Genomic DNA, 171,067 nt, shown 5'->3' with positions numbered 1-171,067 from the left:
CTACGCAACTTCTGGCGCCCAACGGATACATCAGCGTTGGCGGCACCTCGTCCGTGATCGGGTTTGCCACCATGGGCCTCTACATCGAAAGCGACTACTGACATGCGGAACGGGCTGTGATCGCGGGAGTCTGACAGATGCCCCTGTTCGATGACAGCATCTTCGATCCGGCGGTGTTCGACATCGGGTCCGGCGTTGAAGTGCCAGCTCAGGGCGCGGCGGCAGGCACGGTTGTGCTGGGAGGCACATCCTCCGGCACTGCCGCAGTCCGGGGAGATGGGGTTGGCGCGCTTCCCTTTTCCGGCAGTGGCGCGGCCATTGTCCCGGCCGGGGCAGCCACGACCGGCGCTCTATCGCTGGCTGGCGAGGGGACCGCGGAGGCAACCGCAGACGGTGTAGCCGGTGGGTTGCTGGCCCTGAGTGGCCAAGGGGATGGAGCAGCGCGAACAATCGCCGAAGCCAGTGGCGGGTTGGAGTTTTCCGGAAGCGGCGACGGGATGGCCCTGTCCGAAGGCCGGGCGGTAGGCGGGCTGAGCCTGGTCGGATCGGGGGGCGCAGTCGTCCGGGCGGCCGCCACAGGAATGGGCGGTCTTGACCTTTCTGGCGGTGCGATCGGAGCGATCGCAGGCGCGGCGGACTACTCCACCGGCAATCTCGCATTTGCCGCCGGTTGGCCGAGAGCCGGGATACTGCTCGAGCAGCCGCCCCGCACCGGCATGGTTCTTAACCCGGTCCGTAGGGGCCAAATCATGGAGATCTCGTGATGGCTGCCAGGTTCACGATCCGCAGGGGCGACCGCAGTCCCTGGATTGCTTACAAGTTCGGCATCGATCTGTCGCTGGCGACCGGGGTCACGTTCTCATTGCGCGACGAGGCAGCGAACGCGGTATTCATTGATAATGCGCCGGCGATCATCGCGAACGGCAGCTATCGGATCGACGGCCAGATGGTGACACTCGCCCCGACCGACGGGGTTGTGTTTTACGCCTGGACGGCGACTGACACGGCCGTCGAACGGAGGAGCTGCATCGGTCTGTTTCACATCCAGTGGCCTGGTGGCCTCCAGGAGACATGGCCGAGCCAGGGCTTCATTCCAGTTGTCATCGGCTCGAACTTCTGATCGCTCACGGATGGGGGCAAGGCACCTTTCAAAGCGCGATAGAACCCTCTCTATGCACCTCTGGAAGCCACCGATCGAAAATCGTTTTGCTGCAAACTCTGTTGTCAAAGTGTGCAGATTCTGATGTCACGCCACATCCGCTTTTCCACAGCTATTTTCGCAAGAAATCGCTTTACAGGCTTTCGCTCCTGTCCCACCATATCTAGTAAGGGCCTCGTCAGGCAAACGCAGACCCTTGCCAGATACCCAGTTTCTAGTGGGTTTCGGCCCGCGAGAAGCTTCATGATGAGGCCGGGCATGTCGCTTTCCGAAGACTACGCTGTGATGGAGGATCTCCACCCCATCGACATCGTCGAAACCCTGGCCGAACACCACGCCTGGGAATTCGACCGCGTGACCGACGACCAGATCGCCATGGCGGTCGAGGGGCAATGGCGCACCTATTCCCTGACCCTGGCGTGGAGCGACCAGGACGAAACCCTGCGCCTGATCTGCACCTTCGAGATGGACCCGCCCGCCGAAAAGCTGCCTGCCCTCCTCGACGTGCTGAACCGCTGCAACGATATGGTCTGGTCCGGCGCCTTCACCTGGTGGGCGGAACAGAAGCTGATGGTCTGGCGCTACGGGCTGGTGCTGTCGGGCGGCCAGATGGCCGGGCCGGAACAGATCGACCGCCTGATCGCCAGCGCGGTCAGCGCCTCGGAGCGGTTCTACCCGGCCTTCCAGCTCGTCTCCTGGGGCGACCAGTCCCCGGCCGAGGCGATGAAGGTTGCCATTGCCGAGGCCTACGGCCGCGCCTAACCTGCCCCCGGTTCGAAAGGGGGATGGGATGAACCTGGATCGTGTGACCCGCGAGGGGCTGGTGCTCCTGGGCTGCGGCAAGATGGGGACGGCGCTGTTGACCGGCTGGCTGGCCGCCGGGGTGCCGCCGGCCTCGGTCTGGGTGATCGAGCCGAACCCGACTGACTGGCTGAAAGGCACCGGCGTTCACCTGAACAAGGGCGTTCCGCCGGCGCCCGCCGTGGCGGTGCTGGCGGTCAAGCCGCAGATGATGGGCGCGGCGCTGCCGGCCCTGCAGGCGCTCGGCAACGGCAGGACGCTGTTCGTCTCGATTGCCGCCGGAACGAAGATCGCTACCTTCGAGGATGTGCTGGGCATCCGCACCCCCATCGTCCGCACCATGCCGAACACGCCCGCGATGGTCGGCAGGGGGATCACCGCGCTCTGCCGCAACTCCCATGTGTCGGACGCCGATTTCGCCCTGGCGCGCGACCTGATGGCCGCCGTGGGCGAGGTGGTGGACCTTGCTTCCGAGGACCAGATCGACGCGGTTACCGCCGTCTCGGGCTCGGGCCCCGCCTATGTCTTCCACCTGATTGAAGCCCTCGCCGCCGCAGGGGAAGCCGAGGGCCTGCCCGCCGGGATGGCGATGCAACTCGCCCGCGCCACGGTCTGCGGGGCGGGGGAACTGGCCTATCAGAGCCCCGAAAGCGCCGCGCAGCTTCGCATCAACGTGACCTCGCCCGGTGGCACCACGGCGGCGGCGCTGGCGGTGCTGATGGACCCGGAGTCGGGCTTCCCGGCCCTGATGCGTCGGGCGGTGAAGGCCGCCGCCGATAGGGGGCGGGAACTCGGCAAATGACCATCACCTACGACGACTTCGCCCGCGTGGACATCCGCGTCGGCCGCATCACCCGCGCCGAACCCTTCCCCGAGGCGCGGAAGCCCGCCTACAGGCTCTGGGTCGATTTCGGGCCGGAGATCGGCGAGAAACGCTCCTCGGCCCAGATCACGAAACACTACCGGCTCGAGGATCTCGTCGGTCGGCAGGTGCTGGCCGTGGTCAACTTCCCGCCGCGCCAGATCGGCCCGGTCCTGTCCGAGGTGCTGGTCCTGGGCCTGCCCGACGCCGAGGGCGCGGTGGTGCTGATCGGCCCGGACCAGGAGGTGCCGCTCGGCGGCAAGCTGTTCTGAGGCGGTGGTTGGCGTGAAGAATTGTCAGCTACACTGCTGTGCATCTCGATGACTACGTTCTGGCTATCCTGAAGCATAGTCAATGCTCACTTCATCTACTTCCCTAGCCACTTCACAGGGGTAGTTCTCCACGATGAACGCCTTCATGCAAAGGGGGCGGAATTGCCCTCGGTCGCGACTGGACACCTTGTCATCGGACTGTCTAGGCTTTGGGTTGAAGTGCGAAAGCATGGGGGAGCTATGCGCAAGTTGATGTTTGCGGCCGCCGCGGCATTGATGGGATGCAAGGCAGACTATGTTGGCGAAGGAAGCATCAAGGCGGCTCAGGCTGCCATTGATGGGAAAGCGGCTACAATGACCGGTGTAATCGGCATCGAAACCGGCAGCGATACAAAGTGCAGGGAGCTCGCTCCATCTCTGGCCGAGGCGCTTGCCACGGAATATGCAGGCGCGACATTCATCGGATGCACGCGGCGCAATTTCGACAACTTCGCAGATTTCAGGGTAGCGCTACCGGTCCTCCCAGCGAACACCAAGTCTGGTCCACCGCTGTCGATGCGGACCAGTCTTGCTGACGACACGGTTATGGTCGGCCTGTATCTTGACCTTGATGCCGTGGAACGCCTGAGGGCAGAACTGCCTGATGACGTCACACTCTTTGCTTCGGGGCCAATCGACATCGCCGTGACCGTTGACGTACGAAATGACACTGATGCCCAGGTTTCGGTGACTACGAACGGAGCGTTCGTGGATGGGCAGCCCATGCCAAACCGGAGAGTGCACGATCTCGCTTCGGGCGCGATCATTCGTATTCAGCCCTCAAATGTTCATGCAGCCGCACTGGCGAACGGGCAGGGTGCCTTTCTATTCAGCTTTGATCGCTGATGCGTCAGTCGGTGCAGATCGGGGCGTGCGACGCCTCTTGTTGAGTCAAACGTATCTCAGACCCCGATCAGTTCTGCCTGCCGCACGATGACCTCGGCCTGCCGCATGCTGGCGATGTCCACCAGCCGCCCCTTGTAGACCGCGGCGCCCTGGCCCGCGGCCTTCGCGGCCTCCATCGCCGCCAGGATCTCGCGCGCCTCGCGCACGGCGGCTTCCGAGGGGGTGAACACCTCGTTGGCCAGCGCCACCTGCTTGGGATGGATCGCCCATTTGCCGACCATTCCCAGGGTCGCCGAGCGTCGCGCCTGGGCGCGGAAGCCCTCCTCGTCGCTGAAGTCCCCGAAGGGCCCGTCCACCGGCAAGACGCCATGCGTCCGGCAGGCCGCCACGATCGCCGCCTGGGCCCAGTGCCAGGGGTCGGACCAGTATTTCTGCCCCTCGCGGTGCATGTAGTAGTTTTCCTGCGTCCCGCCGATGCCGGTGGTCTGCATCCCCATGCTCGCGGCAAAGTCCGCCGCGCCCAGGCTCATCGCCTGCAATCGGGGGCTCGAGGCCGCGATTTCCTCGACATGGGCGATCCCCGCCGCCGTCTCGATGATGACCTCAAGACTGATCCGCTTCTGCCGCCCGGCCGCCGCCTCGCAGGCGGTGACCAGCGCATCCACCGCATAGACATCCGCCGCGCAACCGACTTTCGGGATCATGATCTGGTCGAGCCGCTCGCTCGCCTGTTCCAGGAGGTCCACCACATCGCGATACCAGAAAGGGGTGTCGAGCCCGTTGATCCGCACCGACAGCGTCTTGCGGCCCCAGTCCACCTCGGAAATCGCCTTGATGATGTTCGCCCGCGCCTGCGCCTTGTCGGCCGGAGCGACCGAATCCTCCAGATCCAGGTTGATGACATCCGCCGCACTCGCCGCCATCTTGGCGAACAGCTCGGGGCGCGAGCCGGGGCCGAACAGCTGGCAGCGGTTCGGACGGGCGGGGGCGGGGGGTTGCAGGCGGAAGCTCATGGGTGGGGCCTTGTGGAAAGTATGTTTCGCAGGATGATGCGTCTGCGGTATATTCTTGCGCGGTCAACCGCAAGCCCGATTTCGCAGTTGCAGCAAAACGGCCGCTCATCAAGCCCTGCGGCTTTCTTCGCTTGCGTCCCGCGCGCCGGCAGCGAAGAAAGCCTGCAGGCTTGATGAGCGACCCCATGATTTCCGTCACCGAAGACAGGTTCCGCCTCGCGCAGGCCTTCACCATCAGCCGAGGGTCCAAGACCGAGGCGCAGGTGCTGACCGTCCGCATCGCGCGCGGCGGCAAGGCCGGATGGGGGGAATGCGTGCCCTATGCCCGCTACGGCGAGACCCTGGCCAGCGCCCGCGCCGAGATCGAAGGCCTGCCCGAGGGCATCGACTGCAGGGCGCTGCAATCCGCGCTCGGACCCGGCGCGGCGCGCAATGCGGTGGACTGCGCGCTGTGGGACCTTGCGGCCAAGCGTGCCGGAAAGCCGGTCTGGCAGCTTGCGAACCTGCCCGCCCCCGGCCCGGTTGTCACCGCCTTCACCCTGTCCCTGGCTCCGCCCGACCTCATGCGGGCGGCGGCTGCGGCAAACGCACACCGGCCGGTGCTGAAGATCAAGCTCGGCACACCCGACGACATGCCCCGGCTCGAGGCCGTCCGCGCCGGCGCCCCGCGCGCGCGGATCATCGTCGATGCCAACGAAGGCTGGACGCCCGAGGTCTATGCCGACCTCGCCCCGCATCTCCTCCGGCTGGGGGTTGCGCTGGTCGAACAGCCGCTGCCCGCCGGACAGGACGGGATGCTGTCCGAGATCCCCCGCCCGGTCCCGATCTGCGCCGACGAAAGCTGCCACGACCGCGACAGTCTTGCGGGGCTCAAGGGCCGCTATGACGCGGTGAACCTGAAGCTCGACAAGACCGGCGGGCTGACCGAGGCGCTGGCCACCCGCGACCTCGCGCTGCGGATGGGGTTCACGGTGATGGTCGGCTGCATGGTGGGCTCGTCGCTGGCAATGGCTCCGGCGGTGCTTCTGGCGCAGGGGGCGGCGTGGACAGATCTTGACGGCCCGCTGCTTCTGGCCGAAGACCGCCCGTATCCCCTGCGCTACGATGCCGAAGGGGTCCACCCGCCCGATGCCAACCTCTGGGGATAGACCATGACCCGCACTGTCTATGTGAACGGCGACTACCTGCCCGAAACCGAGGCCAAGGTCTCGATCTTCGACCGGGGGTTCCTGATGGCCGACGGCGTCTATGAGGTGACCTCGGTGCTGGACGGCAAGCTGATCGACTTCGAGGGGCACATCCGGCGGCTGGAGCGGTCGCTGCGGGAGCTGGAGATGACCTGCCCGATCTCGTCGGACGACCTGCTGGCGATGCATCGGGAGCTGGTCCGGCGGAACGGGATCAACCAGGGGATGATCTATCTTCAGGTCACGCGGGGCAATCCGGGGGACCGCAGCTTCCTGTTCCCCGATGCCTCGGTGCCGGGGACGGTGGTGGCCTTCACGCAGAACATCCCGAACCTGGCGGATGCTCCGGCGGCCAAGACCGGGTTCCGGGTCATCACGATCCCGGACCTGCGCTGGAGCCGGGTCGATATCAAGACGGTGCAGCTGCTGTATCCCTCGATGGGGAAGATGGCGGCGAAGAAGGCCGGCGTCGATGACAGCTGGTTCACCGACGAGGCGGGGGCGGTGACCGAAGGGACCTCGAACAACGCCTATATCGTGAAGGGGAACCGGATCATCACGCGGGCGCTGGGCAACGACATCCTGCACGGGATCACCCGGGCGGCGGTCCTTCGTTTCGCGGCCGAGGCCCAATTCGAGGTGGAGGAGCGGCCGTTCACCCCGGCCGAGGCGCAGGAGGCGGACGAGGCGTTCTCCACCGCGGCCTCGATCTTCGTGATGCCGGTCGTGGAGGTGGATGGCAAACCGGTCGGGTCGGGCAAGCCGGGGCCGGTGGCGACGCGCCTGCGCGAGATCTACCTGGACGAGATGCGGAAGGCCGCGATCTGAAGGTGTCCACGGTGGACAATCGCCGAGTTTCATTTGGAAACAAGAACTTGCGATTTTCCGTTAGGGGTTCCTTAACCCCTGTCCACGGCGCCTCGGGGGCCGCATGACGCTGTATATCGATGCGGACGCATGCCCGGTGAAGGCCGAGGCCGAGACGGTCGCCACGCGCCACAGGGTGCGGATGGTGGTGGTGTCGAACGGGGGGATCCGGCCCTCGGCGAACCCGCTCGTCGAGAGCGTCTTCGTGGGCCAGGGGCCGGACGAGGCCGACAAGTGGATCGCCGAGGCCTGCGGGCCGGGGGATGTGGTCGTCACCGGGGATATACCGCTCGCCGCGAAATGCGTGGCAAGGGGTGCGCAGGTGGTGAAGTACAACGGCGAGGAGCTGACGGCCGCCAATGTCGGGATGGCGCTGGCGACGCGGGACCTGATGCAGGACCTGTGCTCGGCCGATCCGTTCCGGCTGGGCGGGGGCAGGATGTTTTCCAAGGCCGACCGGAGTCGGTTTCTGGATGTGCTGGACCGGGTGTTGCGGGCGGCGGCGCGGGGGGCGTGAGTGGTCCCGGGCGTGATGCGGTTGCGCGGGTTGGACGTGCGGATGGTGCGGCTCATAGCGCACCCTACGGTGGGGATGCGGTGGTGCGCTTTGCACGGTGGGGAAGGTGCGCTGTAGCGCACCCTACGCGGCGGTGAGCCGCGCGCTGTTCTCATATGACGGCTTCCGGCGCGGGGCGCGGGACGGGGTGCCGCTGGCGCTGTCGATCTTCGCCTATGGGGTGGGGTTCGGGCTGGTGGCGGCGCAGGCCGGGTTCGGCGTGGGCAAGGCCGTGGCGACCAGCGCGGCGATCTATTCCGGCTCCGCGCAGCTGGCGGCGGTGAACCTGCTCCAGACCGGCGAGGCGACGCTCTGGGCGCTGTTTGCCACGATCCTGGTGATCAACGCGCGGTATCTGCTGTTCGGGGCGGCCTTGCAGCCCTGGCTCTGGTCGGCGGGGCCGGTGCGGGCCTATGGCAGCCTGCTGCTCCTCGGCGATGCCAACTGGCTGATGACGATGCGCAAGGTCCGCGCGGGAGAGGAGGACCGGGCCTATCTTGCCGGCACCGGGGCGCCGATCACGGCGGGATGGTTGGCGGGGACGGCGCTGGGCGCGGGTGCGGTCAGCGTGTTGCCGAGGCCGGAGGCGCTGGGCTTCGACCTGATGCTCGCCTGCTTTGCCGCCGGCATGATGACGGCCATGGTCAAGGCGCGGGCGGACCTGCTGCCGGTGGCGGTGGGCGCGGGGACGGCGCTGGTCGTGGCGCATCTGTTCGGCCCGGCGCCCGCGATCATCGCTGCGGGGCTGGCGGGGGCTGCGGTCGCGGCGCTGGTGCACCGATGACGGACAGCTTTCCGGTCCTGCTGGCGGTCATGGCCTCGGCGGCCTTCCTCTGCCGCGTGGCGGGGTTCATGCTGATGCGCTTTGTGCCGGTGACGCCCCGCATCGAGGCGGCCTTGCGCGCCACGCCCCTGGCGGTGATGGCGGGGATCACGGCGCTGGCGGTGCAGGCGGGCGGGCTGGCCGAGGGGCTGGCGCTGACCGCCGTCGTCGGGCTGACGCTGGTGTTGCGCAGCGACGTGGCGGCGGCCCTGCTGGGGGTGGTCGTGGTGGCGGGGCTGCGCTGGGCGGGGGGTTGAGGAACGGCTCCTGCGTCGCGCCTTCGGCTTCTTCTCGCCGAGAAAACTCCTCGTTCGCCTTCGGCTTCTCGTCGTGAGGGGGCGGTTCCAGCGAGGAGGGGCCGAAGAGGCCCACGACGAGCGGCGCCGAAAAGCAGAACCGGCGGCCCCTTGCGAGACCGCCGGTTCGCATGTCTCGACCGGGTCGGCCTAGTGCAGCCGCGCTTCGACCTGGGCGATGGCCTCGTCGATCGAAGTCGAGACGGCATCGGCGGTCATCTGCTTGGACAGCACGTCGCCGGCAGCGGCCACGGCCACCGCGACGGCCTGTTCCCGGACCTGGCGGATCGCGGCGGCTTCGGCCGAGGCGATCTGTTCGGTGGCCGACGCCATCCGGCGGGCGATCGAGGCCTTGAGATCCTCCTTCGCCTGGGCGGCGGCGGCGAGTGCCTCCTCCCGGGCCGCGCTGACGATGCGGTCGGCCTGTTCCTGGACTTCCTTCTGCCGGCGTTCGTAGGTGGCGAGGATCGACTTGGCTTCCTCGCGCAGGGCGCGAGCCTCGTCGAGTTCGGCCTTGATGGCGGCGGCGCGGGCGTCGAGCATGCCCGTCAGCTTGGCCGGGACCTTCATGTAGACCAGGATACCGATGAAGGCGATGAAGGCGATCAGGACGACGAAGTTCGTGTTCTGCAGCGAGAAGAACGGGCCCGAGGCCGCCATCGCGGGCGAGGCGAGAAGAGCGAGGAGGATGGAGAGCTTCTTCATCGCCTTACCCTTTCAGCCGGGCCGCAACGGCCGCGGTCACGGTTTTCGCATCTGCACCGACGCCAAGCGCGGCAACCAGTTCGGCCGCGACATCACGGGCCACTTCGGATACCGCCTGGGCGGCGCCGTCGCGGATTTCGGCAATCGTCTTCTCGGATTCCGCCGCCTTTGCCGCGATTTCGGCATCAGCCTTCGCGGTGGCCGCATCGAGGTCCTTCTGGATCTCGGCCCTGGCCTGGGCCACGATCTTCGCGGCCTCGGTCCGGGCGTTGGCCAGCGCCTCGTTGTAGGATTTCTCGGCCTCGACCGCTTTCTGCTTCAGCTCTTCGGCCGCGGCAAGGTCGTTGGTGATCGTGCTTTTCCGGTCGGCCAGCACCGCGCCGATGCGGGGCAGGGCGATGCGCGACAGCACGAAATAGATCACGACCAGCGTGACCAGAAGCCAGAAGATCTGGTTCGGCCAGGTCGAGAAGTCGAGCTGGGGCATCCCCACAGCCTTTCCCGCCTCGGCAGTTGCTTCGGTTGCCATGTCGTCTCTCCTGTGGAACCTGGGCCGGGGATCATCCCGGCCCGGATGTCAGCGCAGAAAGATCAGACGGCGAACATCAGCAGAAGGGCGATCAGGAACGAGAAGATCCCGAGAGCTTCCGCGAAGGCGATGCCGACGAAGAGGTTGGCCATCTGGCCGGGGGCGGCCGAGGGGTTGCGCAGCGCGCCGGCGAGGAAGTTGCCGGCGATGTGGCCCACGCCGATGCCGGCGCCGCCGAGGCCGATAGTTGCCAGACCGGCACCGATGTATTTGCCGAGCAGAGCGAGTTCGCCTTCCATGATGTCTCTCCTATGGATGGAATGCTGAGGATGGTTGGACCCGGACCTAGTGATGGGCGTCGCCGACGGCGTCGCGCAGGTACACGCAGGTCAGAATGGTGAAGACGTAGGCCTGAACGGCGGCCACGAGCGTTTCCAGCCCGTAGATCGCGGCGATGGCGGCGATCGGCACGACCGAGGCGATGCCCATGGCGCCGGCAAAGCCCGCAAAGACCTTGATCACGGCGTGGCCCGCCATCAGGTTGCCGCCAAGACGGATGGAGTGCGAGAGCGGCCGCACGAAGTAGGAGATCAGTTCGATCACCGCGAGGATCGGGCGCAGCACCAGCGGCGCCGAGGAGACCCAGAACATCGACAGGAAGCCCAGGCCCTTGCGGTAGAGGCCGACCAGGGTGACGGTCAGGAACACCAGGAGCGCCAGCACCGCCGTGACGGCGATGTGCGAGGTGGTGGTAAAGGACATCGGGATCAGGCCGAGCATGTTCGACAGGAAGACGAACATGAAAAGCGTCATGATATAGGGGAAGAACTTCAGCCCTTCGTGGCCGGCCACGTCCTCGACCATCTTGTGGATGAAGCCGTAGAACAGTTCGGCCACCGATTGCCCGCGCGAGGGGACGATGGCGCGGCGGCGGGTGGACAGGACCAGAAGCGCGATCATCGCAACGACCGCGATGCCCATCCAGAGCGTGACATTGGTGGGCGTGTACCATTCGATGGGACCGTCGCCGAACAGCGGCTTGACGACGAACTGATCCATCGGGTGGATCTGAAGCCCGCTGCCGTGTTCTTCCGTCGCCATCGTCAGTTCCCTTCCTTGTCGGCCTGTTCGGCCTTTCGTCCCAGTTCCCTCGCGCTGCCCAGCATCGTCCTGACGCCCGCCGCGAAGCCGAAGAGCGAGAAGATCACCAGGAAGACCGGCAGCGTGCCGAACAGCACGTCGAGCCCGTAACCGATGCCGGACCCCAGCATGATGCCGGTCGCCAGCTCGATCACCATCCTCCAGGCCAGCTCGCCCTGCGAGAAACCCCTGGCTGCGGCGGACCTGGGCGGCGCTTCCTTCGCCTTCACCTTCGACAGCCGCGCCTCAAGCTCGCGCAGGCGGTCGGGGTCGGGTTCGGTCGCCATCGGCCATGTCCCTCGCAGTCGCGGCGGTTCTACGGAGCGGGGCATGGAGAGTCAAGCGCGCAAAACTTTCGGCAAGTCATTGAAAAAAGGCGATTATGGTGGTCGCTTTCGGCGCCGCGGGCTGGCTGTGGTCTGAATCTCATATTCAACCCCGCGGTTGACGATCTTGTGGCCCGCGGAAATAGTCGCAGGATGACCGACCCTCTGGATGCCGTCTTTGCCGCGCTTGCCGACCCGACCCGCCGGGCGATCCTGACCATGCTGCTTGAGGACGACATGGCCGTGACGGATGTGGCCGAGCCCTTCGCGATGAGCCTGGCCGCGATCTCCAAGCATCTGTCGGTGCTGGCCGATGCCGGGCTGATCAGCCGTGAACGGCGTGGCCGGGTGATCTGGTGCAAGCTCGAACCCGAGGCGATGCGCGCGGCCTCGGTCTGGATGCGGGGGTTCGGGTTGTTCGACCCCGTGGACCTGGACGCCTTCGAGCGGTTCCTGGAGAAGGAACTGTCGGAAGAGGACTAGCGTCGCCGCCGTCGCCTGAACCAGCGTTGCAGTGACCAGCGGCTGCGGATGATCGCGGCCGAGATCGGCTCGCGCAGGCGCGGCAGGTCGATGGCCAGGAGCAGCAGCCCGGCGGGCAGCATCCACAGGCCGAGGATCGGCAGGAACCAGAAGAGGCCGCCGATGGTCAGAAGGATGGCGAGCGGAAAGCGGATCGGAAACCAGCTGTCCCGGCGCAGTCGCGAAAGGGGCGCACGCAACTGCGGCACCAGGCGTTCAAGTGCGTGAAACTGCCGATTGAACCGGCGCTCGCGGCGTGACATCGGACCCCCAATTCGCAGGATCATGCGACAGGAAGGTGACAGGGGTGCGACGCCGGATCAGGGTCGCGCGCGCCAGCGCCGCGCCAGGCGGCGTGCCTTGTGCCGTGCCCGGATCAAAAGGACCGAGATCGGGCCGCGCAGGACGGGCAGGTCAACGGCCAGGAGGAGAAGGCCGAGGGGCAGCATCCAGATCCCGAGGAAAGGCAGGAAGGACAGCAGTCCCCCGGAAATCAGCAGCAGGGCAAGTGGGAATCGGATCGGAAACCAGCTGTCGCGGCGCAGCGTGGACATCGGTCCGCGCAGGGGCGGAATCAACCGCTCCAGCGCGTCGAACTGTCGTTGGAACCGGCGTTCCCGTCTGTGCTTTGCGGCCATGCGGTCAAGATGGGGACCGCGGGCGGCGCTTCAAGGGCAGGCTCGTCGAGCACTTCGTGCACTCCTCGCGGGGGGGCGCCCGACGAGTGCACGAAGTGCTCGAGGAGGCGTCGCTTACCCGTCGATTCGGATGCGCGCGTTCGAGGGATCGAAGGGGCTGTCCTCGGTCACGACCGCATCCCATTCCCTCAGCTGGATCTTCACCTTCAACTTCTGGCCGGGGGTGGCGAGGTCCGGGTGCACATAGCCCATGCCGATCTGCTTGCCGAAGGCGACCGAATACCCGCCCGAGGTCAGTCGGCCGACCTTCACCCCGTCATGGAAGATCGCCTCCTTGCCCCAGGGATCGGTGTCGTCCGGCCCGTCGATCAGCAGCGTCACGCATTTGAAACGGATGCCGGTCTCCAGCATCTTCTCCTTGCCGCGGAAGTCCTTGGACAGGTCCACGAACCGGTCGAGCCCGCCTTCCAGCGGCGTCGCGTCGCGGCCAAGCTCGGACCCGAAAGCGCGGTAGGATTTCTCCTGCCGCAGCCAGTTCTGCGCCCGGGCGCCGACGCCCTTGAGCCCGTGCTTTTCGCCGACCGACCAGATAAGGTCCCAGAGGTAGCGGCCGAATTCGATCGGGTAGTGAAGCTCCCAGCCGAGTTCCCCGGTATAGGCGACGCGGACGGCGCGGACGGGGCACATGCCCAGTTCGATGTCGCGGTAGGAAAGCCAGGGGAAGCGCTTGTTGCCCAGCACCGTTTCGGGGTCGGCGTCCTTGACGATCTCCTTCAAGAGCGCGCGGGAATTGGGGCCGGCCAGCGCATAGACGCCCCATTGCGTGGTCACGTCATGGATGTCGATGTGCCCGCCGCCCTGCGCCATCCAGTCCTCGGCCGATTTCAGCAGGAAATCCGCGTCATAGGCCGTCCAGGCGCCGGCGGAGATCAGGTAGTATTCGTCGTGTTTCAGCCGGACGATGGTGTATTCGGTCCGCGTGGTGCCGTGATCGGTCAGCGCGTAGGTCAGGTTGATCCGGCCCACGTTCGGCAGCTTGTTGCAGGTGAAATGGTCGAGGAAGGCCGTGGCGCCCGGGCCGCGCACCAGGTGCTTGGTGAAGGCCGAGGCGTCGATGATGCCGACGGTGTTGCGGACGGCCTCGGCCTCGGCCTTCGCATAGGGCCACCAGGTGCCACGGCGGAACGACCGGCCGTTGTGGTCGAAGTCGGCGGGGGCGTCCTTGGGGCCATAGTAGTTCGGGCGTTCCCAGCCGTTCACCTGGCCGAACTGCGCGCCCATTTCCTTCTGCCGGTCATAGGCGGGGGCGGTGCGGAGCGGACGGCAGGCTTCGCGTTCCTCGTCCGGGTGGTGCAGGATGAAGACGTGGTCGTAGCACTCCTCGTTCTTCCGGGAGGCATATTCCGTCGTCATCCAGCCACCGAAGCGCTTGGGGTCGAGCGAGGCCATGTCGATCTCGGCCTCTCCTTCCGTCATCAGTTGCGCGAGGTAGTAGCCGGTGCCGCCCGCGGCGGTGATTCCGAAGGAGAAGCCCTCGGCCAGCCACATGTTGCGCAGGCCGGGCGCGGGGCCGACCAGCGGGTTGCCGTCGGGGGTATAGCAGATCGGGCCGTTGTAATCGTCCTTCAGGCCCACGGTTTCCGAGGACGGGATCCGGTGGATGAAGGACATGTATTCCTGCTCGATCCGTTCGAGGTCGAGCGGGAAGAGATCGGCGCGGAAGCTGTCGGGGACGCCATACTGGAACCGGGCCGGGGCGCCCTTTTCGTAGGGGCCGAGGATCCAGCCGCCGCGTTCCTCGCGGACGTACCACTTGGCGTCGGCATCGCGCAGGACCGGATGCTGCGGGTTGGTCTTGCGCCATTCGACGAGGGCGGGGTCGGGCTCGGTCACGATATACTGGTGTTCGACCGGGATCGCGGGGGTCTTGATGCCGAGGAGCCGCGCGGTGCGCTGGGCGTGGTTGCCGGTGGCGGTGACGACATGTTCGGCGGTGATGTCGAAGCGGTCGTCGGTGGGGATCAGCATGCCCCCCTTGTCCTCGAGCCGCGTGCAGGAGACGATCCATTCGCTGCCGGTCCAGCGGTAGCCGTCCACCTGGATCTTCCGCTCGATCGTCGCCCCCAGTTGCCGCGCCCCCTTGGCCATGGCCTGCGTCACGTCGGCCGGGTTGATGTAGCCGTCCTGCGGGTGGTAGAGCGCGCCGATCAGGTCCTCGGTCCTGACCAGCGGCCAGCGATCCTTGATTTCCTTCGGGGTCAGGAACTCGTGATAGACCCCGGCGGTCTCGGCGACCGAGGAATAGAGCATGTATTCGTCCATCCGCGCCTGGGTCTGTGCCATGCGCAGGTTGCCGACGACGTAGAAGCCGGGGTTCAGGCCCGTCTCGGCCTCGAGCCCCTTGTAGAAATCGACCGAATACTTGTGGATGTGGGTCGTCGCGTAGGACATGTTGAACAGCGGCAGGAGCCCGGCCGCATGCCAGGTGGATCCCGCCGTGAGCTCGTCCCTTTCGACCAGCATCGTGTCCCAACCGGCTTTCGCAAGGTGATAGGCGATCCCGGTGCCGACTGCGCCGCCGCCGACGACAAGGGCCTTGACGTGGGTTTTCATGGAAGGGACTCCCGCATTAGGTTTGCCCCTATGTGCCAGAGCCGGGGGAAACCGGGCAAGTCCACCCGACCTTTGGCGTCAGAAAACGACATGGGGACATGTCGCGCCGAAGTCTTGCCCCGATTCTGCGGTTGAAGGGGCGAAAAGGGAATCGAGCATGTCCGTCCGCGAGACCGCGCTTTCAGAAATGCCGCCCGCCACGCCCCCGTCGCTCGCCGCGTTGGTGGCGCTGGCGGCGATCCTGCTGTCCTGGCTGGCCGATTATGCCGGGCAGGCGGCCTATTTCGGGCCGGGGGGCAGTCTGTCGCCCGGGGGGGCTGCAGTCCGCGGTGGCGCAGGCGGCGGTGGTGGTGGCCGGGCTGGTCCTGGGCCTCGCGCTGGTCGGGCGGATGGAGCTGCTGGCGCGGGCAGTGACTGCGCTGTTCCTTCTGATTGCGCTGATCGACATTTCGATGTGGACAGCGGTCCGGGAACTGCCGCAGATCCTCGCATCGGGTCGAGGTCTGGGACTGTTGCAGGGGCTGTCGCAGACGGCGCAGCTTGCGCTGGTCGTCTGGCTTCTGCGCGGGCCGCGGGCCGAATGGCGGCGTGCCGGGCTGGTCATGGCGGCGGTGTTTCTGGCAACGCAGCAACTGGCCCAGGGCTGGTTCCGCGCCGATCTGCTTTACGTTCGCAAGGATCCTGCTGCGCAAGTGGCGCCGGTGGATATCGAGGCGCTTTATGCCGCACAGGAGCAACTTTTCGGGGCGCAGGTCGCGGCTCTGGGGCCGGGGCAGGCAGAAGAGCCGGAGGTCTTTGCCCTGACGCTGGGCGGCACGGCGGACCAGTCGGTTTTCCTGTCCGAGGTCGAGGGCGTCGCCGCCATCCTTGACGCGGCCTATGACGCAGGCGGTCGCACCCTGCGGCTGGCCAACAGCCGAACCGCTCCGCTGCGCTATCCGATGGCGAACCGGGCGAACCTTGCCCGGGCGCTGGTCGAGATCGGTCGGCGGCAGGGGCCGGAGGATCTGGCCTTCCTGTTTCTCACCTCGCACGGGCAGAAGGACCGTTTCGCGCTGGATTTCCCCGAGGCGGGCACCACCGACCTGACAGCGGCCGATTTCGCCCGGATGCTGCGCGAGGCCGGGATCGGCCCGGCCGTCATCGTGCTGTCGGCCTGTTTCTCGGGCTCGTTCCTGGACGATCTGGCCGCGCCCGACCGCCTCGTGATCACCGCCGCGCGGGGCGACCGGACCTCGTTCGGCTGCCGCGACGGGGCGGAGTGGACAGAGTTCGGCCAGTCCCTCTTCGACCGTGCGCTGCGTGTCGAGGCGGACCCGCGCAAGGCCTTCCGGGCTGCGGCCGAGGACGTGGCCCGGAAGGAGGTGGCGAAAGGGCTGACGCCCAGCGTGCCACGGATCCGGGAAGGGGCCGAAATCGGCGCGGTGCTGGACCGGGTGCTGGCGCGCTGAGGGGTGGCTCGTCGTGCACCTTCGGCTTCTCCTCGCCGGGCGCTACCGACGAGAAGCCGAAAGCGCACGAGGAGGGGTCCCTTGCCGTTCCGGGCGTTCTGCGCAAGGTTGGCGCGGATCGGAAGGAAGGCCCACAGATGACCCGTTACAACCAACCCCTCGGCGGCAACGAGATGCCGCGTTTCGGCGGACCGGCGACGATGATGCGCCTTCCGGCGGCAAGCAGCGCGAAGGGGCTGGATGCGGCCTTCATCGGCATCCCGATGGATCACGGCACCAGCAATCGCCCCGGCACCCGGCTTGGCCCCCGGCAGATCCGCGACGAAAGCCGGATGATCCGGCCCTACAACATGGCGACCGGCGCGGCGCCCTTCGAGCACCTCCAGGTCGCCGACCTGGGCGATGTGGCGATCAACACCTTCGACCTGAAGAAGTCGGTGGACATCATCACCGCGCATTACCGCGAGGTGCTGGCCGAGGGCGTGATTCCCCTGACCCTTGGCGGCGACCACACGCTGACCTGGCCGATCCTGCGCGCGATCAAGGAACGGCACGGGCCGGTCGCGCTGATCCATGTCGATGCGCATGCCGACATCAACGACACCATGTTCGGCGAAACGGTGGCCCACGGCTGCCCCTTCCGCCGCGCCTGGGAGGATGGCTGCCTGATCAACGACAAGGTGTTCCAGATCGGCCTGCGCGCCACGGGCTATGCGGCGGACGATTTCGACTGGGGCCGCCGGCAGGGCTGGACGGTCGTGCAGGCCGAGGAGTGCTGGCACAAGTCGCTGACCCCGCTGATGCGCATCGTCCGCGACCGGATCGGCGATGCCCCGGTCTATCTGTCCTACGACATCGACAGCCTCGATTCGGCCTTCGCCCCCGGCACCGGCACGGTGGAGCCGGGCGGGCTGACCACCTGGCAGGGGCTGGAGATCATCCGCGGCTGCGCCGGGCTGAACCTGGTCGGCTGCGACCTGGTCGAGGTCTCGCCGCCCTATGACCCCACGGGCAACACCGCGCTGATCGCGGCGAATTTCCTTTACGAGATGCTTTGCGTGCTGCCCGGCGTGCCGCAGGTGCCGTCGCGCTTTTCCGGCCTGACCTTCTAGGCCGGGGCTTCAGTCGCCTCCGACCGTGCAGCGCTTGACGCCGTCCTTCCCGGTCGTGCAGGAACTGCCCTTGCCGGCCTCCCTGGGCGCGGGTTTGTCCTCCGCCTCGCTGCCGCCGAAGAGCCCGCCAAGGAACCCGCCGCCGCCACCCGACCCTGCCTGCGCGCCTTCGGCCTGTTCGGACGCGGCGCGGTCAGCGGCCTCGCGTTCGGCTTCGGCGGCGGCGCGGGCTTCACGGTCGGCCAGATAGGCCTCGCGCTCGGCCTGTTCCATGGCGGAGGCCAGCACGATCACCGGCACCTTGCCGAGGCCTTCGACCTTGTCGATCACGCTGGCGTTCATCGCCTCGACATGCAGGGTCTGGAAGAAGGGCACCAGCTCGGCGTCCTTCATCCGCTTCGGTGCGAGCACCCGCAGGTGGATCTGCGCGCCGACGTCGGCAAAGAAGAGGCGGCCGCGAAACCCTTCGGGCAAGAGATCCTCGGTCACGTCGAGGCCGCGCACGGTCATGAATTCCGTGCCGCGGAATTCGGCCGTCATCATCTGCAACTCCATCCGCTGCTGCATGGCGGCAAAGCTGGTGAAGATGATGTTCGGATAGCGCACCGCCTTGATCAGCACGGTGCGGTCGCCCTTCTCATAGGCGAGCGTGACGGTCTCGGTCCCCGTGCCGGAACTGGTCTCGACCATCTTTTCCAGGCTGCTGATCGCCTTGCGGTCGGCGCCCTTGGTCGATTTCGGCAGGAAGGGCTTCACGTCGTCGGGCACGGCGGCGCGCACGGTCCAGCCTTCGGGCGGCTTGGGCAGCATGTCGGCCAGTTTCGACGGCATCCCCGCGGCATTGGCTGCGCCGGTCAGCCCGGCGACCCGGCCGGTAAGGCCCGAGACATATTCCTGGAAGGTCAGGCCCTCGGCATCCTCGCGGCCGGCCCATTTTGCCGACATGCGGAAGTCGAAATACAGGTAGCCGCCTGCCATGATGGCGAACAGGATCAACGAGCCGACAAGGCGTATCACGGGTCAGTCCTTCCCTTGGTCCCGGCGTTGCGGGTCTGTGCACAATGCCGTCCTAGCGGCAAATTTTGGCAAGCTTCGGGCAGGAACGAAAAATTCATGCCTGTCGCCGCGCCGAGGCCAGCGCGAACAGTCCTGCGGCGACGACGATGATCGAGGGGCCGGTGGGTGTGTCCTGCCAGAGCGAGAGCCCGAGCCCGCCAAGCCCGGAAAGCGCCCCGATCAGGATGGCAAGACCCGCCATGGCCTCGGGCGTGCGGGCGAAGCTGCGGGCGGTGGCGGCGGGGATGATCAGCATGGCCGCGATCAGAAGGGCTCCGACGATCTTCAGCGCGACGGCCACGACCAGGGCCAGCGCAAGGACGAGGATCAGCCGCTCGCGGTCGGGTCGCAGGCCGGCGGCATGGGCCAGGTCCTCGGACAGCGTCGCGGTCAGAAGCGCCTGCCAGCGCCAGGCGAGAAGCGCAAGGACGGCCAGCGCCCCCAGCCAGACCAGGGCCAGGTCGGTACGCGACACGGCGAGGATGTCGCCGAAGAGATAGCTTGAGAGGTCCGTGCGGACGGTGGGGAAGAAACTGACCGCAACGAGGCCGAAGGCCAGCGCGGAATGGGCGAGGACCCCCAGCGTCGTGTCCATCGCCCAGCCGCGCGCCGACAGGCCCGCGACGGTGACGGCCATGGCCAGAGCCACGGTCAGGGTGCCAAGGCCGATCGGCAGGTCGGTGGCCAGCGCCAGCGCCACGCCAAGGATGGCGGCATGGGCCGTGGCGTCGCCGAAATAGGCCATGCGCCGCCAGACGACGAAGGACCCGAGCGGGCCGGTCGCCAGCGACAGGCCCACCGCCGCCAGGCCCGCGCGGATCAGGAAATCGTCAAGCATGGTCGTGCGCGTGGTCCCTTGCGTGGTCGTGCAAATGCTGGTGGTCGTGCCGGTGGTGGTGCGGGTGTGCGGCGTCGTGATCGTGGTCGTGTTCGTGGCGGTAAAGCGCCAGCGCACCTTGCGTGCCCAGACCGAACAGCGCCCGGTATTCCGGCGCGCTGGAGACCACCCGGGGCGTGCCCTCGCAGCAGATGTGGCCGTTCAGGCAGATCACCCGATCGCTTGCGGCCATCACGACGTGCAGGTCGTGGCTGACCATCAGGACCGCCGCGCCGGTGTCGCGCCGGACTTCCTCGATCAGGCGGTAGAAGGCCGCCTCGCCCGGCTGGTCCAGGCCCGAGGTCGGCTCGTCCAGCATCAGGATCTGCGGCTTGCCCAGCAGCGCGCGGGCCAGAAGCACGCGCTGCTGCTGCCCGCCGGAGAGGGTAGCCATCTGCTCACCCTCCTGCCCCGCCATGCCAACACGGGCCAGCGCCTCGGCGGCGGCCGCGTCCGACACCCGGACCGGCAGCGACAGGAAGCGGCGCACGGTGATCGGCAGGGTCCGGTCGATGGTCAGCCGCTGGGGCACATAGCCGATGCGCAGTCCGGCCTCGCGCAGGATGCGGCCTTCGGCAACCGGCACGATCCCCAGAAGCGCGCGCAGAAGCGTGGACTTGCCCGAGCCGTTCGGGCCGAGGATCGTCACGATCTCGCCCGGTGCGACGGTGAGCGAGATGTCATGCAGCACCTCTTCGGCTCCGAAGCGGACGCAGACATGTTCGGCGGACAAAAGGCTCATGCCGGCACCCGGCAGGCAGGGCAGAGGCCGAGCGCCTCGATCGTGGTGCGTTCGACCTGGAAGCCGGCCCGGGCGGCCTCGGTCTCGACCGCCGCTCGGGCGGCGGTGGCGGCGGCTTCGGCGACAGAATGGCAGCCGCGGCAGATCAGGAAGGCCGGGGCGTGATCCTCGCCCATGTGGGTGCAGGCGGTGAAGGCGTTCAGCCGCTGGATGCGATGGGCAAGCCCCTGATCCACCAGGAATTCCAGCGCGCGATAGGCGACTGGGGGCTGGTTGCCGAAGCCTTCCTGCGCCAGGCGCGACAGCACGTCGTAGGCGCCAAGGGCCTTGTGCTCCTCGAGCAGGATTTCCAGCACGCGGCGGCGCACCGGGGTCAGCCGGGCGCCGGTGGCGGCGGTCAGCGCCTCGGCCCGGTTGAGCGCGTCATGGGCGCAATGGGCATGGTCATGCGCGGCGAAGGCCAGGTCGGGCGCGGCGCAGCCGGGGCAGTCGTGGGGGTCGGGCATGATGGACACCGCCGGGGGTTGACGTGTTATGATATTACATACATAGATCGGTGCGCAAACGAAAGGCCCGACCAATGCGTTATATCATTACTCTTCTTGCCAGTGCCACCCCCGCCCTTGCCGAGGTGCCGCAGGTGGTGACCGACATCCCGCCGGTGCATGCGCTGGTGGCGCAAGTGATGGGCGATCTTGGGCAGCCGGAACTGCTTTTGGCCCGGGGCGCGGACGAGCATGATTTCCAGCTGCGCCCCAGCCAGGCGCGGTCGGTGGCGGGGGCGGATCTGGTGGTCTGGATCGGGCCGGAGCTGACGCCCTGGCTGGACGGCGCGCTGTCGGTGCGGCCCGAGGGGGCGGCGGCGCTGGCGCTGCTGGATGCCGAGGGCACGCAGCGCCGGTCCTATGGCGAGCCGGCAGGGGGCGGCGATCATGGGCATGACCACGGCCACGACCACGGCCACGACCACGGCCACGACCATGGGGCCGAGGACCCGCATGCCTGGCTCGACCCCGACAACGCCCGGGTCTGGCTGGGCCTGATCGCGGCCGAACTTGGCCGGCTGGACCCCGAGCACGCGACCACTTACGCGGCGAATGCGGCCGAGGCCGAGGCGGGGATCGCGGAGCTGGACGCGCGGCTGAAGGCCGAGCTTGCGCCGGCGCAGGGCAAGCCCCTGGTCACTGCCCACGACGCCTTCGGCTATTTCGCCGATCACTTCGGGCTGACGCTGGCCGGCAGCATCGCCGAGGGCGATGCCTCGGCGCCCGGGGCCGCGCGGCTGGAGGAGCTGCGGCGAGAGCTGGAGGCGGGGGGCGTGGTCTGCCTCTTTCCCGAGGTGCAGCACGACCCGAAACAGGCCGAACAGCTGGCCGAGGGGACCGGGGTGAGGATCGGCGGGGCGCTGGACCCGGTGGGCTCGTCGCTGGAGCCGGGGCCGGGGGCCTATGTGGCGCTGCTGCAGGGGCTGGCCGGGACGATCGCGGACTGCGCGGGGCGGTGATGTCCACGCCGGACGGGGCGGGCTGAGCGAACAGGATCAAGGGCTTGGGCGTCGGTGTTTACCGGCGGTCAACCTTGTCCGCCGCCCCCCACCCCCGGCCCCTCCCCACTTTGGGGGCGGGGAGGCGCCCGGGGCGGACGAAGGGGCGCCTGGTCGAGGGTGGCGCTTGCCCAGCCGGCGGATGCCTCCGGCGGGAGTATTTGGGAAAAGGGCAAGGGCCTTTGCGGGGTCAGTCGGCGGCCAGCGCCAGCAGGCGGTCGCAGTCGATGTGGCGGGCAAGATGGTCGGCCAGCGCGTCGAGCGTCTCCTCGACCGCCCGGTCGTAGCTTCGGGTGCCCGGGGTCGCGCCGAGGCTGGCGAGGAAGGCGCGGCGGAAGGCGTCCTCGGTGAACATGCCGTGCAGGTAGCTGCCCATGACGCGCCCGTCCGCGCGGATGGCGCCTTCGGGCTGGCCGCCCACGGTGAACAGGGGGCGGGCGCGGTCGGGGCCTTCGGTGCGGCCGAGGTGGATCTCATAGCCCCGGACGCGGGTGTTCGAGGCGGGGTGCAGGGCCTCGGTCTCGGTCACGCGCTTGTCGGGGGTCATGGTGGTGGCAAGGTCGAGGAGGCCGAGACCGGGGACCGAACCCGGATTGCCCTCGATGCCTTCGGGATCGGCGATTTCGCGCCCCAGCATCTGGTAGCCGCCGCAGAGGCCGAGGACGCGCGCGCCGCGGCGCAGGGCGGCGGCCAGGTCGATGTCCCAGCCTTGCGCGCGGAAATGGGCGAGGTCGGCGATGGTGGCCTTGGAGCCGGGCAGGATGATGAGGTCGGCCTCGACCGGCAGGGGCTGGCCGGGTTTGATGATGCGCAGCGTGACGCCCGGTTCCTGGGCCAATGGGTCGAGGTCGTCGAAATTGGCGATGCGGTTCAGCTGCGGGACGGCGATCAGGAAGTCTCCGCTTCCCCTCGTGCCGCCAAGGTCGGCCGCGTCCTCGGCGGGGAGCTTGTGGGCATCTGGGAACCACGGGACGGTGCCGAGGCCCGGCCAGCCGGTGCGCGCCTCGATCAGGCGGTAGCCGTCGTCGAACAGACGCGGATCGCCGCGGAACTTGTTGATCAGGAAGCCGCGGATCATCGCGGCATCGGCGGGGTCGAGGACGGCTTGCGTGCCCACGAGTTGCGCGATGACGCCGCCGCGGTCGATGTCTCCGGTCAGGATCACCGGGGTTTGCGAGGCAATGGCGAAGCCCATGTTGGCGATGTCGCCCGCGCGCAGGTTCACCTCGGCGGGGCTGCCGGCGCCCTCGACGATGACGAGGTCTGCTTCGCGCTGGAGGCGGCGGAAGCTGTCGAGGACCGGGGCCATCAGCTGCGGCTTCAGCGCGGCGTAGTCGCGGGCCTTCACCGTGGTCAGGCGGCGGCCCTGCACGATGACCTGTGCGCCGGTCTCCGATTCGGGCTTCAGGAGGACGGGGTTCATGTCCACATGGGGGCGGACCCCGCAGGCGCGGGCCTGGAGCGCCTGGGCGCGGCCGATCTCGCCCCCTTCGGCCACGGCGGCGTTGTTCGACATGTTCTGCGGCTTGAACGGGCGGACGGTCAGGCCCTGGCGGTTGAAGTGGCGGCAGAGGCCCGCGACGAGCAGCGACTTGCCGACGTTCGACCCGGCGCCCTGGATCATGATCCTCATGGCCGTCGCGCCATGAGCCAGAGGAAGAACACCCCGCCGACCAGGCCGGTGACGACGCCGATCGGCATGTCCTCGGGCGCCATCACCACGCGGGCGACGGTGTCGGCGGCGACGAGGAAGACGGCCCCGGCCAGTGCCGAAAGCGGCAGGACGCGGGCGTTGTCGCCTCCGGTGGCGAAGCGGACGAGGTGGGGCATCATCAGGCCGACAAAGCCGATCAGGCCCGAGAAGGCAACCATGACGCCGGTGATGAGGGCGCCGGCGACAAAGACGGTCAGGCGGAAGCGGGCGACGGGGATGCCGAGCGAGGCGGCGGTCTCGTCGCCCAAGGACATTGCGTTGAGCGCGCCGCTCTGGCTCCAGAGCCAGAGGCCGGCGGGGAGGAGGACGGCGAGGGGATAGACGAGGTGCGACCACTGGGCGAGGCCGAGGCCGCCGAGCATCCAGAAGACGACGGTATGGGTGGCCTTGGGATCGCCGAGGAAGATCAGGACATTGGCCCCGGCCATGATGATGAAGCTGACCGCGACGCCGGCGAGGACGAGGCGGTCGGCCGAGGTGGCCCCGGTCACCCGGGCGACGGCGAGGACAAGGAGCGTGGCGGCCAGCGCGCCGCCGAAGGCCATCAGGGGCACGGTCAGAAGGCCGAGGAAGAGGCCGGTGTGAAGGAGGGCGGCGATGGCCCCGAACGCCCCGCCCGAGGAAATGCCGAGAAGGTGGGGGTCGGCCAGCGGGTTTCGTGTCACCGACTGGAGGGCCGCGCCGGTGATCCCGAGCCCTGCGCCGACCAGCGCGGCAAGGAGGGCGCGCGGGAAGCGGATGTCCCAGACGATGGCCTCGCGCCCCGCAGTCCAGTCGGGGGTGACGAGGCCCGGGGTCAGGTGGTGGGCAAGGATGGCCCAGACGGTGGAGAGGGGAACGGGGACGGCGCCGACCGAGACGGCCAGGAGGATGGTCAGGAGAAGGACGGCGCCGCCACCCAGCGCAACACCGGCCCGGCGCGTGAGGCGCAGGGTCGCGGAGGCGGGGGTGGCGAGCGGGGTTTCGGTCATTTGGACCAGAAGGATCTGACGGTCGCCCCCGGGGCGCGGAGTTTTCGAAAACTCCGCATCGGAGCCTTCAAAGGCTCCGGTCCGATTTCTTGGAAGAAATCGGCGCCCGGCCGGTTCTGGCGCGCATAGGGTTGCATCACTTCCCCCAGAAGCCCGCCACCAGTTTTTCCACCGCGCGGATGTTGCGCGGGCCGGGCGTGGCCTCGACGTATTCCAGGACCACATAACGGTCGTTCTTCACCGCGTCCACGCTGGCGAAGGCGGGGTTGCCTTCCAGGAAGGCGATCTTCTGGTCCGCCGTCACGTCGCCGTAGTTGACGATCACGATGACCTCGGGGTTGCGCTCCACCACCGGCTCCCAGGCGACGGTGGCCCAGCTTTTCTCGAGGTCGTCCATGATGTTCACGCCCCCCGCCGCCTCGATCAGGGCGGTCGGGATGGCATAGGCCCCGGCGGTGAAGGGGCTTTCCTCGCCCGAGTCGTAGACGAAGACCCGCAGGGGTTTCGTGCGGTCCACCCCCGCCGTCAGCTCGGCCAGCCGGGCCTGCCAGCCCGCGACCAGCGCCTGTGCCCGGTCCTCGACCCCGAAGATGCGCCCGAGGTTCAGGATGTCGCCGTACATGTCCTGCATCGAGGACCGGGCCTTGGGGCCGATGTGGATGCAGCTTTCGGTGAGCTCGTAGGTCCTGATCCCCAGGGGCTCCAGCGTTTCGGGCGTGACCTCGCCGCCGACCTTCATCCCGTAGTTCCAGCCGGCGAAGAAGAAGTCCGGCTCGGCCCCCGCCAGCACCTCGCGGGTGGGGTATTGCGCGGACAGTTCGGGCAGTTCGGCGATGCCTTCGCGCAGTTCGGCATCGAGCGTCTTCCAGCCCGAGACGCCGGTGTAGCCCACCATGCGGTCGCGCAGGCCCAGGGCCAGCATCATCTCGACCAGGTTCACGTCATTGGCGATGGCGCGGCTGGGGGCGGCGTCGAAGGTGACCTCGCGGTTGCAGCTTTGCACCGTGACCGGGAAGGCGAGGGCCGGGGTGGAGAGGAGGAGGAAGGCGAGGAGGGCTTTCATTCAGGCATCCAGTCGGAAGGAGAAACGGGGGGTGCCGTCCGAGCGGTCGATCCGGGGATGGACCCGGAAGGCGCGGGCGATGGTGGTTTCGGTCAGCGCCGCATCGGGCGGGCCGTCGGCGATGATGCGGCCCTGGTCGAGGATCAGGACCCGGTCGGCGAATTCGGCGGCAAGGGTCAGGTCGTGCAGCGTGCAGACCACGGCAAGGCCGAGGCCGCGGAGCAGGCGGAGAAGCTCAAGCTGGTGGCGGATGTCGAGGTGGTTGGTCGGCTCGTCCAGCACCAGGATCCGGGGTTCCTGGGCAAGGGCCCGGGCGACCATGACGCGCTGACGCTCGCCGCCCGAGAGGGTGCCAAAGCGGCGGTCGGCGAGATGGGCGAGGTCCATGCGGACCATGGCCGCATCGGTGATGGCCTTGTCGCGCGCGCCCGGCCCCATGCCCTGCCGGTGCGGCAGGCGGCCGAGCGCCACGATGTCGCGGGTGGTGAGCGCAAAGTCGGTCGGCTGTTCCTGCAACACGGCGGCGACCACCCGGGCGGCCGCGCGTGCCGGCGTCAGCCAGAGGTCGCGGCCCTCGACCAGCACCGTCCCCGACAGGGGGGCCTGGTGGCGGTAGAGAAGGCGCAGGAGCGAGGACTTCCCCGCCCCGTTCGCGCCGCAGATCGCCAGCACCTCGCCCTCGGCCAGGCGGAACGAGATGTCGTGCAGGATCACCGGCGCGCGCTTCGGCCCCCAGGTGACGTTGCGGAGTTCGAGGACCGTCATTGCAGGGCGCCCTCGCGCGTCACGATGATCGCGGCGGGGATGCGGGCAAGCGTGGTGTCGCAAAGGCGCTGCGGCAGGTCACGCCCGTTCAGCCAGCCGTCCTCCAGTGCCGCATAGGTCCGGGCGAACTCCACCAGCTCGTCGAGCGGCTGGTCGGGGTCGATGTCGCCGAAGAGCCAGGTCGCCTTGCCGGTGGCGCGGTAGCCGACGACGCAAGGCGCGCCGTGATCCGGCACGCAGCCCGCAAGGCAGGCGGTGCCCGAGACCTCGAACGTCTCGCCAAGGTCGGCCGTGGCGATGGCGGCGCGCAGCTTCTTCAGAAGGTCGAAGCCCGGCTTGCAGGCCTCGCCCTTGTGCTTGCAGGCCTTGCAGACAAGGATCTGGTGCGGCGCGGATTGCGCCACGGAATAGGGAGGTGAGGCCGCCGGCCTCCGGGTCTGGTCCATCGAATACTCCTTCCGGGGCACCCCGCCCGGTGGTTTCTGGTTTCGATGGCAGGTCTCCTGACTTCGCGGGTCTCGGCTCTCCCCCGCCTTCCCGGCTGATCGCCAGTGGCTTCGGGGGGTCGCTCGCCGCTTACAGTTGCGGGGGCAGTCGGGGACTTGGCGGCTGATGCCTACACCTCACCCCGTTCCCTTTTCACCCGACTGCGCTTTGCGCCGTGCCGGGAACCATCGCCCCATCTCTGCGCCCGATCGGACCCTGGCGCAAGACGGAAAGCGACACCCGGATCGCGGCTTGCGGCAGCGGGCGGAGAGGTCGGACCGGGAGGGAAAGAATGGTGGCGAGGGAGGGACTCGAACCCTCGACCTTGCGATTATGAGTCGCACGCTCTAACCAGCTGAGCTACCTAGCCACGGCTCGGCGGATTAAGGGGGGCGGCGGCAGAGGTCAAGGGTGAATCGCCCGCGTCGCCGCGCCACCCAAAATTCTTCGTCGAAGAATTTTGGGTCCCCCGGTCGCCGCCTCAGCGCGCGACGCGCGGCCGGCCCGAGGCGGTGGCGGTGACACGGGCCTCGATGAACATCTGCCGGCCCTCGATCTCGACCTCCTTCACCTCGCGCTCGACACCCACGCGCAGATCGACGGCGCCGGCGGCCTTCGCGCGGGCCGAAGCCTCGGCGACCAGCGCCGCCTCCAGCGCGGCAAGCGCGGCCTCGGCGCTGGCAAAGGTCTGCAAGCCCTCGGCCAGATGCGCGACGAAGCGGCCCTCGGCGGGCGAGGTGACGATGCCGGTCGCGCGCTGGCTGACCTGGCCGGCCACCGCGCCGATGGCATTGGCCACTCCGGCGTGGGCGGGCAGGATCATCGGGCAGTTCAGCCGTTCGCCCACCGCGCCATAGTAGGACGGGGCCGAGGCGCCAAGGCCGATCACCGGCACGCCGAGCCTGAGGGAAACCTCGACCACGCCGCGATGCTGGCCGAGGCCCGCCGTGGTCAGGCTGTGGCGGGCAAGGGCCTGCGGGTCTTCGCCCGCGAAGGCCGCATCCTCGCCGAAGGCGGCCTCAAGCAGGCAATCGACGGTCTGCCGGGTCAGCTGGTCCACCACGGCCTGCGCAAAGGCCTCCGGCCCAGTGGCGAACCGCTCGCCCGCCCCGGTCCGCCGCCTGGCGATCAGCCGCAGCGCCTTTTCCGCCGCCGCCCCGTCCCAGCTGTCGAGCCGCCCCAGCACATGCGCCGCATCCGAGGGCGTGACGCCCGAAATCATCACGAGGCCCCGCGCCACCAGCCGTTCCAGCGCAGCGACCTCCAGCCGCGAGGTGAGCGCGTTCGCCATCGGCATCGGCGCGGTGATCCGGTCCAGCACCGCCAGATCGCGAGCGTTCAGCCCCCCGCGCTGGCCGGTCATGGGGACGACGAAACGCCCGTCCATCTCGCCCACCGCCTCGGACGAAAGCCAGCGGTCCAGCGCGGCATGGACCATCGGCCCATGCTCCACCGCCAGAAGCGAGACCGGCATCAGCCGCCGCGGGCCAAGGCGCAGGCCGCCCTTCAGCCCCTCGGTCACCAGATGCACCTCGCTGTCGCCGCCAAGGCCCGTGGTGCGCATCGCCACCGCCTCGACCATGGTGCGGAAGCCGCCGACGCGGGCGCCCAGGGGGTCGATCTCGGGCAGCCCGTCGCGGAGGAGCGCGACATCGGTCGTCGTGCCGCCGATGTCGGACACCAGCGCATCCTGCGCCCCGGTCAGCCAGCGCGCGCCGACGATGCTTGCGGCGGGGCCGGAGAGGATGGTCTCGATCGGGCGTTCGCGGACCATGGCGGCGGAAATCAGCGCCCCGTCGCCACGCACCACCATCAGCGGCGCGTCGATGCCCACCTGCAAAAGGTGACGCTCGCAGGCCGCCACCAACCGGTCGATCATGCCGATAAGCCGGGCGTTCAGCACGGCCGTCAGCGCGCGCTTCGGGCCGTTGAGGTTGGCCGACAACTCGTGCGAACAGGTCACCGGCCGGCCCGTGACGCGGCGGATCAGGTCGCGGGCGGCCACCTCATGCGCCGGGTTGCGGGTGGCGAACTGGGCGGCGACGGCAAAGCCCGAGACCTCGTCGCCTAGCTCCCGCACCATCAGTTCGAGAAGCGACAGGTCCAGGGCCGCGACCTCGGTCCCGGCATGGGTATGTCCGCCGGGCAGGCGCACCACGGGATCGCCCTTCAGCGCCTCGGTCAACCCGGCGCGGGTCAGGTCGGCGTCGTCGAAGCCGATGAAGACCAGCGCCACGCGCGCGCCCTGGCCCTCGACCAGCGCGTTGGTGGCAAGCGTGGTGGACAGCGATACCAGCGCCACATCGGCGGGCCGGACCCCGGCGGCGGCGATGGCGGCATCGACCGCCTGGCCGATGCCGATGGCCAGGTCCTGCCGCGAGGTCAGCGCCTTGGCCTTGCCGAGGACGACATTCGCCGCCTCGTCGAGGATCACCGCATCGGTATAGGTGCCCCCGGTATCGACACCCAGAAAATAGGCCATTGCCGCCCCTGAACCTGCCCCGTTCCCTGCCAGCTAGACGAGCTTGCCGCCGCTGTCAGCCCCGGAAACGACATCAGGCCCGCCGCCGGCGCCGATGGGCGGGGGGCAGGTTCAGCATCGCCCGGTATTTCGCCACCGTGCGCCGGGCGATGGGCGCGCCGCCCTCGGCCAGCGCCTCGGCCAGCGCCTCGTCGGAGAGGGGATGGTCGGGGTCCTCGGCGGCCACCAGCCGGGCAAGCCGGTCGCGCAGCGCCCCGGCGGAGGGCCCGCCCTCCTGCGCGGCGCGGGTGAAGAGGCTGCGCAGCCACCAGGTGCCGCGCGGCGTATCGACCGCGGTGCCGGCCACGACCCGGCTGACGGTGCTTTCGTGCAGGCCAAGCGCGGTGCCGACCTCGGCCATGGTCATCGGTTGCAGCGCGCCGAGGCCCGCCTCCAGCGCGGCGGTCTGGCGGGTCAGGATCTCTTGCCCGACGGACAGCAGAGTGGCGTTCCGCCCCTCGATCATCTTGATCAGTGCGCGCGCCTCGGCCCGGCCCTTGCCCCGACCCTCGGCGACCGAGACCGAGGGCAGGGCGGATCGGTTCAGCGACACGATCCAGCCCGAGGCGCCCTTCTCGGCGATCAGGTCGGGTTCACGCACCGGGGCGGCGTAGGGCTCGAATCCCGCGCCGGGCTTCGGATCATAGCTGCGCAGCCGCCCGAAGGCCGCGCGAAGTTCGGCCGGGTCCAGCCCCGCCTCCCGGGCGATGCGGTCGATCTCGCCCCTGGCCAGGAGGTCCAGCCGGTCAAGGAGCGACACCATCGCCCGGTCCAGTTCGCCCGCCTCCTCGGCCTGAAGCCGCAGGCAGTCAGCCAGGTTGCGGGCGAACAGCCCGGTCGGCTCGGCCTGCCTTTGCAGGCGGGTCAGCACGCCATCGACCGCAGCGACCCCGACACCCAGTTCTGCGGCGACGGCGGCCGGCGGGCGGCCGAGCCAGCCCGAGGGTTCCAGCGCCTCGGCGAGCGCCATGGCGATGCGGGTCTCGGCCGGGTCCAGGCGCAGGGCCTCGATCACCGACAGGACATGGCCGACGAGGCTTGGCCCCGCGGCCGCCTGTTCGGGGCGCTCGGCATCCGCGGCGAAGGCGGTGCGCCAGCGCGGGATCCATTCCTGCACCTGGGGGCGGGTGAGGATGATCTGCGGGTTCTCGGCCGCCTGTTCCTCGAGATAGCGGGACAGGCCCGCGGCATCGGCGCGCAGGATGCGGATCGAGGCCGCAAGCCCGGTGGTCAGCGCCATGCGCTGGGTCTGCTGGACCGAAATGCGGGAACTGGACTTCAATCGGCTCCTCCGGGCCCATGGTTCCCATGGATGCCGCCATGTCGCAAGTCTTTATCCGGAAACGATTTCCTGCGGAGATCGTAACAGTGGCCGCATGGCGTGGGTCCGTGGGTCCTGCGAATTCCGGTCTCGGCGGTCAGGAGAAAACCCCCTCGCAGTACCATCTGTCGGTCACCGCCCCGCCTCGGCCGTAGAACAGCCAGAGCCTTTCGCCCCCCTCGGTCTCTACCCGCCAGTAGTCGCGGGCGCCGCCGCGCCAGTCGGGATCCTCCAGCCACCATTCCGGTTGCAGCCGTTCCGGCCCTGCCGCCATGCGCAGGGCAAAATCGCGCCGGCGCCAGCGGAAACGGGCGGGCGGGTCGGGGGTTTCGGGTGCCTCGACCGGCTCGGGGCGGAACATGACCAGCGGGCGGGGGGCGGCGGGGGCGGGCCAGGGGCCGTCATGCGGCTGGCTCCAGGCGGCCATCAGCACCCTGGCGGCCTTCGCGGGCACATGGCTGTCGGCCGGGTGCAGGCGCAGCACGGCTTCGGTCCCCAGCCGGGCGCCCAGGCGGCCGATCAGATCCTCCAGCGCCTGCCCCGGCGCGGGGGAGGCCCCCGCCAACGCCTGTTCCGTGACCGCGATCTGCCCGCGATGCTGGACGGGGCTGACCGCCTCGGTCGCCAGCGCCTCGAGCCGCAGGCAGTCGATGCCAAAGCCCGCGTCGATCTGGTCGAGCTTGAGGTGCAACAGCGGACGGATCCGGTCGGGGCTGTCGGTCGCCCGCGCCAGCCCGACCTCGACCGAGGCCACGCCGCCATCGGCGCGGAAGCCCTGGAACAGGACGCGCCGCACTCCGCGACCCCGGGCGCGCAGCTTGTCGCAGAAGGGCGGCAGCAGGCGGTCGAGCGCCGCCTCGACATCCGAGCGCAGGCCGATCGGGTCGGGCAGGGTCAGCCGCACCGCGAAATGCATCGGCGGGCGCGCGGGGCTGACGGGCTCGGGCTCCATTCCCAGGGCCTGATCCAGCCGGCGCAGCGTGTCGGCGCCGAAGCGGCGGGCAAGGGCGGCGCGGGGGATTCCCGCGATCTCGCCCACTCGGCGCAGGCCGAGGCGGGTCAGCCGGTCCACCACGTCGCCCGGCAGGCGCAGCGCGGCCAGGGGCAGGTCGGCCAGCGCCTCGTAGAGCCTTCCGGGCGGGGCGATCACCGCCGCCTCGGCCCCGCGCGCGGCCACCACGCGCGGCGGGCCGCCGCCCCGTTCCCAGCCCCGGCGTTTCGCCGCGCGGGACCGGGTTGCCCGCGCCTCCTGCTCGATGGCGTCGCCCGAGCGCAGCGGCGCCACCCGCGCCCCGCCATACCGCGCCAGCGCCCAGGCCGCGCCGGGCGTGTCGGCGATCGCCGCGCGCACCGTCAGGCCGAGGCCCTCGCAGTCCTCGGCCACCCGGGCCAGCACCCCCTCTTCTCCGCCATGCAGATGCGCCGCCCCCGTCAGGTCGATCATCAGCCCCGCCGGCGGCTCTTCGGCCACCCAAGGCGACAGGCGCCCGGCCCAGCGGCGCAGGGAAAGCAGGAACTGCGCCTCGGCCGGGGGATCGGCGGCGACGGTCAGCAGCGCCGGGCAGATCGCGGTGGCATCGCGCAAGGGCTGGCCGGCAGAGAGGCCCGCCGCCTCGGCCTCGGCCGAAAGCGACACCAGCACCTGCGCGCCGTTGCGGTCCCCCACCACGGCCAGCGGCACCGGCACCGCATCCTGGCGCCGCCGCATGACCCGCTCGGCGGCCAGCCGCGGAAACCACAGCGACAGGATGCGACGGCCGGACATGTGCGACTCATTTGTTCACTTTACGTTCCAGGAGTGCCACCGAACTGCGAGCCTGTCGAGGCGCACACCGCCGCAGATGACAAGTGCGTGAGAGCACAACGCGCCGGCTTCCGCGACGGAATGCCGCGCCTATAGTGCGCGGACCAGGCCAGCGAGGGAGCCAGCAGATGAAGTTTGTCAAAGCCATCGTTATCGGCGCAGTCCTGACCGCAGGGGCAGCCTTCGCCGAAGGAGACCGCACCGACCCGAACGCCATCGCGCGGTCGGACCTGATGAAGATCGTCGGCAAGAACACCGGCATCCTCGGCGGCATGGCCAAGGGCGAGGCCGCCTATGATGCTGCCGCCGCCGAAGGCGCCAAGGCCGCGCTGATCGAGGCCGCGGCCAAGATCGAGGAAACCTTCAAGGACCAGGGCGGCGCGGATCCGGCCTCGGAAGCCAAGCCCGAGATCTGGGCGAACTGGGAGGACTTCCTGACCAAGGCCAAGGCCATGGGCGATGCGGCGGGGGCGATGGATGTCGCCTCGGCCGAAACGATCGGCGCAGGGATGGGCGCGCTGGGCGGAGCCTGCAAGGACTGCCACACCACCTATCGCGTGATGAAGCAGTAACCGCTGCACCGACGCGAAACAGAGGGCCCCGGTCAGCCGACCGGGGCCTTTCTCATCCGCACCAGACCCGGACTATTCGCCCGCGCGCGTCGAGGTCGAGGTTCAGTCGCTGCGGGCTGTAATCCTCGGTGACCGGCATGCCCGGTTCGATCACCCGGGTGCCGGCTGGCAGCGTCATCGCCGCCAGGACCGAGCGGTTCCGGCCGACCAGATCCTGCATCCCCGAGGCGCCGCAGGCGTCCGGCCCGGACGGCGGCGGGGGTGTCGGCACGGGCGGCTCTGCGGCCACGCAGGCCGCCAGCAGGCCCGCCGCCAGCAGGCCCGCACCCATATGTGCCCGGCGGTCAGCCACAGACGACCCGCTCGATCACGTCGCGGCGGTCGAGCCAGAAGTTCAGCCGGTCGGCGCGATAGTCCATCGTCACCGCCATCCCGTGCTGGATCACCCGCACCTCCTGGCTGAAGCGCATCCCGTCCAGCAGGACGCCGGGCTTGCCGACCAGATACTGGAACTGGCTCGCGCCGCAGGCATCCGGGCCGGGATCGACCGGGGCGGGCAGCGGCTCGACGCAGGCCGACAGAAGCGGCGCGGCAAGGGTTAGGGCGACAATCGCATGTCTCATGGTCGTTTCCTGAATTGCGTTCGCCGCCAGTCTGGCACACCTTGGCCTGGACCATAAGGGAGGGAAAACCAGATGCGCACCCGTGCCGCCGTCGCCGTCGCCGCCGGAAAACCGTTGCAGATCATGGAAGTGAACCTCGACGACCCGAAAGAGGGCGAGGTTCTGGTCGAGATCAAGGCCACCGGCATCTGCCACACCGACGAATTCACCCTGTCGGGCGCCGACCCCGAAGGCATCTTCCCCGCGATCCTCGGCCACGAAGGCGCGGGCGTGGTGGTGAAATGCGGTCCCGGCGTCAAGACGCTGAAGCCGGGGGATCACGTCATCCCGCTCTACACCCCGGAATGCCGGGAATGTCCCTCCTGCCTGAGCCGCAAGACCAACCTCTGCACCGCGATCCGCGACACGCAAGGAAAGGGGCTGATGCCCGACGGGACGACGCGGTTCTCGATGCTCGACGGCACGCCGATCTACCACTACATGGGCTGCTCGACCTTCGCCAACCACACGGTGCTGCCGGAAATCGCGCTGGCCAAGGTGCGCGAGGACGCGCCCTTCGACAAGATCTGCTACATCGGCTGCGGCGTGACCACCGGGGTCGGCGCGGTGCTGAACACCGCCAATGTCGAGGCCGGGGCGACGGCGGCGGTCTTCGGCCTGGGCGGGATCGGGCTGAATGTGATCCAGGGGCTGAAGCTGGCGGGCGCCGACAAGATCATCGGCATCGACATCAACGACGACAAGGAGGAATGGGGGCGCCGCTTCGGCATGACCCATTTCGTCAACCCGACGAAGATCGAGGGCGACATCGTCCCGCATATCGTCAACATGACGAAGACGCCCTTCGACAAGATCGGCGGGGTGGACTACAGCTTCGACTGCACCGGCAATGTCAAGGTCATGCGGGCGGCGCTGGAATGCACTCATCGCGGCTGGGGTCAGTCGATCGTGATCGGCGTGGCGCCCGCCGGGGCGACCATCGAGACGCGCCCCTTCCAGCTGGTCACCGGCCGCGTCTGGAAAGGCACCGCCTTCGGCGGCGCGCGGGGTCGGACGGATGTGCCGAAGATCGTGGACTGGTACATGGACGGCAAGATCCAGATCGACCCGATGATCACCCACATCCTGACGCTGGACGAGATCAACAAGGGCTTCGACCTGATGCATCAGGGCAAGTCGATCCGCTCGGTGGTGGTGTATTGACAAGGCCGCGCCTGCCGGTGTCCGTCGCACCCGGACCGGGCCCATGGAAGCGCCGGCAGGTGCGGGTGCTGGGCTGGCTGGCCGCGTTCTGGCTGGTTTCGGACCTCGGCTACTATTTCGGCCTGCCTGCGCTGGGCATCGGCAACGACTACAACATGAACCCGATGCCGGTCGCGGCCTTCTACCTGTTCTGGTCCGGCCTGGCCGCGATCGTGTTCTGGCCGCTCTACAGCCGCTGGAATGCCGACGGGCCCTGGCCGACCTGGCGGAACCGGGTGCTGGCGGCGGTGATCTGGACCGGCACCTTCGCCCTGGCCCTGGCCTTCCTGCGCTGGGGCCTTCCTGCGCTGCCCAAGGCCAGCTGGCCCGCCGATCTGGGCGAACCGCCCGACCTTCTGGTCGCCACGCCCGCCTATTTCTTCCCCAAGACGGTCGAGATCCTGTTCCAGCAGCTCCTGGTCCTGGCGATGATCGTCAGCCTGTCGCTGGACGGACTGCCGTTGCGGACCATCACGCTGTTCTCGGCCCTCCTGTTCGGCGGCATGCATATCCTGCTGGCCTTTTCGGGCATCCCGCCGCGTGCGGTGATCGTGTTCCTGCTGGGCGCCACGCTGTTCGGCGCCCTGCTGCCCCGGCTGATCCTGCGAGCCCGCTTCGGTCTTGCGGCCGCCTTCGCGCTGCACTGGGCCTTCTACGCCGTCGTGCTGACCCAGGCCCGGATCTTCGGGCCGCATGTCGCAAGTTCGGTCATGGGATAGGTCCATGTCCGCCACCCCCGCCCTCCGCGCGCTGGCTGCCCTTGGGATCGAGGTCACGCTGCATCCCTACGCCTACGACCCCAAGGCCGAGGCCACCGGGCTGCAAGCCGCCGAGGCGCTGGGGATCGACCCCGCCGTGATGCTCAAGACGCTGATGGTCGAGGTGGACGGGCGCCCGGCCTGCTGCGTGATCCCGGCCGGCCGCCAGCTTTCGATGAAGCGCGTCGCCGCCGCGTTCGGGGCCAGAACGGCCGCGATGATGCCGGTGCCCAAGGCAGAGAGGCTGACCGGCTACCACGTCGGCGGCATCTCGCCCTTCGGCCAGAAACGCCCGGTGCCCATCGTTTTCGAGGCGACCGCCTGCACCGCCTCCCGCGTCTGGATCAACGCCGGCCAGCGCGGACTGATCCTGTCCCTGTCGCCAGACGCGGCGCTGACGGCGCTCGGCGCCAGCGCCGCCGCGCTGGTCGCCTGATCCGCGCCCGGCTTGCCACGACGCCCGGCCGAGCTAACCTTCCTCCAAAGACACGGGGCAGGAAGAGGAACCCCCCCGATGCACCGCCCGATCGCCGCCGTCTGCTTGGCCTTCGCCCTTCTTGCCGGCGCTGCATGTGCCGAACCATTCCGGATCTCGCTGATCTTCGGTTCCGACAGCCTGAACGTGGTGGCCGAGGACATCCGCTCGGTCCGCCGGGTGAACGACGGCAGCCGCGGGGCGGCACTGGTGATCCGGCTTGCCGGGCGGCTCCACCCGGCCATGGCCGCCCTGACCGGGGCCCACGTGGGCGAAACGGGCCGGCTGCTCATCTGCAACGAACTTGCCGTGGAGCCTTATCTGAATGCCCGGATCGATGCGGCGATGTTCGTGATCTCGGATACCGACATCGCCCGGATCGACCGGCTGCAAGCCATGCTGACGGGACCGCGCTGCAAGGACGCGCCCGACAGCTAGTGCCTCTTCGCCCAGGCACGATAGGGACGCTCCACCCAAAGCGTCGCCGCGACCGAGACGGCCGTTGCCAGCACGCCAAGCGCCAGCATGGGCACGAGCGAGCCGTAAGGAGCGACCCCGGCCATGCGCAAGAGCGTTCCGGCGACCGAAAAGACCAGAAGATGCAGGAGGTAAAGCAGATAGGATGCTTCGCCCCAGACCAGGGTCCAGCCCGGCATCCGCCAGCCGCCGGCTGCCAGCCCGTAGACCAGTGCCGCCGAGGGCAGCCCCGCCACCCATTCCCTTCCCCAGGCAAGGGGCAGGAGGCCCGTCACCACCGCCGCCAACCCCAGCGCGCCTGACAGCACCGCCAGCCCCGCCCCCCGCCGCCAGCCGGCCGCAAGGGCCAGTGCGATCAGCCCGCCAAACAGGAACTCGACGACCCCGGAATAGAGGATCAGCCCCAGCCAGCCGGGCAGCGGCACTTGCGCAAGCTTCAGCCCCTGCGTCACCAGCGCCCAGCCGATCAGCGCCAGCATCGCCCCTCGCGCGCCGAATCGGAAGAAGCTGGCGGCGAAGACCAGGTAGAACAGCCCCTCTACCGTCAGCGTCCAGGCCACCGCCATCACCTGATCCGGCAGCGGCAGCAGAAGGACCGAGACCACCAGGCTCCACCCGTCCGGCCAGGCCGACCAGTCGCCGCGCAGGATCGCCAGCCCCGCCATTGCCATCAGGGTCAGCCCCAGCGCGGCCCAGTAGGGCGGCATGATCCGCCAGAACCTCTGCCGCAGGAACCAGGCCGCGCCCCGGTCCTGCCGGCCCATGGCCGCGTGGAAGATGACAAAGCCCGAAAGGACGAAGAACGCGTCCACCCCGGCCTCGCCACCATGGAACCAGCGCAGGAGCCCCGGATCCTGCCCCTCGGCCACCGCAGCGGCCTGAAGGTGGAACAGCACGACCAGTGTCGCGGCCACCCCGCGCAACATCTGCAATCCACCGATCATCCGTCCGTCCTGGCCTTCCGCAGGCGATTTCGCCCGCGGATCGACCCAAGTCAACCTCGCGATTGCGCTTTCCTTGCCGCCCCCTCTCGGCCACAAAGGGGCAGACGAGAGGAGCCCTTCATGCCCGCAGACCCCCGCGCCCTGCGCCTTGCCGTCCTGATCGACGCCGACAACATCCCCGCCCGCCATATCGAGGCGGTGCTGGACGAACTCGCCGCCTATGGCGAACCCTCGGTGCGCCGGGTCTATGGCGACTGGTCCTCGCAGGCGCTGGGCCAATGGAAGGAAAAGGCCCGCAATCTTGGCCTCGTCATGCACCAGCAATCCGCCAACACGAAGGGCAAGAACGCCTCCGACATCGGCCTCGTCATCGACGCGATGGACATCCTGCATGCCGGCAAGGTCGATGGCTTCGTGCTGGTCTCCTCCGACAGCGACTTCACCCGCCTGGCCTCCCGCATCCGCGAGGACGGGCTGCAGGTGATCGGCGTGGGCGAGAAGAAGACGCCGGAATCGCTGCGCAACGTGTGCAACCGCTTCCTGTTCCTGGAAAACATCGCCAACCCGCCCGAACCCGCGCCCGAGGCGCCGGGGCCGGCGAAGCCCGCGAAGGAACCGGCCAAGGCCGAGAAGGACCCGCCGTCCAAGGCCATCCCCCTGGTCCTTGCCGCGATGAAGAAGATCGGGATCGAGGAGGACAGCTATTCCCTCGGCGTCCTGGGCCAGGTGCTGACCCAGCTCTACCCCGATTTCGACAGCCGCAGCTACGGCTGCCAGAAACTCTCCGACCTCCTGAAACGCACCGGCCGCTTCGAGGTGCTGAAGGGCGAGGGCAACCACCTGATCGTGCGCGACAGAGCCTGACAGGGCCAGCCGGGCGCTTCCCTCCCCCCTCGTGGGGGAGGGAGAGGGTGGGTGGGGCCACCGGCCCCGACTCAGAAGATCGCCGTCAGCCAGCCTGCGAAGGCATCCACCGCCGGTCGGCGCGGGCCCCTGGGCAGGACCAGCGCATAGGTCACGACCGGCAGGCCGGACAGGGGCAGCCGCACCAGCCGCCCGGCCTCCAGATCGGCGCGGCAGATGATCTCGGTCGCCGTGGCCGCGCCCAGCCCCTGCCGGCAGGCCGACATTTCCAGATGCGGGCTGCCGACCTCCACCCGCCGCAAACGGGCAGGGTCGAGGCCGGTGCCCGCCACCTCGGCAAGATCCAGATGCCGGTCCACTCCCATCACCCAGGGCATGTCCTGCGGATGCAGCCCGGTCGCCAGCAGCGAGGGCGCACAGACCGCGATCACCGGCGACCGGCAGAGCGGCCGGATCTCCTCGTCCGCCGTCTCTTCCCAGCCGTCCGACAGGGCGCGGATCGCCAGGTCAAAGCCCTCGCGGGCCAGGTCCAGCTTCTCGGGACTGGGCGACAGGGCGACCTCGACGCCGGGATGCGCGGCCCAGAACCCGGGCAGGCGCGGCATGATATGGGTCTCGGCGATGAAGGTCGTGGTGGTGACCCGCACCACGCGCCGCGCCTCGTGCTCCCGCAGCGCGGCGATGCCCGCCTCCACCCGCCCGAACCCCTCGTCGAGCGCCCGCGCCAGCGCCGCCCCCGCTTCGGTCAGCGCCACCGTGCGCCCCGCCCGGCGCACGAGCTGCACGCCCAACTCGCCCTCCAGCGCCCGCACCGCCTGGGTCACGGCGGCATGGGTCACGTTCAGCACCCGCCCGGCCTCGGCGAAACTGCCGGCCCGCGCGGTGGCGTCGAAGGCCCGCAGCATGGACAGGGGCGGCAGGTCACGCCAGCGCGACATGTAAGTTCAACTTTCGTCCCGCGGAAATTGCTGAGTCGGATATTCGCAGATTCGATGGCATATCCAAGACCTGATCCACCACGGGACGAAAGCCATGCACGGCGTCAACCTCGACCTTCTGCGCTGCACCCCCCACCACCCGGACGGCCGGCCGAAGGACCCCCATGCCCACCACCGCATCGCGCTGGCCGAAGGCCTGCACCAGTCCCGCCTGCGCAGCTGGCGCTCCCTCCTCGGCCGCTTCGCAGACCTGTTCCAGCGCCGCGCCCCAGAGCCGCAGCCTTGCCTCGACCACACCCCCTGACGGCACTTGCCCTTTCGCAAATACTCCACGGGGGGCGCGGGGGGTGTGAAACCCCCCGCTCCGCCGGCCGCGCAAAGGCGCGACCCTACTCCACCTCGACCGTGACCCAGGTCTCGAAACAGACTCCGCCGGCCAGCGCCATGACCCCGATCGTCGCCCGCCCGCCAAGGCCCCGCTCCGGTCCGAAGACCTCGACGAACAGGTCCGACAAGCCGCTCGACACCTTGTGCACCTCCTCGAACTCCGGCGTGCAGACCACGAAGTTCAGGCTCCGCACGATCCCCTTCACCCGGTCCAGCGAGCCCACCGCCTGCCGGATCCCGCCCAGCACGTTCAGCCCCGTCCGCCGCGCCGCCTGATAGCCCTCCTCGACCGTCAGCCCCGCGCCCAGCCGGCCCCTGTGGGTGATCTCGCTGCCCGCCTGCGCCACATGGCCGGACAGGAACAGAAGGCTACCGACCCGGTGAAAGGGCTTCATCGTGCCGTAGCCGGCGCCATAATAGCCGTCTCGCTCGAAGTCGGGGATATCGAGGCCCATCCGCAGGGCCAGCATCTCGGGCTGGGTCATCGCGCATTCCATGATTCGCGGGTCAAGGTTAACGCAAGCCTCGGGCGGGCGGCCCGCCCGACGCATGCCCGACGCATGCCAGACGGATGCCAGACGCGGGACATCGGCCCGACCCGCCGGATTAATCCCGCGTTCGCAAGGGCTTGGCCCGTCCTGTGCGCCCTCCAACGCAGCCTCTCTCGAAATCCGCGTTCATTTCCGGTCAACCATTCCCTAGCTTCCCCGCAAAGGAGCCCGCCATGACCCCCATTTCCCTCGGCCTCGACACGTTTGGCGACGTGACTCTTGGCCCCGATGGCCAGCTGCAACCCATGGACCGCGTGCTGCGCGAGGTCGTGGAGCAGGCAGTCCTCGCCGATGAACTCGGCATAGATTTCATCGGGTTGGGTGAGCACCACCGCCCCGATTTCGCGATCTCGGCGCCGGAAATCGTGCTGGCCGGCATCGCGGGCCGCACCCGGAGCATCAGGCTCGGCACCGCGGTCACGGTGCTGTCCACCGACGATCCGGTGCGGGTGTTCCAGCGGTTCTCCACCCTGCATGCCCTGTCGAACGGAAGGGCCGAACCGATCCTGGGGCGCGGCTCCTTCACCGAAAGTTATGCGCTCTTCGGGCATGACCTCGGCGACTACGACCAGCTCTTCGAGGAACGCCTTGAAATCCTTGCCCGCCTGCTGCGCGAGCCCCGCGTCACCTGGTCCGGTCGGACCCGCAGCCCGCTGCAGGACGCTCTCGTCGTCCCGCCGCTCAGCCAGCCGATGACGGTCTGGGTCGGCGTGGGCGGCAGCCCGGAAAGCGTGGTGCGCGTGGTGCGGCAGGACCTGCAACTGGTGCTGGCCATCATCGGCGGCGATCCGGGCCGCTTCGCGCCCTACATCGACCTCTACCACCGCGCCTGTGCCCAGCTTGGCCGCCCCGTCCGGCCCATCGGCGCCCATTCCCCCGGCTTCATCGCCTCCACCGACGAACTCGCCCAGGAGAAGCTCTGGCCGCACTACGCCGAGATGTTCGGACGTATCGGGCGCGAGCGTGGCTGGCCTCCGGTCACCAAGGACCGCTACCTGGCCGAGATCGCCCACGGCGCGCTCTTCGTCGGCAGCCCGGAAACCGTCGCCCGCAAGATCGCCCGCACCGTCCGCACCCTGGGCATCCAGCGCTTCGACATCAAGTATTCCAACGGCCCGATGCCGCATGCCGACCTGATGGACTGCATCCGGCTTTACGGCGAGAAGGTCATTCCCATGGTGCAGGAGCTGCTGGCCGAGAAAGCAGCGTAGAACCGGCGTAGGGTGCGCTAAAGCGCACCACCACCCCCCAGATGTTGTGTCCCGCGCTTGGCCGCCAGCAACATCTGGCGGTGCCTTTCCCGGAACCGTTCCCGGTCCGCGGACGTATACTCGCCGACGCAGGCGGGGCAGCAGACGCCGTCCTCGTAGTCCGGGTCCGCCTGGCCCTCTGCCGTCACCGGTCGCCGGCAGGCCCCGCAGATCTTCAGTCCCCCCGGCTGCAACCCGTGGCCGACCGACACCCGGTCGTCGAAGACGAAGCATTGCCCCTGCCACAGGCTTTCCGCCTCGGGCACCTCTTCGAGGTATTTCAGGATCCCGCCCTTCAGGTGATAGACTTGGTTGAGTCCCTGACCCAGAAGGTAATTCGTCGATTTCTCGCAGCGGATGCCGCCGGTGCAGAACATGGCGATCCGCTTGCCCGCGAACCTTTCGCGGTTGGCCTGCCACCAGGCCGGAAACTCGCCGAAGGCCTTCGTCCCCGGGTCCACCGCGCCCTGGAAGGTGCCGATCGCCACTTCGTAATCGTTGCGGGTGTCGATCACCACGGTATCAGGATCGCGGATCAGCGCGTTCCAGTCCCGCGGCGCCACATAGTGGCCAACCCGCGCCAGCGGGTCCACGTCCGGCTGGCCCATGGTGACGATCTCGCGCTTCAGCTTCACCTTCATCCGCCCGAAGGGCATGATCTCGGCGAAGCTTTCCTTCCACTCCAGCCCCGCGCAGCCCGGCAGCGCCCGCACCGCCGCCAGCGCCGCGTCGATCCCCTGCCGCGTCCCCGCGATGGTGCCGTTGATCCCCTCGGGCGCGAGCAACAGCGACCCCCTGACCCCATGCGCCGTGCAGACGTCCAGCAGCCCCGGCTTCAGCGCAGCAGGGTCAGGGAAACGGGTGAAATGATAGAGGGCCGCGACGGTCAGCATGGCCCCCCTTTGCGCCCATCCCCCCGGAATTTCAAGCGCTTCGCTTGACGCACCCCGGACCGGCCCTTACGCAGGGAAGATCACCACCCGGAGGCCGCCATGAGACCCGCAACCGACGCGCTGATCGTGATCGACGTGCAGAACGACTTCTGCCCCGGCGGAGCGCTGGCCGTGGCGGGGGGCGACGAGATCATCAGCCGGATCAACGGCTTGATGGACGAATTCGCGACTGTCGTCCTGACGCAGGACTGGCACCCGGCTGCCCATGCCTCCTTCGCCGCGAACCATCCGGGCGCGGCCCCGTTCAGCCTGATCCAGATGCCCTATGGCCCCCAGGTGCTCTGGCCCACGCATTGCGTGATCGGCACCGAAGGCGCGGCCTTCCACCCGGGTTTGTGCACTGATGCGGCGCAACTTATTGTCCGCAAAGGCTTTCGGGCCGAAATCGACAGCTATTCCGCCTTCTTCGAGAACGACCACGCCACCGCCACCGGGCTGGAAGGCTACCTGCGCAGCCGGGGGGTGACATCGGTCACGCTGGTCGGCCTCGCCACCGACTACTGCGTGGCCTATTCGGCGCTGGATGCGGCGCGGCTGGGGTTCAAGGCCACGGTTCTGGAAGGCGCCTGCCGTGCCATCGACCTGAATGGTTCCCTTGCCGAAGCGAGGGACAGGATGCGCGCGGCCGGCGTCGCGCTGGAGGATTGACATGGTGGACATCGCGACCCGGGTCTGGAACCACAAGTGGAAGATCGACCCGATCGTGCGGTCGCTGATCGACACCGACTTCTACAAGCTTCTGATGTGCCAGTCTATTTTCCGCAACAAGCCGGATACGACGGTGGTGTTCAGCCTCATCAACCGCTCGACGAAGGTGCGGCTGGCCGAGCTGATCGACGAAGGGGAACTGCGTGAACAGCTGGACCATGTGCGCTCGCTGTCCCTTACGCGCGGCGAAAGCACCTGGCTGCGCGGGAACACCTTCTACGGCAAGCGGCAGATGTTCCGCTCCGATTTCATGGAATGGTTCGAGGGCCTGCGTCTGCCGGCCTATCATCTGGAAAGGCGCGATGGCCAGTTCGAGCTGACCTTCGAGGGCCGCTGGCCCGAGGTCATGCTGTGGGAGATCCCGGCCCTTTCGGTGCTGATGGAATTGCGCAGCCGCGCGGTGCTGCATCACCTCGGCCGGTTCGAGCTGCAGGTGCTTTACGCCCGCGCCATGACCCGGCTGTGGGAAAAGATCGATCGCCTGCGCCGGATCGAGGGTCTGCGCATCGCCGATTTCGGCACGCGGCGGCGGCACGGGTTCCTCTGGCAAGACTGGTGCGTGCAGGCGATGATCGAGGGGCTCGGCCCCTGCTTCATCGGCACCTCGAACTGCCTGATCGCAAAGAACCGCGATGTCGAGGCGATCGGCACCAATGCGCATGAATTGCCGATGGTCTACAGCGCCCTCGCCGATACCGACGAGGAGCTGCGGCAGGCGCCCTACAAGGTTCTGGCCGACTGGCACGAGGAACACGACGGCAACCTGCGGATCATGCTGCCGGACACCTACGGCACCGAGGGCTTTCTGCGGAACGCCCCGGACTGGCTGGCGAAATGGACCGGCATCCGCATCGATTCCGGCGATCCGGTGCGCGGCGCCGAAACCGCCATCCGCTGGTGGCAGGAGCGCGGCGAGGACCCGCGGGAAAAGCTGGTGATCTTCTCGGACGGGCTGGACGTGGAGAAGATCGAGGAGCTCTACGCCCGCTTCCACGGCCGGGTGAAGGTGTCCTTCGGCTGGGGCACCATGCTGACGAACGATTTCCGCGGCCTCGTGGCCGATGACGCGCTGGCGCCCTTCAGCCTGGTCTGCAAGGCGCTGTCGGCGAACGGGCGGCCGACGGTGAAGCTGTCGGACAATCCGGCAAAGGCCATGGGGCCGGCGGAGGAGATCGAACGCTACAAGCGGGTGTTCGGCGTCGGCCAGCAGGAGGAAATCGAGGTCGTCGTCTAGCGCAGGCCCAAGAATTTTCGGCGAAAATTCTTGGGCGGGTCATCCCAGTACCGCGCGGGCGCAGTGCAGCGCACGGGCCAGGTGGCTGGCGTGGATCGGGTCGTCCGGCGCCAGTCGCGGCATGGTCCAGCCGACCGAGGCCAGCGTCCGGGCCAGGGTGAAGGCCTCGACCATCGCGCCATCGGTCGTGCCATAGCCCGCCATCAGCGCCGCGCGCAGCTGCGGCTGCTCGTGATGCGCCCAGGTCTGCACCAGCGCGGTGCCGAGGTCGTAAAGCCGGAAACCGAAGCCCGCGTCGTCGAAGTCGATCAGCGATACCGAACGCCCGTTCACCAGCACGTTCTCCCGCAGGACATCGGCGTGGATCAGCCCCAGATCGCCTGCCAGCCGCTCCCGCAGCGCATCCCGCGCGCGGATCAGGACCGCGCGCTGCTCGGGGCTGGCAGCGGGATGCTCCCAGAACCGGCCCCAGAGCGGGTCTTCCCCGACCAGCCCCGCAAGATCCCAGCGCGGGCGGGTGAAATCCTCGGGCAGCACCAGGGCATCGGTCGCCCGGTGCACACGGGCGAGGAGCGCGCCGAGGGCGTGATAGAGGTCCAGCACCTCGACCAGCGGGCGGGCGAAGGGCAGGGCTGCCTCGCCCAGGGCCTCGCCCTCCATCCAGGCGATCGCCGAGGCATGGCGGCCGTCCGGCAGCGGCACCAGAAGCCGGCCATCCAGCGCGGGCAGGGCGGCGGGCACGGGACAGCCGGCCGCGGCCAGTTCGGCGCACCACCAGAGTTCCGAGCGGATCGCGGCGGGGGACTGATAGCCCGCCCGGTGCAGCCGCAACGCGGCGCGGGCGCCCGAGGGCAGGGCCATCTCGAACACATGGTTCTCGCGGTCGCGCAGCAGCCGCAGCACGCGCCCGCCCCAGGCCTGCGCGGCGGTCTCGGCCGGGGTCATTCCTCGTCCCCGACCTTGCCGCGCAGGGCCTTGACCTGGCCCCGCGCAGTCTTGGCGGCGACCCGGCGGCGCTGGCTGGCAAGCGTCGGCTTGGTCGCGATCCGCCGTTTCGGCGCGACCAGCGCGGCGCGGATCAGTTCGACGAGCCTTTCGCGTGCGATCTCGCGGTTGCGGGCCTGGCTGCGCGTCTCGTCCACCTGGAGGACGATGGCCCCTTCCGTCGTCCAGCGCCGCCCCGCCAGCCGCTTCAGCCGCGCCTTGACCCCCGGCGTCAGATGCGGCGAACGCTCGGCCTCGAACCGCAGCTCGACGGCGGTCGAGACCTTGTTGACGTTCTGCCCGCCGGGGCCCGAGGCGCGCATGAAGCTTTCGCTCAGTTCCCACTCGGCGATGGCCAGGGTGTCGGTGATGTGCAGCATGGCGCGGTTATGGCGCGGGCCCCGCCGTCAGGCGAGCGCAAAATTCTTCGGCGAAGAATTTTGCGTCCCCGCGAGGGTTTCCGGGATGCAGGCATCAGCGTCCCTTCTGACGCAGCCAGTCGCGGATGATCTCGCGGTGACGCTCTCCCGAGTAGCTCGGGAAATGGCCGCCGTGGACGACCCGGACCGGCAGCCGCAACAGCCGTTCCATGGAGGCGATGTACTGCCAGCGTTCAAGGTCGCTCGTGCCCTCGATCAACTCGCCGTCATAGACGATGTCGCCCGAGAACAGGATGCCCGTCGCCGCCTCCCAGAGCGCGATGCCGCCGGGGGAATGGCCGGGGGTGTGGATCACCTCGAACTGCCGGTCGCCAAGATCGACCACGTCGCCGTCCCAGAGGATGCGGCCGACCGGTGCGGCCCGGACGGAGTAAGTCTCGGACCGGTAGGGTTCGGGCGGCAGGGTCGTGAAGATCTCGTCGGTCACATAGTTCTCGGCAAGTGTGTTCTCTCGCGTCGGCGCGCGGAGCAGATGCGCTTCGGCGGCGTGGCAGAGCCGGCAGGGAAATTCGTGGTGCAGGCCGATGTGGTCGAAATGGGTGTGGCTGGCCACGGCCTGAAGCGGGCGTTCGGTGAACAGCGGCACCTGCTCGCGCAAGGAGACCACGCCCATGCCGCTGTCCACCAGCATGTCGCTGTCGCGGCCCCGGACGTGCCAGACATTGCAGCGGTAGAACTCGCGGATATGCGGCTCGTCGATATGGGTGACACCATCGCCCACCCCACGCACCCGCCACCAGTCTTCTGGTTTCGCCCTCATTCCGACAGCACCACATGGGTCTCTGCGCCGAGGTCCAGCACGCGGCCCTCCTCAACCAACTGAGATTGCGGCAGATGCACCACCAGCCGCAAGTCCGGTGCGGTCAGCGGGCTGACATGGGCGCGAACATAGGACCCGAAGAAGGCCGCGTCCTGCACCGTGCAGGGGCCGAGGCGCAGCGCGCCGGTGGGCGAAATCGCCTCGGGCCGGATGCAGAGGATGCCATCCGCCACCGGGACCGGGCCGAAGGGGGCATTTCCGCCCGAGACCGGGATCCGGTTGACCTCGCCCATGAAGCCGGCGGTGAAGAGCGTCTTCGGATGCAGATAGACCTCGCGCGGGGGGCCGTGATCCTCGATCCGGCCATGGTTCATCACCACGATCCGGTCGGCGATGGCCATGGCCTCCTCCTGGTCGTGGGTGACATGGACGAAGGTCGTGCCCACCCGGCGCTGGATCGCCTTCAGCTCATCCTGCATCTGGCGGCGCAGCTTCAGGTCCAGCGCGCCCAGGGGTTCGTCCAGCAGGAGAACGTCAGGCTCCACCGCCAGCGCCCGGGCCAGCGCCACCCGCTGGCGCTGCCCGCCCGACAGTTCGTGCGGACGGCGGTCGCCGCGCCCCTCGAGGCCCACCAGCGCCAGCATCGCATCGGCCTTCTTCGCGCGGTCGGCACGGGGCACGCCCCGCATGCGCAGACCGAACCCCACGTTGTCGCGCAGCGACATGTGGGGAAACAGCGCGTAATCCTGAAAGACGGTCGTCGTCGGCCGGTCCTTCGGCGCGACACCGGCCATGTCGCGCCCGCCGATCAGGATCTGGCCCGAGGTCGGCTCGGCGAACCCGCCGATCAGGTTCAGAAGCGTGGTCTTGCCGCAGCCCGAGGGGCCGAGAAGAACGACGAACTCTCCCGCCGCGATGTCGAGGCTGACATCGTTCAGCGCCAAAGCGGTGCCATAGCGTTGCGAGACGGAACGGATCGAGACGGAGGCGGTCACTTCGTCCTCCGGAAGACGAGAAGTTCAAGCAGGATCACCAGCGTCACCGAGACGAGGAAGACGAGCGAGCCCACCGCATTGGTGGCGGGCGACAGGCCCGAGCGGAGCATGGACCAGATTTCCACCGGCAGGGTGACGTCGAAGCGCGTCAGCAGGAAGGCGATGATGAATTCATCCCAGGAGAAGGTGACCGACAGGAAGAAGGCGGCGGCGAGCGGCGCGGCCAGCATGGGGGCGGAGATCAGGAGAAGCACCTTCCACTCCGGCGCGCCAAGGTCGCGGGCGGCGCGTTCGGCGTTCCGCTGGTGGTCGCCCATGGCGGCATAGGTGATGGCGAAGCAGAGGGGAAGGTTGATGACGACATGGCCGATCCCGGCGGTCCAGAGGGACAGGCGTACCCCGGTCTGGGTGAAGAGGTTCAGAAGGCCGAGCGCGATGATCAGGTAGCTGACGGTCAGGGGCGCGATCAGGACCCCCCGCATCAGGGCGGACCCCGGCAGGCGGACACGGGCCAGGGCATGGGCGGCGAGGAAGCCGAGGATGAGCGCGACAGTGGAGGAGACCACCGCGACCAGCAGCGAATTTCCCAGTGCCGTCATCAGTTTCCCGTCGGACAGGACCTTGGCGTACCACTCGAACGTGACCCCCCGGAAGGGCGGCACCGGCAGGCGGCCGTCCTGGAAGCTGAAGACGACCAGCACCGCGACGGGCAGGAAGACGAAGACATAGGCCGCCGCGAGATAGGCCCAGGAGAGCAGGCGCATCAGGTGCCTCCGTTCAGGCCGCCGGCCCCCCACCCCCATCCTCTCCCCGCGGCGGGGGAGGGGAGGCTCGGGTGGAACTGGCGCAGGAGTGCTTCGACGGTGGACAGATGGCAAGGTCGCGACGAAAAGAGCGCCTCCCCTCCCCCTTGTGGGGAGGGGATGGGGGTGGGGGGCTGGCGGCAGGCCATCATACCCGGTCCAGCCGCAACCAGCGGCTGCTCGCAAAATAGGCCAGCGTCACCACCGCCATCAGCACCACGCTCAGCGCCGAGGCCAGGGGAAAATTCCCGCTGCGGCCCAGTTGCAGCATGATCAGCTGCGGCAGGGTCAGTTCCGTGTTGCCGCCCAGGATCTGCGGCGTGATGTAGTCGCCGATGCAGAGGACGAAGGTCAGGAAGGCCCCGGTCACCACGCCCGGCAGGGTCAGGGGCAGGATGACATGGACGAAGGTCTGCCAGCGGCTTGCGCCCAGGTCCTGCGCGGCGCGGGCGTAGTTCGGCGACAGCTGGATCAGGTTGGCATAGATCGTCAGCGTCAGGAGCATCACGAAGAAATGCACGAAGCCGACCACCGTCGCGGCCCGGGTCGAGGCGATCTGCACCGGCTCGGCGATCAGCCCGAGGCCCAGCAGCGTCTGGTTCACCACCCCGTTCTGCCCGAGGACCAGAGGCCAGGAATAAGACCTCACGACGTAAGAGGTCCAGAACGGCAGCACCGCCATCAGCAGCGCCAGCCTTTGCCAGCGCGCGGGCACCCGGAAGGCGATGATCGCGGCCAGGGGATAGGCGAGGACGACCGAGATCACCGTCACGACCGCCGTGATCTCAAGGCTGTTGATCAGCGCCTTCAGCATCGTCCAGTCGGTGAAGATGCGGGCATAGTTGCCCGTGTCAAAGCCTTGGACGACCTGCCGCCCCTCCATGTGGGCGAAGGATAGCGCGATCATGCCCAGGAAGGGCAGGACGAAGAAGGCAGCCGTCCAGAGCAGGGCCGGGGCCATGAGGCCCCAGGCGAGACGGCGGTCGCGGGCGGCGAGACTCACTGGTTCAGCATCTCGGTCCAGAGGTCCTGCATCGCGGTATCAAGCGCCGCGTCCGGGATCGGGTAAAGCTGGGCGCGGGCCAGGAAGTCGGGCTGCTGGTCCCAGCGCAGGACGGCCTTTGCCTCGGGGCTCAGCACCTCGCCGGCCTTGGCGTTCGCCGGCATGCCCCAGTAGCAGGACGAGGTCGCAAGGGCCGCCTGACCTTCCGGCGAGACGATGTATTTCACGAATTCCAGCGCGAGGTCGGGCTGGGTGGAGCCCGCCACCACTCCGATCGACTGCGCCCAGCGAAGCGCGCCCTGCTTCGGGATGGTCCAGTCGAGGTTCGGGTTCTCGGTCGCCAGCACCGCCGTCAGCCATTCGCCACCGCCGACCACGATATCGACCTCGCCCGTCGCCAGCGCCGTCTGCGCCGCGACCACCTCGGAGACCTGCTTGGACGCCTTGCGCAGCGCCATCAGCGGTTCGCGCAGCGCACCGAGGTTTTCGGCGGTGATGTCCGCGGTCTTGATCCCCTGGCTCAGGGCCACCAGACCCAGCACCGGCAGGTAATAGTCGTAGATCCCGATCCGCCCGTCATACTTGCCCGAGGTGAGGGTGGCCATGTCCTCCATGTCCGCCGGATCGACCTTGGATTTGTCGTAGGAGACGGTGTTGTAGCCGAACTTCTCGGTCACGGCATAGGTCTTGCCGCCCACGGTGTTGTTCTCGGCCATCACCAGTTCGGGGAAGAAATCCGCCGTCGGCAGCTGGTCGGCGGGCAGTTCCGCCAGATGCCCGGCCTCGACCGCGCGCTTCACGTCCACCGCGTCGATCACCAGCACGTCCCAGTCGCCGGGCTGCGACTGGTCAAGGATCGCCAGGCCGGCCGCCGTGCCCTCATACTCCTTGAGGTTCACCTTGACGCCGAACTTCTCCTCGAAGGGCCGGATCAGCGCGGGGTCGGTGTGGTCGCACCAGACAAGCGCGTTCAGCTCCTGCGCAAGGCCGGGCGTCGCGGTCAGGATCAGGGCAAGGGCGGACAGCGTGCGGGTCATCGTCATCTCCATGTTGGGGGGCCTCTGGTCGGGCGCTTGAGAAAAGAATTGAGTTCGTTCATTTTTGAAGTCAACATCAAATAATGGGCAAGACAGGAACCGCATGACCGGGCTGCGCGAAAGACAGAAGGCCGACCGCACGCGCCGGATCCTCGAGGCGGCCTCGCGGCTGTTCCGCGCCCAGGGCTACGATGCCGTGCGCATCGAGGACATCGCGGCCGCGGCCGAAGTGTCGGCGGGCACCTGCTACAACTACTTTTCCACCAAGGGTGATCTCCTCCTGTCCATCGTTTCGATGGAGGTGGAAGAGGTGATCGAGGCGGGCCGCGCCCTTGTGCTGTCGCCGCCTTCGGACGTGGCCCGCGCGCTGGTCGAGCTGATCCGGATCTACTACGACCATTCGTTGAACTACCTGTCGAAAGAGATGTGGCGCAAGGCCATGGCGATTTCGATCGAGGCCCCGGCGACGCCGTTTTCGCGGCATTACACGCAGCTGGATGCGATGCTGTCGGCTCAGGTCTGCGAGCTGCTGTCCGCGCTGAAACTTCGCGGGCTGACGAGGGGCGACCTTGATCCCGCGGTCCTGGGGCAGATCGTGTTCAGCGCGCTGAACCAGCTGTTCATCGAGTTCGTCAAGGACGACGCGATGCCGATGCACGATCTGCATCGGGCAAGCGAGGCGCAGACGATTGCCCTTGCCGCCCTCATGCGGCCCCAGCCCGAAAGGATGGCCTGACCCGGAGCGGTCGAGACAAGACCTGTGTCTCAGAGCTCTGACCCGACCAGATGGCCCTCGCCGATGTCGCGCAGGACGACGCGCGCCGGCGCCTGGCCGGGCGGATGGACCGGACTCGGGATCTCCACCGCCAGCCTTGGACCGGAGCGGCGTTTCTGCCTGGGGTCCGGGACGGGAACGGCGCCGATAAGGCGGCGGGTATAGGGGTGCTGAGGGTTGCCGAAGATCTGTGCCCGCGTGCCGAGTTCGACGATCTGGCCCAGATACATCACCGCCACCCGGTCCGAGATGTTGTCCACCACCGCCATGTCGTGGCTGATGAACAGGTAGGCCACCCCGAATTCGGTCTGCAGGGCGCGCAAGAGGTCCAGCACCCGCGCCTGCACGCTGACATCCAGCGCGCTGACGCTTTCGTCGGCGATCACCAGTTCGGGTTGCAGGGCCAGCGCCCGGGCGATGCAGATGCGCTGGCGCTGGCCGCCCGAGAATTCGTGCGGATAGCGGTTCAGGTGTTCCGGCTCCAGCCCGACGCGCGCCATCAGGTCCGCGGCCCGGGCGCGCTGGCTTGCGGCATCGCCGATGCCGTGGATCAGCAGGGGTTCGGAGATCAGGTCGCCCACCCGCATCCGCGGGTTGAGCGCGGCCATCGGGTCCTGGAACACCATCTGCACCTTCCGGCGCATCGCCTTCAGGCCCTGGGCGTCCAGCCCCTCCATCGCCTGGCCGGCGATCTCGATCCGGCCCTGATGCGGGGCAAGGCCTACCAGCGCCCGGGCGATGGTGGACTTGCCGCAGCCGGACTCGCCCACCAGGGCGAAGGTTTCGCCCTTGCGGATGTCGAAGCTGACGTGTTCCACGGCATGGACGTTGGCCGAGACGCGGCCCAGGACGCCCTGACGCAGGGGATAGCGCACGACGACATCGGTCAGCCGCGCGACCGGCTCGGTGCTGACCGGGGGGCGGGTCGGCCCCTGGCCCATGCGGGGCACGGCGGCCAGCAGGGCCCGGGTATAGTCGGCCGAGGGGCGGTCGAAGATCTGCAGGGTCGGCGCGGCCTCGACCTGGCGGCCCTGGCGCATCACGATCACCCGGTCGGCCATCTCTGCCACTACGCCCATGTCGTGCGTGATGAGGATGATGGCCGTGCCCATCTGCGCCTGCAGGTCGCGGAGAAGGTCCAGCACCTCGCGCTGCACGGTCACGTCGAGCGCCGTGGTGGGTTCGTCGGCGATCAGCACCTCGGGCTTCAGCGCCAAGGCCATGGCGATCATCACCCGCTGGCGCATGCCGCCGGACAGTTCGTGCGGATATTGCGTCATCCGCCGTTCGGGTTCCGACAGGCGCACCGCCCGCAGCGCGAGGGCGGCGCGCTTCGCGGCCTCGGGACGGCTGACCGCCTCATGCGCCCGGATCGCCTCGGCCAGCTGGGCGCCCACGGTCATCACCGGGTTCAGGCTGGTCATCGGTTCCTGGAAGATCATCGCGATCCGGTCGCCGCGGATCGCGCGCAGCGCGGGTTCGGACAGCCCGGTCAGGTCCTGTCCGGCAAAGCGGATGCTGCCGCCGGTCACGCGGACGGCGGGTTGCGGCAGAAGGCCCATGATCGCCAGCGAGGTGATCGACTTGCCCGAGCCGCTTTCCCCGGCGATGGCCAGCGTCTCGCCCTTCCTCAGCTCGAAGGACAGGTCCTGCACCAGGGGTTTCAACCCAGCTTCGGTGCGGGCCGAGACGCAGAGGCCCTCGACCCGCAGGACGGTGTCCGGGGCGGTGGCCGCCCCGGTGGCTGGCAGGGCTTCCGCCAGGGTCATTCGAAGACGACCCGGGGGAAGTAGAAGCTGACGACCCAGTTCGGCATGTCCACGATTTCCGAGATGCGCAGGTCGCCGCAGACGGAACAGAGCATGTAGGCGTCCACCGCCGAGATGCCCTGCTGGCGGGTCAGCAGGTCGATCATCCCCGACACCGCGTCGCGGGCCGCCGTCATCAGGTCCGGCCCGACACCCGTCGTCGCCTCGTAGCCCTTGGCGTCCAGATGCCGCGTCACCGGCCCCGGCGTGGTGAAGCGCGGGAACTTCAGCGGCTGGTCCTTCACCAGGTCCAGCGTCAGGACGACGTTCATCGGGCTTTCGATCGCCGTGCCGCAGACTTCGCCATCGCCCTGCGCGGCGTGGGTGTCGCCCACGCTGAACAGTGCGCCCTCGACCTCGACCGGCAGGTAGAGCGTGACGCCCGCCGTCAGGTCCCGGATGTCGAGGTTGCCGCCGACCCGACGCGGCGGGACGACGGAGTGCAGGCCGGCTTCCGCCGGCGCGCAGCCGATGGTGCCGCTGAACGGCTTGAGCGGCACGCGGGCCGATGACCCCCACATCGCGGGCTCCATGCTCGCCGGGTCATACGACCACAGACACAGCGCGGGGTCCTTGAACTGGTCGGCCAGAAGGCCGAAGCCCGGGATGTTCGCGGTCCAGCCGAAGCCCTTGCCGTCGAACACCCTGGGGGCGAAGCCCTCCAGCGTCACCTTCAGCACGTCGCCCGGTTTCGCCCCCTCGACCCAGATCGGCCCCGAGACCGGGTTGATCTTGCCGAAGTCGAGGTCGATCACGCTTTGCAGGGTGGACGACGGGCCAAGCTGGCCCGCCGAGGAATCATGACAGTGGAACTCGATGGTCGAGCCCGGCGCGACGCGCAGCGCCGGCGGCAGGGAGTTGTCCCAGCCGAAATGATGCTGCGCGCCGTGGATCGTGTAGTCGCAGGCCTTGCACATTACTGTTTGACCCAGACGTAGTCGTAGTTGACCGGGATCGAGACCGGATCGACGTAAAGCGCATCCTCGCCGCCCATGCGTTCCGACTTCATCGTGTAGCGTTCCTCGTTGAACACGGGCACCCAGGGGGCCTGTTCCATCACGCCCATGTAGATGTCGGACCAGAGCTTGAGCCGATCCGCCGACTTGGCCGGGTCGAACATGCTGTCCGCCTCGACCGCCTTGGCATCAAGGGCGGGGTCGCAGAACTTGGACCAGTTCCAGCCGCCCTCGCCGGCGCCCGCGCAGCCGAGGATCGGCCCGTAGAAGTTGGACGGATCGGGGAAGTCGGCGATCCAGGCCATGCCGCCCGACCAGATCATCGGCGCGGTGCCCGCGCCGCCGGCCTCGATCACGTTGGCCTGGGCGAGGTTCTGGATGTTGGCCTTGATGCCGATGGCCGCGAGGTCCTGCTGGATCGCCTGCGCGATGCGCGGGTTCGGGTCGGTGTTCATGACGTAAAGCTCGGTCTCGAACCCGTCGGCGAGGCCAGCATCGGCCAGAAGCTTCTTGGCGCCTTCCGGGTCGTAGGGATAGCCCGCGTAGTCCTTGGTATAGCCGGGCATCGAGGGCGGCAGCGGCTGGTTCGCGGGGATGGCGCGGCCGTTGATGATCTGGGTGATCCTCTCCTTGTTGATCGCCATGTTGATGGCCTTGCGGACTTCGACCTTGTCCAGCGGCGGAATGGTCACGTTCAGCGTGATGTAGCCGGTCTGAAGCTGGCCGCCCTGCACCACGCGCGCGGCCTGGGCCGGATCGCCCATCACCTCCTGGAACTTGGCCGGAGGGATGCCGTCGCCGGGCAGGTCGACCTCGCCGTTCTGAAGCCGGAGCAGCGCCACGACGGGTTCCTGCCCGACCTCGAAGACGATGCTGTCGAGGAACGGCACGCCCGGGCGCCAGTAGTCGGCGTTCTTCTCGAACACCAGCCGCTGGCCCAGTGTCCATTCCGCCAGCTTGTAGGCCCCGGTTCCCACGGGTTTCTTCCCGAAGTCGGCGCCGGCCTCGTCCACGGCTTCCTTCGGCACCACGCTGGCGAAGTTCAGGGCCATGACGTGCAGGAAGGTCGCGTCGGGCCGCGACAGGGTGATCTTCACGGTCAGGGGGTCCACGACCTCGACTCCCGACAGGCCGCCCGGCCCGGCGTTCTCGAACCCGGCGATGGCGCCGAAGAACCCGGCCCCCGGCGACTGGGTTTCCGGGTTGGTCACGCGGTCGAGCGAGTATTTCACGTCCTCGGCCGTCATCTCGCGCCCGTTGTGGAACTTGACCCCGGCGCGCAGTTTGAAGGTGTAGATAAGGCCGTCCTCGGAAATCTCGTAGCTTTCGGCAAGGCCCGGGCGCAGGTCGGTGGTGCCGGGGGTGTAGTCCATCAGCCCGTCGAAGAGGGACTTGATCATCGACCAGTTCTGCCAGTCATAGCCGATGGCGGGGTCGAGCGTGGCCACGTCGTCCTTGTAGGTGATGGTGATGGACCCGCCGGGCTTGGCTGCCGGGTCGGGGGTATAGTCCTGCGCGACGCCGGGCAGCGCGAGCGCCAGCATGACGGCGGTGGAGGCGAGCAGTTTCTTCATTGTCATTCTCTCCTGTTGGGTTTCAGCGAAGTCGGATGCGGGGGTCGATCAGGGGCGCGATCAGGTCGGCCAGCAGGTTGCCGAGCACGATGGCGCAGGCCGAGACGAGCGTGACGCCCATGATGATCGGGATGTCGACGCGCTGGATCGCCTGCCAGGCCAGTTGCCCGATGCCGGGCCAGCCGAAGACGCTTTCGACGACGACGATCCCGCCCATGAAGATGCCGATGTCGATGCCGATCATTGCGATGACCGGCAGGATCGCGTTCGGCAGGGCGTGGCGCAGGATGATGCGCGCACGGGTCAGCCCCTTGGCGCGGGCGGTGCGGATGTAATCGGCGCGCAGGACGTCGATCATCGAGGACCGCATCATGCGGGAATACCAGCCGGACCCGAGGATGCCCAGGGTCACGGCGGGCAGCACCAGATGCGCGAAGGTGCCGTAGCCGCCGATCGGGAACCAGCCCAGCTTCACCGCGAAGATGTAGAGGAGCAGGAGGCTCACCACGAATTGCGGGGCCGAGACGGTGATGAACGAGGTGACCATCAGCGTCTGGTCGATGGACCTGCCGCGCCAGAGCGCGGCGATGATGCCCATGGTCAGGCCCAAGACCAGTTCGCAGAAGATCGCCCCGGCCATGAGGAGGAGCGTGGCAGGAAGGCGCGACCAGATCAGCTCGGCCACCTGCGTCTTCTGCAGGTAGCTGCGGCCCATGTCGCCTTGCAGAAGGCCGCCCATGTAGCGCGCGTACTGGACGACGAAGGGCTTGTCGAGGCCCAGCTGCTCGCGGATGTTTTCCACGGTCTGCGCCGTCGCCGACCGGCCCGCGATCTGGCGCACGGGGTCGGCGGGCAGGACGTAGAGCAGGAAGAAGGTGATGAAGCTGACGCCGAGGAGGATCAGCGCGGACTGGATCAGGCGGCGAAGCAGATAGGCGGCCATCAGTCGCGCCCCCGTTGCGTGGGGTCCAGCACGTCGCGCAGCGCGTCGCCGACCAGGTTGAAGGCCAGCGCCAGCAGGATGATCGCGGCGCCGGGGATGAAGACCAGCCAGGGCGCGGTCTGGAAATAGGTCTGGTTCTCGAAGATGATGTTGCCCCAGCTGGGCGTGGGCGGCTGCACGCCGATGCCGAGGAAGGACAGTGTCGCCTCCAGCAGGACGGTGGTCGAGATCCCCAGCGTGCCCCAGACGATGATCGTGGGCAGAAGGTGCGGCAGGATGTGGCGGAAGAGGATGCGGGAGGTGGAGGCCCCCAGCGTCCGCTCGGCCGCGATGAAGTCGCGCGTCGCAAGCGACGAGGTCTCGGTATAGATCACCCGCGCGGTCTGCACCCAGTTCACCAGCGCGATGACCATGGCGACGATCCAGAGCGAGGGCTGGAAGATCGCGGCCAGGCAGATGGCAAGAAGCAGCGCCGGGAAGGCCATCATCAGGTCGGTGAAGCGCATGAGGATGCCGCCGATCCAGCCCCGGAAGAAGCCCGCCGTGATCCCGACCAGCGTGCCGATCACCAGCGCGAGGCCATTGGCCACCACGCCGATCACCAGCGAGGTCTGCGCGCCGTAGAGAAGCCGGCTGAACAGGTCGCGGCCCAGAAGGTCGGTGCCCATCCAGAACTTTCCGTCCGGCGGCATCGGTGCGCCTTCCAGCGTCAGGCCGTCGAACATCTGGTCGTTGGGGTCGAAGGGCGCGATCCAGGGCGCAAGGACCGCGCCCGCGACCACGACGACGATGATGACCAGACCCAGAAGCGCCAGCTTGCGCCGCATCAGCCGGGCAAGGGCACCCTGGGGAACCGCTTCAGCCGCGCTCAGATCGGTCATCCGCCCCCCCTTGCGCCGCGACGATCCGCGCGGCCGCGTCCTCGAAGCTGATCCGCCAGGCCATCGCCATCCGGCGGAGTTGCGCATAGGCCTCGGCGTCGGACTTGCCCCGCGCGGCCAGGAGCGTCACCGCGCGGACCACCGTCTGCCGGTCCTCCAGCCGCCGCCGCAGATCGGCGATCTCGGCCGACAGGGCCTTTTGCGCATCGAAGGTGTCGCGCGCGATCAGAAGCGCCGAGTACGCCCCGCTGTCGCCCACGGGCTTCAGAAGCTGGGCGTGCGCGCCCGCCTTCAGCGACCACTCGATCCGGCCCGGCGCCTCGGAGCCGATCAGCGCGATCATCGGGATCGGCGGCTGGCCCGGCTCCCAGGGGAACATGCCGTCATGGCCCATGTCGGCGTCGAAGAAGATGTAGTCGGCCGCCATCGCCTCGGGACCGAGGTCCGGCCAGGACTGCGTGACCTGCAACCCGATCGCCGTCAGCTGCCGCGTCAACGCCTGCACGGTGGCATGGGGGCGGTGCAGGATGATCGCCTGCGCGCCGCCGAGGTTCGGGATACGGATCGGGCGGCGCTTCATGACACCACCCGCAGGGCCGGAGCCAGGGTCTGGCGGCTGCGCGTCAGGTAGGGGTCGCCCGCCACCGCCTCCCAGCGCTTGATGGGCCGGAACGCCCCGCCCTCGACCCGCGCGATGATGACCGGCAGGACCGTGTGATGCGTCTCGGGATCGACGATCCCCGCGCGGTCGGCCAGAAGCTGCGACAGCGGCCAGTTCTCGGCCCCTTCGCGCCCCGCCAGAAGCCGCGCCAGTTCCATGACGGCAGAGAAGGCCGCCGCCTCGTGCGAGGACCCGAAGCTGCCCGCGCCCGGCCAACCCGCGACGCCCCGGAAATAGGGACCGGCCGCCACCAGCCCTTCGGCCGCCTGGCCGAGCGCCGGCAGTTCGCATTCGGTCACGTTGCAGGACAGGACCGGGCAGCGGTCGGGCCGGAAGGCCGCGTCCTCAAGGCCAAGCGCCCGGTAGGCGGCCATGAATTCATAGGACGACGGGCCGATCAGCGAGTTCAGGATGAAATCCGGCCGGGCAAAGCGCAGCTCCTCGATCATCCGCCCCACCTCGGGCGAGCCGATCGGCAGGTAACGTTCCCCCACGACCTCGCCGCCGGCAGCGGTGATGCGTTCCCGGGCGAGGCGGTTCATCTCCCAGCCCCAGATGTAGTTCGAGCCCACCAGATAGGCCCGCCGCCCATGCGCCGGCATCACCCAGTCGAGCAGCGGCAGAAGGTGCTGGTTCGGACAGGCATGGGTATAGACCACATGGTCCGAGGCCTCGAACCCCTCGTAGGGGACCGCATACCAGAGCGTCCCGCCGTATTTTTCCACGGTCGGGATCACTTCCTTCCGGCTCCACGAGGTGATGCAGCCCAGCACATGCCGCGCCCCGCTGTCGCGCAGGATCTCCTCGCAGAGCGGTGCGTAGGCGTCGATGTTGCCGCCGGGGTCGCGCTCTACCGGCTGAAAGCACAGGTCGAGGGCAGGGTCACCGTTGACCCGGGCGATGGCGGCCAGCGCGCCGGAGCGGCAGGCTTCGGAGATCAGCGAATAGCTGCCCGAGCGCGACAGGAGGAGCCCCAGCTTGATCTGCCGTTTCAAGACATTCCCCAAACGTCAAAAGGCCCTGTCGCAGACGGATTACCGTCTGCGTCCAAGGCCCGAGTGCCACATCACATGTCTGCGATTTTCCTGACCGACGATATGCGCGACGAAGCTTTGGTCAAGGGTCCATGTGGATTTTCTTGCACCGATCCCGGATTGCCGGGGCGAAGTGATCAAGGAACGGGCAATCCCGGCCTGTCGGCACGCCGGCGGGGGCCTGTTGCCCCGCGGCGAAATAGAGAAAGGGTTGCCCTGCTCAGGCAACCCTTTCCGAGATCCAAGGAGATGGGCCAGTTAGGCATCCAAATCCAATCGGTGGTCCATTTTCCAGGGGCTGCCCTTAGAAAATTCCCCTCCCGACTGTCCCGACACCTCTCTCCAATATCACTCTAGACACTGGATCACCTCCTTTCGAAAAGTTGCCGATAGGGGGAGCGTGCCACAGATTTTGTGTTTGTCAAAAGAAATCACGCAACCTTTGCGCCCAGTTTCGCGACCGCCAATCGAAATGGCAACAATGCCACCAGGGCGAGCAGAAGTTTCACCAGCCAGTCACCAACGGCCAGCGAAACCCAGAACGGGGCCTCGGGTCCAAGGCCCAGAAGCGGCGCGGGCCCGGTCGCCCAGGAGACATCGTTGCCCGGTTCGAGGAAGGTCAGCGCGGCCGAGAAGGCGATGGTGAAGAACAGCGCGGTGTCCAGCGTCGAGGACAGGAGAGTGGAGACCAGCGGCGCCCTCCACCACGACCCCTGCCGCAGCCGGTCGAACACGGCCACGTCCAGAAGCTGGGCGCAGAGGAAGGCAAGGCCCGACCCCAGCGCGATGCGCAGGGTGACGAGCGGGCCGAATTCGCCCGTAATCTGCGTCCCGACGAAGGAACAGAGGATGCCCGCCGCGAATCCCGCCAGCACCACGCGGCGCGCGGCGGCGGGGCCCTGCAGGCGGTTGGTCAGGTCGGTGACGAGGAAGGCGAAGGGGTAGCTCAGCGCCCCCCAGGTCAGGAAGGCGCCCAGCGGGAACTGGACGAGGATGTTCGAGGCGACGACGATCGCCGCCATGGCGAGAACGCCGGGGATCAGGATGCGCATGCTGTGGTCCGTTTTGGCAAGGTCGCGGAGACTTGGCCCCAGGGCGGAGCGAGTGCGACCTATACCCGGCACAGGCCGCAGTCAACCTCAGTCCGAGGCCAGCACCGCCTGGCACTGCTTCGGCAGGTCGGCCATGGTGAACTCGCGCGGGCCCTTCTTCTTCGGCGCGTCGTCATCCTTGGGCTTCTTTGCACCCGGCTTGGGCGGGTTGAGGTAGTCCGTCACCCACCACATCAGCGTCTCGTCGCAGCCGTCGCCGCCCTTGGACAACTCTTCGACCGTGGGCTTCTGCGTCTCGCAGAGCCGTGCGCCGGCAGGGCATTTCAGCCGGACATGGAAATGCGTGTCATGCCCGGCTACGGGCCTGATCTTCTGGAGCCATTTCCTGTCGGATCTCTTCGCGGTCTTGCACATCTCGATCTTCACCGCGGCGGCGACGAAGATCCGGTCCACGCGCGGGTCGCTCGCGGCTTCCTTCAGCAGGCGGTGGTGCACCTTCGTCCAGTTCTCGGTCACCGACCGCTGGTCGGCCGAGCGCACGGGGATCGAGCTGATCTCCTCGCGCGCGGCGACGCTGAGCGACAGGCTCTGCGGCGGCAGCATCCAGATGTCGGCGTCCAGCCCGATCTGGTGGCTGGCATGGCCCGAGGTCATCGGTCCGCCGCGCGGCTGGCTGATGTCGCCGATGTAGAGGCCCTGGCCAAACCCGATGTCGCGCGCGGTCTGCGACAGGTCCATCAGGAACCGGATCATCTCGGGCTGGCCCCAGTTCCGGTTGCGTGACAGCCGCATCGCCTGCCAGGTCGGCCCGGTTTCCGGCAACTGCACCAGCCCCGCCCCGCAGCCGCGGGCGTAGGAGCCGATCGGCATCGGCTCTTGCCGAGAAGGTGACGCCTTGGCGCCGAACAGTTTGTTGGCAAGCTTCTCGGCCTGGGCAGGGGTTCCGAGGAGACAGGCCAGCAGGGCAATGCGGATCAGGGTCATGCGGGCATCTCGCCTTTCGGTTTGACGAAGCTTAGCAGAACCAGGCCAATCAGGAACAACAGGATCAGCGGCGCGATGCCGATCCGCTGCGATCCGCTGATCGTCGTGGCCAGCGCGATCAGGGTGGGCGCCATGAAGCTGGCGACCTTGCCGGACAGGGCGAACAGGCCGAAGGCCTCGGTCGCGCGGTCGGGCGTGGTGTGGCGCGCCATCATCGTGCGGCTGGCGGCCTGAAGCGACCCGCCGGCCGCCCCGATCAGCGCCCCGCAGGCAAAGAAGATGCGGTCCGACATCGACGAGGCGGGGTCGAGCGCGAGGCCCCAGAGGCTTTCGCGCGTCATGCCGACGATGATCAGGCAGACGAAGATCAGCACGAGGATCGACACGATGATCACCGGCTTTGGCCCATAGGCGCGGTCGGCCCGCCCGCCGATCCAGGCGGCGATCATTGCGGTGACGGCGCCGACGATGCCGAAGATCCCGATCTGGATGATCGACCAGCCAAGGACACCCGAGGCATAGACCCCGCCGAACCCGTAAAGCGCGTTCAGCGCGTCGCGGTAGAACAGCGACGAGGCCAGGTAGGCCGACAGGCTGCGCCTGTAGCGCAGGCTGAGGATCAGCTCCTTCAGGCTGGCGAAGGCGCGGCCGAGGTGCAGCGGGCGGCGGTCGGTGTGCGGTTCCTTCACCCAGAGGAAGAAGGGGATCATGAACAAGACGTACCAGAGCGCGGTGAACGGCCCGACGAAGCGCGTGCCTTCGCGCGCCTCGGGGTCGAGGCCGAAGAGGGGCGGCGTGCCGAGGAGGGTCTGCCCGCTGTCTGCCCCTTCGGCGAAGAACAGCAACATCACGATCAGCGCGAGGAGCCCGCCCAGATAGCCGAAGGCGAAGCCCGAGCCCGAGATCGCGCCCAGATCGTCGGCCTGGGTCAGCGAGGGCATCAGCGCATTCGTGAAGATCGTCGCGAATTCCATCCCGATGAAGCCGATGCCGAACAGGCAGACCGCCCAGAACAGCATCGCCTCGCCCCCGCCCGGCGCGACCCACCAGAGCCCGGCGGAACCCACGACGTAGAAGGCCGAGAAGGCCCAGACCCAGACCAGCCGGCGCCCGGTGCCGTCGGCGATGGCACCGAGGATCGGGGCCAGCACCGCGATGGCGAAAGAGGCGATGGCCAGGCCCCAGCCCCAGTAGGCCTGGGCTGCGGCCTTGGCGGCCTCTTCGTCAAGCCCCGCGCCCATGTAGTAGCCACGGGCGATCTCGGCGAAATAGGGGCCGAAGATGAAGGTCAGGAGCAGCGTGTTGTAGGGCTGGCTGGCCCAGTCGAAGAAGTACCAGCCCCAGATGCGCTGCCGTTCGGTCGCCATGCCTGCCCCCTGCCTTTTTCGGAAGTGAACCCGGAAACGGGTCGCGGCGCAAGCGAAGGCTCTTCGCGGCGCTGCCGCTTGCTCATCGCGGCGAGGAGCGCGCCGCAGGCAAGCGAGGAGCCTAGCCCAGCCGTTCGGGCGGCCAGGGACGGGTGGCTTCGGCGGCGATCCAGGCTTCGACCCAGGCGGGCAGGGGCGGGCTGTCCGGCGCGGCCCCCAGCGCCACGGCCAGCTCTGCCGGAGGCACGATCCCGGTCCGCGTGCCGTTCGTTCTGCCCACCACGGCCGAGCGGATCAGCACCTGCGAGGCGCAGTCGTCGCCCTGCCACATCGACTGTTCGGTGTAGAGGAAGCGGTCGTCCCAGCCGAGGCAGCGGCTGTAGGTCGTAAGCCGCGAGAACATCGTCACCCTCCGCCGGTAGCGCACCGAAGAGCCGGCCACCGTCATCCCCCAGCCCTTCGCCTTCAGGACCCGGTGCAGGCCGGTTCGTGCACCCAGCGGCAGGCGGCCCAGGTCGTAGAGCGTCAGCGTGCGGCCGTTGTTCAACTCGAACCACGGGTCCAGATCCCAGGGCCAGCAGAGGTGATGGCTGACATGGGTGTCGAACAGCCCAAGCGCCGGCATGCGGCGGGCGCGGGCCAGTTCCTTGAACATGCGCAGGAAGGGATACATCGGCACACTCCGGTTGGGCGCCCTGACTTGCCCGGCCGCGCGCCTGCGTCAAGCGGAACGCTGCGGAAGGCATTGCCCTTCGCCGCCCCGGCGGCTACCTCTGGCGCAGACCGGACGGAGTGCCCGATGACCTCGCTTTATGAAATCCTGATGTTGATCCTCGGCATCGCCAAGTTCCTGATCCTGGCGCATTTCGTGATGAGTTGGCTGATCAATTTCCAGGTGCTGAACATCCGCCAGCCGCTGGTGGCGCAGGTCTGGCACGGGTTGAATCGCCTGCTCGAACCGCTCTACGGCCCCATCCGCCGGCTCTTGCCGGCCATGGGGGGGATCGACCTGTCGCCGCTGGTGGTGCTGATCGGGATTTACGCGCTGGAGATCATCCTGCGCAACAATGTGGCGGTCTTTCTCTGACACCGACCTGACCCTTGGACCACGCGGCCCGGCTTCTTCATTCCGTCTTCGGATTTCCCGGGTTCCGGCCGGGCCAGGCCGAGATCGTGCAGTCCGTCCTGCAGGGCCGGAATACGCTGGCCATCATGCCCACGGGCGGGGGCAAGTCGCTGTGCTATCAGTTGCCCGCGCTCTGTCGCGAAGGGGTGACGGTCGTCATCTCGCCGCTGATCGCGCTGATGCGGGATCAGGTGCGGGCGCTGCGGGCAGCGGGGGTCGAGGCGGGGGCGCTGACCTCGGGTAATACCGATGACGAAACCGAAGAGGTGTTCCGGGCCATCGACGATGGCCGGCTGAAGCTTCTCTACATGGCGCCCGAACGGTTGGCCTCTGCCGGCACGGCGGCGCTTCTGCGGCGGGCGCGGTGCGGCCTGATCGCGGTGGACGAGGCGCATTGCGTCAGCCAGTGGGGGCATGACTTCCGCCCCGACTACCTCCGGATCGGCGAGTTGCGCCGGTCCCTGCGCGTGCCGCTTGCCGCCTTCACCGCCACGGCGGACGAGGAGACGCGGGCGGAGATCGTGGCGCGGCTCTTCGACGGCGAGGCGCCGGTCACCTTCCTGCGCGGTTTCGACCGGCCGAACATTCATCTGGCCTTCGCGGTCAAGGATGGCCCGCGCGCGCAGATCCTGCGCTTTGCCGCCGCGCGGCGCGGGCAGTCGGGCATCGTCTATTGCGCGACCCGCGCCAAGACCGAGACGCTGGCCCAGGCGCTGCGCGAGGCGGGGCATCCGGCCGTGGCCTATCACGGCGGGATGGAGGCGGATGAGCGGCGTCTGGTCGAGACCCGGTTCCAGCGCGAGGACGGGCTGATCGTGGTGGCGACGGTGGCCTTCGGCATGGGGATCGACAAGCCCGACATCCGCTGGGTGGCCCATGCCGACCTGCCGAAGTCGATCGAGGCCTATTACCAGGAGATCGGCCGCGCGGGCCGCGACGGCAGTCCGGCCGAGACGCTGACGCTCTACGGTCCCGACGACATCCGTCTGCGCCGGACCCAGATCGACGAAGGCGCGGCGCCGCCGGACCGGAAGGCGGCGGACCATGCGCGGCTGAACGCTCTCCTGGGCCTCGCCGAGGCGCTGGGCTGCCGGCGGCAGGTGCTGCTGGGCTATTTCGGCGAGACGGCCGAGCCCTGCGGGAACTGCGATCTCTGCGATCGGCCGGCGCAGCTGTTCGACGCGACCGAGGCGGTGCGCAAGGCGCTGTCGGCGATCCTGCGGACGGGGGAGTGGTTCGGGACGGGGCATCTGATCGACATCCTGACCGGAACAGCAACCGCGAAGGTGCGCGAAAGGGGGCACGATCAGTTGCCGACCTTCGCGGTGGGCCGCGACCTGTCGAAACCGGCCTGGGGGGCGGTGTTCCGCCAGATGATGGGGCGCGACCTCGTGCGGCCCGATCCCGACCGCCACGGCGCGCTGCGGATGACCGAGGCCGCGCGGCCGGTGCTGCGCGGCGAGGCGACGGTGACGCTGCGCCGCGACACGGTGGCGGCGGCGGGGGAGCGGGAGCCGGTGGTGCGGGCGCAGGTGGCGGAAGAGGATGCGGTCCTGCTTGCCGCGCTCAAGGCCCGGCGGCGGGTGCTGGCCGAGGCGCAGAACGTGCCGGCCTATGTCGTCTTCCCGGACAGGACGCTGATCGAGATGGCGGAGCGGAAGCCCGCCACGCTGGACCAGATGGCTGGGATCACCGGTGTCGGGGCGAAAAAGCTGGAAAGCTATGGCGCCGCGTTCCTGGAGGTCATCACCGGTGCGGCGGAGGGGCTGCATCCGGCGCGGATGCGGCTGGCGGGGCGGCCGGAAGGGGCGCTCTTCGACCGGCTGGCGGAGGTGCAGCTGGCCCTGGCCCGGGGCGAGGACGGGACGGGAAAGTATCTGAACTGCACCCATGCCACCCTGCGGGCCATCGTGGAGCGGCGGCCTTCGACCCTGGCCGAACTGGCCCGGATCCAGGGGATGGGTGACGCGAAGATCGAGCGTTTCGGCGCGGCCTTCCTGGAGGTCCTGCGGGACGGCTGACGGCCTGTCCACGGTGGACATTTCCGGATTTCATAAGAAAATCAGAAGTTTGTCATTTTCCGTTAGGGATTTGGCAAGATGTGCTCGGCGACTGGTCCCGGGGCCGGCCGACCGCATCGAGCGCTGGCGCGCAAGCCTTTTCTCTCGCCTCTGGCCTGCGGCCAACCGGCTCGGCCACGGGGGCGCTTCGCCCCCCGCACCCCCCGAGAGTATTTGCCAAAGGGCAAATCCGGGGGGCGGGCAGATCTCCGTGGCGGTCCGGGCGCGCCGGGCGCAACCGTGCGGCAGTCAGGCGGCGCTTTCCACCACGCTCGCGACCGGAGGCCGGGCCTCGGGCGGGCAGTATTCCGTGAGCGTGGCCTCGATGGCGGCCTTGCGCAGGGGTTTGGTCAGGTAGCGGTCGATTCCGGCGGCCAGGATCCCGTCGGCATCGCCTTCCATGGCATGGGCGGTCAGCGCAACGATCGGCACGCGGGAGCCGGTCGCGCGGATGGTTCGGGCGGCTTCCTTGCCGTCCATCTCGGGCATCGAGATGTCCATGAAGACGAGGTCGGGCTGGAAGTCCTGGAACATTTCCACCGCGATGCGGCCGTTGTCGGCGAAGCGCAGGTCGATGTCCATGTCGCGCACCATCTTCTGGAAGACGAGCTGGTTCGTCCGGTTGTCCTCGGCCGCGAGGACCCGCATCTGGCGCAGGTCGGCCGGGGCGGGTGGGGGCGGCGGGTCCGCGGCCACGACGGCGGGGGCGGTCAGCGCCTGCAGGTGCCGGTAGAGGTCCGACCGCAGGATCGGCTTCTGCAGGATCGCCGCAAAGTCATGGGCGAGGCTGCCGAGACCCGCCGGGTTCGACGACAGGAGGAGCACCGGCATCGTATGGCCCGCGGCGCGGATCGCCTCCAGCAGCTGCACGCCGTCCATCTCCGGCATGGCATGGTCGGTCAGGACCACGTCGTAATCCGGATCGGCGGCAAGCCTTTCCAGCACCTCGGCGGCCGAGCGGCAGAGCGCGACCTCGATCCCGCAGGGGGCAAGCTGGCGTTCGAGGATGGTGCGGTTGATGAACTGGTCGTCCACCGCGATCACCCGGCGCACCGCGACCGGCACCTGGACCGGCCCCGCATCCTCGGCCACCGGCAGGGTGACGCGGAAGCCGAAGGAGGAGCCGCGGCCCAGTTCGCTGTCCACCCAGACCGCGCCGCCCATGTGTTCGATCAGCCGCCGGGTGATGGCGAGGCCAAGCCCGGTGCCCTCGAACTTGCGGTTCCGTTCGTCCTCGACCTGGTTGAACTCGCCGAAGATGTGGTCGAGGTGGTCGGGCGCGATGCCGATGCCGGTGTCTTCCACCGTGACATGCAGGGTCTGGGTCCCGTCCTCGGCCTCGATGCCGACGACGCGGGTCAGGACATGGCCTTTCTCGGTGAACTTGACGGCATTGCCGATCAGGTTGGTCAGCACCTGCCGCAGACGGCCGGGATCGCCGACGAAGCGGGTGGGCAGGAACATGTCGAAGTCGATCATCAGGTCGATGCCCTTTTCCCGTGCGCGGGGCTGCAGGAGCATCGTCACCTCGTGGATCGTGCGTTCGAGGTCGAAGGGTTCGGGGCGCAGCGTCAGGCGCTCCGCCTCCATCTTGGAATAGTCGAGGATGTCGTTGATGATGACCAGAAGCGCCTCGCCCGACGACCGGATCGTCTCGGCGAAGAGGCGCTGTTCCTCGGTCAGGGCGGTGTCGCAGAGAAGTTCAGCCATGCCGACGACGCCATTCATCGGTGTGCGGATCTCGTGGCTCATGTTGGCGAGGAAGGCGGACTTGGCGCGGTTCGCGGCCTCGGCCGCGGCGCGGGCGGTCTCGAGCTGCGCCTGCTGTTCGCGAATCGCGGTGATGTCGGTCCGCAGGCCGACGCGGCCCCCGTCGGGGGTGACATGGTCGGATTCCAGGATCACCCGTCCGTTGGCGAGCGTGTTCTCCGCGATGGTGTCGGCGGCGCGGAAATGCGCCAGCCGGTCGGCGAGCCATTCCTCCTCGCGGCCCACGGCATCGGGGACATGGGCGTTTCGCAGCCCGTGGCGCAGAAGCTCCTCGAAGGTGACGCCCGGCTGCATGACGGGGGCACTGTCGGGGAACATTTCGCGGTAACGCTGATTGCAGGCCAAGAGCCGTTCCTCCCTGTCGAAAAGGACGAAGGCATCGGGCAGCACGTCGATGGCGGCCCAGATGCGCATCTGTTCGGTGATGTCGATGATCAGCGAGACGAGCCCGCCGTCGTTGGCCCGGCGTTCCTGGAGCTTTATCCAGTTGCCGGTCCGCAGCTTGAGCGTGATCGGTTCGATCCGATCGTCTTCCAGGCGCGCGCAGATGCGCTCGGCGACGGCCTCGGGGCTTTCCTCGCCGAGGTCGAGCATGGTGCGGGCAAAGACGGCGGCCAGTTCGGCATAGGAGATGCCGGGGGCCACCGGATGACCGGCGAACCAGGCCAGGCAGGCTTCGTTCGCAAGAACGAGCCGCATGTCGGCGTCGAACACGGCAAAGCCGTCGCGGATGGTGTTGATCGCGTCCCACAGCCGGCGTTCGGCCATGACGGCCGCGGTATGGGCGCGGTCCAGATCCTCGACGAAGCGGGTGTTCTGGTGCTTCAGGAGCTCGGCCTCGGAGCGGGCGGACTTCACCGCCTGGCGCTGTTCGACGATCTGGTCGGACAGCGCGCGGGCGTGGATCGCCAGCTTTTCGTTGGCCGCGTGCAACTCGCGGCTTTTCTGGTCGAGCAGGCGTTCGGCCGCCAATCGCGCGCGCCGTTCCCTGACCAGTCGTTCGGTTAGATCCATGCTGCCCCAGCCGGCGAATTCGGGTCCCGTCCCGGCGCGGGCGGGCGCCCACGTCGGGTATTCGCGACTAGCCTCGCCGATCAGGATGAACCAAGGCTTAACGGCAAAGCGGCCTTGCGCGTGCTTGCCTCGGGCGGGGGCGGCATGCGACAGTCGGGCCGATCGGTCAGGGAGGCATTTCGATGCGCGGGTTTGTGAAAGCTGCGGTGGCGGCGGCATTTCTGGGCATTGCGGGCGGGGCATTGGCGCAGGACCTCGTCCCCGAGCGGCGATTCATCGTCACCCAGGACGAGGACCTGCCGGGGGGCGACATTGCCTCGGTCTTCGACACGACGGTCGAGGCCTGCGAGCGCGCCTGTCTGACCAATGCGCGCTGCGAGGCCTATGTGTTCAACACGCGCAACGGGTCGTGTTTCGTGAAGAACAGCCCCGGCGAGGGCGCGTTCTTCGCCGGGGCCCTTTCGGCGCGGGTGGTCGAGACCGATCCGGCGGTACGGGCGGCGGCGGCAGAGCGGCGGAAGGAGCTGGGCTTCCTGCCCGACTGGGACATCCAGCCCGCCTTCGAGCAGGCGCAGGGCCTGGGCCGGCAGCATACCACCGGGCCGTGGAGCGCCGAGGAGCATCTGGCCGCGGCCGCCGAGGCCGAGGCGCGGGGCGACTGGGCGGGGGCGGCGGCCTTCACCGGGGCGGCGCTGAACCGGACCGACGATGCGGCGACCTGGGGCGAATTCGCGCGGCGGCAGCTTGAGGCCGGGAAGGCCGATCCGAACCAGTCGGGCTATTTCTTCTACCAGGCGATGCTGTCCTCGGTGAACGGCTACCTGCGCGCGGACAGTCCGGCGCTGCGCCACACGATCCTGGTGACCATGGCCGATGTGCTGGAGCGCAACGGCCGCGGGCGCGACACGGTGCAGGCGCTGCGGCTGGCGCAGTCGTTGCAGGACCGGACCGACACGGCGGCGCTTCTGGATGCGGCGATCGGCAAATACGGCTTCCGCATTGCCGAGACGCAGGTGCAGTCCGATCTGGCACGCCCGCGCATCTGCGCGACCTTCAGCGAGGATCTGGTGGCCTCGGGGGTGGATTATTCGACCTTCGTGCAACTGAAGGATCCGGGCCTTGTGGTGGAGAACGGCGGCTGGCGGCAGCTGTGCGTCGCGGGGCTGGAACACGGCAAGCGCTACAGCATCACCTTCCGCGAGGGGCTGCCGGCGGCCGATGGCCAGACCCTGGCGAAGTCGGTCGAGATCACGCAATACGTCCGCGACCGCAATCCGGGCGTGAAGTTCCCCGGGCGGGGCTATGTGCTGCCCAAGGCCGGCGAGCCGGCGCTGCCGGTGCAGACGGTGAACACCGAAAGGCTGGACCTGACGCTCTACCGCGTCACCGACCGCAACCTCTTGCGCGCGATCCAGACCAACTACTTCGGCACCCCGATCGACGTCTATTCCGAGGAGTATTTCTCGGGCGAAGTGGGCGAGAAGCTCTGGACCGGCTCGGCCAGCGTGGCGCAGGAGGTCAACCGCGACGTGACCACCCGCCTGCCGATGGGCGAGGCGCTGGCCGGCCAGCCGGCGGGGATCTATGCGCTCAAGGCCGAGGTGCCGGGGGTTGACCCCTACAACATCCCTCCGGCCTGGCAGTGGTTCGTGGTCTCGGACCTGGGCGTGACCACCATGTCGGGCGTTGACGGGCTGCATGTCTTCGTCCGCAGCCTGTCCACCGCGAAGGCCAAGGCCGGTGTCACGGTCGAGCTGCTGAACCGGGCGAACGCAGTCCTGGCGACCTGGGTGACCGACACCGAGGGCTATGCCCGCATCGACCCGGCGCTGACCCGCGGCACGGGCGGCAGCGCCCCGGCGATGGTGGTGGTGAAGGACGGCGAACAGGACATCGCCTTCCTGTCGCTGACCGACCCCGAGTTCGACCTGTCCGACCGGGGCGTGGCGGGGCGCGAGGCCGCGCCGCCGGTGGATGTGTTCCTGACCACCGACCGCGGCGCCTATCGCGCGGGCGAGACGGTCTATGTCACCGCTCTGGCCCGCGATCCGGAACAGAAGGCGGTCGAGGGCCTGCCGCTGACGGCGGTGCTCAAGCGCCCGGACGGGGTGGAATATGCCCGGACCGTGGTGAATGACTGGGCCGGCGGTTACGTGTTCAGCCAGCAGATCGCCGGCAGCGCGCCGCGCGGGGTGTGGCGGCTGGAGATCTTCGCCGATGTCGAAGCCCCGGCGCTTGCCGCGAAGACCTTCCTGGTCGAGGACTTCCTGCCCGAACGCATCGACTTCGACCTGGCCATGGGCGATGCGCCGCTGACCCTCGGCGGCGCGCCCGCCGACCTGACCCTGTCGGCGCGCTATCTGTTCGGCGCGCCGGGCGCGGGGCTGGCGGTCGAGGGCGAGGTGCTGTTGCGCGCGGCGCAAGGGCTGGAGAAGTTTCCCGGCTATGTCTTCGGCCGCCACGACCAGCCTTTCAGCGCCCAGATGGCTGCGCTGGAGGGGGCCGAGACCGACGAGGCCGGCGCTGCCACCCTGCCTGTCGCCCTGCCCGAGGTCGCCGATCCCTTCCGCCCGCTCGAGGCGCGGGTGACGGTGCGGGTGGCCGAGGGCTCGGGGCGCCCGGTCCAGCGCGAGCTGGTTCGCGCGCTGGCACCGTCCGAGCCGATGATCGGCATCAAGCCCCTGTTCGACGGCGTGGCGCCCGAGGGCGGTCAGGCGCGGTTCCAGCTGATCGCGGTCGGCGCGGGCGAGACGGCGGTCGATCTGCCGCTGCGCTGGAAGGTCAACCGGGTGCAGTATGACTATCAGTGGTATCAGAACTTCGGCGAATGGAGCTGGGAGCCGGTCGTCACCCGCGAGCTGGTCGCCGAGGGCGAGGCCCGGCCCGGTGCACAGCCGGCGGAGATCGCCGCCGATGTGACGTGGGGCAGCTACGAGATCGTGGTGGAACGGGCGGATGGCGGAAAGGCGGCCTCGTCGATGGAATTCTACGCGGGCTGGTATGCGCCCGCCGATGCCTCGGCCACCCCCGACACTCTGGAATTGTCGCTGGACAAGCCCGCCTATCGCCCCGGCGAGACGGCGACCTTGCGCGTCGTGCCGCGGGCTGCGGGGACGGCGCTGGTCACGGTGCTGTCGAACCGGCTGGTCGCCATGCAGGCGGTCGAGGTGAAGGAGGGCGAGAACCTGCTCCAGCTGCCGGTGACGGATGACTGGGGCACGGGGGTCTATGTCACCGCCTCGGTCCTGCGGCCGATGGATGTGGCGGCAGGGCGGAACCCGGCGCGGGCGCTGGGGCTGACCCATGCGAAGATCGACCCCGGCGCGCGGGCGCTGTCGGCCAAGGTCGAGGTCGCGGCCGAGGCTGCGCCGCGCGGGCCGCTGGACGTGGCGGTGAAGGTCGAGGGCGTGACGGCGGGCGAGACGGCCCATGTCACCATCGCGGCGGTGGATGTGGGCATCCTGAACCTGACCGGGTTCAAGGCCCCCGATCCGCAGGACCACTACTTCGGCCAGCGCCGGCTGGGCGTGGGCATCCGCGACCTTTACGGTCGGCTGATCGACGGGCTGAACGGCGCGACCGGCGAGGTCCGCTCGGGCGGCGACGCGGGCGCGCAGGCGCGGTTGCAGGCGCCACCGCCGACAGAGGAGCTGGTGGCCTATTTCACCGGCCCGGTCGAGGTGGGCGCGGACGGCTATGCGCGGGCGACGTTCGACCTGCCGAGCTTCAACGGCACGGTGAAGGTGATGGCCGTGGCCTGGTCGAAGACCGGGGTAGGGCAGGCATCGGCGGATGTGCTGGTGCGTGACCCGGTGGTGTTGACGGCCAGCCTGCCGCGTTTCCTGTCGCCGGGCGACACGTCGCGGCTCTTGCTGGAGGTGGTCCATGCCACCGGGCCTGCGGGGCGGATGAGCCTCGACGTGACGGCGAACGGGCTGACGCTGGGCGCGGTGCCCTCGGGCTTTGACCTCGGCGAGAAGGCCAAGGCGGTGTTCGAGGTGCCGGTGACGGCGGGGGATGTGGGCGTGCAGAGCATCGACATCAGCCTGACCACGCCGGACGGCAAGGTGCTGAAGAAGACGCTGACGATCCCGGTGCAGGTGAACGACCCGGAAGTTGCCCGCATCAGCCGGGTGGAGCTTGCTTCGGGGCAGAGCTTCACCTTCGACGGCAACGTGTTCGCGGGACTCGTGCCGGGGTCGGGCAAGGCGGTGATGGCGGTGGGCCCGATCGCGCGGCTGAACGCGCCGGGACTGCTGGCGGCCCTTGACCGCTATCCCTATGGCTGCACCGAGCAGATCACCTCGAAGGCGCTGCCGCTGCTGTACTTCGACCAGGTGGCGCGGGTGATGGACCTGAAGGGGGCCGAGAACATCCAGACCCGGATCGACGAGGCGGTGGTGGAGATCCTGGCCAACCAGTCCTCGTCCGGGGGCTTCGGGCTCTGGGGGCCCGAGCAGGGCGATTTCTGGCTGGACGCCTATGTGACCGACTTCCTCAGCCGGGCGCGGGCGCAGGGTTACACGGTGCCGGACCTCGCGTTCCGCAACGCGCTGGCGAACCTGCGCAACCAGGTGAACTATGCGCCCGACTTCAGCGCTGAGGCCAACGGCGGCGGCGAGGCGCTGGCCTATGCGCTGATGGTGCTGGCGCGCGAGGGCGCGGCGGCGGTGGGCGACCTGCGCTATTATGCCGATGTGAAGGGCGACGATTTCGCGACGCCCTTGGCGCAGGCGCAGCTGGCGGCGGCGCTGGCCTCCTACGGCGACCAGTCGCGGGCGGATGCGATGTTCCGCAAGGCGCTCGCCAAGCTGGATGCGCAGGGGCCGGAGCAGGGCCAGGTCTGGCGGGTGGACTACGGCACCCGCTACCGCGACACGGCGGCGCTCTTGACGCTGGCGGTCGAGGCCGGGTCGAACGCGGTGGACCGCGAGGCGCTGACCGACCGGCTGGCCGCGCAGGGCACCAACCTCTCGACGCAGGAGGCGACCTGGGCGCTTCTGGCCACCAACGCGCTGATCGACCGGCCGGGGGCCGAGGGCATCACAATCGACGGCCAGCCCGCCGAGGGTCCGCTGGTCCGCGTGCTGGAGGCCGGCGCGGCGACCCCGGTCGTCGTGCGCAACAAGGGGCCGGACACCAGCGTCACGGTGACGACCTATGGCGTCCCGGCCGAGCCCGAGCCCGCGGGCGGCAACGGCTATGCGATCACCCGGACCTACTACACGATGGACGGTCAGGAGGTCTCGCCCGGCAGCGTGGCGGCGGGCACCCGGCTGGTGGTGGTGCTGGAGGTCACGCCCTTCGCCTATGGCGAGGCGCGGCTGATGGTCAGCGATCCCCTGCCCGCGGGTCTGGAGATCGACAACCCGAACCTGATGTCGGCGGGCTCGACCTCGGAACTGGGCTGGCTGGATGCGGTGCAGGACGTGGCCCATGCCGAGTTCCGGCAGGACCGCTTCCTGGCCGCGATCGACTGGCGGTCGGATGCGCCGTTCAAGCTCGCCTATGTCGTGCGCGCGATCAGCCCGGGCAGGTTCCACCATCCGGCGGCCTCGGTCGAGGACATGTATCGCCCCGATTTCCGCGCCCGGAGCGCGACCGGGACGCTGACGGTCACGCCCTGAGCCGGGGCGGGAGGCGGCCATGACGCGGGGCGGAAGAAAATTCTTCGCCGAAGAATTTTCGGCCCCCCGGTTTCCGCGCGCCGGTTGGGTGCTGGCGCTGGCCGCCTGCCTGTGGCTCGGGGCGCTTGGACGGGACCGGTTCGACGCTTTCATCGACGCGACCGTCCTGCCGCCCCTTGCGGTGGAGATGTCGGTCGAGGTGCTGGACCGCGACGGCGACCTCTTGCGCGCCTATACGGTTGCCGATGGCCGCTGGCGGCTGGCCCTGCCGCCGGACAGGGTGGACCCGCTCTACCTGCGCATGCTGGTGGCCTACGAGGACCGCCGCTTCCGCGACCATGGCGGCGTGGACATGCGGTCGATGGCGCGGGCGGTGGTGCAGGCGGCGCGGAACGGGCGCGTCGTCTCGGGCGGATCGACGCTGACGATGCAGGTCGCGCGGCTCTTGGAGGAAGGGACGACCGGCAAGGTCGCGGGCAAGCTTCGGCAGATGCGGGTGGCTCTGGCGCTGGAGCGGCGGCTGTCGAAGGACCAGATCCTGCAGCTTTACCTGCATCTCGCGCCCTTCGGCGGCAATCTCGAAGGGGTGCGCGCGGCCTCGATCAGCTATTTCGGCAAGGAGCCCGCCCGCCTGACCCCGGCCGAAGCCGCACTTCTGGTGGCGATCCCGCAGGCCCCGGAAAGCCGCCGCCCCGACCGCGCCGCCGACCGGGCCGAGGCCGCGCGGAACCGGGTGCTCGCCCGCGCGGTGGCGGCGGGGGTGCTGGACCCCGAAACCGCCGAGGCCGCCCGGCGCGAGGCGGTGCCGGGCCTGCGTCAGCCCTTCCCGGCGCTCGCCGCGCATCTGGCCGACCGGGTCCGCGCCGAACGCCCGCAGGATGGGCAGCACCGACTGACGCTGGACGGCGACCTGCAACGCCGGCTCGAGGCGCTGGCGGCCGAGGCAGTCGCCGGCCGGGGCGAGGCCTTGCAGGTGGCTATCCTGGTGGCCGACCATGCCTCGGGCGAGATCCAGGCCTCGGTCGGCTCGGCGGGCTATCAGGCCGATCTGCGGCAGGGCTTCGTGGACATGACCCAGGCGCTGCGCAGCCCCGGATCGACGCTGAAGCCCCTGGTCTATGCCCTGGCCTTCGACGAGGGGCTGGCCCATCCCGAGACGATGATCGAGGACCGGCCGATGCGCTTCGGCACCTACGCGCCGCAGAATTTCGACCGGCTCTACCTCGGCACGATCCGCATGCGCGAGGCGTTGCAGCTGTCGCGCAACATCCCGGTGGTGGAACTGACCGAGGCGCTGGGGCCGGCGAAACTGATCTCGGCGATGGAGAAGGCGGGAATGAAGCCGGTCTTTCCGGGCGATCAGCCGGGGCTGGCCATCGCGCTGGGCGGGGTGGGGGTGACGCTGCAGGACATGGTGCAGCTTTACGCCGCGCTGGCCCGCGGTGGGGTGGCGCGGCCGCTGACCTGGCGGCTCGGGGCCGAGGGGGCCGAGGGGCAGCGGCTGGTCTCCTCCGTGGCGGCCTGGCAGGTCGGGGACATTCTGGCTGGACTGGCCCCACCACCCGGCGCGCCGGCGAACCGGCTGGCCTACAAGACCGGCACCTCCTATGGGCACCGCGATGCCTGGGCCATCGGCTATGACGGCCGGCATGTGGTGGGGGTCTGGATGGGCCGGGCGGACGGGACGCCCGTGCCGGGGGCCTTCGGCGCGGATGTGGCGGCCCCGGTGCTGTTCCAGGCCTTCAACCGGCTGAAGCGAAAGCTCGACCCGCAGCCCCCCGCGCCGCCGGCGACCCTGCTGGTCGCCAACGCCGCGCTGCCGCAGCCGCTGCAACGCTTCCGGTCGCGCGCGGCGGCCTTTGCCGAGGCGGCGGATGCCCCCGCCGTGGCCTTCCCGCCTGACGGTGCCGAGGTGGAGCTGCTGGCGGCCGGGCTGAAGGTCAAGGTCGCGGGTGGCACCGCACCCTTCACCTGGCTCGCCGACGGGGTGCCGGTGGTCGTCGGCTCCGAGGCGCGCGAGGCGATGCTGGCGATGCCGGGTGCGGGCTTCGTGACCCTCAGCGTGATCGACGCCGAGGGCCGGTCCGACCGGGTGCAGGTGCGGCTGCGGTAGCACCGGAGTTTCATGGAAACTCCGGACCGGAGCCTTGCAGGCTCCGACGCGATTTCTGCACAGAAATCGCTCAGGCGCGTTCGATGGCCAGCGCGATCCCCTGGCCGCCGCCGATGCACATGGTGACAAGGGCGGTGCGCCCACCGGTCCGTTCCAGTTCGTGCAGCGCCTTCACGACCAGGATCGCCCCGGTCGCCCCCACCGGATGACCCAGCGCGATCGCCCCGCCGTTGGGGTTCACCCGCGCGGGGTCGAGGTCCAGCGCGCGGGACACGGCCAGCGCCTGGGCTGCGAAGGCCTCGTTCGATTCCACCACGTCGAAGGACTGCGGCCTGACCCCGAGCTTCGCACACAGCGCCTGCACCGCCGGGATCGGGCCGAGGCCCATGACCTTCGGGTCCACCCCGGCCAGCGCATAGCCCATGATCCGCGCCCGGCTGCCCTTGCCGGATCGCGACAGGACCAGCGCGGCGGCGCCGTCGTTGATGCCCGAGGCATTGCCGGCGGTCACCGTGCCGTCCTTCTGGAACACCGGCTTCAGACCCGCCAGCGCCTCGGCGCTCGTGGCCTTGGGGTGTTCGTCGGTGTCGAAGGTCACCGGGCCCTTCCGGCCGCCGACCTCGACCGGCACGATCTGGTCGCGGAACCGGCCTTCGGCGATGGCGCGGGCGGCGCGGGTCTGGCTTTCCAGCGCGAAGGCGTCCTGATCCTCGCGGCTGATACCGTGCAGCGCGGCGACGTTCTCGGCCGTCACCCCCATGTGCCCGGTGCCGAAGGGGCAGGTCAGCGCCCCGGTCATCATGTCCAGCGCGCGGGTATCGCCCATCTTCTGCCCGAAGCGGGCGGCGGGCAGGATATAGGGCGAGCGGCTCATGCATTCCGCCCCGCCCGCCAGCGCCAGTTCGGCATCGCCCAGCATCAGCGCCTGCACCGCCGAGACCACGGCCTGCGCGCCCGAACCGCAAAGCCGGTTGACGTTCATCGCCGGCGTCGTCTCGGGGATGCCGGCGTTCATCGCCATGACGCGGGAAAGATACATGTCGCGCGGTTCGGTGTTGATGACATGGCCCATGACGACCTGACCGATCTGCCCGCCTTCAACCCCCGCGCGGTCCAGCGCGGCCTTAGCGGCATGGGTGGCGATGTCGATGGGCGGCAGGGCGGACAGCGCGCCGCCGAAGCCGCCGATGGCGGTGCGGGCGGCGGAAAGGATGTGGATCTCGGTCATGGGGGCCTCCGGTGTTTGGCCCATCATGCACCAGGGGCGGAGCGAAGGGTGAGGAAACGTCGCGTCACGGCGGCCATTGACATGCGCTAACAGCCGGGGGAGACGGGGCGGATCAACGGGAGACCGATCTTGAACGACCTGATCCGCGCCCATGCCGGGCTTCTCTTCGCCGGGGTGGCGACCTTCATCCTGATGGGGGCGGGGCAGGCGCTGTTCGGGCCGGTGCTGCCGGTCTATGTCCGCGAGTTTTCCCTGACCGAGGGCGAGGCGGGGCTGTTCGTCGCGCTTCTGTGGGTGGGCTGCTTCCTTGGCGTGGGCATCATGTATCTGCTCGGCGCCCGGATCGGGCCGAGGCACGCCCTGGCGGCGATGGCGGCCGGGACGGCGGTGATGGCGGCGGGCCCGGGCTGGTGGCTGACGCTGGCCGGCGGCGCGCTCTTCGGTGTGGGCTACGGCATGGCGACGGCGGTGTTCAACCCGCGCGTGATGCGGGCCTTCGGCGCCAAGGGGCCGTCGATGCTGAGCCTGCTGAACGCGACCTTCGGGGTCGGCGCCATTGCCGCGCCGCTGGTCTTTGTCTGGCTGGGCAGCGACCCGGCCTGGACCTTCGGCGCGGTGGCGCTGGCGCTTCTGGCGATCTTCGCGCTGGCCGGCCCGGCCGGTCGGGTCGCGGCGGCACCGGCGGGCGAAGTGCGGGCCTTCCGGCCGCACTGGGGGATCCTGGCCTTCGGCATGGTCGCCATCGGGATGGAGGCGAGCCTTGCCGGCCTTGGTCCCTCGGCGCTGATCCGGGCGGGGGTGGAGGAGGTGCGGGCCTCGCAGCTTCTCAGCGCCTTCTTCGTCGTGTTCCTGCTGGCGCGCGTGGGGCTGATCTTCATCGCGCACCGGGTAGAGCCCTTCGTGCTTTACACCGCCGCCATCGGCTCGGCCGCGCTGTTCGCGCTGGGCGCGGCGGTCCTGTCGCCCGCGGTGTTCTTCGTGGCGATGGGCGCCTCGGCCGGGGTGTTCTTTCCGGGCTACTACGTCACCGCCAGCGGCAAGATGGGCGAGGACATCCGGGTGCCGCCGACCATCGTCGCCGCGGGGCTGGTGGGCGCGATCACCACGCCGCTGATCCTGGCGCCGGTCAGCGCCGCCCTGGGCGAGCGGGGATTCTTCGTGCTGGTGGCCGGGATCCTGCTGGGGCTGAGCCTGGCTGCGGTGCTGTCGCTGCGCCGGATGCGGGTCTAAGAATTTTCGACGAAAATTCTTAGACCGGGCGCGCCGCCTGCCAGTCGGCGATCCAGTCCACCGGGTAAAGTAGCATCAGCACGTTCAGCGCCAGGCCGTCGCGGATGATCAGGGCCGTCGCCACCTCGAACAGGATGATGAGGGCCACGGTGGCCCAGACCGGCAGCCGGCTGGCCAGCCAGAAGCCCAGGATCATCGCCGCGACGTCGGACATCGTGTTGATCACCGAATCCCCATAATAGTCCAGCGAGATGGTGACGGTCCGGTAGCGTTCGATCACCGCATCCGAGTTCTCGATGATTTCCCAGCCGCATTCGATCAGCGTGGCAAGGGCCAGCCGCCAGCCGAAGGAAAGCCGCCGGGCGACCAGCCAGAGCGCGCCATAGAACAGGAAGCCGTGGATGATGTGGCTGGGCGTGTACCAGTCCGAAAGGTGCTGCGAGTTCTCGGCGCTGACGACCTCGCCGTGCCAGAGCTTGACGTAGCCGCAGGTGCAGATCGGCGCGCGACCGATCCACAGAAGCCAGGCGGCCGTAAGCAGGATGAGCCCGAGGGTGATCAGGATCGGGGTGAGGCGGTCGCGGGCGGTGGTGTCGGTCATGGCCGGCAGGCAAGCATGCCGCCCGGTTCCGGTAAAGTGCGGTGTGCATTACCCTGACGAAATCCGGCCCGCTGTGGCGGCCGTGCAGGAGGCGAGGCGATGGACGAGAAGAACCCCTGGCGTTTCGGCCCGACGCGGGGCGAGCTGTGGTTCTGGCTCTGGGCCAGCCTGGGCGGGCTGTCCCTGATGGGCGTGGCCCTGGTCGTGCGCGGCATCCCCAAGGGCCCGGCGATCGCCGAGGTCGCGGGGCTGGCCGTCGCGGTTTTCGGCTATCTTGGCGGCCGGTCGGTCAAGCGGCTGATCCGGCGCGAACATCCCTAGGCTGGCCAGGCGCCCCGGACCTGCGGCTGCGGCAGGACACGGCGGCCCTGCGGGGTGAGGAGGGCGGCCTCGCGGCCTTCGATCACCACGGCCGAAAGCGGCCCGCCATAAGCCGCGCCGCTGTCGAGGTTCAGCCGGTTGCCGTAATGGGTCGCGGCCTCGATGGCGGTGTGGCCATGCACGATCAGCGGGCCGAAGCTGGTGCCTTCGCTGAGGAAGGGTTCGCGGATCCAGACGAGGTCGGTTTCGCTCTGGTCTTCCAGCGGCACGCCGGGGCGGATGCCGGCGTGGACGAAGGCGGCCTCGCCCGCGCGGTGCAGGGTCGGGCGGGTGGTCAGGAATTGGACATGGGCCTTCGGCACGGCGGCCAGCGCCTCGGCATGGACCTTGTCGATCGGCCGGTCCCCGGCCTTCGCCACACCATAGGACCGCAGCGTGTCGGACCCGCCGAGGCGGGGATGCAGCCAGGAAAGTTCCGCCCGCAGCCCGGGCTCGGGTTCCCACGGGTTGCGCAGGAAGCGGGTGAACATACGGTCGTGGTTGCCTTTCAGCACCACCCAGTCGCGGCCTTCGGCGATACCTGCGATCAGGAAATCGAGGACGCCCCGGCTGTCCGGGCCGCGATCCACAAGATCGCCGACATGGACGACCTGCCCGGAACCGTGGAGCGCCATGTCATCGGCGATCAGGTCATGCGCGGCCCGCAGGAGGTCGAGCTGACCATGGATGTCGCCGATGGCGTAGATGTGCATCTGTCAGGTCCGACCGGAGGAAGCCGGGGGTTTCACACCCCCGGACCCCCGTGGAGTATTTGGGAAAGGGGCAAGCTGCAAGGCAGGTCAAGAGACGTCGAACTGCAGCGCCTTGACCTGCTGGAACATGCCGGTGCCTTCCAGCGTCTCGATCACCTTCGGGTCGATCGGCTGGTCGAGGTAGAGGATCGCGATGGCGTCCTGGCCCACGCCCGACCGGCCGAGGGTGAAGTTCGCGATGTTGACGTTGTTCTTGCCCATGGTCATCCCCAGAAGCCCGATGATGCCCGGCACGTCCTCGTTCGTGGTGTAAAGCATGTGGGCCCCGATCTCGGCGTCGATGTTGATGCCCTTGATCTGGATGAACCGCGGCTTGCCATCGCTGAAGCAGGTTCCCGCGACCGAGCGTTCGCGCTTGTCCGTGACCATCGTCACCTTGATGTAGGCGTCGAACACCCCGGTCTTTTCCTGCCGGGTGGTGGAGATCTGGATGCCCTTCTCCTTGGCCACGACGGGGGCAGAGACGAGGTTCACGTCCGGGTTCTGCGCCTTGAGCACCCCCGCGATCACCGCCTGGTTCAGCGCGGCGAGGTTCATCTCGGCCACGCGGCCGTCGTAGAGGATGTTGATGGCGCGGATCGGTTCCTCGGTCATCTGGCCGATGAAGCTGCCCAGATGACCGGCCAGTCTGATCCAGGGGCCCATGATCGCCGCTTCTTCCGCCGTCACGTTCGGCATGTTGAGCGCGTTCTGCACCGCGCCGGTCAGGAGGTAGTCCGACATCTGCTCGGCCACCTGCAGCGCCACGTTCTCCTGCGCCTCGGTGGTCGAGGCGCCGAGGTGCGGGGTGCAGACGACGTTGGGATGGCCGAAGAGCGGGTTCTCGGTGGCGGGTTCCACTTCGAACACATCGAGCGCCGCACCTGCGACATGGCCGGAGTTCAGCGCGTCGAGCAGCGCCGCCTCGTCGATCAGCCCGCCGCGTGCGCAGTTGATGATGCGGACGCCCTTCTTCGTCTTCGCAAGGTTCTCCCGCGACAGGATGTTGCGGGTCTTGTCGGTGAGCGGCACGTGCAGCGTGATGAAATCCGCGCGGGCCAGAAGCTCGTCCAGCTCGACCTTGTGGACGCCCAGCTGTTTCGCGCGATCCTCGGACAGGAAGGGATCGTAGGCGATGACCTTCATGTGCAGCCCCACCGCGCGGTCGCAGACGATGCCGCCGATGTTGCCCGCGCCGATCACGCCGAGGGTCTTGTTGAACAGCTCCACCCCCATGAACCTGGACTTTTCCCACTTTCCGGCGTGGGTAGAGGCGTTGGCTTCGGGGATTTGCCGAGCAATGGCGAACATCATGGCGATGGCATGTTCCGCCGTGGTGATCGAATTGCCGAAGGGCGTGTTCATCACGATGACGCCCTTCCTGGACGCCGCCGGGATGTCCACGTTGTCCACCCCGATCCCGGCGCGGCCGACGACCTTGAGGTTGGTGGCGCGTTCCAGAAGCTTTTCGGTGACCTTGGTGGCCGAGCGGATGGCGAGGCCGTCATACTGGCCGATGATCTCGGCCAGCTTTTCCTTGTCCTTGCCGAGTTTCGGCATGTAGTCCACCTCCACCCCGCGGTCGCGGAAGATCTGGACGGCGGTTTCGGAAAGTTCGTCGGAAACGAGGACTTTGGGCATGTTCGGAACCTGTGTGTTCGGGGACATCGCGTCCCGGGCCTGACCCGGGACCTCGTGTGATGAGGGGAGGCCCCGGATCAGGTCCGGGGCGGGGACTCAAGCGGCCTGTGCGAGCGCGGCGATCTCGGCCTCGAAGGCATAGGCGATCCAGGGCATCAGCGCCTGGACATCCGCCGTCTCGACCGTCGATCCGCACCAGATCCGCAGGCCCGGGGGCGCGTCGCGGTAGGCGCCGAGGTCGAAGCCCGCGCCGGCCTTCTCGATCCGTTTGGCGACGGCCTTGGCGAAGGCCTCGCCATCGGTGATGCGGGGATCGGTGAACTTGAGGCAGACCGAGGTGGTCGAGGCGGTCGCGGGGTCTTCGGCCAGGTTCGCGATCCAGGGGTTCTGGGCGCAGAAGTCCCAGACGACCTTGGCGTTGGCATTGGCGCGGGCAATCAGCGCCGGCAGGCCGCCGATCGACTTGGCCCATTTCAGCGCGACGAGGTAATCCTCGTTCGCCAGCATGGACGGCGTGTTGATCGTCTCGCCCTGGAAGATGCCTTCGATCAGCTTGCCCTTGGCGGTCAGCCGGAAGATCTTGGGCAGCGGCCAGGCGGGGGTGTAGCTTTCCAGACGTTCGACGGCACGGGGGCTCAGGATCAGGACGCCATGGGCGCCCTCACCGCCCAGGACCTTCTGCCAGGAGAAGGTGGTGACGTCGAGCTTGTCCCAGGGCAGGTCCATGGCAAAGGCTGCGCTGGTCGCGTCGCAGATTGTCAGCCCTGCGCGGGTGGCCGGTATCGCGTCGCCGTTGGGCAGGCGCACTCCGCTGGTCGTGCCGTTCCAGGTGAAGACCACGTCCCTGTCGAAATCGACCTGCGCGAAATCCACGATCTGCCCGTAGGGCGCCTTGCGCACCGTGGCGTCGAGTTTCAGCTGCTTGACCACATCGGTGACCCAGCCCTCGCCGAAGCTTTCCCAGGCCAGCATTTCAACGGGGCGCGCGCCGAGCAGCGACCACATCGCCATTTCCACGGCCCCGGTGTCCGAGGCCGGCACGATGCCGATGCGATAGTCGGCGGGGACGCCGAGGATTTCGCGGGTCAGGTCGATCGCCTCTTTCAGCTTGGCCTTGCCGACGGCGGCGCGGTGCGACCGCCCGAGGGGGGCATCGGCCAGCATGTCGAGGGAATATCCGGGGATCTTGGCGCAGGGGCCGGAGGAGAAGCGCGGATTGGCCGGGCGCTTGGCCGGCGGGGTCAGGTCAGTCATGGTAGCCTTCCAGCTAAAAGCCCTTCGTTGGGGAAGGGTGTCCCGCCGCCGTGGGTAATGGCCCGCCCGCTCTGGCGCAAGCGGAAAAATCGCGCTAGTCCGACGCTTGGTCGCGAAAAAGCGACGCGCCTGTTCACTATCGGAAACCTGCCCCCATGTTCGTCGTCACGCTTCTGACCAACCCCGAAACCCCGGTGCTGGAGCGGGTGACTGTGGAAAGCCTTCGCAATGCCTGGGGTGGCGGTCAGGCGCGCTGGCTTGATCCGGGCGTGGCGGCCGAGTTCGATCTTGAGACGGTGCCGGAGAACCGCTGGCAGGTCTGGGCGGACCTTCAGGCGCTGCGCATCGACATGGTGGTGCAGCCCGCCGAGGGGCGGAAGAAGCGCCTGCTGATCGCGGACATGGATTCGACGATGATCCGGCAGGAATGCATCGACGAGCTGGCCGACGAGGCTGGCGTCGGCGCGCATGTTGCCGCGATCACGGCCCGGGCGATGAACGGCGAGCTGGATTTCGAGGGCGCACTGCGCGAGCGTGTGGGCCTGCTGAAAGGCCTGCCCGAGGCGGTGATCGGACAGGTCCTGCGCGACCGGATCACGCTGATGCCGGGGGGCAGGGTGCTGGTGGCGACGATGAAGGCGCATGGCGCCTATGCGGCGCTGGTCTCGGGCGGGTTCACGGCCTTCACGGCGGCGGTGGCGGAGAAGCTGGGGTTCGACGAGAACCGGGCCAACAGGCTGCATGTCGCCGAAGGCAGGCTCGCGGGGACGGTGGCCGAGCCGATCCTCGGCAAGGAGGCCAAGTTGCAGGCCCTGACCGAGATCACCGCGCGGCTGGGACTCGCCCCTGCCCAGGCGCTTGCGGTGGGCGACGGGGCGAACGACCTGCCGATGCTGCTGGCCGCCGGGACGGGTGTCGCGCTGCACGCCAAGCCCCGGGTGCAGGCCGAATGCGAGGTCCGGGTGAACCACGGCGATCTGACGGCGCTGCTCTATTTGCAAGGCTATAGCCGCGAGGAGTTCGCGCCGGTCTGAGCCCAGCGCCCGGACCCAGCGCCCGGGGGTTTCACCCCCGGACCCCCGAGAGTATTTTGGAAAGGGCAAGATGCATTTGCCCTTTTCCCAAATACTCCCGCCGGAGGCAGCGACCTGTCCCCTCGCACCCGGCCTCGATCGTGGCCACCGGCTGCCCCTTGCCCCCGGTTCGGGAACAGGCCAGAAGCCGGGGTCATGTTCGAGATCGCCACGCATCTTGCCCTGCTTCTGATCCTTGCCGCCTTCTGCGCCGGCTTCGTGGACAGCATCGCGGGCGGGGGCGGGCTGATCTCGGTGCCGGCGCTGCTGCTGGCCGGGGCCTCGCCGGTCGAGGCGCTGGCGACGAACAAGCTGCAGGGCACCTTCGGGGCGGCGACGGCCACCGTTGCCTATGCCCGGGCGGGGCATGTCAGGCCGCAGGGGCAGCTCTGGATGGCGGCGGTCAGCGCGCTTGCCGGAGCGGCCGGTGCGCTGATGGCGCACATGATCCCGACCGAGGTGCTCCGCCTGGTCATGCCGGTCGTCCTGATCGGGGTCGCGGCCTTCTTCGCCCTGAAGCCGGGGTTGTCCGATGACGCCCGGGCAGAGCGGATGAAGCCCGCGGTGTTTGCCGTCACGGCCGTTCCGCTGATCGCCGCCTATGACGGGTTCTTCGGCCCCGGCACCGGGTCATTCTTCATGATGGGGTTCGTCCTGTTGGCCGGCTTCGGCGTGCTGAAGGCGACGGCGCATACCAAGATGCTGAACTTCGCCTCGAATCTTGGCAGCCTTGCGGTCTTCGTCTTCTCGGGCGCGACCTGGTGGGCGGTGGGTCTGGCCATGGCGGCAGCGCAAGTCGCCGGGGCCACCCTGGGGGCGCGGCTGGCGATGCGGGTGGGCGCGCGGCTGATCCGGCCGCTTCTGGTCGCCACCTCGACCGGGATGGCGTTGCGGCTCTTGTGGCAGGCTTTCGGCTAGCCGTGTCCTCCTGCAAGGTCATCCCGCCTCTTCAAGGCCGGGGTGTCCCCGAATTCGGACTGGAGTTCTGATCTGTCGAACTGGTCAAGCCGGCGCGGCAGGCCGGCCGAGTGTCGGTCACGATGCGCATGGCGCGGAAGCCGTGGCCAGGGAACCGGCACAGGCCGCAGAGCGCGACGGCGCTTGTCGTGGCGCGGCACGTTTCGCCTGCCTCTCGGCATGGTCGGCCCTGTCGTGTCACTGACCGCGAGAGCGGCGGCGGGGCCCTAGCCGGTCTCTCTGAAGGCCGGTTCTTGCCGGGTGCGCGGCAGCGGGATCAGGGTCCGGGGTGCGTGGCTGCGGCCGTGGAATCTGCCGCCGGGATATTCGCCACCGGCTCTGGCCAGCGGCGGTTGCTGTCCCTGTGCACCCGTCCGAGGGTTGCGGAATCCCGCGCCCGGAGGCTGCGCCAGGGGCGAAGGCGACAGAGCCGAAGCCTGTCCGGCTGGCGACGCAGATGAACTCGGCCACCCCCGACTTGTTCGGTGCGGGCATCGATCATGAAACCTGGGGCAGGAACGTGCCATTCAGGTTCAGGATCGTCCTTGCGAGGGTGCGGGCTGCCGGCAGTTCCAGCTGTTGAAGCGGGCGCACCAGGAACCAGTGACGTTCGACCGGCAACCCCGGCGCGGCAAGTCTGACCAGGGTTCCGGTCCGCAGTTCATCGGCCACCGTGTGCAGCGAGAGGAACCCGATCCCGAGACCTGCCATCGCCGCCTGCTTGATCGTCTCGTTCGACCCCATCTCGACCAGGTCGAACGGCTGCCCGTCGCCCAGCCGGTCGAGATAGCGCTCCATCAGGATTCGGGTGCCTGACCCCTCTTCCCGCGACAGGAAGGTTTCGCCGGCCAGATCGGCGCCGGACAGGGCCTTCTGTCCCGCCAGGCGATGCGTGGGCGCCGCGATCAGCCCATGCGGATGCGGGCCGATCGGCTGGGCGTCGACAGGCGGCGACCGGGGCGGGCGGCCCATGATCACAAGGTCGAACTTCTGCATCGCAAGGTCGCGCAGCGTCTCTTCGCGGTTGCCGACCTGAAGCGATACCTCGATTCCCGGATGCAGCTGGCGCAGGGTCTGGACCAGCCGCGGCGCGAAATACTTGGCCGTGGAGACGACGCCCAGCACGACTCGGCCCTCCTTGCCCGCCTGCAGCGCCGCGATCCGGGCCAGCGCCTGCGACAAAGCGCCCTCCACCCGCGTTGCCCCGTCCAGCAGCACTGCCCCGGCCTGGGTCAGTCCCGAGCCGGACCCATCGGAATGGCGATGCAGCAGGGGTGTGCCGACCGCTTCTTCCAAGTTCTTGATCTGGCTATGGATTGCCGGAGTCGTGAGTCCAAGTTTCCGACCGGCTGCAGTCATCGACCCCAGGCGAGCCACCTCGACAAGGGCGCGGAGCTGACGGAGCGTGATGCTGTCTGTCCGAGACATTTAAATTTTTCTGAATGCGATATAACAACTATTAAATTTTCCCTCAGGCCACGCAAGTCCAACCTGACCCCAGGACATCGCAAGGTATGGGGAGGACCATGGCGAGCGACGACGGGGTTCTGCCGACGGCTCATGTGCCCGAGGCGCTGCGCCCTCTCATGGAGGAGATGGCGCAAGCTGCGATCCGGCTGTCCAGGCTGATTTCGCGCAACGGGCTTGACGGCATGCTTGGAACCAGCGCAGGCACCAATGCCGACGGCGATCAGCAGAAGGCGCTGGATGTCATTGCCGACGATCTGTTCCTGACGGCGGCCCGCAAGGGCGGTGTGCGCCATTTCGCCTCCGAGGAGCAGGATTCGGTGGTGGTCCTGAACGAGGCCGCACCCTGGGCGCTGGCGATCGATCCGCTGGACGGATCCTCGAACATCGACACCAACGTTTCGATCGGCACAATCTTCGGGATCTTTCCGGCGGCGGCCGAGCCGGACCTCAGCTTTCTGCGCCCGATGTCGGAGCAGGCCGGCGCGGGCTATGTGATCTACGGCCCCCAGACCGCGATGCTGCTGAGCTTCGGCCAGGGCGTGCAGCGCTATGTGCTGGATGTCGAGGCGGGCCGGTTCAGGCTTGTCGATCCGCAGGTGACGATCCCGACCGAGTCGAGCGAATATGCGATCAATGCCTCGAACTATCGCCACTGGCCGAAGCCGATCCAGCTCTGGGTGGACGACGCGGTTGCCGGTGCCGCAGGTCCGCGCGGCAAGAACTTCAACATGCGCTGGATCGCAAGCCTGGTGGCCGAGGTTCACCGCATCATGTCGCGCGGCGGCATCTTCCTTTACCCGCGCGACGACCGGAAGGGATACGAGAACGGCCGCCTGCGCCTGATCTACGAATGCGGGCCGATCGCCATGCTTGTCACCCAGGCCGGCGGCGGGGCCACGGACGGAACCGACCCGATCCTGCAACAGGCCGCGACCAGCCTGCACCAGCGCACCCCCTTCGTCTTCGGCACGCTCGGCAAGGTCGCGCGCGTCGCCGCCTATCACGACATGCCCGAAACCGAAGCCGCACTCTTCGGCAAGCGCGGACTATTCCGGAACTGAGGACCCATGAGCAAGAAACACCCCATCATCTCGGTCACCGGCTCGTCCGGCGCGGGTACCAGCACCGTGAAGCATACCTTCGACCAGATCTTCCGCCGCGAGGGAATCAAGGCGGTCTCGATCGAGGGCGATGCCTTCCACCGCTACAATCGCGCCGACATGAAGGCCGAACTGGCCCGCAGGTCGGCCGAAGGGGACCTCACTTTCTCGCATTTCAGCTACGAGGCGAACGAGCTGGAAGAGCTGGAGCGGGTGTTCCGAGAGTATGGCGAAACCGGCAAGGGCCGTACCCGGACCTATGTGCATGACGAGATCGAGGCGGCAAGGACCGGCGTCGCGCCCGGCAACTTCACCGCCTGGGCGCCGTTCGAGGACGGGTCGGACCTGCTGTTCTACGAAGGGCTGCACGGCGCGGTTGTGAACGACAAGGTGAACCTGGCCGCCCTGGCTGACCTGAAGATCGGCGTCGTCCCGGTCATCAACCTGGAATGGATCCAGAAGATCCATCGCGACCGGGCCCATCGCGGCTATTCGACCGAAGCCGTCACCGACACGATCCTGCGCCGGATGCATGCCTATGTGCACTGCATCACCCCGCAGTTCACCGAAACCGACATCAACTTCCAGCGCGTGCCGGTGGTCGATACCTCGAACCCCTTCATCGCGCGCTGGATCCCGACGCCGGACGAAAGCCTTGTCGTGATCCGCTTCAGGAATCCGCGCGGGATCGACTTCCCCTATCTCGTCTCGATGATCCACGGGTCGTGGATGAGCCGCGCCAATTCCATCGTGATCCCCGGAAACAAGCAGGATCTGGCGATGCAGCTGATCCTGACCCCGCTGATCGAACGCCTGATCCGCGACAGCAAGCGCGCCTGAGGGAGGATGCCATGAACAACCCCGCACCGATCGTCAGCGAGCGCGACATGGCCAATGCGCTGCGCGCGCTTGCCATGGATGCCGTGCAGAAGGCGAATTCCGGCCATCCCGGCATGCCGATGGGCATGGCCGATGTGGCTGCCGTCCTGTTCAACCGGTTCATCACGCTGGACCCGGCCGACGACCGCTGGCCCGACCGCGACCGTTTCGTCCTGTCGGCCGGACATGGCTCGATGCTGCTATACGCGATCAACCATCTTCTCGGCTATTCCGACATGGGGATCGACCAGATCCGGTCCTTCCGCCAACTGGGTGCGCGCACTGCGGGCCACCCGGAATACGGCCATGCCAAGGGCGTCGAGGTCACGACCGGGCCGCTGGGGCAGGGCATCGCCACGGCCGTCGGAATGGCGCTGGCCGAACGCATGGCCGCCGCGCGCTTTCCGGGGCTTGTCGATCACTGGACCTGGGTGATTGCCGGCGACGGTTGCCTGATGGAGGGGATCAGCCACGAAGCCATCGACATGGCCGGGCATCTCGGCCTCGGCCGGCTTGTCGTGCTGTGGGATGACAACCGCATTACCATCGACGGCGACACCGCGCTGTCCACCTCTACCGACCAGAAGGCGCGGTTCGCGGCGGCGGGCTGGCATGTCGCAAGCTGCGATGCGCATGACATGGACTCCATCGCCGCGGCCATCACGGCCGCCATGGCCGATCCGCGCCCGTCGCTGATCGCCTGCCGGTCGGTCATCGGCTATGGCGCGCCCAACAAGCAGGGTGGCCATGACATCCACGGCGCGCCCCTGGGCGAGGCCGAGATCGCCGCCGCCCGCGCCCATCTGGGCTGGACTTCCGAACCTTTCGACATCCCCGAACCCATCCGTGCGGCCTGGGCCAAGGTGGCCGCGCGGGGGGCTGCCGCCCGCGCCGACTGGGAGGCGCGGTTGGCAGCCTCCCCCGATCGCCAGGCCTTCCTGTCGGCGCAGGCGGCAGATGCGGGCGCGCTTGCGGCGCCGATGGCCGCCCACAAGGCAAGGCTTCTGGCCGATGCCCCCAAGGTCGCCACCCGCAAGGCCAGCGAAATGGCGTTGCAGGTGGTGGCCGAGGCGCTGCCCTTCGTCGTCGGCGGGTCGGCCGACCTGACCGGATCGAACCTGACCAAGGCCAAGGTCCAGCGGCCCGTGTCGCGCACCGATTACTCTGGCAGCTACATTCACTACGGCATCCGCGAACACGGCATGGCCGCCGCGATGAACGGCATCGCGCTGCACGGCGGTTTCCGGGCCTATGGCGGCACCTTCCTTGCCTTCGCGGACTATTGCCGCCCTGCGATCCGGCTGGCCGCGCTGATGGGCGTGCCGGTGACCTATGTGATGACGCATGACTCGATCGGCCTGGGCGAGGACGGTCCGACCCACCAGCCCGTCGAAACCCTCGCCTCGCTTCGCGCCATTCCGAACCTCACGGTCATCCGCCCTTGCGATGCGGTGGAAACCGCCGAGGCCTGGGAGATCGCGCTGGCCTCGCAGGCCACGCCCACACTTCTGGCGCTGTCGCGTCAGAACCTGCCCACCGTCCGCCGCCTGGCCGACGAGAACCTGACGGCGAAGGGGGCCTACATCCTGCGCGAGGCTGCGGACCGGCAGGTGACGCTGATGGCCACCGGCTCGGAAGTGGAGATCGCGCTCGCCGCCGCCGACCTGCTGGCCGCCGCCGGCATCCGCGCCGCCGTCGTCTCGGCACCGTCCTTCGAGCTTTTCGCCGCCCAGCCCGCGGACTACCGCGCCGAGGTCCTGGGACAGGCCCCGCGGGTGGGGATCGAGGCCGCGATCCGCCAGAGCTGGGACGCGATGCTGCGCGAAGGCGATGCCTTCGTCGGCATGACCGGCTTCGGCGCCTCGGCCCCCGCGCCCGCGCTTTACGCCCATTTCGGTATCACGGCCGAAGCCGCCGCGAAGGCAGCCCGGACACTTATCGGATAAGGACAACAGACGGAAATGACTGTGAAAGTTGCCATCAACGGCTTTGGGCGCATCGGTCGCAATGTGTTGCGCGCCATCGTGGAATCGGGCCGCACCGACATTCAGGTCGTGGCCATCAACGACCTTGGCCCGGTGGAAACCAACGCCCACCTCCTGCGCTTCGACTCGGTCCACGGCCGGTTTCCCGGCGCGGTGACGACCGGCGAGGACTGGATCGACGCAGGCACCGGACGGATCAGGGTCACCGCCATCCGCAACCCCGCAGAACTGCCCTGGGCCGGTGTGGACATCGCGCTGGAATGCACCGGCATCTTCACCACGAAGGACAAGGCCAGCGCGCATCTGTCGAACGGATCGAAGCGCGTCCTGGTCAGCGCGCCCTGCGACGGGGCCGACAGGACCGTGGTCTATGGCGTGAACCACGGGGCACTGACGGCCTCCGACATGGTGGTCTCGAACGCCTCCTGCACCACCAACTGCCTGTCGCCAATGGCCAAGGTCCTGAACGACGCCATCGGGATCGAGAAGGGGATGATGACCACGATCCACAGCTACACCGGCGACCAGCCGACGCTGGATACCATGCACAAGGACCTGTATCGCGCCCGCGCGGCGGCGCTTTCCATGATCCCCACCTCGACGGGCGCGGCCAAGGCCGTGGGTCTGGTCCTGCCCGAGTTGAAGGGCAGGCTCGACGGCTTCGCGATCCGGGTACCGACGCCGAATGTCTCGGTCGTGGACCTGAAGTTCATCGCCCGCCGCGCGACCAGCGTCGAGGAGATCAACGCCGCGATCCGGGCTGCGGCGGACGGCCCGCTGAAGGGCATCCTCGGCTACACGACGCAACCGAACGTCAGTTCCGACTTCAACCACGCCCCGCATTCGTCGGTCTTCCACATGGACCAGACCAAGGTGATGGACGGTACGTTGTGCAGCGTCCTCAGCTGGTATGACAACGAATGGGGCTTCTCCAACCGCATGGCCGACACTGCCGTCGCCATGGGCAAGCTGATCTGAGGAGGACGGCATGGCATTGATTACGCTGCGACAACTGCTGGATCACGCCGCCGAGCACGGCTATGGCGTGCCGGCATTCAACATCAACAACATGGAGCAGGGTCTGGCGATCCTGAAGGCGGCCGAGGCCTGCGACGCGCCGGTCATCCTGCAAGCCAGCCGGGGCGCGCGCAGCTATGCCGGCGACATCATGCTGCGCCACATTGTCACGGCGCTGTCCGAGATGCACCCGACGATCCCGATCTGCCTGCATCAGGACCACGGCAACAACGAGGCCACCTGCCTTTCGGCGATCCGCCACGGCTTCACCAGCGTGATGATGGACGGCAGCCTCATGGAGGACATGAAGACCCCGGCCAGCTACGATTACAACGTCGCCATCACCGCGCGCGTCGCCGATGCCGCGCATTGGGTCGGGGCCTCGGTCGAGGGCGAGCTTGGGGTTCTGGGCAGCCTCGAAACCGGCGAGGCCGAGGCCGAGGACGGTTCCGGCGCCGAGGGCAAGCTGGACGAAAGCCAGCTTCTGACCGATCCCGACCAGGCGGCGGATTTCGTGGCCAGGACCGGCGTCGATGCGCTGGCCATCGCCTGCGGCACCAGCCACGGGGCCTACAAGTTCAGCCGCAAGCCCGATGGCGACATCCTGGCGATGCGGGTGATCGAGGCGATCCACGCCAGGATCCCGAACACCCACCTTGTCATGCATGGCTCGAGCTCGGTTCCGCAGCACCTGCAGGACCTGATCAACGAGAGCGGCGGGCAGATGCCGCAGACCTGGGGTGTGCCGCTGGAAGAGATCGTCCGCGGCATCCGCCATGGCGTGCGCAAGGTGAACATCGACACCGATTGCCGGATGGCGATCACCGGCCAGTTCCGCCGCGTCGCCAAGACCAACCCCGCCGAGTTCGACCCGCGCAAGTTCCTGATCCCCGCGATGAAGGAGATGGAGGCGCTGGTGAAGGAACGGTTCGAGGCCTTCGGCACCGCCGGACATGCCAGCTCGATCCGCGTGATCGGCATGGACGAGATGGCGAAACGCTACGCAAGCGGCACCCTTTCCCCTGCGGCCCCGGCCGCCAAGGCAGCCTGAGGAGGACCAGACATGGCTGACGGCAATACCAAGAGAGAGATCACCGACAAGAAGGAACGCTACCGGGCCGGCGTGCTGAAATACGCCCAGATGGGTTACTGGGACGGCGACTATGAACCCAAGCCGACCGACCTGCTGGCACTTTTCCGTATCACGCCGCAGGATGGCGTCGATCCCATCGAGGCGGCGGCGGCCGTCGCGGGCGAAAGCTCGACCGCGACCTGGACCGTGGTCTGGACCGACCGGCTGACGGCCTGCGACCAGTATCGCGCCAAGGCCTACAGGGTCGAGCCCGTCCCCGGTCGCCCCGGCGAATACTTCTGCTATGTGGCCTACGACCTGATCCTGTTCGAGGAAGGCAGTATCGCCAACCTCACCGCCTCGATCATCGGCAACGTCTTTTCGTTCAAGCCGATCAAGGCGGCGCGTCTGGAGGACATGCGCCTGCCGGTGGCTTACGTGAAGACCTTCAAGGGCCCGCCGACCGGTCTTGTCGTCGAACGCGAGCGTCTGGACAAGTTCGGCCGTCCGCTCTTGGGCGCCACGACCAAGCCCAAGCTGGGGCTTTCCGGCAAGAACTATGGCCGGGTGGTCTATGAGGGCCTCAAGGGCGGCCTCGACTTCATGAAGGACGACGAGAACATCAACTCGCAGCCCTTCATGCACTGGCGCGACCGCTTCCTCTACGTGATGGAGGCGGTGAACAAGGCCAGCGCCGAGACGGGCGAGGTCAAGGGCAGCTACCTGAACGTCACTGCCGGCACGATGGAGGAGATGTATCGCCGCGCCGATTTCGCGAAAAGCCTCGGCTCCGTAATCATCATGATCGACCTGGTGATCGGCTACACGGCGATCCAGTCGATGGCCGAATGGGCGCGACAGAACGACATGATCCTGCACCTGCACCGCGCAGGCCACGGCACCTACACCCGGCAGAAGAACCACGGCGTCAGCTTCCGGGTCATCGCGAAATGGATGCGCCTGGCCGGGGTGGACCATATCCACGCCGGCACCGCGGTCGGCAAGCTGGAAGGCGACCCGCTGACCGTGCAGGGTTACTACAATATATGCCGCGAGATCTACAATCCGATCGACCTGCCGCGCGGTCTCTACTTCGAGCAGGACTGGGCCGACATCAAGAAGGTGATGCCGGTGGCCTCGGGCGGCATTCACGCCGGCCAGATGCACCAGCTGATCGACCTGTTCGGCGACGATGTCGTGTTGCAGTTCGGCGGCGGCACCATCGGGCATCCCATGGGCATCCAGGCCGGGGCCACCGCGAACCGCGTGGCGCTGGAGGCGATGATCCTGGCCCGCAACGAAGGGCGCGACATCAGGAACGAAGGCCCGGAAATCCTGCGGGCCGCCGCCAAGTGGTGCAAGCCGCTGGAGGCCGCGCTCGATACCTGGGGCGACATCACCTTCAACTACACCTCGACCGACACGTCCGACTTCGTGCCGCAAGTCTCGGCTTCCATGTAAGGAGAACCACCATGCGTATCACCCAGGGCTGCTTTTCCTTCCTGCCCGACCTGACCGACGAACAGATCAGCGCGCAGGTGGAATACTGCCTGTCCAAGGGCTGGGCGATCGGCATCGAATACACCGACGACCCGCATCCCCGGAATACCTACTGGGAGATGTGGGGCAACCCGATGTTCGACCTGAAGGACGCCAAGGGCGTGATGCTGGAACTGGCCGATTGCCGCAAGGCCCATGGCGACAGCTACATCCGCTTCAACGCCTTCGACAGCACGCGCGGGTTCGAGACGGTGACGATGAGCTTCATCGTCAACCGCCCGAAGGTGGAACCCCGCATCCGCATGGTGCGGCAGGAGGTCGATGGCCGCTCGCAGCGCTACAGCTTCGAGACGGTGCGCTGACCCACCGGCGCGGTCCCCGTTCCGGGGCCGCGTCGCCACGCCGCAGAGGAAGGGAGGACGAAGGAATGAACGCCGAAACCCCGGCACCCCTGCCGCCGAAGGTCGATCTGCGGGCAGAATTCGAGGAAAGCGGCGTCAAGGCCGTGCTGGACGAGCTGGATGCCGAACTGGTGGGCCTGGCGCCGGTCAAGGCCCGCATCCGGGAAACGGCGGCGCTTCTGCTGGTGGAACGCGCGCGCAAGCGCTTCGGCCTGTCGACCGAGACGCCCACGCTGCACATGTCCTTCACCGGCAATCCCGGCACCGGCAAGACCACGGTCGCGCTGAAGATGGCGGGGTTGCTGCACCGGCTGGGCTATGTCCGCAAGGGCCATCTGGTCTCCGTCACCCGCGACGACCTTGTCGGCCAGTATATCGGCCATACCGCCCCCAAGACCAAGGAAGTGCTGAAGAAGGCCATGGGCGGCGTCCTGTTCATCGACGAGGCCTATTACCTTTACAAGCCCGACAACGAACGCGACTACGGCGCCGAGGCGATCGAGATCCTGCTGCAGGTGATGGAAAACAACCGCGACGACCTTGTCGTGATCCTTGCCGGCTATGCCGACCGGATGGAGAACTTCTTCCAGTCGAACCCCGGCTTCCGCAGCCGCATCGCGCATCATATCGAGTTTCCCGACTATTCCGACGAAGAGCTTGGCCGTATCGCCGAAGGCATGCTGGCGGCGCAGAACTACCAGCTGTCCCCCGGGGCAAGGGCGGCCATGGCCGAATACATCGCCGCCCGCCGCGCCCAGCCGCATTTCGCCAATGCCCGGTCGATCCGCAACGCCCTGGACCGGGCGCGGCTGCGCGCGGCGAACCGGCTGTTCTCGGCTGATGGCGCAGTGACGGTCGAGGCGCTCTCGACCATCGAGGAAGGGGATATCCGTGCCTCCCGCGTGTTCCTGGGCGGGCTGATGCATGAAAGGAAGGCTGCCGAATGAGCATGCGCCGCAAGATCAGGATCGCGCCGTCGATCCTTTCCGCCGACTTCGCCGACTTCGGGCGCGAGATCCGCGCGATCGAGGATCAGGGGGCGGACTGGGTGCATGTCGATGTGATGGACGGCCATTTCGTGCCGAACCTGACCTTCGGACCGCCCGCCGTCGCCGCCTTCCGCAAGCATGTCAGGACGGTGATGGACGTGCACCTGATGATCGCGCCGGTCGATCCCTGGATCGACGCCTATGCCAGGGCTGGCGCCGACATCCTGACCGCGCATGTCGAGGCCGGGCCGCATATCCACCGCACGCTGCAGGCCATCCGCGGCGCAGGCATGAAGGCGGGCGTGGCGTTGAACCCCGGCACTCCGGCCGAGGCGGTGGAGCATCTGCTGGACCTGACCGATCTGATCTGCGTGATGACCGTCAACCCCGGCTTCGGCGGGCAGAAGTTCATCGACATGTCGGCCAAGGTGCGCCGCTTGCGCGCCATGATCGGCGACCGGCCGGTGCATGTCGAGATCGACGGCGGGATGGACCCCGTGACCGCGCCGCTGATGGTGGCGGCGGGGGCCGATGTGCTGGTCGCCGGATCGGCGGTGTTCAAGGGCGGATCGGTGGACAACCCGGGCGTCTATGGCGCGAACATCCGCGCCATCCGCGCCGCGGCGGAAGGGGCGGCCGGTGCTTGAGGCGCTGATCTTCGATGTCGACGGCACCCTGTCGGAAACCGAGGAGCTGCATCGCCAGGCCTTCAACCAGACCTTCGCCGCCCGCGATCTGGATTGGCACTGGACGCGCGACGACTATCGCCGCCTGCTGACGACCACCGGCGGCAAGGAACGCATCGCTCGGCACATCGCCGAGCTGGGGGCCGATCCCGGCGCCTTCGACATTCCGGCCCTGCACCGCGACAAGACCGACCGCTACACCGCCCTGATGGCTGCGGGCGGCGCGACCTTGCGGCCCGGCATCGCGGAGCTGATCGCCTCGGCGCGCGCATCCGGCCTGCGGCTGGCCGTCGCCACCACGACCAGCCGCCCCAATGTCGAGGCGCTGACCCGCGCCACGTTCGGAAGGCCCGCAGAAGCGGTTTTCGACGTGTTGGCCTGCGGCGACGAAGTGCCGGCGAAGAAGCCAGCCCCGGATGTGTATCTTCTTGCGCTTCATCGGCTCGGCCTGCCGCCGGGCGCGGCACTTGCCTTGGAGGACAGCCGCAACGGCCTGCGCGCCGCGCGGGCCGCCGGGCTGGCTTGTGTCGTCTCGCCGTCGGTCTATACCGAGAGCGAGGATTTCGCCGGGGCCGCGGCAGTGCTGGACGACTTCACGGCAGTCGCCGATCTGAAAGCCCTTGCGCAGCTTCTGGCGGCGGAGCGCAGCAAAAGACGGGAGATGACGGGATGAGCAGCTTCGGTGCCTGGCCCCTTGCCGACCGGGCGGCCCCCGCCCTGATCTTCGATCTGGACGGCACGCTGATCGACAGCGCGCCGGCGATCCATGCCGTGTCGAACGCGGTTCTGGCCCGGCAGGGCTTTCCGGCGCTCGACCTCGACGAGGTTCGCAGCTTTGTCGGCAAGGGCGTGCCGCATCTGGTGCGCTGCCTGCTGCAACGCCACGGCCAGTACCCCGATGGCCCGCTTTATGCGACGGTGCATGACGACCTGATCCTGCGCTACGAGACCGAGGTCGAGGGGAACGCTGTCTATCCGGGAGTGCCGGAGGCGCTGCAACGTCTGGCGGCGATGGGTTGCCCGATGGCCGTTGCCACCAACAAGCCCCTGCGTCCGGCGCTGGCGGCGCTGCGGCATGTCGGGCTGGAGCATCTGTTCGGCACCATTCTGGGCGGCGACAGCCTGCCGACCCGCAAGCCGGACCCGGCCATGGTCCATGAGGCGGTGCGCCGACTGGACCGGGAGGACGTGCTCTACATCGGAGACAGCGAAGTGGACGCCGAGACCGCGCTGAACGCGGGACTGCCGTTCCTCCTGTTCACCGAGGGCTACCGCAAGACGCCGGTCAGCGAGCTGCGCCATGCCGCGGCCTTCGGGGATTTCAGCCAGTTGCCCGACATCGTGTTGCGTTGGACCTCGCACTAGACTCCGGCGCGCAAGGCGGCAGGGTTCGGGTCGATATCTGACCTGAATCAAGGACGCTGGATCCGCCTTCAGGCATGATCCCTGCCCGGAGGTGGACGCATGGACTTGGTTGCCCTTCTGGATGTCGTTGACGAGCCGGTGCTGGCGGCGCTGTTCGGCCTTCTGACCGGGGTCGTGTTCGGCGTGGCGGCGCAGCGGTCGCAGTTCTGTCTGCGCGCGGCCACGGTGGAGTTCGCGCGCGGCCGGCTCGGGCCGCGGGTGGCGGTCTGGCTCCTGGCCTTCTCGACCGCGGTGATCTGGGTGCAGGGGGCCGCGCTTCTGGACCTGTTCGAGGTCGGCGAGGCGCGGATGATGGCGGTGGCCGGTTCCTGGTCCGGTGCAATCATCGGCGGGCTGATGTTCGGCGCCGGAATGGTGCTGGCGCGGGGGTGCTCCGGACGGCTCCTGGTGCTGGCGGCGACGGGGAACCTGCGCTCGGTGGTGTCGGGTCTGATCTTCGCCGTGGTGGCGCAGATGTCGCTGCACGGCTGGCTTGCTCCGCTGCGCGGCTGGCTGGCGGGGCTCTGGGTCACGCCGGGGGGCGCGAACGTCAACCTTTTGACGGCGCTCGGCTTGCCCGATGCCGCGGGTCTGGTGCTGGGAATGGCCATCGCTGCCCTGGCTTTCGTGCTGGTGCGCCGCAACGGGCTGGGGCTTTCGACCATGGTTTTCGCCTCGGGCGTGGGCTTTGCCGTTGCGCTGGGCTGGGTGCTGACCTATTCCCTCGCGCAGGTCGCCTTCGAGCCGATGGCGGTGACCTCGGCCACCTTCTCGGGTCCCTCGGCCAACACGCTGATGTTCTTCCTGACCGAGAACCCGGTGCTCGACTTCGACATCGGTCTGGTGCCGGGGGTGTTCCTCGGCGCGCTGCTGGCTGCGGCCTGGGGGCGCGAGCTGAAGTTCCAGGGCTTCGAGGGCGAGGGCCAGATGCGCCGGTCGATGACCGGGGCGGCGCTGATGGGCTTCGGCGCGATGCTGGCCGGGGGTTGCGCGATCGGCGCGGGCGTAACTGGCGGGTCGATCTTCGTCGCAACCGCCTGGCTGGCGCTGTTCTGCATGTGGGTCGGCGCGGGCGTCACCGACTGGCTGGTCGATCAGGGCGGCGTCGGCCAGCGCGTCCCGGCCTGACCGCCCTGCTGCCCCGGCCCTACTGCCCGGTCGCCTCGCGTGCGATCTCGTCCAGAAGGCCCTGCACCTCCTGCATCGCGCCTTCGGGCAGATGGCGATAACCGACGGCGACCTGACCCTCGCGGTCGGTGACGAAGATGCCATAGGGGCAATGCGCGATGTTCATCGGATCGGCCTCCATCACCTTGCGCGACAGCACCGCCGAGCAGAACAGGAATACGTCCGCCTGGTCGTAGATCTTCACATCGCTGCCGACATCGGCGCCGGTCCGGTTCAGCATTTCGCCGACATGGCTGCGGTAGTCGATCACCAGCCCCCGGTCCACGATGGCCGATTCCACGGCGAAGGTGGCATCCTCGAAGCTGCCGTCGAAAGGATAGGTGGTGGCGTCCTGCGCGAGCGCCGTCTGGCTGGCAAGGGCGAAGACAAGGACGGTTGCGGCAAGTCTGCTCATGGCGGCACCTCTCTCTGCGGGCCGGGACTCAGGCCCCGGCGTTGTAACGATAGCCCTTTTCCGCCCGTTCGACACGGCCGATGCCGCCTTCGGGCAGGTGGTAGCCGATGATCGCATGGCCCTCGCTGGCCAGTCGGTCGAAAAGCGCGACCCGCGTCGCGGCGGCAAGATCGGGATCCTGGTCCGAGCCGCTGGGCCATTCGGGCCGCTCGAAGGCGACGTGATGGTTGCCGATGCAGTCGCCCAGCACCATCGCTGGGGTCGGACCGGCGATCTCGAAGGCCAGATGGCCCGGCGTGTGGCCTGGGGTCAGCCGGGCGATGACGCCGGGCACGGCCTCTTCCCCGTCGGCCAGAAGGCGCACGGTTTCCGCGATCGCCCCCAGACGCCGCGCGGCGCCCACGGCAAAGGTCGTCCGCGCCTCGCCGATGGCGGCCACGGTGTCGGGGTTCGTCCAGTAGTCGAATTCCGTCTGGCCGATCATGTGTTCGGCGTTCGGGAACACCGGCTCGTCGAACTCGTCCAGCAGGCCCCAGAGGTGATCGGGGTGGCCGTGGGTGAAAAGGACATGGGTGATGTCCTCGACCGTCAGACCGAGCGCCTCCAGCGCCTCCATCAGCTTGCCGGCCGAGGGCTGGAAATCCGGGCCCGCGCCGACATCGAACAGCACCGTGTTCGTGCCGTCGCGCAGCAGCGTCACGTTGCAGGGCGGGGTCAGCTGGTCGGTCGGCAGGCCGTATTTCGCGACGATGGCCTGCATCTCCTCCTGCGGCATGCCGCCGAGGATGAAGTTGCCCGGCAGCACCAGGTTGCCATCCGACAGCGTGTCGATCTGCACCTCGCCCAGCGTCAGGGTGCTGGCGGCCCAGAGCCGCCTTGCCCCCAGCGGCGCGGCAAGCGCGGCGGCGGTGAAGGTCAGGAGGTGGCGGCGTGTCAGCATGGGCAGGTCCTTGTGAAAGGGCGGGCGCCCCGTCGGGCGCCCGCCAGTCTGGGAGGAAGACTTCAGCCGAACATGTCGGCCGTGATCCCGGCATACCAGCCCAGGGATTCCTCGTAGGTCGCCTTGCGCAGTGCCGCGTCCTCTCCGGTCTCGGAGATGAAGCTTTCCACGCTGGCGATCTTTTCCGGCGTCGGTTCATAGGAGGCGCCGACCTTCACCCCGTCGTCCGGCGCGATCAGCGACCAGCAGGTGTTGGAATATTTGGCCGGGAAGGTCTTGGACCCCGTCAGTTCGCCCCGGATCGTCATGGCGGCGACCTTGGCCTGGCTGTTGGCCGAGAAGCCCGACTTGGGCATGTCGCCCTGCGCCGAGCTGTCGCCCAGCACCCAGACGTTCTCGTCTGCCTTGGCCTTCATCGTCGCCGGATCGACCGGCGCCCAGCCCGAGTCGTCGGTGACCCCGGCCAGCGCCGCGATCTTGCCGGCCATCTGGCCGGGGATCACGTTGCAGCAATCGACCTTGGTCACCTCGCCGTCGATCACGACCTCCATCGCGTCGGGGCGCACCTCGACCTTGCCGCCGCCGAAGTCGGGGCCGATCCATTCGACCATGCCGGCGTAATGCTTGTTCCAGCCTTCCTCGAACAGCGCCTGCTTGGAGAATTTCTCTTTCGGGTCGGCGACGATGATCTTGGCGGTCGGGTTCTTCTGTTTCAGCACATGGGCGATCATGCTGATGCGCTCATAGGGCCCCGGCGGGCAGCGGTAGGGGTTCGGGGGCGCGATCATGGCGAAGACGCCGCCTTCGGGCATTTCCTCGACCATCTTCTTCAGCAGCTGGGTCTGCGGCCCGGCCTTGTAGGCATGCGGCATCTTCTCGGCGGCGTCCAGCGACCAGCCGGGGACCGAGCCGTCCTTGAAGTCGATGCCGGGCGACAGGACCAGCCGGTCATAGGGCAGGACCTGCCCGCCGGCCAGCGTGACGGTCTTTGCCGCGCGGTCGACGCCGGTCGCCATGTCGTTGATCACGGTGACCCCGCCGCCGGCCAGCTTGTCGTAGTTGTGCTGCAGGCTTTCGAAGTCGCGGAAACCGCCGAGATAGAGGTTCGAGAAGAAGCAGGTCGTATAGACCGGGTTCGCCTCGACCAGAGTGACCTCGATCGCGCCGCCCGAGTCCTTGGCGAGATAGCGCGCGGCCGTGGCCCCGCCCGCCCCGCCGCCGATGACCACGACCTTCGGCTTGGCCTGGCCCCAGACGGTGGGTGCGGTCAGAAGGGCACTGGCGGCAATGCCGGTGCCGAGGAAATGGCGTCTGTTCAGGTGCATCGGGTTCTCCTCCCCTTGGGTTGCGTCTTCCCGCGCGGTTGACCCGCGCCTGTCATTGCAGCGTGGCGAAATAGGCGGCCAGCGCCGCGATCTCTTCGTCGTTCAGGCGGCCGGCCATCATCTGCATCACCGGATGCGGGCGCAGCTTCTGCTTGTAGGCGTGCATGGCGACCACGAAATCCTCGGCCGGCCAGCCGGTGATCGAGGGGATGCCCTGGTCGGACCCGTCGGCCTGGTGGCAGGTCTGGCATTCCGAGGCGAGGTATTCGCCATAGGCCGGGTCGCCCTGGATCGCGAGGATCTCGGGTGAGAGCGCCGGGTCGGTCTTGCGGGCGGTAGGTTCGGATTCAGGAATGTCCTGCGGCCGGTCGGAATAGGCGCGCAGATAGGCCATCAGGTCGGCGCGATCCGTCGCCTCGGCCATGCCGCGATAGTTCATCCGTGTGCCCGAGACAAGCGCCTTGGGATTGGCGATGTAGGCATCCAGCGTCTCGAGCGTCCAGACCAGGCCGTCGGCCCCCATACGGACGATGGATTTCGAGTAGTTGAAGTCGGCCAGACTGCCCGCCTGCCGGCCGAAGATCCCGGTCAGCCGGGGACCGACCCGGTTCTGCGCTTCCGGCCCGATCTGGTGGCAGGCGCTGCATTGCCGGGCAAAGAGCGTGGCCCCGCGTTCGGCGTCGCCGATCGCCTCGGCTGCCCCCGGCACGGGCCCGAGGGCAAGGCAGAGGGCAAGCGCGACAAGGCTCCTGCGCATGTTATTTCGCGAAGGTGGACAGATAGGCGATGACGGCGTCGCGCTCCTCGGGCTTCTTCAGGCCGGCGAAGGACATCTTCGTCCCCTTCACAAAACCTTTGGGGTTCTCGAGGAAGGCATGCAGCGAGGCATCGTCCCAGATGCCGCCCGCGGCGCCCATCTCGGCCAGAGTGTTGGAATATTTGAACCCCTCGACCTGACCCATCGGCGCGCCGACGATGCCGTTCAGCACCGGCCCGGTTCCGTTCTTCGCGCCCTCGCCGACCTTGTGGCAGGCGGAGCATTTCTTGAACACCGCCTCACCCGCGGCAACCAGCGCCGGATCGGCGCCGCCCGCCGCGACCGCCGGTTGAGCCTCCGGTTCGGCAGCGGCGGCCTCGGTGGCCGGTTCCGCCGCGGGCTCGGCCTGGGCGAACTCGGTCGCTGGGGCCTCGGCCGGTTCGGGGGCGGGCTCTGCCGTTGCCCCGGTCGAGGCCTGGGTGATCACCGGCAGCGTTCCGGCGGGCTTGCCGTCGGGATCGGTCGGGGTCACGTTCAGCTCGACCGCGCGCTTGGTCACCTTGGGCGGCTCGGTGCGGCAGTTCTCCATGCAGGGCTCGGCCGAGAACAGCGGATATTCCGTCTGCGGCCGGTCATCGACATAGAAGCCCTCGGCATTGGGCATCACGATCTCGGTGAAGTTCTCGTTCGACAGGACGAAGTCCTCCTCCACCAGCCCGTTGGAATACAGCAGGAAGGCGGTGATCGCGTAGGTGTCGTCCACCGACAGCGTCTGCGCCGCGCCAAAGGGCATCGAGCGGTGGACGTAGTCGAAGACGGTGGACAGGTGGGGCCAGTAGCTGCCGATGGTCTTGACCGGGCGGGGATCCTTCAGGCTGCCCGCGCCGCCGGCCAGCACGGGCCAGCTGTCCAGACCCTCGGCGAAATCGCCGTGGCAGGAGGCGCAGTTGTCGCCGAAGACCTGCTCGCCCGTCTCGACATCGCCCGACCCGACCGGAAGGCCCTGACCGTCGGGCAGGACGGCCACGTCCCAGGCCTCGACCTCTTCGGGCAGGGCGGGACGGCCGAGGCCCAGCGGCTTGCCCATGGCCGGAGCCGCCGCCTGCGTTTCAGCCGAGGCCGGCGCCGGCATGGTTTCCGCCGAGGCCGCCCCGTAAGGCGCCGGTTCGGCGGGTGCCGCTGCCACGGCTTCGACCGGCGCCTCTGCTGCCGGTTCAGGCGCGGCAGTGGCAGTGACAGCCGGCGCGGGAGCCGGGGCGACCTGCTCCCTGGGGCCGGTCGTGGCAAAGAGGACGGTGGCGATGGTCGCGGCGGTGGCCCAGCCGGTGACCAGAAGGATCGTCGGGAATTCAGGCGATTTCGACATTCTCGACCTCTCCGTCGGCGCGCACCCACCAGACCTGGATGCCGTTGTTGTGGTAGACGTTGTTCAGCCCGCGAATGTCGCGCAGGGCCTGCTTGGTGGGCTGGACATAGCCCGTCTCGTCGATGGCGCGGGACATGATGAACATCTCCTGCCCGTCCCAGGTCATGTCGTAGTGGAACCGGGTCAGCGCCTTGGGCCGCGCCTCGCCGGTGATGCGGGCCGGCACCCAGGTGTTGCCGCCGTCCACCGAGACATCGACGCGGGTGATCCGGCCATGCCCCGACCAGGCCAGCCCGGTGATGACCAGCGGCCCCTTGCCATGCCGGATCGGCGCCTGCGGCGAGGGCGAGGTGATGACCGATTTCGCATCCATCACCCAGGTCCATTTCCGCGCCCGGCCGTCCGGCATCAGGTCGGTGTATTTCGAGGTCTCCTCGCGGCTTTCCACCGCCTGGTCATAGACTCCGATCCGGCGCAGCCACTTGACCCACATGTTGCCTTCCCAGCCCGGCACCACCAGCCGGACGGGATAGCCGTGTTCCTTGCGCAGCGCCTCGCCGTTGGCGAAGAAGGCGACCATCACGTCGTCCAGCGCCTTTTCCATCGGGATCGAGCGGCCGTTGGACGAGGCATCGGCGCCTTCGACATAGACCCACTTGCCTTCGGGCTTCACCCCCGCCTCGGCCAGCAGGTCGCGCAGCATGACCCCGGTGTATTCCATGTTGTGGATCATGCCTTGCGTGAACTGGCAGCCCTCCAGCTGCGCGCCGCCCCATTCCATGCCGCCGTTGGCCGCGCATTCGCAGAAGGCGATGGCGATATGGCGCGGAAAGCGCATCAGGTCGTCGTAGGTGAACACCAGTTCACGATCGACCAGCCCGTTGATCATGAGCCGGTAGTCCTGCTTGGACAGTTCGATCGCGCCGGAATGGTGCCGCTCGAAGGCGCAGCCCTGCGGCGTGATCGTGCCTTCCAGCGCATGGATCGGCGTGAAGTTGATCGAACTGACCGGGCTTTCGGTCAGCCATTCCACATTGCGCCGCACCACATGGCTTTCGAAATGGATCGGCATGCCATAGGGCGTGGCGTCCACCGGATCGCCGAAGGCCGAGGCCCAGGGCTGGACCTCGGTGATCAGCGGGTCGGGCGCGGTCTGGGCGCTGGCGGCTGTGGCCACAAGCCCTGCTCCGGCGGCGGCGGTGCCGGCCAGGAAGGCGCGGCGGCTGGTTGCAGGTTCGTCGGTCATCTGGCGAACTCTCCTGTTCAGATTCCGGTCACGGAGACCGAGGGGTTGGGCTCGAGCCGGACGGTGCCCAGCTTGCGGATATGCGCTTCCACCACGTCCCAGATCTGCGGCCCTTCGGTGCCTTCGTTCACGCTGGCCCAGCCGCCCACGGTGTAGGACCTGGCGGGGTCGATCGTCTCGCCCGTGTCGAGAAGCACCATGTCGCTGATCCGTTCGCCGATGGGTTTCGACACGTCGCAGGCAAAGCCCATGCCGCCCACGCGCACCATGTCGCCGCCCTGCTGGTAATAGGGATCGGGGTTGAAGATGTTGTCGGCCACGTCCTCGAGCACGGTCTTGAGCGTCTCGCCCGTCATCTCGGTCCGGTAGACCTGGCCGTAGGTCATGCTGGTGACGTTGTGGATGTCCTCGCGGGTGATCGGATCGCCCGGCAGCAGCGAGGCGCCCCAGCGCACGCCTGGCGACAGCGCGATCTGCACGTCGCGCTCGGCCCGGATGGCGTTGCAGATCAGGTCGTCCCAGGTGCCCTGGAAATTGCCGCGCCGGTAGAGCAGGCTTTCGGTCTGGCCGACGACCTCTTCCAGGTCTGCCTTGAAGGGCGCGCGCTCGCTCTCGATCAGCGCGGCCATCTCCGGGTCGGGAGTGATGACATCCGAGAAGATCGGGATCAGCTTGTGGCGGAAGCCCATCATCTTGCCGTCCCGCACGTCCAGATCGACGCGGGAGACGAACTTGCCGTGGCTTCCGCTGGCGATCAGGATCGTCTGGCCGACCAGCACCGGCTCGGGGATCGCGTCATGGGTGTGGCCGGTCAGGATCACGTCGATGCCCTGGACGCGGGACGCCATCTTCTTGTCCACGTCGAAGCCGTTGTGCGACAGGACGACGACCAGATCCACACCCTCGGCGCGAACCTCGTCCACCACCTCCTGCATCCGTTCCTCGCGGATGCCGAAGCTGTATTCGGGGAACATCCAGCGCGGGTTGGCGATGGGCATGTAGGGGAAGGCCTGGCCGATCACGGCGACGCGCAGACCTGCCTTGTCGAAGATCTTGTAGGGTTCGAAGGCGGGTTCGTCCCATTCGGCATCGAAGATGTTGGCGCCGAGGAAGGGGAAGGGCAGGCTTTCGACGATCTCCTGCACCCGGGCGGTGCCGAAGGTCCATTCCCAGTGGCTGGTCATCGCCTCGACCCCCAGCGCGTTCATCACGTTGACGACGTCCTGCCCCTTGGTCAGGTAGCTGGTCATCGAGCCGTGCCAGGTGTCGCCGCCGTCCAGAAGCAGGCTGTCGGGCCGCGCGGCGCGGATCGCCTTGACCACGGTCGCCACCCGGTCCATGCCGCCCATCCGGCCGTAGGTGCGGCCAAGCGCGGCGAAGTCCTCGTAGGTCAGCGCATAGGCCTCGGGGCTGCCGGGCGCGATCTTGAACATCTCCTGGAAGGCCTTGCCCACCACATGCGGCGGCTGGCCCTTCGCCTCGCCCACGCCGATGTTCCATTCCGGCTCGCGGAACCAGATCGGCTTCATCTGCGCATGGAGGTCGGTGATGTGGATCAGCGTCAGGTTGCCGAAATCGTCGAACTGCAACAGCTGGTCCTGCGTCAGGGCCTGCTGCGCGGCCAGACGCGACCAGTTGCCGAAGCCCGAAATCCCGTAGATCGCCGAGGCGGCGAGGGATGCCTGAAGAAACTCGCGCCGGGTAATCATCCCGTTCACTCTCCTTCGGATAGCCCTTCCCGGTCGCGCAGGCGCGTCAGGCGGGCCGTCCCGTCATTTCCGTTGTGAGGGGCGGCCGACCGATGGATCGGCCACCCGGATGGTCTAGTGCCGCACCGCGACGCCTTCGACCGAAAGTCCGTTCCCGCGCGAGGCGACGAAGAGTTCCAGCGCCTTGAACTCGTCCGAGTTGGGCTTGAACGTCTCGGCCCGGGTGTCGCGCACGCAGCCGACAAAGCGCTGCTGGGCGGACAGGATCCCCGCATCCTTCAGCCGGTAGGTCGGGAAGCCGTTGATCTGGCCCTGGCTGAGGTGGTCGGCGCGGATGAACATGCCCTGGTTGTCCTCGTGGCAGGAGGCGCAGGACATCTCCAGCTGGCCGAAGCGGGTGTAGTAAAGTTCCTTGCCCTTTTCCCAGAACGGGGCGGCGGGACCGTCGATGGCGACGTTGACGATCATCCCGCGCGACTGCATCGAGATCAGCGCCAGCATGTCCTTCATCTCGTTGCCGGTCCAGTTCCAGGACTCCAGCCCCATGCGCTCGGTCACGCATTCGTCGATGTAGTTCTCGACCGTCATCAGCGCGCCGGTCTTTTCGTCCACGCGCGGCGTCACCGCGCGCAGGCCGGCCATGCTTTCCGGGCCCTGGTGGCAGCCGGCGCAGCTTTCGCCGTTCTTGCCGATGGGCGAGTTCCACAGATCCAGGCCCCGATCCACATAGACCATGCCGGGATTGTCGAAATCGTCGCGCTCCAGATCGCGGGTCTCGTCCTCGCGGTAGAGCCAGCCGGAATAGATGGTATCCATCTTGTCCTTCAGGAACTCCGGCGCGGGGGCCTTGGTGACGATCTCGATCGGCCCGTTCTCGCTGTCGATGACCAGCGTGTCCTCGACCGGATCGGCAAGGGCCGCGCCGGAAAGGGCGAGGCCGCAGGCAAGTGCGGCAATGGCTGTTGTGGTGCGGTGCATGGCTTTCTCCTCCCCTGTGCCGACCGCTAGCCGATCGCGATCGGCTTGACGTCCTCGTAGACCGAGCCGTCGTCGTCGTACCAGGTGAATTTGAACTCGCCGGCTGCGTCCACCCTGGCATCGAACTCGAAATAGGGGTTGGTCGACACGGCCGGGTCGATGGCGACGTCGATCACGTTGACCCCGTTCAGGTCGCAGGTGAAGCGGTTGATGATCTTGCGGGGGATCAGGTTGCCGTCCTTGTCCTTGCGCTGACCGGATTCCATGCTGTGCGAGATCAGCGCCTTGATGGTGACCACCTCTCCCGCGGCGGCGGACTTGGGAACTTTCACCCGGGGTTTGACTTCTTCGACCATGGTGTCTCTCCTGTTCTCTGTCTCAGCCGCCGCAGCCGCCGATGGTGACCTTGACGGTGGCCTGGGCCTGGACGATCGAACCGTCGGCCATCTTGGCCAGGGCGATCACGTCCTGGGTCTTGGCCAGACGGATGCGGGTGGCGGCGAACTGGCGGCCGGCGGCCGGACCGAAGGTGAAGGTGGCCACCGCCGGTTCCGGGTTGCCGTTGGCCAGAAGCATGATCGCCACTGCGCCGGGCGCATCGACCGAGACCGGAACCGTGTTGCCGTTCTCTGCGATCTCCGGGGTGGTCAGGGTGATGCCGCCGCTGCCGGGGGCCGCCCCGCCGGTGAAGGCGGTGGTCAGCTCCTCGATGGTTGCGGCGGCGGACAGGCCGGGCATGGCGGCGAAGGCGATGCCGCCGAGGCCGAGCGTCAGGGCTTTGCGTCTGCTGAGGGTCACGGGAAATCTCCTGTCTGTCTGGGGCCGGTCGGTCGGGCCCATCATTCCTTGAGGGTGAGCAGGTAGGCCACCACATCCTCGATCTGCTGGCCGGTCAGGATCGGGGGCAGGTCACCCTCGGGCGCCTTGCCGGTATAGCCGGCCCCGGGGCGGATGAACCCTTCGGTCTTGTAGAAGGCCGGCATGAAGGTGCCCTCGAAGGTCATCTTGGCGTTGGCAACGATGCCGCGGAGTTCCGCTTCGGACCAGCGGCTGGCCACGCCGTCCAGCGGCGGGGCGATGTTGCCGGGAAACTGCACGTCCGGCAGGGCGGCAATGGTGTGGCACGCGACGCAGTTGCCCAGGGCATTCGTCGTCATCACCTTGATTCCATTGGCAGGATCGCCCGGGGTCCCGGTCAGGGACGCCTCGATCTTGCCTTCGTTGTAGACCACGTCCTTGGGCGCGACCTCGGCCAGGGCTGGCATCGCAAGAGACAGCAGAACCGCTGTCGCCAAGCAAGGCTGGCATGTCATCTTCATCCTCCCTGTATTCCTCCGCATACGACTATGAGATGAATCGGAAGGTCTCGCAACAAAAATATAGCAGGAACCCTATATTGCTATGTTCCTAAGAACTTGGCTAGGGCTGCTGCCCCTGCGACATGCGTTCGGCGACGAATTTCTGGAAGTTCTCGCCCGACTCGTAGCCGTGGTCGCGCACCCAGATCAGCAGGGCCTCGGTCGTGCCCTTGCCGAAGGATCCGGGCATCATCGCAACGGCGGCCTCGGGCGTAGTCGCGCCTTCGGGCACCTCTTCGGGCAGGAAGATCAGCGTCGGCGTGAACATGACGCCCCAGCGCATCGCCATGGCCTTCTCCGACAGGACGGTGCCGTCAAAATCGGTCACTTCCACATCTCCGAACAGGTTAAGCTGCACCACGAAGTAATGCTCGCGGATCAGCGCCTCGATCGCGGGGTCGGTGAACACCTTCTCGTGCATCTCGGTGCAATAGATGCAGCCGCGCTGTTCGTAGATCAGCATCAGCCGCTTGCCCTCGGCATTGGCCTCGGCCAGGTCCTCGCGCAGGTCCTTGAAGGTCTCGCGCAGCCATTCGGGCTTGTGCAGGCCGTCGTCGCCGAGTTCGACAGCAACGGCCGGGGTGGAAAGGGCAAGGGCGGCGGCAAGTGCAAGGCGGCGCAGCATCGGTGTCTCCTGTCAGGTCAGGGTCGCGGACCAGTCGAAATTGCGGATCATCCAGTCGGCGATCAGATTCACGGTGTTGGTGGCAATGAGGATACCGAAGACGATCAGCATCACACCCATCGCCTTTTCCACATGGCCCATCAGCGCGCGGTGGCGGGCGACCCAGGCCAGGAACGGCCCGGCGAAGAGCGCCGCCACCACGAAGGGCAGCGTCATCGACAGGCCATAGACCAAGAGCAGCATCCCACCCCGCCACAGGTCGCCCATCCCCGAGGCGACCATCAGGATCGCCGCCAGCGCCGGGCCGACGCAGGGCGTCCAGCCGAAGCCGAAGGCAAGCCCCATCAGGTAGGCCCCGGCCAGGGTGCGCGGGTTGCCCGCGCTTTCCACCCGCGCCTCGCGGTAGAGAAACCCGATTCGCAGCACGCCTAGGAAATGCAGCCCGAAGAGGATCAGAACCGCGGCGGCGACATAGGACAGCGGCTCCTTCCACTGGGCAAAGCTGCGGCCAAGCGCCGTCGCGCCAAGGCCGAGCAGGACGAAGATCGTCGTCACCCCCAGTGCGAAGGCCACCGCCTGCACCACCAGCCGCACGCGCGCGCCCGGGGCCACGGTGCCGCCCTCGCGCAGCTCGCGCACCGAAAGGCCCGCCATGTAGGACAGATAGAACGGCACCATCGGCAGGATGCAGGGCGACAGGAAGGACAGCAGTCCCGCCAGCGCCGCGCCGCCGAATGATATGTCCAGCATCGCCTCTCCTCCCCGGGAAGCGCACCTTGCCGGAAGGGCAAAGGTAGATTACGATAGTTCTATGTTTCTATGAGGCTGTCAACGTGGCTGCTCGCCTTCTGCTGATGCTCGGTCTCCTGCTGGCGCCGCTCCGGGCGGGGGCGGAGGGGCTGGAACTCCTGATGTTCGAGCAGCCCGGCTGCATCTACTGCGCCCGCTGGGACCAGGAGATCGCGCCGCAGTATCCGCTGACCGCCGAGGGCAAGGCCGCCCCCCTGCGCCGCCTGCAACTGCGCGAGCCCCTGCCCCCCGACCTGACGCTGGATGCGCCGCCGGTCTATACGCCGACCTTCGTGCTGGTGGCCGCCGGGGTCGAGACCGGCCGGATCGAGGGTTATCCGGGCGCCGATTTCTTCTGGCCGCTGCTGGCGGAGCTGATCACCGAGGCGGCCGACTGAGGCAGACATGCCGCGCCCGAGGGCCTACGACATGCACGGCTCATGATCGAGGGTTGCCCTTTCGCCGGGGTGATAGCATTACGGGCGGGGGGAGAAGTCGGGGACAGGACCAGGGTGGACAAGCCGCTTCCGCCGACAGAGGAATTGGCACAAAGCGCCGCAGCGGGCGAGGCTCCCGACTTGCGCGGACTGGTTGCTTCCGCCGAAGAGGCCTCGACCCTTCTGAAGGCCATGGGCCACGACGGGCGTCTCACGATCCTGTGTTGCCTGCGAACCGGGCCGAAAAGCGTCACCGAACTTGAAAAGCTGTTGTCGGCGCGTCAGGCTATCGTCAGCCAACAACTGGCGCGGCTGCGGCTGGAGGGGCTGGTCAGCGCCCGGCGCGAGGGTCAAGCGATCTTCTATTCGCTGCTCGATCCGAAGGCTGCGGCGATCATCGAACTGCTCGCCCGACTCTACGACGGGACCGACCAGGGCTGAGCGGACGGCAAGGAGAGGGCGAATGCTGGATGCGGTTCCGATTGGCGTGCTGGCGGCCCTTGTGGGCCTTGCGGGCGGGCTGGTGCTGGGCCTCGCGGCGCGGCTGGGCGACTTCTGCACGCTCGGTGCGCTGGAATCGGCGGCCTATGGCGGCGACCAGACCCGGCTCCGGCTCTGGGGCATCGTGCTGGGCGTGGCGATCCTCGCCACGCAGTTCGGCGCGATGGCCGGGCTGATCGACCTGTCGGCCACCTTCTACCACAGCCTCGAATGGAACGCGCTCGGCTCGGTCCTGGGCGGGCTGGTCTTCGGCTACGGCATGGCGTTGGCCGGCAACTGCGGCTTCGGCGCGCTGGTCCGCTTCGGCGGCGGCGACCTGCGCTCGCTGGTCGTGGTCGTGGTCATGGGCATCTTCGGCTTCATCGCGCTCTCCGGCCCTCTGGCCCCGCTGCGGGTGCTGCTCTTTCCGCAGCCCGAGGCGACCGGGCCGCAGGGCATCGTCCATGACCTCGGCCAGCTGGGCATGCCGCCCGTCCTGGTGATTGCCTGCATCGCGCTCTTCTTCCTGGCCTGGGCCCTGGCGCACAGGGACCTGCGGCAGAGCCCGCGCCAGATCGCCTGGGGTGTCGCGGCCGGGCTGGCCGTGGCCTGGTGCTTCATGGGCACGACCTGGCTTGCCGCCGAAAGCCTGGGCGAGGTCGCGGTCGAGGGCCCCTCCTTCACCGCGCCGGTCGGGCGGACGCTGATCTTCCTGATGACCTCGACTGCCGGCGGCATCACCTTCTCGGTCGGCTCGGTGGTCGGGGTGATGGTCGGCTCGCTGATCGGCTCGACCATCCGAGGCATGTTCCGCTGGGAAGCCTGCGAGGACCCGCGGGAACTGGGCCGCCAGGTCGGCGGCGCTGCGCTGATGGGAATCGGCGGCGTGGTCGCGATGGGCTGCTCGGTCGGACAGGGCGTCACCGGATTCGCCACGCTGGCCTGGTCGGGGCCCGTCACGATTGCCGCGATTGCTGCCGGCGCGCTGCTTGGTCTCCGCCGCCTGATCGCCGGGTTCCAGCCAGAGTAGGCGCCATTCCGCACCTTGCCGCCCATCCCGATCCAGCGCCATGCGCCGGGCAGAACGCCGGCCGTGAGGGCTCGGGCGGTCGTTCATCCTGGGGGGCCCCCGGCTGGAGTGTGGCGATTGCGTCCTGCCCCCGCTTCGGGTGAGTGCCTTCCCTTGACCTCACAGCTGATGGCCCCAGTCCGCGCCCTGCATCTCGCGCAGGCGGCTGGCGGTGCGTTCGAATTCGAACGAGCCCTCGCCTTCGAGGTAAAGCCGTTCCGGCACGTCGGCTGCCGAGGCGATCAGGCGGACCTTCGCCTCGTAGAGCGCGTCGATCAGCGTCACGAAGCGTTTCGCCTCGTTGTAGTTCGCCGAGGACAGTTGCGGGATGTCTTCCAGGATTAGCACCCGGACCGCGCGAGCAATGGCCAGATAGTCGGCGGGCCCGAGCGGTTTCGAGCACAGGTCCCAGAAGCTGGCGCGCCCGATCCCGCTGGCAAAGCGCGGCAGGACGACCTGGCGGCCGTTGACCTCCAGCGCAAGGGGGGCTTCCGGGGCGCCGCCGGTCAGGTCGGTCCAGATCGCGGCGATCTCGGCCGTGGCGGTGCGAGCGGGGTGGAAATAGACCTGCGCGCCTTCCAGGCGGTGCTGGCGATAGTCGGTCGGACTTTCCAGTTCCACCACCTCCAGCTTCTCCTCCAGCATCGCGATGAAGGGCAGGAACAGCGCCCGGCTGAGCCCGTCCTTGTAGAGGTCGACCGGCGGGCGGTTCGAGGTGGTGACGATCACGATGCCGGCGGCGAAGAGCTTTTCGAACAGACGGCCGACGATCATGGCATCGGCGATGTCGGTGATCTGCATCTCGTCGAAGGCCAGAAGGCGCAGGTCGCGTGCCATCTCGGCCGCGACCGGGGCCAGTGCGTCCTCGACCCCGCGTTGCCGGGCGGCATGCATGCCGCGGTGCACCTCCTGCATGAAGGCGTGGAAATGCACGCGACGTTTCTGCTCGATGGCGGTCGCCTCGGTGAAGAGGTCCATCAGCATCGACTTGCCGCGCCCGACCCCGCCCCAGAGGTAAAGGCCGCGCGGCGGGGCGACGGGCCTCGCGAAGAGGCCGGCGAACAGGCCGACGCGGCGGGTGGCATTGGCCTCGAGCCAGCTGCGCAATGCCTCGAGCCGGGGCAGGACGGCATGCTGGGCCGGATCGGCCCGCAGGCTGCCTGCTGCCACGCGGGCCTCGTAGATCTCGGTCAGGGTCTGGCGCATGGGCCAGACTTAGCGGCGGGCGCAGGGCAAGGGAAGGGCGCTTGCCCGGTCAGGCCGTCAGGCGGCGCTGACCACGCATTCCGGCAGAAGCCGCATCACGTCCTCGGGCCGGCAGAGCTGGGTCGCGTCGGTGGTGACGGCGGCCGAGGCCGCGGCCGATCCCATGGCCAGCGCCTCGGCGTTGGACTGGCCGCGGGCAAGGGCCAGGACGAAGGCAGCGACGAAACTGTCGCCGGCGCCGACGGTGGACTTGACGCGCACCTTCGCGGCCCTCGCGAAGAGCCGCTGCCCGGCATCGGCCAGCACGTTGCCCTCGGCCCCGCGCGCCACGATCACCGTCCTGGCGACGCCCCTGTGGACCAGCGACTGCGCGAATTCCGCGGTATCCTGCAGCGTGGGCAGCGGACGCCCGGCAAGCTCTTCGCCCTCGGGGCCGTCCATGCGCAGAACCTCAAGCCCGGGGATCGGATGGCGCACCGCCTCGGACAGGGTTGCGCCCGAGGTGTCGAGCACCACGCGCGATTCCGGCATCGAGGCCGCCAGCTGGGCCGGGAAATCGACCGGCACGCCCGGCGGCTGGCTGCCCGAGATCACCGAGATCCCACCGGGACGCGCGGTGGCGCGCAGAAGGGTGAAGACGCGGGCGCGTTCCGCCTCGCCCCAGACGGGACCGGGCAACATGAAGCGGTACTGCTTGCCGGTGGTCACCTCGTTCACTGTCAGCGACTGGCGCGTCTCGCCGGGGCCGAGGATGGACAGGAAGGTGACGCCTTCCGCCCGGATCAGCCCGGCCAGCCGGTCGCCGGTCAGCCCGCCGATCGCCACCAGCGCCAGGCTGTCGCCGCCCAGCGCCTTGATCGCGCGGCTGACGTTCAGCCCGCCGCCGCCGGGATCGAGCAGGGGCTCGGTGCAGCGCAGCTTCTGGCCGGGGATCAGCTCGTGCACCTCGGTCGCCATGTCGAGCGCGGGGTTCAGCGTCAGGGTCAGGATCGGGGCTTGGGTCATGCGGCACCTGTTCGTGTTACCGCTATCATAAACCCTTCGCGCCGAAATGGAACCGCCCCCGGCACGCGAGGCCGGGGGCAAAAGTTTTCGAAAACTTTTGCCAGAATCCTTCGAAGGATTCTGGCTCCCGCACTCAGCCGTTCAGCATCAGCTGGTAGCTGGCGGGCACATAGCGGAAGCCCTCGCCCATCGCCTCGACATAGCCCACGCCGGGGAAGGGCATGTGGTAGCCGATGAAGGGGATGCGGTCGGCGGCGATCTGGCCGAAGACCCGCTTGCGCGTGGCTGCTGCGGCGGCCTTGTCCATGTCGAAGCGAACCTCCCAGTCGGGTTTCTGCAACGACCAGACATAGTGGTTGGCGGTATCGGCGGTGATCATCAGGCGCTGGCCTTCCGATTCCACCTGATAGGCCATGTGACCGGGGGAATGGCCGAAGGCGGCCATTGCAGTGATGCCCGAGGCAACCGAGCCGCCATCGTCGAGGAAGGCAAACTTGTCGTTCAGGGGCTTCACGTTCCTGTCGAAGCCTTCGTTCGCAGCGCCCGACCAGTGGTTGTGCTCGGCGGCGCCGGTGACATAGCGCGCATTGGCGAAGGTCGGCGTGGTGCCGTCCGCGCCCATCAGCCCGCCGATATGGTCGCCGTGCATGTGGGTCAGCACGACGACATCCACCATGTCCGGCGTCATCCCGGCGGCGGTCAGCGCGGCCAGCGTGGCCTCGGCGGCAAGGCCGGTGTCGAACAGCACGATCTCGGCCCCGGTATTCACCACGGTGGGCGTGAAGAAGTTCTGCGTCCGGTCGGCGGGGATGAAGTTTGCCGCCGACAGCGCGGCAAAGTCTTCGGGGGAGGCGTTGGTGCCGAAGGTTTCCTGCGGATTGTCGCCGGCGCGGGTGCCGGCGAGCAGCGTCGTGACCTCGAAGGCGCCCAGCTTGAAGCGGTTCCAGGGCGCGAAGCCCGAGCCCTGCATCTTCTCCTGCGCCGCGGCGGGCAGGGGCAGGGTGGCGGCAAGGGGCAGGGTTGCCGTGGCGAACAGGGCCTGACGGCGGGACAGGCCGGTGGTGCGGCCCGCGACGTGGTCGGTCATGGTATCCTCCATGCTGTTGATAGCGGAAGGATAGGCCGGCTTCCGCCTGCGGCAGGTCACAGGGCCGTCATCTCGGGGGCGCTTCTGCACATGCCCTGTGCATCAGGGCCGGGAACCCACTTATTCCCACCAGCGGTCGATGGCGGCGATCTGGTCGTCGGTCCAGCCGAAATGATGCGCCAGTTCGTGCACCACGACATGCCCGACCAGATCCTGGATCGAGACATCGCCGCGTTCGGCCCATTCGTCGAGGATCGGACGGCGGAATAGCCAGATGACATCGGGGCGCGTCACCTGCTCGGCGGTGGATTTCTCGGTCAGCGGGATGCCGTCGTAGAGGCCGGTCAGGTCGAAGGCATCCTCGATGTCCAGCTCCTCCAGCATGGTGTCGTCGGGAAACTCCTCGACCCGCAGGCGGACATGGGTCGCGGGTTCGCGGAAGGGTTCGGGCAAGGTGGAAACCGCCTCGTGCGCCAGCTGTTCGATGAAGGCGAGCGAGGGGGCGATGCTGTCGGGTGCGGGATTCGTCATCCGTCAGAGATAGGAAGGAATTCCGTGGGGTTGAAGGGGCGGGCAACGCATTTTGCCGCGGCAGGGGCGGAGCCTGGGCGGCGCCTCAGCCGAAGGCCAGCCCGACCGCACCGAAGGGGCCGAAATCGGCGTGGAACCGGCTGCCGGGCGGGGCCTCGACGGGCCGGATGAAGGACCCGGAAAGCAGGATCTGACCAGCCTCGACCCCCTCGCCATAGCGGGCCAGGCGATGGACCAGCCAAAGGATCCCGGTCACCGGATCGTTCAGCACGCCTGCCCCGAGGCCGGTTTCCTCGACCACCCCGTCGCGGGTGACGATGGCTCCGACCCAGCGCAGGTCGAAGGCATCGGCGGCATGGCGTTCGGGTCCCAGCACGATCCCGGCATTGGCGGCATTGTCGCTGACCGTGTCGGTGATGATCCGCGCCCGGCCCGTCGCCGGATCGGCGCGCAGGATGCGGGTGTCGAGGATCTCGAGCGCGGGGGCCACCCAGTCGGTCGCGGCCAGCACCTCGTCGCGCGTCACCTCCAGCCCGTGCAGGGGGGCGCGGGTGGCAAAGGCGATCTCGGCCTCCACCCTGGGCTGGATGAAGCGGCCCCTCGGCACGGTCGCGCCATGGGCAAACAGCATGTCGTCCATAAGCACGCCGGAATCGGGTGTGTCGATCCCCAGCGCCTGCTGCATGGCGCGGCTGGTCAGGCCGATCTTCCAGCCGATGACCCGCGCCCCCGCCGCGCGTTTGCGCGCGACCAGCGCCGCCTGCACGGCATAGGCCTCGTCCAGCGTCATCCCCGGATGGAGAAGCGACAACAGCCCGCATTGCCGGCCGGTCCGTTCGGCCTGAAACAGCATCTCGGCGGCGGCTTCGATCTCGGGCCCGTTCATTCGTCGGCCACCCCGTTGCGCAGCGTCCCGATCCCCTCGGCGCTGACCTCGACCACGTCGCCCGGTTTCAGCCAGACCGGAGGCTCCAGCCGCGCGCCTGCGCCGGTGGGCGTGCCGGTGACGATGATGTCCCCCGGCACCAGCGTGGTGAAGGTCGAGATATAGGCGATCTGCCGTGCCACCGGGAAGAGCATCCGCCCGGTGCGGTCCGACTGGCGCGGCGCGCCGTTCACGCGGGTCTCCAGCGCGATGTCGAGGATCTGCGCCGGGTCGCGGAAGGGCACGAGCCAGGGCCCCATGGCGCCCGAGCGCTCCCAGTTCTTGCCTTGCGTGACGTTGAACTTGGCATGTCGCACCCAGTCGCGGATCGTGCCTTCGTTGCACAACGTCAGCGCGGCGATATGGGACAGCGCCTGCGCCTCGGGGATGCGGCGACCTGCCGTGCCGATGACGACGGCGATCTCGCCTTCGTAGTCGAGCTGGTCGCTTTCCGGCGGGCGGATCAGGGGCGCGCCATGCCCGGTGAAGCTGCGGGCAAAGCGGGGGAAGAGCGACATGAAGGCCGGCGCCTCCTGCCCGTCGCGGTATTCGGCGTTGCGGTCGGGGAAGTTGACGCCGACGCAGATGATCTTCTCGGGGTCGGGCACGGGGATGTCCCAGGCGAAGCTGCCCTCGGCATGGCTGGCCGGGCGGCCGGCGGCGGCGTTCAGCACCCGGTCGATGGCCCCGGCCTCGATCACGCAGCGCAACGTTTGCCACTGGGGGAACTCGTCCGACAGCGCGACCACCCCGCCCGGCGCGGTCACGCCCCAGAGCTGCCGCCCGTTCGCGGTGAAGGTGACGAGATTGCCGGTCATGGCGCGACGATCGGGGTGGCCTTCAGGTCGCTCTCGGCCAGCGCCGCGCCGTCAAAGGCGGACCCCAGCTCGAACCAGGAGCGCGGCGCCGGGGCGCCCCAGAGCGTCTGGCGCTGCGGATCCTTCAGGTCCCACTTGATCGGTTCCAGGTCCGGGTCGCAGGTCTGGTAGTCCGAGCAGTAGAGCTCCGTCCGGTGCCCGTCCTTGTCGCGAATGTACAGGAAGAAGGCGTTCGAGATGCCGTGACGGCCCGGTCCGCGTTCGATATGGGCAAGGTAGCCGGTGGTGGACATCAGGTCGAGAAGGTCGATGATGTTCAGGGGGGTCGGCACCCAGAAGGCGGTGTGATGCAGCCGCGGCCCGGTGCCGTTGGTGAAGGCGATGTCATGCACCCCGCCCTTGCGGTGCATCCAGGCGGCCCAGGTGCGGCCCGTCTCCTCGTCGGCGGTGTATTCGGTGACGCGGAAGCCCATGTCGCCGTAGAAGGCCACCGCCTGATCGACATTCGATGAGAACAGGTTGAAATGGTCGATGCGCAGCGGCTTGACCCCGCGATAAAGCCGATACTGCTGATGGATCGGGGGCAGACGGTCCATCTTCGCATAGAACTCCAGCGGCACGCCCCAGGGGTCGCGCGTGGCCAGCACCCGCCCCATGAAGGGGCGTTCGGTCCAGGCGACCGGCAGGCCCCGGCCCGCGAACCAGTGCGCGGCGCGGTCGAGGTCCTCTTCCGACCAGACCTTGAAGCCGAGGGTGCCCACCGAAGGCTCCGCCGCACGGCGCAGGATCATCGAGTGATGCCCGCGCTCCTCCATCCCGCGCAGGTAAAGCGCGTCGGGGACTTCGTGCGTGACCTGAAGGCCCAGCGTATCGACGTAATAGGCGCGGCTCCAGGCCAGGTCGGTGACGCGCAGCTCGACATGGCTGAGGCGGACGATGTTGAAGGGCGGGGTCAGGTTCGGGGCGGGAATGGGCATCGGTCCTCCTCCTCAGGCGCCGAGACGCGGGATCCGGTGCGATCCCAGCGCGAAGGCCACGTTCTTCTGTTCCATGTAGAATTCGAACGACCAGTCGCCGCCGTCGCGGCCGATGCCGCTGGCCTTGACCCCGCCGAATGGGGTGGGCAGGTGGCGGACGTTTTCCGAGTTCACCCAGATCATCCCGGCTTCCAGCCGGTCGCTGAAGCGGAGAGCGCGAGTCAGGTCGTTGGTCCAGACATAGCCCGTCAGGCCATAGGCAACCCCGTTGGCGATGGACAGCGCCTCTGCCTCGTCCTTGAAGCGGATCGAGGTCAGGAAGGGGCCAAACACCTCTTCCTGGGCGATGCGCATGTCGGGGCGGGCCCCGGTGAAGAGGGTCGGGCGGAGGAACCAGCCGGTCTCGCCGACGCGCGTGCCGCCTGCGGCGAGCGTCGCGCCCTCGGCACGGCCGAGCGCCACATAGGACGCGACCTTGTCGAAATGGGTCTCGTGGATCAGCGGCCCAACCTCGGTCGCCGGGTCCAGCGGGTGGCCGACGCGGATGCGGTTCACCCGCTCCACCAGCCGGGCGTGGAAGCTGTCGGCGATCGAGTCCTGCACGAGGAGCCGGCTGGAGGAGGTGCAGCGTTCGCCGTTCAGCGAATAGATCATGAAGATCGCCGCATCGAGCGCCCGATCGAGATCGGCATCCTCGAACACGATGACCGGGTTCTTGCCGCCGAGTTCGAAGTGGACCCGTTTCAGTGTCTCGGCCCCCTGGCGCATGATCGCGCTGCCGGTGCGGCTTTCGCCGACGAAGGCGATGGCGCGGATGTCCGGGTGTTCGGTCAGCGCCCGGCCCGCGCCTTCGCCCATGCCGTTGACCAGGTTCAGGACGCCGGGGGGCAGGCCGGCCTCGTGGCAGATCTCGGCCAGAAGGCGCGCGGTCAGCGGCGAGAACTCGGCCGGCTTGTGGACGACCGTGCAGCCGGCGGCCAACGCCGGGGCGATCTTCCAGGTGGACAGCATGAAGGGCGTGTTCCACGGGGTGATGACCCCCACCGGGCCGATCGGATGCCGCGAAGTGACGTTCAGGTGGTCGGGCGTGGGCAGGCTTTTCCCGTCCCGCGCTCCGGGGGCGAGGTCGGCGAAGAAGCGGAAATTCTCGGCCCCGCGCAGGGCGGCCTTGGACATGAAGCGCCAGGCCTGCCCGGTGTCCCAGCATTCGCAGAGCGCGATTTCCTCGGCGCGAGCCTCGATGAGGTCGGCGATGCGGTGCAGGATCGCCTTGCGTTTGTCGCCCGGCAGGGCCGCCCAGGCAGGGAAGGCCGTCTTCGCCGCCTTTGCCGCGCGGTCCACCGTCTCGACCGTGCCCAACGCCACGCGGGCGATCAGGCTTTCATCGACCGGAGAGCGGGTCTCGAACCAGTCCTCCCCCGCCACGTCCTGCCCGTCGATCAGGTTAAGGATGCCGCCCGCGCGGAAGCGCGCGAGGTGGCCGGCAAGTTTCGCCTGATGGGTGGCTAGGTCGGTCACTGGCTGTCTCCCGGCAGGTAGCGGCGGATGGAGGAGGTCTTGGGCGAAAGTGCGGGGTCGATGTCGCGCATCTCGAAGGACAGCATGAAGGAGGAGGTGGCAAGGACCTCGGCGCAGAAGGTTTCGGCGGCGGCGAAGATCTCGGCCGTGGCGCGGGCCTTGTCCTCGGCGCTGCGCCCGCCGCGAAGCCGGAGCGAGATGTCGAGGAAGGCGTGGTCCGGGTTGCCGTCGGCGATCACGACATGGGTGCAGGCCGTGGCGCGGACGCGTATCCCGGCGAGCGGCAGGATCCCCGTCGCGGCGGCGGCATCGCGCAAGGTCCGGCAGAGGCCCGCGATGTCGAGGCGGTCTTCCAGGTTCGGGGAATAGTCGATCTGGATATGCGGCATCGGTGCGGCCCGGTTGATACTTGCTTTGTTAAGTAAAAAGCGGACTATGTCAACCGGAATGTGCGGCGGCCGTAGGGGGAGCCGCCGCCGGGGGCATCGAACCCCCGACGGCGGCGCTGCCGCGGACCGGGACTGTGCGGCGGGTCAACTGGACAAATCCGGGGGCTTGTGACAGGGAAGGGCGGTTCAAGGAGCCGCCCCGATGACCGTCACCACCCGCTTTGCCCCCTCGCCCACCGGCTGGATCCATGTCGGCAACCTGCGCACCGCGCTGATGAACTACCTCATCGCGCGGCAGAACGGCGGCACCTTCATCCTGCGGCTGGACGACACCGACCAGGAACGCTCGAAGCAGGAATACATCGACGGGCTGAAGGAGGATCTGACCTGGCTGGGTCTGACCTGGGACCGGGTCGAGCAGCAGTCGAAGCGGCTTGCCCGCTATGCCGAGGCCGCCGAGCAACTGAAGGCCGCGGGGCGGTTCTACGAATGTTTCGAGACGCCGGTGGAGCTGGACCTGAAGCGCAAGAAGCAGCTGAACATGGGCAAGCCCCCGGTCTATGACCGGGCCGCCCTCAGCCTGACCGAGGACCAGAAGGCCGCCTACCGCGCCGAGGGGCGGCAGGGCTACTGGCGCTTCAAGCTGGACCAGGAGCGGATCGAATGGACCGACGGGATCATCGGGCCGATTTCCATTGATGCGGCCTCGGTTTCGGACCCGGTGCTGATCAAGGCGGATGGCCAGGTGCTCTATACCTTCGCCTCGTCGGTGGACGACGTGGACATGGGCGTGACCCACATCGTGCGGGGGGCGGACCATGTGACGAACACCGCGACGCAGATCCAGATCATGAAGGCGCTGGGCGGCACGCCGCCGACCTTCGCGCACCATTCCCTCCTGACCGGGCCGCAGGGCGAGGAACTGTCCAAGCGGCTGGGGGTTCTGTCCTTGCGCGACCTGCGGGCGCGGGGGGTGGAGCCGATGGCGCTTCTGTCGCTGATGGCGCGGCTGGGGTCGTCGAAGCCGGTGGAACTGGCCTCGAGCATGGAGGAGCTGATCGCCGGGTTCGACGTGGGCTCCTTCGGGACCGCGCCGACCAAGTTCGACGCCGAGGACCTGTTCCCGCTGACCCGCCACCATGTCCAGTCGCTGCCCTTCGCGGCCGTCAAGGACCGGATCGCGGCGCTGGGCGTGCCGGAGGCCGAGGCCGAGGCCTTCTGGGCGGTGGCCAAGGGCAACATCACGGTGCTGGCCGATCTGGGCGACTGGTGGACGCTGTTCCGCGACGGGGCCGAGCCGGTGGTGGACGAGGCCGACCGCGACTTTGTCCGGCAGGCCCTGGCGATGCTGCCGCCGAAGCCCTGGACGCAGGGAACCTGGGGCGAGTGGACGGCCGCTGTAAAAGAGGCCACGGGCCGCAAGGGCAAGGATCTGTTCCGCCCGCTGCGCCGGGCGCTCACGGGGCGCGACGCTGGGCCCGAGATGGCCGAAGTCATGCCGCTTCTGCGCAAGGTGCCGAGCGTCTGAGCCCTCGGGCAACCGCCGGGGGCCGTCTGCCCCCGGACCCCCGAGGATATTTGGGAACGGAAGAAGGGGCTGGCACATGGCCGGGCCGCAGGCGAAGTTCGTCGAGGGGAACCTGTTCCGGCATGTGTCGGTGATGGCTCTGACCTCGTCGGTCGGGCTGATGGCGGTCTTCGTCGTCGATCTGGTCAACATGGTCTACATCGCCCTTCTGGGGCGCGAGGAGCTGGCGGCGGCGATCGGCTATGCCGGGGCGATCCTTTTCTTCACCACGAGTTTCGGGATCGGCATGTCGATCGCCGTGGGCGCCCTAGTCGCACGGGCGCTGGGCGCGCGCGATCCGGCGCTGGCGCGCGAGAAGGCGACGACCGGGCTGGTGCTGGGCTTCGTCTTCGGCTCGCTGTTCGCGGCGGTGGTCTGGCTGGCGCTGTCGCCGTTGGTCAGCCTTCTGGGCGCCACGGGCGAGACGCATGACCTGGCGGTGCATTTCCTGGCCATCGTGGTGCCTTCGCAGCCCCTCTTGATGGTGGGCATGGTGGGCGGGGCGATCCTGCGCAGCCATGGCGATGCGCGGGCGGCGATGATGGCCACGGTCTGGGGGGCGGTGGCGACGGCGGTGCTGGACCCGATCCTGATCTTCGGCCTGGGGTGGGAACTGACCGGGGCCGCGCTGGCGAGCGTGGCCGCGCGGGTGGTGATCGCGGTGATGGCGCTGCGGCCGATCACGGCGAAATACGGCGGGTTCGACCGGCCGACGCCGGGACAGGTGGTGGCCGACATGGGGCCGGTCTGGGCGATCGCGGTGCCTGCGATCCTGACCCAGGTGGCAACGCCCGTGGGCCAGGCCTTCGTCACCCGCGCCACCAGCACCTATGGCGAGGCGGCGGTGGCGGGCATGGCGATCGCGGGTCGCCTGACACCCGTAGCCTTCGGGGTGATCTTCGCGCTCTCCGGTGCCATCGGGCCGATCATCGGGCAGAACTTCGGGGCCGGCCGGATGGACCGGGTGCGTCGGGCCTTCCTGGACGGGCTGGTGTTTACCGGACTGGTGATCCTGGTGGTCTCGGCCCTGCTTTTCGCGCTGCGGGCTCCGATCGCGGATGCGTTCCGGGCCGAGGGGCTGACACGCGACCTGGTCTACCTGTTCTGCGGGCCCTTGGCGTTGCTGTGGTTCTTCAACGGGATGATCTTCGTCGGCAATGCGGTCTGCAACAATCTCGGGCGACCCTTCTGGTCCACGGTGGTGAATTGGGGCCGGCACACGCTGGGGACCGTCCCGCTGGCCCTGTGGCTTGGCAGTCTTTGGGGGGCGCAGGGCGTGCTGGTCGGGCAGGCCATCGGCGGGGTGATCTTCGGGCTGGCCGCGGCCTGGCTGGCCCTGGTGGCGATCCGGGCCCCTGCCGTCACGCCCGGCCCCGGTCGCACCGGATCGCTGCCCGAGACGGAACCGATGGCCGGCCCCGGCGCACGGCGCGTCTGAACGGCACATCGCTGCGCGGACGTTCGTGTTAAGTTCCGGTCAACGGCTTGATGCTAAACCGATCCCGCAACGGACGAGGAGGTGTCGATGGCAAAGACCGGCCACAGACTGCCCGAGCTGGTCAGCAACGCTTCGCGCCAGGGCGCGGCGCCGGGCGACCCGACCGAAGGTGGGGATCGCGACCACGTCATCCCTTGCGGCGCCGGAACCGAGAAGCCGTTCGCGGGCGAGCGTCGTGACGTCTTCGTTGTGGGGGACGGAGACGTCTCCGGGGGCGACAGTGCAGACGGCGGCGGCGGTCGCGGCGACCACGGTCGGCTGGATCTTCTGGGAAACGACTGGTCCGGGGGCCGGGTGAACTGCATCGGCGGGGACCGGAACACCGGCCTTGTCACCTTCCATGACCGGTCAGGTGCGGTCCCCGGCGCGATGAGCCTTGCCGAGATCGAGCACCTCATTCCCTGCTTTTCCGCCGGCACCCTGATCGAGACGCCCGAGGGGCCGCGCCCGGTCGCAAGCCTGCGCCCCGGCGATCCGGTCCTGACGCTGGACGATGGGCCGCAGCCTGTCCGCCGGATCGCCCGGCGTGCGGTCGGGCTGGCCGAGGTTCTGGCCGATCCCGGCCTGAAGCCGGTCGAAATCCCGCCCGGCGCCCTTGGTCCCGGTCTGCCGGAACGCGTGATCCGGGTCTCGCCGCAGCACCGGGTCCTGTTCGGTGGCGCCGTCTGCGAGCTGCTTTTCGGCGCCGAAGAGGTGCTGGTTCCCGCCATCCAGCTCCTCGGATGGCGCAACGTCAGACAGCGGATGCAGGCGTTGACCTATGTGCAGATCATGTTTGATCGCCATCAGATCGTGCGGACGCAGGGGCTCTGGCTGGAAAGTCATCAGCCGAGCCGGCATGGGATTGCGGGCATCCCCGATGCGCAGCGTGCAGAAATGCTGCGATCGTGCCCTGAGCGCGAAGGGGCCGGATCCTGCCAGGCCGCGCGGATGACGCTGAAGGACTACGAGACGCGGGTGCTGCTGGCGTCCTGATCCGCCACCTTCGGGGACCGCGCGGCATACCATCGTATCCCGTTTTTCGCTTGCCCGCCCGCGGGGCGATGGGCTAATCAGACGCTGTCAGGTTCGGGAGAATCCGTCGGGCTCAACAGGGCCGTCGGTGCCGAAGGAGCAACCGCCCCGGTAAACTCTCAGGCGCAAGGGACCGTAGCTGACGACAGACTCTGGAGAGTTCCCGGCCGGGTCCGGGACGCCGAAGGGATAACGATCTCAGGCGCACCTTGGGGTGCAGGGACAGAGGGGGCATCGAGGGGTGGGGATTGGCCCGCCTGACGGTGCCGGTGCGTTTCTCCGGCCAGACATGGGAGGGGCGGCCATGGCCGACCTGGAAGAGCAGGAGCTTCTTCACCTGGGGCTGGAGGCCCTGCATGAAGAATTGGGCGGCAAGATGGTGCCCTTCGCGGGCTACCGGATGCCGGTTCAGTACCCCGAGGGGGTGCTGAAGGAACATCTGCACACGCGCGCTGCGGCGGGTCTGTTCGATGTCAGCCACATGGGCCAGGTCATCCTGCGGCCGAAGGGGACGATCGACGAGCTGAAGCTTGCCTTCGAGGCGCTGATGCCGGTCGACGTCCTTGGTCTCGCCGAAGGGCGGCAGCGGTATGGCCTCTTCACCAATCACGCGGGCGGGATCCTCGACGACCTGATGTTCACCAACCGCGGGGATCACCTGTATGTCGTGGTCAACGCGGCCTGCAAGGCGGCGGACATCGCCCACATGACGGCGATGATGCCGGGGGTTGCGGTGGAACCGGTGACCGACCGGGCGCTCCTTGCGCTCCAGGGCCCGGGGGCCGAGGCGGCGCTCGAGGCGCTCGTCCCGGGCGTCGCCGCGATGCGCTTCATGGATCACCGGGTGATCGGCGAGATCTGGGTCAGCCGGTCGGGTTATACCGGCGAGGACGGTTTCGAGGTCTCGGTCCCCGAGGCGCAGGCGGAGGCCTTCGCGCGACGGCTGCTGGCCCAATCCGGAGTGGCCCCGATCGGCCTTGGCGCGCGCGACAGCCTGCGACTGGAGGCGGGGCTTTGCCTCTACGGCCATGACATCGACACCGCGACCAGCCCGGTCGAGGCCAACCTGACCTGGGCGATCCAGAAGTCCCGCCGCGCGGGCGGCGCGCGCGAGGGCGGTTTCCCGGGTGCGCAGCGGATCCTGCGGGAACTGGCCGAGGGGCCGGCGCGGCTCCGTGTCGGCCTGAGGCCCGAAGGCCGCGCGCCGATGCGCGAGGGCGTGGAGCTTTTCGCCCCGGATGGTACGCCTGTCGGAAAAGTGACCTCCGGCGGGTTCGGACCTTCGGTGAATGCTCCGATTGCGATGGGCTATGTTGCCCGCGCCCATGCTAGCATCGGCACCGAACTCATGGGCGAGGTGCGCGGCAAGCGCCTGCCCGTGACCGTGACCGAGATGCCGTTCCAACCGACAACCTACAAGCTCTGAGGACTGACCGATGAAATACACCAAGGAACATGAATGGCTGCGCGTCGAGGGTGACCTCGTGGTCGTCGGCATCACCGAACATGCCGCGACCCAGCTGGGCGACGTGGTCTTCGTGGAACTGCCCGAGCCCGAGACGCAGGTGGCCGAGGGCGACGAGGTCTGCGTGATCGAAAGCGTCAAGGCGGCAAGCGACATCCTGGCCCCGGTGGACGGCGAGATCGTCGCGGTGAACCAGAAGCTGGTGGACAACCCTGGGTTGGTGAACGAGGACCCGACGGGCGCCGCCTGGTTCTTCAAGATGCGGGTCGATGACCTGTCGGTCCTCGACCAGTTCATGGACGAGGACGAGTATCAGGACCTGATCGGCTGACCTGCACCGCGCCCGGTGTGGACCTCGCGCCGGGCAAAACTTTTCGAAAAGTTTTGCAAATTCCTTCGAAGGAATTTGTCCGCCCCATGCCAGAGGCCCGCGCCATGACCTTCACGCCCACAGACTACAACCCCTACGACTTTGCCAACCGCCGCCACATCGGTCCCTCGCCGGTCGAGATGGAGGAGATGCTGGCCGCCGTCGGTGTCCGAACCCTGGACGAACTCATCGACCAGACCGTGCCGCCGTCGATCCGGCAATCCCAGCCGCTGACCTGGGCTCCGCTTGCCGAGCATGAGCTGCTGGCCCGGATGAAGGAGGTCGCTGCGAAGAACCGCGTGATGACCTCGCTGATCGGCCAGGGCTACTACGGCACCGTGACGCCACCGGCGATCCAGCGGAACATCCTGGAGAACCCGGCCTGGTACACGGCCTACACGCCCTATCAGCCCGAGATCGCGCAGGGCCGGCTCGAGGCTCTCCTGAATTTCCAGACCATGGTCTGTGACCTGACCGGCCTGGACGTGGCGAACGCCAGCCTGCTGGACGAGGCGACGGCGGCGGCGGAAGCCATGACGATGGCCGAGCGGGTGGCGAAATCGAAGGCGAAAGCCTTTTTCGTCGACCGCTTCTGCCATCCCCAGACCATCGCCGTCATCAAGACCCGGGCGCTTCCCCTGGGGATCGAGATCATCGAGGACGATGTCCGCAAGCTTGATCCGAAGCAGGTCTTCGGCGCGATCTTCCAGTATCCCTCCAGCTACGGCCATGTAACCGACTTCACCCAGCGCATCGCTTCGCTGCACGCGGCGGGGGCCATTGCGATCATGGCGACGGACCTCCTCGCGCTGTGCATGCTGAAGGAACCGGGTGCGATGGGGGCGGACATCGCCATCGGCAGCGCGCAGCGCTTTGGCGTGCCGATGGGCTATGGCGGGCCGCATGCGGCCTTCATGGCGGTGAAGGATGCCCACAAGCGGCAGATGCCGGGCCGGATCGTCGGGGTGTCGATCGACGCGCAGGGGAACAAGGCCTACCGGCTGTCCCTGCAAACCCGCGAGCAGCACATCCGGCGCGAGAAGGCCACCTCGAACGTCTGCACGGCGCAGGCGCTTCTGGCCGTCATGGCCTCGATGTATGCGGTGTTCCACGGGCCGAAGGGCCTGCGCGCGATTGCGGAACGGGTGCACTTCCTGACCCAGCGGCTTGCCCGTGCGCTGAAGGCAGCGGGGGCGAAGGTTGACCCGAAGGCCTTTTTCGACACGATAACCATCGAGGTCGGCGTCGGTCAGGCCGGCATCCTTGCGGCCGCCCGCAACGAGGGGCTGAACTTCCGCAAGATCGGCAACGACCGGGTGGGCATCAGCCTCGACGAGACCACCGACGAAAGGGTGCTGGTCAAGGTCCTGCGCGCCTTCGGGATCGACGGCGTGCCGCCGCACCGCGCCACCCTGGGCTTCCCGGAAGAAATGCTGCGCACGTCGGACTATCTGACCCATCCGGTCTTCCACATGAACCGGGCCGAGTCGGAAATGATGCGTTACATGCGCCGGCTGTCCGACCGCGATCTGGCGCTCGACCGGGCGATGATCCCGCTCGGCTCCTGCACGATGAAGCTGAACGCGGCGGCCGAGATGATGCCGATCACCTGGCCGGAATTTTCGTCCCTGCACCCCTTCGTCCCGCGCGACCAGGCGGCGGGGTATCACGAGGCGATCAATGACCTCAGCCGGAAGCTGTGCGAGATCACCGGCTACGACGCCTTTTCGATGCAGCCGAACTCGGGCGCGCAGGGGGAATATGCGGGGCTTCTGACCATCCTCGCCTACCACCGGGCGCGGGGCGACCACGACCGCAAGGTCTGCCTGATCCCGACCTCGGCGCATGGCACCAACCCGGCCTCGGCGCAGATGGCGGGGATGGAGGTGGTCGTGGTGAAGTCGGCGCCGAACGGCGACGTGGATGTCGAGGATTTCCGCGCCAAGGCCGAGGCGGCGGGCGACAGGCTGGCGGCCTGCATGATCACCTACCCCTCTACCCATGGCGTGTTCGAGGAAACGGTGCGCGAGATCTGCCGGATCACCCATGACCACGGCGGGCAGGTCTATATCGACGGGGCGAACATGAACGCGCTCGTGGGCCTCGTGAAACCCGGCGAGATCGGCGGCGACGTGAGCCACCTGAACCTGCACAAGACCTTCGCCATCCCGCATGGCGGCGGGGGGCCGGGCATGGGGCCGATCGGTGTGAAGGCCCATCTCGCGCCGTATCTGCCGGGGCATCCGGAAACGGACAATCCCGAAGGCGGCGGGCTGAAGAGCACCGACCAGGGCACCGTGTCGGCGGCGCCCTATGGATCGGCCTCGATCCTGCTGATCAGCTGGGCCTATTGCCTGATGATGGGAGGGCCGGGGCTGACCCAGGCAACCCGCGTGGCGATCCTGAACGCGAACTACATCGCGGCGCGGCTTTCCGGGCACTACCCGATCCTCTTCATGGGCAACAAGGGCCGCGTCGCGCATGAATGCATCCTCGACACCCGCCCCTTTGCCGAGGCGGGCGTCACCGTGGACGACATCGCCAAGCGTCTGATCGACAACGGTTTCCACGCGCCGACCATGTCCTGGCCCGTGGCGGGGACGCTGATGGTGGAACCGACCGAATCCGAGACCAAGGCCGAGATCGACCGCTTCATCACCGCGCTTCTGTCGATCCGCGAGGAGATCCGCGCGGTCGAGAAGGGCGAGATCGCGGCCGAGGACAGCCCGCTGCGCCATGCCCCGCACACGGTAGCCGCGCTGGTGGGCGAGTGGGACCGCAAGTACAGCCGCGAGACGGGCTGCTTCCCGCCGGGGTCGTTCCGGGTGGACAAGTACTGGCCGCCGGTCGGGCGGGTGGACAACGTCTATGGCGACCGGAACCTGGTCTGCACCTGTCCGCCGGTCGAAGCCTACGCCGAAGCCGCGGAATAGGCGCAGCCCAGGAATTTTCGTCGAAAATTCCTGGGGTTGGTCCTGCCGTCAGGGTTGCGGTTTCGGCACGGGGGTGCCCAAGGCACCCCCGGGTCGGGGTGAAGCGCCCCCCTCCGCGCCGATGCCGCTGGTCCTGGGTTTGGTCAGGCCCGGCACGGCGGGCGGCGACTTGACTGCGGGCTCGCCTCCCGGCAGCCGGCCGGCCGCCGCGCCCTGCCTGGCCAGGCAGTCCTGCGCCTGCACCAGCGCCGGGCCGATGCCATCCACGTCGAACCCGTCGTCGATTCCCATGCCCAGCATCCGCAGGTAGCGGCCGCTGTTCAGGAAATCGACCGTCGCCTCGATCCCCGTGTAGGTGATCCCGCCGTAAGTCTCGTCCCAGGCTTCGCCCTTGCCGATCATCGGCAGGCCGGTTTCCATCATCACCCAGAGCTCGAAGGTCTGTCCCGGCTTGAACCGGACATCCGGCTGCGAAAGCAGGATCGACAGGGTGTCGTTGGGATAAAGCCCCAGCCAGAGCGTCTGGCCGTTCATGTAGCTGACCGTGGCGTAGCAGTACGAGAACTTGCCGTCGGCATCCGTATAGGCGCCCCCGATCCAGTTGCCGGCCTCGAACCCGGTTCCGGGGATCTCGCGGACCTGGGCATGGGCGGGGGCGAAGGTGGCCGTTGCGACGACCGCGGCAAGGGTGGGAAGGCGCATGTTCCGGTCCTTTGGCTGGGGGCTGGCTCGGGTCAGGGTGGCGGGCCGGGACGGCAGCCACAAGTCAGGCTTTCCAGAGCGGAACCGGCCATTGACCAAAGCCCCCCGCCCGCGCTAGCCCTGCCCGGTGATGACCGCGACCAAGCCCACCTTCCTTGCCGGACTGGCCGCAAGCCTGCCCATCGTCCTGGGCTACTTTCCGATCGCCTTCTCTTTCGGCGTGGCCGCGACCCGTGCCGGGTTTACCGCGACCGAGGCCTTTGCCCTGTCGCTGCTGATCTATGCCGGGGCCTCGCAGTTCCTGGCGCTTGCGCTCCTGTCCAGCGCGGCGCCGGTCCTGGTCACGGCCTTCACCCTGATCGCGATGAACCTGCGCCATGTGCTTTACGGCCCCGCCCTGATGCGCGAGGCCGGGGAGGGCGCCTCGACCCGCCATGCCTGGGCCTGGGCCTTCGGCCTGACCGACGAGGTCTTCGGCCAGGCGCTGGGCGCGCTGGCCCGCGGGCAGCGGTTCTCCGAGGCCTGGATGTCGGGCCTCGGGATCGGGGCCTATGCGGCCTGGGTCGGTGGCACGGTCGTCGGGGCGCTGGCCGGGGGCGGCGCGCTGGACGGCTGGCCCGCGCTCAGTGCCGGCCTCGGCTTCATGTTGCCGGCCCTGTTCCTCGCTCTGCTCCTGTCGATCCTCAGCCGTCGCCAGTTGCCCGTCATCGCGGTGGCAGGCCTGGTGACGGTGGCGGCGACGCTGGCCATCAGCGCGACCAGCGGCATCCTGATGGGGATGCTGGCCGGGGCGCTGGCCGGGCTGGTGCGCCGATGAACTGGGAGCTGCTGACCGTCGCCCTGATGGCCGGGGCCGCGAACTGGGCCTTCCGCGCCCTGCCGGTGATCCTGCGCAGCGACCGCATGGCCGCCAGCGGCTGGCTGGAGCGGTTCCTGTCGGCCACCGGACCCGCCGCCATCGCCACGCTGTTCGTCGCGGCGATCCTGCCGACGCTGTCGCCCGAGATGCGCGCGTTCGCGCCGGTCGCGGTGGGCACGCTGGCAGTGCTCGCTGCCTATGCCGCAGGCCGTTCGGTCGTGCTGGCGACGCTTGCCGGGGCTCTGGCGCATGGATTGACAGTCTGGGCGATTGGGGCAGCTATCCCTTGACGCATCGCTTGCGCCGGGGCGCGGCATGCGCGACCATGGTCCCGGAAAGGGAGGCCCGCCATGCTGGAAATCAGCCCGCAGAAGGTCGTGCATGTCATCTACCTGGCGCGCGAGGCCGGCGTCGGTGACGCCGAGCTGCATGCGTTCATCGATGCGCTGAACGATGATGAAAAGGCGCAACTGACCGCGGTCGCCTGGGTCGGTCGGGGCGCCTTCGAACCCGAGGACTTTGACGAGGCCGTGGCCACCGCGGTTGCCGAGGCCACGACCCCCACGGCCGATTACCTGATGGGCATGCCGCATCTGGCCGAGAACCTGGAAGCCGGCCTCGACGCGCTCGGCATCGACGTCGCGGGCGAGGAAGAGGATTTTCTCTGACGCCTCATGCCTGCCCCCTTGCGCAACCTCTGTAGCGAACACATCTTCAAAGCTGACTAGCTGTGAGGTCTGCCATGCCTGTAGCCGATGCCCTGAAACTGACCTGCACCGCCTGTGGCCAGGCGAATCGTGTGCCCGCGTCCCGATTGGGCGATGCGCCCAAATGCGGGGTCTGCGGGGCCGTCCTCGTAAATGGCGAGGTCGCCGAACTGGACGCTGCCACCCATGACAAGATGACGCGGGGCGACAGCCTTCCGGTTCTCGTCGATTACTGGGCGCCCTGGTGCGGCCCGTGCCGGGCGATGGCCCCGGAATTCGCCAAGGCTGCGAAGGTGCTGGCGCAAGAGGCGCGGCTGGGGAAGCTGAACACCGATCAGCACCAGGAGATCTCGGCGCGTGCCGGCATCCGCGGCATCCCCGCTCTGATCCTCTACCGGAACGGACGCGAGGTCGCGCGGCTGGCCGGGGCGCGTCCTGCTGCGGACATCGTGGCCTTCGTCCGTCAGCATGCACGCTGATCCGGCGCCGACGCGGCTTGACACTCCCCGGGATTTGCGCTGAATAGCGCTCTGCGGATGGGGCAGTAGCTCAGTTGGGAGAGCGTATCGTTCGCAATGATAAGGTCAGGGGTTCGATCCCCCTCTGCTCCACCAGTTTTCCCAGGACAGTGATCTGACGCCGGTCCAAAAGGGTCGGGTCGTGGCCTGCGACGGCTCAGTCCTCGGTCCGGCCGGGGAACGCCTTGCGCCGAAACGCCCTCAGCGCGGACTGTCCCAGGCCAAGGCCCTTGCCGGCCAGTCCGCCGATCTCGGCCAGGGCGGCGGCAAGGCTTTGGGCCAATGCGCCCGGCTCGACTCCGAAACGGTGCCCGCGGGCCAGCATCGCCTTGCGGATGGCCAACGTGATCACGGTGCCCAGGACCATCCCGGCCAGCGCATCGCTCATCCAGTGCACGGCCAGGAAAGGCCGCGACAGCGCGGCGATGCCGCCAACCGAAAGCCAGGCCCAGGCGTAGCGCGGGCAGGACAGCGCCAGCGCCACGGCGCAGGCGGTTGCGGTCGTGGCATGTCCCGACGGGAACGCGGCCCAGCTCGGCATCAGCGCCAGGGGGGAAAACTCCAGCACGCCGATATCGGGCATGGCAGAGGGGCGGGCGCGGCCGATGACGTTCTTCGCCAGATTGGCCAGGATGCCGCTGACCGCGACCGAGGCGATCATGAACATCAACGTCGAGCGCAACTGCGCGAGGGACCCGGACGGATCGTCCGGGATCCTGCGTCGCGCCAGGGCGATGCAGGCCAGAAGGAGCAGCCCGATACCCAATGGCCAGGCCGAGTTGCCGAACTCGGTCGCAAGGCGCAGGGCACCGACCAGGGTCGGGTCCAGCGAGCGGGCGTAGTCGCGCACCACGGGGTCGACGGCCACCGCCACCAGGAACAGGGCACAGGCCAGGCTGATGGCCAGCGACAGCCGGCTCTGCCCCGCAGCCAGGTTTGGAACGGGTGCCGGTGCGGCCGAAGTCGCCTCCTCTGGCCGGACCTGAGTCAGCAGCTCCTCCCCCGATCCGGCGTGTTTCACGGTGTCCCCCGGCAATCCAGAATGTCCAGCGTCACCCACTTGCCCGCCCCGATGGCCAATCCCTCGACCGTTCCGGTCAGCTGACATCCCGGGGTCTCTGCGTCAAGATCGGGCGAAGCGTCGCGCAGGTGGATGACAACCTGGCAGGCGCCGGGGCGGATCGCCTCTTGCACCGGGGCCGAGGCCGGCAGCAGCCGGGTATCGCGTCCCCCGCGCCAGACCAGCGAGGGTTCCTGATAGCCCCATCCGGTCAGCCGTGGCCGGTCGCAACCCTGCCCGGCGGCGACCTCGCCGGCCAGTGCCATTGCCGCCTCGGTCGGCCAGAGCTGCGGCATCCGCGCCGCGGCCGAGATCAGCGCCCCATGCAGGATCACCCCTGCCGCCGCCAGTGCCGCGACAAGGCCCACGGGCTGGGACCGTCGCCAGAAGCGGATCGCCAGGCCACCCGCGATGACCGCCCCCGCAAGTCCGGCCAGCACCAGCGCCGCTGCGGCCCGGTCGCCTGCATTTGCGCTGTAGTTCAGGACGAAACCGCCTAGGGCAAGACCGGGCAGGAAGGCCAGCACCGCCAGCCCCCGCAAGAGGCGCGGGACCGCGCTTGCCGTCGCCGGCAGGTGCCCCACGGCAAGAAGGGCCAGCGCGGGCAGGGCGGGCAGCGTGTAGTGGATCAGCTTGGTCGGCACCGCCTCGTAGACCAGCCAGACCGGGATCGCCCAGGCCAGGCAGAACCGCGTCGCCGGCGCTCGCCGTGCCCGCCAGATCGCCGGCAGCGCCAGGATCAAGAGCGGCAGCGCCGGCCAGAAGGTCACGGGCAGAGCCAGCAGATAGGTTCCCGGCGGGGCGCCCTTCCCCTCCTGTCCCGCGGCGATCTTCGGCAGAAGGTCGGCGCCGACCGATCCGGTCCAGAAGGCCCCCTCCGTGCGCAGCGTGATCGCCAGGACCCAGGGCAGGACCAGCGCCAGCGCGGCGGCGATCGGCAGCGGTGCGGCCAGCGGGCGCAGCCAGCCCGCCCGCCGGTCCAGCGCCACCAGTGCCAGTGCCGTCAGCCCCGGCACCATCGGCCCGATCGGCCCCTTGATCAGCAGTCCGGCCGCGATCGCCAGCCAGAAGCCCCAGACCGCCGGCCGTCCGACCGTTTCGCGCAGATAGAGCCGCGCCAGCACCGCCTGCGCGGCCAGGGTCGTCGCCAGAAGCGCCGCATCGGTCTTGGCGATCCGCGCCTCGCCGCCGATCACCAGGGTTCCCGCGAAAAGCGCCGCCGCCAGCAATGCCGGTCTCCGCCCGAACAGCGGCGCCCCCGCCACCGCCACCAGCAGCACCGACAGCACCGCCCCGGCAAGCGAGGGCAGCCGGTAGACCCAGAGCGGTGCATCCGGCCCGCCGCCCGCCGCCAGGACGGCGGCGCTTTGCAGCCAGTAGATTCCGACCGGCTTCTTGTGCCGGGGCTCGTCCTGAAAGCGGATGTCCACGAAGTCGCGGCTTTCCACCATCTGCCGGCTGGCCTGAACGAAACGCGCCTCGTCGCGGTCGGTGACCGGCAGGGCCGACTGCGCTGGCAGGAAGGCCAGAAGCGCGAAGAGCGCCAGCGCCAGCCAGTGCCAGGCGGCGCGCGTGCCGGTGACGGGATGCGGCGCGGAAAGAGTCGTCAATGCACGCCTCTCCGTTCGCCCGATTGCGGCCGGGACCGGCGCTCGACCCACTGGGGCAGATGGCGCCGGGCGGCATCTATGCGCAGGACGGGGTAAAGCGCCAGCGCCGCGCCGGCGCCGAACAGCACCGAAAACACCGCATCGCTGAGAAAATGCCGGCCCAGTCCGATGCGCAGCAGCGAGACCAGCGCGATGTAGCCGACCGCCGCTCCGATGGCCAGCAGACGCGCTCCCCGGCGCGTCAGATGCGGCCAGAGGATCGCCAGGATCGGCAGGGCCAGCCCGGCGGCCAGCGCCACCTCTCCCGACGTGAAGGAACAGTTGCGCACGCATTCCTGCACCACCTGCCAGGCCGGGGAGAAGTCTGCGGTGCCGCCGAACTCGGCCAGGGTGTCCGGGCGGGCGCGGCCGACATGATGTTTCAGCAGCAGGTTGGCGATGACGCCGCTTGCCAGCGCCACGCTGAGGACCGGATAGGCCACAAGCCGAAGGTCGTCCCCTCTGAACCGGCTGAGGAACAGGCCGGCCAGATAGGCCAGGATCAGGATCAGCGTGACGATCTCGCCCAGCCGGCGGAGTGTCAGGTTGATCGTCCGACCCGGCCCCGTGGCCCAGGTGAACCCGCCGCCTTCGACCGCGAACAGGCGCGACACCGCAAGGTCGATGCCGGGAAAGGCGGCGAAGACGGCCTGCGCCAGGATGAAGACCAGCAGATAGGCGATCACGAGGCGCTGGTAGCTCATGTCAGGGCTCCGGTGACTGCAGGGCGGCTGGGCAGGCCGGGCCGGGCAGGCGGTAAAGCACCAGCTCCTGTCCTCCGGCAAAGCCGGGTGGGGCGACCAGACGGGCGATCTCGGCGGCCTCGGCGACGGGCAGCGCGGCGCCTGCGCGCAGAAGCAGCACCGCACAGCCGTCCCGGGCGGGGTCGTAGGGGGCGGTCATCTCCCAGTGATGTGCGGGCAGGCCCTTTGGCGGGACGGCGCGGATCGCCAGTCCTCCCGTCGCGCCGAACCAGGACAGATCGGCCAGGAGGTCGCGGTCCTGTGAGACCAGGGCCTGTGCGCCGGCCTCCCGCGCCGTTTCCAGCGCCCAGGTGGCGATCTCGCCGTGGCCCAGATAGCGCGACAGGACCGGGCGTCCGTCGGGCCGCTGCACCCCGGTTCCGAAGGCCTTCATCATGGGCAGGGCCAGCGCAACCAGCAGCCCCAGCCCCAGCGCCAGCCGGGCCAGCGCACGGTGCCGCACCAGCCACAGCGCCCCCAGGATCGCTCCGGGCACCAGATACAGAACCGCCCAGTTGGCAAGGGCCGGGCCCTTGGCGGCCTGCCCCACCACGATGACCAGCGGCACCAGCGCCAGCGCCGCCACCCCCGCCGGCGCTCCCCCCGCCACCAGCCCCAGGATCATCGCCGGGAACAGGATCGGCCCGGCGACCAGGAACTGCTCGGCCAGAAAGCGCAGCGGGCGTAGCAGCGACAGCCCGCCGCCGGCGGTGATGTCCTCGACATGGTGCAGCGTGATGAAACCGTGCTGCCGCAGCCAGACTACATGTGGCGCGACGACGACCAGCATCACCGCCAGCGCGAGCGCCGCGTCGGACCGCCCCGGGCGCAGCCCGGGCGACAGGACGGCGGCGGCCAGGCCGCCGGCCAGCCAGAACAGCATCGCATGCTTGGCCAGGATCCCCAGCCCCAGCGCAAGGCCCAGGATGACGGCCGCCGCGCGGTCGCGGCCTCCGGCCAGCCGCGCCTCTCCGGCGCGCAGCTGTGCCCAGAGCGCCACCGCCGCCGCCAGGAGCATCGGCGTGTCGGTGGTCATCACCGCCGACCCCAGCGTCACCGCCGGTGCGACGAGGTACAGCAGCGCCGCCAGTTCGGCCACCGGGCGCGGAGCCATTCGGCGGGCGGCAAGGAAGATCACGCCCGCCGTCGCGGCGTGAAACAGCACGGCAGGCAGTCGCACGGCCCAGACGCTCTGGCCGAGAAGCTCGGTTGCAGCCCGCAGGATCCAGCCGATCAGCGGCGGCTTGGAATAGGCGCCGAATTCCAGCGTCTGGCCCCAGAACCAGTATTGCGCCTCGTCGGTCGAAAGCTCGGTCAGGTCCAGAAGGGCAAGGGCGATCCGGAAACCGATCAGGCCGAGCGCAAGGAAGAAGGCGCCACCCGCGAAGACCTGACCCGCGCGGTCAGTTGCCGGCATTGGCCGCGCGGTCGGGGTGCTCGGCATGGATCAGCCACAGATTGCGGAGATAGATGAACAACCCCATCGACTGGCCCAGGATGAACACCGGGTCGCGCCGCCAGAGCGCATAGGACAGAAGCACCAGCCCCCCCGCCGTCGAGAAGTACCAGAAGGCCAGCGGGATCACCGACCGCTTCTCGCGCTCGGACGCGATCCACTGCACCAGGAAGCGCGCGGTGAACAGAAGCTGGCCGGTCAGCCCGATCATCACCCAGGTGAATTCCTGCCAGCTCTGCACATGCAGCCAGGCCCAGAGTGTTTCACGCATTGACTTTATCTCCCGCAACAGGAACCGGCCGTGCCTCGGCAGGGGCGGGTTCGGATCTGGTCTCAGTGGTCAGCATCTGCGCCCGCGCCCGCTTGCGACGGCGGATCAGCCAGGCAACGCCGAAAAGATCGACGATCCCGACCAGCGCCCGGTCCAGGTTGCCGTATTTCGACCGGCCGCTCTGGCGCGGGGCATGGGTCACGTCCACATGCGCGACCTGCCAGCCGTCGCGCGCGAACAGCGCCGGCAGGTAACGGTGCATGTGGTCGAAATAGGGCAGGGCCAGGAAGGCATCGCGGCGAAAGGCCTTCAGCCCGCAGCCTGTGTCGCGCGTCCCGTCGCGCAGCACGGCCGAGCGGATGGCATTGGCCGCGCGCGAGGCAAGGCGCTTGGACCAGGTGTCCTTGCGCCCGACCCGCTGTCCCGCGACCAGGCCGCAGGCCGGGTCGGCGCCGGGGCCGACCAGCGGCGCGATCAGGCGGGGCAGGTTCTCCGGCGGGTTCTGGCCGTCGCCGTCCAGCGTGGCGACGATGGGCGCGCGCGCCGCCAGCACCCCGGAATGCAGCGCGGCCGACTGCCCGGCCGAGACGGGATGGCCCAGCACCCGGATCCGTGCGTCGGCTGCAGCAAGGCTCAGGCAGATCTCCCGGGTGCGGTCGGTCGATCCGTCGTCCACCAGGATCAGCTCCCAGGACCGGTCCGCCATCGCCGCGGCGATTCCTTCGACCAGGGCCCCGATCGCGCCTTCCTCGTTCTTCATCGGCACGACAAGGGATACGCCCGGCGTCGTGCCGGGCGGCAAGGCCGGTTCTGGGTTCATTTCGTTCTGCCGGTCTTTGGCCATTGGGCACCCCTAGGCCCGTTTCGTGACGATCCTGCGAAGGGTCGGTCCGGCGACTCTATCGCTTCCTGTCGGCGGTTGCCAGCCCGCCTCGGGCCGGGCGGCGCGCGTCAGCCTGTCGCGAATCTTTCATCCGGATTGCACGTCCCTGTCGCATCGTCCCGGCAGCATCCCCGCGTCACAGACGCAGGAATCTCCCGACATGACTTCACGACCGATCCTCGGCGCCGCACTTTGCCGCGACAGCCTCGCCGCCCACCGCCACTGGCTGCTCGAGGCCCCGCGCGACCTCGAACTGCAACATTTCGTCGAGGTGTCGGTGCTCGACGGCGACTGGTCCGGCCTGGCCGACGAGGTGAACCGGCTGCTCGACGGCCACGAGGGCCGCCGTGGCATCCATGGGCCGTTCTGGGGCTTCACCATCGCCTCCTACGACCCCGAGGTGCGCCGCATCGTCGCCCGCCGGATGGAGCAGGCGCTGGATGTCTGCGCCGCGGTGAACGGCACGCATGTCGTGATCCATTCGCCCTTCACCACCTGGGGCTACAACCACCGCGGTCTCTATCCCTCCGACACCGCCCGGATGCTGGAAGCCGCCCGCGACACGCTGGGCGGGGCGCTGAGGCGGGCCGAGGACATGGGCGTGACCTTCGTGCTGGAGAACATCGAGGACATGGAGCCCACCGACCGCGCCATGCTCTGCGCCGAGCTGGGCTGGCAGGCGCTGGAACTGTCGGTGGACACCGGGCATGCGCATTACGCCCACATCTCGACCGGGGCGCCGCCGGTGGACTTCTACATCCGCGCCGCTGCCGGTCGTCTGGGCCATGTCCACCTGCAGGACGCCGACGGCTTCGCCGACCGGCACTGGCAGATCGGCCATGGCACGATCCTCTGGCCCTCGGTCTTCGCCGCGCTGGCCCAGGCCCGCGCCGCCGGGGCCAATCCGCGCATGATCCTGGAACTGCGCGACAAGGCGGGCGTGATCCCCTCGGCGCAGTATCTCAAGGCGATGGGGCTTGCGGAATGAACCCGCTGAAATTCGTCATCCTGTCCGACCTGCACCTCTCTGCCCCCGGCGTGCCGGTGAACGGGCTGGACACCGGCGCGCGCACCCGCGAGGCGCTGGACACGATCCAGCGCGACCATGCCGACGCGGCCTTCGTCCTTCTGGCGGGGGATCTCGCCGACCGGGGCGAGGTCGCGGCCTACCGCCACCTGCACGACCTGATCTCCGACCTGCCGATGCCGGTCTACCTGACCCTCGGCAACCACGACGACCGCGCGGCCTTCCTGTCGGTCTTCGGCGAGGCTCTCGACGACCCGCTGGGCCGCGTCTCCACCGCCTTCGATGCGGGCGGGCACCGGATCGTCCTGCTCGACACGACCGAACCGGGGCTGGTCGGGGGGCGCCTTTGCCGGGGCCGGCTCGACTGGCTCGCCGCCCGGCTGGACGAGGCCGCAGACCGCCCGGTCATCATCGTCCAGCACCACCACGCGAACCCGCTGTTCCTGCCGGTCGATGCGATCATCCTGGAAAACGCTACCGACTACGTCCAGGTGCTGACCCGCCACCCCGAGGTGCGGCAGGTCATCGCGGGCCATGTCCACCTGCCGACTTCGGCGGTCTGGAAGGGCATCCCGATGACCACGCTGGCAGGCTCGCACTATTCCGTCACGCCGCATGTGCCGGGCGTGCCGGGCCGCCAGCGCCAGCTGGAGGGCCCGGCACAGATGGCCGTGGTCCTGCTGCATCCCGAAGGCGTCACCGTGCATTTCCAGGATCACGGCGAACGCCACCTGACCATGGCGCCGGGCCTGTTCCACTAGGACCCGGCGGCCAAAACCGAAGCCTTTCCGCCCCTGCCGGCCGGTTCCGGCAAGGATATGGAGCGATTTTTCCTAACACTATGTTTCGTATAGGTATTTTTGCCTGTCTGTCGTCAATCCGTCATCGAATCCCCGCATAAGGGCGCCGCGATCCAACCTTCCACAACGGAGACAGGGACGATGACCCAAAAGCTTGCGACCGCCACGCTTGTGGCCCTCGCCGCCACGGCCGGCACCGCTTCGGCCGAGCGTGCGAAATTCGAATACTGGTATGGCCTGACCGGCGACCTGGGCGCCGTGGTGGCGGAAACCTGCAATCGCTTCAACGCGAGCCAGGACCAGTACGAGGCCGTCTGCGTCGGCCAGGACGGCTATGAAAAGGCCGTGCAGAACACCATTGCCGCCTTCCGCGCCGGCAAGCACCCGACGCTTCTGCAATCCTTCGACGCCGGCACCGCCGACCTGATGATGTCGGGCGAATTCTATCCGGTCACCAAGCTGATGGCCGACACCGGCGTGACCATCGACTGGGCCGACTATTTCCCCGGCATCGCCAACTACTATTCGTCGAAGTCGGGCGAGTTCTTCTCGATGCCCTGGAACTCCTCGACCCCGGTCTACTACTGGAACAAGGACCTCTTCGCCAAGGCCGGCCTGACCGAGGCGCCGATCACCTGGGAAGGCATGGAAGCCGCCTTCAAGGCGCTGAAGACCGCGGGCGTGGACTGCCCCTACGCCTATGCGCCCTCGTCCTGGATCGACCTGGAACAGTTCTCCATGGCCCATGGCGTGCCGGTGGCCTCGAACAACAACGGCTATGACGGCCTGGACAGCGAGCTTCTGTTCAACACCACGCTGCACGTCCAGCACATGGAAAACATCAAGCGCTGGCTCGACGAGGGCCTGGCCCAGCTGCGCACGCCCGCGGCCGGCAAATCCTCGCGCGACAGCTTTGTCGAAGGCGAATGCGCGGTGTTCTTCTCGTCCATCGCCGACCACAACACCGTCCACAAGCTGAAGCCCGCCTTCGCCTGGGACGTGCAGATCATCCCGACCTACGAAGGGGTGGAGCGCAAGAACACCGTCGTCGGTGGCGCCTCGCTCTGGGTGCTCTCGGGCAAGACCGACGAGGAATACAAGGGCGCGGCGGCCTATCTGGCCTTCATCGCCACCAAGCCGGAACAGCAGTTCCTGCTGGAGAACTCGGGCTACATCCCGGTGACCAAGTCCACCTACGAGGCGCTGAAGGCCGAAGGCTTCTACGACAAGGAACCCTACATCAACCGCGACATCGCCATGAAGTCGCTGACCTGGACCGAACCGACGCCCCTGACCCGCGGCATCCGTCTCGGCAGCTTCATCCAGATCCGCGCCGAATGGACGGCCGAGGTCGAGGCCGCGCTGGCCGGCCAGAAGACGATGAAGGAGGCGCTGGACACCGCCGTTGCCCGCGGCAACGACCATCTGAAGCGCTTTGCCGCGACCTATCCGGGCAAGTCCTTCCCGTAATCGCCTCGATCCTTGCGACCCGCGGGCGCGGCGGCCTCCTGCCGCGCCCCTCCCTTCTGCCGGAGACCCCATGCGCCGCGCCCATTTCAAGTTCAGCTGGATCGTGCCGCTTCTGCTGGCCCCGCAGCTTCTGGTGATCTTCACCTTCTTCTACTGGCCCTCGGCGCAGGCGCTCTACTGGGCCTTCACGCTGGAACAGCCCTGGGGCGGCGGCAACACCTGGGTCGGCTTCGACAATTTCCGCAAGGTGCTGTCGGACCCCTATTACTGGGGCTCGGTCCGGGTCTCGGTGATCTACGCGCTGGCCACCACCATTCTGGCCATGGGGATGGCGCTGACGCTCGCGCTGTTCGTGGACCGCCAGCTTGCCGGCTACCGCGTCTGGCGCATCGGCATCATCTGGCCCTATGCCGTGGCCGCCCCCGCCGTGGGCCTTGCCTTCCAGTTCGTCTTCAACCCCGGCGCCGGCATCTTCAGCTACATCAACACCATCTCGCCCGGCTGGTGGGATCTGTCGAAACATCCCTGGCAGGCGGTGACCGCAATCGTCATCGCCGGGGCGTGGAAGCAGGTCTCCTACAGCTTCATCTTCTTCCTCGCCGCGCTTCAGGCGATTCCCCGCAGCCTGACGGAGGCCGCCGCCATGGACGGCGCGCGCCCCCTGCGCCGGATGATCGACCTGCAACTGCCGCTCCTGACGCCGACCTTCTTCTTCCTTCTGGTCATCAACATCACCGACAGTTTCACCGACAGCTTCGGCATCGTGGACACGCTGACCGGGGGCGGGCCGTTCCGGGCGACGGACCTGATGGTCTACAAGATCTATTCCGACGGCTTCCGCGGCTTCGACTATTCCGGCGCCGCCGCGCAGTCGATCATCCTGATGTGCCTCGTCATGGCGCTGACCTTCATCCAGTTCCGCTACATCGAGCGGCGCGTGCATTACACCTGAGGGCGCCCCATGATCGAACGCACCCCCGTCCTGAACCTGATGACGCACCTGATCCTGGGCCTCGGCCTCGCGATCATCCTCGTGCCGGTCTGGCTGGCCATCGTCGCCGCGACCCTGACCCTGCAGGAGGTCAACACCGCCCCGGTCGAGCTCTGGCCCGGCGACCAGTTCTGGCCGAACCTCAAGGAAGCCTGGGCGCAATCGGACTTCGGGCCGAAATTCGTCAACTCCTTCATCGTCGCGGTGGGCGTGGTGGTGGGCAAGGTCACGCTGGCCTGCATCACCGCCTTCGCGCTCGTGTTCTTCGACTTCCGCGGCCGGATGCTGATCTTCTGGGCGATCTTCATCACCCTGATGCTGCCCTTGGAGGTCCGCATCGTCCCGACCTACGCGGTCGCCGCCAACGCGCTGTCACCCTTCCAGACCATCCTCGACGCAACCGGCATCAGCTGGCTTCTGAACACGTTGTCGGGCATCGAGGTCAGCCTCGAATGGAACCTCCTGAACAGCTACACCGGCCTGATCCTGCCCCTTGTCGCCACCGCCACCGGCACCTTCCTCTACCGCCAGTTCTTCCTGACCATCCCGGACGAGCTGGTCGAGGCCGCGCGGATGGACGGCGCGGGCCCCTTGCGCTTCCTGTGGGACGTGCTGATCCCCTTGTCCAAGACCAACATCGCGGCGCTGGCGACGATCATGTTCGTCTATGCCTGGAACCAGTATCTCTGGCCGCTCCTGGTCATCACCGACCGGGCGAATTACGGCATGGTCGTCGTGCAGTTGTCCGACCTCGTGCCCGACCAGCTGACCACCGGCGGCGGCACGCCGACCTGGCACCTCGCCATGGCCGCGACCCTTGTCGTCATGCTGCCGCCGATCGCCGTCGTCATCTTCATGCAGCGCTGGTTCGTGCGCGGCCTCATCAACACCGACAAGTAGGGGGCTCCCATGGCCGAGATCGCCATCCGCAACGTCGCCAAGACCTATGGCAAGACCAGGATCATGGAAGGGGTCAACCTGACCATCCGCAACGGCGAGTTCGTCGTCATCCTCGGCCCCTCGGGCTGCGGCAAGTCCACGCTCCTGCGCCTGATCGCCGGGCTGGAAGAGATCACCGCCGGTGAGATCGCCATCGCCGGGCAGGTGGTGAACGACCTCGAACCCCGCGAACGCGGCTGCGCCATGGTGTTCCAGAACTACGCGCTCTATCCGCACATGACGGTCGCGGAAAACATCGGCTATGCGCTGAAGGTCGCGGGCGTGCCGAAGGCGGAACGTCAGGCCCGCATCGCGGCCACCGCCGCCTCGGTCGGGCTGGGCGATTTCCTCGACCGCCGTCCGGGGCAGCTCTCCGGCGGCCAGCGCCAGCGCGTCGCCATGGCCCGCGCCATCATCCGCGAGCCGAAGGTGTTCCTCTTCGACGAACCGCTTTCCAACCTCGATGCCAAGCTGCGGGTCCAGATGCGGCACGAGATCCGCCGCATCCACACCCGCATCAAGGCCACCTCGATCTTCGTCACCCACGACCAGCACGAGGGCATGACGCTGGCCGACCGGCTGGTGGTGATGAACAAGGGCACCATCGAACAGGTCGGCACCCCGGACGAGATCTACGACCGCCCGGCCAGCCTTTACGTCGCAGGCTTCATCGGCAGCCCGGCGATGAGCTTCCTGCCCGGCCGGGTCGATGCCGGCCGCCAGGCGCTGATGCTCGAGTCCGGTGCGGCGCTGCCCCTGCCGCGCGCGCTGGCGCAGGCGGCGGCCGGGCGGCTGGTCCAGGCGGGCCTGCGCCCCGAGACCCTGTCGCTGACCGCGCCCGGCAAGGGCCAGATCGACGCGCGGGTGGATTTCGTCGAGGAACTGGGCGCCGAACGCCTCTATCACCTGATGGTCGAGGACCTGCCCCTTTCCGTCCTCAGCAGCGAAAAGGTCCGCCCGGCCGAAGGCGCCCCGATCGGCGTCTCGGTGCCCCTGGGCGCCCTGCATCTCTTCGACGCCGACACCGGCCGGCGGATCGAGCCGCAGGCGGCCGAAACCCCGGTCGCGGTGACGGCATGACCATGGCGACAGACCGGACCGCGACGCTCGCCTGGCTGACCGGGACTGCGACGGGCGGCGCCGCGCCCGCCGCGGTCGGGCAGAAGTTCACGCCCGAGGGCGCTGTCATGCCCTATGCCGGCAATACCTTCATCTGCCATATCCCGCCCGGCCCGGCGCACGAGGCGCTGACCGCCACCGCCGCCCATCTCCGCGCCGCCGCCCCCGCCGGCGCCTATGCCTTCCTGCCGCCCTCCTCCTATCACATGACCGTCTTCGAGGGCGTGACCGACCGCGACCGGACCGGCGGGCGCTGGCCCGAGGGCCTCGACCCCGCCCTGCCGGTCGAGGCCGCCACCGACCACTTCCTGCCCCGCCTTGCCGGGGTGAACCTGCCCTCGGCCACCGCCATCCGACCGACCGGGATCTTCGCGGGAACGACCGTGCAGGTCACCGGCGCGACCGAGGCGGACGAGACCGCGCTCCGCACCGCGCGCGAGACCCTGCGCGCCGTGACCGGGATCCGCCGCCCCGACTTCGCCGATTACCGCTTCCACATCACGCTGGCCTATCTCCTGCGCTGGCTGACGCCGTCCGAGGCCGCCGCAATGGCCGATCTCTCGGCGAGGCTGGCCGAGGAGCTTGCCGCCCTCCAGCCCGAGATCGTGCTGGGCGGCATCGAGTTCTGCACCTTTGCCGACATGCACGCCTTTCCCCTTGTCGCGCGCCTGTCCTGAATTCGCGGGCCGGGTGCGGCCACCGGCGCCGACAGGGCGCCGAAACGGTCTCGACCCCGCGCCGCGGGCCGGTCAGGGCCGAGTGTCGGACACGCGAGGGTTGCGCACAAAAGGCTTGATCAACAGGCGTTATCGGGCGACATTTCCGGAATTCTCAACGGAAGCCGACATCGGGAACGCCTGCGTGGCAGACGTGGAACGGGGTCGCGCCTGTCATTGGAGTAAGTGCATTGCAAACCGCCTGGATCCGTTCACCCATCAGGAATCATCTCGGCACCCGGGACGGCTCTTGACCGGCTCGCCTCCGTCCAGCCGCATCTCCGGGAACGCCGAGGCGCAGGTGCGCCGCGTTGCCGTCATGCCTTGCGCAGCCCTTGCCCCGGTCCTGCATCTGCGCCACGGGCCGGCCGGGGTGGCGCTGTCCGGTGCTGCAACGGCCCGGCTCGGCCACCGACCCACGCCGCCGGATACCGCGCTCGGCCTGCATGGCGGCTGGGACTGGGACGGCCGCACCCTGACCGCCGAGGTCGATGCACTGGGCTATTTCAGCCTGTTCTATTACAGCAAGGGGTCCGAGATCGCCGTCTCGGCCTCGATCCTGCAACTCCTGGCGCTTGGGGCCGATGCCGAACCGGACCCCGTTGCTCTGGCCGTCTTTCACCGCATCGGGCACTTTCTGGGAGAGGACACGCCCTTCCGGCACATCAAGGTGCTGCCTCCCGCTGGCAGGCTGGTCTGGCGCGACGGGGTGGCAAGCGTTTCCGGCAACCTGCCCATCCCGCGCGAGGCCGGGTTGAGCCGGTCGCAGGCGGTCGAAGCCTTCATCGAGGTGCCGCGCGCAGCCATCCGCCGCTTTCTGGCCGACTGGGACGGGCCGGTCGTCCTGCCGCTGTCCGGCGGCCGGGATTCGCGCCACATCCTTCTGGAAATGCTGCACCAGGGCCGCAAGCCCGACATGGCGGCAACCTTTCATCAGGGGGGGCAGATCCTGGATCGCGAGGTGCAGGCGGCGCGGGCGCTGACGGAACGGGGGGGCGTGCGCCACGGCCTGCTCGGCCATCCGCGCCGCCGGCTGCGCGATGCGCTGCGCGCGATGCTCCTGACCCAGTTCTGCGCCGACGAACATGCGCAGATGATGCCGATGCACGACTACCTCTCCGGCACTCCGGGTGTGGCGGCATTGGACGGGATCGGCGGCGACATCCTGACCAATCCCGACGATTCGGCGGCCGATTTCTTCGACCGTGCCCGCCAGGGCGACTATGACGGCATCGCCCGTCGCCTCGTCGCAGGCCACGGCAGCGTCATCAGCCGCCCCGGTCATCCGGGCGGGGCCGGGGCGATCCATTCGCCCGACCTCGAAGAGGCCGCCATCGCCCGCATCGCCGAGGCGATCCGCGCCTTCGACGCCGCGCCCGACCCATATCAGGCCTTCTGGTTCTGGAACCGGACGCGGCGCGAGATCGCCTTCGTCTCGACCGGCATCCTCGGCCCCGCGGCGCGGGTCGGCTGCCCCTTCCTTTCGCCCGAGTTCGTGGAACTGGGCCTTTCGCTGCCCTTTGCGGTCACGCGCGACCAGCGGCTGCACGACGACGCCATCGCCCGGGCCTATCCGGCCTTCGCCGACATTCCCTATGCCGAAGGGTTCCGCAACCCGCCCCTGCCGCGCCTGCGCTGGGCGCGGATGGCAAACCTGCTGGACGGCCTGCGCGTGGCGGCAATGGCGCAACCGGACCGACCGATCGGGGCGATGCGTCAGCTCTTGTCCCGACAGCCGCTGCACCGCAAACCCGCCGACATCTACCGGCTGCACGACCATTTCGTCACGACGATGACTGCCGACGAAGCCCGACGGCTCATCGCGCTCGAGGACCGGCTTCGGAGCAAGGCGCCGAAAGGCGAAAGGGTGGTGACCGATGTCCTTGGCGCTTGAGGCACAGCTCATCCGAATCCGCAAGTTCCTCGACCGCCGCCGGGCCGACCGGTTCCGCCGGCAGGCCATGGCGCAGCCCTTTTCGCCCGATGCGCGGTCGCGCCTGCTCCTGGTGACCCAGCCCGAGCGGTTGCCGCAAAGCCAGATCTATCCGTTCCACCATTACGCCCCCGACTTCATGCGGCTCTACGGGACCGAAATCCGCGAGGCGGATCTGGGCGACATGCTGGCCGGTCGCCCGGTCGCCGCGCGGGGCGCGACCGTGGTCGCCTTTCAGACCCCCTTCGACGTATCCGACACCGATCTTGCCCGCCTGTTCGACCGGCTGCGGGACGACCATCCGGGCGCCCGGATCGCTTGTCTCGACTGGTTCGCGCCGACCGACCTGCGCAATGCCGCGCGCATGGATGGCACGGTGGATCTCTACGTCAAGAAGCATGTGCTGCGTGACCGCGGCGCCTATGGCCGGCCGACGCTGGGCGACACGAACCTGACGGACCACTATGCCCGCAGGCTGAACCTGCCCGAGCCGGAGGTCTGCTTCCCGATCCCGACCGGCTTCCTCGACAAGCTGGTCGTCGGCCCGTCCTTCGTCACCGCGCCCACGATCCTGCCCACCCTCCTGCAACGCCCGCCCTCGTTCCGGGGGCGCGACATCGACCTGCATGCGCGCTTCGACGTGAACGGCACGCCCTGGTACAGTGCCATGCGGGCCGAGGCCGATGCGGCCGCCGCCGCTCTTTCCGGGATGACCGTGGTGCGCGGCATGGGCGTGCATATCGCGCAGTTCCTGTCCGAACTGCGCCACAGCAAGATCTGCTTCAGCCCCTTCGGCTATGGCGAGGTCTGCTGGCGCGATTTCGAGGCGGTGATCTCGGGCGCGGTGGTGCTGAAACCCGACATGAGCCATGTGGAGACCAACCCCGACATCTTTGTCCCCTGGGAGACCTATGTGCCCCTGGCCTGGGATCTGTCGGACCTGTCCGACGTCCTGCGCCGCCTGCTGGGCGACGCGCCGCTGCGCGAACGGATCGCCTCGCAGGCCTTCGACCGGCTGCGCACCTGGGTCGCCTCGGACGGCTTTGCCCGCCAGATGGCGCCGCTCCTTGCGGCCTAGCCGGTGACCTGCACCTCGGTTCCCCAGTCGGCGCATTTGCGCATGAGCTCTGCGGGCAGGGGCTGGTCGGTGTATAGCGCGGTGATTTCCGCCAGCGAGGCCAGTCGCGCCGGAGCCGAGCGGTCCAGCTTGGAATGGTCGGCCACCAGGAACACCTTGCGCGACTGGCGGATGATCGCCTTCGACACCCGCACCTCGGCCAGGTCGAAGTCCAGCAGGTCGCCGTCGCGGTCCAGCGCCGAGGCGCCGATCACCGCGTAATCGACCTTGAACTGCTCGAAGAACTGGGTGGTCAGCTCGCCCACCAGGCCCCCGTCCGTCCGCCGCAGCGCGCCGCCGGCCACCACGATCTCGCAGCCCGGATTGGCGACCAGGATGTTCGCCACGTTCATGTTGTTGGTGATGACGGTGATGTTGCGATGCGTCAGAAGCTCGCGCGCCACCGCCTCGGTCGTGGTGCCGAGGTTCAGGATCAGGCTGCAATTGTCCGGGATAGCCGCCGCGCAGGCCTTGGCGATGGCGGCCTTGGCGCCCTCGTTCATCCGCCGCCGCGCCTCGTAGCCGATGTTGGCCACGCCTGTCCGCAGCATCGCCCCGCCATGCACCCGGTCCAGATGCCCCGCATCGGCCAGATCGGCCAGGTCGCGGCGGATCGTCTGCAAGGTCACGTCGAAGCGCTGCGCCAGGTCCTCGACCATGACGCGACCCTCGGCCCGGGCCAGTTCCAGGATCTCGGTCTGCCGGAAATTCAGCGCCACTGCGTGGTCCTTCCCGCTGCGATTCCCCGCCTTCTGCCACGACGGACAGCACCTGTCAGCGATTTTCTGCAACCGTGCGATCCGTTTCGTTTGTTTGCGTTTGCAGAAAGATCACCGTGCAATCGCAGCGTTGGCGCCGGAATTTGCGCGCAGATGTTCGTTTCACATAAAAACGCGCTAAAACGAAAAAATGTCATTGACGTCGTGGTGCCATTCGGCGCAGCTATGCGACGGGGGAGGAACTCAGGTGACAGAGGCATCGGCCGGGGTCGTCAGCGACCTTTTCATCATCGGCGGCGGGATCAACGGCTGCGGCATCGCCCGCGATGCCGTCGGTCGCGGCCTTACGGTGACGCTGGCCGAACAGGGCGACCTGGCGCAAGGCACCTCCTCGGCCTCGACCAAGCTGTTTCACGGCGGCTTGCGCTACCTCGAATATTTCGAGTTCCGCCTCGTCCGCGAGGCGCTGGAGGAACGCGAGACGCTCCTCGTCGCCATGCCGCACATCAGCTGGCCCATGCGCTTCGTCCTGCCGCTCTCGCCCGACATGCGCTTCGACAGCGACACGCCGACCTCGCGGCTCCTCGGCTGGGTCATGCCCTGGGCGCGCGGGCGGCGGCCCGACTGGCTGATCCGGCTGGGGCTGTTCCTCTACGACACGATGGGCGGGCGCAAGATCCTGCCCGCGACGCGCACGCTGGACCTGCGCAATGATCCCGCCGGGCGGCCGCTGAAGCCGAAGTTCACCAAGGCCTTCGAATACTCCGACTGCTGGGTCGAGGATTCGCGGCTCGTCGCGCTGAACGCCCGCGACGCGGCGCAGCGCGGCGCGCGCATCCTGACCCGCACCCGCGTCACCAGCGCCGACCGCCAGGGGGATCTCTGGCAGGTCACCACCGAAGGGCCCCACGGCCGCGAAATCCACCGGGCCCGCGCCCTGGTGAACGCCGGCGGACCCTGGGTCGAAGAGGTAATCCGCAACGTGGCCCGGATCAACTCGTCGGAAGGCGTGCGACTGGTCCGGGGATCGCACATCGTGACGAAAAGGCTTTTCGACCACGACCGCTGCTACTTCTTCCAGGGCTCGGATGGGCGGATCATCTTCGCCATTCCCTACGAACAGGACTTCACCCTGATCGGCACCACCGACAAGGACCACAAGGGCGCCCCCCGGGATGCCCATTGCACCGACGAAGAGCGCGATTATCTCCTGGCCTTCGCCTCGGAGTATTTCGACCGTCCGGTGACGCGCGACGACGTGGTCTGGACCTATTCCGGCGTCCGGCCGCTCTACAACGACGGCGCCAAGTCGGCCACGGCGGCGACGCGCGACTATGTCCTGTCGCTCGACCGGAACGGCGCACCGCTTCTGAACGTCTTCGGCGGCAAGATCACCACCTATCGCCGCCTGGCCGAATCCGCGCTGGCGAAACTCGCGCCCTTCTTTCCGCACGCGAAAGCTGCATGGACGGCCCGCGTGCCCTTGCCGGGCGGCGACTTCCCGCATGACGGGGTGGCGGCGCTGACCGCGCGGCTGAAGCAGAACCACCCGTTCCTGACCGACTACTGGGCTGCTCGACTGGTGCGCGCCTATGGGACCGACGCCGAACGGATCCTGGGCAGCGCCACCACAGCCGAGGCGCTGGGCCAGGACTTCGGCGCCACGCTCAGCGAAGCCGAGGTGCGCTGGCTGATGAACCACGAATACGCAAGCAGCGCGGCCGACGTGGTCTGGCGGCGCTCCAAGCTGGGCCTGCGGATGACCGCCGACCAGATCGAGACTTTGGACCGCTTCATGGCGGACGCCGCCCGGGCCGCGCGCCCGGCGGCGGAATAGGGGGCTGGGAATGACGCTGGAATTGCAGGGGGTTTCACGATCGGTCGCGGGCAGGGTGCATATCCACCCCACCGACCTGACCCTGAAGAACGGCACGATGAACGTGCTTCTCGGCCCCACTCTGGCCGGCAAGACCAGTCTGATGCGGCTGATGGCGGGGCTCGACAAGCCCACCACGGGCCGCATCCTCTGGGAGGGCGCGGACGTCACCGGACAGCGCGTGCAGGACCGCAAGGTGGCGATGGTCTATCAGCAGTTCATCAACTACCCCGGTCTGACGGTTTACGAGAACATCGCCTCGCCCCTGCGCCTGATGGGGCGTCCGGCGGCCGAGATCGACAAGGCCGTCCGCCAGACCGCCGAGATGTTGCGCCTGACCCCGATGCTGCAACGCAAGCCCCTGGAGCTGTCGGGCGGCCAGCAGCAGCGCTGCGCCCTGGCCCGGGCGCTCGTGAAGGGCGCGGGGCTGGTGCTTCTGGACGAACCGCTCGCCAACCTCGACTACAAGCTGCGCGAGGAGCTGCGGGTCGAGATCCCCCGCATCTTCGAGTCTTCGGGCGCGATCTTCGTCTATGCCACCACCGAACCGGAAGAGGCGCTTCTCCTCGGCGGCAACACCGCGACGCTCTGGGAAGGCCGCGTCACCCAGTTCGGCCCGACGCCCACGGTCTATCGGCTGCCCGAGGACGCCCGGACCGCGCGGGTGTTCAGCGATCCGCCGATGAACTTCGTGACCACCCGCAAGGAGGCAGGCCGGCTGACCTTTGGCGAAAGCGCCCACGCCCCTGCCAAGGGCGAAGCCTACCATCTGCCCGACGGCACCTATCAGGCCGGGTTCCGCGCGAACCACGTCACGCTGAACCGCCATTCCGGCGATGCGGTGGAGTTCCGCTGCGTTCTCGGCGCGACCGAGATCACCGGGTCGGAAACCTTCGTCCACCTGACCCACGGGCAGGACCGCTGGGTCGGGCTGGTCCATGGCGTCCATCCCCTGACCGCCGGATCGCAGACCTCGGTCTTTGTCGATCCCGCGCATGTCTATCTGTTCGACTCGACGGGCCGGCTTGCCGCGCCTGCCCCTTATGCGATGGCGGCCTGACATGTCCCGGATCACGCTTTCCAACCTGGCCCACAGCTACCTGCCGAACCCGACCTCGGACGCGGATTATGCGCTGAAGGAGATGGACCATGTCTGGGACGACGGCGGGGCCTATGCGCTGCTCGGCGCCTCGGGCTGCGGCAAGACCACGCTTCTGAACATCATCTCGGGCCTTCTGCGCCCCAGCCAGGGCCGGGTGCTGTTCGGCGACCGCGACGTGACCGACGCGCCGACCACGGAACGCAACATCGCGCAGGTGTTCCAGTTCCCGGTGGTCTACGACACGATGACCGTGCGCGACAATCTGGCCTTTCCGCTGCGCAACCGGGGCATGGATGCGGCCTATATCGCCCGCCGGGTGGACCAGATCGCGAAGATGATCGGCATGGAGGCCGACCTGAACCGCAAGGCGCGCGGGCTGACCGCGGATGCCAAGCAGAAGATCAGCCTCGGCCGCGGCATGGTGCGCGAGGACGTGAACGCGATCCTCTTCGACGAGCCGCTCACCGTCATCGACCCCCACATGAAATGGGAACTGCGCACGCAGCTGAAATCGCTGCACCGCGAATTCGGCCACACGATGATCTACGTCACCCACGACCAGACCGAGGCGCTGACCTTCGCGGACAAGGTCGTGGTGATGCACGAGGGCCGCGTCGTCCAGATGGGCACGCCGGAAGAGCTGTTCGAGACCCCGGCCCATACCTTCGTCGGCTATTTCATCGGCTCGCCGGGGATGAACCTCCTCGACGCCGAGATCGCAGGATCCGAGGCGCGCCTGCAAGGCGTCTCGGTGCCGCTGGGTGCGGCCTACGGGCCAACAACTGGCCGCACCCAGATCGGCATCCGCCCGGACTATGTCGCCATTTCGGACGAAGGGCTGCCGGTCACCGTGAAACGGGTCGAGGACGTGGGCCGCCATCGCATCGTCCGGGCAGAATTCCATGGCCAGCCGCTGAACGCGATCCTGCCCGAGGGGATGACCGTTCCGCCCTACCCCCGCGTCGCCTTCGCGCCCGCCAAGATCAACGTCTATGCCAACGACTGGCGCGTCGCGCCGCTGGGGAGCTGAGCCATGGAAAAGACCCAGAACAACAAGGCCTGGTTCCTGGTCCTGCCGGTTCTGGCGCTGGTGGCCTTCTCGGCCGTCCTGCCGCTGATGACCGTGGTCAACTACGCCTTCAACGACACCTTCGGGAACAACGAATTCTTCTGGGCGGGCATCGAATGGTTCGACGAGATGATCCATTCCGAACGCCTGCGCGCGGCCCTGGGCCGACAGATCGTCTTTTCGCTGATCATCCTGGCGATCGAGGTGCCGCTCGGCATCTTCATCGCGCTCAACATGCCGAAGAAGGGCTTCTGGGCCAGCCTCTGCCTCGTGCTCATGGCCCTGCCGCTCCTCATCCCGTTCAACGTGGTCGGCACGATTTGGCAGATCTTCGGCCGGGTGGACATCGGACTTCTGGGGCACACCCTGGCGGCCTTGGGCATCGACTACAACTACACCAACGATCCCCTCGACGCCTGGATCACCGTCATCGTGATGGATGTCTGGCACTGGACCTCGCTGGTGGCGCTCCTGTGCTATGCCGGTCTCCAGTCGATCCCGCAGGCCTATTACCAGGCCGCCAGGATCGACCAGGCCACGCGCTGGTCCGTCTTCCGCTACATCGAACTGCCGAAGATGAAGGGCGTCCTGCTCATCGCGGTTCTGCTGCGCTTCATGGACAGCTTCATGATCTACACCGAGCCTTTCGTCGTCACCGGCGGCGGTCCCGGCAACTCCACCACCTTCCTGTCGATCGACCTGGCCAAGATGGCCACCGGCCAGTTCGACCTCGGCCCCGCCGCCGCCTTCTCGATCATGTACTTCCTGGTGATCCTGCTGATCTCCTGGGTCTTCTACACCGTGATGACCAATCTCGACCGCGAGGAGGCCCGCTGATGCGCATCCGGTCCAATGCCATCGTGATGACGATCTATCTGCTGTTCCTGCTGGTGCCGATCTACTGGCTGGTGAACATGAGCCTGAAGACGAACACCGAGATCACCTCGTCCTTCACGCTGTTCCCGCAGAACCTGACCTTCCGCAACTACATGGTCATCCTGACCGACCCGTCCTGGTACATGGGCTATGTCAACAGCCTGATCTATGTGGTGCTGAACACGGTCATCTCGATCACCGTGGCCCTGCCCGCGGCCTATGCCTTCAGCCGCTACAGCTTCATGGGCGACAAGCACCTGTTCTTCTGGCTGCTTACGAACCGCATGGCCCCCCCGGCCGTCTTTGCGCTGCCCTTCTTCCAGCTCTATTCCGCGATGAACCTGATCGATACCCACATCGCGGTCGCGCTGGCGCATTGCCTGTTCAACGTGCCGCTGGCCGTCTGGATCCTGGAAGGCTTCATGCGCGGGGTGCCCAAGGAAATCGACGAGACCGCCTATATCGACGGCTATTCCTTCCCGACCTTCTTCGTGAAGATCTTCATGCCGCTCATCGCCAGCGGGATCGGCGTCGCGGCCTTCTTCTGCTTCATGTTCTCCTGGGTCGAGCTTCTGCTCTCGCGCACGCTGACCACCACCGACGCCAAGCCGATCGCCGCGACGATGACCCGGACCGTATCCGCCTCGGGCATGGACTGGGGCGTGCTTGCCGCCGCCGGGGTCCTGACCATCGTTCCGGGCGCGCTCGTGATCTACTTCGTCCGCAACTACATCGCCAAGGGCTTCGCCCTGGGGAGGGTGTGACCATGACCGCTTCGCGCTGGACCACGATCTACCTCGTCATCGCGGCGATCATGCTGGCCATCCTCGCCATGCTCTACGCCGCCGTGCCGGTGAAGGATGGCGTCAAGGACTGGACCGGCCAGCTGATCCCCGGCTTCTGGATGGCCTGGACCTTCCCCGTCGCGCTGTTCTTCTGGTGCATCGCCGCGCTTCTCATCCTGATGACGCTGCTCGCCATCCGCTTCCCGGAGACCCCCCGCGTGGGCATCCTGCGGATCGAGACGACGCGCGGCGACCGGCTGTTCATCACCCTTCTGGGCTCGGCCTTCATCCACCTGGCCTGGCTCTACTTCGCGGGTCCCGACGCACTCTGGGGCGCGCTTCTCCTCTCCCTCGCCTATGCCGCCGCGGTCTTCCGCTGGGTGTAGGCAAGGGGCACTGACGACCCCGGATCGGGCCACCGGACCGGGCAAGACCAAGGCAAACGTCTCAAATCTGGGAGGATTCACATGAGACTTCGCACAACCGCAACCGCCATGGCCCTTGCGCTCATGGCCATGCAGGCCCCCGCCTGGGCCGACATGGAGGCGGCGAAAGCCTTCCTCGATGCCGAAATCGGCGATCTGTCGGTGCTGAGCCGCGCCGAGCAGGAAGCCGAGATGCAGTGGTTCATCGACGCCGCCAAGCCCTATGCGGGCATGGAGATCAAGGTGGTCTCGGAAACGATCACCACCCACGAATACGAATCCAAGGTGCTGGCCCCGGCCTTCACCGCCATCACCGGGATCAAGGTCACCCATGACCTGATCGGCGAAGGCGACGTGGTGGAAAAGCTGCAGACGCAGATGCAGTCGGGCGAGAACATCTATGACGCCTACATCAACGACTCGGATCTGATCGGCACCCACTGGCGCTATCAGCTGGCCCGCAACCTGACCGACTGGATGGCGGGCGAAGGCGCTGCGGTGACGAACCCGAATCTCGACCTGAACGATTTCATCGGGCTGAAGTTCACCACCGGCCCGGATGGCAAGGTCTACCAGCTGCCCGACCAGCAGTTCGCCAACCTCTACTGGTTCCGCTACGACTGGTTCACCGACCCCAAGACCATGGAGGACTTCAAGGCCAAGTATGGCTATGACCTCGGCGTTCCGGTCAACTGGTCGGCCTACGAGGACATCGCCGAATTCTTCACCGGCCGCGACATGTCCTACATCGGCGGCCCGGCGACCGGCGTCTATGGCAACATGGACTACGGCAAGAAGGACCCCTCGCTCGGCTGGCGCTACACCGACGCCTGGATGTCGATGGCCGGCATGGGCGACGTGGGCGAGCCGAACGGCCTTCCGGTCGACGAATGGGGCATCCGCGTGGACGAGAACTCGCGTCCCGTCGGCTCCTGCGTGGCGCGCGGCGGTGCGACGAACGACGCGGCGGCAGTCTATGCCGTGACCAAGGCGATCGAGTGGCTGCAGAAATATTCGCCGCCGGAAGCGCAAGGCATGACCTTCGGCGAGGCCGGTCCGGTTCCGGCGCAGGGCTCCATCGCCCAGCAGATGTTCTGGTATACCGCCTTCACCGCCGACATGGTCAAGCCCGGCCTGCCGGTGATGAACGAGGACGGCACGCCCAAGTGGCGCATGGCGCCCTCGCCGCACGGCGTGTACTGGAAGGAAGGGATGAAGATCGGCTACCAGGACGCCGGGTCCTGGACGCTGCTCAAGTCCACCCCGGTCGATCGCGCCCAGGCGGCCTGGCTCTACGCCCAGTTCGTCACCTCGAAGACCGTGGACCTGAAGAAGTCCGACGTCGGCCTGACCTTCATCCGCGAGTCGACGATCAACAGCCAGCACTTCACCGACCGCGCGCCCAAGCTGGGCGGCCTGATCGAGTTCTACCGCTCGCCGGCCCGCGTCCAGTGGTCGCCGACCGGGACGAACGTGCCTGACTATCCGAAGCTCGCGCAGCTGTGGTGGCAGAACATCGGCGACGCCATGTCGGGGGCCAAGACCCCGCAGGAGGCGCTCGATGCCCTCTGCGCCGAGCAGGAGAAGGTGCTGGAGCGTCTGGAACGTGCCGGCGTCCAGGGCGACATCGGCCCGAAACTGAACGAGCCGCAGGACCCGCAAGTCTGGCTCGACGCGCCCGGAGCCCCGGTCGCCAAGCTCGAGAACGAGGACGAAGAGCCCAAGACCATCAGCTACGACGAGCTGATCAAGTCCTGGCAGTAAGCCGAAATGGTCCCGGGCGGCGCGCACCCGTTCCGCCCGGGACCGATTTCTTCGAAGAAATCGGATCGGAGCCTTCAAAGGCTCCGGTCCGGAGTTTTCAAGAACTCCGCGTCGCGCGACGGGTTTTCCGGCACGGATCCAAACCTTGAGATTTCCCTAACGCCCGCGACCAAGCCCTTGTAATTCTTGCTACTCCAGCGATTGTCCACCGTGGACACATCTTCCGGCAGGCCACAGACATGACCCATATCCTCGCCATCGACCAGGGCACCACCTCTTCCCGCGCGATCCTGTTCGACGCCTCGCTGAGGCCGGTCGCCCAGGCACAGGAAGAGTTCCCGCAAGCCTACCCCCGCCCCGGCTGGGTGGAACATGACCCCGCCGATCTCTGGTCCACCGTCGCGGCCACCGCGCGGGCGGCGATCGAGAAGGCCGGGAAGGGGGCAGGCGAGATCGCCGCCATCGGCATCACCAACCAGCGCGAGACGACGCTGATCTGGGACCGCAAGACCGGCCAGCCGATCCACCCCGCCATCGTCTGGCAGGATCGGCGCACGGCGGACACCTGCGCCGCCCTGAAGGATCAGGGCCACGAGGCGATGATCACCGCCAGGACCGGCCTCCTCCTCGACCCCTATTTCTCGGGGACCAAGGTCAAGTGGCTGCTCGACCATGTCGAGGGCGCCCGCGACCGGGCGAAACGCGGCGAGCTGGCCTTCGGCACCGTGGACACCTGGCTGATCTGGAACCTGACCGGCGGGAAGGTGCATGCCACCGACGCCACCAACGCCTCGCGCACCCTTCTCTACAACATCGCGACAGGCGCCTGGGACGAAGAGATCTGCCGCCTCCTCGACGTGCCCATGTCGCTCCTCCCCGAGGTGAGGGACTGCGCTGCCCCCTTCGGCATGACTCGCCCCGACCTCTTCGGCCGCGAGATCCCGATCCTAGGTGTCGCGGGCGACCAGCAGGCCGCGACCGTGGGCCAGGCCTGTTTCAGCCCCGGCATGATGAAATCCACCTACGGCACGGGGTGCTTCGCGCTCCTGAACACCGGGGCCGACCGGGTGCCCTCGAAGAACCGCCTTCTGACCACCATCGCCTACCAGCTGGACGGCAAACCCACATATGCCCTCGAAGGCTCGATCTTCATTGCCGGCGCCGTGGTCCAGTGGCTCCGCGACGGGCTCAAGATCATCCGCGAGGCGAAGGAGACCCAGCCTCTTGCCGAGGCGGCGGAAGAGGCGCAGGGCGTGGTCCTCGTCCCCGCCTTCACCGGCCTCGGCGCGCCCTATTGGCGGCCAGACTGCCGGGGCGCAGTCTTCGGCCTGACGCGCAACTCCGGCCCTGCCGAGTTCGCCCGCGCGGCGCTGGAAAGCGTGGGCTACCAGACCCGCGACCTCCTGGAGGCGATGCGGGCCGACTGGGGCACCGAGGCGCAGGGCGTCCTTCGGGTGGACGGGGGCATGACTGCCAGCGACTGGACGATGCAGTTCCTGGCCGACATCCTCGGCGCCCCGGTGGACCGGCCCAGGGTGACCGAGACGACGGCCCTTGGCGCCGCCTACCTGGCCGCGATGCAGGCGGGCGTGGCCGGCGGGCCCGAGGAATTCGCGAAGTCCTGGGCGCTCGACCGCCGGTTCTCGCCACAGATGGACGCCGCCACCCGCGACGCGAAATACGCGCGCTGGCGCAAGGCCATCGCCGCCACGATGAGCCTATGACGGCTCCGCGCGCCCGGGAATTTTCGGCGAGAATTCCCGGGTTGCCAGCGGCCTTCGCCATCACCCAGCCCGGCCGCATCCTCTTTGGCAGGGGCGAGGCGGCGAAGGCACCAGGTCTGATCCGCGCCTTCGGTGGCCGCGTGCTGGTCGTCCACGGCGCAAACCCCGCCCGCGCCGCCTGGCTGATCGAGGCGCTGGGGCCGGAGACCCTGGCCCTGCCCTGCGCGGGCGAACCCTCCCTCGCCGACCTCGAGGCCGCCCTGGCCACCGCCCGCGCGTACCGCCCCGACTGCGTGGTGGCCCTCGGCGGCGGGGCGGCGCTGGACCTGGGCAAGGCGCTGGCGGCGCTGATCCCGGCGCCCTCCGGGCCGCTGGATCACCTGGAAGTCGTGGGCAAGGGCCGGCCGCTGACGGCCGATCCACTGCCCTTCGTCGCGATCCCGACCACGGCGGGGACGGGGGCTGAGGTGACGAAGAACGCGGTCATCGCGGTCGAGGGTCGCAAGGTTTCCTTGCGCGACGACCGGATGGTGGCGCGGCTGGCCATCGTCGATCCGGCGCTGACGGACGGTTGCCCGCGGGGGGTGACGCTGGCCTCGGGTCTCGACGCAGTGACGCAGGTGATCGAGCCCTATGTCTCGGTCAAGGCGACGCCCTACACCGACGCGCTTGCGCGGCCCACGATCGGGCCCGGGCTCGCGGCGCTGATCCGGCTGATGCAGGACGAGGACGCAGCGGCGCGCGACCGGATGGCCTGGACCAGCCTCTGCGGCGGGCTGGCGCTGGCCAATGCAGGTCTTGGCGCGGTGCACGGGCTGGCCGGAGTGATCGGCGGGATGACGGGCGCGGCCCATGGCGCGATCTGCGGGGCGCTCCTGGGTCCGGTCCTGGCCGCGAACCGGGCGGCGGCCATGGGCGCGGCGCGCGCCCGGCTGGACGAAGTCTGCGCGATCCTCGCCGAGGTGCTGGGCGTGACCGCCGACGAGGCCCCCCTGGCGCTGCAGGCCTGGGCCCGGGTCTCGGGCCTGCCGGACCTTGCCGCGCTGGGGGTAGAGCCCGCCCGCCATGCCGAGATCGCGGGGGCGGCGCTCTCGGCCTCGTCGATGAAGGGCAATCCGGTGCCCCTCATGGAAACGGCCCTGCGGCAGGTGCTGGTAGCCGCCTCAGCCGCAGCGGATTGACGCCGATCAAGGCGGCAGAGGCGCGGCCCGGATATGCTTTTTCCGATGCGCGACTTGCAGGAGGCTTCGCGATGCGCCTGATGATGATCCTGTTTTCGATGATCGGCACCGCCCTGGCGGGATCGGGGGTCATTCTGGTCCTGACCTTGGGCTATGACACGCTCTGGCCGATCGTCGGGGCGGCAGCGGCCGGAGCGGCCCTTGCCCTGCCGGTCAGCTGGCTGATCGCCCGGCAGATCGAAGGCTAGGCTTCCAGAAAGACCCGGACGGTCTCCTCGAACTCGCGTGGCTTTTCGGCATGCAGCCAGTGGCCCGCGCCGGGGATCTTCGCGAAGCGCGCCTTCGGGAACAAGGCGCGGATCGTCTCGCGGTGTTCGGGCAGGACATAGCGGCTTTCGGCGCCGGTCAGGAACAGGGCGGGGTGGTCGAACACGCCCAGGGTTCCCGGCCAGCCGACGATCTTCGGCATCTCGGCTTCCAGCACCGGCAGGTTCAGCCGCCAGCGCGGCGGGCGCTGGCGCAGATCGAGCGATTGCAGGAAGAAGGCGCGCAGGGCGGGGTCGTCGATCCGGGCCGACAGGGCTGCGTCCGCCTCGGCCCGCGTGGTGATCCGCGACAGGTCGATCTCGGCCATGGCACGGGCGTTGCGGGTCTGGTCATGGGCATAGGCCACGGGGGCGATGTCCGCGACGATCAGGCGGCGGATCAGCTCGGGGCGGGTCAGCGCGAGTTGCATCGCGGCCTTCCCTCCCATCGAATGGCCCAAGAGGTCCACCGGCTGCGGCCCTAGGCTCTCGATCACATCGGCCAGGTCGGCGGCCATCTCGGGATAGCTCTGGGTCGGAAAGCGCGGGCTATCGCCATGGTTGCGCATGTCCACCGCCACCACCTCGCGCCGGTCGGCCAGGCGGCGGGCTATGACGCCCCAGTTCCGGCCCGAGCCGTAGAGGCCGTGCGCGATGACCAGGGTCGGGGCCTCGGGGGCCGCTGCGGCGGGGTGGCGAATCGTGGCGAGCATGGGTTTTCCATAGCGATTTCGAGAGCTTCAGGCCAGTGAACCCGACGCAGGGCGGTTGATCGTCCCGGCAAACGACACTAGGTTCTGCGGGGGCGGTGGAGGGTGACAAGATGAGTGCGGTGACGATCCAGCAGATGGCGGATCGGGTGGCGCAGCTTCTGGAAGAGAGGCTGGGGCTGGGCGGCAAGGGACTCGCCGCAAAGCTGAAGCGGGCCGGTCGCCTCTTGCCGCGCAAGGTGCGCGATGCGGGCAGGCTGCTGGCCGGCGCGGCCCAGAAGGCGCAGAACCCCAAGCTTCTGGGGCAGATCGACATGGGCGAGGTGACCGAGGCCTACGATGTCTGCCTGAAGCATCTGATCGCGATCGACCCGGTGAGCCGCCGGCGCGACCTGTTCGCGGGCATTGTCGGCTCGGTCGGCTTCGGGGTGCTGGTGCTGGCCGTGGCCATCTTCGGCTTCCTGGCCTGGCGGGGCTACTTCTGAGACCCTGTCCACGGTGGACAGGGCCGGAGTGGTTTCCAGAACAAGGGCCTGGGTTTCAGCCTTTACGATTTCGCAAGGATTTCCCCGGATGGGCCCGGGTCCAGTGCCCGGGCATGCAGCGCCCGGCGGGTGACCAGCGTCACCGTGACGAAGGCGACGTAAAGCAGCAGATACCACGAGCCGAGCTTGGCGAAGCTGACCATTTCGCCCTGGATCTGGCCCGAGTAGATCCAGGTGCCGGTCGCGGTGCCCACGTTCTCGGCCACCCAGAGCGCCAGCGCCGACAGGAAGGCGGCGACGGGCAAGGGCATCCACCAGTGCCGGTCGTGGATGCGGAACCAGATCCGCGTGCGGCCGTAAAGCGCCACGGTCGCGACGAACAGCGCCAGGCGGATGTCGGGCAGGAAATGGTGGGCGAAGAAGTTGAGGTAGATCGCGGCGGCCAGCGCCACGGTCAGCGGAAAGCGCGGGTAGGGCGCGAAGGCCATGTCGAAAACGCGGATGACGCGCGCCATGTAGCTGCCCACGGCGGCATACATGAAGCCCGAGAAGAGGGGCACACCCATCAGCTTGAAGATCCCCGGCTCGGGGTAGGCCCAGGAGCCGGCGCTGACCTTGAACCATTCCATCGCCGTGCCGGTGAGGTGGAACAGGAGAATGACGCGGGCTTCTTCCCAGGTTTCCAGCTTGGTCGCAAGGAAGACCCCTTGCGTGGCGATGGCAAACAGGAACAGCGCGTCATAACGGTGGAGCGGCCAGTCTGGTTGCCAGATGGCCTTGGTCCCGAGGATCGCGAGGAGGAGGAGACCGCCGAAGAGGCAGGCCCAGCCCTGTTTCAGGACGAACATCACGAGTTCGGCCACCGCGAAGGGCAGCCGGGCCCGGGCCCAGTCGCCCATGCGGTGTTCGAGGGAGCGGGTGTCGGGGGTGGTCATCTGGCCCTGCCGGTTGAGGTCGGCGGATGTGACTGGGGAAGGGTCGCGGCGTCAAGGTGGGGATCGCCCGAGGGGTCAATGCCTGCGGTCAAGGAAAGCTTACGCGAGTTTTCTCAAGGGGTGCCGCAACGGGTGCCACAAGGAGCATCAGCCCCTTGGGAACGCTGTGTTAACCAGATGAATTCCGGGGGAAGACGGCGTCTTATTACCATTTTCCTTGCGTCTTCCTGCCGTCTCTACGCGCGCCGGGGGGGTGGGACGTCAACCATGCGCGGCGAACCTGGCCATATTCCTTCATATTTCTCAGTACTGCCTTGTTGAAACGTGTGTCGCACAGTTTTGCTCTTCAGTAACTGGTTGTCTTGCCACGTCCGCATGGAGCGCATAGTTTTACCTTTGATTTGTTGCGTCTCCAGAAGGATACATGAATGAAACTTCAAGATTTGGCTTTCCATGATGTATCGGATTTATTGAAGACTTGGGGGGGGTTGCTGCTAATACTCTTACGATTGCCGGAGCTATCTTGCTGCTTCGCGATATTGGGTGCGGTCAGCAATCTTTGTCTTGGAATTTTTGGGCAGGTTGGGTGACATTGGCAGGCATATGTCTTGTTCTGTTGCAGATTCATGTCTGGGCAGAGCAAAATTACCCGCGATGTGTAATCTGCCGCTGGGTGTTCAGTCTATTGATGCTATTAATCGTTGTGATTGGCATCTTCCCGGGCGGAATCTTGCTTGCTGCAACTTGCCGGTGATCGGGGTTCCCTTTGGCCGATTGTGTTTCAGGGTGGACCGCTCCTAGCGGCACCAAGCCGGAATAGAAGAGATTTTCGCCCGGAATCCAAGCGCAATTGCGCCGCTGGGCGGTGCCCTGCCCACCCCCCGGAAAGGCGCTTTGCAACGGCATTCATCCAAACTTCGGCTGATGAAGTGGCGTTAAAGAGCGACTACATCGACTGTCGTGGTGCCTGCTCGATGGAGGACACGGCCCTTTCGGTCGCAGCAATGTGGACAGTTTACCCACCCTGCCGGGCGTTCGCCCTTACAGCTCGGGGTAGATCGGGAAGCGCTGGCAGAGCGCCTCGACCTCGGCCTTCACCTTGGCCTCGACCGCGCCGTTGCCGTCCTCGCCATTGGCGGCGAGACCATCGACGACCTCGATGATCCAGCGGGCGATCTGGCGGAATTCGGGTTCACCGAAGCCGCGCGTCGTGCCTGCCGGGGTGCCGAGGCGGACGCCGGAGGTGATCGTCGGCTTTTCGGTGTCGAAGGGGATGCCGTTCTTGTTGCAGGTGATATGCGCGCGGCCGAGCGCCTTTTCGGTCGCGTTGCCCTTGACCCCCTTGGGACGCAGGTCCACCAGCATCAGATGCGTGTCGGTGCCGCCGGTGACGATGTCGAGCCCGCCCTTCATCAGCTCGTCCGCGAGCGCCTGAGCGTTCTTCACGACCTGCGCCTGGTAATCCTTGAAGCCGGGGCGCAGCGCCTCGCCGAAGGCCACGGCCTTGGCGGCGATGACATGCATCAGGGGCCCGCCCTGGATGCCGGGGAAGATCGCCGAGTTGACCTTCTTCGCGATCTCCTCGTCGTTCGTCAGGATCATGCCGCCGCGCGGGCCGCGCAGCGTCTTGTGCGTCGTCGTGGTCGCCACATGGGCGTGCGGGAAGGGCGAGGGGTAGAGGCCCGCTGCCACGAGGCCCGCGAAATGCGCCATGTCCACCAGGAGGTAGGCGCCCACGCTGTCGGCGATCTCGCGCATCCGCTTGAAGTCGATGATGCGGGGGATGGCCGAGCCGCCGGCGATGATGAGCTTGGGCTTGTGCTCGGTCGCGAGTTCCTGGACCTGGTCGTAGTTCAGCGTCAGGTCCTGCTTGCGCACGCCATACTGCACGGCGTGGAACCACTTGCCGGACTGGTTCGGCGCCGCGCCATGGGTCAGGTGGCCGCCCGCATCCAGCGACATGCCGAGGATGGTGTCGCCGGGCTTCAAGAGCGCCTGGAACACGCCCTGGTTGGCCTGGGAACCCGAGTTCGGCTGGACGTTGGCGAAGCCGCAGCCGAACAGCTTGCAGGCGCGTTCGATCGCCAGGTTCTCGGCGATGTCCACATACTGGCAGCCGCCGTAATAGCGCTTGCCCGGATAGCCTTCGGCATACTTGTTGGTCATCACCGAGCCCTGCGCCTCCATCACGGCGCGGGAGACGATGTTCTCGCTGGCGATCAGCTCGATCTCGTGCCGCTGGCGGCCGAGCTCCTGGGTGATCGCGCCGAACAGTTCCGGATCGCGGGAGGACAGCGGTTCGGTGAAGAAGCCGGTATCGCGGTGGGGGGCGTTCATCGTCAGGTCCTCCGGGCGTGGGTGTGCGGCGGTATTTAGACCAAGCGGATGCGACGGGAAAGGCAAGAAAGCGACAGGTCCGGCACCGGCCGCGAAATATTCTTGCCGCAGGTGACGGACGCGGCTGCGCCCTCGCCCCACAGCGGCATCTGTCGCCGGCTTGCGGCGGGATGCGTCCATGGTCAGAGTGCGACGTGAAAGACCTTGTGCCGGGAAGGAGGCAAGTCTGTGACGGGGATGGTCGTCCGTGCGTCCTTGCTGGCGCTTGTGCTGTCGGCGTCTGCTGCCCGTGCCGACGATTGGCAGGCTTGTCATGCCGGCGACCAGGATGCCTGCCTCGCCGGTTCGCGTGCGGCGCAGGCGGCCGGCGACGATGCGCTGCTTCTGAAATTCATCCGCAAGGGGTGCGACCTGGGGAATGTCATCTCATGTTCGGATCTCGGGATGAGCTATCTGGTCGGTCTCGGCCAGGCGGCCGATCCGGATCGGGCGATCCCGCTGCTGCGGGATGGGTGCGACAAGGGCTATGGCCGGGCCTGCGGCAACCTTGGTTGGGCCTATTACACCGGCACCGGGCTTGACCGGGATCCGGCGCAGGCCGCGCGTCATTACCGGCTGGGGTGCGACGGGGGCAGCGGTCCTGCCTGTCGCAACCTGGGCCTGATGTATCAGGCGGGGGACGGCGTGCCGCAGGATGGCGCCCGGGCGACCCGGCTGTTCGACCGCGCCTGTGACCTGGGTGTGGACAGCCTCTGCTGAACGGGCAGCCGGCCAGGGCCGGAGGAACTGGCGGGCGTCGGGCTGGATGCGGGGACAGGGGTTGAGTTCGCTGCGTGTCCCGGACAAGACTGGGCAGCCGGTCGGGAGGGGCTCAAGTGCGCATCAGATTCACGGCGAGCAAGGCAGAGGCGGCGGTCAAGGCCTTTGCGGCGCTGACGGCGCGCTACGGCCAGGCCGACGCACGGTCGGCCGAGGTGATCGTGGCGCTGGGCGGCGACGGGTTCATGTTGCAGACCCTGCACGCGGCGCATGGGCGGCGGTTGCCGGTCTATGGCATGAACTGCGGCACGATCGGCTTCCTGATGAACGCCTATGCCGAGGACGGGCTGATCGAGCGGCTGCGGGCGGCGGAGGAGACGGTGATCAATCCTCTGGCAATGCGGGCGCAGAATGCGAAGGGCCGCGTGACCGAGGCGCTGGCGATCAACGAGGTTTCGCTTCTGCGCCAGGGTCCGCAGGCGGCAAAGCTGCGGGTTTCCATCGACGGGCGGGTGCGGATGGACGAACTGGTCTGCGACGGGGCGCTGGTGGCGACCCCGGCGGGATCCACCGCCTACAACTACTCGGCGCATGGGCCGATCCTGCCCATCGGGTCGGACGTGCTGGCGCTGACCGCGATGTCGGCCTTCCGACCGCGGCGCTGGCGGGGGGCGCTGTTGCCCCGGACAGCCCTGGTGCGGTTTGACGTGATCGAGGCGGAGAAGCGCCCGGTCATGGCCGATGCCGATAGCCGGTCCTCGGTCCGCGATGTCGTCAGCGTCGAGGTGCGCTCGGAGGACAGCGTGCGCCACCGGCTCTTGTTCGACCCCGGTCACGGGCTGGAGGAACGGCTGATCGGCGAACAGTTCGTCTGAACGCCTGCGTCGCGCCGACCCGGATTGGCCGGTGCGGAGCGCAGTCGGGCCTGACCGCTCGGCTTTGCCGAAAATCCTGTCCACTTGCCGCGTTTCCGCCCTGATCGGATCACCCGGCATTAGGACTTCGACCGGCATCCTTACCCTTGGGTACATGGGTGTGTTCGGGGCCGGAAGTGATCAACTTTCTGGTGGTGGAGACGTTCACGGCGGCGCCGCTGAACGTGATCTCCGGAATCTGCGATCTGGAGCTTGTGGTGCAGGGCGGCAAGACGCTGCTTTACACCGCGACCCGGGCTGGCGGCGGCGTCCTCGCGCTGGAAGTCGGGGCGTCGATGACGCTGCTCGACCAGGAAAACATCGCCCCCGGGACAGCCCTGCCGGCCCCGGCAACGATCGAGACCGTGGTCATCAACGGCACCACCCACCTGATCGTGACCGGGGCGAACCAGGCCGGGGTCAACGCCTTCGGCATCTCCGGGACCGGCGCGCTGAACAGCCCGATCCAGCTGCCGGGCAGCCTCTCGGGCGCGATCTCGGCACAATGCGTGGCGCAGGTCGGCGGCACGACCTATTTCTACGCCGCGCGGATGGGCGACAGCACGATCCACACCTATTCGGTGGCCGCCAACGGCACGATGACCCTGGTCGGATCGAAGGTGCTGGACGGTCCGCATACCGGCATCGACATCGGCGACATGATCCCGGTCACCGTGGCCGGGCAACGCTTTCTGGTCAGCCTCTCGCTGGAGGCCGACGTGGTGCGCGCCTTCCCGATCGCCGCCAACGGAACGCTGGGCAATCCGACCGTGATCGGCGCGCCGCAGGGGCTGGGCATCGCCGACCCCTCGGCGGTCCGGGTGGTCGAGATGGCGGGGACCAGCTACCTGCTCGTCGCCTCGCCCAATTCCTCGTCGATCAGCGTCATCGCCCTGACTGCCGACGGGGCGATGACCGTGACCGACCATGTGATCGACACGCTGGATACCCGCTTCCAGTCGGTGCTGACGCTGGCCACCGCCCAGGTCGGCGACCGGGTCTTCGTCATCGCCGGCGGTGGCGACGACGGGCTGACGGTGATGACGCTGATGCCCGACGGCCGGCTGGTCAACTGCGGCCAGCTCCTCGCCGGCCAGGGCCTGCCCTACGACAACATCACCGCCATGACCGCGCGGGTGGTGAACGGGGTGATCGAGCTGTTCATCGCCACCGAGGGCGCCGGCATCACCCGGTTGCAGATCGACCCCGGCACGCTGGCGCCCATCCAGAGCGGCGGGGCTTCGGGCGACACGCTGACTGGCGCGGCCGGATCGGACATGATCGTAGGCGGCGACGGAGCCGAGGTGATCCAGGGCGATCAGGGCAACGACATCCTGGCGGATGGCGGCGGCTGCGACACGCTGTACGGCGGGGCGGGGGCCGACATCTTCGTGCTGGGCGCCGATGCCGCGCATGACGTGATCGCCGACTTCCAGTTCGGCATCGACCGGATCGACCTGTCTGCCTGGGGCCGCATCCATTCGCTGGCCGCGCTGACCATCACCGCCACCGCCATTGGCGCGCTGATCTCCTACGGCGACGAGACGCTGGAGCTGATCTCGTCGAACGGCATGCCGCTGATGCCGGGCAATTTCCAGCTGCGCGATTTCATCGGCCTCTGGCACGCGCTGCCGACGCCGCCCGACCCCGAGAACATGCTCTATGGCACCAACCAGATCGACTTCATCACCGGAACGGCCGGTGATGACCTGTTCCTGGTCTCGACCGGGGCGGACACGATCAACGGCGGCGCGGGGTTCGACACCATCGTCCTCACCGGGGCCACGGCCGGGGTCCGGGTCAACCTCGATGTGCCGAGCCAGAACACGCAACTGGCGGCCGGGCAGATCTACATCTCGATCGAGGGGATCACCGGATCCCACTTCTCCGACACATTGACCGGCAATGCGGTCGACAACCGGATCGACGGGCTGGACGGAAACGACCGGCTGAGCGCCGGCGCCGGCGCCGACAGCCTGTTCGGCGGCAACGGCAACGACACCCTGCTGGGCGGGCTCGGGGCCGACATTCTGGACGGCGGCGCCGGCCGTGACCGGGCCAGCTACCGCGAGGCAACGACCGCCGTGCTTGCTGATCTGGCCAATCCGGGCCTGAACACCGGCGAGGCGGCGGGCGACAGCTATGTCTCGATCGAGGACATGGAAGGCGGCGCAGGCGCGGACACGCTTCTCGGCGACGCGCAGGCCAACGTCCTGCACGGCGTGGACGGGCACGACCGGCTCGAGGGGCGCAGCGGCAATGACAGCCTCTATGGCGGCGACGGCAACGACACGCTGATCGGCGGCGAGGGCGCGGACCGGCTGGAGGGCGGCAACGGCATCGACATCGTCAGCTACGATACGGCCACCGCTGCGGTCCGGATCGACCTGGTCACGTCCAGCCAGAACCAGGGCGAGGCGCTGGGCGATGTGTTCCTCACCATCGAAGGGTTCATCCTGACCGCCTTCGCCGACAGCTTCTCGGGCTCGACTGCGGCAGAGACTGTCCAGGGTGGAACCGGCAATGACACCCTTTCGGGCCTCGGCGGGGCCGACTGGCTGACGGGCGGGGCGGGCAATGACCTGCTTTACGGCGGTGACGGCGACGACACGCTGATCGGCGGCGCGGGGGCGGACCGGCTGGAAGGCGGGGCGGGAGTGGATCTGGCCAGCTATGCCGGGGCCGCGGCGGGTGTGCTGGCCGACCTGACGACGCCCGGGCTGAACACGGGCGAGGCGCAGGGCGATGTGTTCGTGGCGGTCGAGGATCTGGAGGGCACGTCCTTCAACGACACGCTTGCCGGCGACACGGCCGCAAACCGGCTATACGGCGGGGAGGGAAACGACAGCCTGTCCGGGCGGGCGGGGAACGACATCCTGTTCGGCGGCGATGGCAACGACGTCCTGTTGGGCGGCAGCGGGTCCGACATCCTCTACGGCGGCGCAGGGTTTGACATCGCATCCTACGCCGACAGCACCACCGCCTTGCGGGCCGATCTGGAGACTCCGTCCCTTTCCACCGGCTTTGCGCTGGGCGATCTGTTCCATGAGATCGAGGGCGTGACCGGCGGCAGCGGTGCCGACACGCTGCACGGCGACGGGCAGGCGAACCTGCTGGCGGGCGGGCTGGGCAACGACATACTCGAGGGCCGGCTAGGCAACGATACGCTCTACGGCGAGGACGGGCTCGACAGTCTTTACGGCGGCGATGGCGACGACCTGCTGGATGGCGGGGTCGGCAACGACCGGCTGGAGGGCGGCAGCGGGAACGACCGTCTGCTCGGCGGGGACGGCAACGATCTTCTCTATGGCGGTGATGCCGAGGATGTGCTGGAGGGCAGGCTGGGCGACGACATGCTCTTCGGCGGTCTTGGCAACGATCTCCTCGACGGCGGGGCCGGCAACGACCGGCTGGAGGGCGGGTCGGGCCTCGACACGATCCTCGGCGGCGACGGCAACGACCTGCTGTATGGCGACGACGACAGCGACTGGCTGGATGGCGGGATCGGCAACGACACGCTCTATGGCGGGACGGGCGACGACAGCCTCGACGGCGGCACCGGGTCGGACCGCCTGGAGGGTGGTCTTGGGAATGACCTCTACATCATCGACGTGGCCGGGGATGTGGTGGTCGAGGCCGCCGGCGCGGGGACCGACACGGTGCGGACCACGCTGGTGAGCTGCACCCTGGGCGCCAACCTGGAAATCCTGGTGTTCACCTCGGCGGTCAGCGTCCTGGGCGCCGGCAACACGCTGGACAACACCTTGGCCGCGGGGGCGGGAAACGACACGCTGTCGGGGCTGGCGGGGCTGGACTGGCTCTATGGCGACGCCGGCAACGACAGCCTTGACGGCGGGGACGACACCGATGCGCTCTGGGGCGGCACGGGCGACGACACGCTGATCGGCGGCAACGGCGGTGACAACCTGCAAGGCGAGGTGGGCAATGACCGGCTCTACGGCGGCGCCGGAGTGGACTGGCTGTTCGGCGGCGATGGCGAGGACCGGCTGGAAGGCGGCACCGAGACCGATGCGCTGTTCGGCGGCTTCGGCAACGACTCGCTCTACGGCGACAACGGCGGCGACAACCTCGACGGCAGTTATGGAAACGACCTGTTATACGGCGGGCAGGGGATCGACTGGCTCTATGGCTCGTTCGGGGAGGATTCGCTCTATGGCGGGACCGAGACCGACGCGCTGTTCGGGCAGGAGGGTC

Annotated in this window: 167 protein-coding genes, 2 tRNA genes and 2 riboswitches; of the genes, 83 read left to right on the top strand and 86 right to left on the bottom strand. The window is 68.2% G+C overall.

The features are described 5' to 3' along the window. Window positions 1-137: 137 nt before the first annotated feature. The 6 genes from FL625_RS11260 (at window position 138) to FL625_RS11235 (ending at window position 3,979) form a co-directional block, all read left to right on the top strand. Entirely contained in the window at window positions 138-764 is a 627-nt protein-coding gene (locus FL625_RS11260; protein ID WP_149588765.1) for a hypothetical protein, read from the top strand. Further along, entirely contained in the window at window positions 764-1,120 is a 357-nt protein-coding gene (locus FL625_RS11255; RefSeq protein ID WP_149588764.1) for a hypothetical protein, read from the top strand. Before FL625_RS11260 ends, FL625_RS11255 begins: the two co-directional genes overlap by 1 nt. Before the next feature lie 297 nt (window positions 1,121-1,417). Continuing rightward, window positions 1,418-1,921, top strand: coding sequence for a type III secretion system chaperone family protein (locus FL625_RS11250; protein WP_200833936.1), 504 nt, complete (start codon window positions 1,418-1,420; stop codon window positions 1,919-1,921). Between the two features lie 28 nt (window positions 1,922-1,949). Further along, window positions 1,950-2,762, top strand: a complete 813-nt coding sequence (gene proC, locus FL625_RS11245) for a pyrroline-5-carboxylate reductase (protein ID WP_149588762.1) — start codon at window positions 1,950-1,952, stop codon at window positions 2,760-2,762. Next, window positions 2,759-3,094: a tRNA-binding protein gene (locus FL625_RS11240; protein WP_149588761.1), complete on the top strand. Its 336-nt coding sequence runs from the start codon at window positions 2,759-2,761 to the stop codon at window positions 3,092-3,094. The genes proC and FL625_RS11240 overlap by 4 nt, the downstream gene beginning before the upstream one ends. 240 nt (window positions 3,095-3,334) lie before the next feature. Further along, window positions 3,335-3,979, top strand: coding sequence for a DUF7424 family protein (locus FL625_RS11235; protein WP_149588760.1), 645 nt, complete (start codon window positions 3,335-3,337; stop codon window positions 3,977-3,979). 56 nt (window positions 3,980-4,035) lie between these two features. Here FL625_RS11235 and FL625_RS11230 read toward each other — a convergent pair whose 3' ends face one another. Further along, entirely contained in the window at window positions 4,036-4,992 is a 957-nt protein-coding gene (locus FL625_RS11230) for an L-malyl-CoA/beta-methylmalyl-CoA lyase (protein ID WP_149588759.1), read from the bottom strand. Between the two features lie 185 nt (window positions 4,993-5,177). Here FL625_RS11230 and dgcA point away from each other — a divergent pair, with 185 nt between their 5' ends. From dgcA to FL625_RS11205, 5 genes are all read left to right on the top strand, one after another. Next, on the top strand, window positions 5,178-6,140 hold the full coding sequence (dgcA, locus tag FL625_RS11225; protein ID WP_149588776.1) for an N-acetyl-D-Glu racemase DgcA: 963 nt from the start codon (window positions 5,178-5,180) through the stop codon (window positions 6,138-6,140). A 3-nt stretch (window positions 6,141-6,143) separates the two neighbouring features. Then, complete coding sequence (locus FL625_RS11220) at window positions 6,144-7,007, top strand: D-amino-acid transaminase (protein ID WP_149588758.1); 864 nt, start codon at window positions 6,144-6,146, stop codon at window positions 7,005-7,007. Window positions 7,008-7,110: 103 nt separating this feature from the next. After that, window positions 7,111-7,563, top strand: a complete 453-nt coding sequence (locus FL625_RS11215) for a YaiI/YqxD family protein (protein WP_149588757.1) — start codon at window positions 7,111-7,113, stop codon at window positions 7,561-7,563. Window positions 7,564-7,669: 106 nt separating this feature from the next. Next, a complete protein-coding gene (locus FL625_RS11210) occupies window positions 7,670-8,386 on the top strand; it encodes an AzlC family ABC transporter permease (protein ID WP_160147770.1) in 717 nt (238 codons plus the stop codon). Further along, complete coding sequence (locus FL625_RS11205; protein WP_149588755.1) at window positions 8,383-8,682, top strand: AzlD family protein; 300 nt, start codon at window positions 8,383-8,385, stop codon at window positions 8,680-8,682. The genes FL625_RS11210 and FL625_RS11205 overlap by 4 nt, the downstream gene beginning before the upstream one ends. A 189-nt stretch (window positions 8,683-8,871) precedes the next feature. Here FL625_RS11205 and FL625_RS11200 read toward each other — a convergent pair whose 3' ends face one another. From FL625_RS11200 to FL625_RS11180, 5 genes are all read right to left on the bottom strand, one after another. Next, window positions 8,872-9,426, bottom strand: a complete 555-nt coding sequence (locus tag FL625_RS11200) for a F0F1 ATP synthase subunit B (protein WP_149588754.1) — start codon at window positions 9,424-9,426, stop codon at window positions 8,872-8,874. Window positions 9,427-9,430: 4 nt separating this feature from the next. Further along, window positions 9,431-9,955, bottom strand: a complete 525-nt coding sequence (locus FL625_RS11195) for a F0F1 ATP synthase subunit B' (protein ID WP_149588753.1) — start codon at window positions 9,953-9,955, stop codon at window positions 9,431-9,433. 62 nt (window positions 9,956-10,017) lie between these two features. Beyond that, the gene (locus tag FL625_RS11190) at window positions 10,018-10,254 is read right to left on the bottom strand and encodes a F0F1 ATP synthase subunit C (protein ID WP_135448301.1); all 237 of its coding nucleotides are present in this window, start codon (window positions 10,252-10,254) and stop codon (window positions 10,018-10,020) included. 46 nt (window positions 10,255-10,300) lie between these two features. Beyond that, a complete protein-coding gene (locus FL625_RS11185) occupies window positions 10,301-11,056 on the bottom strand; it encodes a F0F1 ATP synthase subunit A (RefSeq protein WP_149588752.1) in 756 nt (251 codons plus the stop codon). Window positions 11,057-11,058: 2 nt separating this feature from the next. Beyond that, entirely contained in the window at window positions 11,059-11,382 is a 324-nt protein-coding gene (locus tag FL625_RS11180; RefSeq protein ID WP_149588751.1) for an AtpZ/AtpI family protein, read from the bottom strand. Between the two features lie 192 nt (window positions 11,383-11,574). On the opposite strand from FL625_RS11180, the gene FL625_RS11175 reads away from it, so the two are divergent. Then, the gene (locus FL625_RS11175) at window positions 11,575-11,904 is read left to right on the top strand and encodes an ArsR/SmtB family transcription factor (protein WP_149588750.1); all 330 of its coding nucleotides are present in this window, start codon (window positions 11,575-11,577) and stop codon (window positions 11,902-11,904) included. Here the strand turns inward: FL625_RS11175 and FL625_RS11170 are convergent. From FL625_RS11170 to FL625_RS11160, 3 genes are all read right to left on the bottom strand, one after another. After that, complete coding sequence (locus FL625_RS11170) at window positions 11,901-12,143, bottom strand: hypothetical protein (RefSeq protein WP_235019384.1); 243 nt, start codon at window positions 12,141-12,143, stop codon at window positions 11,901-11,903. The two genes, FL625_RS11175 and FL625_RS11170, sit on opposite strands and share 4 nt — an antisense overlap. 120 nt (window positions 12,144-12,263) lie before the next feature. Next, complete coding sequence (locus tag FL625_RS11165) at window positions 12,264-12,581, bottom strand: hypothetical protein (RefSeq protein WP_149588748.1); 318 nt, start codon at window positions 12,579-12,581, stop codon at window positions 12,264-12,266. A gap of 114 nt (window positions 12,582-12,695) precedes the next feature. Beyond that, window positions 12,696-15,194 carry a GcvT family protein gene (locus FL625_RS11160; protein ID WP_149588747.1) on the bottom strand — a complete coding sequence of 833 codons (2,499 nt, stop codon included), beginning with the start codon at window positions 15,192-15,194 and terminating at the stop codon, window positions 12,696-12,698. Window positions 15,195-15,523: 329 nt separating this feature from the next. Between FL625_RS11160 and FL625_RS11155 the strand changes: the two genes are divergently transcribed. Together FL625_RS11155 and speB are read left to right on the top strand one after the other, a co-directional pair. Next, entirely contained in the window at window positions 15,524-16,645 is a 1,122-nt protein-coding gene (locus tag FL625_RS11155) for a C13 family peptidase (RefSeq protein ID WP_149588746.1), read from the top strand. A 137-nt stretch (window positions 16,646-16,782) separates the two neighbouring features. After that, window positions 16,783-17,757, top strand: coding sequence for an agmatinase (gene speB / locus FL625_RS11150; protein ID WP_149588745.1), 975 nt, complete (start codon window positions 16,783-16,785; stop codon window positions 17,755-17,757). Window positions 17,758-17,766: 9 nt separating this feature from the next. Here speB and FL625_RS11145 read toward each other — a convergent pair whose 3' ends face one another. The 4 genes from FL625_RS11145 to FL625_RS11130 form a co-directional block, all read right to left on the bottom strand. After that, a complete protein-coding gene (locus FL625_RS11145; protein WP_149588744.1) occupies window positions 17,767-18,774 on the bottom strand; it encodes a hypothetical protein in 1,008 nt (335 codons plus the stop codon). A gap of 94 nt (window positions 18,775-18,868) precedes the next feature. Beyond that, window positions 18,869-19,651: a metal ABC transporter permease gene (locus FL625_RS11140; protein ID WP_149588743.1), complete on the bottom strand. Its 783-nt coding sequence runs from the start codon at window positions 19,649-19,651 to the stop codon at window positions 18,869-18,871. After that, entirely contained in the window at window positions 19,644-20,432 is a 789-nt protein-coding gene (locus tag FL625_RS11135) for a metal ABC transporter ATP-binding protein (protein WP_149588742.1), read from the bottom strand. The genes FL625_RS11140 and FL625_RS11135 overlap by 8 nt, the downstream gene beginning before the upstream one ends. Then, entirely contained in the window at window positions 20,429-20,938 is a 510-nt protein-coding gene (locus tag FL625_RS11130) for a Fur family transcriptional regulator (RefSeq protein WP_149588741.1), read from the bottom strand. Before FL625_RS11130 ends, FL625_RS11135 begins: the two co-directional genes overlap by 4 nt. Window positions 20,939-21,012: 74 nt before the next feature. Between FL625_RS11130 and FL625_RS11125 the strand changes: the two genes are divergently transcribed. Then, a complete protein-coding gene (locus FL625_RS11125; protein ID WP_149588740.1) occupies window positions 21,013-21,936 on the top strand; it encodes a zinc ABC transporter substrate-binding protein in 924 nt (307 codons plus the stop codon). A gap of 229 nt (window positions 21,937-22,165) precedes the next feature. On the opposite strand, the gene FL625_RS11120 is transcribed toward FL625_RS11125, so the two are convergent. The 9 genes from FL625_RS11120 to FL625_RS11080 all read right to left on the bottom strand — a co-directional run bounded on the left by FL625_RS11120 (window position 22,166) and on the right by FL625_RS11080 (window position 32,581). After that, window positions 22,166-23,608 (bottom strand): cobyric acid synthase, encoded by a 1,443-nt coding sequence (locus tag FL625_RS11120; protein ID WP_149588739.1) that lies wholly within the window; start codon window positions 23,606-23,608, stop codon window positions 22,166-22,168. Beyond that, a complete protein-coding gene (locus FL625_RS11115) occupies window positions 23,605-24,660 on the bottom strand; it encodes a FecCD family ABC transporter permease (protein ID WP_149588738.1) in 1,056 nt (351 codons plus the stop codon). Before FL625_RS11115 ends, FL625_RS11120 begins: the two co-directional genes overlap by 4 nt. 136 nt (window positions 24,661-24,796) lie before the next feature. Next, complete coding sequence (locus FL625_RS11110) at window positions 24,797-25,723, bottom strand: ABC transporter substrate-binding protein (RefSeq protein WP_149588737.1); 927 nt, start codon at window positions 25,721-25,723, stop codon at window positions 24,797-24,799. Then, window positions 25,724-26,488 (bottom strand): ABC transporter ATP-binding protein, encoded by a 765-nt coding sequence (locus tag FL625_RS11105; RefSeq protein WP_149588736.1) that lies wholly within the window; start codon window positions 26,486-26,488, stop codon window positions 25,724-25,726. Then, window positions 26,485-26,934 (bottom strand): DUF1636 family protein, encoded by a 450-nt coding sequence (locus tag FL625_RS11100; protein WP_149588735.1) that lies wholly within the window; start codon window positions 26,932-26,934, stop codon window positions 26,485-26,487. Before FL625_RS11100 ends, FL625_RS11105 begins: the two co-directional genes overlap by 4 nt. 30 nt (window positions 26,935-26,964) lie before the next feature. Beyond that, window positions 26,965-27,179: riboswitch (cobalamin riboswitch) on the bottom strand. 88 nt (window positions 27,180-27,267) lie between these two features. Then, window positions 27,268-27,344, bottom strand: a tRNA-Met gene (locus tag FL625_RS11095). A 111-nt stretch (window positions 27,345-27,455) separates the two neighbouring features. Continuing rightward, a complete protein-coding gene (locus FL625_RS11090; RefSeq protein WP_149588734.1) occupies window positions 27,456-29,456 on the bottom strand; it encodes a hydantoinase/oxoprolinase N-terminal domain-containing protein in 2,001 nt (666 codons plus the stop codon). 73 nt (window positions 29,457-29,529) lie between these two features. Continuing rightward, entirely contained in the window at window positions 29,530-30,777 is a 1,248-nt protein-coding gene (gene rpoN / locus FL625_RS11085; RefSeq protein ID WP_149588733.1) for an RNA polymerase factor sigma-54, read from the bottom strand. Window positions 30,778-30,913: 136 nt separating this feature from the next. After that, a complete protein-coding gene (locus FL625_RS11080) occupies window positions 30,914-32,581 on the bottom strand; it encodes a Y-family DNA polymerase (RefSeq protein WP_149588732.1) in 1,668 nt (555 codons plus the stop codon). A 167-nt stretch (window positions 32,582-32,748) separates the two neighbouring features. Between FL625_RS11080 and FL625_RS11075 the strand changes: the two genes are divergently transcribed. Next, on the top strand, window positions 32,749-33,192 hold the full coding sequence (locus FL625_RS11075) for a cytochrome c (RefSeq protein ID WP_149588731.1): 444 nt from the start codon (window positions 32,749-32,751) through the stop codon (window positions 33,190-33,192). 52 nt (window positions 33,193-33,244) lie between these two features. Here FL625_RS11075 and FL625_RS11070 read toward each other — a convergent pair whose 3' ends face one another. Next, window positions 33,245-33,523, bottom strand: a complete 279-nt coding sequence (locus tag FL625_RS11070) for an I78 family peptidase inhibitor (RefSeq protein ID WP_149588775.1) — start codon at window positions 33,521-33,523, stop codon at window positions 33,245-33,247. Between the two features lie 13 nt (window positions 33,524-33,536). Next, on the bottom strand, window positions 33,537-33,815 hold the full coding sequence (locus tag FL625_RS11065) for an I78 family peptidase inhibitor (RefSeq protein ID WP_149588730.1): 279 nt from the start codon (window positions 33,813-33,815) through the stop codon (window positions 33,537-33,539). Between the two features lie 72 nt (window positions 33,816-33,887). Between FL625_RS11065 and FL625_RS11060 the strand changes: the two genes are divergently transcribed. From FL625_RS11060 to FL625_RS11045, 4 genes are all read left to right on the top strand, one after another. Continuing rightward, on the top strand, window positions 33,888-35,018 hold the full coding sequence (locus FL625_RS11060; RefSeq protein WP_149588729.1) for an S-(hydroxymethyl)glutathione dehydrogenase/class III alcohol dehydrogenase: 1,131 nt from the start codon (window positions 33,888-33,890) through the stop codon (window positions 35,016-35,018). Between the two features lie 17 nt (window positions 35,019-35,035). Continuing rightward, window positions 35,036-35,776 (top strand): hypothetical protein, encoded by a 741-nt coding sequence (locus FL625_RS11055; protein ID WP_149588728.1) that lies wholly within the window; start codon window positions 35,036-35,038, stop codon window positions 35,774-35,776. Between the two features lie 4 nt (window positions 35,777-35,780). Beyond that, window positions 35,781-36,251 carry an aminoacyl-tRNA deacylase gene (locus FL625_RS11050; RefSeq protein ID WP_149588727.1) on the top strand — a complete coding sequence of 157 codons (471 nt, stop codon included), beginning with the start codon at window positions 35,781-35,783 and terminating at the stop codon, window positions 36,249-36,251. A gap of 78 nt (window positions 36,252-36,329) precedes the next feature. Next, window positions 36,330-36,728 carry a hypothetical protein gene (locus tag FL625_RS11045; RefSeq protein WP_149588726.1) on the top strand — a complete coding sequence of 133 codons (399 nt, stop codon included), beginning with the start codon at window positions 36,330-36,332 and terminating at the stop codon, window positions 36,726-36,728. Here the strand turns inward: FL625_RS11045 and FL625_RS11040 are convergent. Beyond that, window positions 36,725-37,711: an acyltransferase family protein gene (locus tag FL625_RS11040; protein ID WP_160147769.1), complete on the bottom strand. Its 987-nt coding sequence runs from the start codon at window positions 37,709-37,711 to the stop codon at window positions 36,725-36,727. The genes FL625_RS11045 and FL625_RS11040 overlap by 4 nt on opposite strands. 120 nt (window positions 37,712-37,831) lie before the next feature. Here FL625_RS11040 and FL625_RS11035 point away from each other — a divergent pair, with 120 nt between their 5' ends. Next, window positions 37,832-38,575 carry an NYN domain-containing protein gene (locus tag FL625_RS11035; RefSeq protein ID WP_149588724.1) on the top strand — a complete coding sequence of 248 codons (744 nt, stop codon included), beginning with the start codon at window positions 37,832-37,834 and terminating at the stop codon, window positions 38,573-38,575. 71 nt (window positions 38,576-38,646) lie between these two features. On the opposite strand, the gene FL625_RS11030 is transcribed toward FL625_RS11035, so the two are convergent. Next, window positions 38,647-39,513, bottom strand: coding sequence for a LysR family transcriptional regulator (locus tag FL625_RS11030; protein WP_149588723.1), 867 nt, complete (start codon window positions 39,511-39,513; stop codon window positions 38,647-38,649). Between the two features lie 94 nt (window positions 39,514-39,607). Here FL625_RS11030 and FL625_RS11025 point away from each other — a divergent pair, with 94 nt between their 5' ends. Then, a complete protein-coding gene (locus tag FL625_RS11025) occupies window positions 39,608-39,817 on the top strand; it encodes a hypothetical protein (protein WP_149588722.1) in 210 nt (69 codons plus the stop codon). Window positions 39,818-39,902: 85 nt separating this feature from the next. Here FL625_RS11025 and FL625_RS11020 read toward each other — a convergent pair whose 3' ends face one another. Then, window positions 39,903-40,385 (bottom strand): RidA family protein, encoded by a 483-nt coding sequence (locus FL625_RS11020; RefSeq protein WP_149588721.1) that lies wholly within the window; start codon window positions 40,383-40,385, stop codon window positions 39,903-39,905. A gap of 239 nt (window positions 40,386-40,624) precedes the next feature. Between FL625_RS11020 and FL625_RS11015 the strand changes: the two genes are divergently transcribed. After that, complete coding sequence (locus FL625_RS11015; protein ID WP_149588720.1) at window positions 40,625-41,662, top strand: LLM class flavin-dependent oxidoreductase; 1,038 nt, start codon at window positions 40,625-40,627, stop codon at window positions 41,660-41,662. Window positions 41,663-41,679: 17 nt separating this feature from the next. Here FL625_RS11015 and trhO read toward each other — a convergent pair whose 3' ends face one another. Beyond that, entirely contained in the window at window positions 41,680-42,594 is a 915-nt protein-coding gene (gene trhO, locus FL625_RS11010; protein WP_149588719.1) for an oxygen-dependent tRNA uridine(34) hydroxylase TrhO, read from the bottom strand. A gap of 99 nt (window positions 42,595-42,693) precedes the next feature. Here trhO and pncA point away from each other — a divergent pair, with 99 nt between their 5' ends. Both pncA and pncB read left to right on the top strand, forming a co-directional pair. Beyond that, complete coding sequence (gene pncA / locus FL625_RS11005) at window positions 42,694-43,302, top strand: bifunctional nicotinamidase/pyrazinamidase (RefSeq protein ID WP_149588718.1); 609 nt, start codon at window positions 42,694-42,696, stop codon at window positions 43,300-43,302. A 1-nt stretch (window position 43,303) separates the two neighbouring features. Continuing rightward, window positions 43,304-44,596, top strand: coding sequence for a nicotinate phosphoribosyltransferase (pncB, locus tag FL625_RS11000; RefSeq protein WP_149588717.1), 1,293 nt, complete (start codon window positions 43,304-43,306; stop codon window positions 44,594-44,596). A gap of 39 nt (window positions 44,597-44,635) precedes the next feature. On the opposite strand, the gene FL625_RS10995 is transcribed toward pncB, so the two are convergent. The 7 genes from FL625_RS10995 to FL625_RS10965 form a co-directional block, all read right to left on the bottom strand. Then, on the bottom strand, window positions 44,636-45,541 hold the full coding sequence (locus tag FL625_RS10995; RefSeq protein WP_149588716.1) for a phosphotransferase enzyme family protein: 906 nt from the start codon (window positions 45,539-45,541) through the stop codon (window positions 44,636-44,638). Continuing rightward, a complete protein-coding gene (arfB, locus tag FL625_RS10990; protein WP_149588715.1) occupies window positions 45,538-45,960 on the bottom strand; it encodes an alternative ribosome rescue aminoacyl-tRNA hydrolase ArfB in 423 nt (140 codons plus the stop codon). The genes FL625_RS10995 and arfB overlap by 4 nt, the downstream gene beginning before the upstream one ends. Window positions 45,961-46,054: 94 nt before the next feature. After that, complete coding sequence (locus FL625_RS10985; protein ID WP_149588714.1) at window positions 46,055-46,780, bottom strand: MBL fold metallo-hydrolase; 726 nt, start codon at window positions 46,778-46,780, stop codon at window positions 46,055-46,057. Then, window positions 46,777-47,775 (bottom strand): ABC transporter ATP-binding protein, encoded by a 999-nt coding sequence (locus FL625_RS18570; RefSeq protein WP_149588713.1) that lies wholly within the window; start codon window positions 47,773-47,775, stop codon window positions 46,777-46,779. Before FL625_RS18570 ends, FL625_RS10985 begins: the two co-directional genes overlap by 4 nt. After that, on the bottom strand, window positions 47,772-48,539 hold the full coding sequence (locus FL625_RS10975; RefSeq protein ID WP_149588712.1) for an ABC transporter permease: 768 nt from the start codon (window positions 48,537-48,539) through the stop codon (window positions 47,772-47,774). The genes FL625_RS18570 and FL625_RS10975 overlap by 4 nt, the downstream gene beginning before the upstream one ends. A gap of 187 nt (window positions 48,540-48,726) precedes the next feature. Further along, window positions 48,727-49,581, bottom strand: a complete 855-nt coding sequence (locus FL625_RS10970) for an ABC transporter permease (RefSeq protein WP_235019383.1) — start codon at window positions 49,579-49,581, stop codon at window positions 48,727-48,729. Further along, a complete protein-coding gene (locus tag FL625_RS10965; RefSeq protein ID WP_235019382.1) occupies window positions 49,578-50,618 on the bottom strand; it encodes a polyamine ABC transporter substrate-binding protein in 1,041 nt (346 codons plus the stop codon). Before FL625_RS10965 ends, FL625_RS10970 begins: the two co-directional genes overlap by 4 nt. A gap of 103 nt (window positions 50,619-50,721) precedes the next feature. Here FL625_RS10965 and FL625_RS10960 point away from each other — a divergent pair, with 103 nt between their 5' ends. After that, window positions 50,722-51,354, top strand: coding sequence for a TetR/AcrR family transcriptional regulator (locus tag FL625_RS10960; RefSeq protein WP_149588710.1), 633 nt, complete (start codon window positions 50,722-50,724; stop codon window positions 51,352-51,354). Window positions 51,355-51,383: 29 nt separating this feature from the next. On the opposite strand, the gene FL625_RS10955 is transcribed toward FL625_RS10960, so the two are convergent. From FL625_RS10955 to FL625_RS10905, 11 genes are all read right to left on the bottom strand, one after another. After that, window positions 51,384-53,162, bottom strand: coding sequence for an ABC transporter ATP-binding protein (locus tag FL625_RS10955; RefSeq protein ID WP_149588709.1), 1,779 nt, complete (start codon window positions 53,160-53,162; stop codon window positions 51,384-51,386). Next, entirely contained in the window at window positions 53,159-54,118 is a 960-nt protein-coding gene (locus FL625_RS10950) for an acetamidase/formamidase family protein (protein ID WP_149588708.1), read from the bottom strand. Before FL625_RS10950 ends, FL625_RS10955 begins: the two co-directional genes overlap by 4 nt. After that, entirely contained in the window at window positions 54,118-55,731 is a 1,614-nt protein-coding gene (locus FL625_RS10945; RefSeq protein ID WP_149588707.1) for an ABC transporter substrate-binding protein, read from the bottom strand. Before FL625_RS10945 ends, FL625_RS10950 begins: the two co-directional genes overlap by 1 nt. Before the next feature lie 22 nt (window positions 55,732-55,753). After that, window positions 55,754-56,674 (bottom strand): ABC transporter permease, encoded by a 921-nt coding sequence (locus tag FL625_RS10940; protein WP_149588706.1) that lies wholly within the window; start codon window positions 56,672-56,674, stop codon window positions 55,754-55,756. After that, the gene (locus tag FL625_RS10935) at window positions 56,674-57,555 is read right to left on the bottom strand and encodes an ABC transporter permease (RefSeq protein ID WP_149588705.1); all 882 of its coding nucleotides are present in this window, start codon (window positions 57,553-57,555) and stop codon (window positions 56,674-56,676) included. The genes FL625_RS10940 and FL625_RS10935 overlap by 1 nt, the downstream gene beginning before the upstream one ends. After that, a complete protein-coding gene (locus FL625_RS10930) occupies window positions 57,533-58,135 on the bottom strand; it encodes an ANTAR domain-containing response regulator (RefSeq protein WP_149588704.1) in 603 nt (200 codons plus the stop codon). Before FL625_RS10930 ends, FL625_RS10935 begins: the two co-directional genes overlap by 23 nt. Next, window positions 58,132-59,211, bottom strand: a complete 1,080-nt coding sequence (locus tag FL625_RS10925; protein WP_149588703.1) for a transporter substrate-binding protein — start codon at window positions 59,209-59,211, stop codon at window positions 58,132-58,134. The genes FL625_RS10930 and FL625_RS10925 overlap by 4 nt, the downstream gene beginning before the upstream one ends. A 470-nt stretch (window positions 59,212-59,681) precedes the next feature. Beyond that, a complete protein-coding gene (locus tag FL625_RS10920) occupies window positions 59,682-60,302 on the bottom strand; it encodes a queuosine precursor transporter (protein ID WP_149588702.1) in 621 nt (206 codons plus the stop codon). Between the two features lie 87 nt (window positions 60,303-60,389). Beyond that, complete coding sequence (gene mepA, locus FL625_RS10915) at window positions 60,390-61,280, bottom strand: penicillin-insensitive murein endopeptidase (protein ID WP_149588773.1); 891 nt, start codon at window positions 61,278-61,280, stop codon at window positions 60,390-60,392. A gap of 2 nt (window positions 61,281-61,282) precedes the next feature. Beyond that, entirely contained in the window at window positions 61,283-62,653 is a 1,371-nt protein-coding gene (locus FL625_RS10910; protein ID WP_149588701.1) for an MFS transporter, read from the bottom strand. Window positions 62,654-62,774: 121 nt separating this feature from the next. Further along, entirely contained in the window at window positions 62,775-63,326 is a 552-nt protein-coding gene (locus FL625_RS10905; protein WP_149588700.1) for an acyl-CoA thioesterase, read from the bottom strand. Window positions 63,327-63,452: 126 nt separating this feature from the next. Here FL625_RS10905 and FL625_RS10900 point away from each other — a divergent pair, with 126 nt between their 5' ends. Beyond that, window positions 63,453-63,740, top strand: a complete 288-nt coding sequence (locus tag FL625_RS10900; protein ID WP_149588699.1) for a YggT family protein — start codon at window positions 63,453-63,455, stop codon at window positions 63,738-63,740. A gap of 14 nt (window positions 63,741-63,754) precedes the next feature. After that, complete coding sequence (gene recQ / locus FL625_RS10895) at window positions 63,755-65,800, top strand: DNA helicase RecQ (RefSeq protein WP_149588698.1); 2,046 nt, start codon at window positions 63,755-63,757, stop codon at window positions 65,798-65,800. A 288-nt stretch (window positions 65,801-66,088) separates the two neighbouring features. Here the strand turns inward: recQ and FL625_RS10890 are convergent, their stop codons facing one another. Next, window positions 66,089-68,623 (bottom strand): hybrid sensor histidine kinase/response regulator, encoded by a 2,535-nt coding sequence (locus FL625_RS10890; protein ID WP_149588697.1) that lies wholly within the window; start codon window positions 68,621-68,623, stop codon window positions 66,089-66,091. Between the two features lie 182 nt (window positions 68,624-68,805). On the opposite strand from FL625_RS10890, the gene FL625_RS10885 reads away from it, so the two are divergent. Both FL625_RS10885 and pbpC read left to right on the top strand, forming a co-directional pair. After that, window positions 68,806-74,250 carry an alpha-2-macroglobulin family protein gene (locus FL625_RS10885; protein WP_149588696.1) on the top strand — a complete coding sequence of 1,815 codons (5,445 nt, stop codon included), beginning with the start codon at window positions 68,806-68,808 and terminating at the stop codon, window positions 74,248-74,250. 19 nt (window positions 74,251-74,269) lie between these two features. Beyond that, window positions 74,270-76,363 (top strand): penicillin-binding protein 1C, encoded by a 2,094-nt coding sequence (gene pbpC / locus FL625_RS10880; RefSeq protein WP_149588695.1) that lies wholly within the window; start codon window positions 74,270-74,272, stop codon window positions 76,361-76,363. Window positions 76,364-76,433: 70 nt separating this feature from the next. On the opposite strand, the gene bktB is transcribed toward pbpC, so the two are convergent. Further along, window positions 76,434-77,591, bottom strand: a complete 1,158-nt coding sequence (bktB, locus tag FL625_RS10875) for a beta-ketothiolase BktB (RefSeq protein WP_149588694.1) — start codon at window positions 77,589-77,591, stop codon at window positions 76,434-76,436. Between the two features lie 129 nt (window positions 77,592-77,720). On the opposite strand from bktB, the gene FL625_RS10870 reads away from it, so the two are divergent. After that, window positions 77,721-78,821 carry an MFS transporter gene (locus FL625_RS10870; protein ID WP_149588693.1) on the top strand — a complete coding sequence of 367 codons (1,101 nt, stop codon included), beginning with the start codon at window positions 77,721-77,723 and terminating at the stop codon, window positions 78,819-78,821. Between the two features lie 19 nt (window positions 78,822-78,840). On the opposite strand, the gene FL625_RS10865 is transcribed toward FL625_RS10870, so the two are convergent. Further along, the gene (locus FL625_RS10865; protein ID WP_149588692.1) at window positions 78,841-79,422 is read right to left on the bottom strand and encodes a DUF2585 domain-containing protein; all 582 of its coding nucleotides are present in this window, start codon (window positions 79,420-79,422) and stop codon (window positions 78,841-78,843) included. Window positions 79,423-79,521: 99 nt separating this feature from the next. On the opposite strand from FL625_RS10865, the gene FL625_RS10860 reads away from it, so the two are divergent. Continuing rightward, window positions 79,522-79,743 (top strand): hypothetical protein, encoded by a 222-nt coding sequence (locus tag FL625_RS10860; RefSeq protein WP_149588691.1) that lies wholly within the window; start codon window positions 79,522-79,524, stop codon window positions 79,741-79,743. Here the strand turns inward: FL625_RS10860 and FL625_RS10855 are convergent. The 3 genes from FL625_RS10855 to FL625_RS10845 form a co-directional block, all read right to left on the bottom strand. Beyond that, window positions 79,740-80,495 (bottom strand): metallophosphoesterase family protein, encoded by a 756-nt coding sequence (locus FL625_RS10855; protein ID WP_149588690.1) that lies wholly within the window; start codon window positions 80,493-80,495, stop codon window positions 79,740-79,742. The genes FL625_RS10860 and FL625_RS10855 overlap by 4 nt on opposite strands. Window positions 80,496-80,582: 87 nt before the next feature. Next, the gene (serA, locus tag FL625_RS10850) at window positions 80,583-82,175 is read right to left on the bottom strand and encodes a phosphoglycerate dehydrogenase (RefSeq protein WP_149588689.1); all 1,593 of its coding nucleotides are present in this window, start codon (window positions 82,173-82,175) and stop codon (window positions 80,583-80,585) included. A gap of 96 nt (window positions 82,176-82,271) precedes the next feature. Then, on the bottom strand, window positions 82,272-83,429 hold the full coding sequence (locus FL625_RS10845; protein ID WP_149588688.1) for a phosphoserine transaminase: 1,158 nt from the start codon (window positions 83,427-83,429) through the stop codon (window positions 82,272-82,274). A 155-nt stretch (window positions 83,430-83,584) separates the two neighbouring features. Between FL625_RS10845 and serB the strand changes: the two genes are divergently transcribed. Together serB and FL625_RS10835 are read left to right on the top strand one after the other, a co-directional pair. Then, entirely contained in the window at window positions 83,585-84,463 is an 879-nt protein-coding gene (serB, locus tag FL625_RS10840) for a phosphoserine phosphatase SerB (protein ID WP_149588687.1), read from the top strand. A gap of 195 nt (window positions 84,464-84,658) precedes the next feature. Continuing rightward, on the top strand, window positions 84,659-85,420 hold the full coding sequence (locus FL625_RS10835; protein ID WP_149588686.1) for a TSUP family transporter: 762 nt from the start codon (window positions 84,659-84,661) through the stop codon (window positions 85,418-85,420). Between the two features lie 537 nt (window positions 85,421-85,957). Here the strand turns inward: FL625_RS10835 and cbbR are convergent. Next, window positions 85,958-86,887 carry a LysR family regulator CbbR gene (gene cbbR / locus FL625_RS10830; protein ID WP_149588685.1) on the bottom strand — a complete coding sequence of 310 codons (930 nt, stop codon included), beginning with the start codon at window positions 86,885-86,887 and terminating at the stop codon, window positions 85,958-85,960. A 98-nt stretch (window positions 86,888-86,985) separates the two neighbouring features. Between cbbR and FL625_RS10825 the strand changes: the two genes are divergently transcribed. The 12 genes from FL625_RS10825 to FL625_RS10770 all read left to right on the top strand — a co-directional run bounded on the left by FL625_RS10825 (window position 86,986) and on the right by FL625_RS10770 (window position 99,090). Further along, window positions 86,986-87,990, top strand: coding sequence for a class 1 fructose-bisphosphatase (locus tag FL625_RS10825; protein ID WP_149588684.1), 1,005 nt, complete (start codon window positions 86,986-86,988; stop codon window positions 87,988-87,990). Between the two features lie 6 nt (window positions 87,991-87,996). After that, window positions 87,997-88,869, top strand: a complete 873-nt coding sequence (locus tag FL625_RS10820) for a phosphoribulokinase (RefSeq protein WP_149588683.1) — start codon at window positions 87,997-87,999, stop codon at window positions 88,867-88,869. Between the two features lie 11 nt (window positions 88,870-88,880). Continuing rightward, window positions 88,881-90,854, top strand: a complete 1,974-nt coding sequence (tkt, locus tag FL625_RS10815; protein WP_200833934.1) for a transketolase — start codon at window positions 88,881-88,883, stop codon at window positions 90,852-90,854. Between the two features lie 15 nt (window positions 90,855-90,869). Continuing rightward, window positions 90,870-91,871 carry a type I glyceraldehyde-3-phosphate dehydrogenase gene (gap, locus tag FL625_RS10810; protein WP_149588682.1) on the top strand — a complete coding sequence of 334 codons (1,002 nt, stop codon included), beginning with the start codon at window positions 90,870-90,872 and terminating at the stop codon, window positions 91,869-91,871. 10 nt (window positions 91,872-91,881) lie between these two features. Continuing rightward, window positions 91,882-92,961 (top strand): class II fructose-bisphosphate aldolase, encoded by a 1,080-nt coding sequence (gene fba, locus FL625_RS10805; RefSeq protein WP_149588681.1) that lies wholly within the window; start codon window positions 91,882-91,884, stop codon window positions 92,959-92,961. Window positions 92,962-92,973: 12 nt separating this feature from the next. After that, window positions 92,974-94,443 (top strand): form I ribulose bisphosphate carboxylase large subunit, encoded by a 1,470-nt coding sequence (locus tag FL625_RS10800; RefSeq protein WP_149588680.1) that lies wholly within the window; start codon window positions 92,974-92,976, stop codon window positions 94,441-94,443. A gap of 11 nt (window positions 94,444-94,454) precedes the next feature. Then, window positions 94,455-94,844 (top strand): ribulose bisphosphate carboxylase small subunit, encoded by a 390-nt coding sequence (locus FL625_RS10795; RefSeq protein ID WP_149588679.1) that lies wholly within the window; start codon window positions 94,455-94,457, stop codon window positions 94,842-94,844. 65 nt (window positions 94,845-94,909) lie between these two features. Continuing rightward, the gene (gene cbbX, locus FL625_RS10790) at window positions 94,910-95,830 is read left to right on the top strand and encodes a CbbX protein (protein WP_149588678.1); all 921 of its coding nucleotides are present in this window, start codon (window positions 94,910-94,912) and stop codon (window positions 95,828-95,830) included. Then, entirely contained in the window at window positions 95,827-96,519 is a 693-nt protein-coding gene (rpe, locus tag FL625_RS10785) for a ribulose-phosphate 3-epimerase (RefSeq protein ID WP_149588677.1), read from the top strand. The genes cbbX and rpe overlap by 4 nt, the downstream gene beginning before the upstream one ends. Beyond that, window positions 96,512-97,231: an HAD-IA family hydrolase gene (locus tag FL625_RS10780; RefSeq protein WP_200833932.1), complete on the top strand. Its 720-nt coding sequence runs from the start codon at window positions 96,512-96,514 to the stop codon at window positions 97,229-97,231. Before rpe ends, FL625_RS10780 begins: the two co-directional genes overlap by 8 nt. Further along, window positions 97,228-97,923, top strand: coding sequence for an HAD-IA family hydrolase (locus FL625_RS10775; RefSeq protein WP_149588675.1), 696 nt, complete (start codon window positions 97,228-97,230; stop codon window positions 97,921-97,923). Before FL625_RS10780 ends, FL625_RS10775 begins: the two co-directional genes overlap by 4 nt. 99 nt (window positions 97,924-98,022) lie before the next feature. Then, entirely contained in the window at window positions 98,023-99,090 is a 1,068-nt protein-coding gene (locus FL625_RS10770) for a YeeE/YedE family protein (protein WP_149588674.1), read from the top strand. A gap of 19 nt (window positions 99,091-99,109) precedes the next feature. Here the strand turns inward: FL625_RS10770 and FL625_RS10765 are convergent, their stop codons facing one another. The 13 genes from FL625_RS10765 to FL625_RS10705 form a co-directional block, all read right to left on the bottom strand. Beyond that, entirely contained in the window at window positions 99,110-99,544 is a 435-nt protein-coding gene (locus FL625_RS10765; protein WP_149588673.1) for a DUF302 domain-containing protein, read from the bottom strand. A 28-nt stretch (window positions 99,545-99,572) separates the two neighbouring features. After that, entirely contained in the window at window positions 99,573-100,484 is a 912-nt protein-coding gene (locus tag FL625_RS10760; protein WP_149588672.1) for an MBL fold metallo-hydrolase, read from the bottom strand. Window positions 100,485-100,546: 62 nt separating this feature from the next. Further along, entirely contained in the window at window positions 100,547-101,809 is a 1,263-nt protein-coding gene (locus FL625_RS10755) for an NAD(P)/FAD-dependent oxidoreductase (RefSeq protein ID WP_149588671.1), read from the bottom strand. Between the two features lie 52 nt (window positions 101,810-101,861). Then, on the bottom strand, window positions 101,862-102,566 hold the full coding sequence (locus FL625_RS10750) for a c-type cytochrome (protein WP_149588670.1): 705 nt from the start codon (window positions 102,564-102,566) through the stop codon (window positions 101,862-101,864). A 1-nt stretch (window position 102,567) separates the two neighbouring features. Beyond that, window positions 102,568-103,932, bottom strand: coding sequence for a c-type cytochrome (locus FL625_RS10745; RefSeq protein WP_149588669.1), 1,365 nt, complete (start codon window positions 103,930-103,932; stop codon window positions 102,568-102,570). After that, the gene (gene soxC, locus FL625_RS10740; RefSeq protein WP_149588668.1) at window positions 103,916-105,178 is read right to left on the bottom strand and encodes a sulfite dehydrogenase; all 1,263 of its coding nucleotides are present in this window, start codon (window positions 105,176-105,178) and stop codon (window positions 103,916-103,918) included. The genes FL625_RS10745 and soxC overlap by 17 nt, the downstream gene beginning before the upstream one ends. A gap of 17 nt (window positions 105,179-105,195) precedes the next feature. After that, window positions 105,196-106,887: a thiosulfohydrolase SoxB gene (soxB, locus tag FL625_RS10735; RefSeq protein WP_149588771.1), complete on the bottom strand. Its 1,692-nt coding sequence runs from the start codon at window positions 106,885-106,887 to the stop codon at window positions 105,196-105,198. Between the two features lie 114 nt (window positions 106,888-107,001). Further along, window positions 107,002-107,865, bottom strand: coding sequence for a sulfur oxidation c-type cytochrome SoxA (gene soxA, locus FL625_RS10730; protein WP_149588667.1), 864 nt, complete (start codon window positions 107,863-107,865; stop codon window positions 107,002-107,004). Window positions 107,866-107,891: 26 nt separating this feature from the next. Continuing rightward, window positions 107,892-108,221, bottom strand: a complete 330-nt coding sequence (gene soxZ / locus FL625_RS10725; RefSeq protein WP_149588666.1) for a thiosulfate oxidation carrier complex protein SoxZ — start codon at window positions 108,219-108,221, stop codon at window positions 107,892-107,894. A gap of 22 nt (window positions 108,222-108,243) precedes the next feature. Then, window positions 108,244-108,663, bottom strand: a complete 420-nt coding sequence (gene soxY, locus FL625_RS10720; protein ID WP_149588665.1) for a thiosulfate oxidation carrier protein SoxY — start codon at window positions 108,661-108,663, stop codon at window positions 108,244-108,246. Between the two features lie 41 nt (window positions 108,664-108,704). After that, window positions 108,705-109,130: a sulfur oxidation c-type cytochrome SoxX gene (gene soxX, locus FL625_RS10715; protein WP_235019381.1), complete on the bottom strand. Its 426-nt coding sequence runs from the start codon at window positions 109,128-109,130 to the stop codon at window positions 108,705-108,707. Window positions 109,131-109,284: 154 nt separating this feature from the next. After that, window positions 109,285-109,848, bottom strand: coding sequence for a SoxW family protein (locus tag FL625_RS10710; RefSeq protein ID WP_200833930.1), 564 nt, complete (start codon window positions 109,846-109,848; stop codon window positions 109,285-109,287). Between the two features lie 12 nt (window positions 109,849-109,860). After that, window positions 109,861-110,598, bottom strand: a complete 738-nt coding sequence (locus FL625_RS10705; RefSeq protein WP_149588663.1) for a cytochrome c biogenesis CcdA family protein — start codon at window positions 110,596-110,598, stop codon at window positions 109,861-109,863. Window positions 110,599-110,681: 83 nt separating this feature from the next. On the opposite strand from FL625_RS10705, the gene FL625_RS10700 reads away from it, so the two are divergent. The 3 genes from FL625_RS10700 (at window position 110,682) to FL625_RS10690 (ending at window position 112,584) form a co-directional block, all read left to right on the top strand. Further along, window positions 110,682-111,035, top strand: a complete 354-nt coding sequence (locus tag FL625_RS10700; RefSeq protein WP_235019380.1) for a thioredoxin family protein — start codon at window positions 110,682-110,684, stop codon at window positions 111,033-111,035. Window positions 111,036-111,215: 180 nt separating this feature from the next. Next, a complete protein-coding gene (locus FL625_RS10695; protein WP_354001251.1) occupies window positions 111,216-111,515 on the top strand; it encodes an ArsR/SmtB family transcription factor in 300 nt (99 codons plus the stop codon). A gap of 22 nt (window positions 111,516-111,537) precedes the next feature. After that, window positions 111,538-112,584, top strand: a complete 1,047-nt coding sequence (locus FL625_RS10690; RefSeq protein WP_200833929.1) for a YeeE/YedE family protein — start codon at window positions 111,538-111,540, stop codon at window positions 112,582-112,584. Window positions 112,585-112,743: 159 nt separating this feature from the next. Here the strand turns inward: FL625_RS10690 and zapE are convergent, their stop codons facing one another. The 9 genes from zapE to FL625_RS10645 form a co-directional block, all read right to left on the bottom strand. After that, window positions 112,744-113,829 (bottom strand): cell division protein ZapE, encoded by a 1,086-nt coding sequence (zapE, locus tag FL625_RS10685; RefSeq protein ID WP_149588661.1) that lies wholly within the window; start codon window positions 113,827-113,829, stop codon window positions 112,744-112,746. Window positions 113,830-113,886: 57 nt separating this feature from the next. Further along, on the bottom strand, window positions 113,887-114,834 hold the full coding sequence (locus FL625_RS10680) for a 1-phosphofructokinase family hexose kinase (protein ID WP_149588660.1): 948 nt from the start codon (window positions 114,832-114,834) through the stop codon (window positions 113,887-113,889). A gap of 133 nt (window positions 114,835-114,967) precedes the next feature. Next, window positions 114,968-115,921 (bottom strand): MBL fold metallo-hydrolase, encoded by a 954-nt coding sequence (locus FL625_RS10675; protein WP_149588659.1) that lies wholly within the window; start codon window positions 115,919-115,921, stop codon window positions 114,968-114,970. A 120-nt stretch (window positions 115,922-116,041) separates the two neighbouring features. Then, entirely contained in the window at window positions 116,042-116,452 is a 411-nt protein-coding gene (locus FL625_RS10670; RefSeq protein ID WP_149588658.1) for a metallopeptidase family protein, read from the bottom strand. 85 nt (window positions 116,453-116,537) lie between these two features. Next, entirely contained in the window at window positions 116,538-117,338 is an 801-nt protein-coding gene (hpaH, locus tag FL625_RS10665; RefSeq protein WP_149588657.1) for a 2-oxo-hept-4-ene-1,7-dioate hydratase, read from the bottom strand. Beyond that, window positions 117,335-118,195, bottom strand: coding sequence for a fumarylacetoacetate hydrolase family protein (locus FL625_RS10660; protein WP_149588656.1), 861 nt, complete (start codon window positions 118,193-118,195; stop codon window positions 117,335-117,337). Before FL625_RS10660 ends, hpaH begins: the two co-directional genes overlap by 4 nt. Then, complete coding sequence (gene hpaD / locus FL625_RS10655) at window positions 118,192-119,172, bottom strand: 3,4-dihydroxyphenylacetate 2,3-dioxygenase (RefSeq protein ID WP_149588655.1); 981 nt, start codon at window positions 119,170-119,172, stop codon at window positions 118,192-118,194. The genes FL625_RS10660 and hpaD overlap by 4 nt, the downstream gene beginning before the upstream one ends. Before the next feature lie 12 nt (window positions 119,173-119,184). Then, on the bottom strand, window positions 119,185-120,690 hold the full coding sequence (gene hpaE, locus FL625_RS10650) for a 5-carboxymethyl-2-hydroxymuconate semialdehyde dehydrogenase (protein WP_149588654.1): 1,506 nt from the start codon (window positions 120,688-120,690) through the stop codon (window positions 119,185-119,187). Continuing rightward, a complete protein-coding gene (locus tag FL625_RS10645; protein WP_149588653.1) occupies window positions 120,687-121,079 on the bottom strand; it encodes a 5-carboxymethyl-2-hydroxymuconate Delta-isomerase in 393 nt (130 codons plus the stop codon). The genes hpaE and FL625_RS10645 overlap by 4 nt, the downstream gene beginning before the upstream one ends. A 202-nt stretch (window positions 121,080-121,281) precedes the next feature. On the opposite strand from FL625_RS10645, the gene gltX reads away from it, so the two are divergent. From gltX to gcvP, 6 genes are all read left to right on the top strand, one after another. Next, the gene (gltX, locus tag FL625_RS10640; RefSeq protein ID WP_149588652.1) at window positions 121,282-122,607 is read left to right on the top strand and encodes a glutamate--tRNA ligase; all 1,326 of its coding nucleotides are present in this window, start codon (window positions 121,282-121,284) and stop codon (window positions 122,605-122,607) included. Between the two features lie 76 nt (window positions 122,608-122,683). Then, window positions 122,684-124,084, top strand: a complete 1,401-nt coding sequence (locus tag FL625_RS10635; RefSeq protein ID WP_149588651.1) for an MATE family efflux transporter — start codon at window positions 122,684-122,686, stop codon at window positions 124,082-124,084. A gap of 87 nt (window positions 124,085-124,171) precedes the next feature. Continuing rightward, window positions 124,172-125,119, top strand: coding sequence for a Hint domain-containing protein (locus tag FL625_RS10630; protein ID WP_149588650.1), 948 nt, complete (start codon window positions 124,172-124,174; stop codon window positions 125,117-125,119). 84 nt (window positions 125,120-125,203) lie between these two features. Continuing rightward, window positions 125,204-125,304: riboswitch (glycine riboswitch) on the top strand. Between the two features lie 158 nt (window positions 125,305-125,462). Beyond that, window positions 125,463-126,584 carry a glycine cleavage system aminomethyltransferase GcvT gene (gene gcvT, locus FL625_RS10625; RefSeq protein WP_149588649.1) on the top strand — a complete coding sequence of 374 codons (1,122 nt, stop codon included), beginning with the start codon at window positions 125,463-125,465 and terminating at the stop codon, window positions 126,582-126,584. 10 nt (window positions 126,585-126,594) lie between these two features. Beyond that, window positions 126,595-126,954, top strand: a complete 360-nt coding sequence (gene gcvH, locus FL625_RS10620) for a glycine cleavage system protein GcvH (RefSeq protein ID WP_149588648.1) — start codon at window positions 126,595-126,597, stop codon at window positions 126,952-126,954. Between the two features lie 104 nt (window positions 126,955-127,058). Continuing rightward, window positions 127,059-129,926 carry an aminomethyl-transferring glycine dehydrogenase gene (gene gcvP / locus FL625_RS10615; protein WP_149588767.1) on the top strand — a complete coding sequence of 956 codons (2,868 nt, stop codon included), beginning with the start codon at window positions 127,059-127,061 and terminating at the stop codon, window positions 129,924-129,926. 48 nt (window positions 129,927-129,974) lie between these two features. Here the strand turns inward: gcvP and FL625_RS10610 are convergent, their stop codons facing one another. Continuing rightward, window positions 129,975-130,628: a hypothetical protein gene (locus tag FL625_RS10610; protein WP_149588647.1), complete on the bottom strand. Its 654-nt coding sequence runs from the start codon at window positions 130,626-130,628 to the stop codon at window positions 129,975-129,977. Between the two features lie 130 nt (window positions 130,629-130,758). Between FL625_RS10610 and FL625_RS10605 the strand changes: the two genes are divergently transcribed. From FL625_RS10605 to FL625_RS10585, 5 genes are all read left to right on the top strand, one after another. After that, on the top strand, window positions 130,759-131,445 hold the full coding sequence (locus FL625_RS10605; protein WP_149588646.1) for an AzlC family ABC transporter permease: 687 nt from the start codon (window positions 130,759-130,761) through the stop codon (window positions 131,443-131,445). After that, a complete protein-coding gene (locus tag FL625_RS10600) occupies window positions 131,442-131,777 on the top strand; it encodes an AzlD domain-containing protein (protein WP_149588645.1) in 336 nt (111 codons plus the stop codon). The genes FL625_RS10605 and FL625_RS10600 overlap by 4 nt, the downstream gene beginning before the upstream one ends. Window positions 131,778-131,837: 60 nt before the next feature. Beyond that, on the top strand, window positions 131,838-132,155 hold the full coding sequence (locus tag FL625_RS10595) for a DUF3775 domain-containing protein (RefSeq protein WP_149588644.1): 318 nt from the start codon (window positions 131,838-131,840) through the stop codon (window positions 132,153-132,155). 74 nt (window positions 132,156-132,229) lie between these two features. Continuing rightward, window positions 132,230-132,673: a thioredoxin TrxC gene (trxC, locus tag FL625_RS10590; protein ID WP_149588643.1), complete on the top strand. Its 444-nt coding sequence runs from the start codon at window positions 132,230-132,232 to the stop codon at window positions 132,671-132,673. A 59-nt stretch (window positions 132,674-132,732) separates the two neighbouring features. Then, window positions 132,733-132,808 (top strand) — tRNA-Ala (locus FL625_RS10585). A gap of 61 nt (window positions 132,809-132,869) precedes the next feature. Here FL625_RS10585 and FL625_RS10580 read toward each other — a convergent pair. The 6 genes from FL625_RS10580 to FL625_RS10555 are packed head-to-tail and all read right to left on the bottom strand — an operon-like array spanning window position 132,870 to window position 138,711. After that, on the bottom strand, window positions 132,870-133,733 hold the full coding sequence (locus FL625_RS10580) for a phosphatase PAP2 family protein (protein ID WP_160147768.1): 864 nt from the start codon (window positions 133,731-133,733) through the stop codon (window positions 132,870-132,872). Further along, complete coding sequence (locus tag FL625_RS10575) at window positions 133,730-135,382, bottom strand: ArnT family glycosyltransferase (RefSeq protein ID WP_149588641.1); 1,653 nt, start codon at window positions 135,380-135,382, stop codon at window positions 133,730-133,732. Before FL625_RS10575 ends, FL625_RS10580 begins: the two co-directional genes overlap by 4 nt. Then, window positions 135,379-136,125, bottom strand: a complete 747-nt coding sequence (locus FL625_RS10570) for a phosphatase PAP2 family protein (protein WP_149588640.1) — start codon at window positions 136,123-136,125, stop codon at window positions 135,379-135,381. Before FL625_RS10570 ends, FL625_RS10575 begins: the two co-directional genes overlap by 4 nt. A 1-nt stretch (window position 136,126) precedes the next feature. Next, entirely contained in the window at window positions 136,127-137,581 is a 1,455-nt protein-coding gene (locus tag FL625_RS10565; RefSeq protein WP_160147767.1) for a glycosyltransferase family 39 protein, read from the bottom strand. Beyond that, complete coding sequence (locus FL625_RS10560; protein ID WP_149588638.1) at window positions 137,568-137,891, bottom strand: lipid-A-disaccharide synthase N-terminal domain-containing protein; 324 nt, start codon at window positions 137,889-137,891, stop codon at window positions 137,568-137,570. The genes FL625_RS10565 and FL625_RS10560 overlap by 14 nt, the downstream gene beginning before the upstream one ends. Further along, entirely contained in the window at window positions 137,884-138,711 is an 828-nt protein-coding gene (locus FL625_RS10555) for a glycosyltransferase family 2 protein (RefSeq protein WP_149588637.1), read from the bottom strand. Before FL625_RS10555 ends, FL625_RS10560 begins: the two co-directional genes overlap by 8 nt. A 223-nt stretch (window positions 138,712-138,934) precedes the next feature. Between FL625_RS10555 and FL625_RS10550 the strand changes: the two genes are divergently transcribed. From FL625_RS10550 to FL625_RS18245, 9 genes are all read left to right on the top strand, one after another. Further along, the gene (locus FL625_RS10550) at window positions 138,935-139,762 is read left to right on the top strand and encodes a sugar phosphate isomerase/epimerase family protein (RefSeq protein WP_149588636.1); all 828 of its coding nucleotides are present in this window, start codon (window positions 138,935-138,937) and stop codon (window positions 139,760-139,762) included. Beyond that, window positions 139,759-140,562, top strand: a complete 804-nt coding sequence (locus FL625_RS10545) for a metallophosphoesterase (protein WP_149588635.1) — start codon at window positions 139,759-139,761, stop codon at window positions 140,560-140,562. Before FL625_RS10550 ends, FL625_RS10545 begins: the two co-directional genes overlap by 4 nt. Before the next feature lie 180 nt (window positions 140,563-140,742). Beyond that, window positions 140,743-142,071, top strand: coding sequence for an extracellular solute-binding protein (locus FL625_RS10540; protein WP_149588634.1), 1,329 nt, complete (start codon window positions 140,743-140,745; stop codon window positions 142,069-142,071). A gap of 70 nt (window positions 142,072-142,141) precedes the next feature. After that, a complete protein-coding gene (locus FL625_RS10535; protein WP_149588633.1) occupies window positions 142,142-143,023 on the top strand; it encodes an ABC transporter permease subunit in 882 nt (293 codons plus the stop codon). A gap of 9 nt (window positions 143,024-143,032) precedes the next feature. After that, window positions 143,033-143,962, top strand: coding sequence for an ABC transporter permease subunit (locus FL625_RS10530; protein ID WP_149588632.1), 930 nt, complete (start codon window positions 143,033-143,035; stop codon window positions 143,960-143,962). 9 nt (window positions 143,963-143,971) lie between these two features. Continuing rightward, window positions 143,972-145,081: an ABC transporter ATP-binding protein gene (locus FL625_RS10525; RefSeq protein ID WP_149588631.1), complete on the top strand. Its 1,110-nt coding sequence runs from the start codon at window positions 143,972-143,974 to the stop codon at window positions 145,079-145,081. After that, window positions 145,078-145,797 carry a DUF1868 domain-containing protein gene (locus tag FL625_RS10520; RefSeq protein WP_149588630.1) on the top strand — a complete coding sequence of 240 codons (720 nt, stop codon included), beginning with the start codon at window positions 145,078-145,080 and terminating at the stop codon, window positions 145,795-145,797. Before FL625_RS10525 ends, FL625_RS10520 begins: the two co-directional genes overlap by 4 nt. Window positions 145,798-146,086: 289 nt before the next feature. Beyond that, the gene (locus FL625_RS10515; protein ID WP_149588629.1) at window positions 146,087-147,730 is read left to right on the top strand and encodes an asparagine synthetase B family protein; all 1,644 of its coding nucleotides are present in this window, start codon (window positions 146,087-146,089) and stop codon (window positions 147,728-147,730) included. Then, window positions 147,714-148,847, top strand: coding sequence for a glycosyltransferase (locus tag FL625_RS18245; RefSeq protein ID WP_200833927.1), 1,134 nt, complete (start codon window positions 147,714-147,716; stop codon window positions 148,845-148,847). Before FL625_RS10515 ends, FL625_RS18245 begins: the two co-directional genes overlap by 17 nt. On the opposite strand, the gene FL625_RS10505 is transcribed toward FL625_RS18245, so the two are convergent. Next, window positions 148,844-149,605, bottom strand: coding sequence for a DeoR/GlpR family DNA-binding transcription regulator (locus FL625_RS10505; protein WP_149588628.1), 762 nt, complete (start codon window positions 149,603-149,605; stop codon window positions 148,844-148,846). The two genes, FL625_RS18245 and FL625_RS10505, sit on opposite strands and share 4 nt — an antisense overlap. 190 nt (window positions 149,606-149,795) lie before the next feature. On the opposite strand from FL625_RS10505, the gene glpD reads away from it, so the two are divergent. The 10 genes from glpD to FL625_RS18240 all read left to right on the top strand — a co-directional run bounded on the left by glpD (window position 149,796) and on the right by FL625_RS18240 (window position 160,655). Next, window positions 149,796-151,442 carry a glycerol-3-phosphate dehydrogenase gene (gene glpD / locus FL625_RS10500; RefSeq protein ID WP_149588627.1) on the top strand — a complete coding sequence of 549 codons (1,647 nt, stop codon included), beginning with the start codon at window positions 149,796-149,798 and terminating at the stop codon, window positions 151,440-151,442. Window positions 151,443-151,452: 10 nt separating this feature from the next. Beyond that, a complete protein-coding gene (locus FL625_RS10495; protein ID WP_149588626.1) occupies window positions 151,453-152,541 on the top strand; it encodes an ABC transporter ATP-binding protein in 1,089 nt (362 codons plus the stop codon). Between the two features lies 1 nt (window position 152,542). Then, the gene (locus FL625_RS10490) at window positions 152,543-153,613 is read left to right on the top strand and encodes an ABC transporter ATP-binding protein (RefSeq protein ID WP_149588625.1); all 1,071 of its coding nucleotides are present in this window, start codon (window positions 152,543-152,545) and stop codon (window positions 153,611-153,613) included. Between the two features lie 3 nt (window positions 153,614-153,616). Further along, window positions 153,617-154,489: a carbohydrate ABC transporter permease gene (locus tag FL625_RS10485; RefSeq protein ID WP_149588624.1), complete on the top strand. Its 873-nt coding sequence runs from the start codon at window positions 153,617-153,619 to the stop codon at window positions 154,487-154,489. Further along, complete coding sequence (locus FL625_RS10480; RefSeq protein WP_149588623.1) at window positions 154,489-155,292, top strand: carbohydrate ABC transporter permease; 804 nt, start codon at window positions 154,489-154,491, stop codon at window positions 155,290-155,292. Before FL625_RS10485 ends, FL625_RS10480 begins: the two co-directional genes overlap by 1 nt. A 2-nt stretch (window positions 155,293-155,294) precedes the next feature. Then, entirely contained in the window at window positions 155,295-155,699 is a 405-nt protein-coding gene (locus FL625_RS10475) for a DUF2160 domain-containing protein (RefSeq protein WP_149588622.1), read from the top strand. Window positions 155,700-155,780: 81 nt separating this feature from the next. Continuing rightward, a complete protein-coding gene (locus FL625_RS10470) occupies window positions 155,781-157,502 on the top strand; it encodes an ABC transporter substrate-binding protein (protein ID WP_149588621.1) in 1,722 nt (573 codons plus the stop codon). Window positions 157,503-157,741: 239 nt separating this feature from the next. Beyond that, complete coding sequence (gene glpK / locus FL625_RS10465) at window positions 157,742-159,226, top strand: glycerol kinase GlpK (protein ID WP_149588620.1); 1,485 nt, start codon at window positions 157,742-157,744, stop codon at window positions 159,224-159,226. Window positions 159,227-159,267: 41 nt separating this feature from the next. After that, window positions 159,268-160,407 carry an iron-containing alcohol dehydrogenase gene (locus FL625_RS10460; RefSeq protein WP_235019379.1) on the top strand — a complete coding sequence of 380 codons (1,140 nt, stop codon included), beginning with the start codon at window positions 159,268-159,270 and terminating at the stop codon, window positions 160,405-160,407. 71 nt (window positions 160,408-160,478) lie between these two features. After that, window positions 160,479-160,655: a hypothetical protein gene (locus FL625_RS18240; RefSeq protein ID WP_200833926.1), complete on the top strand. Its 177-nt coding sequence runs from the start codon at window positions 160,479-160,481 to the stop codon at window positions 160,653-160,655. On the opposite strand, the gene FL625_RS10455 is transcribed toward FL625_RS18240, so the two are convergent. Further along, window positions 160,652-161,425, bottom strand: a complete 774-nt coding sequence (locus FL625_RS10455) for an alpha/beta fold hydrolase (protein ID WP_149588618.1) — start codon at window positions 161,423-161,425, stop codon at window positions 160,652-160,654. The genes FL625_RS18240 and FL625_RS10455 overlap by 4 nt on opposite strands. Window positions 161,426-161,535: 110 nt before the next feature. Between FL625_RS10455 and FL625_RS10450 the strand changes: the two genes are divergently transcribed. Beyond that, on the top strand, window positions 161,536-161,907 hold the full coding sequence (locus FL625_RS10450) for a hypothetical protein (protein ID WP_149588617.1): 372 nt from the start codon (window positions 161,536-161,538) through the stop codon (window positions 161,905-161,907). A gap of 62 nt (window positions 161,908-161,969) precedes the next feature. Here the strand turns inward: FL625_RS10450 and FL625_RS10445 are convergent, their stop codons facing one another. Further along, window positions 161,970-162,842 (bottom strand): DUF817 domain-containing protein, encoded by an 873-nt coding sequence (locus FL625_RS10445; protein WP_235019378.1) that lies wholly within the window; start codon window positions 162,840-162,842, stop codon window positions 161,970-161,972. 1,041 nt (window positions 162,843-163,883) lie between these two features. Next, entirely contained in the window at window positions 163,884-165,179 is a 1,296-nt protein-coding gene (gene glyA / locus FL625_RS10440) for a serine hydroxymethyltransferase (RefSeq protein ID WP_149588616.1), read from the bottom strand. 237 nt (window positions 165,180-165,416) lie between these two features. On the opposite strand from glyA, the gene FL625_RS10435 reads away from it, so the two are divergent. The 3 genes from FL625_RS10435 to FL625_RS10425 form a co-directional block, all read left to right on the top strand. Beyond that, the gene (locus FL625_RS10435; protein ID WP_235019386.1) at window positions 165,417-165,938 is read left to right on the top strand and encodes a tetratricopeptide repeat protein; all 522 of its coding nucleotides are present in this window, start codon (window positions 165,417-165,419) and stop codon (window positions 165,936-165,938) included. Between the two features lie 116 nt (window positions 165,939-166,054). Beyond that, entirely contained in the window at window positions 166,055-166,813 is a 759-nt protein-coding gene (locus FL625_RS10430) for an NAD kinase (protein WP_149588614.1), read from the top strand. A gap of 176 nt (window positions 166,814-166,989) precedes the next feature. After that, on the top strand, window positions 166,990-171,067 hold a 4,078-nt coding region (locus FL625_RS10425), incomplete at its 3' end, for a calcium-binding protein (RefSeq protein WP_200833925.1).

Origin of the sequence: Tabrizicola flagellatus, assembly GCF_008271465.1 — a bacterium.
GTDB lineage: Bacteria > Pseudomonadota > Alphaproteobacteria > Rhodobacterales > Rhodobacteraceae > Tabrizicola > Tabrizicola flagellata.
This window is presented reverse-complemented; position numbering and strand designations above follow the sequence as displayed.

Excerpts from the sequence above, each read along its gene's own strand:
- FL625_RS11160 (WP_149588747.1), bottom strand. The coding sequence starts at position 15,194 with ATGAAAACCCACGTCAAGGCCCTTGTCGTCGGCGGCGGCGCAGTCGGC.
- soxC (WP_149588668.1), bottom strand. The coding sequence starts at position 105,178 with ATGACCGACGAACCTGCAACCAGCCGCCGCGCCTTCCTGGCCGGCACC.
- FL625_RS10775 (WP_149588675.1), top strand. The coding sequence starts at position 97,228 with ATGAGCAGCTTCGGTGCCTGGCCCCTTGCCGACCGGGCGGCCCCCGCC.
- FL625_RS11015 (WP_149588720.1), top strand. The coding sequence starts at position 40,625 with ATGACCCCCATTTCCCTCGGCCTCGACACGTTTGGCGACGTGACTCTT.
- cbbR (WP_149588685.1), bottom strand. The coding sequence starts at position 86,887 with ATGTCTCGGACAGACAGCATCACGCTCCGTCAGCTCCGCGCCCTTGTC.
- FL625_RS11065 (WP_149588730.1), bottom strand. The coding sequence starts at position 33,815 with ATGAGACATGCGATTGTCGCCCTAACCCTTGCCGCGCCGCTTCTGTCG.
- FL625_RS11215 (WP_149588757.1), top strand. The coding sequence starts at position 7,111 with ATGACGCTGTATATCGATGCGGACGCATGCCCGGTGAAGGCCGAGGCC.
- soxX (WP_235019381.1), bottom strand. The coding sequence starts at position 109,130 with ATGCCAGCCCTGGCCGAGGTCGCGCCCAAGGACGTGGTCTACAACGAA.
- FL625_RS10945 (WP_149588707.1), bottom strand. The coding sequence starts at position 55,731 with ATGAAGAAACTGCTCGCCTCCACCGCCGTCATGCTGGCGCTCGCGCTG.
- FL625_RS10545 (WP_149588635.1), top strand. The coding sequence starts at position 139,759 with ATGAACCCGCTGAAATTCGTCATCCTGTCCGACCTGCACCTCTCTGCC.
- FL625_RS11260 (WP_149588765.1), top strand. The coding sequence starts at position 138 with ATGCCCCTGTTCGATGACAGCATCTTCGATCCGGCGGTGTTCGACATC.
- FL625_RS10955 (WP_149588709.1), bottom strand. The coding sequence starts at position 53,162 with ATGACCCTGGCGGAAGCCCTGCCAGCCACCGGGGCGGCCACCGCCCCG.
- FL625_RS10750 (WP_149588670.1), bottom strand. The coding sequence starts at position 102,566 with ATGCGCAGGAGCCTTGTCGCGCTTGCCCTCTGCCTTGCCCTCGGGCCC.
- bktB (WP_149588694.1), bottom strand. The coding sequence starts at position 77,591 with ATGACCGAGATCCACATCCTTTCCGCCGCCCGCACCGCCATCGGCGGC.
- FL625_RS10445 (WP_235019378.1), bottom strand. The coding sequence starts at position 162,842 with ATGACCACCCCCGACACCCGCTCCCTCGAACACCGCATGGGCGACTGG.
- FL625_RS11255 (WP_149588764.1), top strand. The coding sequence starts at position 764 with ATGGCTGCCAGGTTCACGATCCGCAGGGGCGACCGCAGTCCCTGGATT.
- gltX (WP_149588652.1), top strand. The coding sequence starts at position 121,282 with ATGACCGTCACCACCCGCTTTGCCCCCTCGCCCACCGGCTGGATCCAT.
- FL625_RS11040 (WP_160147769.1), bottom strand. The coding sequence starts at position 37,711 with ATGATCGGTGGATTGCAGATGTTGCGCGGGGTGGCCGCGACACTGGTC.
- FL625_RS11060 (WP_149588729.1), top strand. The coding sequence starts at position 33,888 with ATGCGCACCCGTGCCGCCGTCGCCGTCGCCGCCGGAAAACCGTTGCAG.
- FL625_RS10490 (WP_149588625.1), top strand. The coding sequence starts at position 152,543 with ATGTCCCGGATCACGCTTTCCAACCTGGCCCACAGCTACCTGCCGAAC.
- FL625_RS10845 (WP_149588688.1), bottom strand. The coding sequence starts at position 83,429 with ATGACTGACCTGACCCCGCCGGCCAAGCGCCCGGCCAATCCGCGCTTC.
- zapE (WP_149588661.1), bottom strand. The coding sequence starts at position 113,829 with ATGCGCCAGACCCTGACCGAGATCTACGAGGCCCGCGTGGCAGCAGGC.
- FL625_RS10535 (WP_149588633.1), top strand. The coding sequence starts at position 142,142 with ATGCGCCGCGCCCATTTCAAGTTCAGCTGGATCGTGCCGCTTCTGCTG.
- FL625_RS10885 (WP_149588696.1), top strand. The coding sequence starts at position 68,806 with ATGCGCGGGTTTGTGAAAGCTGCGGTGGCGGCGGCATTTCTGGGCATT.
- FL625_RS10940 (WP_149588706.1), bottom strand. The coding sequence starts at position 56,674 with ATGGCCGCCTATCTGCTTCGCCGCCTGATCCAGTCCGCGCTGATCCTC.
- FL625_RS11135 (WP_149588742.1), bottom strand. The coding sequence starts at position 20,432 with ATGAGCCTTTTGTCCGCCGAACATGTCTGCGTCCGCTTCGGAGCCGAA.
- FL625_RS11195 (WP_149588753.1), bottom strand. The coding sequence starts at position 9,955 with ATGGCAACCGAAGCAACTGCCGAGGCGGGAAAGGCTGTGGGGATGCCC.
- FL625_RS10550 (WP_149588636.1), top strand. The coding sequence starts at position 138,935 with ATGACTTCACGACCGATCCTCGGCGCCGCACTTTGCCGCGACAGCCTC.
- FL625_RS11105 (WP_149588736.1), bottom strand. The coding sequence starts at position 26,488 with ATGACGGTCCTCGAACTCCGCAACGTCACCTGGGGGCCGAAGCGCGCG.
- FL625_RS10950 (WP_149588708.1), bottom strand. The coding sequence starts at position 54,118 with ATGTGCAAGGCCTGCGACTACACGATCCACGGCGCGCAGCATCATTTC.
- FL625_RS10900 (WP_149588699.1), top strand. The coding sequence starts at position 63,453 with ATGACCTCGCTTTATGAAATCCTGATGTTGATCCTCGGCATCGCCAAG.
- FL625_RS11205 (WP_149588755.1), top strand. The coding sequence starts at position 8,383 with ATGACGGACAGCTTTCCGGTCCTGCTGGCGGTCATGGCCTCGGCGGCC.
- FL625_RS10865 (WP_149588692.1), bottom strand. The coding sequence starts at position 79,422 with ATGACCGACACCACCGCCCGCGACCGCCTCACCCCGATCCTGATCACC.
- FL625_RS10680 (WP_149588660.1), bottom strand. The coding sequence starts at position 114,834 with ATGACCCAAGCCCCGATCCTGACCCTGACGCTGAACCCCGCGCTCGAC.
- FL625_RS11120 (WP_149588739.1), bottom strand. The coding sequence starts at position 23,608 with ATGAGGATCATGATCCAGGGCGCCGGGTCGAACGTCGGCAAGTCGCTG.
- FL625_RS10470 (WP_149588621.1), top strand. The coding sequence starts at position 155,781 with ATGAGACTTCGCACAACCGCAACCGCCATGGCCCTTGCGCTCATGGCC.
- gcvH (WP_149588648.1), top strand. The coding sequence starts at position 126,595 with ATGAAATACACCAAGGAACATGAATGGCTGCGCGTCGAGGGTGACCTC.
- FL625_RS10710 (WP_200833930.1), bottom strand. The coding sequence starts at position 109,848 with ATGCTGCGCCGCCTTGCACTTGCCGCCGCCCTTGCCCTTTCCACCCCG.
- FL625_RS10595 (WP_149588644.1), top strand. The coding sequence starts at position 131,838 with ATGCTGGAAATCAGCCCGCAGAAGGTCGTGCATGTCATCTACCTGGCG.
- FL625_RS10825 (WP_149588684.1), top strand. The coding sequence starts at position 86,986 with ATGGCGAGCGACGACGGGGTTCTGCCGACGGCTCATGTGCCCGAGGCG.
- FL625_RS11140 (WP_149588743.1), bottom strand. The coding sequence starts at position 19,651 with ATGCTTGACGATTTCCTGATCCGCGCGGGCCTGGCGGCGGTGGGCCTG.
- FL625_RS11190 (WP_135448301.1), bottom strand. The coding sequence starts at position 10,254 with ATGGAAGGCGAACTCGCTCTGCTCGGCAAATACATCGGTGCCGGTCTG.
- FL625_RS10610 (WP_149588647.1), bottom strand. The coding sequence starts at position 130,628 with ATGCGCCTTCCCACCCTTGCCGCGGTCGTCGCAACGGCCACCTTCGCC.
- FL625_RS10565 (WP_160147767.1), bottom strand. The coding sequence starts at position 137,581 with ATGCCGGCAACTGACCGCGCGGGTCAGGTCTTCGCGGGTGGCGCCTTC.
- glyA (WP_149588616.1), bottom strand. The coding sequence starts at position 165,179 with ATGAACGCCCCCCACCGCGATACCGGCTTCTTCACCGAACCGCTGTCC.
- FL625_RS11100 (WP_149588735.1), bottom strand. The coding sequence starts at position 26,934 with ATGGACCAGACCCGGAGGCCGGCGGCCTCACCTCCCTATTCCGTGGCG.
- FL625_RS10910 (WP_149588701.1), bottom strand. The coding sequence starts at position 62,653 with ATGGCGACCGAACGGCAGCGCATCTGGGGCTGGTACTTCTTCGACTGG.
- FL625_RS10555 (WP_149588637.1), bottom strand. The coding sequence starts at position 138,711 with ATGAACCCAGAACCGGCCTTGCCGCCCGGCACGACGCCGGGCGTATCC.
- pbpC (WP_149588695.1), top strand. The coding sequence starts at position 74,270 with ATGACGCGGGGCGGAAGAAAATTCTTCGCCGAAGAATTTTCGGCCCCC.
- FL625_RS11125 (WP_149588740.1), top strand. The coding sequence starts at position 21,013 with ATGCGTTATATCATTACTCTTCTTGCCAGTGCCACCCCCGCCCTTGCC.
- serA (WP_149588689.1), bottom strand. The coding sequence starts at position 82,175 with ATGCCCAAAGTCCTCGTTTCCGACGAACTTTCCGAAACCGCCGTCCAG.
- FL625_RS10600 (WP_149588645.1), top strand. The coding sequence starts at position 131,442 with ATGAACTGGGAGCTGCTGACCGTCGCCCTGATGGCCGGGGCCGCGAAC.
- FL625_RS10540 (WP_149588634.1), top strand. The coding sequence starts at position 140,743 with ATGACCCAAAAGCTTGCGACCGCCACGCTTGTGGCCCTCGCCGCCACG.
- gap (WP_149588682.1), top strand. The coding sequence starts at position 90,870 with ATGACTGTGAAAGTTGCCATCAACGGCTTTGGGCGCATCGGTCGCAAT.
- gcvT (WP_149588649.1), top strand. The coding sequence starts at position 125,463 with ATGGCCGACCTGGAAGAGCAGGAGCTTCTTCACCTGGGGCTGGAGGCC.
- FL625_RS10995 (WP_149588716.1), bottom strand. The coding sequence starts at position 45,541 with ATGACCCCGGCCGAGACCGCCGCGCAGGCCTGGGGCGGGCGCGTGCTG.
- proC (WP_149588762.1), top strand. The coding sequence starts at position 1,950 with ATGAACCTGGATCGTGTGACCCGCGAGGGGCTGGTGCTCCTGGGCTGC.
- FL625_RS10455 (WP_149588618.1), bottom strand. The coding sequence starts at position 161,425 with ATGCTCGCCACGATTCGCCACCCCGCCGCAGCGGCCCCCGAGGCCCCG.
- FL625_RS10485 (WP_149588624.1), top strand. The coding sequence starts at position 153,617 with ATGGAAAAGACCCAGAACAACAAGGCCTGGTTCCTGGTCCTGCCGGTT.
- FL625_RS10480 (WP_149588623.1), top strand. The coding sequence starts at position 154,489 with ATGCGCATCCGGTCCAATGCCATCGTGATGACGATCTATCTGCTGTTC.
- pncA (WP_149588718.1), top strand. The coding sequence starts at position 42,694 with ATGAGACCCGCAACCGACGCGCTGATCGTGATCGACGTGCAGAACGAC.
- FL625_RS10690 (WP_200833929.1), top strand. The coding sequence starts at position 111,538 with ATGCTGGATGCGGTTCCGATTGGCGTGCTGGCGGCCCTTGTGGGCCTT.
- hpaD (WP_149588655.1), bottom strand. The coding sequence starts at position 119,172 with ATGCCCATTCCCGCCCCGAACCTGACCCCGCCCTTCAACATCGTCCGC.
- FL625_RS10450 (WP_149588617.1), top strand. The coding sequence starts at position 161,536 with ATGAGTGCGGTGACGATCCAGCAGATGGCGGATCGGGTGGCGCAGCTT.
- trxC (WP_149588643.1), top strand. The coding sequence starts at position 132,230 with ATGCCTGTAGCCGATGCCCTGAAACTGACCTGCACCGCCTGTGGCCAG.
- FL625_RS11020 (WP_149588721.1), bottom strand. The coding sequence starts at position 40,385 with ATGACCCAGCCCGAGATGCTGGCCCTGCGGATGGGCCTCGATATCCCC.
- FL625_RS10630 (WP_149588650.1), top strand. The coding sequence starts at position 124,172 with ATGGCAAAGACCGGCCACAGACTGCCCGAGCTGGTCAGCAACGCTTCG.
- FL625_RS10920 (WP_149588702.1), bottom strand. The coding sequence starts at position 60,302 with ATGCGCATCCTGATCCCCGGCGTTCTCGCCATGGCGGCGATCGTCGTC.
- fba (WP_149588681.1), top strand. The coding sequence starts at position 91,882 with ATGGCATTGATTACGCTGCGACAACTGCTGGATCACGCCGCCGAGCAC.
- FL625_RS11030 (WP_149588723.1), bottom strand. The coding sequence starts at position 39,513 with ATGTCGCGCTGGCGTGACCTGCCGCCCCTGTCCATGCTGCGGGCCTTC.
- FL625_RS10935 (WP_149588705.1), bottom strand. The coding sequence starts at position 57,555 with ATGACCGATCTGAGCGCGGCTGAAGCGGTTCCCCAGGGTGCCCTTGCC.
- tkt (WP_200833934.1), top strand. The coding sequence starts at position 88,881 with ATGAACAACCCCGCACCGATCGTCAGCGAGCGCGACATGGCCAATGCG.
- FL625_RS18245 (WP_200833927.1), top strand. The coding sequence starts at position 147,714 with ATGTCCTTGGCGCTTGAGGCACAGCTCATCCGAATCCGCAAGTTCCTC.
- FL625_RS10660 (WP_149588656.1), bottom strand. The coding sequence starts at position 118,195 with ATGACCGGCAATCTCGTCACCTTCACCGCGAACGGGCGGCAGCTCTGG.
- FL625_RS10705 (WP_149588663.1), bottom strand. The coding sequence starts at position 110,598 with ATGCTGGACATATCATTCGGCGGCGCGGCGCTGGCGGGACTGCTGTCC.
- FL625_RS11025 (WP_149588722.1), top strand. The coding sequence starts at position 39,608 with ATGCACGGCGTCAACCTCGACCTTCTGCGCTGCACCCCCCACCACCCG.
- FL625_RS10520 (WP_149588630.1), top strand. The coding sequence starts at position 145,078 with ATGACCATGGCGACAGACCGGACCGCGACGCTCGCCTGGCTGACCGGG.
- FL625_RS11080 (WP_149588732.1), bottom strand. The coding sequence starts at position 32,581 with ATGTCCGGCCGTCGCATCCTGTCGCTGTGGTTTCCGCGGCTGGCCGCC.
- FL625_RS10770 (WP_149588674.1), top strand. The coding sequence starts at position 98,023 with ATGGACTTGGTTGCCCTTCTGGATGTCGTTGACGAGCCGGTGCTGGCG.
- FL625_RS11110 (WP_149588737.1), bottom strand. The coding sequence starts at position 25,723 with ATGAAAGCCCTCCTCGCCTTCCTCCTCCTCTCCACCCCGGCCCTCGCC.
- FL625_RS10760 (WP_149588672.1), bottom strand. The coding sequence starts at position 100,484 with ATGCTGACACGCCGCCACCTCCTGACCTTCACCGCCGCCGCGCTTGCC.
- FL625_RS10820 (WP_149588683.1), top strand. The coding sequence starts at position 87,997 with ATGAGCAAGAAACACCCCATCATCTCGGTCACCGGCTCGTCCGGCGCG.
- FL625_RS11250 (WP_200833936.1), top strand. The coding sequence starts at position 1,418 with ATGTCGCTTTCCGAAGACTACGCTGTGATGGAGGATCTCCACCCCATC.
- FL625_RS11075 (WP_149588731.1), top strand. The coding sequence starts at position 32,749 with ATGAAGTTTGTCAAAGCCATCGTTATCGGCGCAGTCCTGACCGCAGGG.
- FL625_RS11185 (WP_149588752.1), bottom strand. The coding sequence starts at position 11,056 with ATGGCGACGGAAGAACACGGCAGCGGGCTTCAGATCCACCCGATGGAT.
- FL625_RS10965 (WP_235019382.1), bottom strand. The coding sequence starts at position 50,618 with ATGACCCGCACGCTGTCCGCCCTTGCCCTGATCCTGACCGCGACGCCC.
- trhO (WP_149588719.1), bottom strand. The coding sequence starts at position 42,594 with ATGCTGACCGTCGCGGCCCTCTATCATTTCACCCGTTTCCCTGACCCT.
- soxB (WP_149588771.1), bottom strand. The coding sequence starts at position 106,887 with ATGATTACCCGGCGCGAGTTTCTTCAGGCATCCCTCGCCGCCTCGGCG.
- FL625_RS10670 (WP_149588658.1), bottom strand. The coding sequence starts at position 116,452 with ATGACGAATCCCGCACCCGACAGCATCGCCCCCTCGCTCGCCTTCATC.
- FL625_RS11175 (WP_149588750.1), top strand. The coding sequence starts at position 11,575 with ATGACCGACCCTCTGGATGCCGTCTTTGCCGCGCTTGCCGACCCGACC.
- FL625_RS11035 (WP_149588724.1), top strand. The coding sequence starts at position 37,832 with ATGCCCGCAGACCCCCGCGCCCTGCGCCTTGCCGTCCTGATCGACGCC.
- speB (WP_149588745.1), top strand. The coding sequence starts at position 16,783 with ATGACCCGTTACAACCAACCCCTCGGCGGCAACGAGATGCCGCGTTTC.
- FL625_RS11230 (WP_149588759.1), bottom strand. The coding sequence starts at position 4,992 with ATGAGCTTCCGCCTGCAACCCCCCGCCCCCGCCCGTCCGAACCGCTGC.
- FL625_RS10560 (WP_149588638.1), bottom strand. The coding sequence starts at position 137,891 with ATGCGTGAAACACTCTGGGCCTGGCTGCATGTGCAGAGCTGGCAGGAA.
- pncB (WP_149588717.1), top strand. The coding sequence starts at position 43,304 with ATGGTGGACATCGCGACCCGGGTCTGGAACCACAAGTGGAAGATCGAC.
- FL625_RS10525 (WP_149588631.1), top strand. The coding sequence starts at position 143,972 with ATGGCCGAGATCGCCATCCGCAACGTCGCCAAGACCTATGGCAAGACC.
- FL625_RS10675 (WP_149588659.1), bottom strand. The coding sequence starts at position 115,921 with ATGACCGACCACGTCGCGGGCCGCACCACCGGCCTGTCCCGCCGTCAG.
- FL625_RS10765 (WP_149588673.1), bottom strand. The coding sequence starts at position 99,544 with ATGAGCAGACTTGCCGCAACCGTCCTTGTCTTCGCCCTTGCCAGCCAG.
- FL625_RS11240 (WP_149588761.1), top strand. The coding sequence starts at position 2,759 with ATGACCATCACCTACGACGACTTCGCCCGCGTGGACATCCGCGTCGGC.
- FL625_RS18240 (WP_200833926.1), top strand. The coding sequence starts at position 160,479 with ATGCGCCTGATGATGATCCTGTTTTCGATGATCGGCACCGCCCTGGCG.
- FL625_RS10985 (WP_149588714.1), bottom strand. The coding sequence starts at position 46,780 with ATGAGGGCGAAACCAGAAGACTGGTGGCGGGTGCGTGGGGTGGGCGAT.
- FL625_RS10905 (WP_149588700.1), bottom strand. The coding sequence starts at position 63,326 with ATGTATCCCTTCCTGCGCATGTTCAAGGAACTGGCCCGCGCCCGCCGC.
- FL625_RS11045 (WP_149588726.1), top strand. The coding sequence starts at position 36,330 with ATGCACCGCCCGATCGCCGCCGTCTGCTTGGCCTTCGCCCTTCTTGCC.
- FL625_RS11070 (WP_149588775.1), bottom strand. The coding sequence starts at position 33,523 with ATGGGTGCGGGCCTGCTGGCGGCGGGCCTGCTGGCGGCCTGCGTGGCC.
- FL625_RS10975 (WP_149588712.1), bottom strand. The coding sequence starts at position 48,539 with ATGCGCCTGCTCTCCTGGGCCTATCTCGCGGCGGCCTATGTCTTCGTC.
- FL625_RS10635 (WP_149588651.1), top strand. The coding sequence starts at position 122,684 with ATGGCCGGGCCGCAGGCGAAGTTCGTCGAGGGGAACCTGTTCCGGCAT.
- gcvP (WP_149588767.1), top strand. The coding sequence starts at position 127,059 with ATGACCTTCACGCCCACAGACTACAACCCCTACGACTTTGCCAACCGC.
- FL625_RS10960 (WP_149588710.1), top strand. The coding sequence starts at position 50,722 with ATGACCGGGCTGCGCGAAAGACAGAAGGCCGACCGCACGCGCCGGATC.
- FL625_RS11090 (WP_149588734.1), bottom strand. The coding sequence starts at position 29,456 with ATGGCCTATTTTCTGGGTGTCGATACCGGGGGCACCTATACCGATGCG.
- FL625_RS10800 (WP_149588680.1), top strand. The coding sequence starts at position 92,974 with ATGGCTGACGGCAATACCAAGAGAGAGATCACCGACAAGAAGGAACGC.
- FL625_RS11115 (WP_149588738.1), bottom strand. The coding sequence starts at position 24,660 with ATGACCGAAACCCCGCTCGCCACCCCCGCCTCCGCGACCCTGCGCCTC.
- FL625_RS10495 (WP_149588626.1), top strand. The coding sequence starts at position 151,453 with ATGACGCTGGAATTGCAGGGGGTTTCACGATCGGTCGCGGGCAGGGTG.
- FL625_RS10435 (WP_235019386.1), top strand. The coding sequence starts at position 165,417 with ATGGTCGTCCGTGCGTCCTTGCTGGCGCTTGTGCTGTCGGCGTCTGCT.
- FL625_RS10570 (WP_149588640.1), bottom strand. The coding sequence starts at position 136,125 with ATGAGCTACCAGCGCCTCGTGATCGCCTATCTGCTGGTCTTCATCCTG.
- dgcA (WP_149588776.1), top strand. The coding sequence starts at position 5,178 with ATGATTTCCGTCACCGAAGACAGGTTCCGCCTCGCGCAGGCCTTCACC.
- FL625_RS10930 (WP_149588704.1), bottom strand. The coding sequence starts at position 58,135 with ATGAAGCGCCGCCCGATCCGTATCCCGAACCTCGGCGGCGCGCAGGCG.
- FL625_RS11220 (WP_149588758.1), top strand. The coding sequence starts at position 6,144 with ATGACCCGCACTGTCTATGTGAACGGCGACTACCTGCCCGAAACCGAG.
- FL625_RS10605 (WP_149588646.1), top strand. The coding sequence starts at position 130,759 with ATGACCGCGACCAAGCCCACCTTCCTTGCCGGACTGGCCGCAAGCCTG.
- rpe (WP_149588677.1), top strand. The coding sequence starts at position 95,827 with ATGAGCATGCGCCGCAAGATCAGGATCGCGCCGTCGATCCTTTCCGCC.
- serB (WP_149588687.1), top strand. The coding sequence starts at position 83,585 with ATGTTCGTCGTCACGCTTCTGACCAACCCCGAAACCCCGGTGCTGGAG.
- FL625_RS11235 (WP_149588760.1), top strand. The coding sequence starts at position 3,335 with ATGCGCAAGTTGATGTTTGCGGCCGCCGCGGCATTGATGGGATGCAAG.
- glpK (WP_149588620.1), top strand. The coding sequence starts at position 157,742 with ATGACCCATATCCTCGCCATCGACCAGGGCACCACCTCTTCCCGCGCG.
- FL625_RS11130 (WP_149588741.1), bottom strand. The coding sequence starts at position 20,938 with ATGCCCGACCCCCACGACTGCCCCGGCTGCGCCGCGCCCGACCTGGCC.
- FL625_RS10855 (WP_149588690.1), bottom strand. The coding sequence starts at position 80,495 with ATGCACATCTACGCCATCGGCGACATCCATGGTCAGCTCGACCTCCTG.
- FL625_RS10475 (WP_149588622.1), top strand. The coding sequence starts at position 155,295 with ATGACCGCTTCGCGCTGGACCACGATCTACCTCGTCATCGCGGCGATC.
- FL625_RS11180 (WP_149588751.1), bottom strand. The coding sequence starts at position 11,382 with ATGGCGACCGAACCCGACCCCGACCGCCTGCGCGAGCTTGAGGCGCGG.
- FL625_RS10755 (WP_149588671.1), bottom strand. The coding sequence starts at position 101,809 with ATGCACCTGAACAGACGCCATTTCCTCGGCACCGGCATTGCCGCCAGT.
- FL625_RS10645 (WP_149588653.1), bottom strand. The coding sequence starts at position 121,079 with ATGCCGCATATCCAGATCGACTATTCCCCGAACCTGGAAGACCGCCTC.
- arfB (WP_149588715.1), bottom strand. The coding sequence starts at position 45,960 with ATGCTGCACATCACCGACACCCTGGCCATCGCCGAGTGGGAACTGAGC.
- FL625_RS11050 (WP_149588727.1), top strand. The coding sequence starts at position 35,781 with ATGTCCGCCACCCCCGCCCTCCGCGCGCTGGCTGCCCTTGGGATCGAG.
- soxZ (WP_149588666.1), bottom strand. The coding sequence starts at position 108,221 with ATGGTCGAAGAAGTCAAACCCCGGGTGAAAGTTCCCAAGTCCGCCGCC.
- FL625_RS10795 (WP_149588679.1), top strand. The coding sequence starts at position 94,455 with ATGCGTATCACCCAGGGCTGCTTTTCCTTCCTGCCCGACCTGACCGAC.
- glpD (WP_149588627.1), top strand. The coding sequence starts at position 149,796 with ATGTCATTGACGTCGTGGTGCCATTCGGCGCAGCTATGCGACGGGGGA.
- FL625_RS11165 (WP_149588748.1), bottom strand. The coding sequence starts at position 12,581 with ATGGCCGCAAAGCACAGACGGGAACGCCGGTTCCAACGACAGTTCGAC.
- FL625_RS10860 (WP_149588691.1), top strand. The coding sequence starts at position 79,522 with ATGGACGAGAAGAACCCCTGGCGTTTCGGCCCGACGCGGGGCGAGCTG.
- soxA (WP_149588667.1), bottom strand. The coding sequence starts at position 107,865 with ATGCACCGCACCACAACAGCCATTGCCGCACTTGCCTGCGGCCTCGCC.
- FL625_RS10890 (WP_149588697.1), bottom strand. The coding sequence starts at position 68,623 with ATGGATCTAACCGAACGACTGGTCAGGGAACGGCGCGCGCGATTGGCG.
- hpaH (WP_149588657.1), bottom strand. The coding sequence starts at position 117,338 with ATGAACGGGCCCGAGATCGAAGCCGCCGCCGAGATGCTGTTTCAGGCC.
- cbbX (WP_149588678.1), top strand. The coding sequence starts at position 94,910 with ATGAACGCCGAAACCCCGGCACCCCTGCCGCCGAAGGTCGATCTGCGG.
- FL625_RS10530 (WP_149588632.1), top strand. The coding sequence starts at position 143,033 with ATGATCGAACGCACCCCCGTCCTGAACCTGATGACGCACCTGATCCTG.
- FL625_RS10745 (WP_149588669.1), bottom strand. The coding sequence starts at position 103,932 with ATGTCGAAATCGCCTGAATTCCCGACGATCCTTCTGGTCACCGGCTGG.
- FL625_RS11200 (WP_149588754.1), bottom strand. The coding sequence starts at position 9,426 with ATGAAGAAGCTCTCCATCCTCCTCGCTCTTCTCGCCTCGCCCGCGATG.
- FL625_RS10835 (WP_149588686.1), top strand. The coding sequence starts at position 84,659 with ATGTTCGAGATCGCCACGCATCTTGCCCTGCTTCTGATCCTTGCCGCC.